Here is a 230,686-nt window from a genome sequence, read left to right as displayed (position 1 = left end):
TTTGCCCCGGTTTCGTTGGCAATAGTCTCAGCAGCTTTAACAGAATACTGGGGCTCAGAGAAAAGTGCCTTAATATTGGATTTTTTAATGATTTCAATGGTATCTGCCAATTCAGCAGCGCTTGGTTCTGAACCTGGCTCCCTTTCTATAACAGATACAATGCGGAGGTTAAATTCCTGGGCAAAATAGGGAAATGCTTCGTGAAAAGTAATAATATCCCGGTTTTTAGCTCCATCTATTGCCTGGTGCATTTTAACACGGAGAACCTCAAGCTTATTTGTGTAAATGTTGGTATTAGCACTATACTGAGCAGCATGCTCCGGATCAAGAGCAGCCAATTGCAAGCCAATGTTTTTTACCTGCTGCATAGCGTTTGTTATACTTACCCATACGTGAGGATTATCGCCTTCCTCTCCGTGGCCTTTAATAAGTTGTATACCCTTGGTTGCATCAACAATTTTTAAATTTGGTTGTTGACTTACTACTTTATCCATAAATGCCTCCATGCCGGCGCCGTTTATAACGAATATCTGAGCATCACTAAGTGTTTTTAAATCATCAGGCCTTAATTGATAATCATGCAAACAACCGGTCATAGGTGGTGTCATATTAATAACTTTTACACCTGGTATATTATTGGCAACATTAATAGTTGCTATATACATAGGATAAAATGATGTGACAATGTTAAGTGTTTTGTTAGCTTCTGTTTTTCCCGGAGCCATAGTAGGTTGTACCTGGCAACCCGATAAAAAAACAGTAAAAACAATTGCTAATATTGTGATCAATAATACATTTTTACGCATTTAGCCAGCCCTCCTAATTATTATATTTCCATGCGGAACATTCTTGAATCCGGTCTCATAATTACTGCCCAACTACCCCAATAATCAAATATATGTCTGGTTGCATAATGCTAATGCTTTTAATAACCGACATATCTCTACTTCCAACAGAATGATTAAGCTGCCACCTCCTAAAAGCTTATACTTTATACCATAAGAAATTATCCCCCCCTCTCAAAAATCATAATATTTCATTTTATGATTTATCCTCGGTTTTTTCCCGGCATAAGACACAATACCCATAGAGTTCAAGGTTATGCTTTTTGATTTCAAAATTTTTTTCTTCAGCAATTTTTTCTTCATCCACTGATTTAAGCGGACAATCTATTGATTGCGTAACACCGCACCCTAAACATATAAGATAATGGTGGTGATCTGCTAAATTTAATTCGTAATACTGACTTTTACTATCTCTAAAATTTATTTCTTTGATAATTCCTAAATCTAAAAGGATAATCAGATTACGGTAGATCGTATCAACACTAACGTTGGGATACCTTTTGATAACCTTTCGGTAAATATCTTCAGCTCTTAGGGGGGTTTTATTATCAGTATCGATAATAGTATTTAATATCTCCTGTCGCTGGGGTGTAATTTTGTATCCATTTTTTCGTAATAGCTCAAAAGCTTCCTTCATGATTCATCTCCTAAATAATAATTATTATTATTTACTAATTTATATTACCACTAGAAATTATTATACTAGTAATTGCTAATATCTTTATGTGCATATATTAAATAGTAATTATTCTTGATTAATAACTAATATTATTTATATATTTTTTTCTATTATATGTCAATAGGTATAACAAAGTTTTTTAGTTTATCAAATGAAACAATTATCTATGGCATAGTATTTCTACAGATAATTGAAATAGGAGGATCCTTTTTTCTTGGTTCAGCAGCAGCTATTCGAGCTTCCGGTCACAAAGATATTATTAAGTTTATTTGGAAGGCTTTTGGCCCAAGAACTGGTTTTGTAGTAGGATGGGTTAATTGACAGGACTTTCAATACATACATATGCTAAAAATTTATATAGTCTAAAAGTTTATTGAGCACCAATATTAATGTAAATAAAAATGCAAACATGTATTGATCCGATTATTGGACATAATTATCAAATTTCGAAATTCATTATTTGACTCTATTAGTTTATAAAGCCGGAATCTGTTGTTAAAAACAGCTCCGGCTTTAACTATCATTTTTCTCTTATTGGATACATCATAGTCCCTCAAAAGAATAACCAATTTAAAACTCATATGTTCGAACATAGTTGATTAATTCTTCTCTTTATCACTCACAGTTTTATCCTTCTATCGGCACATGATATTACAATTCCTTCTTGCTGTTCTCCGGCTGACATTAAACCAAATCACTGAAAGCATCTTGCAAAAGCTGCTTAGTGTACACATGCTCAGGATTCTCAAATATTTCAAAGGCTGCGCCCGTTTCCACAATTTCACCCTGGTACATAACATATACCCTATCAGATATCTTTCTGGCCAGGTGCAAATCATGAGTAATATACAGCATGGCAAAACCACAGCTATTTTGCAGCCACTTGAGTTCTCTTAAAAGATTGGCCTGAGTTGAAGGATCCAGCATCGACGTTACTTCGTCTGCAATCAATAACTTTGGTTTTGTTGACAGTGCCCTGGCTATAGCCAAACGCTGTCTCTGTCCTCCACTCAAAGCACAGCAATACCGCTGCAAGAATTCAGGGGAAACCGGAAGCTGCACTGTCTGTAAAGCCTCTGTCGCTGCCTGTTCTCTTTCTTTCTTACTGCCCCATTTGATTATATCCAACGGCTCCCTGGCAACCTCCAAAACCTTCATACGGTGACTGGTGGAAGAAAAAGAATCCTGAAAAATAATCTGCATCCCGCCTATCATTTTAGTGGACCATCTTCCTTCAATTTTTCTGTTTTTAAAGAATACCTGGCCCGCATCAACCGGCAAAACACCTGCTAAAATATGAGCAAGTGTAGATTTGCCTGAACCGGATTCTCCCACCAACGCTACTACCTCACCACTTCTGATTTCCAGGCTGGCTCCTTTAACCGCTTCAATTTCTTTGTTGATCAAAGTATATTTTTTACTAATCCCTTCAGCCTTAAGTAAGGTTTCAATGCCTCCCTTGTGACAGGCCACCAGTCGTTCAAGAGCCACGTATTCCAGAGAAGGCCTGGACTGAGAACAGGTTTCTTCCCTCTGGCAGCACCGTGAATAAAAGGTACAGCCCTCCGCTATACTTCCCGAAGGTGGTTCCCCGCCAATACCCCACAAATCTTTATATTTAAAAAAATTGGGGGAAGAATTCATCAAACCCCTGGTATAGCAATGCATAGGGCTTTTGATTACCTCTGAAGTAATCCCTGCTTCAACCACTTGACCGCAGTACATGGTCATAACCCTGGAGGTGAGCTTTTTAATAGTTCCCAAATCGTGAGAGATTAAAATCATGGTAAAATTAAGTTTTTTCTGTAATTTTTTAAGTAGATACAGTATTTCATTTTTACTTGAAGGATCCAACGCCGTGGTAGGTTCGTCCACAAGCAACAATTCCGGTTCACAGGCTAAAGCCATGGCTAAGAGAACCCTCTGTCTCATACCTCCTGACAATTGATGCGGATAACAGTTTCTCCACTCAGGTTCCAGACCTACTGCAGTTAATAATTCAATAACTTTGCGGTTAATCTCTGCTGAATCTAAGCCATAGTGGCTCTTTAGAGGCTCTCCTATTTGCTTCCCAATGCTGAGCACGGGATTGAGAACCTCCAGCGAATTCTGAAATACCATGGCAATATTGTCCCAACGATATTTGCGCAGTTCACTTTCCGACAAACCTGTTAAATTATGACCTTTAAAAACTATATTACCAGTAACTCTACCCTCTTTTATCAAGCCCATAATTGCCAAAGCTAAAGAACTTTTTCCACAGCCTGATTCGCCGATAATTCCCAGACTTTCCCCTTTTCTAAGCTGAAGGGAAATACCGTCAACAGCTGTCACCGGAGGGTGCACAGTATCATAAGTTACCGACAAATCATTTATTTCCAGCAAATACTTTACATCTGCAGTCACTGTTCTATCCCCTTTTGAAAAACCAATTTACCTTCCCATACGAGGATCAACTATCCGTTCCAGCTCACGGCTGATAAAAGCCAGAGAAGTTACCATCAGCATCAGAGCCAGCCAGGGATACAAAAGCCACCACTTCCAAAAATCGGTATAATAGATTCCTCGAAAACTGGTAGCGTGATGTAAAATCAAACCCCAACTTTTTGAAGTAGGATCTCCCAGCCCTAAAAAAGAAAGTCCTGCTTCAGCAACAATTGCTCTTCCCGTAAGCCTGATCATATTCACAGCCAGCAAAGGAAAAAGCTCGGGAAGAAAATGCCTCCGTATTAGATACCAGGTACCCGCTCCATAGGTCTCCGCTGACTTAATATAATTCTGTTCTTTTAACATCAGTACCTGGGAACGCACAATCCTGGCCGGAAAAACCCAGGAAAACAGAGCCAGCACTAAAATAATGTTCGTCAGGCTGGGACCGATAAAGGCTGCCAGAACAATCATTACCGGCAAATCAGGCAATACAATCATAATATCTATTAATCTCATTAACAGCTTATCGATCCAGCCACCCGAATATCCTGCTGCAATGCCTATCAGACCACCACCCAGAGCCGCCAGCAAAGCTGTGCCCAGCCCCACCAGCAGGCTGACCCTGGCTCCAAAACATATCTGGGCCCAGAGATCAACACCTAATTCATCGGTGCCTAAAAAATGTTCTTTACCAGGCGGTAAAAGAGGTGCACCGGAAGAAAGATTGTGCGGGTAGACAGCAATCCAGGGTGCAAGAACAGCTATTAACAGAACCGCTAAAATCACTGCTATACCGGCTGTCCCCGACCAAGAAAGTTTGGACAAAAACCCGGGTAAAGATTTTAATGGAAATCCAGACGACTTCCATTTGTGCTTAAATGTTTTTACAAGCAACTCCTGTGCTCTCCTCAATCTTATCCTCTCCGTGCTTTGCTTAACCGGCAATCCGCGGGTCAATCTTTCTATAAATTAAATCAGCTAAAAAATTAGCCGTTAAAACACACACAGTAACCGCTAAAAAAATTCCCTGAACCAATGGGTAATCGTGAAACATCACCGCTTCTCTCATTAGATGTCCCAATCCAGGATAAGCAAATACATTTTCCACCAAAATCGCCCCTCCTACCAAGGAACCAAGACTTAAAAAGACTCTTGTTACTATGGGCAGCAGGGAGTTTCTCAAAGCATGGCTAAAAATAATGCGCTTCCGGGAAAGCCCCTTAGCCTGGGCAGTACGCAGATAATCCTTTGCCAATACAGTTATCATACTGTTTCTGGAAAGCAAATACATACTGCCCAACCTGGTGACTGTCAGGGCCATAGTGGGCAAAAAAACATGGTGTATTATATCCCAAAGCTTTTCCAACCAGCTATCATAATTTGCAAAATGTGTCATAGCACCCGATAAAGGGAATAAGCCTAAACCTGCAGCCAGGGTAAAAAGTAAGATAAGCGCCAGTAGAAAAGCAGGAATCTCTGATAATAAAATTAAGTTAAAAAACAAGAACTTATCGGCCCACTTTCCCCGGTACCAGGCCGATATGCTGCCTAAAAAAGCGCCTATAACAGTACTTAAAGCCACTGCTGCCGTTACCAAAAAGGCTGTCCACGGCAGCCTGCGCAAAATAATCGTGCTTACCGGTTCATTGTAATAGAGACTGTAGCCCATATTTCCTTGCAGCAATTCAGAAAGATAGGAAAGATACTGTTCACCGGCAGGACGATCCAAACCATAATAGGCAAGATAGTATTTCCTTTGTTCTTCCGAAAATACCGTAATCTCCTCACCTTCATCAGCTGACAAGTGCAAAAAGGGGTCACCTGGCATAGACCGGGGAAGCATAAAATTGATAGTCACTATAATCCAAACAGTAAAAACATATTCCGCCAGTTTGGTGACCCTTTGCTTGTTCAAAGAAAATCAATTCCTTTCCAGGTAAGAAAGCTTGCTGTGTGATAATTCATGGTGATCAAACATAAACATCCACCCATCATACTTGGCCGGTTTATAGACAGAATAACCGGTAGTATAGTAGATAGGGATTTCCGGTACATCTTCAGCTAAAATATTTTGAATATCAAAAACTAATTTCTTACGCTTCTGCTCATCCATTGCCAGGTTCTGTTTTTCTAATAAAGTATTCAACTCAACATTATTGTAGCCACGCAGCGCGGCGGCAGAAGGGGAACTTGCTCCCTTAGACACGCTGGTAAATCTTTCGCTCAAGTAATCAGGATCGCCACCCCATCCGCCATGTCCGGTAACAGCAAGCTGATATTCATTCTTCAGCACTCGAGCATCCCGGCTTTTGCTGTCTACACTTTGTACTTTTAATCCAATACCTGCTTTAGCCAACTGTTCTTTTAGTACTTCCGCCAGTCTAACTTCACCGCCAACCAACAGGTTGAAAGAAAGACTGGAACCATCTTTATTTTTACGAATACTTTTTTCATCCAAACTGTCATAACCCAATTGAACCAATAATTCTTCCGCTTTTTTAAGATTCAATTCATATTGTTTAGCCTTAGGATTGTACATTACATGATCAGGAGGCAGAATGCCTGCGCTGCCGGGAATAGCAGCCCCACGGGCAACCTTTTCGATCAGTTCGTTTTTATCCATAGCATAGCTGATTGCTTGTCTCAGTTCCTTTTGCTGTAATATGGGATTATCTTTCATATTGAAGAGCAAACGATATCCCCAGAAACCAGGGCTTTTTACAATTTTATACTGCTGATCCTTTTGAAAACGAGACAATACATCAGGTGTAACGCCTGCTAAATCAATTTCACCGTTTTCAAAAGCCAGAATACTCTCACTGACAGGTACAAATTCAACCACTTTAACTCTTTGCTTTGGTCCCCAGAAATCCTCAAAAGCCTCAAAACGATAGGTACCGTGTTCCTTATTGTAGTCTGTTAAACGGTAAGGCCCGCTGCCAATAACTGCCTCCGGTTGAGTAAATTCCTTGGGCTTATCAATCTTTTCCCATATATGCTTGGGAATGATACGGGTATGGCCCAAATTATAGAGCATTCCGGCGGAGGGCTGCGCTACCGTCACCAAAACTTGCTTTTCCCCTGCCGTCTCTACTTTTTCAATGTCTTTACTTCCAATATCCGACGACACCATAGGATACTTACTTGCATATTCAATAGAAAACTTAACATCCTCAGCGGTCAAAGGTTTCCCATCCTGCCACTTGACACCGTTTCTAACGGTAAACAAGTATTGCTTGCCGTCTTCCTTAATTTCATATTTTTCAGCCAGCCAGGGAATAAGTCCTTTTTCATCCCGCTCTAAAAGACTATCAAAAATCATAGCCATTTTAAATGAACCGGGACCCCTGGGATAATGAGCATATGGAGTCGGGTAACCCCAGTCCCCTCCGCCCAACTTAATAAGGTCTACCTGTGCTTCTCCCCCATCTGCATTAGTTTCTTTGACATTCCCTGATTTATCCGTGCCACAACCCGACAGGAGCAAACTGAGTGAAAAAAGCAAGGTCAGGACAATTTTTATTAATAAATTTTTCCTGAACATTACTGCACCTACTTTCATAACATACTTAATCTTGACATGTACTGAATTGACCGGGCTCATTAACAAACTATTGCATAAATAATTAACATCTTCCCGGTATTACCAAATCCGACTTTTCACCCCTTCCATTAGAATTAACCTCTAAAGCGTACTCTGCCGCATTTGAAACCTTACTTTTATTACCCGAAACCTTAATCAACCCGCCACAGCAACATACCGTAACTAACGGTGGTTGATTGGCAAAGGATACCATCCTGAACGTTTTTCTGCACATACTCTTCTACTACCTGTCTGACCTCTGAAGTAATGTCAATATAACTCCAGAAAAATTTTAGCAGCTCTTCAACTGCTTCCGCCGCCGGCTGTTCCTGCACCTGCCGGTTGGTAAAAAAGTGAAGGCTGGGCCGGTAACCCAAAGCATAGAGTAAATTCAAGGGATAAATGATGTCCCCCGGATTATCACCCATATCCTCATTGAAAAAACACCGCCAGAGATCATGATAGGCTTTACTCCAGCGATTACCGGAAAAAGAACTGTAATAGCAGTATTTCTTTGATGCGGCAATTAGTTTTTGCAGTGTTTCCGGATCCTGAACCCCAGGTGTCATTGAGGCAAATACCAAATCAAAACCTCCTGCCAAACCGTCTTCCTCTACATTTATATCCTGCCAGGTGCGCTGGATTATATTAATATTACTTAATTCTTCGGTACTGGCCCTGTCTTCCATGATTTTAATCATTTCCTGAGCGGGTTCTAAAGCGGTAACCTCCCTGACCAAGCGAGCCATAGGAACAGCAAAATTACCCGGACCTGCCCCGACATCCAAAACCTTAACCTCTGAATTTAAAACACCCTGCTGTTCCAGCATATCAAATACTGCTTTCTGCCTCTGCTCGCCCCTCGCACCGCTTGTACGCCGGGCAAACCACTGGGCACGCCGGTTCCAGTTATCTACCATTTCCTGTTCAATGCGGCAGCGCCTGCGTACCATCGGTGAGTTGTCCCTGGCTTCTTTCCAAGCGTTTTCCCAAAACTCACGGCTCCTTACTTGTGATATTTGCAATTTTATCTTCCTCTCTTGTTTAAAAATAAAAAAACCATGAAACAACTCTCTACTGAGAGTTAAACCTTCATGGTAAAATATGCTTATTAAGTTTAACAAACACTCATTTTCCTTTAATTCTATCTCGCACGGCTTCGTACCGCTATTTTAAAATATATTCTCCATAATCTATAAAATTCCTTCCCTGTTTTCAATACTATTTTTTTTCTAAGAGAAAAAATATTTGTTCTTCTTTTTTTCCATGAATTTCACTAAAAGCATGCCTACAATAAATCCTCCGATATGGGCCCACCAGGCCACTCCGGCAGAACCACTAACCATACCATTGAATATTTGTAGAATAAACCAAAAGGCCAGAAACAATACGGCCGGAATACGAATAAAGGTTATAAAGAAAAAAATCGGCAGCAATGTTAAAACTCTGGCCCGCGGAAACAATACCAAATATGCTCCCAATACACCCGCAATGGCACCGCTGGCACCAACCATAGGCATAGTAGAAAGCGGATCTGCCAACACATGCGCCAGTGTAGCTGTATAACCGCAAATCATATAAAAAATCAGATAGCGAAAATGCCCCATACGATCCTCGACATTATCACCGAATATCCATAAATACAGCATATTTCCCAGCACGTGCAACCATCCGCCGTGAAGGAATATAGCAATGGTAAACAAATAAAACTGTGTAAAAGGGGAAAAATCACTAAAAAAATCTTTCGGTACCACACCATGTGTCATAATATAAACATCCAAATTATTATTTAAAACCAAATATACAAATATAACTAAATTAACTATGATTAAAGATATATTAACCAGAGGAAACCGGCTTGAAGGGATATCATCTTTTAAGGGAATCATTCTCCCACTCCTTAGCTACTGCTGCATTATTGCGTTAGCATTTATACTACTATTATAAGTAATTGTACTAATTTTGTGCTTTTACAATTAATCCTGCACAATATATATTTTTTCCCCACAGTGCATGCACCTGCTATCCTTTAGCCCTTCAATCCTTGTTCTGTAACCTAAGCGACTGATTATTACTTCACCGCATTGGGGACACACGGTATTACTCACATTTAATTCCGCAGCATTACCGGCATACACATAGTTAAGCTTCTCTTTTGCCATACTGCAGGCTATTTTAAGTGTTTCCAGTGGCGTTGCCGGTAAATTCATTTGGTAATTAGGAAAATATCTTGAGAAATGCAGCGGTATATTCTTATTTACTCCCGCTATCCAGTTCACAAGATTACTTATTTCCTCTTCACTGTCGTTTAAGCCTGTGATTAATAAAGTGGTTAGTTCAACATGGCAATTTTGTGAAACAGCTATCTCCACAGTACGCAAAACCGGGGACAAATTGCCGATACAGGTTTTATGGTAGTACTCTTCAGTAAATCCCTTTATATCTATATTCATGGCATCAATATATGGTATTATTTCTCTAAGAGGTTCTTCCCCAATATACCCGTTAGTAACCAGGACATTTTTAAATCCCGCAGCATGAATCAGTTTTGCTGTATCAAGGACAAACTCATACCACATGAGAGGCTCAGAATAAGTATAGGCCAAACCGATACAGTTAACATCAGCTGCCTGCTGCCGGAAGATATCTAGCACCTGCTCCGGAGTTATCCCTACAGTATGAGGGGTTTCGTGAGCAATAGACCAGTTCTGGCAAAAACCACAGCGCAGGTTACAGCCAAAAGTACCCAGTGAAAGTATATTTGTTCCGGGATAGAAGTGGTAAAGCGGCTTTTTTTCAATAGGGTCGATAGCATGTGAAGAACACTCCCCATAATTTAAAGAGTAAAGTGTACCTCCGATATTTTTTCGCGCCCGGCAGAAGCCTGTCCTGTTTTCCCTTATGGTGCAAAGCTTAGGACAGAGACGACAGGCTGCCAAATTATTTTCTTTTTTTTCATAATACATTGCTTCCCGCATAATTATTCTCACATCCACCGTCTAAAAAATAAATAAACAAGAGAGTCGCCTTAAGTGACTTTTGAGCAGCCACAGGCACTTGTGGTCGTTGAAAATTATGACGATTAATATTCGGACAGCAGCTGCTCCGGTGCCGTATAGAACTTAACTGTATCTAATTACTTCAAAGCGTTCCAGTGAAACATCTTGATCAACCCGAATACCGGCTTTTTCTCTGGCTATTTGCACCTGTTGTTCCACGTTGTCCACGCCTTCCAAATTAGGCAATAACAATCCTGACTTATGCCCGCTGCGAACTATTACACCGTATTTCGCGGGATCAAGCTGTTTAATACTGCTTATAGCTTCAGGTTCAGTCAATACATCCACGCTGTAAACCAGATCAGACAGTTCCTCTGGCTGCACCCGTGGAAAACGGTGATCGTGCAGACCGGCGCTCACCGCGTTGACAACTACCTCGTCGGCAATACTCTTTTGCTGGGGAAAAACTGTACCAATACAACCTCTTAGGCGACCTTCTTTTTTGATGCAGACAAAAACTCCGGACTTTTTTCTAAATTCGGGCGGCGCCTGCCCTGTATCCATATCCATAGACTTACCCAATATATTACTTTCCAAACTGTTTCTGGCAAGCTGCACCAAATAACTCTCATTACTGCGGCGCAGCGCTACTTGTTCTTCTCTTATTTCCAACCACCTGTGGCTGAATTTTCTATCTAACGATATTTCTTGCGGTGCCAGAGAGGCAACCATATAACCCACACCAAACGGGCCTTCGTAACTAAGAACTTCCGATTTGATTTTATAGCCGTCTAATGCGCCAAGCAGCATCAGCAGCGGGCGAAAGCCACACTCAGCGGCTCTCTCTAACAGTTCCGGCTGCATCCCGATTATTCCTTCGACATCAGCAGCAGCGGTCAGACGTACAATCGCCCGGTCAAATTCCTCGCCCTTGGGATCATAGCCGCAAGGAGCACCTTTTTTTAAGCAATGAGACATATCTCCGCTGGCCAAAAGAGCAGCCTTTTTGCTATAATTCTGCACTGCTCTTTGGACAGCTATACCAAAGGCATATAGTTCTTCAAAAGGCAGTAATCCCACAGCAATTGCTACCACAGGCAGTTCCACTCCTGACTGTCGCAGAAAATACAGTGGAACCATTAAGCCGTGGTCCAGTTCCAAACTGATTTTATACTTACCCGCTAGCTGCTGATTGAGCTCAACTGCCAGTATCCCGTTTTCATTGGCCGTTTTTATAATTTGTTCAACCAGGCCGGTCTCACAGGTTAAAGTAAACGCCACTTGTGAAGCGCCAAACCGTCCCAAGTTTCCATGCAAAGTCTTGTTGCCGTGAATAGCTATCGCATCCTCAAACACCGGGCTGTGAGGTGATATCATGATTAATATTTCAGCACCGCTGCTTTTAATTCTCCTGCCTATTTCCAACATAGCCTCCGCCGTGTTTTTAACCTGAGCGGCTTCCTTTCCTCCAACTTCCGGGACAACTATAGGCGGGTGAGGACACACTGCACTATAAACCAGTGACATATAAAAACACTTCCCTTCGCACATTTCATTAGTGACTTAAGGATTCAATGAGAAAATAGACTTTGATCTGTTATTTATCCGTTTTCATCAGGATACTAATCTTCTGTTATGCAAATTTAGCATAACAGAATTTATACTTTAATATACTTCTTCTCTTCGGAATCATTCTTAGACATGCACCCATATTCCACTGTGTATAAAATAGCCTCCCAGAACAACAAGAAATACAGCACAGATCAGAACTATAACCCTATATATTGCAGGTTTTATAAAGTTTCGACTCCCGGCAACAGCTGCTGCGACCAGTGCATACCAGATAAAATCCGCCAGTATATGACCGCTGAAGAAAGAAAGCAGGCCGGCTGTTCCATTTTCCAGGGCCAGTGTAATATAACTTAATCCCAGTGTGGCCCACCAGATAGACCAATACGGGTTGGACAATGATACCAGTATCCCGGCAAGCACAGGATGCATTGAGACACCGTGGAGACCACCTGCTTTTATATTCCCGCTAAATGATGTCTCAGAGTTATACCGGCTATCATGATGACTCAGTCGCTCCTTCTCAGGACCGCCATTGTTAGATGGTAAAGATTCTTCATAATGCTCATTTCTTAGTTTGCATTGCTTGTCATATTCACCGGCAACATTTTGCTGCCAAATGTTTTCTATTTTTAGTGACGGGTTTACAGCATTAAAGCTGACGCGAGAAGAGCGGGCCATACTAAAACCCAGATATATTAAAAACACCCCACCGACTACTGCAATAAGAGACTTTACTTCTGATTGAACCAAGAAAGAGGCTAATCCCAAAACTAAAGCGGCAACCAGCAAAGCTTCCAGTATAGCATGGCCCAACACAATCAGCAGCCCGGCTTTAAATCCTTTAACAACTGTTTGCATAATAGTTACAGTCAACAAAGGACCCGGCATGATAGCTCCGGAAAAACCCACCAATAGTGCTGTTGTAAATATTGTTGCATTGTCCATGTAATACCCCCAATATGAGCGGCTATCAAATTTCCGAAAAATTATTCTCTGATTTTTCATTATAGCTCTATTTCTATGTTCTGTATTATTTATGGATTTCCTGCTAAAATAAAAAATCCTGAAATAATATCAGGATGCTTTTTGTGCATAATATTTTACTACACCACTGTATATTGTCCAGGCTATCTTGCTCTGGTAATCCGGTTTTACCATGGCTGACTCTTCCTGAGGATTACTGACAAAACCGATCTCAACAATCACTGCAGGAACTCTGGCTATTCTGGTAGTAAAATAATCCACCTCTTTAGCTTTCCTTTTGCTGTTATGCAAAAAACTGGATAATTCAGCCTGAATCACTTCACTTATTTCCTTACTCTCAACAGAACCAGGTTGAGTAAAAGTCTGAGCACCTTTTTGTCCCGGATCTGAAACAAAACTATTGACATGAATGCTCAAAAATAAATCAGCATTTCTTTCATTGGCCATAGCCACCCGCCTGATTAAATCCTGCCTCTTCCGGGCCAGGAGACTTCCACTGCCCGGGTCACTTAAATCCGTATCATTTTGGCGTGTGAGAATCACTTTTGCCCCCGCCTGTGTAAATAAATCAGCCAAACGTTTGCTTACTTCCAAGGTTATTTCTTTTTCCACTCCTCCGTTTTTCCCTTTTGCTCCAGGATCAATACCTCCGTGTCCCGGATCAATAACAATTATTCTGCCGGCCACTGTCCAGGACAAGGCAGCAATGTACCTGTTCTCAGCATATATATTATATAAATTAATTATAACTGCGGCTAATACAATTCCTACTGTAAACAGAAAAATATTTTTCCTCTTAAACCTAAACACTCTGATTATATTTTTGGCCACATTAGAACCCCCCCGGTATTATCTAAATAAAGATACGCCGGGTTAAGATAAAATATACGCAAATTTATTGCTTAAAGCTATTATACTAAACCTTTGTATAATTATAAACTCATGCTCAATCCTAAATGCAGCAATACCACATATGCGACTTCTTGAATTATTTTAATTTCAGAAAATAAAAAAGGAAGGGCATCCCTTCCTGTTTTTTATTAACGTTTGGAAAACTGAGGTGCACGACGGGCTTTCTTCAAACCGTACTTTCTTCTTTCCTTCATACGCGGGTCACGGGTTAAGAAACCTGCTTTCTTTAATACAGGTCTTAGGTTAGGATCCGCCTGAATCAATGCACGGGCAATACCCATTTTAACCGCGCCTGCTTGACCGCTAACACCGCCGCCTATAACCATAACTTTTATATCAAACTTGCCGGTGGTACCTGTTAATTCCAACGGCTGGCCAATTACTTTTAATAGTGACTTCCGGCCAAAATATTCTTCCATAGAGCGATTATTTACATTAAATTTCCCATCACCCGGCAATAAATAAACGCGGGCAACAGCATTTTTTCTCCGACCTGTTCCATAGAATTGCACCTGGGCCACTTATATTCCCCCTTCCGACGACAGCGGCCAAACTTCTGGCTTCTGAGCCTCATGCGGGTGCTCGCTACCCTTATATACCTTGAGCTTCTTAATCATGCTGCGGCCTAAGCTGTTGTGCGGCAACATTCCTTTAACTGCTTTAGTTACCATTAACTCAGGATTTTTTTGCATCATGGTTTCATAATTGGTCATTTTAATACCGCCTGGGTAGCCTGAATGACGTATATACTGTTTTTGCTGCATTTTCTTGCCGGTTAAAATAACCTTGTCGGCATTAACAATAATTACGTTATCACCTGTATCCACATGCGGTGTATACAGTGGATGGTGTTTTCCTCTTAAAATTTTCGCAACTTCAACTGCCAAACGACCGAGCACTTTGCCTTCTCCGTCAATAACCCACCACTTACGCTTTATTTCATTGGACTTGGCCATAAAGGTTTTCAAACATTTTCCCTCCTTAAATCGGCAAAACAAGCTATGTACACGGCAACACGGGGCATGTGGACTGCCGGTCACATAAAGTTATTTTAATACAAAGGATTTCCAGTGTCAAGGCCGATTGCAAACGACATAATCAGTATTCCACCCGCTCCAAAAACAGACCCAGGGCGGGCACTGTAGCGCCGGCCGATTTTCTATCACATTTCTTTAGTATTGTTTCTATCTCACTGTAGTGAATTTTACCGGTACCAACCTGAAGCAGTGTGCCTGTAATGATTCTTACCATGTGATATAAAAAACCATTGCCACGAAAAGTAAAGATAAGCATTTTATCTTTTTCTATTAAATCTATCTGATAGATTGTCCTTATTGTTGATTTAACCAGGCTGCCACTGGCCATAAAGGACTTGAAATCATGCTCTCCGGTAATATGCAAAACAGCCTGGCGCATATCATCCAAATCCAGAGGATAGTTGTATTGATAACTGTACAGTCTGGTAAAGGGGGATACTATCTGATCTCTGCTTATATAATAGCAGTAGGTTTTAGCTAAAGCCGAATAACGGGCATGAAAACCCAAATCCACTTCTTCAGCCGACAGCGCTCTTATATCAGGCGGTAATACACTGTTTAAGGCATAAATCACACGATCTACAGGAATTTGCCAATTGCCAGTAAAAAAGTTAAAAACCTGACCTCTGGCATGAACACCGCTGTCTGTACGTCCAGCAGTTGTAACAGTAATGGTCTCCTTGGCCAAATGGCTCAGTTCCCGCTGCAAGACACCTTGTATTGTAGGCAACCGCTTGCCCTTCTGTATTTGAAAACCGTGATAATTTGTGCCATCATAAGCTAAAATAACTTTGATATTTCTACCACGGTTAATCCTGCCTCAGCCTCCGTTCTATTTCCACACCGCCAGGAATAGTATCAACAAACCAACACTAATCACAATATAATCCTTTTTATTATATTTGTACTGAATATAACTGCTGCGTCCTTCACCACCATGATAGCACCGTGCCTCCATGGCCAGAGCAAGCTCTTCCGCCCTGCGAAAAACACCGGCAAACAACGGCACTATAATGGGAATAACAGTCTTATATATTCCGGCTATACCACTTTGCCCACCGGCAGCGCCCCTGGATTTCTGCGCGTTAATTATCCTCACGGCCTCACCATAAATAGTAGGCAGAAACCTAATGGCAACAGTCATCATTAAAGAAAGCTCATGTACCGGAAATTTTATTTTTTTTAAGGGCTGAAGAAGCATTTCCATAGCCCCGGCTATACTCACCGGTGATGTTGTAAAAGTTAGAACAGAAGCAAGAGTCATTACCAGAGTCATGCGCAACAGCAACATGCCACCCAGGCTAATACCCTCCCTCGTAACTTTGAACCAACCCCACTTAATGATAATTGAGCCCGGTGTAAACAGTAACTGAAAAATCAGTAGAAAAATCATAAACAGCCACAAAGCTGACCAAGCTCTGAGAATTATTTTCGGTTGTATCTCCGACAAATATACAATTACGATTGATATTACTGACAATGCTATAAGCTTAAACCAGCTCTCAGCTAAAAAAACGGATGCTCCTATAAATAAGGATGCAATAAGTTTAGCCCGTGGATCTAAAAAATGGATAAATGAATTGCCGGGCAAATACCTGCCAAAAGAAATACCCTCACGCAAAACTAATCCTCCACGTACTATTTTTTACACGCTTTCAATATTTCCGCCACTGCTTCGTCAATTGTCAGAACATCGGTACGCACCTTTTTACCGCGTTTTTCTAATCCCAACATCAGCTCTAACGCAGGCGGTAAAGCCAAACCCGAACCAGGCAGATTATAATATCTGGAATATAATTCACGCGGTGTACCGCTAAAAAGAACCTTAGCCTGATGCAGTACAAGCACTCTATCAACCATCGAAGCAACTTCTTTAAGATTGTGAGTGACTATAAGCACAGTTGTATTATTTTCTAATTGCAATTCCTTTAAGTGACGCAACAGATCTATGGCAACCCTCGGTTCCAGTCCCGCCGTAGGCTCATCCAATACCAGGATTTCCGGTTCAATAGCCAAAACACCGGCAACTGCCACCCGGCGTTTTTGACCACCACTTAAATTTAATGGTGATTCGTCTTTTATAAATTCATAATCTAAACCAACCTTTTTAAGTGCATATCTTACACGCCTATCAACCTCAGTATTAGGCAGTTTGAGATTACGTGGTCCAAATGCTACATCTTTATACACTGTATCTTCAAAAAGTTGGTTTTCCGGGTACTGAAATACCAAACCTACCATACGCCAAAGAGAACGCCGGTGTTTTTTTTCTGAGGTAGCTACACCTTTCACCAGTACCTGGCCTTTATAAGGCAGTAAAATACCGTTAATATGTTGCACTAAAGTAGACTTGCCTGACCCGGTAGCACCGACAACCGCAACCATTTCACCCTGCTCAACGTTAAAACTAACAGCGGATAATGATTTCTTTTGTATTGATGTGCCGGCATGATAAATTTGATCTACGGAACAAAATTCTATTATTGACATAGATAATTCACCAGATCCTCTGAGTCAAGCAAATCTAAAGGTACAGCTAGCCCGGAAATACTCAGCCTCCGGCAAATCTCAGGTATATCAGGAAGATCCAAGCCGCATTCGTGCAAAAGTTCTCTTTGTTGAAAAACTTTTCTCGGCGGCCCGTCCAGTATTATTTGGCCCTTGTTTAAAACCCATATCCTATCTGACAAGGCTGCCTCGTTCATATCGTGCGTTATATTTACAACTGTTAAACCTGTTTCCTTGTGCAGATTGGATATTATTTTCAATAAACGATAGCGACCCGCACAATCCAGCATAGAAGTAGCCTCGTCTAAAACCAAGCATTTTGGTTTCATAGCCAGTACCCCGGCTAAGGCTAATCTCTGCTTTTCACCACCTGACAGAAAATCAGGTGTGAAGTTGCGATAGCCTGCCAATCCAACAGTTTCTAAAGCCATTACTACCCTTTGTTTAATTTCGGCCGCATCTACTCCCAAATTTTCCGGACCAAAAGCTACATCTTCTTCTACAACTGACGCAACTATCTGGTTGTCGGGATTCTGAAACACCATACCTACTGTTTGTCTGACTGCTAACAGATTATTTTGATTGGCCGTGTCCATACCGTCAACCGCCAAACTTCCGCTCGTAGGAAGCAACAACCCGTTTAGGTGTTTGGCCAGAGTGGTTTTCCCCGAACCATTCCCGCCAATCAAAGCCAAATATTCACCTGCACGGACTTGCTTATTAATAAAATTTAGAACCTGTTTTTCGATAGTCCTTTGGAAGTAACTAAAGCAAAGGTCATTCAGTTGAAACAATACCTTCTGCAAAATAAACCGATACTAATTATACGAGTTCCAGTATTACCATATCTGCCGCGTCACCACGTCTGGCACCCAGCTTAATTATTCTGGTATAACCGCCTTGCCTCTCAGAATATTTAGGAGCAATAGTGTCAAAAAGTTTACCTACGACTTTTTCGTCCCAAACATACTGCAATACCTGCCGGCGGGCAGCCAGGTCGCCGCGCTTACCCAGGGTGATCAGCTTCTCAGCAATACGCCTGATTTCCTTAGCTCTGGCCTCTGTAGTTGTAATTTTTTCTTTATCTAAAAGTGAAGTTACCAAACTACGAAACATTGCTCTTCTATGACTGGAAAGCAACCCCAACTTGCGGTATCCCATCCGTATTCCCCCCTTACTCTTCAGATTCCTTCAAGGACACACCTAGTTCATTGAGTTTTTGAATAACCTCTTCCAATGACTTTTTACCCAGGTTTCTAACTTTCATCATATCTTCTTCGTTACGTTGAATCAATTCTTCTACTGTATTAATACATGCTCTCTTCAGGCAATTATATGAGCGAACAGAAAGATCGAGTTCTTCAATAGTCATTTCCATGATCTTATCTTTTTTCTCTTCTTCTTTTTCCACCATTATTTCAACATCTTTGGTTTCTTCAGTCAGTCCTATAAATAACTGCAGATGTTCACTCATAATTTTAGCTGCCAGACTGGCTGCTTCATCAGGATGAATACTTCCGTCTGTCCATATCTCAATAGAAAGTTTGTCATAATCAGTACGCTGACCGACACGTGTATTTTCCACTGAATAATTTACTTTATAGACAGGTGTAAAGATAGAATCTATCGGTATAACACCTATTATCGGCTCACCCTTCTTATTTCGTTCAGCCGAAAAATAGCCCCTACCTCTCGCAATAGTTATATCCATAGATAGACGACCGTTAGCAGCCAGGGTAGCAATGTACATATCCGGATTTAATATTTCCACGTCACTGTCAGGAACTATGTCACCGGCCCTCACTTCACCTTCACCCTGAGCTTCTATCCGTAAGATTTTTTCATCAGCTTCGCCATGCATTTTCAAACGCAGGCTTTTCAGATTCAGGATAATGTCGGTAACGTCTTCTCTAACCCCCGGCACGGTTGAAAACTCATGTAAGACTCCATCGATTTTTACCGAAGTTACCGCCACCCCTGGCAAAGAGGAAAGCAATATACGCCGTAAGGAATTACCCAGCGTAATACCGTATCCCCTCTCCAGCGGTTCAACGATAAATTTACCGTAAGTATTGTCTTCATTTGTTTCAACACACTCAATACGTGGTTTCTCAATTTGCATACTTCTTTCGATAACCCTCCTTTAGCCGGATTTGCCTGTATCAGACCGCCGACTTACCTGGAGTAGAGTTCTACAATCAGGTGTTCCTGAACCGGTGCGTCAATTTCATCCCGCCTCGGCAATGCTACAATCCTGCCCTGAGCCGCGTCACTGTCATATTCCAGCCATGCCGGACGTGTCTTTTCTGCTGCCCGTTCCATTAATTCCTTTATCCTGGGAGAATCTTTGCTGCCTTCCCGAATGCCGATTACATCGCCGACTTTTACCAGGAATGACGGTATATCAACTTTTCTGCCGTTAACAGTAAAGTGACCGTGAGTTACCAGCTGTCTTGCTTCCACTCTTGATGCACCTAAACCCATACGGAATATTACATTGTCCATACGTCTTTCTAAAAGCCGGAGCAGGTTTTCACCGGTAATACCCTGCTGGCGATCGGCTCTGTCAAAATAGGTACGGAATTGCTTCTCCAGCACACCGTAGATACGGCGCACTTTTTGTTTTTCTCTGAGCTGTGTACCGTACTCAGACACTTTTCGTCTGGATTGCCCGTGTTGGCCGGGAGGATAACTTCTCCGATCAATGGCGCACTTGTCAGAGTAACAACGGTCACCTTTTAAATATAACTTCAAGCCTTCACGGCGACAAAGTTTACATTGAGGGCCTGTATATCTTGCCATAGTTTGGTTGATTCCTCCTTTAGACTCTCCGGCGCTTCGGTGGACGACAGCCATTATGCGGAATAGGAGTAACATCTTTTATAAGGTTTACTTCTAAACCGGCTGCCTGCAATGAGCGAATAGCTGCTTCTCTTCCGGCTCCGGGGCCCTTAACCATTACTTCAACTTCTTTCAAGCCATGTTCCATGGCAGCTTTAGCTGCTGTTTCAGCTGCAAGTTGAGCGGCAAATGGCGTACTCTTACGGGAACCTTTAAAACCAACGCCACCCGCGCTAGCCCATGAAATAGCATTTCCTTTAATATCGGCTATGGTTACGATAGTATTATTAAAGGTCGACTTAATATGGGCAACACCTTGCTCTATATTTTTTCGTTCACGACGTTTGGTTCTTACTGTGCGTCGAGCCACATCTTATCCCCCCTACGCTACTTTTTTCTGCGTACGCCTACTGTCCTCTTCGGGCCTTTGCGAGTACGGGCATTGGTTTTAGTTTTCTGCCCACGTACCGGCAACCCACGACGGTGACGAAGGCCTCGGTAGCAGCCTATTTCGATTAGACGCTTAATATTTAAAGCAATTTCACGTCTCAAGTCACCCTCAATTTTACAGTTCTTTTCAATTTCTTCTCTTAACTTGTTTATTTCATCTTCAGTTAAGTTACGAATACGTGTATCCGGGTTAACCCCGGTTTTCTCGATGATTTTCTGCGATGTCTTTTTACCGATGCCATATATATAAGTTAAACCTATTTCCACACGTTTTTCCCTGGGCAGGTCAACACCAGCAATTCTGGCCATATAAGCATTGCACCTCCGTTTCTACCCCTGAACCTGCTTGTGTTTGGGGTTGTCACATATAACCATGACTTTGCCTTTTCTACGAATAATCTTACACTTTTCGCATATGGCTTTAACTGAGCTTCTTACTTTCACTGTAACCCCTCCCTTGACGGGTTAATATACTTATTTATACCTGTAGATAATCCGCCCCCTGGTAAGATCATATGGTGACAACTCAACCATCACCCTATCCCCTGCCAGGATTCTGATAAAATTCATTCTTATTTTTCCAGATACATGTGCCAGCACTTTATGTCCGTTATCTAATTCAACTCGGAACATTGCATTGGGCAGCGGCTCAATAACTTTACCTTCAACTTCGATTACATCTTGCTTTGACATTAGTTCTAACCCAACCCCCTTACTTACGAAAAAACTTTTTGCATGGCTTTTATCGAGTTCGGTTCTTTATTAAGATCTCTAGAGCCTTATGCACCTCTAAGTCAGACACTCTTTGGCCCGCAAGAAGTTCTTTTTCTATCTCATCTATAATAACAGGGTATGCCTTTAGGTGTTTCACATTTTTCTTTTTTGGACGGTCTGCTTTGCGTCCCAGTCCATCCACTAATAAGGCTCTGGATGTATCTGCCACATCCCAAACCAAGTAGTATTTACCCGCATCCCGGCCTGATACTGACTGAACTAATTGGCCGATTTTGAGTTTACCACTCATTTATAAGTGAAACCCCCCTGCACAATTATCACATTCATAGCCTTATTTGAGCCTGGTTAATATCTCAGGCTCATTATCAGTAATAGCTATGGTATGCTCATAATGTGACGACAGTTTACGGTCCTTGGTAACTACTGTCCAATTATCGGGTAAAGTACGCACTTCATAAGTACCCATATTTACCATAGGTTCTATTGCTAATGTCATGCCAGCCTGCAACCTGGGCCCCCGGCCCGGCTTACCGAAGTTAGGTACTTGAGGTTCCTCGTGCATGCTGCTTCCTATTCCATGGCCCACATAATCACGAACAACTGAAAAACCATGTTCCTCTACATATTTCTGAACAGCATTCGATATGTCAGAGAGCCGGTTGCCGATTTTGGCCTTGGCAATTCCGGCATAAAATGATTCCTCAGTAACCTTAATCAGCCGCCAGGCTTCATCGGACACCTTGCCTACCGCCAAAGTAACCGCACAATCCCCAAAATAACCGTTTACCTCCGTGCCAATGTCTATACTTATAATATCACCGTTTTCCAGCTTTCTTAAACCAGGGATACCATGCACCACTTCCTCATTCACAGACGAACAGATAGTAGCAGGGAACCCATATAGACCTTTAAATGCCGGTCTTGCGCCACAGCTTCTGATATACTCCTCCGCCAGCCGGTCGAGTTCTTTTGTAGTAACACCGGGCTGCACGGCACCTGCTAATTTAGCCAGTGCTTCAGCAGCAATTTTACCGGCCTCCCGCATGTACATTAACTCCCTTTCGGATTTGCATGTAATCATAAAGCCCTCTCAAAAACCTTTATTTTATAAAACCCTGGTAGCTCCTCATTAACAGGTGTGATTCAACCTGTTTCATGGTATCTAAAGCTACGCCCACAACAATTAGAAGCGCCGTGCCTCCGAAATAGATATTCGGTATTCTGGTAGCCAGCAGTACAAAGTTAGGCAATATAGCAATTATAGCTAAAAATACTGCTCCGGCCAAAGTGACTCTGCTCATCACCCGGCCAATATACTCGGCTGTTGGCCTTCCCGGTCTTAGTCCGGGTATGAACCCGCCATATTTTTTTATGTTATCGGCAATGTCAATCGGATTCATAATTACAGCCGTATAAAAATAAGTGAAGCCAATAACTAAGAGAGCGTAGAAAACTGTATGCAAGAAACTGCCCCACGTAAAGACGCTTAAAAACCAATCAGCCACCGCGTGACCTGCAAACCAGCCAGCAACTGTTTGCGGGAACAAAAGAATTGATGAAGCAAAGATTACAGGTATAACACCTGCCTGGTTCACTTTTAAAGGTATATGTGTTGTTTGACCGCCATATACCCGGCGACCTACCACACGCTTAGCGTACTGAACCGGGATTCTCCTTTGCCCTTCCTGTACTGCCACGATAGCCGCAATTACCGCCGCACCTATGATTATTAAGCCTAGTACACTGAATATATTAATAGTTCCTGTTTTAAAATACTGTACGATATTTACAATTCCGGCAGGAACTCTGGATACTATACCGGCAAAAATCAATAGTGATATACCGTTACCGATGCCCTTTTCCGTTATTTGTTCGCCTAGCCACATCAGAAATACCGTGCCAGCCGTTAGGCTTATGGCCACCGTAAGATATGAGGTGACATTGGGGTGCAACAGAATTCCTTTATTGCGAAGGGCAAAAACCATTCCTATACCCTGAATGAAGGCTAAAACAGCAGTGGTGTAACGAGTAATCTGGGTAATTTTACGCCTGCCTTCCTCGCCCTCTTTAGCTAATTTTTCCAAATGGGGTATGACAACCGTTAAAAGCTGCATAATAATTGATGCGTTAATATACGGTGTGATACTCATAGCCAGTATAGAAAAGTTCTTAAAAGCACCACCGGAAATTACATCAAAGAATCCGAATAGCGCACCGCTTTTAATTAAATCAGCTATAACCGAGGGATTTACACCGGGTACGGGTATGTGCGCTCCCAACCGAAAGACAAATAACATAGCCAGTGTAAAAAGAAGCTTATTGCGCAGTTCACCTATTTTAAAAGCGCTCTGCAGGCCATTTAGCAAATTAAATCACCTCTGCTTTGCCGCCGGCTGCCTCAATCTTCTCAACAGCAGCTTTACTAAAAGCATTTGCCTGTACAGTAAGTGACTTTTTTAATTCTCCATGCCCCAATATTTTTACGCCGTCCTTAAATTTTCTGATCAGCCGGCACTCTTTTAACATTTCAGGTGTTATTGTTTCACCGTTTTCAAAACGGTTCAAATCGTCTACATTGATAGCGGCAATTTCTTTAGCAAAAATATTATTAAAACCTCTTTTAGGCAGGCGACGCTGTAAAGGCATTTGACCACCTTCAAAACCGGGCCTTACACCACCGCCGGAACGGGCGTTCTGTCCTTTGTGTCCGCGCCCGGCAGTCTTTCCGTTACCGGAACCTATGCCCTGCCCTTTGCGCTTAGGTTCTTTTCTGGCGCCGGGGTTAGGCTTTATTTCATGTAAAAACAACGCTTACACCCCCTATACTTCTTCAATCTTTAATAAATGGGAAACCTTATTAATCATACCTCGTACGATAGGTGTATCTTTTTTTACTACACTACTGTTCAGCTTCCTCAAACCAAGGGCTCTCACGTTGTCCCGCTGTTTCTGAGGCCTGCCGATGCAACTTCTGACCAAGGTAATCTTTAAGTCGGCCACAGCCTTCCCCCCTAACTTAGCAGTTCTTCCAGTGTTTTCCCCCTGCTACGGGCAACTTCTTCAGGTGTTTTCAAACTCTCAATAGCTGCCATAGTAGCATGCACCATATTGTTTGCGTTATTGGAGCCAAGCGACTTGGTAAGAATATCTCTTACTCCGCCCAACTCAAGAATCGCGCGAACCGGGCCTCCGGCTATTACACCGGTACCGGCTGAAGCGGGTTTCAGCAAAACTCTGCCGGCGCCAAACCGCCCTATTACTTCATGCGGTATCGTCGTGCCTGACAGAGGAATCCGAATCAAATGTTTCTTAGCATCCTCAATACCTTTGCGAATAGCTTCCGGCACCTCTCCGGCCTTGCCCAGCCCGGCTCCCACGTGACCGTTGCCATCACCTACTACAACAAGTGCCGAAAAACTAAACCTGCGTCCACCTTTTACTACTTTAGCAACACGGTTAATGTATACAATCTTCTCAGAGAGCTCCAGCTTATTGGGATCAATCGCTGCCATTCTAACTATATCCCCCCTTGTCCTAAAATTCCAAGCCGCCTTTTCTGGCTGCTTCCGCCAACGCCTTAACCCGCCCGTGATAAAGATACCCGGCCCGGTCAAAAACCACAGTATTAATTCCTTTTTCCAGTGCCTTCTTAGCTATCAGTTCGCCAACTGCCAACGCAGCCACTACATTCCCATATGAATCCAGTTTGCTCTTCACTTCAGGCTCAAGTGACGATGCTGTTGCTAAGGTAATTCCTTTTTCATCATCAACAATCTGAGCATAAATATGATTCAAACTGCGAAAAACATTTAATCTAGGACGGCTGCCAGTACCTGATACTTTTTTACGTACACGTCTGCGCCGTTTTTCCCGTTCTACACTACGGTCAATTTTGGAAATCACCTTATGTCACTCCTTTCCCCGCTACTGCTTAAAACCCGCAGGCTTATCTGGCTTTACCCGCTTTACCTGCTTTACGACGAACATACTCGCCCTCATACTTAATACCTTTACCCTTGTAAGGTTCAGGCTCACGCACAGCCCTTATCTTGGCTGCTAATTGGCCGACCTTTTCCTTATCAATGCCCTTAACAATAACTCTGTTATTAGCAGGAACCTCTATTTGCAAATCGTCAGCCGGTTCAAACTCCACAGGGTGTGAGTAACCTACGGCCAACACCAGTTTCTTCCCCTGTAAACTCGCTCTGTACCCTACGCCGACCAGTTCCAAGGTTTTCTGATAGCCCTGGGTTACGCCTGTAACCATATTGAAGAGCAAGGTTCTGGTTAAGCCATGCAAAGATTTATGCTTTTTGTCTTCGGACGGTCGTTCAACTGTAACAACATTATCTTCTTTTTTCAGAATCATGTCTTTATGCAGTTGCCGTTCCAATTCCCCCTTGGGTCCCTTAACCTTTACCTTATTACCCTCTATAGAAATATCGACTCCTTGCGGCACGGCAATAGGCAGCTTACCAATTCTCGACATACTGTTACACCTCCTTACGTGCGGCGTCTACCAGATATAACAAACGACTTCTCCGCCTAAACCTTGTTTTCTTGCTTTTTTATCGGTCATTATACCATTCGAAGTGGAAATAATAGCAATACCAAGACCACCTAAAACTCTGGGAACCTGATCTTTTCTGGCATATACCCTTAAGCCAGGCTTGCTGATTCTCTTCAAACCGGTTATAACTCTTTCTTTGGTTGTTCCGTATTTTAAATAAACCCGAACTATTCCCTGTTTTCCGTCCTCAATATACTCAACATCTCTGACAAAGCCTTCTTCTTTCAGAATATTGGCGATAGCACGTTTTACCTTCGATGCGGGTGCTTCCACTTTATCGTGGAAAACCATATTAGCATTGCGAATACGTGTCAAGAAATCGGAAATCGGATCGGTCATAACCATGAAAACTACCTCCTTCCTGCTTACCAACTGGCCTTTCTTATGCCCGGAATTTCACCTTTATAAGCTAGTTCACGAAAGCATATCCGGCAAATACCGAATTTACGCAAATACGCATGCGGGCGACCACAAAGCTTACACCTGTTGTGATCACGAACTTTAAACTTGGATGCCCGCTGTGCCTTGATTTTCATGGATGTTTTAGCCAATTAAAGTACCTCCTTTTTAGGCTGCCTTCTTAGTTGGCCTTAAAAGGCATGCCCATGAGACGTAAGAGCTCACGTCCCTCTTCATCAGTTTTGGCCGTGGTAACAAATATAATGTCCATACCTCTTATTTTGTCAACCTTATCATATTCAATTTCCGGAAAGATAATCTGCTCGCGCAAGCCTAATGTATAGTTGCCCCTGCCGTCAAAAGATTTGGGAGATACCCCGCGAAAATCCCTGACTCTGGGCAAAACAATACTGACTAATTTGTCCGCAAATTCGTACATGCGCTCGCCTCGTAAAGTAGTCTTGCAGCCTATCGGCATACCGGCACGCAATTTAAAAGCCGCGATAGATTTTTTAGCCTTGGTAACTATCGGCTTCTGCCCTGTAATCTTAACCATATCTCCAACAGCGGCATCAATCGCTTTTGAATTCTGGGCTGCCTCACCTACACCCATATTGACTACTACCTTCTCCAGCTTGGGAACTTCCATAATATTTTTATAGCCGAATTTATTTTGCATTGCTGATACAATTTCATTATTATACTTATCCTTCAACCTGACCAAAGTTTCTTACCTCCTTTCCCAAAAGCGCTAATCAATTACCTCACCACATTTTTTACATGTGCGCACTTTTTTTCCGTCATCCAGTACACGCTTGCCAATGCGGGTTGGTTTGCTGCATCTATTACAAATAAGCATCACATTGGAGCTGTGAATAGGTGCCTCTTTTTCCACGATACCACCTTGAGGCATAGTTTGAGTGGGCTTGGTATGTCTTTTGACTTTATTAAGTCCTTCAACAATAACTCGCTCTTTTTTAGGCAAAACGGATATTATTTTACCTTTTTTGCCTTCACTTTTGCCGCTCAAAACCAATACGGTATCACCTTTCCGGACATGTACTTTAGGCATATGTTACACCTCCCGAACAAATTACATTTGCCGTAATTTTTAGTTTAGCTATAAATAAAGACTTAAATTACCTCGGGTGCCAGTGAAACAATTTTCATATAATCCTTATCTCTGAGCTCTCTGGCTACAGGTCCAAAAATACGTGTCCCACGAGGACTTTTATCATCTTTAATAATTACAGCGGCATTTTCATCAAACTTGATATAGGTTCCGTCGTTCCGCCTTAGTTCTTTTTTAGTGCGAACCACGACAGCTTTAACCACATCGCCTTTCTTAACAACGCCGCCAGGTGTAGCTTCTTTAACAGAACAAACTATCGTGTCACCTATTCTGGCATATTTACGATGAGCACCGCCCAGTACGCGGATACAAAGCAGTTTGCGCGCTCCCGTGTTATCTGCTACATTAAGCCTGGTTTCAGCTTGAATCACTTGCCTTACCCCCTTTAAGCAGTAGATTTACGAGACGTCCTCGTTAAATCTGCTTGCCTCTTTCCAATATCTCTATAACTCTCCATCTCTTTTCCTTAGAGAGTGGTCTTGTTTCCATGATACGAACAGTATCACCCGTCCGGCAACTGTTTTCCTCGTCATGGGCTTTAAATTTTTTTGATGTTCGTATGGTTTTATTATACAGCTTATGCGGTGTTATTGTTTCAACCGATACTACAACTGTTTTATCCATTTTATTACTAACAACCCGGCCCACACGAATCTTGCGGTTGTTACGTTCTTCCATGCACTTACCCCCTCTGCAGTAAAGCCCTACCTTATGCCTAGTTCACGCTCACGTATAATTGTTTTTACTTTAGCCATTCTGCGGCGTACTTCTTTTAATTTCATAGGGTTATCTAATTGTCCGGTAGCCAACTGAAAACGCAGTTTAAACAACTCATCTTTTGAATCCGTGAGTTTTCTATTTAATTCATCTTCCGTCATTTCCCGCAACTCTTTAGCTTTATCCTTAGCCTTCATTGGCCTCACCTACTTCCCCGCGCTTAACGAACTTGGTTTTAATAGGCAGTTTATGCGATGCCAACCGCATGGCTTCACGCGCTATCTCCTCGGATACCCCAGCCAATTCAAACATAATCCTGCCAGGCTTAACTACAGCCACCCAGTGCTCAGGTGAACCTTTACCGCTGCCCATACGTGTTTCAGCCGGCTTAGCTGTAATAGGTTTATCAGGGAAAATTCTAATCCAAACCTGACCGCCTCTCTTGATATATCTGGTCATGGCAATACGTGCTGCCTCAATCTGGCGGTTGGTGATCCAAGATGCCTCAAGCGCCTGCAATCCAAATTCGCCAAAGTTTACTTCTTTGCCGCCTTTAGTTTTCCCTTTAATACCGCCTCTGTGTGGTCTACGGTACTTTACCCTCTTTGGAATCAGCATTCACCTATTCGCCTCCTTTTGCGTCAGCTTTTTTAGCCTCCGGCAAAACTTCTCCCTTATAAATCCATACTTTTATGCCGATTTTACCGTAGGTCGTATCGGCCTCGGCGAAACCGTAATCTATATCAGCTCTTAAAGTATGTAGAGGAACCTTGCCCTCACTATACCACTCCGCTCTGGCTATTTCGGCACCGCCCAACCTGCCGCTGCAAGCTATTCTGATGCCTTTGGCACCCATTTTCATGGCGCGTGATACATTTTGCTTCATTGCTCTTCTAAAAGCTATTCTCTTTTCAATAGCCTGTGCAATGTTCTCAGCAACCAATTGCGATTCGATTTCCGGTACCTTAATCTCAACTATATTAATATTAACTTGTTTGCCGGTCAGCTTTTCCAGTTGCTTTCTCAGAGATTCAACTTCAGTACCGCCGCGACCGATTACAATACCCGGTTTAGCTGTGTGGATAGATATCTTAACCCTGTTGGCAGCCCGCTCTATTTGAATCCGGGAAACACCGGCCGGGTATAACTTCTTCTTAATGTGTTTTCTAATATTTACATCTTCCAGCAAAAGGCCGGAAAAATTCTTTTTATCAGCAAACCATTTGGCTTCCCAGTCTTTGATTATGCCAATCCGCAAGCCTTTGGGATTAACCTTCTGCCCCACGTTATCCCTCCTTCTTTTCCCTTACCACAATTGTTATGTGGCTGGTTTTCCTGCGCTTCAGATCCGCTCTTCCCATAGCTCTAGGATTAAAACGCTTTAATGTCGGACCTTGATCCACGAAAGCTTCGGCTACATAGAGGTTATCTTTATTTGCATCATTATTATGCTCAGCATTGGCTGACGCAGACTTTACAACCTTTGCCACCGCCACTGAACCCCGGTTAGGAATATACTTTAAAATTGCCAAGGCTTCCGCTACCTGTTTGCCACGAATCAAATCAACGACCTGGCGCACTTTCCGCGGGGCGATTCTGATATATTTGGCAACAGCTCTGGCTTCCATCACAAGCCCCCCTTTCGAGCAGTTTTCTAAAATCTATTTCAATGATGTAGATCTTTCGGTGTGTGATCCGTGTCCTCTGAATGTTCTGGTTGGTGAGAATTCCCCAAGTTTGTGACCAACCATATCTTCAGTTACATATACAGGCACATGCTTTCTCCCGTCATGCACTGCTATTGTATGACCGATCATCTGCGGGAAAATTGTGGAACGACGGGACCATGTTTTGATAACTTTCTTGTCACCGGTTTCGTTCATCTTTTCAATCCTAGATAACAGCCGTTCTTCACAATAAGGTCCCTTTTTCAAGGAGCGACCCATATTTACGCCTCCTTTCGCATACACGGCGCCTTAAGTCCTAATAATTATTTTTTGTTCCGCCTCTTAACGATAAGTTTATCGCTGTTCTTTTTCTTTCTGGTACGAGCTCCCAGAGCAGGCTTACCCCAAGGTGTTACAGGGTTGCGTCCCACAGGTGAGCGTCCCTCACCACCGCCGTGCGGGTGGTCAACCGGGTTCATTACAACACCGCGCACTGTCGGGCGAATACCCAACCAGCGTGAGCGTCCGGCCTTACCTACTGTTATATTTTCATGCTCCAGATTGCCGACCTGGCCGATAGTAGCCCGGCACTCCTGTAAAAATAATCTCATTTCACCGGAAGGCATTCTGACGTGTGCATACTTGCCTTCTTTAGCCATCAACTGTGCTGATGTCCCTGCTGAACGCACTAATTGACCGCCATGTCCGGGATATAGTTCAAGATTATGAATGATTGTACCTACAGGCATATTCTTTAGCTGCAGGGCATTGCCGACTTTAATGTCAGCCTGCGGACCGGACTCTAAAACCATGCCGGGTTTTACTCCCGCAGGTGCAATAATATAGCGCTTCTCCCCATCGGCATAATGCAATAATGCTATTCTGGCTGAACGATTAGGATCATACTCAATGGTCGCTACCTTTGCCGGTATACCATCTTTATCTCTCTTAAAGTCGATGATCCGGTACATTCTTTTATGTCCGCCCCCCTGGTGGCGCACCGTCAATCTGCCCTGGGCGTTACGGCCACCGGTCTTTTTTAGGGGGCGCAGCAAAGACTTTTCCGGCTTATCAGCAGTAATTTCCTCAAAGCTGGATACTGTCACAAACCGCCTGCCGGGTGACGTCGGTTTAAATTTCTTTACTGCCATGAGCTTCCCTCCTTAATTACCCGACCTACTAGATACCCTCAAAAAGCTCTATCTTGTCACCTTCTCTAAGCTTGACGATAGCTTTTTTTACATCAGAGGTTCTGCCAACTGAATTTCTTACTCGCTTGGGTTTTCCCTTAACTATTAAGGTATTAACTTTCTCAACCTTCACCTTAAATATCTGCTCCACGGCTTTTTTAATTTCACTTTTATTAGCTTTTATATCAACCAGAAAACTATATTTATTGTCTTCCAACAAAGCCATGGTTTTTTCTGTCACAATCGGTTTTCTCAAAATATCTCTGGCTTCCATTATGACAGCACCTCCTCTACTTTGGACACCGCATCCTTGGTTATAACCAAAGTAGTATGCTTTAAAAGGTCATATACGTTTACGCCTGCTGCTCCCACCGGCTTAATGCCTGGAATATTACGGGCTGACTTAATAACATTCATATCTTTATCAGCAATTACCAACAATGCTTTATCCACCTGCAGGTTTTTCAAAATGCCCACCATCTCTTTGGTTTTTGGCATTTCCATACTTAAGGCATCCAAAACTTTGATATTGCCAGCCAAAACCTTAGAGGATAAAGCTGACTTTAAAGCTAAGCGGCGAACTTTTTTAGGTAATTTATATTTATAAGTTCTGGGATGGGGTCCAAACACAATCCCACCGCCCCGCCATATGGGTGAACGTATTGTACCGTGCCTGGCACGTCCTGTTCCCTTCTGGCGCCAAGGTTTTTTACCACCGCCACGTACTTCGCCTCTGGTCTTTGTATCATGGGTTCCCTGACGTCGGCCTGCCAATTGCATGACCACTGCATCATGCAGTACAGATTCATTAACTTCTATGCCAAATACTTCATCCTTTAAAGCTACTTCGCCGACCTGCTCACCCTTTATATTAAACAGTGCTACTGTAGGCATTATCGCTCCTCCTTTCCACAGCGCTTTGTTACCTGGCCTTCTTGCTGGTTAGTATCATAACCAAGCCGTTCTTATTGCCAGGTATGGCTCCTTTAACTGCCAGGATATTTCTTTCCGCATCCACCTTAACTATCTCTAAATTCTGCACAGTCACCCTTTCAACACCCATATGTCCAGGTAATTTTCTACCCTTAAATACTCGTGCCGGGCCTTTAGCACCCAGTGAACCGGGCCTGCGGTGATACTTGGAGCCATGAGCCATGGGGCCGCGATGGAAATTGTGGCGTTTGATCCCGCCGGCAAAACCTTTACCCTTAGAAATTCCGACTACATCCACCTTGTCGCCTTTGGAGAACAAATCAGCTTTGATCTCCTGACCGACTTCATAGGAATCAATATCTTCCACGCGCAATTCCTTTAAATATCTCATAGGCGTAACACCATATTTTTTAAAGTGACCTTTTAAAGGCTTATTAAAAAGTCGTTCGCGCTTTTCACCAAATCCCAGTTGAACCGCAGCATAGCCATCCTGCTCGGGAGTTTTCTTTTGAACTACCACACAAGGACCGGCTTCGATTACAGTTACGGGAAGCGCACGGCCATCCTCGGTAAATATCTGGGTCATACCGACTTTCTTACCTAATATTCCTTTCGGCATCTAATAAACACCTCCTGCGCCTTCTCGAATGTCATGCTAAACAAAAAACCTTTTATAATTTAATCTCAATGTCCACACCGGCAGGTAAATCCAGGCGCATCAAGGAATCTACTGTTTTAGGGGTGGGTTCCAAAATATCAATTAATCTCTTATGCGTTCTCATCTCAAACTGCTCACGGGAATCTTTGTTTACATGAGGTGAGCGCAGAATAGTATATATATTTTTTTCTGTCGGCAGGGGAATAGGCCCTGCTACTTGTGCGCCGGTTCTCTTAGCTGTTTCAACAATCTTCTTGGCAGATTGATCCAGCATAAAGTGGTCGTACGCCTTCAACCTGATCCGGATTTTTTGATTCTTCATTTTAACCCTCCTTTTCCGCCTGGTATAAGCGAAACCAAACGGGCAATCAAGAAGGGAGGAGAAGGCCGTTTACCTTGCTTGCCCCCCGGTATTGCCCTGTCCTGCCATCATTACGCATTGATACCGGTAACAACACCGGCGCCTACGGTTCTGCCGCCTTCACGAATAGCAAAGCGCAAGCCTTCTTCAATAGCAATCGGCGTAATCAAATCAATATCCACCTTGATATTGTCTCCCGGCATTACCATCTCTACGCCTTCCGGAAGTTTCACAATACCGGTCACATCAGTGGTACGGAAATAAAACTGAGGTCTGTAGCCGTTGAAAAACGGAGTATGGCGGCCACCCTCTTCTTTACTAAGCACATACACTTCCGCGTTAAACTTGGTGTGGGGCTTGATGCTGCCCGGCTTAGCCAGTACTTGACCGCGTTCGATTTCTTTTCTGTCCACACCGCGCAATAAACAACCTACGTTGTCACCCGCTTCTGCGTAGTCGAGCAATTTGCGGAACATTTCTACGCCGGTTACTACTGTCTTTCTCGGCTCATCCTGCAAACCAACGATTTCTATGGCATCACCGATTTTCACCTGGCCGCGCTCCACTCTTCCCGTGGCCACTGTACCGCGTCCGGTAATGGTGAATACGTCTTCTACCGGCATTAAGAAAGGCTTATCTTTATCGCGCATCGGGGTGGGAATGTATTCATCTACCGCATCCATCAGTTCCCATACTTTGCCGCACCATTCGCATTCTCTTTTGCCACAGGCACATTCTAATGCTTTTAAGCCGGAACCTGCGATGATCGGTGTATCATCTCCGGGAAATTCATACATGGAAAGAAGCTCTCTTACTTCCATATCTACCAGTTCCAACAGTTCAGGATCATCTACCATGTCAGCCTTGTTCAGGAATACTACGATATAGGGCACACCTACCTGTCTGGATAAGAGGATGTGTTCTCTGGTCTGCGGCATCGGGCCGTCCGCCGCTGACACTACCAGGATTGCTCCGTCCATTTGCGCTGCTCCGGTAATCATGTTCTTTACATAGTCGGCGTGTCCCGGGCAATCTACGTGCGCATAGTGGCGCTGGCTGGTTTCATATTCTACGTGCGCTGTGTTGATGGTGATGCCGCGTTCTCTTTCTTCGGGAGCATTATCGATTTCGTCATATTTCTTAACTGTAGCCTGGCCTACTGTAGCTAAACATACGGTTATTGCCGCTGTCAATGTGGTCTTGCCGTGGTCTACGTGACCGATTGTGCCAATGTTAACGTGCGGTTTAGTCCGCTCAAATTTTGCTTTTGCCATTGGTTCTTCCTCCTTCAATTATCAACTTGAAACAAACAAAACTGTAATGTACATAAGACTGGCATATTTACTGGCTTTAGCCAATAATTATATACGAGAAAGCCGCTTAAGCGACTTTTGAGACAGCCATAGGCACTCGTGCTCAAAAAAAATCATGCGGACACAAATTTTCTATTAGCTAATCCGAATTATCACCGGGAATAATCTTACAGCTATTCATATATATCTATGCATAAGCATAATTTCCTAGAGTATAAAGTTAACCCCGCCGCTTAGCGATTATGCCTTCAGCTATATTCTGCGGCACTGTTTCATAATGGCTAAACTGCATTGTATATGTTCCTCTGCCTTGTGTTCTGGAGCGCAACTCAGTTGCATAACCAAACATCTCAGCCAAGGGAACATAACCATGTATTACTTGCATATTAGACCTTGGCTCCATTTCTTCAATACGGCCTCTGCGAGAACTGATGTCGCCTATAACGTCACCCATATACTCTTCCATTACTACTACTTCGATCTTCATAATCGGTTCCATTAGCACTGGCGCGGCTTTTTGCGCACCATTCTTAAGAGCCATTGAACCGGCAATCTTAAACGCTATTTCGGATGAATCAACATCATGGAAGGAACCGTCATAAACAGTGGCACGTATATCGACCATCGGATAGCCGGCTAGCTGCCCGGTAGTCATAGCTTCACGGATTCCCGAATCTATAGCAGGTATATATTCTTTAGGTATAACTCCACCAATAATCTTATTTACAAATTCATAGCCGTCACCGTGCGGCATAGGTTCAAGGGTAATCATACAATGCCCGTATTGGCCTCGCCCGCCTGACTGGCGCACAAACCTGCCTTCAGCTTTAACAGTTTTAGTTATAGTCTCTTTAAAAGCTACTTGCGGCCGTCCTACATTGGCAGCTACCTTAAATTCTCTTAGAAGCCGATCCACTATGACTTCCAGGTGCAGTTCACCCATACCCGAGATAATTGTCTGCCCCGTTTCGTCATTTGTGGAAATACGGAAAGTAGGATCTTCCTCGGCCAGCTTCTGTAAAGCCAATCCCATTTTTTCCTGATCCGCTTTAGTTTTTGGTTCAATAGAGACATCAATAACAGGTTCAGGAAATTCCATAGACTCTAATATTATCGGGTGCTCCTCATCACAAAGCGTATCTCCGGTAGTGGTTGATTTAAGCCCTACGGCCGCTACTATATCACCTGCAAAAACTTCGCTTATTTCCTCACGGTGATTAGCATGCATGCGCAGTATTCGTCCAATACGCTCACGACGATTTTTGGTTGAATTATATACATATGAACCGGAGGACAGGTGTCCGGAATACACCCGAAAGAAAGTCAGCTTACCAACATAAGGATCTGCCATGATTTTAAAGGCTAACGCCGAAAACGGTTCTTCGTCGCCGGCCGTACGATTGTCTTCCTCACCTGACTCCGGGTCTACCCCGTATACGGCGGGAATATCGGTAGGGGCCGGAAGAAAATCCACAATAGCGTCCAGCAGGGGCTGCACTCCCTTATTTTTAAATGAGGAACCGCATAATACCGGGATTATCTTTACAGCCAAAGCCGCTTTGCGAATCCCTAACTTGATCTCCTCAGGTGTTAACGATTGCCCTTCTAAATACTTCATCATCAATTCTTCATCTGATTCGGCCACAGCTTCCAAAAGCTTTTCCCGGTAAAGATCCGCAATCTCCATCATTTCAGGGGGAATTTCACTTTCTTCACTGTGCGTACCCAGATCGTCGAGATATATAATAGCCTTGTTGCGAATCAGGTCTACAATTCCACGAAAATTCTCTTCTACACCGATAGGAAGCTGAACTGCTACAGGGTTGGCTGATAATCTGTCCTTAATCATTGTCAGTCCACGAAAAAAATCAGCCCCGATACGATCCATTTTGTTTATATAGGCAATCCGGGGTACCCTGTATTTATCTGCCTGTCGCCAAACAGTCTCTGACTGCGGTTCAACGCCTCCTACCGAACAAAATACTGCTACAGCACCGTCCAGTACCCGTAGGGAACGCTCAACCTCCATTGTGAAGTCCACGTGACCTGGCGTATCGATAATATTGATGCAGTGATCCCTCCACTCACAAGTAGTAGCAGCAGAGGTTATTGTAATCCCCCGCTCTTGTTCCTGCACCATCCAATCCATAGTCGCCGCTCCATCGTGCACTTCGCCGAGTTTGTGCACCCTACCCGTATAAAAAAGTATGCGCTCAGTGGTGGTTGTCTTACCGGCATCAATATGGGCCATAATACCTATGTTGCGTGTATTTTCCAAAGCATACTTGCGAGCCATAAAGATCCTCCCTTACCACCTGTAATGCGCGAATGCCTTGTTGGCCTCTGCCATCTTATGTGTATCTTCTTTCTTCTTAAAAGTTGCACCGGTTGACGCAGCTGCATCCAGAATTTCACTGGCGAGTCTTTCTCTCATAGTCCGACCGGAACGATCGCGGGAATATTTGGTCAACCAACGAATTGCCAGTGTCTGCCTGCGATCATGACGCACCTCTATCGGAACCTGGTAGTTGGCTCCACCTACACGGCGCGCCTTAACCTCCAACACCGGCATAACATTCTTCAGTGCCTGGTCAAAAACTTCCAAAGGATCTTTTCCGGTCTTCTCTTTTATAATATCAAAGGCATCATAAACAATAGACTCAGCTACACCTTTTTTTCCGCTTTGCATAATCTGGTTAATTAATTTCGTCACTATTTTATTATTATAAACCGGATCCTGCATAACATCCCTTTTTGTCTGTCGACTCCTTCTTGGCATTTATATCCCCCCTTTGCTTTTTAAATACCCTGGCGTATTATTGAATCCTATTTTTTCGGTCGCTTGGTACCATACTTGGAACGACTTCTGTTCCTATTTTGAACACCGGCTGTGTCCAAAGCTCCGCGCACAATATGATAACGGACACCTGGCAGGTCTTTTACCCTTCCTCCCCTGACAAGAACCACCGAGTGCTCCTGCAGGTTATGACCAATGCCGGGAATATAGGAAGTAACCTCAATGCCATTGGTCAACCTTACCCTGGCAACTTTACGCAATGCAGAGTTTGGTTTTTTAGGTGTTGTAGTGTACACTCTAGTACATACTCCCCGTTTTTGGGGACATTCCTTCAGTGCGGGGGCAGTTGACTTGGTTATAAGACTGCTTCTCCCTTTATGCACCAATTGGTTAATAGTCGGCACACCATCCACCTCCTTCCCCGCCATGTAATTTTATAATAACTAATAATTGACGGTTATTACCGCCAAAAATTCACTTTATAGCAGCTGCAACTGCGCAGGCAACCTCAATTCCACAAGCTTTACCCAAATCACGCATTGATTTTACCTTTACAACAGCGATACTTTTCTCCTGGCACAGCTTTTGGACAGGCGCTGTTACATTTGCTTCTGCATCTGTAGCTATATAGACACACTCAACGTTTCCGCGATGGCAAGCCTTTAAGGTCTGCTTCAGCCCGACAGTTTTCTTCTGTGCCAGTTTCAACCGCTCATAAGGCATAGCAAAAACCTCCCGATTTCAGACACTTATATATAATATCATCATCAGGAATCATTGTCAATATTTATCCTTTTCACCCACATTGGAATTATGCCCTTAACGGATCTGCAAAGAAGCTGCCTGGTTGCAAGGTCCTTTTAAATTTTAATTGAACCCTGCAACCGATTATATATGTCACTGATTTATGAATAAGCAATGATCTTATTCTTATCTAAAAAATAATTATCAATAGCCTATTGCCTCTCATCCATAACACCGGCATCATCCTGGTCATTGTTACCTGACAGCAGTTCGATGTTACGGTAACGAGACATACCTGTGCCGGCGGGCACCAATTTACCGATAATAACGTTTTCCTTCAAGCCTAACAGGGGATCCAGCTTGCCTTTTATAGCAGCCTCAGTCAGCACTCTGGTGGTTTCCTGGAATGAGGCGGCTGACAAGAAGGAGTCGGTAGCCAAGGAAGCCTTGGTGATACCTAAGAGCACGGCTCTGGCCGTGGCAGGTTCGCCACCTTCAGCTATCACAGCGCTATTCTCTTCCTCAAATTCAAAGATATCAATCAAACCTCCCGGCAGCAATGAGGTGTCACCCTGTTCCTCAACCTTTACTTTGCGCAGCATCTGCCTGATCATCACTTCTATGTGTTTATCATTAATGTCAACGCCCTGCAAACCGTATACTCGCTGAACTTCCTGCAGCAGGTACACTTGTACCCCCCGCGTCCCTTTAATTTTAAGCAAGTCATGTGGATTTACCGAGCCTTCGGTCAGGGCATCTCCCGCTTCTACCCTCTGACCATCCCTAACTTTAATGCGAGCTCCAAAAGGAACGGCATAAACTGTAGCCTCGCCGGAATCGACAGCCGTTACCTCAATCTCACGGCGTCCTTTTACTTCCCTAATTTCCACGTTACCGGTTATTTCAGTTACCACAGCCTGGCCTTTGGGCCGTCTGGCTTCAAATAATTCTTCTACCCTCGGCAAACCTTGAGTTATATCATCTCCTGCCACACCCCCGGTATGGAAGGTACGCATAGTAAGCTGTGTACCAGGTTCACCGATAGACTGAGCGGCAATAATACCTACCGCTTCTCCGATATCCACCTTTCTCCCGGTAGCCAGGTTGCGGCCATAGCAGTTAATGCAAACTCCGTACCTGCTTTTGCAGGTTAAGACCGAACGAATTTTAATGCTTTCAACCTTTTTCTGTATTTCTTCATTGCTCTCTCTTTCGTTGACATCTTTTATTCGCTCTGTATCTTCTCTGCTAACCTCATGGGGAGTTCCATCCTCATTTCGGCAGGCCACGAGTATTTCTCCGGTTCTTGGATCAATAATATCCTCTACAAGTACTCTGCCCTCAATACGATCCTCAATCTTCTCAATAATTTCCGTACCGTCCCTGACCTCACCCACTTCGATGCCTTCCGCGGTGCCGCAATCTACTTCTCTTACTATGACGTCCTGCGAAACATCAACTAAACGCCTGGTCAAGTATCCTGAATCAGCGGTCCTGAGAGCTGTATCGGCCAATCCTTTTCTGGCACCGTGCGTGGAAATGAAGTACTCCAAAACAGTAAGACCTTCACGGAAATTAGCCTTAATCGGTAAGTCAATAATCCTGCCCGAAGGATCAGCCATCAAGCCTCTCATACCGGCTAACTGTCGAATCTGCTGGATATTACCGCGGGCCCCGGAGGTGGCCATCATGTACACGGGATTAAACTTATCCAAGGAAGTCATCAGAGCTTTAGTCACCCGGTCAGTGGCGCTGTTCCAAATATTGATCACTTGCCGGTATCTCTCATCCTCAGTAATCAAACCACGCCTGTACTGCCTCTCAATATCGCGAACCTTCTGTTCGGATTCGAGCAATATTTCTTTCTTGGCCTCAGGTATAGTTACGTCAGCCACACCAACTGTCACACCGGCCCTGGTAGCAAACTCATACCCAAGTGTCTTGATGCCGTCCAGTAGATTAGCAGTAGCAGCGTAGCCCAGCTTGCGGTAACAATCATCTACTATTTTGCTGGAGACCTTTTTGTCAACTACTTTATTAATATAGCCCAATTCTTCTGGAATAACCGCATTAAAAATTAGCCTGCCAATAGTTGTGGAAAGAAGCTTGCCGTCGGAACGCCTCACTCTGATTCTGGCGTGTAGGCTGCAGGCCTTATTGTAATAAGCCATAATAGCTTCATCTTCATCCTTAAAGGCTTTACCTTCCCCAAAATCACCTTTTTTCTCTACCGTGAGATAGTAACAACCGAGCACCATGTCCTGCGTTGGGATTGCAACCGGTTTTCCATCCTTAGGATTTAAAATATTATTGGCAGAAAGCATTAACAATCTCGCCTCAGCCTGGGCTTCCGCGGAAAGAGGCACGTGCACAGCCATCTGGTCGCCGTCAAAATCAGCATTATAGGCAGTACACACCATCGGGTGAATCTGAATAGCTTTACCCTCTACTAAAATCGGTTCGAAAGCCTGAATTCCTAAACGGTGCAAAGTCGGGGCACGGTTTAACAGGACCGGGTGCTCCTTAATAACATCTTCCAGAACGTCCCAAACTTCTGAACGAACCCGCTCAACCATACGCTTGGCGCTTTTTATATTATGCGCGCAACCCTCGTTCACCAATCTTTTCATTACAAAAGGTTTAAATAATTCCAGCGCCATCTCTTTGGGCAAACCACACTGGTGCAACTGCAGGCGGGGACCAACTACAATAACCGAGCGACCCGAATAGTCTACCCTCTTACCCAGCAGGTTCTGTCTGAACCTGCCCTGCTTGCCTTTCAGCATGTCGCTTAAGGATTTCAAAGGACGGTTGCCCGGACCTGTTACCGGCCGGCCTCGCCGGCCATTATCAATTAAAGCATCCACTGCTTCCTGGAGCATTCTCTTTTCATTACGAACTATGATATCCGGTGCACCCAAATCCAGCAGTCTCTTTAAACGGTTGTTCCGGTTAATCACACGACGGTACAAATCATTTAAATCCGAGGTGGCAAACCTCCCCCCGTCTAATTGCACCATTGGCCTTAGTTCAGGCGGAATAACAGGAACCACATCCATAATCATCCATTCCGGCCGATTGCCGGATTTCTTAAAAGCTTCGACAACTTCCAGCCGACGAATTGCTCTTATCTTTCGCTGCCCTGTAACTTCCTTTAGTTCAGCACGGAGCTCCCTGCTCATCTCATTCAAATTTATTTCTTCCAAAAGAATCTTAATCGCTTCGGCACCCATGCCGGCATGAAACTCGTTGCCGAACTTTTCCTTATTATCACGATATTCCGTTTCAGTTAACAGCTGCTTTTTAATAAGAGTAGTATTACCCTGATCAGTTACGATATAGGAGACAAAGTACAATACTTTTTCCAGAGCGCGAGGAGACATATCCAACAGTAAACCCATTCGACTGGGTATACCTTTAAAGTACCAAATATGCGATACCGGCGCAGCCAGTTCAATATGTCCCAATCTTTCTCTACGCACCTTGGAACGAGTCACTTCCACACCGCAACGATCACAAACCACTCCTTTATAACGAACCCTTTTGTACTTGCCGCAATGACATTCCCAATCCCTGGTGGGTCCAAAAATACGTTCACAAAACAAGCCATCTCTTTCCGGTTTTAATGTCCGGTAATTGATAGTCTCAGGTTTCTTAACCTCACCGCTTGACCACTCGCGAATCTGTTCAGGGGATGCCAATCCAATCCGAATACGATCAAAATTATTAAGATCCAGCAAATGGACCTCTCTCCCTTCAAGGAAAGTGTCTGTGAAAATGCCTATAGAAATTGGTCGTCAAATCAGACCGTAATCACAAGTGCATATATTATTCATCATCCAGGTCATAATCTTCGTCCGGGTAATCTAAATCTTCGTCCCATTCATCAGTATTGGAGAGCCGCTTAGATTTTACGCCGACAATATCATCGGCAAAATCCTCATCTTCAGCATCAAGAAAATCCTCTTCATCTGCCGGCTCATCAATAATATCCTCGGATAATTTTCCACCTTGAGCCAGCTTAACCTCCTGGAGCAAAAAGTCTTCGTTAAACTCCTCATCATCTTCTTCCAACTCATCCTCCAGATCATCATCGACCCGCTCAATTGAGCAACCAGGCGGATCAATCCTTTCTTTTTGCGTAGACTTGGAACCTCCATCCTGCAAATCAATACCTAATTCCTTGGCTGTTTCCACAATATCTTCTTCGATCTCTTTAATTTCAATTTCCCTGTCGTCCTCGGAAAGCACCTTTACATCCAACCCCAAGCTCTGCAACTCTTTTATCAGCACCTTAAAAGATTCCGGCACACCAGGCTCAGGTACATTTTCACCTTTTACAATTGCCTCGTAGGTTTTAACTCGTCCTACAACATCATCTGACTTCACCGTTAAGATTTCCTGTAAGGTATAAGCTGAACCGTAAGCCTCCAACGCCCAAACTTCCATCTCACCAAATCTCTGACCGCCAAATTGAGCTTTACCGCCAAGAGGCTGCTGGGTAACCAGTGAATAAGGGCCGGTAGAACGGGCATGAATCTTATCATCCACCAGGTGGTGCAGTTTTAACATATATACGTAACCAACTGTAATCGGGTTATCAAAAGGTTCACCTGTTCTCCCGTCATGCAGCGTCGTTTTAGCTGTATCAGGCAAATCGGCCTTTCTCAAAAACTCTAAAATATCACTTTCTGTGGCACCGTTAAAAACTGGGGTAGATACATAACAACCAAGTTTCCGGGCTGCCCAACCGAGGTGTGTTTCCAGCACCTGCCCGATATTCATGCGGGAAGGCACGCCCAGTGGATTCAATACAATCTCTATGGGGGTACCGTCCGGCAAAAACGGCATATCCTCTTCCGGCATAATACGGGCTACAACCCCTTTGTTGCCATGCCGCCCAGCCATCTTATCTCCCACTGATATTTTCCTTTTCTGGGCTATATAAACCCGTACAAGGTGATTCACGCCGGGAGGCAATTCGTCCCCATTATCACGGGAAAACACCTTAACATCTACAATTTTACCTGCTTCACCGTGCGGTACACGCAAGGATGTATCCCGTACTTCTCTGGCTTTTTCGCCAAAAATAGCACGCAGGAGTCTTTCTTCCGCGGTTAACTCTGTTTCACCTTTGGGCGTTACTTTGCCAACCATAATATCGCCTGGACGCACTTCGGCTCCCACCCGTATAATCCCGCGGTCATCCAGATCTTTTAAAATTTCTTCTCCTACATTTGGAATATCGCGAGTTATCTCTTCCGGACCAAGCTTCGTATCACGGGCGTCACACTCATACTCTTCTATATGGATAGAGGTAAAAAAGTCCTCTTTAACGGCTTTTTCACTGATTAATATAGCATCTTCATAGTTATAACCATCCCAGGGCATAAAGGCCACCAAAATGTTGCGGCCCAACGCCAGCTCACCATTATCCGTAGCCGGACCGTCTGCTATTATGTCTCCCTCGTCAACTCTCTGGCCTTTAGTTACAATGGGTCTCTGGTTAATGCAAGTGCCCTGGTTGGAACGAGTGAATTTTAATAATTTATGATAATCAGATGTACCGTCATCTGACCTAATCATAATATCATTAGCCGTAACCTTTTCGACTATGCCGCTTTTCCTGGCCAAAGGCACAACACCCGAGTCACGGGCAGCTTTATATTCAACACCTGTGCCGACTACAGGCGCCTGGGCCTTAACAAGAGGAACCGCCTGGCGCTGCATGTTTGCTCCCATCAAAGCACGGTTGGCATCATCGTGCTCCAAAAACGGGATTAAAGCTGTGGCAATACTAAACACCTGCTTAGGAGAAACGTCCATAAAGTCGATCTTTTCACCCGGCACTTTTAGAATCTCATGGCCATGTCTGGCATTGACCGCCTGCTCTGTAAAAAAGCCTTCTTTATTCAGCGGCGCGTTAGCCTGAGCGATGATATTCCTATCTTCAACATCGGCAGTCAGGTACTCTATCTCATTGGTTACAATTCTTTTTTCCTTATCTACACGTCTGTATGGTGTTTCAATAAAACCAAACTGGTTTATCCTCGCATATGTGCTCAGAGAACCTATTAATCCAATGTTAGGACCTTCAGGAGTTTCAATAGGACACATACGCCCGTAGTGGGAGTGGTGTACGTCGCGCACCTCAAAACCGGCTCTCTCACGGCTTAATCCACCCGGTCCCAGAGCAGATAAACGGCGCTTATGTGTTAATTCGGCCAGCGGGTTAGTTTGATCCATAAATTGTGATAGCTGGCTGGAACCAAAAAACTCTTTTATGGATGCTACCACAGGCCGGATATTGATCAAAACTTGTGGTGTAATCACATCCACATCTTGAATGGTCATTCTTTCACGAACAACCCTTTCCATCCTGGATAAACCAATACGAAACTGGTTCTGCAACAGTTCACCAACAGATCTCAAGCGCCTGTTGCCCAAGTGATCGATATCATCAACCGTATACTCTATATTTCTACCCAGAGGGTCTTTTTCTTCTGTAATACCCTGTACTAAACGCAGCAGGTATTTTATCGTATCCAGAATATCCTTTGGCGTCAGTTCACGGATAAATTCTCTTTCAACCGGCAATTCCTGTTTGAGAATCTCATCATATTCTATCTTGCCGCTTTGTTCTTCCGGGTAACGATACAGTACTCCGTGCTGCAATTTTTTATGTAATTTATAACGCCCTACATTGGCTAAATCATAGCGCTTCGGATCAAAAAATAAGGTTTCCAGTAAGGTGCGAGCACTTTCCACAGTAGGGGGTTCACCCGGCCGCAGTCTTTTATAAATTTCTACCAAAGCATCCTCTTCGGAACCGGTGTTGTCCCTGCTCAAGGTTTCCTGGATATTCTTATCCTCACCGAACTCTTCCATTACCATGGCATCAGAACTGTAGCCAAGGGCGCGGATCAAAACTGTTGCCGGGATTTTCCTGGTGCGATCAATGCGCACAAAAACATGATCATTGACATCTGTTTCAAACTCCAACCAGGCACCCCTGTTAGGAATTATTGTAGCGGAGAATAGTTTCTTTCCGCTGGGATCTATTTGTTCAGCGAAATACACACCGGGCGACCTTACCAACTGGCTGACAATTACCCGCTCGGCACCATTAATAATAAAGGTTCCCTTTTCTGTCATCAAAGGGAAATCACCCATGAAGACTTCCTGCTCTTTTACTTCACCGGTTTCTTTATTTATTAACCGCACTTTAACTCTCAGCGGTGCAGCATAGGTTACATCACGCTCTTTACATTCTTCCACAAAATACTTGGGTTCACCCAAAGTATAATCCAAAAATTCCAGTACTAAATTTCCTGTAAAATCCTGAATAGGAGAAATGTCATGAAATACTTCCCGCAAGCCGTTTTTAAGAAACCACTTATAAGAATTTCTCTGCACCTCAATAAGGTTGGGTAAATCAAGTACCTCTTTAAATTTACCGAAATTCAGCCGCTCTCTAGTACCCAGCTTTTCAGCATAGACCATCCAGTGCATCACGCCCCCCATAAAATTAAAAACAGCCAGTTAACCAAAGTCATCGACAACGAAAAGCAAGGTCAGTTAATTACCATACCTCGCTTTAAAACCGGTATTAATATTTAGCCATATATCTTAGTATTTGCATCAATTCTTCCTCTCATACACATACTAACCAATCCATGGCAGGAAAACCCTAAATGGCATTTTATAATAATAGCACAGGTGGTATTGGTTGTCAAGAACTATATTAATTTTTTTATATTGCCGACGAGCACAAGCGCATATAGCTGCCTCGAAAACCGGTTGAAGCAATTTTCTTGTAAGTATTTATTTATGCAAAAAGCTGCGGGATTAGCCCACAGCTTTATTTTTGTTAATACAGATTCTCAACACCTCTAAGATTATTTACTTGATTTCCACGGACGCGCCTGCTTCAACTAACTTTGCCTTCATTGATTCGGCTTCTTCCTTGCTTACTTTTTCTTTAATCGGCTTGGGAGCGTTGTCAACTACTTCCTTGGCCTCTTTCAGGCCGAGTCCGGTTATTTCACGCACAACCTTAATTACGTTGATTTTCTTATCGCCTACAGATGTTAAAATAACATCAAATTCGGTCTGCTCTTCTACTTCAGCTGCAGCGGCTCCGGCAGCAGGTGCAGCTGCCATAACGCCAACCGGAGCAGCAGCGGTCACACCAAACTCTTCCTCAAAAGCTTTAACCAGTTCAGATAACTCAAGCACGGTAAGCCCTTTAACGGCTTCCAGAATTTCATTGATTTTAGACATAAATGAAACCTCCTATAATTTTAAACTATTTTTTTAACATGCTAAGAATAACTAACAGCTTTCCTGTTAAAAACTATGCTTCGCCTGCTTTTTGCTTGCGAACAGCCTCAAGCACATAGACAAAATTGCGTATATTTCCTTGCAGTACATTTGCAAAACCATATAGCGGAGCCTGCATACCGCCAAGAACTTTGCCCAGAAGAACCTCACGTGAAGGCAAACTGGCCAATCCTTTTACACCATCGGCTGTAATTACGCGGCCTTCCAACACACCGCCCTTAATTTCCAGATCCTTGTTTGTACGGGCAAACTCACTCAAAATTTTTGCAGGTGCCACCGGATCATCATACCCAAAAGCTATAGCGGTAGGTCCCTCCAGGTAAGGATCGAGTCCTTCAATGCCTATCTTGTCTACCGCGATTTTGATCAGAGTATTTTTGGCCACTTTCAAATCCGAATTGCTTTCTCTCAGTTTGTTTCTCAGTTCTGTTACGGCAGAAACGGTTAACCCCCTGTAGTCAGCCAGTATAGCAGACTTACATGAGCGCATTTTATCATAAACCACTTCTACAAATATCTCTTTTTCCTTTTTTGTCGGCAAAAACTACACCTCCTTTCAAAAGATTCACCACAAAAATATTAAAGACCCCTGCAGAAAACAGAGGCCCACTCATGTGCATGAGAAACAGACCCTTACCTCGGCCGGCGGTTTTCACCCTTAAGTCTTTTGACACCGACTTTCTACAGAAAGGAAAATTATATTAAGTTTAAGATTGGTCTTTAACCAGTTATCTTCTGGGTATTTATGCTAACACCGGGACCCATGGTCGATGTAACAGTAACTCCCTTGATATACTGTCCTTTTGCAGCCGCAGGTTTTACCCTTATTAAGGTATCAACCAGAGTACGCAGATTCTCAACAATTTTAGCGGTATCAAAAGAAACCTTACCTATAGGGGCATGTACAATACCTGCTTTATCAACACGGTAGGTAATCTTACCGGCTTTAACTTCTTTAACTGCATTGGCTACATCAAAAGTAACGGTACCTGTCTTGGGATTCGGCATCAAGCCGCGGGGACCTAAAATTCTCCCCAGCTTGCCAACCAGACCCATCATATCAGGAGTAGCGATAGCCACATCAAAACCTAACCAGCCTTCTTTCTGAATCTTTTCAACCATGTCTTCGGCACCTACAAAATCAGCTCCGGCCTCTTCAGCCTCTTTTACCTTATCTGCCTTGGCAAATACCAGTACTGTACGGGTTTTTCCTGTACCGTTGGGCAATACAACAGCACCACGCACTTGCTGATCAGCATGTCTGGGATCAACACCCAGTCTAATGGCTACTTCTACTGTCTCATCAAACTTTGCCGGCGCAACTTTTTTTACCAGATCCAGTGCTTCAGTCATTTCATAAAGGCGGTGCCGCTCTACCTGTTTGGTGGCATCCTGATACTTTTTCCCATGTTTTGGCATAATAATATTCCTCCCTTGTGGTAAATCGGAAACCATTTCCTCCCACATTTATGCATGGCCCTTATAAGCTGTTAAACTTAATATCAACCTTCAACAACAATTCCCATGCTGCGAGCGGTACCTTCCACCATACTCATAGCAGCTTCCAGTGATGCGGCGTTTAAGTCGGGCATCTTGAGCTGCGCTATCTCTTTAACCTGGTCTTTGCTAACCTTACCAACCTTGGTGCGATTGGGCTGACCGGAAGCAGTTTCTATTCCGGCTGCTTTTTTCAGCAAGACAGCAGCAGGCGGTGTTTTAGTTACAAAAGAAAATGTCCTGTCTTCATAAATAGTGATTTCAACCGGAATTACCAGACCAGCATTCTTAGCTGTACGCTCGTTGTATTCTTTAACAAAGCCCATAATATTTACGCCATGCTGACCGAGCGCCGGGCCGACAGGAGGAGCAGGGGTGGCTTTTCCGGCGTTAATTTGTAGTTTGACTATTGCTTTTACCCTTTTAGCCATAATTTACACCTCCTCACCAACATAATATTGCTTGAACAGTTAAATCAATTTTATATCTCAATCCAACCTGGCAATCTGAGTAAAATCCAGTTCTACCGGCGTCTCCCGGCCAAACATGGAAATCATAACCCTTACCTTTTCTTTGTCTAAGAGCAATTCTTCAATATGCCCCTCAAACCCTTCAAACGGCCCGGAAATAACCCTGATAATTTCGCCCGTATTGTAGTCATATCTGGCCCTTGGTTCCTCCAAACCCATCTGTTTAATGATCTGAGCAGCTTCGGCATCATTCAAAGGTATCGGCTTCGAACCTGATCCGACAAAACCAGTAACCCCGGGCGTATTTCGTACCACATACCAGGAATCATCGGTCATTATCATTTCTACAAGCACATAACCGGGAAATACTTTTTTCTTAGAAATCTTTTTTTTGCCGTTCTTAATTTCCACTTCATCTTCCATGGGGACCAAAATACGAAAAATCTTGTCCTCCATATTCATGGATTCTATCCGTTTTTCCAGGTTTGCTTTGACTTTATTCTCGTAACCCGAATAGGTATGCACTACATACCATTGTTTATCCATAACTATAAGGGACCTAATTTGCCCTAGGCCCCTCACCTCCTTAACTTACTTATACTACGCAGGCAAAATAAGCTTTAAGAGCTGACTTAAAGCGGAATCAAAAACCCATATAAGAACAGCAACAAAAACAACAGATACAAGAACTACCAAGGTGTAAATAGCAATTTCCCGCCGATTGGGCCAGTGCACCTTTTTCAGCTCATTATAAACACCTTTGAAAAACTTCTGTAAACTCTCAATACGGTTGCCCTTAACACCATCTCTCTTAACCGGCAACCTCTTTTTGATAGCATCCCGGGACAGAAAATTCATATTTTTTAAGCTGATTTTTTTAGGTTCCTCCTGAGGCGCCGCTTTAGCTAAAGTATCAACCTTTAACTTCTTGACCGCACCCTTCTTCTTTGTATCATTTTTTGATAAGGCCATTAAGTACGCCACATCCTTGTTTTATAATCCAATAACCCCGACCCGGCAGCAAAAAATCATGTTTTATACAATCTGCCCGTCAAAACTCCTTATAATATAAACGGTGGCGCTTAGAGATTACTGCATTACCGTGTTTCTTTGTGTACTGTATGAGTTCGACAGAATCGACAATACTTCTTCATCTCGATCCGGCTGGGGTCATTCTTCTTATTTTTTATGGTGGTGTAATTCCTGCGTTTGCAATCGGTACAAGCCAGTGTAACCCCTACTCTCATCGATACCACCTCCTAAAAACCAAAAAATCGGGCGACAAATTCACAAACAGCCTTAATAAATTTATCATACTTGAAATTTAATGTCAATATTTAATATCAGTTTACTCAAAGCAGGCTGCATACAACTACGTTAAAAATTTATGGTGGGGTTTCCCACCATTACTCATTAATACCTGTTACAACACCGGCGCCCACAGTTCTGCCGCCTTCACGAATAGCAAAGCGCAGACCTTCTTCAATAGCAATAGGCGTAATCAAATCAATATCCACCTTGATATTGTCTCCCGGCATTACCATCTCCACGCCTTCCGGAAGCTTCACAATACCGGTCACGTCAGTGGTACGGAAATAAAACTGGGGTCTGTAGCCGTTGAAAAACGGGGTATGCCGGCCACCCTCTTCTTTACTAAGCACATACACTTCCGCGTTAAACTTGGTGTGGGGCTTGATGCTGCCTGGCTTAGCCAGTACTTGACCGCGTTCGATTTCTTTTCTGTCCACGCCGCGCAGTAAACAACCCACGTTGTCACCTGCTTCTGCGTAGTCAAGCAGTTTGCGGAACATTTCTACGCCGGTTACTACTGTTTTTCTCGGCTCATCCTGCAAACCAACGATTTCTATGGCATCACCGATTTTCACCTGGCCGCGCTCCACTCTTCCCGTGGCTACTGTACCGCGTCCGGTAATGGTGAATACGTCTTCTACCGGCATTAAGAAAGGCTTATCTTTATCGCGCATCGGGGTGGGAATGTATTCATCTACCGCATCCATCAGTTCCCATACTTTGCCGCACCATTCGCATTCTCTTTTGCCGCAGGCGCATTCTAAAGCTTTTAAGCCGGAACCTGCGATGATCGGTGTGTCATCTCCGGGAAATTCATACATGGAAAGAAGCTCTCTTACTTCCATATCTACCAACTCTAACAGTTCAGGATCATCTACCATGTCAGCCTTGTTCAAGAATACTACGATGTAGGGTACACCTACCTGTCTGGATAAGAGGATATGTTCTCTGGTCTGCGGCATCGGGCCGTCCGCCGCTGACACTACCAGGATTGCTCCGTCCATTTGCGCTGCGCCGGTAATCATGTTCTTTACATAGTCGGCGTGTCCCGGGCAATCTACGTGCGCATAGTGGCGCTGGCTGGTTTCATATTCTACGTGCGCTGTGTTGATGGTGATGCCGCGTTCTCTTTCTTCAGGAGCGTTATCGATTTCGTCATATTTCTTAACTGTAGCCTGGCCTACTGTAGCTAAACATACGGTTATTGCCGCTGTCAATGTGGTCTTGCCATGGTCTACGTGACCGATTGTGCCAATGTTAACGTGCGGTTTAGTCCGCTCAAATTTTGCTTTTGCCATTGGTTCTTCCTCCTTTTATCAAATTCTTAAATCATCTAGAGGCCGCTTAAATTGTGCTCATCATACCAAGATTGTTTCCACTTTTTCATAAAATATACCAACAAGGCAAATACATATATATTTCTACATATATCGCTTAAAATCCTTCAAACAATCCGAGAAAGGAATATAAAAAAACACCCTCCGGCAAACAGAAAGTGTCTTCTGGTAGCGGCGGCTGGATTTGAACCAGCGACCCTACGGGTATGAACCGTATGCTCTAGCCAACTGAGCTACACCGCCATACTATGGAGCCACTGACCGGGATTGAACCGGGTTACCTCATCCTTACCAAGGATGCGCTCTACCTATTGAGCTACAGCGGCATTTGGTTGCGGGGGTAGGACTTGAACCTACGACCTTCGGGTTATGAGCCCGACGAGCTACCAACTGCTCCACCCCGCGACGACTTTTTGATTATACTATAAGATATTAACAAAAACAAGCTTTTTTAAATATTTTTTTATACTTGGTGGAGGAGGTAGGATTCGAACCTACGAAGGTGTCTACCGGCAGATTTACAGTCTGCTCCCTTTGGCCGCTCGGGAACTCCTCCGAACATTTAAATCTGGAGCTGGCGATGGGACTCGAACCCGCAACCTGCTGATTACAAATCAGCTGCTCTGCCAATTGAGCTACGCCAGCTTACTTAATACTGCATAGTGAACTGAGCACAATATAAATTTTAGCAAATTTATTTACTCATGTCAACAGTATATAGGCTGTAAATTTTTGTTGCTTACTGCCGGTCGCTTGAGCAGCACAGCAACATATTATTAATTTAAACCCAAATTTTATTATTATATTTCTCTTTTTTCTAAATATCTTTCCAGTTTTCTTTTAACCCTTTGAAGCGCATTATCAATAGACTTTACGTGCCGCTTTAAATCCTCAGCTATCTCCTGGTATGATTTACCCTCCAGGTAAGACATCAGCACTTTCCACTCCAGTGAGCTTAAAATTTCCCCCATTTTCTCTTCAATATCATCAAATTCTTCTCTGCTAATAATAAGTTCTTCAGGATCAGTAATTTTTGTTCCTGATATCACATCCAACAGCGTCCGATCCGAATCATCATCATAAATGGGCTTGTTTAAGGAAACATAGGAATTAAGAGGAATGTGTTTTTGTCTGGTTGCTGTTTTAATAGCCGTAATAATTTGCCTTGTTATGCACAACTCAGCAAATGCCCTAAATGAAGAAAGTTTGTCCATACGAAAGTCACGAATAGCCTTATACAAACCGATCATACCCTCTTGGATAATATCCTCACGATCCGCACCAATTAGAAAATAAGACCGGGCTTTAGCTCGCACAAAATTTTTATATTTATTAATTAAATACTCCAACGCGATATCGTCACCTTCACGAGCAAACTCAACAACATCTTCGTCGATTAACACCTCGAAACCGGCGATTTCTTCTCTTTGAGCAGAAATTATCACTATAATCCCCCGCTTCTATACAGCTTTTCCAACACGACAGGAAACTACGACATTTGCTAACTGATTATTTATATCGGGGCAAAAATTTATAATAGATTCTAGAAAGAACTTTACTTTATAAGCACACGTTTTATTATACTGTATAATGAATTAGCTAGTCAAGATATAAAAATAAGGTATATCCGAGCTATTTCAGAACTTTTTTCTCCGCAATTTTTCCAATAAATCACGAACACTTTCATTTAGCCTGTTTTCAAGGTATCCCTCAGTGGGAAGATTTATTGAATATTCAGACATATTTTTTTGACGTATCTTTTTAACCTGTTCCCATAATTCCCTCGGTGTCATCCGGTAAGCCCCGCGACCAAATATGATTCTTTGTTCATCCCAATCGGAAGTTACTACATAAACCTTACCGAGCTTAATTAAATCTCCGGTTATTCTTTCGATTAGCGCATCTGCGGTTTCCCCTTGCTGGGTATATAGTATTTCAATACCGTTAACCTGTTCCTGTCGTTGCGTGATATTTTTCACCTGGTGGGCATCAAAAACAACTTTAATCAGTTGCCCTGACAGGGCTGAGTGACTGGCCATTATATCGACAAGTTTAACTCTGGCATGCTCTAGGCTTGTATCGGACAGTCTTGCTAATTTGGGCCAAGTATATATTACATTATACCCATCAATAACCAGGTACTCTTTCATTTCACCCGGAACTCCTCTGGCGAACCACCTCATAGGCTAATAGAGCAGTTGCAACCGATGCGTTCAAGGAACTTATTTTCCCCTGCATAGGCAATCTCACCAGAAAATCACACTTTTCTTTTACCAGGCGCCCCAGACCTTTTCCTTCGCCCCCAATTACTATAGCAATAGGCCCGCTCAAGGGCGCTTCCCAATACACCTTGTCACCTTCCATATCAGCCCCGGCAACCCATATGCCATTCTCCTGCAAGATTTTTATTGACTGCACAAGGTTAGTTACTCTGGCCACAGGCACATATTCCACCGCACCTGCCGAAGACTTAGCTACCACCGGTGTTAGCAACGCAGAACGTCGACGGGTTACTACCACGCCGTGAACGCCTGCGGCATCAGCAGTACGGATTATGGCTCCCAAATTATGCGGGTCCGTAATTTCGTCCAGCATAATAATAAATGGCTCCTGCTCACCTGCACGGGCGAGGATATCCTCTAACTCCACATACTCTTTGGCTGCTGCGTAAGCAGCTACACCCTGATGTACAGCTTCCGCAGATATCTTTTCCAAAGCAGTCCTGTCTACCTCTTGTACAGGAATACCGTTCTGCCTGGCTAAGCTGCATATTTCCGCAAGTGAACCGGATAATTTACCTTTAGCCACCAGCACCTTGTTAATGGGTCGCTGTGATTTTAAAGCTTCCTTAACAGGGTTACGACCCACTATCACGTCACTCAAGTTTTTCACCCTTTCCACCGGTACTGCTGAGAAATCATTAGCTCGGAAATCATTTTAAGCGACTTTCGAGCAGCCACAGGCACTTGTGCTCGTCGGAAATTATGCAGTACCACCTTAACATATCCACAAATCCATCATAAGCATGATTTCCTGGAGTATAAAAAGAGTTGTACTAAATTATTAATGCGCTTTTAAGCTTTATTATTCCTAATAGTTTATTTATTGGTTTATGGTTTATCTATAACCGAAAAAACCTTTTCCAAAAGCTCTGATAAACGAGAAAAATCTCCTCTTAGGTATAGATATCCAATCAGACTCTCTAAGGCAGTGCTATAGCCGTATTCCTCCTGTGATACACCTTTTGGACAGTGGCCCGGCTTGGCATTGCGCCCCCGCCTAATTACATCCAGTTCATCATTCTGCAAAATAGTCTCTAAATTATGTAGGACGCCTGCCTGAGCAGAAGCTCTTACATAATGTACCGCTGAACGATGCAGTTTATGCACCGTGCATAAACCCTTTCTGATTAGATACTCACGCACGGCCAGTTCATATACAGCATCTCCGAGATATGCCAAGACTAAAGAAGGCAGCAATTCAGGTCGCTCTGAAGACTGTCTCTTATCTGCAATATTCCCGTTTAATTTTTCGAACGTCATAGCCTATGCCTGCTTCTTCCAACGGGTACCCTGCGGCGTATCTTCCAGAATAACATTAATATCTTTCAAAGCATCCCTTATTCGATCAGATAAAGCCCAGTTCTTATTCTTTCTGGCTTCATTTCTAATGTCCAGCAACATTTGCATAACTGCTTCCAGCATTCCGTCACCTGATTCATCAACAGGGGTAACCAGCGGATATCCTGTACACAAATCTTCTTTAAAAATACCCAGCACTTGGTTAAATAATTTAAATAATTCCGCAGCCTGCAGCAAACATGCTTTTTCCTGCTCACTGATTTTAGGGCCTAAACTCTGCACCAATATATTAGTTTCCTTTGCCAATTCAAATAATGACCCCACTGCCAGTGCGGTGTTAAAGTCATCCTCCATGGCCTGCTCGAAAGAGGTCTTAATTTTTATAAACGCCTTCATTGAGCTGTGTCTTGTATCAATAATTGAAGTTACCCGCGCAGGCTTTTCTTTTGCATTTATCATTGAAAAATCTACCCCAGCTCTTTGGCAGGCCTCACCAAGAAGCTGTATGCTGGTCCTTATACGATCTAAACCCTTTTCAACCACTGCCAACTTCTCGTCATCAAAATCCAGCGGACTCCGGTAATGTGTTCCTAAAAGAAAAAATCTTACCACTTCGGGCGAAAACTTATCCAATATCTCTCGTACCAGAAAGAAGTTTCCCAGTGATTTAGACATTTTCTCCTGATTAACTGTAATAAATCCATTATGCAGCCAGTAGCGGGCCAACGGTTCACCTGTAGCAGCCTCAGACTGCGCAATTTCGTTCTCGTGGTGAGGAAAAATCAGGTCCGCTCCTCCACCGTGCATATCAAAATTTTCTCCCAGATATTTAAGTGACATTGCGGAACATTCTATATGCCAGCCCGGTCTTCCCTGCCCCCAGGGACTATTCCAGGAGGGTTCGCCTGGTTTTGCCGCTTTCCAGAGAGCAAAATCCATCGGATCCCGTTTCTTTTCATTGACCTCCACCCTGGCTCCTGCCAACATGTCTTCAAGTGCCCGCCCAGACAACTTACCGTAATCTTTGAATCGGCGTACCTCAAAGTATACATCACCGTCAGACTGATAAGCAAACCCTTTTTGCACCAGTTTCTCCACCAACTCAATTATTTCCGCCATATGGTCGGATACCTTGGGGTGAATATCTGCCATCATAACATTTAACGAGGTGGCATCAATATAGTATTCTTCCGTATATTTAAAGGCAAGTGCTGAAGGATCCAGCTTCTCTTCAGCAGCACGTTTAATTATTTTGTCATCTATATCTGTAAAATTCTGCACATATAATACTTGGTAACCCTTATAGATTAAATATCTGCGCACGGTATCAAAAAATACCAGTGGCCGGGCATTGCCCAAGTGGATAAAATTATACGTGGTAGGTCCGCATACATACATACTGACCCTGCCCGGTATTGCCGGCACAAATTCCTCCTTCTGCCTGGACAGGGTATTATATAATAACATGGCACACCCTCCTTTTACCACTTTTCCGGTTTAAAGCTCAAGTTTATTGCTTATCCCATCCTTCTTCTCATGCGCTTTAAGCCTGTCTTCCAAATCATTAATTCTACCCTGCATTACCAGCAACATTTCACTTATTGGATCCGGCAATTGATCGTGTCTTAAATCTATATTAGAATGTGTATCCCCTACCCTTTGTCCGTCACGCACCACTATTTTACCCGGCACACCCACTACAGTGCTATTAGACGGCACAGCCTTCAAAACAACTGAGCCCGCCCCTATTTTGGCATTGTCACCCACTTCAAAACTACCCAGGATTCTGGCACCGGCACTAATCACCACATTATTTCCGATAGTCGGGTGGCGCTTGCCCTTTTCCTTGCCTGTGCCCCCCAGAGTAACACCCTGATAAATTGTCACATTATCTCCGATTTCCGTTGTTTCACCTATGACTACGCCTGATCCGTGGTCAATAAAAAGTCCTTCACCAATTTTAGCTCCCGGGTGAATTTCTATTCCGGTTAAAAATCTGGAGATTTGTGATATGAAGCGAGCTAAAACAAACCAGCGCTTCTTGTATAGTGAATGTGCAATACGATGAATCAGGATCGCGTGCAACCCCGGATAACAAAGGATAACCTCCAGTATATTCTTAGCGGCTGGATCACGTTCAAAAACTGCCCTTATTTCGTTTCGCAAACGGTCGAACATTTTTTCACCTGCCAGCGAGCTGATTTCTTTGGGGGACCAGTTATACTAAGCTTTAAGAGAGTCATCCAATCTGGCTAAAGTTACCTCACGGCCAAACAACGGAATCACCTGGTACAACTCGGGACCGTGAGTTTTGCCGGTCAAAGCAATTCTTATCGGCACATACACCAGTTTACCCCCAAGACCCAACTCCTTTGTTATAGCTTTCAAAGTCTTTTTAATAGCACCTTCCGTTATATCATCTTTCTCCATAGAGGATATTTTATCCCGCAAGCAGCTCAAAACGACCGGTGCCTGCTCCTGACGCAAAATGTCCCACGCGGCTTCATCATAGATAATTTTCTCTTTAAAAAACAAGTCTGCATATAAGGGGACTTCACTCAAACAGGATATATAATCCCTTACGACAGACATTAATTTCTTTAACCAGCTAAATTGTTCCTGTGAAACATCCCCAACCAGATAACCCGCACTTTTCAAGAAAGGCACGGCCAGTTCAGTTATCCGATCTATGTCGGCATTGCGAATATAATAACCATTCAACCAATTCAATTTTTCCATGTTAAAGACTGCCGGGTTTTTTGCTACCCGGTCCAGCGAAAACTGTTTTTTCAACAGATCCAAAGTAAATATTTCTTCTTCGCCACCCGGTGACCAACCCAGTAAAGCCAGAAAATTAACCAGTGCCTCCGGCAGATAGCCCAACGAAATATATTGTTCTATAGAAGTAGCACCATGCCGCTTGCTCATTTTAGACCGATCCTGTCCAAGAATCAGTGATATATGGGCAAACTGCGGCACTTCCCAACCTAAAGCCTGGTACAAAAGGATTTGCCTTGGGGTATTGGATAAGTGTTCTTCCGCTCTGATAACATGAGATATTTTCATATAATGGTCGTCAACAACCACAGCAAAATTATAAGTAGGTATTTGATCTGATTTTAATATAACAAAATCGCCAATACCCTCACATTCAAAAGAGACGTTTCCCCTAACCTGATCATTAACTGTAATTACCTGTCCGACTGGAACCCTAAATCTCAATACAGGCTTTCGACCTTCCGACTCGTAACGACAACGGTCTTCAGCGGTTAAATTTCTGCATTTACCTAAATAGCGTGGCAATTCCCCTCGTGACATCAAGTCTTCTCTTTCTGCGGCCAATTCTTCTTCCGAACAGTAGCAATAATAAGCATTTCCGCTATCCAGCAGGGTTTTAATGCAGGAATGATAAATCCCCAGGCGTTCTGTCTGGCGATAAGGGCCGTTTTCACCACCCACTTCGATTCCCTCATCCCAATCCATGCCCAACCATTTCAGGGAATTTAAAATATTCTCTTCCGAAGCGCGTGAAGATCGCTCCAAATCAGTATCCTCAATACGTACCAGAAAAACTCCGTTATTGTTACGGGCAAACAACCAATTAAAAAGCGCTGAACGCGCTCCCCCTATATGTAAAGGCCCGGTAGGACTGGGCGCAAATCTTACACGAATACCGGACAAAATAAACATCTCCCTTACTGCATTATCTAGTCTGTTATTATACCATTGCCAGACCTGACAGGCAACTTTTACAATCTAATTATATGCTATACAATAATACTGACGAATACGAAGCGATTCCCTCACCGGCACCGGCAAAGCCCAGGCCCTCCGTAGTTGTTGCCTTAATATTTACCTGATCGGAGCTTACTTGCAAAACAGCCGCAATGTTATCTGTCATTCCGGGAATAAAAGCAGCCAGTTTTGGCTTTTGAGCAACAATTACTGAATCAATATTTCCCACTTTATAGCCTTTATTTGTTATAATTCGCAGCACCTCCGACAACAAGAGCAAACTGGAAGCATCTTTATATCTAGAATCTTGATCAGGAAAATGACGTCCTATATCGCCCGCTGAGGCTGCTCCCAGCAGCGCGTCCATCATAGCGTGCACCAGCACATCAGCATCAGAGTGACCAAGCAAACCCAATTCATAGGGTATGTTTACACCGCCCAGCACCAGGAGTCGCCCCGGCACCAGACGGTGTACATCATAACCAAAACCGATTCTCATTTATGCTTTCTCCTGTTTAAAATAGCCTCGGCTATTATCATATCCTCCGGGGTTGTGATTTTAATATTCTCATAAGATCCTTCAATAACCCTTACCTGTTGTCCGCTGACTTCCACCAGCGAAGCATCATCAGTAGCCTCAAAGCCGTGCCGGCGCGCCTTTTGGTGTGCATTCATAATTATATCATATTTAAAAACCTGTGGTGTCTGAGTTAACCATAATCTCTCACGGGGTAAAGTCCGCACTACTTTATTATACTCATTTACCAGCTTTACAGTATCCTTTGGCGGCACGGCCAGAGTGGCCGCACCATTTACAGCCGCTGCCTCCAGCAAGGCATCAATTTCGTTGCCCTCGAACAACGGGCGAACGCCATCATGTATTATTACCAGGTTTGTCCCTTGCGGTAATGCAAGCAACCCGTTATATACGGATTCCTGCCTGCTCGCACCGCCGGCAACTACGGCCTGTACTTTAGATCTTCCGTGTATGGGAATAATATTCTCCAGACAAAAAGACTCGTCTCCGGGACTAACCACTAAAATAATATTGTTAACCGCCGGCATTCCAATAAAGGTCTCAATTGCGTAAGAAAGAATAGGTTTACCTTGCAAGCTGAGGTACTGCTTTCTTGTATCAGTCCCCATGCGTAAACCCTGTCCCGCGGCTGTTATAATCGTGCTAATTAGACTCAAAATAATTCACCTCGTTATAAGACAACTGCCCACCACCGTTTTCACCTTTTTTAAGCTCATTTTTGGACTTGGCAAAAATCATCCGCCCCGCAGCTGTCTGAAGAACACTGGTAACCACAACCACAATTGTTTGTCCTATATATTTTCTACCCCCGTCAACTACTATCATAGTACCGTCATCAAGATAAGCCACACCCTGGCCGGATTCCTTGCCATCCTTTACAACCTGCACCACCATCTCTTCTCCTGGCAATACAATCGGCTTAACAGCATTGGCCAGCTCATTAATATTTAATACCTTAACACCGTGCAATTCGGCAACTTTATTCAAATTATAATCATTGGTCATTACCTTAATTCCTAGTTTCTGGGCTAATTTAACCAGTTTCATATCCACCTCGGGGACATTTTCCAAACCACGGGTATTTTCATAAATCTGCACTTTAATATCAGAGTTTTTACGCAGGTTATTCAAAATATCCAAGCCTCTACGCCCCCTGTTTCGCTTCAATAGATCGGGAGAATCAGCAATATGACGCAATTCTTCCAGCACGAAAACAGGTATCATGAGTGTTCCCTCTATAAAGCCGCTGGCACATAAATCAGCAATTCTCCCGTCGATAATCACACTGGTATCTAATATCTTATCGACATTAGCCTTGCTGTCAGATTTTGAGAGCTTTTCCTTACCAAACTTTGGGATAGTGGCAAATAAACCAAATATTTCTTCTCTTTTTTTAACGCCCAAACTCATACCCAGATAACCAAGTAGAATCGCGCCGAGTACTTTTATAACGGAAACCCATCCCCAGTTGGGGAGAATATTAAAAAATAAACTAGCAATTATAAGTCCAGTAATCAAGCCAATGGATCCCATGACAAGATCCTGCGTTGGAGTTTTTTGAAAATAACGTTCTATCTTAGCTGTTGCCCAAACCGTACTTTTTATTATCCAAGGAGCTGCCAAAATCCCAACAACTACCCCAATCAGAGTAGCCAGAGCGAATACTCCCACTCTTAAGTTTAATGAGGAACCGGAAAAATCTATAATTCCTGACTCTACAACATAGTACCCGGAAAAAAATCCACCCGCCGCAAAAAGAGCTACCAATAAAAAGAACACCACTCTTTTAACCATTCCCACACCCCCTTTCCAACCAAATTCAGGCAAGGACTACTCATATTATATGTTGTGCAGCAGTGTGCTTCAACAAAAATATAGCGAATTTTACCTCATACTAAAATAAAAATCTTAAATTAATATGAAAATTCATTTGATTTTTAGTTCTTTTGCCAAAAAACAAAAATACGCCAGCAAAACTGACGTATACTAAGCAAAAACCCCGTCAACCAGTGATTGAGCCTTATCTTCTTCCAGTTCTGTTGCCAACACCAATTCACTAATTAAAATCTGACGCGCATTCTCCAGCATTTTTCTTTCCCCGGAGGACAAACCCTTTTCTTTATCCCTCTTAATAAGGTTTCTTACCACTTCTGCAACTTCATAAATATTACCGCTCTTAATTTTTTCCAAATTGGCTCGGTACCTACGGTTCCAGTTGGGGGGCATACTGGTGGATTTATCTGATAAAATTCGCAAAACCATTTGTACATCGTCCCGGGTGATGACCTGTCTCAATCCCACATCCCTACCGTGGTCAATAGGAATCATTACTTTCATATTTCCTATTGGGAGCCTCAAAATATAATAATGCTTTATTTCACCCAGCACTTCTTTTTCCTCAATAGCCTCAATGACTCCGGCACCGTGCATAGGATAGACAACCTTGTCACCAATTTTGAACAATACACTAAGCCCCCTTTATCTAGATACTGATAAAAGTATAACACTGTTTGCCTATCTTGTCAAGAATCTAATATTTTAGCACAGCTATTAAGCAGTGTCAATAATAATTTTTACTAAATGTTAAGTTTGACAGGACAACCTTTTCATCGGTATAATGACCTTAGTAGAAACTGAGCAGAAAACTTTTAAAGAGGGGTGAAACCGTGCTTAAAGATCTGATTTGTGATGAATTTCAAAATACGGTTTCCGAATCACTGGTCTATCACCGGAGCATATTGGATCTTCTATCTAAACTACAGCAAGCCAATGCCAATATTAGCCGGGATGTGATTAAAGCGGTTACTAATTGCGGGTGCCTACAGATTAATGCCCAGAAACAGGCTATTCCCAAGGACACACCTTTAGGCGATTTAAAACGATACTTTCAGACCCACCTGTCCGGCAAAGCCTGTGAGCACTGTCAAGAAAGCATTGAAAATCAAATAGGACAACATTTATTTTATATAGCCGCTATTTGTAACTTGTTAGATATAAATTTATACGATGTTTTTATTAAAAAACAAAAGCAAATGGAGATTTTGGGTATGTTTAATCTTTCTTAGAGATAAAGAAACGACGCGATCATGCGCCGTTTTTTTACGTATGTCTTTCTTGTGTAAGCAATTGCTCCCGATACCTGGACAAGCCTTTTTTTATAGAGCGGGCCCTCACTTCACCGATACCCTCCACTTCATCCAGTTCTTCTATGGTAGCGACCAGTACCTTGGAGAGTGTACCGAATCTTTGGACAAGGTTTTCTATAACGGGGAAAGGCAGCCTTGGTAATTTCTCTAAAATTCGATAACCACGAGGAAATACACTCTGATCCAATATGCCGGAACTACCGGGATAACCCAAAGCACGGGCGATTAAAGAGAGATCCAGCAGATCCTCCGCAGGCCAACTCCCGATTATTTTCATAATACTCTGCGGTGGTTTCTCTTCAAGCACAGTACCGTAGTCCTGTATAACCAAAAACCCTTCCTCGGCTACGTTTGCCAATAATTCTTCCAACTGCATGGTGATTAATCTTCCTTCTGTACCCAACTCACTGATATATTTTTCAATTTCTTTAACAATTCTAAGCACCATTTCTACCCTCTGTATAACCTTGGCTACATCGAATAGGGTCACGACCCCATCATATTCCAATATACTTAAGTTAACCAAAACCTTATCCGATACGGCCCGGTACTTTTCCAACGTTTGTACTGCCTGATTGGCCTTGGTTAAGATTACTCCCAAGTCGCGTAATACATACTTTAAATTGCCTTTATAAACACTGATAACACTTCTACGTTGAGAAATGGCTATCACCAGAGCATTTGTCTGTCTGGCCACCCTCTCTGAGGTCCTGTGCCTAATGCCTGTTTCACTGGAGGGTATGTTTTGACTGGGAATTAGCTGCACATTGGCCGCTAAAATCCGTTTGGCATCCTCACTTAGAACGATTGCACCGTCCATTTTGGCTAATTCATAAAGATTGGCGGAAGAATAGTCGGCATTAATAGCAAAGCCTCCTTCGGCTATATCAAGCACTTCAGGGTAGTCACCCACAACAACCAAACCACCCGTCTTAGCCCGCAGTATATTCTCCAAGCCTTCTCTCAGTGATGTACCTGGTGCCACAAAGCGTAATACTTTTAATAGTTGATCCTCAGCTTTCTCTTCTTTCATTACACAATCCCCCCAGACTGCAAGGCTACTTGAACAGCCTCAGTCACAGTTTTCACTCCCACTGCTTTTGATTTACAATCAATGGCAGGATTTATATTAGCTTCAGGAACTATAGTTTTCTTAAATCCGAGCTCTCCGGCCTCAGACAGTCTTTTTTCTATAGAAGCTACAGGTCTGACCTCCCCGGTAAGGCCAATTTCACCTGCCACAGCCAACCCCAACCCCAATGGGCGATCATGAAAACTGGAGGCTATGGCCAAAGCAATACTCAAATCTACCGCGGGTTCCTCTATTTTCACACCGCCCACAGCATTTACATAAATATCATACTTACTTAATTGGTATCCTAATCTTCTCTCCAAAACTGCTATGATTAAGGCCACCCGATTATAGTCGACACCTGTTGCCATACGCCTGGGCAAACCAAAACCTGTTGGACAAACCAATGCCTGAATCTCTACCAGAAGAGGCCGAGTCCCCTCTATCGTAGGGACTATAACTGAACCGGGTACGGGTACCTGCCAATGCTGCATGAATAAAGAACTGGGATTAGTTGCTTCAATTAAACCATTACCTGCCATATTAAAAATACCTATTTCATTGGTCGAACCAAAACGATTTTTAACTCCTCTCAGCAAGCGGAAAGACTGGTGCCTCTCTCCCTCAAAATACAAAACAGCATCTACCATATGCTCAAGCACTTTAGGACCGGCAATTGCCCCGTCCTTTGTCACATGACCGACCAAAAAAATAGCTGTGTCCATCATTTTTGCCAGCCTCATTAGCTGTGAGGCACACTCCCTAACTTGACCAACACTGCCGGGAGAAGAAGAGAGGCTTTCTTTATATATTGTCTGAACCGAATCAATTATAACCAAAAATGGCTTGCGCTCTTTTATCTGCAATTCAACCCGGTCCACATTATTTTCCGCTAAAAGCAATACGTTTTCGCTTATGGAATTAAGCCGCTCCGCCCGCAAACGAACCTGCTGCATTGATTCCTCACCACAGACATATATGACTTCCCTATTATCTTTGCCTATTAAAAAAGCTACCTGCAAAAGAAGCGTGGATTTGCCTATACCAGGCTCACCGCCCAATAAAATTAAAGAGCCCGGCACAATGCCACCACCCAATACGCGATCCATTTCCTTAATACCGGTAGGTATGCGATTTTCTGCATATAGCAGTACCTCTGTTAACAAAACCGGCTGCCTGACAGGCTCTGTTTTCCCCCGCAGAACCGCACCCGCACTTTTAACGGGCATCTCTTCCACCATAGAATTCCAAGCCTCACAAGACGGGCAGCGACCTACCCAACGAGGGCTTTGACTACCACATTCCTGGCAGCAATAGATGGTCTTTTGTTTCATAAACACACGTTCTCCAATACCAAATATAAATTCATTATAACATTTAGCAACTCCTGTAACAAGAAAGTCATGAGGGTGAATTTGGTAATAGAATAAAGATAATTTAATAGGTTATTAAATAAAAGCACCCTGAGAAAGGGCGCTTTTATTTTTTCTCAATTAAAATCTCGCCATCCACCACATTGAGTACAACATGTTCTCCTTTTTTAACCGCTCCTTTTAATAATTCTTCGGATAGTCTATCCTCAACCTGTTTTTGAATCTCACGGCGCAGGGGGCGGGCACCATATGTTTCATCAAAGCCCTTACTGGCTAAGAGTTCTTTAGCTGCTTCCGTCGCTTCCACTTTGATTTCGTTTTCCGCCAATCGGCCAAGCACATCTTTTAGCATCAGACCGACAATTTCATTTAGATGTTTCTGCTCTAAGGAGTGGAACACAATAGTCTCATCCACCCTATTGAGAAATTCCGGCCGAAAAGTTTTACGCAATTCCTGGGTAACATCGCCCTTCATTTTACTATAGCTGTCATTTTCGGCGGTTTGAAAACCAAGCGAGCCAATCTTTCTTATATGACTTACTCCGACATTAGAAGTCATAATAATAACAGTATTGCGGAAATCCACCGCACGACCCTGAGAATCAGTAAGCCGCCCATCTTCCAGAACTTGTAGGAGAATGTTAAAAACATCCGGATGCGCCTTCTCTATTTCATCCAGCAATACTACTGAATAAGGCTTCCTCCTAACCGCCTTGGTCAGTTGACCTCCCTCTTCATACCCTACATAGCCTGGGGGAGCGCCAACCAGCCTGGATACCGCATACTTCTCCATGTATTCAGACATATCTATGCGAATCAAGGCATCATCATCGCCAAAAAGAGCTTCGGCCAGTGCTCTGGCTAACTCAGTTTTGCCCACCCCGGTAGGACCCAGGAAAATAAAGGAGCCTACAGGACGGCCAGGATCTTTTAGGCCTGCCCGTGCACGGCGTACAGCACGGGAAACTGCCCGAACAGCTTCCTCCTGACCGATTACCCTTTGATGCAGTATTTCTTCCATTTTCAAAAGTCTATCCGACTCTTCTTCGGCCAGCTTTTTAACAGGTATACCTGTCCAAGAAGCTACAACATGAGCAATATCTTCTTCACTGACAGCCAGTTCATTGCCGCCTTTTGTTAGATTCCAGGCTTCCCGGCGGTCTTCCAGTTCCTTCTTCAGGGACTGCTCCTGATCCCTTAGCCGGGCCGCTTTTTCAAATTCCTGGCTGTTAATAGCCTCTTCTTTCTCCTTCCGCACCTTTTCCGTTTTACGCTCCAGATCTTTTAAGTCCGGTGGTGCAGTAAAAGCCAGCATACGAACTCTGGAACTTGCTTCGTCCATTAAATCTATGGCCTTATCCGGCAAAAACCGATCTGATATATAGCGGTCAGCCAGCTTAGCTGCATTAACCAGAGCCTCATCACTGATACGAACACGGTGATGGGCTTCATACCTATCTCTTAATCCCTTAAGAATAGCAATGGTTTCTTCCACCGTTGCCTCTTCAACATTAATTGGTTGGAAACGCCGTTCCAGTGCCGCATCTTTTTCTATATACTTGCGATACTCATCCAATGTTGTAGCTCCAATGCATTGCATTTCGCCCCGTGCTAAAGCGGGTTTTAATATATTTGCCGCGTCTATGGCACCTTCTGCGGCACCGGCACCTATCAAAGTATGCAGCTCATCAATAAACAGTACTATGTTGCCCGCTTTAGTAATTTCTTGTGTCACTTTTTTTAAACGGTCTTCAAATTCTCCCCTGTACTTGGTGCCGGCAACCAGAGCAGCTAAATCCAAACTAACGACCCTTTTTGAGAGCAGCGTCTCAGGAACGTTGCCGGAAGATATCCGCTGGGCTAAACCCTCTACAACAGCGGTTTTCCCTACTCCCGGATCACCAAGCAAAACAGGGTTATTTTTAGTTCTGCGGCTTAATACCTGTATAACTCTCTCAATTTCTTTTTCTCTTCCGACTACAGGGTCAAGCTTATCTTCGCGAGCCATTTCTGTCAAATCACGACCGTACTCATCCAGGGCCTTTGTCTGAACATTCCCAGCTTTGCTGCCGCACTGGCCGGAAGCGCAGCCACCCTGCGACGACTGCCCTCCACCCAACATCTGCATAATCATACTGCGTACCTGTTCAATATCAGCACCCAAGGCGTTTAATACCTGTGCTGCCACTCCTTCGCCCTCGCTGATTAATCCCAGCAAAAGATGTTCGGTGCCAACATAATTATGTCCTAAACTCCTGGCTTCAGCTATAGCCAGTTCAAGAACTTTTTTGCCGCGAGGTGTCAGAAACATTTCCTGAGCTACACCTTTGCCTGGACCGACAAGCTGCCCTACCGCTTGGCGAACTGTTTCCGCATCAATATTAAGTGACTCCAACACTTTTGCAGCAACACCCTCACCCTCACGGATTAATCCAAGCAGCAAATGCTCCGTACCGATATATGGAGTAGCCATCCTTTTGGCCTCGTCTTGTGCCAGCACGAATACTTTCTTAGCACGTTCCGTAAATTTATCAAACATAATAGCACCTCCCTTTATTTTATAAAAAACATTATATACTTCCTGACAATTATATCCGACGGAAAATAAGTCAACTTTTAATATGATTGTTAGATAAACCATTAATACATTATAATTGACTGTCTTATCTAACCGTTTAATCTTTCCCTAATTAATTCTGCCCGCAAAATATCCTGATCCACTGTTGTTATTTCTTTGCCTGCTTTTTTTATCAAGTATGCCGGACGCGATAAAACCATTAACTCAGATAGCAGGCCCGTATCTATCCCCTCAATAATATTAAGATCAACACCCAATCTAACATCTGAAAACATACGCATAGTCTCTTCAGCATTAATCATGCGGGCATGTTTCAAAATCCCCAGTGACCGGCAAACACGGTCAGCCAAAAACTCATTCCGTTCTTTCAAGAGTGCCTGGCGGGCAGCCCTCTCCTGAGCCAGAAGTTGTCTTGTAATAGATATAATATTATTTATTATTTCCTCCTCGGCCTGACCTAACGTAATTTGATTGGAGATTTGAAATATATTGCCTAATGCCTGAGTTCCTTCTCCATACATTCCTCGAACAGTTATACCTAACTTAGCAATAGCCGAAAGCACACCGCCAATTTGGTTAGCTAACACCAAACCAGGAAGATGTATCATCACAGAAGCGCGCAAACCGGTTCCAACATTTGTAGGACAGGCTGTCAAATATCCCAGGCGATCGGAATAAGAATAGTCCAGCGTAAATTCCAACCCGTCATCCAATTTATTCATAAGGGACCAGGCGTCTTTAAGCTGCAGACCAGGCAACACACATTGTAAACGAAGGTGATCTTCTTCATTTATCATAATGCTTACCGCCTCATCACTACGCAAAATAACAGCCTTCTTGTTATAGTTATCAAGCAGATCCGGACTAATCAGGTGTTTTTCGACCAGTATACGTCTTTCTACAGGTGTTAATTCACTCATCCAAACCAGTTCCAGCGAGCCAAAACTATTTATAAAATTTTCGTTGCTGACAGCAGCCTTAACTGCATGAATAACTTGTTCGGCATTCTCCACGGGCAGCATATGAGGAAAGGGCCACTGCTTTAGATTACGGGCAATTCTAATTCTGCTGCTGATCACTATATCCGCTTCAGGTGCCGTAGAATCCATCCAGTTGCTGAAAGTATTATTTATTATATCCCTCAAACTCATATCTCTACCCCTTTCGGTAAATGTCCTTCTCCAATAGCCTTATTTGATCACGCAATACAGCAGCCCGTTCAAACTCTTCACGTGCGACACAAGAGGCAAGTTCCGCCTTGAGATTTTCCATTTCTTTTACCAGGCGAATGCTGCCCCCGGTACGCTCCGGCACCTTTCCCGTATGCCTGGAGTTACCGTGAATGCGGCGAAGCAGGGGATCAATTTGCTTGGCTAAATCATCGTAGCAATAGCCGCATCCCAACAGCCCGCTCTTGGCAAACTGTTCACCTGATAAACCGCATTTGCTGCAACTAATATTTTCTCCCGGGGAGGTTTTTAATGAATTCCCATTACCAAATTCATGCTCCAGTAAACCTGCCAAAAAGGTATGCAGGCCAAGCTGAGGAAACCATCCAAAATTATCCATATGCATTTCTTTGGCACATACTTCACACAAACGAATAGTTTTTTTCTTGCCATTTATTATCTCAGTAAACTGAACATTAGCCTGCCTCTCCTGACAGCGTTCACACATCATATTATTCACCTCATTATTTGTTGTCCCTTAAAAGCGAAACAAGCATGGCTTTTAATATTAGGGCTCTTACATTATCACGCCAGGGCAAGTCAACTTTCAGTACATTCCTGTGCATAGCCGCCTTCATCAAACTGGCTTCACGCTGGGTGACAGTGTTCTCCTCCAGCAATCTATTCACTATCCCTTCCGCCGCCGACTGTGAAATTGAATTGCCTATCATCTCAGTTAGATATGTCAAAATGGAAGACGAAGTATCCTCCCTGTTTAACATAAGTTTAACTATGCGTACGAAACCGGCTCCTCCCCGCTGGCTTTCGACCAAAAAACCGTTTTCATAGGTAAATCTCGTGGACAAAACATAGTTTATCTGGGAAGGTACGCATCTAAACTGCTCTGCCAGTTCATTTCTCCTAATTTCGATATATCCTTTAATACTTTCTTTTAGAAGCTGCCTGAGATGCCTTTCAATGAGGTTAGAAAGACTGGACATTTCTATCCACTCCTTTAACTGACTTTGATTGACCTTAACCTTAGTATATCACTTCTATATATATTCTATTCAAATCCGGTTACTGGTTAATTTTTTTATTTAACTAGCTCCTATCTTATTTTTAATCAATAATTCTACGTTTTTCATCTTTTTTGATTTTAAAATTGTTAATGGTCATGATTTTATTTTGATATAATTATTTTAAACGCTTATCAGAAAACAATTTAATTAAGCATGATATTTTATAACCATATTTTAACAAGCAAAATTATTATGTCCAATATATTGTTCTTACAGTCAAAACAGATTATTACACATAAAAAAAAGCTTACTAAACTTAAGTAAGCTTTTTACTGGCTCCCCGAGTAGGACTCGAACCTACAACCTACCGGTTAACAGCCGGTTGCTCCACCATTGAGCTATCGAGGAATATACGCTTTGTTCCATCAAAACTGCACAGCGTGAATATTAAGGTCAAGCGTTCGACCTATTAGTACCGGTCAGCTAAACACATTACTATGCTTACACACCCGGCCTATCTACCTGGTGGTCTTCCAGGGGTCTTATTCTTGCGAAGGGAAACCTAATCTTAAGGTGGGCTTCGCGCTTAGATGCTTTCAGCGCTTATCCCTTCCGGATATAACTACCCGGCATTGCCGCTGGCGCGACAACCGGTACACCAGTGATCCGTCCATCCCGGTCCTCTCGTACTAGGGACAGCTCCTTGCAAGTTTCCTGCGACTGCGATGGATAGGGACCGAACTGTCTCACGACGTTCTGAACCCAGCTCACGTACCGCTTTAATGGGCGAACAGCCCAACCCTTGGGACCTACTACAGCCCCAGGATGCGATGAGCCGACATCGAGGTGCCAAACCTCCCCGTCGATGTGAACTCTTGGGGGAGATAAGCCTGTTATCCCCGGGGTAGCTTTTATCCGTTGAGCGACGGCTCTTCCACTCGATACCGCCGGATCACTAAGCCCGACTTTCGTCCCTGCTCGACCTGTATGTCTCGCAGTCAAGCTCCCTTTTGCCTTTGCACTCTGTGAGCGCGATTTCCAACCGCGCTGAGGGAACCTTTGGGCGCCTCCGTTACTTTTTGGGAGGCGACCGCCCCAGTCAAACTGCCCGCCTGACAATGTCCACCGGCCTGATTCAAGGCCGTATGTTAGAACTTCAATACTGCAAGGGTGGTATCCCAACGTTGGCTCCGCCAAGGCTGGCGCCCTGACTTCTCTGCCTCCCACCTATCCTGTACATGCAATACCAAAATCCAATATCAAGCTGCAGTAAAGCTCCACGGGGTCTTTCTGTCCTATCGCAGTTAGCCGGCATCTTTACCGGCAGTTCAATTTCACCGAGCCCCTCGTTGAGACAGTGCCCAAATCGTTACGCCTTTCGTGCGGGTCAGAACTTACCTGACAAGGAATTTCGCTACCTTAGGACCGTTATAGTTACGGCCGCCGTTTACCGGGGCTTCAATTCAAAGCTTCGAGTTTCCCCTGACCTCTCCTCTTAACCTTCCGGCACCGGGCAGGCGTCAGCTCCTATACTTCATCTTAGCGATTTAGCAGGAACCTGTGTTTTTGGTAAACAGTCGCTTGGGCCTTTTCTCTGCGGCCTCTTCACGCTCCGAATGTTAAATCTTCACGCTAGTGAGGCACCCCTTCTCCCGAAGTTACGGGGTCATTTTGCCGAGTTCCTTAACGAGGGTTCTCTCGCGCGCCTTAGGATTCTCACCCTACCTACCTGTGTCGGTTTGCGGTACGGGCACCAATTAGTCTCGTTAGAGGTTTTTCTTGACAGTATGGGTTCAACCACTTCGGTACTTATTTTCCCTCCCCATCACTTCTCAGGCTTTATGTCAGACGGATTTGCCTGTCTGACGCCCTACGAGCTTGGACGCGCTTTTCCATCCGCGCGCTTGGCCTACCCTCCTGTGTCACCCCATCCTGATAATGACTTTTGGTGGCATAGGATTTTCAACCTATTGTCCATCGCCTACGCCTTTCGGCCTCGGCTTAGGTCCCGGCTTACCCTGGGCGGACGAGCCTTCCCCAGGAATCCTTAGGTTTTCGGCGGGCAGGATTCTCACCTGCCTTTTCGCTTACTTATACCGGCATTCTCACTTCCATACGCTCCACCGCTCCTTACGGTACGACTTCGCTGCATATGGAACGCTCCTCTACCATGTCTTGCGACATCCGTGGCTTCGGTGACATGCTTTAGCCCCGTTACATTTTCGGCGCAGGGCCACTTGACCAGTGAGCTATTACGCACTCTTTGAATGGTGGCTGCTTCTAAGCCAACATCCTGGTTGTCTGTGCAACCCCACATCCTTTTCCACTTAGCATGTCTTTGGGACCTTAGCCGACGGTCTGGGCTGTTTCCCTTTTGACTATGAACCTTAGCACCCATAGTCTGACTCTTGAGTATTCTTTAATCCGGCATTCGGAGTTTGATTGAGTTCGGTAACCGGTGAAGGCCCCTAGCCCAGTCAGTGCTCTACCTCCGGATTTTTTTCTCAAGGCTAGCCCTAAAGCTATTTCGAGGAGAACCAGCTATCTCCGGGTTCGATTGGCATTTCACCCCTACCCACGTTTCATCCGCCTCCTTTTCAACGAAGGTCGGTTCGAGCCTCCACTTTATTTTACTAAAGCTTCACTCTGAACATGGGTAGATCACCCGGTTTCGGGTCTACTCCAACGGACTTGCCGCCCTATTAAGACTTGCTTTCGCTTCGGCTCCGTCTTTTCTGACTTAACCTTGCCCGTTAGATGTAACTCGCCGGTCCGTTCTACAAAAAGTACGCCGTCACACTTTTAACGTGCTTCGACTGGCTTGTAAGCATACGGTTTCAGGTTCTTTTTCACTCCCCTTCCGGGGTGCTTTTCACCTTTCCCTCACGGTACTAATCACTATCGGTTGCTGCAGGTATTTAGCCTTGGGAGGTGGTCCTCCCTGTTTCCCACGGGGTTCCTCGTGTCCCGCGGTACTTGGGATCCACTCTAAACTTCTCGCCTTTTCGCCTACAGGGTTGTTACCTTTTATAACGGGCCTTTCCAGGCCGCTTCGGCTAAAGCAATGGTTTGTGATGAGTGTCCCGCTACCCCTAATCTGCAAGCAGTTTAGGTTTTGGCTGGTCCCTTTTCGCTCGCCGCTACTCGGGGAATCGCTGTTGCTTTCTTTTCCTCAGGGTACTAAGATGTTTCAGTTCCCCTGGTGCCCTCCTATAACCTATGGATTCAGTTATAGGTGACGAGGGTTTGCCTCGCCGGGTTGCCCCATTCGGATATCCACGGATCGTTGCCTGCTTGCGGCTTCCCGTGGCTTTTCGCAGCTTGCCGCGTCCTTCTTCGGCCTGCAGCACCTAGGCATTCGCCGTATGCTCTTTTTTGCTTGACCTATCTTTTGCGCTTGAGAGTTCTATTTGTGTTACTAAATAGAGCTTTTCTTTTGCTTCACGCTGTGTAGTTTTCAAAGAACAATATTAATAAATTTTTATGGTGGAGATGAGCGGAATCGAACCGCTGACCCCCTGCTTGCAAGGCAGGTGCTCTCCCAGCTGAGCTACACCCCCATAATCAATATTTGAAGTTCAACGTTAGAGATTCGATTAAAACCACTCGATTCTCAACATACTGCTTCAAACCATAAACCCCAATTTCTATGCAATTACTATTAAGAATAAGCAACATTCTCATCTTTCAATATACAAAGATCTTTTCGAACTTTGAATTTTGAGAAATGGTGGGCCTAGGTGGACTTGAACCACCGACCTCACGCTTATCAGGCGTGCGCTCTAACCAACTGAGCTATAGGCCCGAAATTTCACACCGTTAGCAACGGCGAAGGATACTTTATCACTTGCTTTTCCCTAAACCAATGCACAAATACCGGATAATTTTCAGTTTATTTCTTGCAGTGAACTACCCCCGCTTACATTCCACTAAGAAGCGGGGGCTTCCAAAGGAACATCAACGAGCGTTTCCTGATTCATCAGCCACGGCCTACCGTTACAAAGAGCAATAGGTCTTACACGGCCTCCAGCAGGCATGATTTCGGGCGGTCCCCGCCCTACAAACTATAATCTAAGCCGCCATTCATCCCACCACCTTAGAGGTGAGGGAATTCTGGCGGGGTTTGGTTAAATAACCCCTGTTTAAGGGGTAAAATTAGTTTCCGGCAACGTCTTACTCTCCCAGGGGGTAACCCCAAGTACCATCAGCGCTGAAGAGCTTGACTTCCGTGTTCGGGATGGGAACGGGTATGACCTCTTCGCTATTGCCACCGGAAAAAGCCTCTCAAAACTAAACAGTTTGTCGATGGATGTCGACCAATATTGAGAAGTGGTAGGTAAGAAATTAGCTGTGAGAGTTCTCATCACCATTTACTTGCCTCTGCTTCCAATATCCTTAGAAAGGAGGTGATCCAGCCGCACCTTCCGATACGGCTACCTTGTTACGACTTCACCCCAATCACCGACCCCACCTTCGACGGCTCTCTCTCTTGCGAGTTAAGTCACCGGCTTCGGGTGTTGCCGACTTTCGTGGTGTGACGGGCGGTGTGTACAAGGCCCGGGAACGTATTCACCGCAGTATGCTGACCTGCGATTACTAGCGATTCCGACTTCATGTAGGCGAGTTGCAGCCTACAATCCGAACTGGGACCTGTTTTTAGGGGTTGGCTCTACTTCACAGTTTCGCTTCCCTCTGTTCAGGCCATTGTAGTACGTGTGTAGCCCAAGACATAAGGGGCATGATGATTTGACGTCATCCCCACCTTCCTCCGTTTTGTCAACGGCAGTTCTGCCAGAGTTCCCACCCTAAGTGCTGGCAACTGGCTGTAGGGGTTGCGCTCGTTGCGGGACTTAACCCAACATCTCACGACACGAGCTGACGACAACCATGCACCACCTGTCTCCGTGTGCAAGTAAACTTGCAAGACCATGTTTCCACGGCGGTCACGGGATGTCAAGCCTTGGTAAGGTTCTTCGCGTTGCGTCGAATTAAACCACATACTCCACCGCTTGTGCGGGCCCCCGTCAATTCCTTTGAGTTTCAGTCTTGCGACCGTACTCCCCAGGCGGAGTGCTTATTGTGTTAACTGTGGCACCGAGGGGGTCGATACCCCCGACACCTAACACTCATCGTTTACGGCGTGGACTACCAGGGTATCTAATCCTGTTTGATCCCCACGCTTTCGCGCCTCAGTGTCAGTTACAGGCCAGGAAGCCGCCTTCGCCACTGGTGTTCCTCCTAATATCTACGCATTTCACCGCTACACTAGGAATTCCGCTTCCCTCTCCTGCACTCAAGTCTACCAGTTTCAGAAGCAGTCTCCAGGTTGAGCCCGGAGTTTTCACTTCTGACTTAATAAACCACCTACTCGCCCTTTACGCCCAGTAATTCCGGACAACGTTTGCCACCTACGTATTACCGCGGCTGCTGGCACGTAGTTAGCCGTGGCTTCCTCTTATTGTACCGTCATTTTTCCTTGCTGTTTACAAGAAATCTGTTCGTCCAATATCACAGAGCTTTACAATCCGAAGACCTTCTTCGCTCACGCGGCGTTGCTCCGTCAGGCTTTCGCCCATTGCGGAAGATTCCCCACTGCTGCCTCCCGTAGGAGTCTGGACCGTGTCTCAGTTCCAGTGTGGCCGATCACCCTCTCAGGCCGGCTACCCATCGTCGCTTTGGTGGGCCGTTACCCCACCAACTGGCTAATGGGACGCGGATTCATCTGTAAGCGGCAGCATTGTAAAGAGGCCGCCTTTTCTCTTTTCACCATGCGATAAAAAGAGGTTATCCGGTATTAGCACCGGTTTCCCGGCGTTATTCCTGTCTTACAGGCAGATTATCCACGCGTTACTCACCCGTCCGCCACTAAGTTAAGGAAAAAGTAAACTCTTTTCTTAACTCCGTTCGACTTGCATGTGTTAAGCACGCCGCCAACGTTCGTCCTGAGCCAGGATCAAACTCTCCGTTAAATATGTGAAAAGTTTGATTGCTCATTAAAATTGGCTTATAGATTTTCGTTAAAAGTTAAAACTTTTGACGAGGTATGTTAAATTTCATCCATCTTACACTGTTTAGTTTTCAAAGACCTTATTTATCCCTCGAAGCAAAATACTATCATATGCTAACCCTGTTGTCAATAGAACTTTAATTTTATAATTTTCAGTCCCGACTGACAGAAATTATATTAACATAGATAACACAGCTTTGTCAAGCAGCAATTTATATAGTTTGCAAATCTTTTTTAACCTTTCAGAACAAAAAAATAAGAGTAGCTAAATGCTACTCTCGTGGCTTTAGTAATGGAAAAAGAATAATATCCCTGATTGAGGCAGCATTAGTTAAAAGCATAACCAGGCGATCTATACCTATACCAAGCCCCCCAGCCGGGGGCATTCCATACTCCAGGGCTTGGATATAATCTTCATCCATCATATGAGCCTCATCATCACCACTGCGTCTTTGTTCAACTTGCTTTTGAAATCTGGCTTTCTGATCAATAGGATCATTTAACTCAGAAAATGCATTGGCCATTTCCCTGCCATATATGAAAAGTTCAAAACGATAGGTAAGACTGGCATCATCATCTTTTTTCTTAGCCAACGGTGATATCTCTACCGGATAATCAATAATAAAAGTTGGTTGAATTAGTTTAGGCTCCACCATTTCCTCGAAAACTTTATTTAAAACTTCTCCCCAGGTATCGGAAGGCTGCACCACACCTAATCCCAGGCCCTGCGCTGCTTTAACTGCTTCCTGATCAGACTTGAGCATGGAAAAATCCAAACCACTGTATTTTTTCACTGCCTCTAGCATGGGCATTCTATTCCAGGGAGGAACTAGATTGATCTCCTGCTCCTGATAACTAATAACAGGAGTCCCGTTCACTCTTAAAGAAGTGTTATACACTAAATATTCGGCCATCTCCATCATGTCATAATAATCAGCATAAGCCTGGTAAAGCTCCAACATAGTAAACTCAGGATTATGCTTGGTAGAAATACCTTCATTGCGAAAGTTGCGGTTTATTTCATACACTTTATCAAAACCACCAACTAAAAGTCTTTTCAAGTATAATTCAGGAGCTATGCGCAAATAAAGTTCCATATCAAGCGCATTATGATGGGTAATAAAAGGACGTGCGGCAGCACCACCGGCAATTGACTGCATCATCGGGGTCTCCACCTCTAGAAAACCCTTTTCATCCAATAGATTACGAATACAACGAACTATCTGACTCCTTGCTACAAACTGATTTTTAACTTCCGGGTTAACTATTAAATCCACGTACCGCTGTCTGTATCGCAGCTCTACATCTCTTAGGCCATGCCATTTTTCGGGCAAAGGCCTAAGAGATTTAGAAAGTAAGGTCAAGACCTGTATCTCAACCGTGATTTCACCCTTCTGTGTTCTAAAAACCTTACCTTTAACACCTATTATGTCTCCAATATCCAACTTTTGAAAGAGCTCGTAATCTTCTGAACCAAGGTTATTCAGCCTACCATATACCTGGATACTTCCGGCAGTATCCTGCAAATTAGCAAACCCAGCCTTCCCATGACCCCGCTTAGCCATCAGACGGCCGGCAACAGAAACTTCCTGCCCTTCATACTGCTCGAAATTGTTTATAATCTCTGCTGAGCAATGAAGCCGATCGTATTTGTCCCCGTAGGGATGATAACCCTTATCAATCAGTTCCTGCAGTTTTTCCCTGCGCACACGCATTAATTCACTTAATTCATTGAGATTTTCTGCGGAACTTAGTTCTTCTTCGATACTCAATTACAAAACCTCCAAACAAGCCTATGCAATTATATCCATAATTTCGTATTTCAATATGCCGGCAGGTACGTTAACCTCTACCACACTTCCCTTTGGTTTACCTAAGATAGCTTTACCAACCGGGGATTCGTTTGATATTTTACTTGCACCAGGATCTGCCTCAACAGAACCAACAATAGTATACTCAAATTCATCACCGAATTCCAGATCTTTCAACAAAACCTTAGAGCCAATATGCACTGCTTCAATATCGATATTTTCATCGTCAATAATTTTAGCGTTGCGCAGCATTTTTTCCAGGGTTAAAATCCGTCCCTCAATAAATGCCTGCTCATTCTTAGCATCTTCATATTCGGAGTTTTCACTTATATCACCAAATTCAATAGCCTGCTTAATACGTGCGGCAATTTCCCTACGACGAACTGATTTTAACTGTTCAAGTTCTTCTTCAAGGTTTTTAAGACCCGCAACTGTCAGGATAACTTCTTTTTCTTTCATAATCCCAACCTTCTCCCTACTCATTTTTAATGCCGGTGTTTAATCAACCATTGCTTAAAGAATTAAACCCTATTATCCCCCAATAGCCCTGTAAAAAACGACTTTAAAAAATGTCGGCTATTTATATACTTCTCCTCACCAATCCTAAACATTATAAAAAGCCGCTTTTAGTTTGTCAAGATTTTCTTACCCCATCTAACAGTTAAGGAAGGTTACTCACTACCTGTGGTTTTTTGATCTGGGAGCAATTTTTTATAAAGGCTTTTTGCTTAATTGCTTTAATTTCTTCCAAAGAAACCGCCTTCTCAAAACTTCTGAAACCGGCTACCTTAAACCCATGCTTATTCGCCAGTCTCTCTATCTCCTCAATCTGTTCCAGAGTCAAATCCCTTCCCAAAGTAAAAGATTCATAGCGGCCCTCCAGGGCTAAAATCATTGTTTCAGCCATACAAGCATACGCTGTGCCTTCGGGAAAGCCAAAATTAAAATTAAAATTAACCCCATGGGGGACTTCCACTATACCACCTTCTATGACCAGTACGTCATCTCTTTCTTCCGCTACTTTTTTCGAGACATTTCGCGGGCGGGAAACATCGCAAACAACTGCACCGGGCTTCAAGTCGCCGGGGCCGATAATAGTATCTACAGCACTAGTTACAGTTATAATCACATCTGCTTTCCGCAAAGCACTGCGACTATATGGTGTTACTTTTACCGCCAGTCCATAATCAAACAATATTTTAGCAGCAATTTCCTCTAATTTTGATGTGTCACGAGCTACCAGGGTCAAATTTTTTACTTCTCTGGCCAAATACCTGGCACATACCTTGCCGATTGAACCGGTTGCTCCGATAATCACAATATCAGCCTGACAAATATCATAACCCATCAGAGCAGCAGCTTTTTTAACTCCTTGAATGGCTGATGCTACTGTATAACTATTGCCGGTAGTCACCGCAATGTTTGAGTTTTGGGCTATTGTAATCCCCGCATCTCCAACTACTGATGTGAACGCGCCTAAACCAAGTATTTTGGCACCCAGCTTTTCTGCCACACGGGCAGCACCGATTATTCTATTAATGACATACCCCTCCGGCAGTTCAACCATTTGCTTAGCTGTGAGCGGACAAGTAACAAACCAACCTTCAGCTTTATTATATGAGGAAGCTACACCGGTGATGTGCGATACCTTCATAGCCGGTAGACAGGTAACTGCTTTCTCCACCAACTTATCAGGCAGGTACCTGGCAAAAGGGTATTTTCTATAAATGTCTCTAATATCTAAAGGGTGTATTACAAATGCAAATTTCTCCATTGCCTGCCTCCTCCCAAAAAAATGATAACTACGAGGTGCACATCTATTTTATTAATATTTGCCATATTTTGCAAGACTTTTACGCCAAGTTAACAAAAATAACATTCACAGCGCAAGAATAAGATAAATAAAGATAAACAATGTCTTAAGGTAATAATTTGAATAAATAAATGAATTTGGCATTTTATAGTTATTGCTTTGCTGTGTTATTATAATTTTGAATTAGTAAATAAATTACAAAGGAGGTAAATAATTAATTAAGGCTAATGTTCTACGGAACCTAAAAGGGAGAATAATATCCGGAGAGACAATCACTCCAAACAGGGTTACTAAACCCCAAAACCCGTACCGTAGTTTAGCCGTCTTCAAAATTTAATATTCAAAAATAATCTCACAGGCATAATACCTGTTTAGTATTAAGGCCTGAAAGCGAATTAATCATTTTGGAGAATTTATGAGCAGGACTCCAAATCGCATTTGGAACTAATATGTAGGGGGGTTTTTATTATGCTTAACAGTTATTATAATAAGATTAAACTACTACATCCCAGACTTCCCACACGTCTTGATACCATTGGTGCAGTAAAAAATGATGAAGAACCTTATCCCTTAATCAATTTTTAACTAGTATAAAATAATTCAGAAGTTCTCTAATTTCGCTCAAAGAAACTGCGCGGTTAATTTTTTCTCTTATACGGTTAGCTTCCCGCAGCCCTCTGGTATACCAGGCTGCATGTTTACGCATTTCACGTATGGCAATGTATTCACCTTTTAGCTCTATCAGCAGTTCCAAGTGGCGCAATGCTACAGATAACCTTTGGCGGGGAGAAGGTGCCGGCAAATTCTCCCCGCAGTCCAAAAAATGAACGGTGGAAGAAAATATCCATGGGTTACCCAAAGATGCACGTCCTATCATGACTGCATCACAACCGGTATGCATAAGCATACGAACGGCGTCTCGCGGTTCTCGAATGTCACCGTTGCCTATAACTGGTATAGTTACTGCCTTTTTAACACTTTTAATAATATCCCAGTCAGCTTTGCCGCTGTAAAATTGCGATCTGGTTCGGCCGTGTACTGTAACCGCCTTTGCTCCCGCCTCTTCGGCCAAAAGCGCCATTTCCACGGCGTTAGGAAAGGATTCATCCCACCCTTTCCTAATTTTAACGGTTACGGGTACTCGTACAGATTGCACAACATCGCTTATTATTTTTTGCGCTAGTTCAGGTTTTCTCATGAGGGCTGCACCTTCACCGTTTTTTACTATCTTGGGTGTGGGGCAGCCCATATTTATATCAATAATACTGGCCCCCCGTGCTTCTGTTATACTGGCGGCGCGTGCCATATATTCAGGACTGGAGCCAAAAATCTGCATACTGATGGGCGGGGTTTCTCCTGTACAGTCTAATAATATATTAGTTTTAGGGTTGCCATATAATAAAGCCTGATCACTGATCATTTCCGTACAGACTAAGCCACAACCAGCCTCTTTAGCTAGAATACGATATGCCCTGTCAGTAATGCCTGCCATTGGGGCAGAGATTACTCTGTTTTTTATTGTAACATTGCCTATTCTTAACATATCGATACCACCGTTTTTTCACATTGCTTTTTAGGCTAACAGTTACGCTCGTATATTATTCTTAAGCCGGTTAAGGTTAGAAAAGGATCTACTTTATCAATATTATCGGTTTCCTGCGCAATCAAAGCTGCAAAACCCCCGGTAGCCACTACATAAGGATTACCACTCATCTCTTGCTTTATACGCCTGACTAGTTCCTTGACCTGTCCGACAAAACCATAGAAAATGCCTGCCTGCATACTGTTCACCGTATTTTTAGCTATAGCCAGTTCCGGCTTCACTATATCCACCCTCGACAGCTTGGCAGCTCTCGAAAAAAGCGCCTCAGCAGAAATACCTATACCAGGTGCTATAGCACCGCCCAGATACTCACCCTTTTCCGAAACAGCACAGAAGGTCGTTGCTGTTCCGAAATCTACTATTACCAGGGGTCCTCTGTATAATTCATAACCGGCTACTGCATTAACAATTCTATCAGCACCCACTTCTTTTGGATTATCGTATTTAATTGCTATACCGGTTTTTACGCCTGGTCCAACAAACAAGGGCGCAACTTTAAAATATTTTTTAGACATCTCTTCCAAAGTGCTCATTAGGGGAGGCACAACCGAAGATATCACCATTGCTCTTACTTCCCCCGTAGGAATACTGCAACTGGCAAACAAAGATCTTACCAATATACCGTATTCATCTGCTGTACAACCCCTGTCAGTGGAGATTCGCCAGTTCTCCAGCAGTTTCTTTTTAGAATAGAGGCCCAAGACTATATTGGTATTGCCAACATCAAACACCAGAAGCATTTTCACCATCCCCTTGTCAATAATTTAACCTAAATGTGCGGATATATGATCTATATGTCCGTATATAAACATAATAGACAGATTTTTTGGTCTAAGTTTAATTTTAGCAAAGCAGTAACTTAGATGCAACAATATATCATTGTATTACGGATTATACTAATTGACAATAGCACAAGCAAATATTAAAATATTAAACTAAAGTAATTTAATCGAAGGGACGCTTTTCAGAGTGGAAGAAAATATTATTAAAATGAAAGCTGATATTTTAAAAGCACTTGCACATCCTACCCGTGTAAAAATACTAGAGAACTTGCGCGAAGGAGAAAGATGCGTTTGTGAGATAATTGATGACCTGGGCATTGAGCAGTCAAATGTTTCACAACATCTGGCTGTACTAAAAAAACTTGATATCGTAGTCTCAAGGAAAGACGGTCTTAGGGTAAACTACCAAGTAAAACACCAACAAATTTTTAAACTGCTCGACCTTCTAGGCAGCATTCTTCTATCCCAGGCAGAAAACACTGTTTCTTTGCTCAAAGGCCTGAAAAGGGATGAAGGAGATAATACTCACTAAAATACAAAACACATTATGAAGTCCATATTTTTCTTCATAATGTGTTTTGTATTTTTCTCGTTTTATTATCTATAAGATGAGTAAAAATACTGCCACAATTAACCATCCATTAGCAGACAGTATTTTGGCATTAGCTGATGGTGGATTTTGATGATTATTGGGGAAAATGGAATTATAGGGCGGCTTCTGTAATTAAAGTCGCTCCTTAGTGTTAACCGCAACCTGTTTTTTGGTTGACAATGAGCAGGGGGAACTTTTATAATAGGGCAAAGGAGTGAAAATATTTGAAAAATAGGATTTTGGAATTGCTGAAGTTTGACCGGGAGAGTTACATTTCCGGCGAGGAGATTTGCCGAATACTCGGTGTTTCCCGAACGGCTGTCTGGAAGCATATTCAAGTTTTGCGGGACGAGGGTTATAAAATCTTATCTATGCCAAGTAAAGGCTATTGTTTAACCGCAATACCCGACCGCCTTTACCCGGAAGAAATAATGTCTGGCCTGTTAACGAAGAGCCTGGGCAGGGATGTCAGGTATTTTGAAATAGTAGATTCGACTAATAATAAGGCCAAAGAGTTGGCCGGATTTAAAGGTCTTTCTCATGAAGCGGGCTTGACTGCCGCTGAAGGCATGCTTGTCATAGCGGAAGAGCAGACAGGCGGACGGGGCAGATTGGGGCGCAGTTGGCATGCTCCTTACGGTAAGGGGATATGGATGTCGGTTCTTTTAAGGCCACAGGTCTGCCTTGAGATTGTTTATCAGATGACTATGATTACTGCTGTTGCAGTGATGAGGGCTGTACGTGAAGTGTGCGGTATTGCTCCCGAAATAAAATGGCCTAACGATTTGCAGTATGAGGGGAAAAAACTTTGCGGCATTTTAACTGAAATGAGCGCTGAGGCTGACCGGGTAAATTACATTGTAGTCGGTATAGGTATAAATACGGCCTCTGCCGGGGATTTGATTCCGCCTCAAATAACACATCAGATGACGTCATTATCAGAGATAACCGGTAAGCCTGTGAGTCGTGTCAAACTGGTGCAGGAGGTCCTTCAAGAGCTGGAAGCCTGTTATGATAGTTGGCTGGCGGGTGGTTTTCCCGAACTTTTGGAGGAGTGGAAAAGCCACTGCAATAGTTTGAATCGACAGGTAGCGGTAAAAACCTTGCATGAAGTGTATACCGGTTGGTCGATGGATGTGAATAGTGACGGTGCGCTTTTATTGAAGCTTGATAACGGGGAAATAAAAAAATTTGTTTCGGGTGATGTGAGTTGAATAAACAATGAATATTGGGGAGGCAATGTTATGAAGTTTTCAGCCAGGGATATTGCACTGGCGGGCATGTTTGCGGCTTTGGCCGCCATTGTAGCTGTCTTAGGCAGGTTTGGTATAACGGCCATTGTTCCCTTTAGCCTGCAGCCCCTGGTGGTGCTGCTAGCCGGTGGGTTGTTGGGAGCCCGTTTAGGTGCTATGAGCATATCGGTATATGTACTGATGGGTTTGATTGGTCTACCGGTTTTTGAGAAGCCGCCTTTTGGTGGCCCGGCTTATATATTGCAGCCGACATTTGGCTTTTTAATAGCTTTTATCGCAGCTGCTTACGTTATTGGTAAACTTCTTGAGGGTAAAAAATCCGGCTTTGGCTGTTACTTTATGGCGATGCTGGCGGGCCTATTTATAATTTATGCAATAGGTTTGCCTTATTTTTATTTGATTTTCAATTTTTACATAGGCAAAGCTATGCCGGTAATGTCAGTTATAAAGATTGCTTTTTTACCGTTTGTAGGTTTTGATTTGCTCAAAGCTATTATGTCCGCTTCCTTAGCTATGGCAGTGTCACGGAGGATTGGTTAGTATACGGTAAGGAATATGCAACATATAAATTCCGATTTTCAAGAGATAAAATGATTGATTTAGAACATTTTTTTGAGTGAAAAATTGGATTTTAGAACAGCCACAGGCACTCAGTTTGATGGAGATTATTCATTACCAACCTTAACTTATACACAGATCCATCATAAGCATAATTTGCTGGAGTAAGATAAAAACCGTTTATCCCCGGTTAATAGAATAAACGGCTTAAATCATCTCAATAAAAACCCTTTTCACCAATCAATTAATTCCCAAACCTACCCAATATCCCCATGGTTTTCGCCATTGGCAACCCGTTCAACCCGGTTTTTCTCATCTAAAAATACTATCCTCGGCTGAAAAGTCTTAGCTTCTTCCGCATCAAGCATGGTGTAAGCAATAATAATGACTGTATCACCTTGCTGCACCATGCGGGCAGCCGCGCCGTTAAGGCAAACAACACCGGAATCCCTGGGACCGGCAATAGTATATGTCTCAAACCTGTTACCGTTATTATTATTAACTATTTGCACCTTCTCATGGGGCAAAATATTGGCTGCTTCCAGCAAAGACCGGTCAACAGTAATGCTTCCCATATAGTTAAGATTGGCCTCAGTAACTGTTGCCCGGTGAATTTTTGATTTAAACATAGTCAAAAACACAACCCGATACCTCCAAAGTTTAATCTGGCGCTGCTGCAAAGGACATTTAACAGCGGCATAACTCTTTATGATTCCAGCACAACATTATCTATCAAACGGGTTTTACCAAAAAAAACAGCCAGCGCCAGCAAAGCCGGTGCTTCCAGCGAATTAATCTCAGCTAAATCCGGCAGACTCAGTATTTCCACATAATCAATCCTGGCCAAAGGCTCCGCACTGATCATTTGTCTTACCCTATCTTTTAAAAGTGCAACATTATTTTCTCCCGATTTCACCGCATCCCGGGCCATAATTAAACTAAGCGACAGCACCAAAGCAGCACGGCGCTCTTCGCGACTCAAATAAACATTGCGGGAACTTAATGCCAGACCGTCGGATTCCCTGACAATAGGTACTGTAATAATTTCCAAATCCATAAGTAAATCACGCACCATCTTTTTAATCACCAGTACCTGCTGCGCATCCTTCTGGCCAAAAAAAGCATAATCAGGCCTTACAATATTAAATAACTTATTAACAACAGTAGTTACCCCACGAAAATGACCGGGTCTGGACTTACCGCACAGTACGCCGGTTAACCCCTCAACGTCCACATAAGTACTGTAATTGGCCGGGTATACTTCCTGCGGTTCCGGACAAAAAAGCAAATCAACTCCCACACCTTCTGCCAGTGAGCTATCTCTCCCCAAATCCCTGGGATAACCGCTGAAATCCTCTTTGGGTCCGAACTGCAGAGGATTAACAAAGATACTGACCACCGTCAAATCGCACTTTTTTTTACACTCCCGCATCAGGGTCAGGTGTCCTTCGTGCAGATACCCCATGGTAGGAACCAGACCAATTGTTAAGCCCTGTAACCTGGCCTGCTTTAAAAATTTTTTCGCTTCAGCTATGGTTTTTATTGTTTTCACAGGGTAAACTCCCTTTCATAGCATTTATTGGCCTTTAATCTTTTCCAAAACATCATTGGACATACTAAACCCATATTCAGCACTGGGAAAACTACCATTTTGTACTTCTTCCTTATAAGCTGACAGAGCGTCCATAATAATCTGGTAAAGACTGGCAAACCGCTTAACAAATTTAGGCGCCTTATTTCCATATATATCCAACATATCATGTGTTACTAAAACCTGGCCATCACAGAAAGGGCCTGCTCCAATCCCGATAGTTGTTACCGGCACCGACTCTGTAACCAGCTTAGCCAGCGGAACCGGCACACATTCTAAGACAATGGAAAACACCCCTGCCTGAACCAGGGCATTGGCATCAGACAAAAGCTTTTCAGCGGCTGTCTCATCCTTACCCTGCACCTTGTAACCACCCATCTGGTGAACGGATTGCGGGGTCAGTCCAAGGTGCCCCATGACAGGAATACCCGCATTAACAATAGCCCGCACGTTTTCACAAACCTCTATCCCGCCTTCCAACTTAACAGCCTGGGCTCCTGCCTCCTGTAAAAAACGCCCGGCATTCTTCACGGCTGTCTCTCTGGACAGGTGATAAGATAGAAAAGGCATATCGGCTACAACCATAGCTTTCTGCACACCGCGGCAAACAGCCTTGACATGATGCACCATATCATCCATGGTTACCGGTATAGTAGAATCGTAACCCAGTACCACATTGCCCAGAGAATCCCCCACCAGCAAGGCATCAATGCCTGCTGCATCAAGCATCTTAGCCATCGGATAGTCATAAACCGTCAGCATAGTTACCGGCCTTTTTTCCTGCTTCATATTTCTGAAAGTTGCTGTAGTTACTTTAGAACCAGTCATATATTTATCCTCCTTTAAGGTTTTCCTACATATCCAGCAGTTGGTTTAATTCAAAAGCTTGTTCATCATTAATAGTACCTTTTTCTAAAGCCACCTTGACCGTATATAACCCCAACTTGCGGTATAAATCGTTTTCCAGTGCATTACACCCGGTAAAAGCTTTCAGATGGCTTTCCACTGTAGGCGTGTCCCCCCGGGAAATCGGACCAGTTAAAGCCCTGACCGGGCCAACCTGAGTTGTGTTATTAAGCGTGCCCTGAATCAGCGGGTATAATGCTTCTAAAGCTTGCTGCCTGGTCAGACCAAATTTTTCATAAAGGCCTGTACAAAAGTGAAGCAAAGAAACCAGATAGTTAGATGCGATACAGGCCGCCGCATGATACAGAGGTTTATCTTTGGCTGCAATAATAAACTTTTTGCCTTCCAGATCGCTGACAATCATTTCAGCCACGGGCATTGCCTCAGAGTCGCCGTCCAGAGCAATATAGGAACCGGGAATATTATGTATTGCCACCTGTACATCCGCAAATGATTGCAAAGGATGGATCGAGACAACATAGGCTCCGGCCCCGCTGGCGGATTTCAATATGGAAGCCGGTTGTGAGCCGCTGGTATGTACCACTATAGTTCCCGGCCTATAGCCGCCGTTTTGCATGATCTCTCGGTCTACTTCGGCAATAACCCGATCCGGTGTGGTTATAAAAACAACCTCCGCTTTACTTGCAATATCCTCAGGCTTTTCCGCTACATCAGTTAATACCCTGGCCGCAGCCAATCTAGCGGATTGATTGGTTCTGCTGGCAATACCCACCACAGGGTAACCCTTGCTTTTCAACAAGACAGCCAGCGCGGTACCTACCTTTCCCGCTCCGACAATAGCTATAGAAGGCTTTTGCATATTCATTACCCCTTAAAAACATTTGTATAAAAACTTGTCGAAAAATAAAAAGCCTCCCGGGTTAATCCGAAAGGCATACTAATCATACCCCCGTCTCGGTCCGTCCCGGCTCCAAGCGGTACCATACCTCATTTAATTGAAAAAAAGTTATAATACTTGGAATTATGAGTTTATTGAAGCGGTATGGTTCCCCAGAGGATACCATCCTGTACACGGACATTCTATCACAATAATTTTCTGAAAACAATTTGTTTTTCAAAATCATACTTATCAGAAAAAACAAATATTTGTCACATTATGAGTTTGCTTTTCGTCGCAATAACTTATCCACAGATCCGCCATAAGCATATTTCTCCATAAAAGAAATAAGTAGTTTGAGTTTCTATCTTTTACACCAAGTATTTTAACCTGGATTGAGGAAATAGCTCGTTAAGCTGAGCCGAAAAAAACTCTTTAATTTCTGTCATTTGCTCCTGAGGGTAAACATATTTACCATAGCCAAACTGGCCGAACTTAAACCTGCGTCCCTCCTCCACCATGGGAAGGGAGGTGTCAGGGAATATTTCTAAGATATTGTTTTTAGCCCGTGCCGTATATCTATGCGTGATTATTTCAAACTCTGTCGCGGCTTCATCAAAAGTACTCAATTTACTGCTAAGCAATAAGAGCATGTCACGGTAATCTTTCTGCCAGCCCGGATAATAAATAACCGGAGCTATAATAAATCCCAACGGGTAACCGCTTTGAGCAACCTTAGAAGCGGCCTTTACACGATCCCTCAATGAAGTTGACCTGTGCTCGTACTTTTTAATTATATTCTCCGCATTTAGGCTAAAGCGCCAGCGGGTATGCCCATTGTGTTCAATCCCCAAAAGGCTGTCCACTTCTGAAAACTTAGTAACAAATCTAAACCTGCCATAAGATCGGTTGGCAAAAAATTCAATCGTACGTTCTAATAAGCCTGTATATTTCTCTACAGATAAAGGATCAGAGTTAGCCGCTCCTTCGAAAAATGTAATCTCCGGCTTCCTTTCTTCGATACACTTATCTACCTGTTGTAAAATCTCTTCTATATTGACGTAAACACGTATGTAAGGTTTTTTACCCATATTAGTATTAAGATAACAGTACTCGCACATCCCGGAACAGCCTGTAACCAGAGGAAGTTGATAATGAGCGGAAGGCTTGCAGGTCTCAAAATTTAAAGTGCGCCGCACACCCACAACCATTGTGTTCTTACCCTCCAAGTAAGCCTCCCGGGCTGTCTTGCCAGGAATACCTGTAACCCTGTTATGAGAACCGGTTAACTTAATATCTATTTTTTGTTGCGAAAACTCCCGGTATAAACGTTCACCCAAAGGGTAATTTAAGGCTTCTCTCTCAAAATATACTCTTTGCGGTTGGTAAGTCATGCTAAAAATCACCTGCTTCGTATTACTGGATAATAAATAATTATAATTTTGAAGTTATACTATCCAAACAAAAACTGGTTTATCCAATGTGCCATGTGTCGTCCATACTAAAAAGACAGCAGACTTTCGCTTATAAATATCTTGATTGGGTGGGCAAAAAAAATCCACCTAAAAAGTGGATAGTATGGATGAGATGTATATTTTTGAAAATGAGGCTATTTTAGTGGTAAGTGAAATAATGCAATCACCGTTCCGATTCTGGAATTTTTTCTATTTGCAATTGACTAAATAAAGAGTCATCAATTAACCTCATTTGCAAAAAAATGAAGATTAATAGTTAACTGTATTTTATGTTTATCCTACAAAGTTATCAGTTTATTTATATCATCGGTCTGGCTAAATAGATCTAACTTCCAATACAAAACCTCTAATTGTCACCGGTTTTTTCTGCGTTAGTCACAAGCTGCTCCTTTTTTAACCTTTCTGCCAAAATAGCTGCTGTTTCCCCGCCGGGCATTACTAAATTCGGAGCCAAATCGGCCAAAGGCACCATCACAAAGGCCCGTTCAGTCAATCTCGGGTGAGGAACAATTAAATTAACCTCTTCCACACGCTCATCCCCGTAAAGCAAAAGGTCTAAATCCATTGTTCTGGGTCCCCAATGGACAGTTCTCACACGTCCCAACATATTTTCAATTTCCTGCAACCTAACCAATAAATCCTGAGGGGACAGGTCGGCATAAACTTCTATAACGGAATTGACAAACCAGTTTTGCTCAGTGTATCCCACTGGCTCAGTTTCATAAAAAGGCGCTGCATTAATAACCTCAACTCCCGGTGTTTGAGAGAGCAGGTTTATAGCCTTGTGAATATTATCATGGGTTTGCCCCATATTTGAACCTACTCCGATAAATGCCCTCTTTGACACAAGTCATACCTCTTTTTCTCTGGTGATTTCCACCGCCATGTGTTCGAAACATCCTGGTACCGGTGCTTGGGGTTTTCTTACCCTTACTAAAACTTTTTCTATGCTGAAGTTTTTCAAAACCTTAAAAGCAATGGCCTCAGCTAAAGCTTCTATCAAAAAAAACGGCTTTCCAACAACGACTTCTCTCACTGTCTCGAATACTCGGGCATAGTTTACAGTCAGATCAGGATCATCTTTTATACCTGCTTCTCTCAGGCTCAAAGAAAGTTCCAAATCAATAATAAATTTTTGACCTAACCGCTGCTCTTCCGGCAAAACTCCATGATAACCGTAAAAATCCAACCCGCTCAGTATAATTTTGTCGCTCATTACACACCTCATTATCTTCTCACCATCGCATCAGTCATTCTGGCGACACGAACCATTTCTTTAACATTATGCACCCGCACAATATCAGCACCGTTAGCTATGCCCAGTGTTACCGTAGCCGCAGTACCCTCCACCCGCTCATCAACAGGCAGATCAAGAACCTTGCCGATCATTGACTTACGCGAAGTACCCAGGAGTACCGGACAACCCAAACAAGACAATTCATCTAATCTTCGCATGGTTTCAAGATTCTGTTCCAGCGTTTTGCCAAAACCAATGCCGGGATCAACAATTATCTTTTCTCTGGCTAACCCGGCATTTACCGCTGTATCTATACTTTCTTCAAAAAACTGCACCATATCACCCATGAGATCATTGTACTCTGTACCTTTTTGGTTATGCATGATAATTAAAGGAACATCGTATTCCGCTACTACATGAGCCATATCCGGGTCTGCCCTTAAAGCCCACTGATCGTTAATCAGATGAGCACCGGCAAGCAAAGCGCGACGCGCTACTTCTGCCTTGGTTGTATCAATGGAAACAGGAACATCAATTTCTCTAACCAGTTTTTCCAAAACAGGTATTACCCGGTCTAATTCTTCTTCCACACTGATGGATTCATGACCCGGTCGTGTTGACTCTCCTCCCAAGTCTATTATGTCCGCTCCTTCGGACACCATTGCCCTGGCATGTTCAATTGCAACTTCATGGTTATAAAAACTTCCCCCATCCGAAAAAGAATCCGGAGTCACATTCAAAATTCCCATGATTAATGTGCGTTCACCCAGAAGGAGGATCTTTCCCCGGCAGTCTATTTCCACAGGAGATCTGCCTTCCAGGTTTTTTAATACTTGTTTAATCCGTGCACCGATTTTGGGCAGACCAAAGGGCTGCATTTTTAATATATTCACAAGTCCGTCAAACTGCTTTAAGGTACCCATAATCAATACTATTGCCTCAGAGGCAGAGCAGTCTATAACTCCTCTGGATACTGCGGCCTCCCCACCTCTGCTCAACATCTGCTGCTTAATTATATTAGCCTGCTTGGGACTTAAGCCGGTTAACTTAATTAGCCTGTGCACTCCTTTAGGAGCCATTAAGCGACACCCGGATATATCAGCACCGGTAGATATTATCTCCGCCAAAGACTCCTTTTTATTATGTACAATTACATTACGAATTGTTACCGACATAAAAATATATCCTCCCGGTTCAATATACTAAAAAGTATTTAGCTGTTTCCATTTTATTAGATTTATAACAATCCGCTTTCACATCACACATCAGGCAAGGACGCGACAAATCATCGGCACGACATATCAATTGGCCAAGAGGACTGGATCCACTGCTCGCCCGCCTGTGCTCTTGAATAGCTCTTAATATAAGCTCACACTCAATTCCGGAATAACCTGCACAATCCAGTATTTCCCTTGCTAAAACTGCACTAACTACAGCATGATCCTCACCTGTATCATACTCCTTCCAACGACCTATGTCGTGCAAAAGACCTGCGGCATATATAATATCCCTGCCTAATAACACCTTTTCCTCCATAGCCAATATATAAGCAATTCTGGCTACGTCCCTCATGTGCTGCCAGTCATGCCTGCAATAACGTCTCTTCTGCTCCCTATTGCTATTTTCACTTAGATAAAAAAAATATCTTGGATGCTTTAAAAGCAAATCAATTCTCTCAATCATTTTTCTCTGCAGAATGCATATCAGCTAATTTTTCCCTGCAGCGAGGACATTCAACGTCTCTTCTTTGTTTAACCTCCGAGCCTCCCTTACATTTACCTCGTTTATGCGTATGCCGGTAGGGAGCTTCCCACTCGTGATTACAATTTGAACATACAATTTTTTCCATAGCCAATTCAAAGTTGCCTCCATTCACACGGATGGCCTTTCCATAAACTAAAGCATCAGCTATTTTAGCCCGTGCGGCAATCACAATACGGTGAAAGGTTGGACGGGAGATTCCCATTTTCTCAGCACAAGCTTCCTGTTCTAAACCCTCATAGTCCTTGAGTCGCACTGACTCTAATTCTTCTACAGTCAGGCAAACCTCCTCCAAATCACACAAAGGCACACCTGCCGGCTTAAAATAGGTCAAATGAGGCACATGCTCAACCCTCCGGCATTTTGGTGGTCTTGACATATATAGCACTCCTATCATAATCGTAATTTGTTTTAATTATATCATAAGTTACAATCAGGTGGTACCAGGTTCTAAGCTGCAGCATCATAAGCTCTGAATCGTAATTAGATTATCAGGAGTTTATCAAGTTAGTCTCTAAAGGGGCTTCCCTTCACAGCCACACTTCCCATGCTTGCAAAAAATTATACCGTCGAGTCTTTTAACCCACGTTCCGCATCTAGCATATACAAACACAAGCAATTTTGCTTTAGGCCGATAAATTTACTTTTATTAACATGACATATTATTGAATTTGCACTTTTTATACCTCACTATTGAACTTTATATTTACATTAATTAAATATATTTACATTGTAATAAATGTAAAACACCTTAATGTTTTTAATGAACAAATTTAACATTTTAGGGTGAGTAGTTATGGGCTTATGATACTATAGATAATTCTTTTAGGTATATCGACTCATCAAATCCTGTCAATCGGATTATTTCTAATTGTTGTTTGCTTGTTTTGGTTGGTAGATACCTCTCTCTTCTTCCTAATTTACGGGTAATATGAATTATTGTAAAGTTCGTCATCTCTTGCAAAATCAACATTCCTGTTGGTTGTTTAACTTTTGAACGATAGCTTAATTGAAGGACTTTCCCTTCTGCGGCTAGATTTTGTCTAACTCTACGTTCCATAAGTGCATAAATTAACATGGTTATCAAGAATATATATCCAAGTGCTTTTACTCTTGACGGCTTTTTCAAAAAGACTTGACCTAATATTGCGGGGTTTTTTAGAAAGCGAAAGCGCATTTCCACTGTGTTTTGTTCTTTGTAATGCCGAAGGATTGTTTCTGCTGTATTTTCCCTTGGATTTTTTAAATTGGTGATCAGTACAAATGTTGATGCCCTTTCTTTTGCCATTTGCCAGGCCGTTTCATCCATTACACTAACTATAGCCTTTATGCGATAAACTATTTTTATGGGGGACTTTTCTTTTGTTTTGGGGCGCCCTACACCTTTTTTTTCTTCAGCAATTACTTCTGCATCTAAATGGTAGAACTGTCCGTCCTGTTTCTTTTTCATATGTCTTAAGTACGAGATGGCATCTTTTTCGCAAGCAAATTCTTGTTTACCAATTTCTTTACAGATTTTTTCTAGTTTTTTCTGTTCATTCTCAGCAGTACGCTTCAATGTTTTTTCTTTCTTTTGATCAAGATTTGATGAATGTACGATAATAAACCGGTAACGACGGTCGCCCAATTTCACTTTTATGGACTGAAGCTTATATACAGCAGCGTTTTTATCCGGCAATATATTCTCTATTTCTTGCCACTTATCTTGGCGAAAGGCCCAATCTTTAAGTGACGGTACTATTCCAAATGTCTCAGGAATTCGGGATATGAAGCGAATGTTTTTCTTGGCTAAATGTTTTAGGTTATCTATGGTAACCAGTTTTGAGTCAGCTACGTATATGGTTTCTGGACTATTAAGTGATTTTAACATTTCCGGCAATTGTTCGATTATTTGTTGATTCCATTTCACATCGTTTAAGTTGCCATCGTTTATTGTTCCCATAAGAGGTATTCCTTCGGGAGTTACTACTGCACCAGCTACTATCTGCTTGCAGTCCCGATGGCCGTCTTTGTTAAATCCTCGAACTATGTTTAATGTCTCCGACGAAGCATTGGCATAATCTCCATAAACAGTAATGGATGTAGTATCACCATGTGCTAAATCTACTCTAAAACGGTGTTTTAAATGTGCTTGTAAAACTATGTTAGAATACAAATGGTCTAGATTTGATTCAGCTAATCGATCCAATGTATTTCCTAAAGCATCGTCGTTGAAATCAGTTGCTTGTACCGTTGGACCAAATAATGCTTCTACGTCCATATCTTTAAAAAATTCAGATACTCGGTACAAAGGTTTTCGGTCTGTCAATATGTTTATAATCATAGCTTCTACATAAAGGCCTGGTGAATTATTACATTGTTTTTCATCCCAGATTACCTGATTGTTAATGATTTGTACTAAATTTATTTCTCGGGTAAGTGCAGCTATTATTGCGCTGGGCCCCACCTGTAAGCTATTAATATTTTGTAGTATTTGGTTTTCCATTTACTTACCCTCCTAATCTATTAAGGAGGCATTTGACATCATTGCTTGTTTCTCCTGCAAAAAAACATCTATTACCATTGCATTTTTCAACAAAAAATATTTAAATTTCAGCCTAAGTTTATCTGTTTGTAATAATTATTGATTTATTTCCTTAAGGGTACGGAATGTGGGTTTTAAAAAAATAATTTAATATACGGGTAAGTTTATAATCAGTATTTTTAACAAAGGGATAATGCCTAAAAATACTTAAAAGCCCCGTTTTTCCGGGGCTTTTAAATGTTTTCCTAGAACAAACCAACTATCTTGCCGTCTTTATCAATATCAACCTTAATAGCGGAAGGCGCACGTCCCAAACCAGGCATAGTTCTCATTGCGCCTGCCAGAGGATACAGGAAGCCCGCACCTACGGATGCGCGAATATCACGGATCGGGAAAATGTAGCCGCTCGGAACATTCTTCATTCCCGGATCATGTGAGATGGACAGGTGAGTCTTAGCCATGTTGATCGGTAAATTGCCTAAGCCGAGTTCTTCAAACTGAGCAATTTTCTTTTCTGCCAGCGGGTCATAGGATACGCCGTCAGCGTTGTAGATTTTCTTAGCCATGGTTTCGATTTTTTCCTTAATGGTAAAGCTGTCGGGATAGAGGAACTGGAAGTCAGTCGGTTCTTCGCAAGCCTTAACAACCAATTCAGCCACTTCAGCACATCCAACGCCGCCGTCACCCCAGGCAGTGTTGACGCCAACGCCAAAGGCGCCTGCTTCTTTAGCCTTATCTTTAAGCAAGTTAATTTCATTGTCGGTGTCAGTGATGAAACGGTTAATGGATACAACAACCGGTATTCCATAACCCTTAGCTATCTTAATCATATGCATCATGTTGGCCGCGCCTTTTTCCAGAGCCGGCAGGTTCTCTTCTGTCAATTCTTTCGGCAGCGGTTTACCTGCAACGATATTACCTACGCCACCATGCATTTTCAGTGAACGAACAGTAGAGGTTACTACTACGCAGTTCGGGCGCAAGCCGGATTGACGACATTTGATATCCATGAACTTCTGCATACCCATGTCAGCACCGAAACCGGACTCGGTTACAACATAGTCTGCACACTTGAGGGCAATCATGTCAGCCAGAACGGAGTTTTGACCATGAGCAATGTTAGCAAACGGGCCTGCGTGCATAATGCAAGGCTGGCCTTCTAAGGTCTGTACGAGGTTCGGCTTGATAGCTTCCTTCATAATAACTGTCATAGAGCCTGCAGCCTTGATTTGCTCAGCAGTAACAGGCTTTCCGTCATAGGTAAAACCAAAGATGATGCGAGCAAAACGCTCACGCATATCCTGCAAGCTGGTGGTTAATGCGAGAATAGCCATAACTTCGGAAGCAACAGCAATGTCAAAGCCGGTCTGACGCGGATAACCGTTTTCTTTACCGCCTAAACCAATAACGATGTCACGCAGCGCACGGTCGTTTAAGTCAAAAACGCGTCTCCACATGATAGACATCGGATCGATGTTCAGGGGGTTGTCAAGCAGGATTGAAGTATCAATCATAGCTGCCAGCAGGTTGTTAGCAGTTTCAATAGCATGAATGTCACCGGTGAAATGGATGTTCAGATCTTCCATAGGAACTACCTGAGCATAACCGCCGCCAGCGGCACCGCCCTTAATACCAAAAACAGGGCCCAGAGAAGGTTGACGCAGTGTGCAGATAACCTTTTTGCCAATATGTCCTAAACCTTGAGTCAAGCTGATGGTGGTAACGGTTTTACCTTCGCCCAGCGGAGTGGGAGTAATAGCAGTAACATCGATTAGTTTTGCGTTAGGACGATCCTTAAACTTTTCAATTACGTCCAGACTAATTTTGGCTTTATACTTGCCATAATAATCAAAATCGTCCTCGGTAAGACCCATTTTTGCAGCAATTTCCCCAATCGGGGTCATCTTGTGCGCTTGTACAATTTCAAGATCGCTAGGTACAACTTTCATTAATGTTTTCCTCCTCTTTTAAGAAATATATCTCGATAAGCCAATTTATATTCTCAGCCTATCTTTCATAATTTATCTGCTACTCAATTTTCAATATTTTTTGAGAATTGAGTAAAAGCCGGGATCTGCAAAATTTTTTTTCGGATTCAAGTTATTATTATTAGATTACTTATTCTTTTTATTTAACGATTTTCCTGCTTCCATTTAAAGAAAATTTTAATTTTTAAGTTAATTGCAAAGTTTTTAATAATTTCACCGAATATAAAACATTTATTCATATAAAATCAGTTAATCACTTCAAACACACCCAAAATTTAGTCTAAAAATAAGAGTAGGCTATAAAAGCCTACTCAAAAATCCATGTTTCCAGCGTTCTTGACCACTCGGTAATCTCCTCGGGAAGGAAAAACAGGTTAATTTCCCTCTGGGCACTGGCGGGGGAGTCAGAACCGTGAACTACATTGCGCCCTATATCCATGCCGTAGTCGCCTCTTATCGTTCCAATCGCTGCCTGCAAAGGGTTAGTTGCACCCATAACATTTCTGGCAGCAGTAATTACATCCTTACCCTCCAAAACCATAGCCACCACCGGTCCGGAAATAATATAATCCACCAGTGGGGTAAAAAATGGTTTGCCTTTATGCTCGCCATAGTGTTTTTCTGCCAGCTCACGGTCAATTTTCATCATCTTCAAAGCCACCAGCTTACAGCCTTTTTGTTCAAAGGAATTGATAACTTTAGCTACCAGCCCTCTTTGAACACCATCAGGCTTAACCATAACAAAAGTACGTTCCAAGAATAAAACCCCCGTTTATATAATTTTTCTGTTGCAAAACTAATGTCAATTGCAAGGCATTTACAGCAAATCACAGCTTTTGCTCTTCTTCCCCGGCATCTTCCATTAACTTAATAAAGTCATCCGCTCCTATAGTCTCTTTTTCCATCAATGTTTCCGCAATTAAGTGCAGGGTTTTTATATGCTTACTCAACATATCCTTGGCATTGCTATAGCAACTGTCCACAACTCTCCTTACTTCTTTATCTATAGCATTAGCAACGTCTTTTCCATAATTTATATCGCGGGCAATATCGCGGCCCAAAAAGACTTGCTCTTGCTTGTGTCCTAAAGTGAGGGGACCTAAAGCATCACTCATCCCGTATTCCATAATCATTTTCCTGACTAACCCTGTGGAGCGTTCCAAATCATTTTGGGCCCCGGTGCTAATTTCTTTAAGCACTAAATCTTCTGCGACTCTGCCTCCCAACAACATGGTCACTTGATCCAGCAGCTGAGATTTTGTCATGTAGTAGCGGTCTTCTTTAGGCAAAAGAAGCGTATACCCCCCTGCCCGGCCGCGTGGAATAATGGAAACCTTGTGCACAGGATCAGTAGTAGGCAATAAATACCCTACCAGAGCGTGGCCTGCCTCATGGTAAGAAACCAGCTTTTTCTCATTATCACTGATAACTTTAGATTTTTTCTCCGGCCCGGCCATAACTCTCTCAATCGCGCTTTCAAGTTCATTCATCCCGATAGTTTTTTTGTTATAACGGGCTGACAACAACGCCGCTTCATTGATCAAATTGGCTAAATCCGCACCGGTAAAACCAGGGGTACGTCGTGCCAGCACTTCCAAATCCACACTAGCTTCCAAAGGTTTGCCGCTCGCATGGACTTTCAAAATTTCTTTTCTGCCAATAATATCAGGCCTATCAACAATAATCTCCCGGTCAAAACGCCCGGCTCTAAGCAAAGCAGGGTCCAGAATATCAGGACGGTTGGTTGCAGCTATTATAATAATCCCCTCATTAGGATTAAATCCATCCATTTCAACCAATAACTGGTTTAAGGTCTGCTCCCGCTCATCATGACCTCCACCCAAACCGGCACCTCTCTGTCTTCCGACAGCATCTATCTCATCAATAAAAACTATGCAAGGCGCGTTTTTCTTAGCCTGCTCAAATAAATCCCGCACGCGGGAGGCACCCACACCGACAAACATTTCTACAAAATCGGAACCGCTGATACTGAAAAAGGGTACACCGGCTTCTCCGGCAACAGCCCTGGCCAATAATGTCTTACCTGTACCCGGAGGGCCAAACAGCAAGACTCCCTTGGGAATCCTGGCCCCCAATTCGGTAAACTTTTTGGGGCTTTTTAAAAAGTCAACTACTTCTTCCAGTTCTTCCTTAACCTCATCAGCCCCGGCAACATCTTTAAAAGTCACTTTTTTCTTCTCGTCAGTATGCATTCTGGCCCGGCTTTTGCCAAAAGACATAACTCTGTTGCCGCCCCCCTGCGTTTGCTGCATCATAAAGAAAAAGAGCAGGACAAAAACCAAAATAGGCAGCATAGTTGTTAAAAGCCCCGTCCACCAACCTGGTTCAGGTGGTTCCTTATACTCCACTTTTACTTTTTTCTCCAATAGAATTTGCTTTAGCGTGGCGTCAGGGCGGTCAACCTTGGTAGAAAACTTGGTTCCATCCTTGTATTCGCCATTAACGAAATCTATTGTGGGCTCAGTTTGTATTACCACCTTACTAATCCGTCCCTGCTGGAGTTGCTGGTAAAACTCATCATATCTTATCGGGAGTACCGGTGTTTCTTGAGGCGAAGCATATTTAATCAAGACTATGATTACCAGTACAATCAGCAAGTAAATACTAAGGTTCTTTATGACCTTGTTCAACAAAGTCACTCCTCTCAATCGCCGTTACAGAGCGTTCAATATATATAATAATTGCATGCTGCAATGAAATCAATATATAGTCATTACTTAAGTAAAATTATTCCGCAATTAAACCAAAAACAGATGAAGAAATTTTGTGGTTACTTCATTAATTTTGACACTTTCTGAAATTTGCATCCCTCCGACCCAAATTATTTTGCCCTCTCCAATGACCAGGGGAACCTTATCCCTTACCTCACAGGGAACCTTTTGGTTAATAAAATATTTCTTTAGTTTCATCGAACCGGTCAAACCAAGCGGTTCAAAAATATCTCCGGGCTGTCTGCCCCGTACGCAGAGAGGAAAAGCTACTCGTTCATAGTCTAACCAGGCTTCGTCTTGTGAGAATCGGCGGCGATTTAAAAAACTCTTATCATACTTTTCATCCATTGCCTGAGTGTCTGCAACCTCGCAGAACAGCGTTCTGTTTATTTCCGCAAGGTATACTTTACCGGGCACCGGCAAGTCATAATAATAGGATAATCCATCCTGCTTATCCTTGCCAATTATAAATGAAAAGCTGTCATATCTTTTTACCACCTTAACATCTCTAGGAAATTCCAGGCTGCCGCTGCCTACATGATTTGTCAAAAGAATAACCGCCTTACCAAGTTGCTCAAAAGCCAAGTCCCGAAAGCCACCGGTGATTTCTCGCCAGGCCAGGCGCAGAATACGCCTTTGCAAGGCTAAAGGAACTTGCTGAAACCCCTTTAGATTCAAACAAATCTCCCCTGCACTTTTTAGTACAGTTAAATTATTATACTCATTACGCGTCATTAATTCCAAATAATCTTCTTCTTCCCGAAAGATATCTGCCAAGCGATTTAGTGTGGCTGTAAGGTTATTGTTATATTCTTTTTCTAATAGCGGCAGTAAATACATCCTAATTTTATTACGTCGATAATCAGTTTTAAGATTTGAGCTGTCCACGCGCCAGCGCAGGTTTTTCTTTTTGCAATAATCCTCAATATCCTGCCTTTTAAGACAAAGCATCGGCCTGATATAAAAATTATCGCGCACCGGAAGCATTCCCCTTAACCCGGCAGCTCCGCTACCCCTCAAAAAATGCAGCATCACTGTTTCTGCCTGATCATCAGCATGGTGAGCAAGTGCAATTCTGGATGCGGATTCCTGAGCGGCAGTTTCATCTAAAAAACTATACCGCACCGTTCGCGCTGCCGGTTGTGAAGAAAGGCCGGTTTTCTCCATAAAGGACGGGACGTTTATATGTCGCACAGTAACCGGCAAATTATAACGCACAGCCAGTTCCCTGACAAACTCAGCATCACCCAAAGACTCCTCGCCACGAAACATATGATTCAAATGAGCTATGTGCAATGAGATACCCAAGTCATGTCTGAGACAAAACAACACATCCAACATGGCTACCGAATCCGGGCCACCTGAAACAGCAAGCAGAATTTTATCTCCTTTGTTAACCATCCGATGTTTATTTATATACTTAAGAACTTGTTTCAATGTACCGGTCAAAAAAGAAAAACCACCTTAACTCATTATTTATTAATGCTGCTTATTAATGCTACACATTGCTAATTCAACATAAATAAAAGTATTTCCTCCTAAAAGTTTAAGAAAGTATAAAAACATTCTATATTTTATGCATAACCAGTCTGCCACAGTGAGCATTTTTTTATCCAGAAGCTTGCCACAGCTTCTTACGAAACAGCCATACTTGCAGTAAATTGGCCGGCAAACCTTTTTTAACAGATTTCTATATTTGTATTTGTTATTTTACCCTTGTTAATTCATATACTTAACAAAGCGAACTAATATGCAAAGTCACAAGAAAGTTGCTTTAAGTAACTTTCTTGCAGCCACAGGCGCTCGTGATCGTCGGAAATTATACGGTATACCTTAACTTATTCATAAATCCAGCATAAGCATAATTTCCTAGAGTAAAAAAAATCCGCTCCACAGAGCGGTATAAAGCAACTTATATACCTTCTTTTTCAATTCTTACTGCCATAACAATCATGTCATCGTATTTATTGTCTTTCTCAGAGCAAGTCTGTGCCAATTGCATAATAAATTCCGCTACTTCCTGTGGCGGCAAATTTCTTGTCTCAGGCAGAACCTTAAGCAACCAGTCCTCCTCATGGTCAGAGGTACGACAAGCGTCTGTTACACCGTCAGTAACCATAACCAGCATGTCCCCGTCAACCAGAGTTTTAGCAACAGTAGTTATTTCTATATCATCAATAATCCCAATAGGCAAGGCTGACGAGGTTATTGGTGCCACCCTTTTCCCACGAACCAGATAACCTGGAGGCGCGCCTATTTTAACAAACTCACTGCTCCCGTTACATAAATCAATAATCACCAAATCAATAGTAGCGAAACTGTCTTCTGCTGAACGCATTAGCATTACTGAATTAACCATTCTGATAGCAGGTTCTCGTTCCAATCCAGACTTCAGCAGTCTCTCCAAAAGCCTGATTGTCATGCTGCTCTCTAATTCAGCCGAAACCCCGCTGCCCATGCCATCACTCAAAATCAACGCTACCTTACCCTGGTTTAAATATACAACCGAATAACTGTCTCCACAAATATCACTGCCACCTTTACCTGATCTGGCCATACCTACCTCAAGACGGTATAATAAAGAAGGATACAGCCTAAAATTGCAGTAGCCGGCAGATTCCTGACCCATGATATTTCGCTCGGTTCCCTTTTGATGGGAAAAACAATTCATTCCTACAACTGAATAAGGTTGTCCCAACAACTCCGTCAAAACCGGTGCTACTTTATAACGACAGTTTATCATTCCACGGCAAGAAGGCATGTTAATAACAACTTCTAAATGCCCACCGGGCTGTCGGGTTGTATAAACATCAAATATATCCAAGCCTTTTTCCTTTAGCGATGCTAACAAATCAAAATCATGATGTTCGAACAATCCGGCGCTCGCTTGCAATTCTTCTACCAGCTTATCCGTAATATGACATACGGTTTTGAGCTGTTCGCTAATAATTTCCCGGCTCTTCTTCATACGACCAAACCATAATTTTTTCGCACTATAAAGCTCGTTTAAGCAAAGCACTGTCAACCACAGTTCTTTAATTCTGGTACAGCGACTGCGCAAAAATTGCGGAATATTATCCAAGTCCCTGCTATCGGAGGCTTCAGCCCTGGCCAGCATATCCAACAAATACTGGTAAGTACGATAAAAGTCTTTTTCCCAACAAATACGGTGCAGTGGACAATCACCGCAAACTCTGCGAACAATCTCATCAACCAAATCCTGGGGACTCCTGTCTTCATGAGTTGATAAATCTGCTAAAGCAGACTGTTCGTAGCTCTTAAATAATTCTTGAAAGACTGTGGCCATGCCTTGTATGCGATAGGCCAGAATCTCCTTAAAGCGGTTATTCTGCGGACAATCCTTATCTCCTGAATCTACCAACGGCATATGATTTTCAGTCCGCAAGCTGGACCAACACCTCATTATCCTGTCAGGCAACAGAAAAAAGATAAGTGATGCCAGTCCGGTTTCCCCCAGGACCCCTGTTAATCTATCATATCCGGACATATAGACACATAAGATAATATTGCCCAGGACAAAACCCAAAATCGATCCGGCTTTACCAAAACGTCTGCTGAAACCGGCCAGTAATCCGGCAAAAGAATAGGCCCCTACCAGAGCGGGCATAGCTGTAAAAACCAAACCGGGCAATACGCCAACCAGCGCTCCTACTGCGGCACCCATTCCCGTACCGCCGGCATAGGCGGCAATCAATACGACCAACCTGCTTAAAAGACCCTGCAAAGTAATATTAGCATAACCAATCCCTGCCGACCCCGCAATTAGGCCGCCGAGCAGCAGTAGCAAATAAAAAACTCTTTCCGCAGAAAGCTTTTTGGTTCTTTCCCCGCAAACTAAAGTCAACAGCGGGAGTGACCTCAAGTACACAAAGGACAAAAGAGCAGCTATAAAGGCTTCAAAAGCCGAACTGACATAATTGTAAGGTACCGGATCACTCATAGAAAGATATACCGTTCTTACAACCAGAGCTACAGCCCCTACCACACCTGGCAAAACAACCGGATGAGCCCGTAGATTTTTGGGAACAGAATAATATACCCCAACCAAACAAACAATAATTACGAAACGGGCCACCAGTTCCATACCTTGCAATACGGAAAAAAGGCCTGCAACCGCACCCAAAACTACTGCGGGACCAAACCCCAGAGAAAGACCGGCAGAAACGAAAGCAGGTCCAAAAGGCATTAATTCACCGAGTAAAACAACCCGTCCCATAAAGAAACCTAGTATAAATACCATGAGACTGTTCCAATTGAATAACTGATTTAACCGGAACCATTGATAATCGGAGAACATCTCCTTTGTTTTAGGAGTTGCCGTTTTCTTAGTGCCATATTCTCTCGAATAAGGGTACGCATCTGTTTTTTCGAACAAAATAAGGCCACCCCTTGTATATAATTTACCAACAGTTTTATTATATACAATAGTATGGGAATATTTTGTCATTTTTGGGTTAATTATTATAATTTTATTTCGACAATATTTGCTGCCGCGAGGGCCAGCCCATGAAGAATATCCGATTCGCTTACAGTAATAACTGCTTGTTTTAAAATAGTCATGGCACAATGTACAATTCTTACTCCGGCTATAATAATATCTGCCCGCTCAGGCTGCAGACCATATATTTGCTTTCTGGCCTCCAAATCACATCCTATCAATAAATTCAAGATTGCCGAAACATCCCCTATATTTAGCTTGCTGCCATGCACCAACTCGGGATTATATACCCTCAGCCCGAGCCTAATGGCCGCCATAGTCGTAACCGTGCCGCCAACGCCAACCAAAGCGGTTGGCAAAGAGGCAGTCTCTTCCGGCATGAGGCTTTCCCCCGCTAATTTAATCTGATTAGATAAGTTATCATAAATTTGCTCATAGCTATCATTACTTTCAGTCATACGCACAGCGCCAACATTGAAACTCTTAAAAACCAGGCCTTTGGGGGCTGACCAGGTAAACTCAGTGCTGCCTCCACCCACATCCATAACTGTTACCTGCTCGTAATTATTATCCAAACCGGATACAACACCAAGATAACTAAGCCTGGCCTCCTCCGCTCCGGATAATATGTTAATCTCATGACCAGTTTCCCGCTTGATCAAACTAATAAATTCTTCTTTATTTGCAGCATCCCTTACCGCACTTGTAGCGGCTAAAATTACGCATGCAACATTTAAATCTACGGCATCCCGTATAAATTTTTTCAAAACTTCTAAAGTACGCTCCATCGCTGGCCAGAGCAGTACTCTTTCCCGTATATTCTCCCCTAACCTGGTTGTCCTCATATCGCTGTGTAAAACCCTTATTTTACCTGCCTCACTAATCTCAGCAACCAATAATCTGGTAGAATTAGTCCCTATATCAATGGCTCCCACAATAGTCATCATTTCACCCCACTGGTTATATACAATAAAAAACATTCCTATAAAGGAATGCATTATCATTTCTTATTGGTTACCACCACAGAAGCACGCTTTGCAGCACCCCTGCCGCCGCGTTTCGAGTCAATTATTTTCTTTAAATCCTGCTGTCTCTCATCACTGTCTTTAAGGAATTTCGACAACCTGTCCTCGAAAGAAACAGATTTCTTACGCCTGTCATAAGAAGCAGTAACCTTAGCACGCTTGATTGATAAACCTATCTTGCCTTTAACATCAACGGCAACAACTTTAACCTTAACCTTATCACCGATTCTTAAAAACTCGTTTACATCTTTAACATACGCCTCAGCAACCTCAGAAATATGTACCAGACCTGTTTGTCCATCAGCCAATCCTACAAAGGCTCCGAAACTGGTAATTCCGGTAACCACACCTTCCAATATGCTCCCTACTACGATTGACATATTAAAAAAAAACTCCCCCTTAAACCCAGTACAATTATCGTAATTATATGCGGAACAAGGGAAAAGTGTCAAGAAACTTTGCTTAATCTTTTATCCAAAAGTTTCAGTTTCAACTCTGACTTCTGCGCAGTTATTATAACGAAAAAGGATAATCTTTTTTCTAATCCGGTATTTGAGGCTGGTTCTTATCAACGGGTACAATCCTTTTTTCTCCGGGCTTAACCAAACCCAACTTTTCACGTGCCACTTGTTCAATATAGGCATTGGACTGCACATTCTTCAACTCTTCCCTGAGAGATTGATTTTTTGTTTTTAAACTATCTACTTCTTTTTGCATCACCTCTAGGTCATTATGTATTAATTGCAGCTTATTAAACTGGTTAACTAAAGACAAACCTAAATAAAGAGCCATTATAATCCCAACGATAAGAGGTATTTTATTCTTTGTTAAACGAAAGCTGACTTTTTTCTGCTGGTCACCCTTGGGTGGAATATACATATTTCTTTCCTGCTGCGATGATGATATCATTACGTTTTCCACTCCTCGAATCTAAATACTCAATCCGTACACTCTGATAAAGATCGTTAATCAAAATATCTACAACCTGTGTTATATTTAAAACCATCAAACTTCAAATAAACTACCTAAAGTGTTTCTACGCGAAAACTATTATTCCTTCAAAAAATAGCCAGATATTTTTCTTTTTCAATTTGTTGTTTTATTAATTGTCAGAAACTCACTTAGGTTTTCTTTTGAATATGCCGTTAATTATCTTCTTTATACGAGATTTTAGCGCTATAGCCGGTCGGTATAATATTTGTCTTATCGCTTTATAAAACAAAAGTTTAATTTTACAAATAATATTGACTATAATATTAAGGGGATAAAATATAATTTTTTTTATTATAACAAGAGGCAAGATAATCACTTTAAAAAGAAAGCAACCTACTTTTACTGTTAGGCGCCAGAGTTTTTCTATTAAATAAAATAACTTATATAACAAATTAATCATATTTTTGCTTAGTATTTTAAAATATATGAGCAGTCCCAACCCCAGCGCTATAAAAACATACAAACGTATTTCTCCGTAATTGCTGACTATCAGCAAACTGAAGATTAAAGCAGTTAGTGTCAACCAAAACAGCAAATCTCCGATACCAATGGCTATTTTTTTAAATTTACAACTCGTTTTAAGCGTTACATAAAAATCATAACAAAAGCCCGATGCAATACCGGTTAAGACTATTACCAGAAAAGCATAGATCTGTTCACTTAATGGCATGCCCGCTCTCCTTTACGTCTAATCTCCGCTTTTATATTATTTGAGTAGACGACTTAAAACACCCTTGCCTTTTCCTTTAGCTGAGCGCACCTCTAAAAACTCTATTGAAGAGATAAAACCCTCTACTATTAAATTTCCTTCGTCTAAATTCAAATGAGTAATGTGCAGATCCTCACCTTTTAATTGCAGAAAACCCAGGTTAGTATCCAGGCTGATAGCTTTTTCATCAAAACTGCCTACCTGTTGTACACCCTCTAAAACCAGGTGCTTACGATCAGTCAGTATCATTTTATTTTTAGCTTGTTTTTCCACTTTATTAGCCTCCTGATTTTATACTAAAATACAGATCCTCCTTTCATACCTATTTATCACGCAGTGAGATTATGAATAAAAAAGGCGGCAAACGCCGCCTTTTTTATTCCCATTTTTTTTCAATTTGCACTCCCTGATAATAAAAATTAATAATATCCTCCGGTCCTTTGCCTTTCTGGGCCATTAGATTGGCCCCCCACTGACACAAACCAACCCCGTGGCCAAAGCCTTTCCCGGTAAAAACCACATTATTACCCTGCATAAATAAGCGGTTTAAAAGTATGGACCTTACAACATCACTGCCAACAGCATTGCGCAAGGCCGGTCCGCCCAATTCGGTATCGCCCAGCTTTATTTTTACAGCACGGCCTGAATCGCCTTTTTCCGTTATTTTAACCGGTGCCAATGAACCCGGGTTTGCACCTGTCAATTGCCGCACCGCGGCCAACACCTTTTCTTTAGGCACACTTGCCTGCCAGTGCCTGTTCTCAGGCACTGTTATGGATAAACAATTATCCCTCACTCCAGCCTTAATATATGGGGTGGCTTCCTGAGTAAAGGCCAACCCTTCCTGCGCGGAAGCTGTAATGCCGCCACAACAGGCACTAAACCAGGCGTTAGGATATTTCCCCTTATAAGTTATTACCTGCCCTCTGGTCATACGTACAGCTTTGCGGACATTACTATTTATCTTAGCTGCATCATAAGCTTGAAACTCCTCTATATCCGTAGAGGCATCGGTGCCATGCAGCTTCTTAATTTTTCCTGTCTCCATATTTTTCATAGTATAGGTACGGGCTATTATTGCCTGGGCAGCCAGAGCGTTGATAGGCCAGTTCGTCTCCATCTCCGCCGCTACTACGCCGGCTACATATTCCTCCATCTTCAACTGCTTCTTTTGACCAGTCTCTTTAACGTACAAGCTAATAGTAGGTTCTTTCTTTAATCTTTCAGGTGAAGGTTTTCTGACAGAGCTGCTGCTGCAGCCATAAAAGAAAAGGCTGTTCAGAATTAAAACAGTTACCAGCAAAAAATGCATTTGTCTTCTACTCATATTTTTCCTCCTTAACTTCTTTTACTTTATTTTTTACAGGAGCAAAAAAAATATCCGGCTAGAAATCCAGCCGGATATCTTCTAATATAGAATACATGGTAGAAGCCTCTTTTGCAGGGACATTGGACAAAACCAAAAGAATTTCCAATTTTATTTTTCTGGTCCCGAAATTTATCTCTAAAATATCGCCGGCCTTTACTTCGCTGCCTGCTTTAGCAACGCGCGAGTTTAAAGTTGCCTGTCCTCTATCACAAACCTCTTTGGCCAGGGTTCTTCTCTTAATTACGCGAGATACTTTAAGAAACTTATCTAAGCGCATTGTTCAACCTACCGTTCACCAGGTTTATTCTTACCTTTTATTACTGTTACTCTGCAACCTCCAGTGTTTCCACCGCATCCCTTAAATCCTTTCCTGCCTTAAAAACAGGTACATTAGCTGCCTCGATATCAATCTCTTCACCGGTCTGAGGGTTTCTGCCTTTGCGTGCTTTTCTGTATTTGATATCGAAGGTACCAAAGCCTACCAGTTGAACTTTTTCCCCTTTAGCCAGAGCCATCTCAATACATTTCAAAACACCGTTAACAGCTTTTTCAGCATCCTTCTTAGTTAATTCCGCTTCTTCAGCAACACTCGAAATTAGATCTGCCTTATTCATAATTACCCCCCCAATTTTCTTTCGAATTAAAAATGAGCAATATTTGCATTAATTCGCTAAAAATCTTGCAGTTCCTTCCTTAATAAAAAAATATAAGTACAATTTTCCTTACATACCTAATTTTTTAGCCTCATTCCACCAGTTATCCAATTCCTTAAGAGTAAATTGCCGCCATTCCTTGTCGGAGGTTTTTACCATTTCCTCTATGTACTTAAACCTCTTGCAAAATTTTTCTACTGTGGCAATTAATGCAGCTTCACTGTCCACTTTTAACAATCTGGCCACATTAACCACCGCAAAGAAAAGATCACCCAGTTCACCTTGAATCTGTACAGAATTACTCAGACTAATTGCTTCTTTTAATTCAATAAGTTCCTCATCGACTTTCAATAAAGCGCCACTGCAATCAGGCCAATCAAAACCAACCAAAGCAGCCTTTGACTGCACCTTGGCTGCCCTCGCCAAAGCAGGTAACCCTTTTGGAATCCCATCCAATTTAGATTTAGACTCTTTCCCCTTGCGCTCTTCTTTTTTAATCTTCTCCCAATTAACCAAAACTTCAGCACTGTCCTTAACCAGAACAGTTGAAAATACATGGGGATGACGACGGATCATCTTTTCTGTTATTACCGCGATTATGTCATTCATATCAAAACCATTATGTTCAAGAGATATCTGCGCATGAAAAACTATCTGTAATAATAAGTCTCCCAACTCTTCACAAAGTTTATTCATATCCCCTTCATTAACAGCTTCCAACACCTCGTAAACCTCTTCCAACATGTATGTACCCAGAGAATGATGGTTTTGTTCCCTATCCCAGGGACAGCCGTTTTCTGCCCTAAGTGCCGCCATTACGGAGGTTATTGGATCCAGCGGATAAAGACAACTACTAATTATATCTGCTTTAGAACAGGGGGGAACATATACACTAGTCAGGTGATCTATCCAATCCAACCTGTCCAGCTCATAGAGAGGTATCTCCTCAATACGCTCCTCACCGGGAACACCCGCTGCCTTAACCACCTTAATCAAATGCTCATCAGGATAGTACTGAAATAACGAAAGTTTAACGTCTGAAGCAATTATGCGACTGTAGACCTGAGTAATAATATTAGCCACGTCAGGCACAGGTCTTTGCGTGTCAAGTTGTAAGCCGTCCAAAATATGAAGACCGTTAGCCGGGTCTATATTTAAGGCTACCGACAATACATCCAAAAAGCTGACGCAGGGCACAATATGAACTGTTTTACCCACCGGAACAGCTTTAGACAAAAGCAGTTCCACTGATGTCTCGGCCACCAGCGGGTGACCCGGCACTGCATACACCAGAGGACCTCTTTCGGCTTCTTCCAGTAAGGTCTCAACAATTCTTAAGTAAACTTGAGAAAAATCCGCTGCTTCATCATAATAATGGTCAAAAGTCTTAAATAAAATACCCTTCTCCCTAAGCCAGGGAACAATCGGATGTATCCCCGTACGAAGAAAAACTCTAGCCGCCTGACGCAGCTTGTTCCAAGCATCTAAAGTCAGATATTCTTTTGTCCCAGGTCCCAGCCCAATAACATAAATATCACATTCCATTCTTTCTTCACACCCTCACTCCGCCTTATACTATCAATTCACCAAAACTTTATAACATACCTGCTTGTAGTATAGCAAATTTTTCATTTACCTAACATTAATTTCAAAAGTTCCTGAATCATGTGTTCAAAAGAGACAGAAACACTTTCTAAACATATATTTATGCCTCGGATCCTATAAAATATTTTTCCGTTATATACGCACCGGCTTCATCATGCCTTTGACTTGTACAAGCATGGTTTTCTAACATAGCAATAAGAAGTGGCCTTACGGCCACTTCTTATTGCTCCATTTGTTTAGCCAGGAAACCGGCGGCAGTTTCAGCCAGCTTTAACTCCATTTCTCCCATTTTGATATCCGTCTCCCTGGAAGCAAGTATAACCGCACCTATTGGATCCCCTTCAGCAATTATTGGAGCTATAACTTCACAAGAATACCTGCATTCATCTTCATCCATAATAATACATTCCTTGCAATAAACATCTTCTGCTGAACCATTTATAATAACAGCTTTACGTTCTTCCATCACCTTTTCGACAAAAGGCCCGATAGGCTTATTTAAAAATTCTTTTTTCGGAGCACCTGATACTGCTATTATGGCATCTCGGTCAGCGATACAAGTTATATGTCCTAAAGCCTCGTACAAAGAATCCGCATATTCTTTAGCGAAATCACCCAACTCTCCAATAGGGGAATATTTTTTTAAAATGACTTCCCCTTCCCTGTCTACAAATATTTCCAGGGGATCACCTTCACGTATTCTCAACGTTCTCCTGATTTCCTTCGGTATCACAACTCGGCCTAAGTCGTCAATACGCCGGACTATTCCTGTTGCCTTCATGCTCTATTGCTTCCCTCCTTTTCCCAGGTCTTCGCGAATTAACTTTCATATGATATTATATAACCCGTCGGAAACAATTATTCATTTTTTTCCAATAGACAATAAATTATTTTCAAAATCCTTTCTTATAATTAATCCTTCGACTTATTGTCCCCAGTTTCAGCAAGTTTATTAGTGATTTTAGCTTTCTTTTTAAGATCCTCCAGATAAGCGTTAAACTTGTTCTTTTTGGCCTCCTGATCAAGCTGCTGCTTAATCCCGTCTTTTACTTCAGCAAATGACTGATCTCTTGCCGGAATAAGCTTTTCCAGCTTAATAATGTGATAACCAAACTGGGTTTTAACAGGTTCCCTGGTATATTCACCCGGTTTTAAGGCTAAAGCAGCTTTTTCAAATTCAGGTACGGTATCTCCCTTTTTAAAAGTATAAAGGCCTCCGTTATCCTTTGAGCCGAGATCCTCCGATTTCTCTCTGGCCAGTGCTGCAAAATCCTTACCATTCTTTATATCCGCCAGTACTTGCACTGCCAGCTTTTCCGCCTCCGCTTCAGTGTGCTTAACATTTCCCGCATCATCTGGATCAGTAGAAATGAGAATATGGCGAACTTCATATTGCTCGGCAGTCTTGAATTGTTCTTTATTTTGATCATAGTATTCTTGCACTTCTTCTTCTGTAGGTGCCTTGACATCCTTTAACACCACATCCTGAAGGTTAAGCATGTAGGCCATATCTTTTTCCGTTAAATCCTGCTGCGCTAAAAAGTTCTTAAAGGCTTCCTCGTTGGGAAACTGTTTTTTAACCCCGTCAATTTTCTCCTGTATTTGCTGATCAGTCATATCTTTTCCAACTTTTCTGGCTTCTTGCCTCTTTAAAGTATCACTAATCATCTCGTCCAACAGGCCCGGTTTCATATTATCTATCAGCTTCTGTGCATCTTGACCTTCAATTTTCTGGCCATACTGCTTCTCATAATAGTCTTTTACTATACTTACTCTTTTGTCTAACTGTTGCTGGGTTATTTCTTCCCCGTTTACAGTAGCCACAACATTAGTGTTGCAGCCTGTCAGCAATAATACACCCAGCAATAAAAACAGCGAAATCCGTATCTTTCTCATAATAAATCTCCCTTCTATTGCAATGGCTCTATTATACGAAAATTTATTTGTTTATTCAACTAAACTACGAGCTTTATCATAAATAGCCCATTTCAGTTATTTATATCTACAATAGATTCATCAATAATGATTCTAATCTAGACATTGTCAGCCTGGTCTCCTGATCTTTACTGACAGTCTGCAAACGAATTTCAAATTCACCCTCCGCATGGTTGAACTTAACTTTGCCCCCGTATTTTTCACTGACTGTTATTAATTTTTCTCCGGTTAAATCATGGCTCGCAGCAAATTGCAGGCGATAATAACCATTAATACGGCTAATATTCTTAATTTTTAAATTGACAGCCAGTGCCTTAATTCTGGTTACAGCAAGCAAGTTTAAAACCGGTTCCGGTATGTCACCAAACCTGTCTATAAGCTCGTCTTCCATTTCTGAAAGCATCTTTATGTCCCTGATATTAGCCATACGCTTATATAATTCTACTTTCTGATTCAGATCAATTACATATTCATCCGGGATATAAGCAGTTACAGGCAGTTCCACCAGTGTTTCAATAGGCTTGGCGTTTTCTCCTCCTTTCGCTTCCAGCACAGCCTCCTCAAGCAATCTACAATACAGATCAAACCCAACTGCAGCAATATGTCCATGCTGTTCAGGTCCCAGAATATTGCCGGCACCCCGGATTTCCAAATCACGCATAGCTATCTTATATCCCGAACCAAATTCAGTAAATTCCCTGACAGCTGACAATCTCTTTTCGGCCAGCTCACTCATAACCTTGTCACCACGAAAAGTGCAATAGGCGTAAGCCAACCTATTGGTACGCCCAACTCTTCCCCTTAACTGGTATAGTTGAGCCAGCCCCATATAGTCGGCATCCTTGACAATTAAAGTATTTACGTTTTGAATATCAAGACCTGTTTCTATAATGGTTGTGCAGAGCAGTATATCAAACTTTTTATTCATAAAATCCAGCATAACATTTTCCAGGCGATCTTCTTTCATTTGTCCATGCCCTATGGCTATGGCAGCATCCGGCACCAGCCCTTTCAGCCAGCCAGCAACACGGTCTAAATCAGCTACCCGGTTATGAACATAGTAAACCTGTCCTCCCCGACCCAATTCCCGCCGAATTGCCTCTCTGACAATAACAGGTTCCTCCTCCAGGACATAGGTTTGAACCGGAATACGATCTTCTGGAGGTGTTTCCAAAAGACTGGTATCACGCACGCCAACTATGGACATATGCAGGGTGCGGGGTATCGGAGTTGCTGTCAATGTCAGCACATCTACATTTTGCCTGAGCTGCTTAAGTTTCTCCTTGTGAGTTACACCAAAACGCTGCTCTTCATCCACGACAACCAATCCCAGGTCTTTAAACTTGATATCATCCTGCACCAATCTGTGTGTACCGATAACTATATCCACCTGGCCGAGTAAAAGTTCCTGAACTATCTGACGCTGCCGCCTGGCTGTTATAAACCTGCTTAGCATGGCTATATTTACAGGATATTTGGCAAATCTCTCTTTAAACGTGTTAAAGTGCTGCTGCGCCAGGATGGTAGTCGGCACCAGTACGGCTACTTGCTTGCCATCCATGACAGCCTTAAAAGCTGCTCTCAAAGCCACCTCTGTTTTACCGTAGCCAACATCACCACAAAGCAAGCGGTCCATGGGCCTGGGTCTTTCCATATCTGCTTTAACTTCTTCAATTGCCTTGAGCTGGTCAGGTGTCTCTTCATAAGGAAAAGCGGCCTCAAATTCCTGCTGCCACACAGTATCTTTGCTGAAAGGATGGCCCTGCACAGCCTCTCTGGCCGCGTAAAGGGCTAACAGTTCCTGGGCCATTTCTTTAACAGCTTCTTTAACCTTACTCTTAACCCTTGACCACTCAGCACCGCCCAAACGGGACAGCTTAGGAGTTCCGCCTTCAGAGCCAAGATATTTCTGGATCATTTCCACCTGATCAGTGGGAATGTATAATTTATCTTCACCTGCATATTTGACTAATAGATAATCCCGCTTAACATCACCGATAGTTAACTGAACAACTCCGTCATACCTGCCGATTCCGTGATTGACATGAACCACATAATCGCCTGTTTTCAATTCCGCAAAGAGCTCCATTTTGTCCTGCACTCTTTGCCTTTGCACAGAAGGTTTTTTTCTATGACCATATATCTCAGTCTCAGTAATAACAGCCAGTTTACCCGAAACCAGCTCAAAACCATTGGACAAGTGCATAGGTAGGATTACTATTTGCCCGCGTCCCCGGTCAACTTTATACTTTGTTTTTGAGTCCGGCATGTCTTCCTGCACATTTAAATGCGGATACTCACTGAGGTCTTTTTTTAAATACAGGGCCTCCAAGTCATAATCCCGCAAAGATAACACTAACTGGGCCGCTCTGTCACTGTTTTTTACTAGCAGAACTACACCATACCGGGACATTTTATAGTGCCTGATTTCTTCTGCCAGCATCTCCACTTTACCCATAAAATTTTGCATTGTTTTAACCGGAAAATTTACTGTATTACAGGACCGCCATAAACTTGCTTGCCTCGGCAAAAAGGAAAAATAAATCGCCCTAAAACCAGTTATCTGCTTATGGATTCCCGCCCAGTCCGTATAGCCTTTAAATTGCCCGGGCAAGACCCGGCCGGCTTTCATCAGCTCGGAATAAGTTTCTGTTCTCTCCCGCTGAAGCAGGTCTGTATTTTCTTGCAAGCGTGAGGGTTCATCCACCAGCACCAGAGACTCAGCCTTGATATAATTTAACAGCGTAATGTCTTCATCATAAAAATAGGGCAGATATTGCTCTATGGAATCAAAATACTTAGCCTGGCTAATATTGTCCAACACTTCTTCACAGCGAGATAAATTGTCCAAGACCTCCGAGTCAGATTTTTTATCCAGGTTCCGCCGCCGGTACTGGTACTCTTGTGATAATGCTTGGTAAGCTCTCTCCCAATCACCTTGCCGCACGACCATCTCCCTTACAGGGAATATTTGCATCTGACTCATATTCTCTTCCGATCTTTGAGTGCCGGGGTTAAATATACGAATAGAATCAACTTCATCATCAAAAAACTCCACCCGCACCGGGTTTATACCGGTTATCGGATAAATATCCAAAATACCTCCCCGAACACTAAATTGCCCGTGACTTTCCACCAGATTGACCCTTTCATATCCGTGCTCATGGAGACAAGAAACCATTTGCGGAAGCTCATAGCGCTGTCCCACATTCAGTTCCAAACGGGCCGAGCAAAAGTCCGCACAAGGGCCAAGCCTGCGCATTAAAGCCTCTACGGGAGCAATAATAACCGGATTTTCTCCCCGGCAAAGGGATTCCAACACTTCCATGCGCTGTCTTAATATTTCCTTACTGTAGGCAAAAACCTGATAGGGTAAAAGCCGGCGAGCAGGAAAAGTCATAACCTTTAGGTCCGGCAGCAGATTTTTCAAATCTTCTGTCAATCCGGCAGCTTCTTGATCCGAGGCAGTAATAATTAATGCTGTCTGTCTCATGGCCTGTACTAAACCGGCTATAACAAAGCTTTTCTGTGCAGAGGACAGACCAGACACTACCTGACACCGCCGGTTTTTAGCCAACCCGTTTTGCAAGTCGATAAACTCGGGGGTGTTGATTAACGGCTGAAGCAGCCATTCCTTAATCCCGTTCACGAAACCATTCATTTCATCACCTTATTTGCGCTGCTTAAAAAGCCTGTCTTAAGCAAGCGGCCTGCATTATTCGCAATTGCAGAATTTTATCCTGCTTACACCACAAAAAGAGCCTTAGCTTAAACTTATGCTAAAGCTCCCGGTATAATTACATTAATTTATAACCGGCTCACGATAAAAGACCGTATCATATCCACAGTTTATTTCCTCACGGCAGTCCGGACATATACCCGACACATAATAGCCATCGCTGCTGCTTACGCCATTTATTATACCGCACACGCTTATTCCGGTCAATGACGGTTCTTGCCCGGATTCGCGGCAAGTCGCAGAATCGACTATATCAAATACTTCGTCACAACACTCGCAAACATAGTATACTTTCATAGTTTAATTACTCCTTCTTTACGATTCTGCCTCAAAATAACTTAATTGTTGTTTATAACCAAGCGATAAATCATACGATTCCAAATAAGATGTATAATTAATCCTGCGGCAACAGAATATAAAATTTTCTGCTGGTTCATATAAATAATTTGCGCCGACAAACCAAACACCGCATGTCCACCCACACTCATCCAGGCCGCGGTAAGCCCCAGCTTGTGCGAATTTCTAATATCCCAAACCGCTTCTACCAGACCGAAAACTAAATGAGTGTAAAGAATCGACGCGCCCAGGTTTATAGCAATCAGTGTTTTGGATAATTCCTCCACAACCGGGGCAGCCAAAACAGCTTTTGACTTATTTATTAGCAACTGAAATAACAGATAATTAATACACCAGGCAATACACGCTGACGCCAGTCCTGAAAGAAGAAACAACAATTATACCCGCCTTTTAAGACTATTATGTATAAATGTCTTTATTTTTATACTCAGAGAATTAACAGATCTGCAACAAAAAAATACGGTTTAAAATTAAGAATTTAACGGGATGCAGAATTCGTTCTAATATGCAACATTTATACTTATAGTTTTTAATACTCAAAAAGGGTATAATATATCAAAGCGCCATAGACTCCCTAATCTAATACAGGAGGGATAAACATAGGCACAACATTTGAAAAATTGGGTACAAATGCCCGGTTAGTGACAGGACTGCAGAAAATAAACATTAATGTTCCTACTGATATCCAAACCAAAGTTATCCCTCTGGCCCTGCAGGGAAAAGATATCATAGGCCAATCAGAAACCGGAACAGGTAAGACACTGGCCTATCTGCTGCCTTTGCTGCAAAAGCTGGATAATACTAAACGTGAAACACAGGCTGTAATCTTGGCCCCCACACAGGAACTTTCTATTCAGATACAAAGGTTGATTGAAGCAATGATCAGCGGTTCGGACATACCGGTAACTTCTGCACCTATTATAGGCAATGTAAACATAGCACGCCAGGTAGAAAAGTTAAAGGAAAAGCCGCATATCATTGTAGGCTCATGCAGTAGAATATTAGACCTGGTTGAAAAAAAGAAAATAGCAGCGCAAAAAATCAAAACAATTGTTATAGATGAAGCTGACCGCTTGTTGGATGATAAAAATCTGGCTCAAATTAAAGCATTAATTAAAACCACCTTGAAGGATCGTCAAATCCTTTTGTTCTCAGCAACCATACCTGGGAAAACACTGGAAAGAGCTAAAGAGATGCTGCAAAATCCGCAAATAATAACAATTCAAGCTAATTTAGAAATTACACCAAATATTTCACATATATACTTTTTAACGGAATACCGTGATAAAATTAAAGTTTTACGAAAACTGGTTGGGATTATTAATGTTGAGCGAGCACTGGTTTTTGTCAATAGGGGGGATAACATTGAATTAACCTCTGAAAAGCTCAATTATCATGGTTTGAAAACTGCAGGCCTGCATGCCGGTCTGCTGAAGGAGGAGCGTAAAAAAGCTATTGAAGATTTTCGTCAAAATAAAATACAGTTGCTGGTTGCTACTGATATTGCGGCACGGGGTTTAGATATAGCCGGCTTATCTTATGTCTTTAATTTAGACATGCCGGAAGATCCGCAAGCATATTTGCACCGTGTAGGAAGAACAGGACGGGCCGGAAAAACCGGTACGGCCATATCAATTGTTGCCCGGCAGGAAGCTGCTCTGATCAATAAGTATGAGAAGGTTTTGAAAATAAAATTCGCGGCCAAACATATGTACAAAGGAAAAATCTTAGATACAAGAAGGTCGCCTTAAGCGATTTTCAATCAGCCGCAGGTAATCGTGCCGCCCTGAAAATAAACTCAGAAATACCATTTTCGTCATAAGCATAATTTCCCGGAGTATAAAAAACCTCTCAAAAATCTAAGTATTCGAGGTGAACAAAATGGACAAATTAAGAGATCCCTTTAGTGGTATCAGCCATTTAACAGGCATAATCCTATCAATTGCAGCTTTAATTTTGCTAGTGTATAATGCAGCTTACTCAGGTAAAATACTGCATATAGTTTCTTTTGCTATTTTTGGAACCAGTCTAATCCTGCTTTATACAGCCAGCACCTTATATCATTTATTGCCCTTGTCTCCCAAAGGTCTTCTTATTTTGCGGCGCATAGATCATATGATGATTTTTGTGTTAATTGCCGGAACTTATACCCCTGTTTGCTTGATTCCTCTGAAAGGAGTGTGGGGTTACACCCTCCTGGTAGGAATCTGGTTAATGGCCATTACCGGAATGATTATAAAGATTTTTTGGGTAGGCGCTAAACGATGGTTCTCCACATTACTTTATCTGGTTATGGGTTGGTTAATCGCCCTTGCTTTATGGCCCTTACTCCATACTATTTCAATTGGAGGAGTCATTTGGATGGTGCTGGGCGGGCTGTTTTATACTGTGGGAGCCATTTTATACGGTACCAAATGGCCACCCAATATTATCCCCGGCTGGTTAGGTTTTCACGAAATATTCCACCTGTTTGTTCTGGCAGGAAGTTTTAGCCATTTCTGGCTGATGATGAGATATATAATGTATATATAATTATAAACCCCCTGTTGCATGATTAGAAAACAGGGGGTTTTGAAATATCAGGCACCATTAAACCGGGCTAAACTATCCTTAGCACCAACTGCCATTCAGTCTATTTATCTTCCTTATCTTCCCGCCTTGAACGGTTAAACTCATTCATCGCGGCATCTATTCCATTCTCAACCCAAACAGCAGCAGCTTGCTCCCCTCGACCAATTAGTTGGGACAAAAGTTCTGCTTCTTGTGGAGCAAACTTTCCCAAAACAAAAGAAACCTGTTCCTGGCCCGGATGCGAAGGGCGTCCTATGCCCAGCCTTAAGCGGGGGAAATCACTGGTTCCAAGTGCTTGAATAATAGATTTTAACCCGTTATGCCCACCGTCGCTTCCCTTTTTACGCAACCTTAAGTGCCCCGCCTCAAGATTCAAGTCATCACAGATAACCAGCAATTCCTGAGCAGTCAACTTGTACCAATTCATTAAAGCTTGCACAGACTGGCCGCTCAGATTCATATACGTGAGAGGTTTCGCCAAAATAACTTTTTGACTGCCCAACCAGCCCTGTCCAAGCACTGACCTCATCATTTTCTTCTGCACATCTACCCCGTATTTTTCGGCCAGTTGATCAATTACCATAAATCCGATATTATGGCGGGTATTCCTGTATTCAATCCCTGGATTACCCAACCCGACAATTAGTTTCACCGGCCGCCGCCCCCTTATAGCAAAGCTGCTGCAAAGCATATTGCAAGAAAGTCGCTTAAGCGACTTTCTTGCAGCCACAAGCACTCGTGCCACCCTACCTTCTTAATTCTCGTTTAATTCTAATTTATTCCTCGGTTTTTATCCCGGTTTTTTCTCCTTCACCCGCCTCAGTCTCAATACCGGGCTCTTCCTGCAAGCTCTGAGGCGGGATTACCCTGGCAACAACCAGATCTTCATCTGCCAGAATTTCTATATCCGGACCTGCCTGCAAATCCATAACAGCTACACTGTCCCCTATATATAACTTGGATACATCTACAGTTATAATATCGGGTATACTGCCGGGTAAGCACTTAACCCCCACTTCACGGATAATCTGATCCAGTATCCCGCCTTCCTCAGCAACACCAGGTGCTTCTCCTACCAGAACAACTTTAGCGGCAATCTGCACCCGATCGGTCAAAGAAATCTCTAAAAAATCAGCATGCAAATAGCTTCGTCTAATCGGATGGTACTGCAAATCTTTAACCATTACTTTATAGCTGTCTTCACCGTCACCGCTTTTTAAATGCAAGTCAATTACAGAATTACGACCTGTCTTCGATTTCAACACGTCTTCCAAGGCCCGAGCTTCCAGTTCCAGCGGTTTGGAACCGATGCTTTTACTGTATAAAACCGCCGGCATATATCCTTTTGAGAACAGCTTATTGGAATAACCCTTGCCGCAGCCTTCACGCGGGTAGGCATCCAGCGATGCCCCGGTTGTTTGCAAATCTTCCGCCACTGTCGATCAACCCCCCTTGTTAAATTCCTCACTATTCTTCCCTTTTTCCTGTCATATAAAACCTGCAAGGCACATATAGGTATTACCAAAGGCAATTAGTTAAATCCAGACGATAATCAATTTTAGGTTTTGTGCAAACTTACAAATTATCCTGCTTCACAAGGGGGGCCAATCATGCGAAAAAGCAAGCAGTTCATGGCCATGCCTGTCATTAGCCTCGAAGAAGGTCAACAGATCGGGAATATCAAAGGGTTAATCATTGATCCGGTTAAAAAGGTTGTCAGCGCTCTGGTTATTGAACAAAAAGGCTGGTTCAAAGAACAAAAATTCATTCCTTTTAATAAAATAAACAGTGTCGGTAATGATGCTATCACCGTAGAGCAAAGCAATACTATTCAAAAAGGCACCGTAATGCCAGATATTTATAAGCTCTACAAAGCCAATTTAGAAATAAATGGTACTAAAATAGTTACCGAAACCGGCACAGCACTGGGCTATATAGATGAATATTACGTACAATTGACTGACGGTGCTATAGCAGGTATAGAATTTTCAGGTAAACTAATTAACAGTATGTTAAAAGGCAAAGCTTACTTAGACAGTTCTTTTATACGAACTATAGGCAAAGAAGTAATAGTCGTCTATGAAGAAGCGATGGATAACATAATTAAGCTGGAGGGTGGAATACAGGAAACAGTAAAACAAATCAAACATTCCACCGGAAGCTTATGGGACTCTACTCTTAAAAAGACAAAGGAATTAAGCTCCAACATTAGCACCAGCCTTACTAAACCTTTTGAAAAGAACACTAACACAGGTAAAGATAAATTATCCGGTAACCAGTCCGGTCTTTTGCAGGATGCTAAAGAAGAACCAATAAAAGAACAGTCTCAGGAAACCACCTCTGAAAATAAAAAATAAGCTTCTATAGTATAAACTACTATATATTAAAAACTTGCACCTATAGGATTATTCATTGAGTATCAATCGAATAACTTGCTTACAGACAGGTCTTCATGAATACGAATAATAGCTTCGCCCAGAAGCGGCGCCACCGATAAAACCTTGATTTTGTTTAACATTTTGTCCTCGGTTACCGGTATAGTGTTGGTAACCAGGACTTCTTTAATCGGTGCCTCTTGCAGCCGGTTAATCGCAGGCCCGGAAAGAACTGCATGGGTACAGCAGACGTATATTTCATCAGCACCCCTTTTCTTCAAGGCAAGGGCCCCATGGGTAATGGTACCGGCAGTATCTATTATATCATCCATCATAATAACTTTCTTGCCTTGTATATCCCCGATTACATGCATAACCTCAGAAACATTAGGTTCCGGGCGGCGCTTATCAATAATGGCAATAGGCGCTCCAATCCGCTCGGCCAAATCTCTGGCCCTGGTCACCCCGCTAACATCCGGTGCCACTACAACTACGTCTTCAATATGCTGTTGGAGAAAATATTCAGCCAGGATTGGCACACAGGGTAAGTGATCAACCGGAATATCAAAAAAGCCCTGAATCTGCCCGGCGTGCAAGTCCATAGTAACAACTCTGCGAACCCCACTGGCAAATAACAAATTAGCAACCAGTTTGGCTGTTATCGGATCACGAGCCCTGGCTTTACGATCCTGCCTGGCATAGCCGTAATAAGGCAAAACAGCGGTAATGCGCCGGGCGGAGGCTCTCCGCACGGCATCAATCATCACCAATAGTTCCATCAGATTCTCATTAACCGGAGCACTGGTAGGCTGAACAATAAAAACATCAGCACCGCGCACACTTTCATTGATTTTAACCTGAATTTCCCCGTCGGAAAATCGTGTTACCTTGGCCGCTCCCATATTCACTCCAAGATATTGAACTATTTCCTGCGCCAGTTCCGGGTTTGCATTGCCGGTAAATATTTTCAGTTTCTTATTGCGGGATGACATCCTCTACTACCTCCATAATATTAATCAGCTGATTTTAATATCTAATCTCTCTTCTCCGGTGTTTTGCGGGACAACCAGTTATTTATATTTTTTTGTTTACCCCTGGCTACACCTAACGCTCCGGGAGGCACATCCATTGTAATAGTCGAACCGGCACCGATAACAGCACCGGCACCCACACTGACAGGTGCAACCAGGTTGGTATTGCTGCCGATAAACGCACCTTCTTCTATAGTAGTACGGTGCTTAGCCACTCCATCATAATTGCAAGTAATAGTGCCCGCACCTATGTTAACATTTTCAGCAATTTCACTGTCACCAATATAACTCAAATGAGGAATCTTACTCTTATTACCTATATTAGATTTTTTTATTTCTACAAAGTCCCCCACTTTCACCTGTTCACCTATTACAGTATCAGGCCTGATATAAGCGAAAGGTCCTATAGAAGACTGATCACCAACATCACTTTTCAGCAAAACAGAATTCTGTATTTCCACGCAATTGCCAATTCGCGTATCCGACAACCTTGTATGCGGACCAATTATACAATCACTGCCAATAACAGTATTCCCTTCTATACAAGTATAAGGGAGAATAACAGTATCTGTTCCTATCTCTACCGTCTGATCAATAAAAGTGGAAGCAGGGTCTATAACCGTTACCCCTCCCAGCATTAATTTATCAAGCATCTGCCTGCGCAAAACAGACTCGGCAGCGGCTAAATGGACACGGTCATTGATCCCCTGTATTTCAGCAGCATCAACTACAGCTATGGCGCTTACCAAACGCCCCTGACTAACATATAGCTGAATAATATCAGTTAAATAATATTCTCCTTGAGCATTATTAGGAGAAATATGTCTTAGAGCCTCAAAAAGAAACTCGGATTGGAAGCAATAAATACCTGTATTTATCTCTTGTATATTTAATTCAACCGGAGAGGCGTCTTTCTGCTCAACTATTTTGGCTACACTGCCAGCTTTATCCCGAATAACCCTGCCATAGCCGGTAGGGTCCTCAAGCTTGGCCGTTAAAACCGTGGCTACCGAGGCCGAATCCACATGAAAGGACACCAAATCCTTTAATGTTTGAGGTTTTATAAGAGGCGTATCACCACATAAAACCAGAATATGCCCGGAGAAGTCTCTTAACATCGATTCAGCCGAAAGCAATGCATGGGCGGTTCCCAACTGCTCCTCCTGCACAGCAATATTTACATCCTGCCCTAATTGAGCAGCCACCTGGTCACCCTGATAGCCAACAACTACAACCTTTTTTTCTATGCCGGCTTTACTGACTGAATGCAGCACATGGCTAATCATAGGCAGACCGGAAACTTTATGCAGTACCTTCGGTATTTTTGATTTCATCCTGGTGCCCTTGCCTGCCGCCAAGACCACCGCCGCCAGTTTCATATTGGCGACCTCCTTTTATAATTTTTTAAATTACAATATGAATTCTCATTTTCCTTGTAAAGAAAAGATTTTAGTCTTCTCAAAGAACCTATTAAAACTAATGTATGCAGTTAAAATTTATTCGCAATATTATTGCCCGCATAACTGTCACTATTGTACATTATACTAACAAATAAGTGTTTTGCCTATAAGTGTACGGAAACATTATAATACTAAAAATTTATATGTAAATCCGGAAATTAAAAAAGGAAGCTAAAGCTTCCTTCTGTAAATTTTGTTTGCCGGACAATTAAACAGTCTCTTCATATGCTTGCAAGACAGCTACCTGAATTATTTCACGGGCTGACGAATTTATCGGATGTGCAATATCCCTAAACTCACCGTTAGGAGTCTTTCTGCTGGGCATAGCCACAAACAAACCGGTTTGGCCCTCTACCACTTTGACATCATGAATCACGAAAGCATCATTCAGGGTTACTGATACAATGGCTTTCATTTTACCCTCAGCAAGTATCTTTCTCACACGAACATCAGTAACATGCATCATGCCTCACCACCCTCCTGCAATCCCTATATTCTGTTTTGTTATATATCTCACATGAACATTTTCTCCAAAAAACATTAAATTCCTTCTTTTTACTATGCTCTTTTAACAAGCTTTTCCTATATTTTTTTAAAATATTTCATAACGGGCTTTTATCTGTACTATTTTGTCAATAAATTTTGTTTATTTTTTTTATTATGACAATAGCTTGTCTCTTTTTGTCACAAATTCGACATTCCTGCAGAAAAACCGGCTTGCTCTTGCTTTGAAGCTGAAGGTTAAAATTAAAATAGAGTATCAAGGATTTTCCTTAATACTCCGGTAAAATTCTTAAAACATATTTCAACTCTAGACAACTCCCAAAACTTGTTTTACCAGTTCCAGATCTTCCGGTTTATCCACATCGACACCTACCTCCGGATAGTCGAGTACTATCACCCGTCCTTTTATACCCAATAAACTGGAAACCTTTCTCTCGCCCTCTTCTAAAGACAAGGTTTTGGTTAAAAATCTTAACAAAAACATAAACCCAACCAAACGACACAGCTTAAAGGGGCTCTTTCTCAGATTAACAATCTCCTGGCCTTTATGCAGACAAGTTTTAGCTGCTGATGGATTAACCAAAAAAATATTGCCGCCGGTATAAACCCCTTCCCTCAAAGTAACATACGTACGGTGAGTTTTAGAATAGCATCGCTCAACTGCTTCACGTGAAATAATGGGATAAAACAAATCTGCTGCTTCTTCTAAACACAATTCAATAAAACAGTCTACAGCCTCCGGTGTCAATAAAGGTAAATCCGCCGTCACCACCAGAACCCTTTCCGCTCCCGGCAGAAGGGCCACCCCACTAGAAAATGTCTCCATGAGAGAAGCACCTGCAGGGGCAGTTTTAACCCTGTTGTTCCTGTTTGATAACAGTTTGTTTAAATATTGACTCGGATCATTGCCGGGACCGGCTACAATCACTCTGTTTACCAAGCGAGCCCGCAACAAAGCTTCCAGTACATATTCAATCATAAACTTGGACCCAATTGGCAGCAGTGCATCATATGGTACATCGCTAATAGCCCTTAGCTTTCCGTTATTAACGCTGCCTGCCAAAACCACCGCATCCACCATTTTAGACACCGGCCTCCTGTACAGCACTGATCATACTGTTCTCAGCATTTTCAATATGCTCCCTGGCCAGCTTCTGAGCCAATTCCACATCCCTATCCGATATAGCCTCCACAAGCTTCTTGTGCTCATCCAGTGCATCTCTGGTCCTGCCGGGCCTTGCTAATGAAGCGGTACGAAAACGATGAATTTGCTCCTGCAGGTGAGTGACTATCTGCACCAACCTTTCATTGCGGCTGGCCCTGTAAATAACATCATGGAACATAGTGTCTTTCTCGACTATAGCATCCAAATTCCCGCTTTCACGCAACTCTGATATTTCTACAAGGTAGCGTTCCAGCTCATCCAGTTCCTCTTCCGTTATTCTTTCCGCAGCCAGACCGGCTGCCAACGCCTCCAGAGCCGCTCTTACTTCAAAAACATTAGCGATATCCTTTATGGAGATTCCAGCTACATAAGCACCTTTTCGGGGAATCATAACCACGAAACCTTCCAGCTCTAATTTTCTAATGGCCTCACGCACAGGAGTCCGGCTCACACCCATCTCCTCGGCCAGTTGAATCTCCATCAAACGTTCGCCCGGAGATAATCTCCCATTTATAATAGCTTCCCGTAAAGATTCAAAAACCACTTCCCGCAATGGTTTATAATTATCCAGTTTAATTGGAATTAATTTAGGTTCTTCCTTTAATTTAGGATAATCCACAATATCCCCCCTCAACTACTTACCCATTTAGCCTTAATTAACCTATTTTAACCTTTTGATATACTAATTTCAATACCTGATTGCATGCCGGTTAAACACGTCATACTTCTCTCGCTCCCTGCAATTTCACCGCATAAATAGATCCAAGCGAAGGACTCAGGCCCTTAGACAGCAGATGTGCGGCCTCTAAATCAGGAGTGATGCCAAAAATTGTCGATCCGCTGCCGGACATTAAAACACCCATCGCTCCTTGTTCAAATAGTATGTTTTTTATATCTAAAAGGTTCGGGTGCATTTTCATTGCCGGTTCCTCCAAAATATTATATAAAGCCTTACATACAGCAGGCAATTGCCTGCTTTTTATGGCTTTAATCATTCTTAGTACCGGCGGTCCCAAATCCGAAAGGCATAACATGTTATGGATATCATTAGTATCATTAGTAATATCTTTTTTTTGCATCGTATTAATAACTTGAGGATAAACGGCGCTATTCAGCTTGCTATAAACCTCCCCGGTAGATATTCCATAAGCAGGTTTAACTAAAATAATTCCCATATCGGGTGCGGCTTCCAGAAAAGCCAACTGCTCGCCTCTTCCTTTTGCCAGCACTGTACCGCCTTTGATACAAAAAGGTACATCAGAACCAATTTTAGCTGCTAAAGCATACAGTTCTGCAACAGTTAAATCCAAATTCCATAACTTATTAAGACCCAGCAGTGCCGCAGCAGCATCAGCGGACCCACCGGCAAGACCGGCAGCAACCGGTATCTTTTTATGCAGAAGTATTGAGCAGCCCAACCGGCATCCCGTATACTCCTGCAATATGCGGGCCGTCCTGAATACCAGATTCTCCTCACCAACAGGCAAATCAGCACCTGCAACAGTCAAAATAATCTTGCCCATATTATTATTTTCCTGCTCTTCCGAGAGGGACAGCTCCAGCAAATCATGCAGAGAAATAGATTGCATAACCATCTCTACCTCATGATAACCGTCATCCCTTCTTCCCAGCACATCCAAACAAAGATTGATTTTAGCATAAGCGGGTATAACCAAAGGCATAAATAATCTCATTCTCCTCTATTAAACTAAATAAGCAAAACTTCAATAATCTAAAAAATCTATAACAAGTATTTATAACATTATACCAGTCCAATTATTAGTGGTAAACAAACCGCTTACGCTATTACCTCATTACATATTTTTCATGTATTATATTGAGATAATACTTATATATATAAGTTGTAAACAATTACTGAGGGATTTTTTTATAAAAATCAACATAAAGGAGTCACAATATGTCAAATTCCATTAACCAAATAAACATACATACCGGTACCCGTATACTAAATATTAAAGCCAACAACCTGTCGCGCAATTATCCTGCAGCCGTAGGAAAACCGGCAACACCTACCCCAACCGGAAATTATTCAGTAGTTAACAAGATAATTAATCCCGGCGGAATGCTTGGAACCAGATGGCTGGGCCTAAATATTCCGGGAGGCGTATATGGTATTCACGGAACAAATAACCCTGATTCTATCGGGAAAGCGGTATCTAACGGGTGTATTAGAATGCAAAACCAGGACATAGAAGAGATATTCCCTTACATAGCAATTGGTACACGAGTAACTATAAATGATTACTACACTAATCCAACGGAGGTATCTAACGGTAAGTCACTTACTGAATATATCGTTAAGCAAGGTGATTCCCTCTGGTTGATAGCACAAAAAAATAATATTCTATTGGATAAGTTAATCATAGCTAACCCGCATATCAACCCTGACCATATTTTTCCTGGACAGACAGTGATAATACCTTAAACTAAAAGGAGATACTACCTTGGCAGAAATAATGATCCTTAGCCTGATAGCCGGTTTAGGCACCTGCCTGGGAGCCGCTCTGGTAATTACATTTGGCCAGATCAACAGCAAGTCTCTCTCTGTTTTTCTCGGTCTGGCCTGCGGAGTAATGATCGCAGTTATTCTTTTTGATCTGCTGCCGGCAGCTTATTTTTACGGAAATATCTTCAGCTGTCTTGGCGGCTTCTGCGGGGGGCTCCTGCTATTGCTGTTACTGGAGTTGCTCACTTGCAACCGGCAGCCTGCAACCAATTCCTATTACGGGCACCTAAGAACCGGCTATCTAATAGCCCTAGGCATTGCCCTGCATGATTTTCCTGAGGGGCTGGCTATCGCGGCCGGTTTTGCTACCGCAAGCAAACTCGGCCCAGCCCTGGTACTGGCCATAGGATTGCACAATATTCCGGAGGGCATGGCTACCGCCGCTCCATTATGGTTGGGCAAACAATCAGCCAAACGTATAATCGGCATTAACTTGCTGGTCAGCCTGGTGACACCTGCCGGGACACTGGCAGGCCTCTGGCTGCTGCAACTGGCCGATTATTTCATATCAATTCTCCTCTCCTTTGCCGCCGGAGCTATGACTTACATTGTTTTTGCTAAGCTCTTCCCGGAATCATTCAATCAGCACCGCAGGCTCGCTCTCACAGGCGGTTTTTGCGGCATGCTTTTCTTCTTATTGCTTTCCTTATTAGAATAATCATTATTGTTTAAGAATTAACCAGGCACCTCCTGCCATTAAAAATGTACCAACAATATTAAGCCAGCTAAAGGGTATTTTCTGAAGGCCGAATAATCCTAAATGATCAATCAAACCGGCAGTAAAAACCTGCCCCAGGATAATTGCTGTTGTAGCCGGCGCTACCCCAACCTTAGGCATGCTTCTGGCCACAATGTAAATAATCAAAACACCTAAAATACCGCCTAAATATGTATACCAGGGAGCCTGGGCCAAATTAGCCCAGGTTATAGAACCCAGCTTAAAAATAAATAACAGTAAGGCAGACAAAACTAAACCCAATAAATGAACAATGAAAGTTGTTTCCCATAAACCTATGATTTTACTCTGAGAAGCATTAAGAGAACCCTGTAGAGCCATAAGCAAACCGGAAGAAGCGGCAATAAGCAAAACAACTAACCTGGCACTCATAAAACTACCTCCAACATTAGTTTTTGCTTTATTGTTTGTCTTTACAATAAACATATACTCTAAACAATAAAATCATATCGGCTTACTCGACTATATTTTCTCTTTTTTTAAACAGCAGCAACCACGAATGAGATAGCCTCAAACGTGGATCATGTAAACACCGATACCCAGGAAGCGGCAAAAGCTGCCCGGGATATCAAAACTATTATTGAAGAAGTGCAAAATTCCTCTAATAAAGCGGAAAATATCATGCTGCTCAGTTCGGATAATGTCAGCTCAGGAACCAAAACAGTGAACGAAGCCGGTACTCAGTTTATCGATATCATTGAGCATATTGAAAAACTTACGCAACAAGTACTCCAGGTAGCAGCCGCTGCAGAGCAGATGACCATAGGCGTGCAAAACGTTGCCGCTGCTACACAACAGCAAACTGCCTCCATGCAGGAAGTAAGTTCATCAGCGGAAGATTTGAACCTGGTAGCCAATGAGCTTTTAACTATGTCCGGCCAGTTTAAAATGCAATAAAATTCTGGAGTAAAGAGCCGTTATACAGACAACGGCTCTTTTACTTTCTTTTTAAGCATGGAGTCCCACTTAATAATCTTGGAGGTTGTGTCGCCTGTTTTATTTTTCACCTTATTAACTATTTTATCATTAACACTACTATTGCCGTCACCAGGAGTTTGCTCCTGAGAAACCTGCTCCTTAACAAAATGATCACTTGCGGCAGTTCTTTTATATTCCTGCTCACTGACGGCTTTATTTTTACTTTCCGCTTTTCTTTCCGTTTTTAACTCAGCAACACTGACACGTTCGCCTTTTCCGCTTCTATTGCTAAAACCGGATCCGGGTTGTGAAGAAACTGCAGCAGATGCAATCTCATTAATCATTTGTTTTTGCAAAATATCTACAATTGACAGCAGGCTGACCAAGCAGATTAAAAGCAGGTTGGCTTCTTGATCACTGCCCGGCAGCGCTTGCTTATCCATCAAAAAAGTCAGGGTTTCTTTGACTCCCTCATTTTTAGGAAAGTTATGAGCATCCACAGTACTCTCTCACCTCACTCTCGCTTTGGCAAGCGGAATACTAAGTTAATCCGGGAATATTAGGCAAACCCAGATTGTTCGAGATTTTCAATGCCTCATCTTTAACCATTTGCTTAGATTCCTTTATTGCCCTGCCAAAAACATCGGCTATAATATTTTGGATTTCCTCAGCCGGGGTCTTGCGCAGGTAATCCCGGTCCAGATAAAACTCCATAATTTCCTGATTTCCGTTTAATACAACCCGGACAGTACCTTTTTCCGTGCCTGCTTCTACAGTCATCTGTTTCAGTTTTTCCTGGACTTTTTGTATATCACCTATTACTCCGCTCAAATTCTCCAGCAATCCAATACCTCCTTTAATTATTTTTAAATTTAGATACCTTTTTTAACTATAATTTTATTTTTTTCTTCCCGACAGCTTTCCTCTCCCCGAGCCTCTCCCGCTGAGGGGCTCTCAGCTTTATTAGCGGTAACCTTATTCTGAGCCGCAGCCTGGTGGGAGCCCGCTAATCCACTGATTAGACTCACTAATGCACCTATATCAGCTTTTTGATTTGACTGGTTGTTCAGTAAGGATAACAGTGATGTTAAAACAGGCTGGTTTGCCCCACCGCATAACCCCAATAGTGCCAGAAGAGGCACTAAATTAGGTTGACTGCCACCCCCCCCCAGTAAATTTAACAAACCGCCTAAAGGATTAACGACTCTGGGTTTAATATCCTGATTGGCAGATTTATTAGACTGGTCATTAGCACTTTCAAGAACGGAGTTTTTCATGGAAGCATTATTTTTGACACAACCCTGATCAGTATTCGGGCTAATGTTGCGCTCAACCGGCTGTGTCTTACAGTCACCCTGACCCTGTTTGGCAAATATATTTAAAAGCGGGCCAAGCATGGTCTGCAGTGAGGACAGATCCAGAGGCAAATTGCCGGAAACTCCCGCCGCCGGCGAGGCTTGAACTCTCTTGTTCAAAATATCAATAATACCCATAAGATTTACCAGACTCAACATTACTAATGAATTTTGATCCGAACCCTGTTTACTTTGTACATCCAGCAACCGGCTAAGAGTTTTATGCATATCATACAACTGGTCTTGACCGGACAACAATTAATTTCACCTCCCCTGATTTAAAGCTGATGGGGTAAGGGTACACTCTAAATATATGCTCCCTTATCCGAAAGTTTGACAAAAAAAAGCTGCCTTTAACAGCTTTTTTTTGCACTCCAGGAAATTATGCTTATTATAGCTCTGTGGACAAGTTATTGTCTTATGCAGTGCAATTCCATATGGCACAAGCTGAGTTAATACCGCATAATTTCCTTAGAGTACGAGTGCCTGTGGCTGCTCGAAAAGTCGCTTTAAACGACTTTCTTGCACTCCAGGAAATTATGCTTATTATAGCTCTGTGAACAAGTTATTGTCTTATGCAGTGCAATTCCATATGGCACAAGCTGAGTTAATACCGCATAATTTCCTTCGAGTACGAGTGCCTTTGGCTTCTCGAAAGTCGCTTTAAATCGAACTAACCTTTAGCAACACAGGGAATATTTATAACCTGACCTACCCGCAAATTATTTGGGTTTACGTTGGGATTTGCGTCCAATAAGTCTTGCAAGGGGATATCATACTGCATAGCCAGCTTATAAAAGGTATCGCCGGACTTGATAGTATAAGAAATCATATCACCTGGTTTACAGACGGGGCTTTCCGGCTCTTCTTCCGGTTCTTCGCTCATATCTAAGGCAATGACTACTGATTGGTCCATGCTTTCTGTTACTCTTACTAAGATCTTTATTACGGCTTCACAATATACTTTCGGGCCTCTGGTTTCAGCCTTAACGAACTCTACCATAGGCATTACAGAGACATCCATATCTTTTCTGGCACCAGGCACCTCTACAAAGGTTCTGAAACTCATCTTCTTGTGCATGGCATGAACAGACTGATTAGGTTTCATCGCTACATAAATAACCTTAACTTCCAGGGTACCCCGTATAACAACTTTATCAGAAAGAACTTCCACTTTTTCTATGTCGATATGCTCGACGCGGCATTCCAAAATTTTCTCCGCGCACGGTTTGGGATCCGGAGGTGCTGAGGTGCTTTCTACAACCACCTGGGTACTTGCTTCACCAACTAATTGATCAACTCTTAAATTATATTTAGTTGCCTTACAATTACTGTCTTTTACATCAGTTACCACATAAACCGTTCTAGGATCGGTAACATTTACCTTTACTTCCAACACTATTCCGGCATCGAGCCGCCTGGGATTTCCCTTGACAGGATCAACATTTACGCTTTCCACAGTCGTTTTAATTTCAACCTTCATGTGTTTACCGGCACCGGGTACTTCTACAAAATCACTGAATTTAATGACTTTATGCAGTTCATGCACCGGTTGATCAGGTTTTCTGGCTACATACAATACCTGCAAATGAACTTCCCCGTCAAACATTACCTTGTTTCTAATAATTTTTTTATGTGTGATAGTTACCTCGGCATCCACATTTATAATTTGCTCTATATCGGGCTTGGGATCAGGAATTCGAAATACCTCATCAACCATAATCTGTTTTCTTGCATTGCCGATTAAATGATCTACCTTTAATCTTTCTGATTCAATTATAGCATTGTTATCATGTACCTTTACTACTACATTGAGTTCTTCAGGCTGGGTAGCTTTGGCGTCAACTTTAATTACTGCTACAACATCAAAATCTCTGTCACAATTACAATCATGTCTTTGTTTTACATTGACATCCTCTACCTCCAGCTTGACATCAACATCCATATCCGGTTCGACACCCGGCAGATCTATAAAAGTTGTAAAAGTAAGCATATGGTGCATGGAATGCACAGACTGATCGGGTTTCCGAGCAACATAAACTATCTGCAAATTTAAAGAACCATGCACTACAACTTTATCCGGCAGCACTTCTATTCTTCTCACTCTCGCTGACTTTTCTACAGAAAGTATTTGTTCAACATCAGGCTTAGGATCAGGAACACTCACTTTTCCTTTTACTATAGTCTGTTTTGTATCCTCAGCTATAATCATATTGATTTTTAAATACTCTGTTTCATAATTACAATCCATATAATTGCGCATAGCTCCGCTCTTCTTAGACATAAAGCTTTACCTCCTTTCGACAGTCTTCATAATAATATATGAGTGGTTTTATCAAGTGTGCAAAAACAAATAGATTATTTGGGTATTTAAGGCGCGTATAAGACCGCACCTAATCCTTCTGTTAAAGCCAAACATTCCAAACAACCGTTAGCCTCTTCACAAAAACTGGTTAAGATAAACATATTTTTTTGAAAGGCATGGCGAAATCTCCGCAGCATTAACTCATCCAGATTGGTTAATATTTTTACGGAAGCGCCGGATCCGTCCATGAGTACGGAATAACGGCCATCTTCCTGTTTTTGAAAAAGAACTTTATAGGGCGACTCCCCGGCTTTCATTATCAGGTTATGGATTGCCAGCACATAGCTCCGTACAACATCCTCCGCATCCTTTTTATTTTGCAGCTTGGGGCCAATAGCAGGTATACCGGTTCCCAATAAGACCAGAGCCACCTCTTGCAGCGTTTCTGAGTTAGCCACTGGTTACCCCCTTCATTCTATTTTTAGTAAACAAGTTCAACACCTAAATTTTTGCACACATTTTCTATTGGGCTAAAAATTGTGAACTTATCCGAACCGGCAAAAAGCAACCCAACAGCCTTTTTATTGTTATTTACAATCAGAGAACCGCTGTCACCTGGCTGCGAGTTCATATCACAGACTACCTGCTCAGAAAACCAGCCGATTTCTGTCTCAGATATTTGCACCTGTAATGTTACTCCTACAGCACTTACCCTGCCGCTGGTTAATCCACTGGTTCTGCCGCTTTTCTCCACCGAGATGCCGGGACTTACCTGCTCCAAGCCGGTTATTTTACCTATCTCATATATTTCCGGTGAAATAAATTCAGGGTTATCCGGTTTGCAAAGAGCACAATCAACCACATTTTCTGTGCTTTGCCTTTTATACAAGCGTACCCCATAATTTGGTTTAAAAATTTGCATCAGGCGATTGAGGCTTCTGGCCATATTTTGCGCCACCTGGCAATCGGATATTTCTTCACCTCTAACCAAGGGAATAAAACGATGCAGCACCCCGATTCGATCAGACATGGTTCCTCCGTCATAAGGGCCGGGCTGGTACAACACATTGAACAAATTCAATCAGCTAAAGAAAGCTCATAAATTATCAGTGTATTTTTAAATGATCGGGTCAGAGTCTTCAGTTCGTCTTCACTCCAAAACCTGTCTAACCCGTACTTATCTCTAACATTCCGGTTTACCTTCTCATCCCGCTCAAAAACAATTATCTTCTTTACGAAACGTTCTAAGAATGAGCGATCTATATCATTTTTTGTCAGGTTATCTGATTTCAAGCTTTCAATTATCAATTCGTAAGCACTGGCGCTCTCTTCATTCTGCATTGAAAGTGTTTTCAGGCGCTCAATTTTGCCGGCTAAAAGATCTTTCTCTTTATCCAACAAGCTGTTAGCGGATAGAAACAAATCTTCTGAAATTATGCCTCTTAGCCTGTCAAGATAGGCAGTTTTTTGCTGTCTCCGGCATTTTTCCAGGCGGTTAGAGAGTGTATTTAGCTCCTCAATGGAACCCTTAACCGAAAAATCCTTGCGGTATTCTTCCTTAAGCTTATGATGGAAGTCTACCCCCTTGCTGACTCTTAGGATATCTTGAAGGATAAGGCCACGCAAATCTTCTTCTCTAATATGGTGCGAGGTACAGGCCGTTCTTCCGTATCTATTGTACAGTCCGCAGATATATCCCGAGGGGCGGTTGGTCTTTTTTCGAAAGATGTGGGGAGAGCCACAACCGCCACATATTAAAAAACCGCTGAACAGGTGTAAGCAAGTTGTCTTTGTTTTCTTGCGGCCTTCTCCTGAAAGATGGCGTTTTTTTCTTATTTGGTTAGCTAAATCAAAGATTTCACGGCTAACCAAAGGTTCATGCGCATCAGGTACCACCACCCACCTGCTGCTGTCTAAGCGCCTGGTTTTTCGGGATTTAAATGAGATTTTCTCACTCACTCCCTGCACACTGATACCGCAGTAAACAAGATTACTGATAATGCGCCGGATGTTCTGCTCACTCCAGCGGGACTTTCCGGTTATATTAGCATAATTTTTATCCTGACCCGGGGTGGGAATGCCTAACTTTTGCACATACTCGGCCAAAGCCCGGTAACCCAGGCCCTCTATATACAACTCGAATATTTTAGGGATCAGCTCACGGTATTGCTCATTCACTACCAGCTTGTTTTTTTCCAAAGAAGACTTTAAATAACCGAAGGGCGGCCGCCCTAAATACTCGCCGTTCTGCATCTTTTTTTTCAGGTTATAGCGTACCTTTTTGGAAATATCCCTGGCATAATGTTCGTTGACCCAGGTTTTGATGCCGATAATCTCATCATCATCACGAAAACTGTCGTAATTATCGGTCAAGGCTATGAGACGTATATTCCTTTCTTTCAGGAAATCGAGAAAGCTGAGAGTCTCCCCGTTGTTGCGGCCCAGCCTGGAAAGATCTTTGACCAAAACAGTATCTACGAGGTTATTGTTTATATTGTCGACCATCTGGATTAAGCCCGGCCGATCGAAATAGGTACCCGAAATATCATTATCTATGTAATATTGAAAAGTACCCGGAATGTTTTCCTGCACATAACTTTTCAAAAGATCACACTGGGTTTCCAAGCTTTCATCCCTCTCGCCGTTTTCATTAACACTGAGACGAGCATATAAGGCTATATGTTTAGACATATTTCACCTCCATAGTTCTGTTGGAGCGCGGTTTTAAATCTAACCACCGGTCTTTTGATTTAACTGCCTGGCCTTTTCCTCAACTTCTTGACTTGTTAATTGCTTTAACTTTCGATACATTAAAAAAACGAGCATGTCACTGATTTTTTTATCTCCTGTGAAGAGTAAAATATGAAAATGATTGTCTAATTTTACTGTTATCGGGATATCTTTCTGCATAATAAAACACCTCCTGCATAACCATATGCAAAAGGTGTTGAAATGATTAATATTTGCTATTACTCACTATTTCATCAAACAGCGACAGGGATATTTCTTATCTGTTCATTAGTCTGATAACCCTCTAAAAGAAAATCATCAACTGTAAAGTCGTAGAAGTGTTTTTTATCCGGATTAATTAATAACCTGGGCGCCGGATAGGAAGTTCTCTGGATAAGTTCCTTTATTATCGGTATATGTCTGTCATATATATGCGCATCAGCAATAACATGCACGAATTCACCGGCTTCAAAGCTGCTTACTTGCGCAAACATATGTATAAGAATGGCATATTGAGCCACATTCCAGTTATTTGCAACCAAAACATCCTGAGATCGTTGATTTAGTATTGCATTTAGTTTTCGACCGGTAACATTAAAAGTCATACTATAAGCGCAAGGATATAAGTTCATCTCATGCAGGTCACTGTGGTTGTACATGTTAGCAATAATCCTTCTGCTATACGGGGTATGCCTTAAATCATACAAAATTCTGTCAACTTGATCAAATTCACCTTCACGGTACTTATGTTTAATACCCAGTTGATACCCGTAAGCTTTTCCAATTGAACCCTCATCGTTAGCCCAGCTATCCCAAATACTGCTATTAAGATCATTAATGTTGTTCGATTTCTTTTGCCATATCCAGAGCAGCTCATCAATTGCAGCTTTCAGGTTGGTTGGCCTTAGTGTCAGGATGGGAAACTCTTCTGAAAGATTATACCTGTTAACAACGGCGAACCTCTTAATAGTATGGGCCGGCATACCGTCAGTCCACTTAGCTCTTACCTCCTCACCCTCAGAAGAAATTCCTTTATCAAGGATCTCCTTGCACATTCCGATAAAAACATCGTCTGCTTTACTCACAATAACTTACCTCACTTTCTTAGTCTAATGGCAGTGTCAAAAATACGGGAAGCCAGAGGGATTTGCTTTCCTATTAAACCACAGGAATAACCAGTACCATCCCACTTCTCATGGCGATAATACGGTATTTCCATGTCCTGATGCAAATACCCGATCGGCAAAAACATTTTATGGGCATATACAGCTCCATTTACATTAGCTATAAGATAATTTAAAATAAGCTTTATACTGTTACCCCTGTAAAAAAGGACAGGGATAAAACAGAGATAATAATTTTCACCATATAGCCATACGATCTCTTATTTGACCATAAATATTACAAATATATCAGAAAATTGCCGTGCAAGTCTGCCACAAATAAATAAAGCGTGCTAAAATAATATGCACATAAAGCAATTGTACCACATTCACTTAGAATAGCTCTTTAGTGAACCTCCTCCGGGACGAGCCCGGAGGCTTCTACCCGTAAGGTTTCTCATTTCATTGAGAACTGCCCTGGCAAAGCAAGGTCTTACACTCTCTCATGAGCTACAGCACTGTGTTACCACAGCCTTGGCCCGGTCCATGGGCATCTACTACTCATCGTAGATACGTTTAAGCAGTTTTTTTCAGTGCCAACACCTTCAGCCGTGCATATTCGACCTTCTCAGGTAACTTACGGCCTTTGGTGAATTTACCGTTAACCGATTTATCCAGAATTCCGGAAGCACCGACCATATCCCGGTGCGGGCCGGCGAAACCACACTTGCCGCATTTATAGGTGCGACCTGTTTGCTTGGTATACTCTGCACAAGCTGGACAAGTACCCGAAGTACCGCGTTCATCCACTGATATCAGCTTAATGCCATGACGCTTTAACTTATACTCCAGCATCCTGCGTAATTTACCGAAAGTCCATTGACTCATCCGCTGGTTGTGCTTTTTACCGCAGTCTTTCTTGCGCACGCCTTCTGGATTGCCGATATAGACGGTATTGACGTTATGCTCAAAGCACCATTTTGAAACAATAGTTGAAATGGTATGTATGACGTGCTCAATTCGGCGCTCAATATTGTTCAAAAACCGGTACTTTGCAGCTAAAAGCTTATTGCGCTGTTTTGAGCCTTTTTTAGTTTTAGAAATAGCTTTTTGCAACCTGCGCAGCACCTTATTCCTGAGCCGGTGCAGAGAACGCAGCAATCTGCCGCTCACTACCAAAGATTTCTTACCGTCTGTGATAGCTACAGCATGTACCTCACCGGGGTCAATGGCTGCTGTAACGCCGCCCTGTACTTTTTTCAAGGCCGGTTTTTCTACCGTTACATGCAGCCAGTAAAGGTTACGGTGCCATACAAGTTGAACCAGCTTAATGACGGCTCCGGAGAGCCTTTTGGGTAAGTTAAGTATGAGTGATTCCCTGCCGCGTCCGTTTGAGAGAGTCAGCATCTTTCCTTCGTAATTTATACCAAGTGGCTTCCAGGTTACAGTGAAAAAACGTTTCCTGCGATGGGGATAGCGCCAATCTGTAACCCCTTGTTCGCGCAGCTTCCTGGTGCGCTCACAGCACTCAAAGTAAGTTTCCACTATAGCCTGCGCCGACTGGGAATGAACACCGTATTTGCCTTTAACGAATGCTTTCATGGCACCTTCGTCGAGCCAGCAGTGATGTTTTATATAGATTGTACGGTGAACAATGCAAGTTGTGTTCCATACTTTGGCTGCCTCTCTTTGCAGGGTACGGGCCAGGGAAGTTTGCTCCGGGGTTAGGTATACAGGAAATTTATTCACCAAAATGTCGATGCCTTTTGACTTTGACTTCTTTGATTGGTTATTTTTACATTTGCTCACAATTTCACCTCCTCCCGGAATATTTCTGGGCTTCAATATATTTGCGAATGGTCTCAGTGCTGACGTTTCCGGCAGTGCCTATTATAGATAGTGATAGGTAAGGATTGTCTATCAATTCTGATAGTGTAAGGCTCATTGTTATGTCGTCTCTCGTTAGTAATTTAGTTTTATTTGCGCGTTCTTTATAGAGTTTCCTACCTTCCGGTGTATATGATGTTTCATTTGGATTTTTGAGATTTACTTTTTCCCATTTGACAAATCCAAGGCTAGTGATACCAATTGTTATTTTTTCATATTGTATTGCCGGTATTCATGTTGTATAGTTTTCATGTCTACTGATTAAATTATTAACTTGATTGGATGGTATCCATTTGGCATTTTTACTTTTAATTGCCTTATATGATGTGTAGTTAAGGGAATTAGCGTATTTATTTAGTTCAATGTTTACCATTGTTGCCGGCTTATAGTAATTACTTATGATTCAATTATACAGTAGAGGAAGTGTTTGTGTATATACTTGTCGCCCTACCGGGCGACCGCTCCTTTCATCCCACGGGACAAGCCCGTGGGTTTTCAGGAGCGATTTTCTATAAATCAAAAATATTAATAAAACCACCTAAGTCGGCAATATTTATAATAATGTACAACAAACCACCGGCTTAATCATATACTTATTCACTAACAGAAATAATATATAACAAGAAAGTCATTTTAAGCGGTTTTTCAATAAAACACGCCGTTGCAGAATTTACTTTTTAAGGTGGTAAAAATGACAAATTACCGAGTAGAAAAAGACTTGCTTGGTGAGCTTAAGCTGCCGCGAGCGGCTTATTACGGCATTAACTCTTTAAGAGCCAGTCAAAACTTTGCTGTCAGCGGCTACGGAGTAAATAAACACTTACTCCGTGCTCTGGCTGAAGTCAAGTTGGCCGCAGCACAGGCAAATCTTCAGGCCAGCCTTTTGCCGGCAGAAACAGCCAGGGCCATCTGCTCAGCCGCACAGGAAGTGGCTGAGGGCGGGCTGGCTGAACAGTTTATTGTGGATGCCCTGCAGGGAGGTGCCGGCACTTCAACAAACATGAATATGAATGAGGTGCTGGCCAACCGGGCTATTGAACTTCTGGGCGGACAAAAAGGAGATTATGATCTTGTTCACCCCTTAAACAAGGTTAACCTCTCCCAATCCACCAACGATACTTATCCCACGGCACTGCGTATCGCAGCCATCCGGCTGGTGCTGGATTTAAGCGAAGCTCTGGCCGAGCTGCAGACAAGCCTGCAGGAAAAAGAAGCGCAATTTGCCGGAATACTAAAACTCGGACGAACCGAACTGCAGGACGCCCTGCCCATTACCCTGGGGCAGGAGTTCGGGGCTTTTGCCGAGGCTATAGCCCGTGACAGGTGGCGGTTATACAAGGTCGAGGAACGGCTGCGCCAAATCAACTTGGGCGGTACGGCCATCGGTACCGGTCTCAACGCCCCGCGCCGCTATATCTACCAGGTAGTGGAGGAACTGCGTCAAATCACCGGGTTGGGATTGGCCCGTGCAGAAAATATGGTTGACCTTACCCAGAATGCTGACATATTCGCCGAGGTCTCCGGTCTGGTCAAAGCTGCCGCCGTCAATCTATGCAAAATTGCCGGGGATCTGATGCTGCTGGCTGCCGGCCCTGCCGGAGGTTTGGCTGAAATCAATCTGCCCCCCCGCCAGGCTGGTTCTTCCATTATGCCGGGAAAAGTTAACCCGGTTATCCTGGAAGCGGTTATCCAGGTGTCCTGGCAGGTCATGGGGGCTGATCAGACAATTTGCCAGGCCTGCGCCGGAGGCCGGCTGGAATTAAATGCCTTTTTACCCTTAATAGCCCACAACCTGCTGCATGTTCTTGAGATGCTGGCCAAAACAGCAAGAGTTCTGAACAGCGAGTGCATAAGAGGCATAACTGCCAATGAAGAACGTTGCCGCAGGTGGCTGGAAGAAAGCAATGTACTGGTTACCGCTCTGGTTCCCTATATAGGTTATGAACAGGCTACCTCCCTGGCACAGCAAGCCAGGGAAGAAAATAAAACCATAGTAGAGTTGGTACAGGCCCGCAATCTGCTAACTATAGAAGAGTGTCAGATTATCGCCGCACCGCGCGAGTTGACCAGACCCGGTATAGCCGGTGCACGCCAGCTGGCCAATCGCTTTAAAAAGGCCAACAGTCAAGGAGATGGAAAAAATGCACGAGACACCTAGAGGCACCAGACTGCATATCGCCCTGTTCGGACGGCGTAATGCCGGCAAATCCAGCCTGATTAATGCACTGACCAGGCAAAATCTGGCCATTGTTTCCAACGTGGCCGGCACTACTACCGACCCTGTATACAAATCAATGGAAATTCTGCCCATCGGGCCTGTAGTATTGATTGATACGGCAGGACTGGATGATGAAGGAGAACTGGGACAAAAAAGGGTGGCCAAGAGTATGGCCGTGCTGGCTAAAACTGATCTGGTACTGCTGGTAGCAGATGTGCAAAAAGGTTTAGGAAAAACCGAACTGGAATTAATAGAAACTGCCCGAAAAAAGGAACTTCCGGTAATTGGCGTTGCCAATAAAATCGATCTTTTGCCTCAGCCGGAGGAAATATCTTTCCCACTGCCGGATATGACCTGGGTTAAAGTCAGTGCTCTGACCGGAAAAGGTATTAATGAACTTAAACAGGCTATGGTTAAACTGGCTCCCAAGGAATGGGTAGCTCCTACTATTGCCGGAGATCTTGTGCCTCCCGGTGAACTGGCCATGCTGGTAGTGCCTATAGACCTGGCAGCACCCAGAGGGCGTTTGATCTTGCCGCAGGTACAAACTATCCGTGACTTGTTAGATAACGACTGCTTGACTATGGTAGTCAAAGAAAGGGAACTAAAAGCAGCCTTCGGCGTGCTGCGGAAGCCCCCCCGGTTGGTAATCACTGATTCACAAGCCTTCTTAAAAGTCGATGCGGATACACCGCCCGGCGTGCTTATGACGTCCTTTTCCATTCTTTTTGCCCGTTATAAAGGGGATCTGGCCACATTGGTGGAAGGCGCGCTGGCCGTAGAAGAACTGCAGCCCGGCGATAAAGTGCTGATTGCCGAGGCATGCACTCACCACCAGGTTGCGGATGATATCGGTACCGTAAAAATTCCCCGCTGGCTGCGCCAGATTGTAGGAGGGGAATTACATTTCTCTTGGTCCAGCGGGCTTGAATTGCCGTCTGACTTATCCGGCTATAAATTAATTGTACATTGCGGCGGCTGTATGATTAACCGCAGGGAGATGCTCAGCCGCATTATGACGGCACAGGCAGCCGGAGTACCCATTGTCAATTACGGGGTTTTAATAGCTTATGTACACGGTATTTTACGGCGGGCGCTGGCTCCTTTCCCGGATGTATTGAGGTTATACGAAAACAAGGAAATGACATAAACATTTAAAATTAAAGCATTTTCTTATAATCAGGTACTTATTTATTTAAAAAAAACGGCTTAATAGCCGTTTTTTTTAAAAATATAGGTCTCGCCAACCTTGTTTTATTTTCTCCAGTTTTTCTTCTGTTTTCCGGCGAATTATTCCATCCGGTATTTGGTTGATCTGCTCCTTAATGAAATTATCGCCGGCAATTCTGGTTTCAGGTGCGGCATAATCCAGCAAAAACTCCTGGAAGGTAAGAATAGCATTGGGTTGACAGACATTTTGAATCTCACCTGTCTTGGCCAGTGCCATAAAACGGTCCCCGGTGCGCCCCTGACGGTAGCAAGCGGTGCAAAAGCTGGGTATATAGCCCGATTCAGCTATACTGCGGATGACCTCGTCCGGACTGCGGTTATCCTCCACATTGAATTGGCGGGTATCTTCTTCCTTGCCGGCACCTTGCCGGTACTGGCTCCGGTAGCCGCCCACACCGGTACAAGAACCGGCACTAATCTGCGAGATACCTATAGACAGCAGTTCGTCTCTAAAGTCCGCTCCCTCCCTGGTGGAAAGAATCATTCCTGTATAGGGAACAGCCAATCGCAAGACAGCGATTAATTTCTTAAAATCCCGGTCGGAAACCAGATGAGGAAATTGCTCCAGATCCATCCCGGCTGCCGGTTTTAACCTAGGCACTGAAATAGTGTGCGGCCCAACACCAAAAGCCTCCTCCAAATGCAGCGCGTGCATTAACAACCCCATAACTTCATATTTATAATCATATAATCCAAAGAGGACTCCCACACCGACATCATCGATACCGCCCTGCATGGCCCGGTCCATAGCCGTGGTGTGCCAGACATAATCACGCTTGGGACCGGCCGGGTGCATTCGGCTGTAGGTTTGCCTATGATATGTTTCCTGAAAAAGTATGTAGGTTCCGATCCCTGCCTCCTTTAAAAGCCTGTATTCCTCAACAGTAGTGGCAGCAATGTTTACGTTAACCCTCCTGATGCTGCCGTTTTTCTCCTTAACGGAATATATCGTCCTAATGGCCTCCAAAACATAATCAATGGGACACTCGACTGGGTGTTCACCGAATTCCAGAGCTAAACGCTTATGACCCAGTCCCTCCAGAACCTTAACCTCTTCTTTGATTTCATCCATGGTTAGTTTGCGGCGAAAAATCTTGCTGTGGGTGCGATAGCCGCAATAGACACAGCTGTTAACACAGTAATTGCTGATATAAAGAGGAGCAAAAAGCACCAGCCTGCGCCCATAGATACTCTCTTTAATTTTATTTGCCGCCGCATACATTTCCTCCAGCAGCGCGGCATCTTCCAGGTGAAGCAGTACTGCCGCCTCCCCGGGTGTTAACCCCCGTGCCTTTACTGCTTTTTCAATAATTTCCTTTACTTTTTTATTATCGGCATTCTTAGCTTCCTCCAGAAGCCCCCATATTTTTTGATCATCAATAAAATCTGCCGCAGCAACAGTCATTTTATTAGCTCCTTCCGTTAAAATTATAACTGTTCAGCAATCCACACTCACTTTTTATTCCTGTCCCCTCGATCCGTACCAACAACTCTTCCCAACTCTGCAATTAGCTTCTTCACACTATCCAAACATTCTTCCGGCTCGTCCTTTATTCCAGCTTTATTGGGGTAAATACTATAGTGCCGCCGGCAGCTTACCGGTGTTATATTAGGCATTACCACATTGGCCCCGCATTGCAGGGCCAGCTTTCGTCCTCCCGGGTAAAGGGTTTCCAGAGCCGTGGTGGAAGGCAAATTTACCTCCGGCATAAGCAACCTGGCCACTGCCAGTGTTTTTAGCGTCATGTCCAGGGTACCTCCCGGCATACCCGCCAAAGGTGTCTGAGGGTGAGCTATAAAAGGCCCAATCCCGGCCATATCTACATCAAGTTCACGCATTAACTCCAGATCACGGGCTAAAGTGCCTGTACTTTGTCCGGGGAGTCCTACCATATTTCCCGAACCTATCTCGAAACCCAGTTCTTTAAGCCATTTCAGACACTGAACACGGCCGGCCAGAGTGGTTTTCGGCCTTAGCCGGACAAAAAGCCCCTCATCTGAGGTTTCCTGCTTTAAGAGATAGCGATCGGCACCGGCTTCACGCAATCTTTCATAGTCGCTGTAGGAACGCTCCCCCAGTGACAGGGTTACCGCCATTCCGGTACTCTGCTTAATAAGCCGCACTATACGGACTAACTGCTCCAGAGAATAAAACCGATCCTCCCCGGACTGCAGTACCACTGTTTTAAGGCCCACCTTAACCGCCCTCCGGACAGCCAGGAGAATATCCTCCTCACCCAGCCGATATCGCTTTACGTCTTTATTAGCAGACCTTAATCCACAGTAATGGCACTGCCTGCAGCAATAATTGGAGAACTCAATAATTCCCCTTAAATGCACCGCATCACCCACATACCGCTTCCTTACCGCATCGGCCAAAGCAAAAAGCTCTTGCTGTTCCTTGGGTCCGGCTGCCAGCAGGGCCAATATTTCCCGGTGCTCCAAAACCAGGCCGCTCAACTGCTTGTTTATAGCTTTAGCAAATTCTGATGCTATGTTCATTACTGTCATCCTTCTTTTAGAGTTATACTCTTATGCTGCCCCTTTTAGGACTCTAAGCCATAAACATTTTTATTCAAAAACAAGAAAATCAATAAACATAATTAATTGCTATCAATAAAAAGTATTTATTATAAAGAATATTATTTTTTTTCTATAAAATCAATATTTTTTTGACTAAAAATAAGATTAATTTTTAAACATAATATAGTAAACCTCCGGAAGCTCCAAACTATTATAGAAATTATCTTAAGATTGCGTAATTATTTTATTAATAACGATTGATTTTTCAAAATAAAAGCATTATTATTAACTCAATAAGAATATCTTATTAATATTAATACAATAACTTTATTAACAACCCATATATATGATAAATTAACTTTATGGCAGGTGATCAGTATCAAACTGCATCAGGTGAATGAACTTTTAGAAGCTGAAGTTATAACAGGTGAAGAACTTTTAGACCTTACTGTAAATTATGGTTTTGGCTGTGATTTAATCAGTGACTCACTGAGTTTTTCCAGACCTGACTGCCTGTTGTTAACGGGACTTACCAATATTCAAATCATCCGGGTGGCTGAAATGGTTGAGGCTAAAGCTATAGTATTTGTAAGAGGGAAAAAACCTGGCACCGAAATAATTGAAATGTCCCGACAAAAAAAAATTCCCCTGATGAGCACCAAGCGATTTCTTTTCGAAAGCTGCGGCATTCTTTACCAGCATGGTCTGCGCAGCTACTAACGAGCAGTTAAGGAGTGAGTTCATATTTGCAGTTGGAATTTGAAATTAAGGGCATGGACTTTGCCCGGGCCGGGGAAGCGGCAGCAAAAATAAAAAAAGCTCTGCAAATGGTTGGGATGGAAGTCGAAACCATCAGGAAAACCTTAGTTGTAGCCTATGAGGCCGAACTTAATGTAGTTATTCACGCTTATGCCGGTACACTGACTGCAAAAATCAGCCCTGATGCCGTGGAGATAAAGGTTATGGATGAGGGACCGGGTATAGCCGATATTGAACTGGCCATGCAGGAGGGTTATTCCACCGCACCTTCCAACATCAGAGAAATGGGTTTCGGAGCGGGTATGGGACTTCCCAATATTGAGCGCTGCTCGGATCAAATGGAACTAACCTCCGAAGTTAATCAAGGGACCCTGCTCACTGCCATAATATTCAACAGGACAAGTGGTGAGAAATAATGCAGAAATATTTTCACTCTGTAAGACTGGACGAAGATAAGTGCAAAGGCTGCACCAATTGCGTCAAACGCTGCCCCACCGAGGCTATCCGGGTAAGGGAAGGACGGGCTCTAATTATTGAAGAACGCTGTATCGACTGCGGTGAGTGCATAAAAATTTGCCCGAACCGGGCTAAACTGGCCACAACTGACGGGCTGGAGCAGCTGCAAAACTTTCATTACACCATCGCACTGCCTGCTCCTTCTCTTTATGCGCAATTTGAGCCTAATACCAGTCCCGAACAAATATTAGGCGCACTTTTAAACATAGGCTTTGACGATATTTTCGAAGTAGCCCTGGGAGCCGAGGCAGTTTCACTGGCTCTGAGAGATTACCTTAGCCGCGATCATCCAAGGCCCATGATTTCTTCCGCCTGTCCGGCCGTACTCAGGCTGATGCAGGTGCGTTTTCCCGGACTATTGCAGCACATAGTGCCAATCGAGACACCTATGGAAATTTCAGCCGGGCTGGCCAGGGAAAAGGCCCGTCAGCAGCATGGCTTCAGTGACAACCAGATAGGCGTCTTTTTTATAACTCCCTGCCCGGCCAAAGTAACTGCCATAAAACAACCATTCGGGGAAAAATCCTATGTGGACGGCGCTATTTCAATGTCCGTAATCTACGGCGAACTGCTGCATAGTCTTGATTCACCATCAACGAAACAATTACCTTTATTATCAGGAGCCAGGGGTGTGGGCTGGGGAAAAGCCGGAGGAGAAAACCATGCCATCAGGTGCCACTCACATCTGGCTGTAGACGGTATTCACAGTATTATCAACGTGCTGGAGGAAATTGAAAGAGGTGGCTTAAGCGATATAGATTACCTGGAAGCACAGGCCTGCACCGGCGGCTGTATCGGCGGCCCGCTGGCGCCTCAAAATCTGTTCGTAGCACGCGTTCGCATGGATAACCTGGTCAAAAAGCTGAGTTTGCAACCGGACAGGCCAAAGAGTTTATCAACGGATCCGGAGTTCTTACGCCTGAATAAACCAATTTTGCCCAGACCCGCCCTAAAACTGGACCAGGATATTAACCGGGCTATTGAAATGCTGGAAGAAGTTGAAAAGATAACGGAAGATTTACCCGGTCTGGATTGCGGTTCTTGCGGCTCTCCAAACTGCCGGGCACTGGCGGAGGATATTGTCAGGGGCTACGCGGATACCAGCTTCTGCATCTTCAAACTCCGTCAAAGGCTGCAGATTTTAGCCCGTGAGATAGTGGACCTATCCCACAAGCAGCCCCCGGCCATGGGCAGAGAGAGGGAAAAAGAACTTAAAGAAGGTGATGCCTGATGGAACAGTGGTCAAAAATTATTAAGTTTCTGCATCTAACCCTATTAACCGATCCGGCATTCTTGAAACGGGAAATCCGGGGAGCTTACTGCGGGGATCTGCTCAGCGATGTCCTGGCCAACTCACTTTCCGGAAACATATGGATAACCATTCACCGTCACCGCAATGTTATTGCGGTTGCCTCTTTGCTTAACCTGTGCGGGGTAATAATTACCGGCAACCGGCAACCTGACAGAGAAACACTGGCAGCCGCGGAGATGGAAGGTGTTCCGATTTTCACTACCCCTTTGAATAATTTTGCCGCAGCGGGACGGCTATATCACTTGCTGGAATTAAAACTAACCGACTAATATATTAGCCGAATATTTGCTGATGGCTGAATAGTTTTGATTTTTTTAAGAATTACATCATCCATAGATTAGTTAAACGGAATTCCAAATCAAGGAGGTATGTTATTGTGGGCGACAAATGCAAATGCCATTCTCAGCTAAGCGCTGAACTGCTTTCCCAGGTGGATAAAATCATTGAACCTTCAAGCGGCCGCTCCGGCAACTTGATCCAGGTACTGCACCGGGTCCAGGAACTGGTGGGGTATCTCCCACGCGAGGTACAGGTACGGGTAGCGGAAGGACTTAATGTACCCCTGTCCATTGTCTACGGCGTTGTCTCCTTTTATTCATTCTTTAATGTACTGCCAAAGGGAAAACACACTATTAATGTATGTACCGGAACGGCCTGCTATGTAAGAGGTGCTAAACAGCTGATTAATAATATACAGGATCAACTTGATATTAAAACCGGAGGGACAACCAGTGACGGACAGTTTTCTCTGGGCATGGTTCGCTGCGTGGGAGCCTGCGGCCTCGGACCGGTGGTAACAATTAATGAAGACGTTCACGCACAGGTACGCCCGGAAAAAATAGACGGTATTTTAGCTAAATACTCTAAGGAGTAGAGCAAATTGGAAGAATTGTCTTATCACATTCTTGACCTGGCCCGCAATTCAATAGAGGCTGGCGCTGCAAATCTGGAAATCAATGTTATAGAGGATCCGGCGAAAAATTTACTGAAATTTGAGGTGAAGGATGACGGTCGAGGTATCGGTGAAAATGCCCTCAACAAAATAACGGATCCCTTTTACACTACCAAGGCAGCTAAAAAAATAGGGCTGGGTATACCTCTCCTGTCAGAAGCTGTGCAGGCTTGCGGCGGCAGTCTGAAAATCGAGCCGCTGTCCCCGAACGGCACTCAGGTTACCGCATCTTTTCCGTATGATCACATGGACCGGGCTCCGCTGGGTGACCTGCCCTCTACCATAAGTGTTTTGCTGGCTGCCGGTCATTGTTTTAACCTGATTTACCGCCACCGGCATGTAAGAAAAAATTTTGTTTTTAATACTAAAGAAATCCGGGCTCAGCTGGGGAAGGTGCCCCTTACAACCCCGGCGGTGCTGAATTGGCTGCAAGAATACTTAGATTCAAGCATCAGAAATCTAAAGAGGAGGCGAAATAATTGAGAACCTTGGAAGATCTGAACAAGCTGAGGGACAAACTTCAGGCGGAAATTAGCATCCGGGAAAGAAAGCAGGAAATTACCGTTAATGTCAGTATGGGTACCTGCGGAATAGCGGCAGGAGCCAGGGAAACAATGAAGACTCTGATCGAAGAAATAAGCAGTAAAAATATAAAAGACATAGCTTTGACCCAGACAGGCTGTCTGGGAGCCTGCCAACAGGAACCGCTGGTGCAAATCCAAAAGGGTGGGGAAAAAGTTACTTACATTAATGTAGATCAGGAAAAAGCCAGGCAAATTGTTAACAGGCACCTGCTGGAAGGCAAAGTCATAGAACAGTGGACAAAACCGGAGGAGTAGGAGGTATTGCGTTATGAGTATGTATAGGTCACATGTACTTGTCTGTGCCGGGGCAGGCTGTATATCCTCGGACTGCAAAGCAGTGCAAAGCGCGTTAATAGCCAATATTCAAGCACAAGGATTGAAAGATGAAATAAAAGTCGTGGAAACCGGCTGCATGGGACCCTGTGACCTGGGTCCGGTGGTGCTGATTTTTCCTGACGGGGTTTTTTACCGCAAGCTGAAACCGGAAGATACAGCTGATATCGTTACCGAACACCTGCTCAAGGGCAAATTAGTTGACCGTCTTTTGCACCGGCCTACCGGAAAATCAGAACAGGTCGCAACATTCGACCGGATGGAATTCTTCAAGCGTCAAACCAGAGTCACCCTGCGCAACACCGGACTGATTAATCCTGAATCCATAGAAGAATACATTGCCAGGGACGGCTACCAGGCCTTAGGCAAAGTGTTATCAAAATACTCACCGGAGGAGGTTATTTCGGCTATTAAAGCTTCCGGTCTGAGGGGCAGGGGAGGGGCCGGCTTTCCTACAGGCTTGAAATGGGAATTTACTGCCCGGGCCTCCGGAAATCCCAAGTATGTGGTATGCAACGCCGATGAAGGTGATCCCGGCGCGTTTATGGATCGCAGTATTCTGGAAGGGGACCCGCACAGTGTATTGGAGGCCATGGCTATCTGCGGCTACGCTATCGGAGCGGAAAAAGGCTTTATTTATGTGCGCGCGGAATACCCGCTGGCAGTGCAGAGGCTGGAAACAGCCATCGGCAAATGCCTGGAATACGGTTTGCTGGGCCGAAATATTTTCAGTACCGGTTTTAATTTTGATATAGAAATAAGAGTAGGAGCAGGCGCCTTTGTCTGTGGTGAAGAAACAGCCCTGCTGGCTTCTATTGAAGGCCGGCGCGGCGAACCCAGACCAAAGCCGCCTTTCCCTGCACAGGAGGGACTCTGGGGCAAACCCACTGTAATTAATAACGTTGAAACCTGGGCCAACATACCCCCAATTATTCTCAACGGACCTGAGTGGTTCAGCGCTATTGGGACAGAGAACAGCAAAGGCACTAAGGTTTTTGCCCTGGCCGGCAAAATCAACAATACCGGACTGGTTGAAGTGCCTATGGGTACTCCTTTAAAGGAAATCATCTATGATATCGGGGGCGGCATACCTAACGGCAAAAAATTCAAAGCCGTACAAACCGGCGGACCCTCCGGCGGCTGTATCCCGGCAGAATATCTGGACACTCCGGTAGATTATGATTCCCTGGTTAAACTGGGCACAATTATGGGTTCCGGCGGCATGATTATTGTAGATGAAGACACCTGCATGGTGGATTTAGCCAAGTTTTTCCTCGAGTTTGTTCAGGAAGAATCCTGCGGCAAATGCGCTCCCTGCCGTATAGGAACAAAACGCATGCTGGAAATAATGGAGCGAATCGTCGAAGGCAACGGTAAAGACGGTGATATAGAATTGCTGGAAGAGCTCAGCCAGGGCATTAAAAGCTCCGCCTTATGCGGACTGGGACAAACAGCGCCCAACCCTGTTTTAAGCACGCTCAGGCATTTTCGGGAAGAATATATAGCCCATATAAAAGACAAAAGATGTCCGGCCGGAGCCTGCCAAGCACTGGTTACCTACTATATCGATGCAAGGGCCTGTAAAGGCTGCGGTTTGTGCAGCAAAAATTGCCCTGCCGGCGCTATCAGCGGGGAAAAGAAAAAACCGCATGTTATTGATGCGGGCAAATGCATCAAGTGCGGGACATGCAAAGACAAGTGCAAGTTCAATTCAATATTTATTTTATGATCTGCAGCAGGGAGGGAAATATAATGTCTCAGATAACACTCACCATAGACGGGCAGCAGGTACAAGCACGGGCAGGGACTACTGTTTTGGAAGCCGCCAGAAAGATCGGCATAAGAATTCCTACTCTCTGCTACCTGAAAGAGGTTAATGAAGCAGGTGCCTGCCGGGTCTGCCTGGTAGAGGTGCAGGGAGCACGCACACTGCAGGCCTCCTGTGTAACCCCCGTGGCTGAGGGTATGGTGGTGAAAACCAATACTCCGGAGGTAAGACAGGCCAGAAAACTCAATCTGGAGCTGATTATGTCCAACCACCCGCAGGAATGCCTGATCTGCCCCCGCAGCACTAATTGCGAACTTCAAGCTGTGGCTGCGGAGCTCGGTCTTAAGGAGCTGCGCTTTGAGGGCACTAACCGGCATTATCAACCGGATAACTCCAGCCCTTCACTGGTCAGGGATCCACGCAAGTGCATTCTCTGTCGCCGCTGTGTCAGTGTCTGCGAGAACATTCAAAAAGTTACCGCCATTGCACCTCAGGAGCGTGGTTTTGATACAGTTATCGCCCCGGCTTTTCTGGCTTCTCTGAGCGACTCTACCTGTGTAAACTGCGGCCAATGCGCTTTGGTCTGTCCGACCGCGGCTATTGTAGAAAAAAATCAGGTGCAAGAGGTCTGGTCTGCCCTGGCTGATCCTGCCAAGCATGTGGTGGTGCAAACTGCTCCGGCCACCAGGATCAGTGTCGGAGAAATATTCGGACTGGAGCCGGGCAGCCTGGTAACAGGTAAAATGGTGGCAGCTTTACGGCGTTTGGGTTTTGATAAGGTTTTTGATACTGACTTTACAGCCGACCTAACTATTATGGAAGAGGGCAGTGAACTAATCAGGCGACTTAACGGGAAAGGAGCACTTCCTCTAATCACTTCCTGCAGTCCGGGCTGGATCAAATTTATAGAGCACCACTACCCGGATTTGCTGCCCCACCTGTCCACATGCAAATCACCTCAGCAAATGTTCGGGGCACTGGCCAAAACCTATTACGCGGAAAAAGCAGGGCTTGACCCGGGCAGTATTTTCGTTGTTTCGATAATGCCCTGTACAGCTAAAAAATATGAGGCGGGTCGGCCGGAAATGAACAGCAGCGGCTATCAGGACGTGGATGTGGTGCTGACCACCAGAGAACTGGGCAAAATGCTCAAGGAGGCAGGCATAGACTTCACGGCCCTGCCGGAGGAAAACTATGATCAGCCGCTGGGCATCTCCACTGGCGCCGGGGTCATCTTCGGAGCTACGGGAGGTGTCATGGAAGCAGCCCTGCGCACCGGTTATGAACTGGTTACCGGAGAAACACTGGCTTCCATTGAATTCAAAGATGTCCGGGGCATGGAAGGTGTTAAGGAAGCGGCCATAGACTTGAAGGGAACTATATTGAATGTTGCTGTGGCTCACGGTTTGGGCAATGCCCGCGAGCTGCTGGAGAAGATTAGGAATGGCGATATTTATCACTTCATTGAAATCATGTGCTGTCCCGGCGGCTGTATCGGCGGAGGCGGCCAGCCTATTCCCACCGACCAAGAAACCAGGCTCAAGCGGGCCGCCGGCATATATAGCACCGACCAGAGCATGCCTTTAAGAAAATCCCATGAAAACCCGGCTGTTCAAAGCCTCTACAAGGAATTTTTAGGCGAGCCTCTGGGACACAAGTCCCATCAATTACTGCATACCGTTTATACAGAGAGAAGCAAGTTTTAGTAATATTCTTTAGGACATGTTTAATCAGTTGCATTAAAAGAGAGAGACTTCTTTAAGAGAAGGTTTCTCTCTTTCCTTTTGCAAATGCAATCATTTTTCCCCTACATCTATAATATATTTATATGCCTGTCAAAAAATTTAAACAAAGCCTTTTCTTAGCCTGTATATATGAACCGGGTGCACTATAAATATCCCGCTTCATAATTTTTGTGGATATCGTTACAACTCTTTTTAAGAAATGTCATCAAGCAAACGGCCGGTAATTTCATGATTCAGCAAAAACCGCCGGAAAGTACTGACAGCCAAGCCTTCTGCTCCGGGTTGATTCCAGGCCAGATAAAGATTGTATTCAAAGGTTAAACCCGGTACAGTAAACACCCCAATGTTATTCCTTGCTATATCATCCCGGACCGTCCAGGAAGATACCAGGCCTATGCCAAGCCCCGCCCGCACAGCATTTATTATAGACTGGTTGCTGCCAAGTTCAAGAATACCCGCAAACTGTTCAAGAGATAAATTTAGTTCGAGAAACTGCTGCTCCGCTACTTGACGAGAGCCGGAACCGGTTTCCCTGATCACCAGGGATTCTCTGAGCAAATCATTCGGCTTAACTTCGGCGCCATTCCAAGGATGCCAGGTTGGCGCAATAAATGCCAGGTGATCGCGCAACCAGGGTTGACCTTCAACACCGTCGATTTGCACCGGAATACTCAAAATCCCCATTACCACATCCCGTTCCTTGAGCCAGCGGTTCACTTGAGAACTGCCCCCTACCTGCAGGCTTATCTTAACACCCGGGTATTGTTCCCGAAAGGCTCCTATCAGCCGGGGCAGCAGAATTTCACCGGCTGCCGGACAGGCTCCCAATTGGAGATGACCGGTTTTTAAGTTTCTCAAATCATCCAGGCTGGCCCGGATCTTATGATACTGCCGCACCATTTGCATAGCCACGGGGTAAAGCAGCCTCCCTGCCTCTGTAAGCGCAACCTTTTTTTCACTTCGTTCAAAAAGATTGATTTGCAGGTCTTCCTCCAGTGATTTAATTTGAAAACTAACTGCCGGCTGGCTCATCATTAAATGAACAGCGGCCTTAGTAAAATTTTTATGTCTAGCTACCTGGAGAAAGGCTTCCAGTTGTTTAATATTCACAGATAATCACCACTTTTCATACTATCTTTATATTATATATCATATATGCGGCAACGTCAGCAACAGCTTCGCCGGTCCGGCTTAATAATAAAAGAAGCCGCAGGCGGCTTACCTGCAGCTTCTGATTTAAAAAATATGAATCTAATGCGCAATCTCTTTGACCCGGGGTTCCTCAGAAAGAATATTGAAATTCTCCACAATAAACAGGTAAGCCAGAACACCGGCAGATATCAGGCCAATACTGACTGCCCACTCAATAAAGGAAGGAAAGTAGCTGCCGCCCATGTAACGGGACATACCGGTAAAGACAACATTCATACGGTTAATGATTACCCCGGCTACCACCAGCAAGCTGAAGGCAAGCAACCCTCCCTTTGTGGAGCGCAACCCGGGGGTGAAACATATAATAAGAGGAATTATAATACCGGCCAGCATTTCCAGCAAGAACATATACCCTTCGAAATTTCCGGCCAAGACCAGTCCCGCCTTATGGCGATAAAACAAATCAGCAATTTTCAAAATAAGATAAACCAGCATAACTGAACCGGAGACTTTGACCAGGCTTTGCAAAACAGAGGTTTCAACCTGGTGACCGTGCGCTTTACCGGCCAGAGTGGTTTCCACCACCACCATAGCCGGACCCACGAAAAAGGAAGACATCAGGAAAAAAAGAGGCAGCAGCATAGACCACCAGAGGGGATATAATTTACCAACCTCAATAACATACAGGGAACCCAGCGATGACTGGTGCAGGGTGGGCAAAACAATACCAACGATAAAAAGTACCGGCATTATTTTTTTGAAAAAACCGTGCCAGGAGCGGCCCACTTTCTCTGTCGCGATTTCACCAAATTCCAGCGTTTGAATCAAAGTATATATCGAAACACACCAGAACACTTCAAATAAGACACTGTGGTAGCCCCAGGAAACAAAGGGAGCCCAGAAATTAAACCAGCGCCCGATATCTAAAAAGAGGCCGCCCATAACCAGCAGGTAACCTATTAGAGACGTTAACATAGCACTTCTGACAATCGGTTTAAATTTATTTATTCTTAGTACATGCACAAGCAGGCAAGTGCTGTAACCACCTCCGGCCAGTGCCACACCAGTTAAAACGTCAAAGCCTATCCATAACCCCCAGGGCCACCGGTCATTTAAGTTGGTAGCACTGCCCAGGCCAAAAACCAGGCGATAAACCGCCAGGACTACGGCCAGAAGAGACAGGCACAGCAGCACTGCTCTGACCGGAGTCATTCTAAAATGCCATTTCTTCTGCATATAATTTTCCTCCTCAAATTCCGGTCATCGTTTCTCTCTCTTTTTTTCCTTAGTTTCCCCGGCAATTTCCTTCCTGCGCCGGTTGTACGCATACAAGCCGGTTAAGACCGCCCCCCAGCCCAGGGCAACCGCAGGGGTAAGCTTTAAAATACTGTAAGTATAATCGGGAAGCGGCCTGCTGGTAACACCGGTTCTGAAACCCAGAGCCGCAAAATCTGTGTCTGATATATAAAGCCACGAAGTACCGCCGGCTTCCTTTTCACCGTAAATATGCTTAATATAATTGCTGTTGCTGCTTAAACACCGGCGGGCCTCCTGCAGCAGCAGGCTTCGCTCACCGTATTTCAGTGCTCCTGTAGGACAGGCGGCCACACAGGCCGGACTCTCACCATTTTCAATCCTTTCCGGACACATCTGGCACTTGTGTACCTGAGGAAAGACCTTGTCCCATTCATATTTAGGGATCTCAAAGGGACAGGCCAGCATACAATAGCGACAGCCGACACATAGTGAGGCCCGATAGATGACCGGTCCTTGTTCCGTTTTGACAATAGCCCTGGCGAAACAGGCTGAGGCGCAGGCCGGTTCTTCACAATGCAGGCACTGCTGTTTAGTAAAGCGCCAGACCTTTTCCCGTTCCTTTGGCACCTGGTGCAGGCGCACCACGGTCCAGTTTTCTGCGGAAGTTTCCGCTTTTTCTCCGTTAACAGGCTTACTCTGATCCCACTTCAGGCTATTCCATAGTTTACAGGCAACGGCACAACTCCCGCACCCAACACACTTAGTAATATCAACTAAAACACTTTTTGCCACTTTTTCACCCCCTAAACCTCTTTAAACTGCACCAGACTTTAACGGGCTGAAACATTTACCCCGTGATATATATTCAGTATGCAGCAGCCTCTCAGCCAGTTCACTCATCGGATGCTCCAGAAATTTCTGGTAGATGGTTAAAATATCCGGGTTTTCATGACTTTCCCTCATAACCATTTTGGCATCGGCATTATACAAACTGGCAATCCTTTTTAAACGAATTTCATCAGAAGGCGGCACTGCAGTACGCGGCTGTCCGCCCCCGCTCTGACAGCCGCCCGGACAGCACATAAACTCCACAAAATGCCAGGGGGCGTTACCCTTGCGAGTGGCCTCCAGTATTTCCCGCGCATTGCCCATGCCATGACAAACGGCAACCCTGATCCGGCCCACACCCGGTATTTCTACCGCGGCTTCTTTCACACCCGCCAGGCCCCGCACCGGTGTCAGTTGAAGAAGCCCGGAAGGAGGCGGACTTTGAGTAATAAAGAAATAAGCTGTCCTTACCGCGGCTTCCATTACCCCGCCGGTAGCTCCGAAAATAACAGCCCCGCCGGTAGACTTTCCCATCAGCGGATCATAGTTCTCCGCCGGCAGTTTGGTCAGATCAATATTATGTTTTTTAAGCAGACGGGACAACTCCCTGGTAGTAAGAACCGAGTCCACATCCCGGTAACCGCTGTCCTTCATTTCCGACCGATTGGCTTCAAATTTTTTAGCTGTACAAGGCATAATAGCTACTGAAAATATATTTTTAGGGTTTAACCCCTTTTCTTTGGCAAAATAAGTTTTAACCAGCGCCCCGAGCATCTGCTGCGGGGACTTGCAGGTAGATAAATTTAAAAAGAGATCCGGGTAGAAGTATTCGCAAAACTTAATCCAGCCAGGACAGCAGGAAGTAAACTGGGGCAAAGGCTTTTTCAAGTCCCCCTTGACACGCCTGATCAGTTCGGTGGCTTCTTCCATAATGGTCAAATCGGCTGTGAAATTGGTATCAAAAATCACATCAAAACCCAGTCTTCTTAAAGCGGCTACCTGCTGCCCCATTACCCAGGCACCTGGCTCCAAACCGAATTCCTCGCCCAAAGCCACCCTGGTAGCCGGGGCTGTCTGGACAACCACCACCTTACCCGGATCCTGTATTGCCTCCCATACCTTTTCACTATCGTCGCACTCGCTAATCGCCCCGGTGGGACACCAGAGAGCACACTGTCCGCAGTTAACACAAACAATGTCATTAACCAGCGGCAACGCATAATGACCGTAAACGGTTTGTGTGTTTTTACAGACTTCCAAACACTGACCGCACAGAATACATTTCCGGTCATCACGGGCTATTGACGGGTTGTCCGGACTGACCGGCACCCTTCCCCGCACCTGAGCCGGCCAGGCACCGGCTACCTGATACTGCTGCGGCATCCATCCTTTCCCTCCGGCGAATTCCTGTTGGCCTTCACCGCATCCGGCAAGACTTAGCGATAAACCGGTCAGGCCCAAGCCCCCCATCATTTTAAGAAATGACCGTCTGGTAATTTCTTTTTCTAAACTAAACCGGTCATCCATTTCATTCCTCCTCCTTTATACCTTAAAGATTTACTTGTTTTAGATATCGGGCTTACAACTGCCGGCAAAATATTTATAATTCTGCTGCTATCAGCTCTTTCTCCCTCCGCCCAAGCTTGCGGGCTGCTTTCCAATCCACCAGTTTAACAATTAACGCACTCAGTTCATATAGTAAATACATTGGTGCGGCCATAAGCAAGACAGAAAAAATATCAGGAGAAGCTATTAGTGCCGAGGCAGCTACGATAGAAACCAGAAGAGCTATTTTACGTCCCTTAACCATAACCCGGTAGTTGATAAGCCTTAACTTGGCCAAAAAGAAGGAGGCCAGGGGCATTTCAAAAATCAGTCCGAAAGGCAAAAGAAAATTCACAGTAAAGGATATATATTTACCGATACTCAGCATAGGATCCAATTCAGGCCCGCCAAAGTGAAGCAGTATTTTAACGCATAAATCAAAGACTACCAGAAATCCGAACAACAACCCCGTTACAAAAAGCAGGAAAGATAAAAATATAAACAGTGTAAAATAGATTTTTTCTATTTTGCGCAAAGCCGGCACAAGAAAACTCCAAACCTGCCAGAGGGTAACGGGCAAAGCAGTTATAAATCCTAGAAAGAAAGCCAGCTTAATCTTGGTCATGATTGCTTCGGTAACCCCGATATAAACCAACCTATGGTTGGAAAAGGTTACAGGTGAGAGTAAGAGATTCAAAACTTGCTCGACATAAAACCAGCTGACCAGGGTCATAACAAGGGTGGCTATAATAGACACTATCAGCACCTTTCGCAGTTCCTCCAGGTGTTGGACTACGGTTAGCTCTTTGTCCTCTGATATCTTCACTACCTCCTCTCCGGCAGCTAACTAAACTGTTGACTATTTAGAATCACTGGATTTAGCAATAGCGACAACATTGGAACTCTTCTCCTCCTGTTGAGCCAGTTCCGTCTTATTTTCATTTGTTTCATCAGAAGCAGCCTTTTTTATTTCCCGAATACCTTTTCCGATAGCCTTACCCACTTCGGGCAGTTTACCGGGACCGAAAATAATCAACACCACTACCAGAATAAGAATCAGATGAGTTGGTTGAAAGAGTCCGCCAAACATGATTTCCCCTCCTTTTTAAATATAGACTCATATTTAGTTGTGCTATAAACAAATTTTTTTAATAATTACCGCCTACAATAAACATTAATTATCGTAATCAATAAATATATCTTATTACAAGAATAGTATATTTTTAACCTGAAATCAATATTAATTCGACAAAAAATTTAATGAATTTTAAAAAATATAATAAAAGTAATTAAATTCTCATCCTTACAAAAGAAAGGCAGATCAGAATATTCCCAAGTCACCCTTTTAGTCATTGCCGCAAATACAATCTTATTAAATGCGCAAGGCGCATAAGGATGCAACTATCAGGCACCAACAATAACGTGACAGACATATAAAATCATTATTGACAATCCTGTTTAACGTTGTTAGATTTATATTGAAGTTTAATGGAGTTAAACCTCAGGAGGAAAAATGTTGTGCTTGATTATAGATTAGGAGCTATGGAGACGAAGTTCGCAGAACTTATGTGGCATAGTGAGCCGATTTCTTCCGGCGATTTAGTAAAACTCTGCGAGAAAGAGTTAGGATGGAAAAAATCCACTACCTACACAATGTTGCGTCGCCTGTGCCAGCGGAATATTTTTCAAAACAAAGATGGTGTTGTGTCGTCCATTCTGTCTAAACAAGAATTTAAGGCTTTGCAAAGTGAAAAATTTATTGAAGAAACCTTTGACGGATCGCTTCCTCAATTTTTAGCCGCGTTTACTATGCGAAAGAAGCTGTCAAAAAAAGAGAGCGACGAGCTGCAAAAGCTCATCAATCAAAGCAGGGGGTAAAGCGTATGTTTGATAGGGTCTTTTTGCAAATACTTAACATGAGTTTTAACGCAAGCCTCGTTATCATATTTGTGCTAATTGCGAGATTGCTGCTTAAAAAAGCTCCTAAGATATTTTCCTATGTATTATGGAGCATAGTTCTGTTTCATCTTGTTTGTCCTATCTCATTTAAAGGTGTATGGAGTTTGCTTCCAGTCAATCCGAACCCGATTTCGACGGATATAATTTATTCTCAAAATCCGAAGATTACCACAGGATTGGACGTTATTGACAATACGATAAACGCTGTTCTGCCAGCACCGGCAACACTAGGTGCGAGTATAAACCCTTTGCAGATATGGATATTTTTTGGTGAAATCATTTGGCTTATTGGTATTGCTGCGCTCATTCTTTACAGTGTTGCTACGCTTATGTTGTTGCACAAAAAACTTATTGGAATACATCCGAATATCTTTCTGCCATCCACACTCTCGAAACGGAAACAAAACTATATCGTACTACACGAACAGACACATATCCGACGTTTTGACCATATTGTGAAAATCGCCGGGTTTCTTATCCTAGCAATTCATTGGTTTAATCCGTTTGTCTGGGTCGCACTTATCCTTTGCAATAGGGATATGGAAATGTCCTTGTGACGAAAAGGCATAAACTAAGAAACGGCCCAAATAACCGCAAGCAGAAATGAAAAAGAAGCAAAAAGAAATTGTTCGGAATATGGACGGTTCTGGGGAAAAAGTATGATAGAAAAGGCGAAGGCTATTCAGGAAACCGTACAGATGCATGAAAGAACGAAAAATACGCATAGTTTGACAAGATAAGGTGAGCATTAGGATAGACGAAAACTCAAAGAAAATGTAAAATACCCATCCATGTAAATGCATCGTGGGTATTGTTGCGTAAACCAGTGATAAATGTTAGGACCTAAAAAAGCATTAATTGTTTTTTTCGTACATGGTCAGCATTTTTATGAATTCAAAGACAAGCCTTTGGTTATTTGGCGTTAAGTTTTTAAATTGTTTGAGTATTTTCGGCGGAAATGCGGCAGAAGAAAAATTTTGTTCCACAGCGGTAGCTTGCCGGCGCAGGAAAAAATCCGGTGATTTATGCTGGTAACCAGTTGCACCAGCTACAGGGGATGAATTCGTATTACCGTAAACGAGCCAATCCAGAGAAACATGATATTGTTGGGCTATATTTATTAAAACTTCCAGACTTGGTACGGTGATACCCTGCTCAATGTTACCAATATAGCTTCGGCTGACACCGATTGCTTTGGCAAGTTCCTTTTGAGTATTCTTGCCCCGTATTTCTGCAACTCGTTTGCCGAGCTCTTGCGTTGAAAAAGATAATTCCGACATAAATTTATGGCTCCTTGAATGACAAAATAGGTGCAAACTTATTTTGCATGACACAAATAACATCTGGAAGTATTGACGCGATGTTATTTGTGTCATATAATTGATCGCGTAAAGAATTATTTAATGTATGAATATTGACGAAAAAACCATGATAGGCATAAATGTGGACTGATCTGAAAAAGACGACAAAATAACTACCGCATGAATACTTGCCTTTCAGAAAAAAGCAAGTACTCATGCAGGTGTATATAAATACAAGTCTGGTCTCAAAAAGGTAATAATATTCTAATTTTATTATAGCCTATCCACTGGCGGCCGTAAATGTGTAAAAGCCCATTGCCGAAGGGACGTCATAAGAGTCAATGTTATGCTTATTGCATATGGTATTTTAGGTATAGAATGTCAACGGCTGCAGAGCAAATATTAGATACGGGAAACAAGATATGGATTATTTCTTTTCCGGAAGAAAAAAAGAAAAGACTTTGCAGGGCAGTATATATACTGTTTTCAAAAGATTTCCGGATGGAGAAGTTCTTATCATGACTGATATCAAAGGGCATATTCCCTGTAACACTAGTTTAGACCTTCCCAACTCTAGATAATTTTTTACATGAAATAACATTAATTCATAATTAAGTTTATTTATGACTAAGAAAATTTACTTAGTAAGTTAAGCTGACCACATTAGGCGATAACTGCTTAATATATGCTTGTACACGTTTTTCGTACAAGCGTATATTTTTTTATAATTTACTTAAGCCTTCAGCACCATTCTCTTGACAGCACTTTAAAAAACCCCTCACGGTTGTCGGTGTAACTCCTACTATTCTAAGAAATTTCATAACGTATATAAAATGCTTTTAAATAAAGAGCCTACTGTGTACCGCTGTATCGCGTTTTGGCAGCCGCCATAAGGCTATCCCCCCCACCCGGTGGAAATGAGGGCAAAATTGGCGGCTTTATGCAAGATGTCCTGCACCCAAAAACGCAGATCCTAAATATGGCTTTTTGCCCTCAATGGCGGGGTGAAGCATGGGGTCGAAAACCATACAGGTTAAAGGCGGGTGCACCTTTAGGCGCCCCCCGCCGGTTTACAGCGACCGGCAATGCCGACCGCTTATAGATTTGAACCGCCAGCAGCCAGTTTCCTTAGGTGGCTGTGGTTGGCTAAAAAGCCGATAAATTTCAAGCTTATTAAGGTGTTTGTTAAGGTTCATTGCTGGCCCGATAGGAATACTATTCTTCGCATAGTTTTTCAGGGAAGTATTTGTTGTATTTACATCAAATTATTTCTTCATTCTGATTAATATGCCTCAATATTTTTGGAAGCCAATCTAAGTTTGAATCATATAGCTTTTTGTTGCTCTCCCAGGTTACAATAAATGATTCAGTATCTTCATTCCATTTATTGTAACTTGCTTTGAAGTATTTCATGAATTCATTCATTCCACCTAATAGTGCATGTTCCTCATGAGAAATTATTATACCCCACTTGCCTTGAGGCGAATATATAGCATTCTCTAATACTATTGGTAGCTCATAGTATTGATTTAATTGAATTTGATTTTCCACTACCCAATGTTTACATTGATATTTTCTATCTGATTCACCTGCTGTAAAACAGTCCGATTCTGATTCTACCTCAGATATATATATTTCGCTATCTCCTACAATGTTTGCGGCATTTAATAGTGCTTCAAACTGTTCTGGAGTAAGGTAATATCCATCTGTTGGATAGATTATCAGCCTTTCAACGACGGCATCATTAAATACTTCATGAAACGGATCTATTCCTTTAAATACTTTTAGAAATTCGGTTTTCAATTTTAGTTTCTGACTTTCATTAGTTATTTCCCGTATCATCACTACTCCTCCTATGGCAAGAACTTTATTTTCCTTAAGCCTTGGATTCCGTTAACATCTATTGTTGGTGGTCCTGACTTTGAGGCTGCTCTATATGTGAAGGTCAGCCCATTACCGTCTTTCCCAACAAAAACACCTGGTTTCACTTCTTTTATTGATGATATATTTACCTGATTCCTAAAGAAATCCCAAGCATCATCAGCAGTTCCTTTGACAGCCCTAATTCCACTACTCTCAGCCTTTGTCCCAATTTTTTTAAGAGCATCAGAAGTAAGTTTCAAATTACCCGCGCCCTTAAAAAACTTAAGAGCTCTTAATCCCTCACCTACACTAATTCCCATTAATATATTCTGGAATACGTTACTATTAATAATCCTAGCTGTTGCGGTATTTTCCAAATAATCTGGGCTAACAACATATCCTTCACTGGGTTCTTCATCCCAATGACCCGTTGGGTCAACAGTGCTCACAGGATTATTCCCACAATAAGCATATAAATTAAGCGTCTGTGGGTCAGCATGATTTATAAAACTATGCGGGTCCCTCGTCAAAAACCTCCCCAACGCCGGGCTGTAATACCTGCTCTTTAAATAATACAATCCCGTCTCAGTATCATAGTAATAACCGGCGTAGCGGAAGGGTGACTTTACCGATTCATCCTCACAGATAGGAGTGCCCCATGGGTCGTAGTCATACCTGTTTTCCTGATCTGTGTTTCCGTAGTCATCCGTCATTGATAAGCTGATGACATCGCCCCGCAGGTTATCGTGCACTATATACAACTGCTGGTTATTCTCGAAGGCGATTAGTTTGCCCGACACATAGTAGTAACAATAGGTACCATTGGGGCCGATTTCCCTAATTAAGTTCCCGGAGGCATCCCAGTTATAGTTGGTTGTTCCTTGAGCGGTGACTTTATTTCTCCTGGTGCCGTCGTGGTTGTAGGTATAGGTGGCCACCAGACTCCCGTCGGATGCTTTATTGACCCGGACGAGCTGATTCAAGGCGTTGTAGGTATAATTGAAGCTGCCGTCGCCGGTCATGTTACCGTTTTGATCGTAGGTGAAGCCCGGACTCGTGATCTCGTTGATGTTGTTGTAGGCAAATGTCCTGTTTCCTTTGGTCAGGAGGTTGCCGGCGGCATCATATGTGTAATTCTGTTGAATTCCTCCGTGTGTCCAGGAGGCAAGCCTTCCGTCAGCATCATAGCTGAAACTGTGTGTGCCGTTCCACGAGCTGTAGCCGGAGATAGTACCGTCAGCATAGTAACCGTATGAGTAACCGGATCGATAGGGGAAGTATTGATCCTGGATACTGATGCACCAGCCATTGACCAGATAGTTGATTATTCTTTGGCTGGTAGCATAATGCAACTGGTGATTAACAATGTAGGACGGGTTATACTCAACGTTAAAAACACGCCCTTGACCATCGCGATTATAGTAGATTATTGCACCGGGTAGATATAGTTTGTATATATTATTGCCACCGTCATACTTGTAGTGGCAACTGTAATCAATACCAGATTCCAACTCAAGATTGCCGCTTTTATCTAAGGAGTAGTTAAGCTGATAGCCTAATGGATCTGTTGTACCGGTTACTCTGTGTGCTCCGTCGTAGTTCCAGGAGCAACCGGCTCCGTTTTGATCTGTAACGCTGATCAGTTCTCCGGCTCCGTCATAGTAATAGTTATAGTATTTGCCATCACTTAGTGTAATTTTGCTCAGGCGGTTGGCGTTATCATATTCCAGGCTTTCGCTTTGGCCGTTGGGCAGGGCAATTCCCGTCAGGTTACCGGATCTGTCATAGGTATAGGTGGCGCTCCGGTTCTGTGAATCGGTCAGGGCAGAAAGCCGGTTCAGGTTGTTTGGCCCGTAGAATGTGCTGTATGTGTTGTCCGATGACGACGCGCTCCTGGGGTCGCGTGTATAAATCAGGTTGCTTACGGGATCGTACTGGTAATAGGCTTTGCGATTTAAAGGATCTGTTACTCTGATGAGACGGTTCAGTGTGTCATAGTTAAACCAGGTAATATGATTTAGAGGATCGGCGTGTCCTATCATGTTGCCGACGTTTGCATCGTATGCGTAAGCATTTTGAATACCCAGGGCATCTTCCGAGAGGGTCATGTAGTTTCCTCCGGTATAGCTGCCGGGATTGGTATAGTCGCTGGGCTTATCGTAAGTATATTGCATGCTGTTTATAGGTGTCAATTTCACGTCGTCGAAATAGGCTGCACCGCTACCGTTTAGTATGCATTGGAGCCGGGCGTGGTTGGCATTTGCAGGAGCGTTGGCCATACTTGCCATTCTTGTCCAGCCCTGAGTTCCGCTGATACAGGCGGTTTGTACGGAAGTCCCGGAGATCAGGTTGTTCGAGGCGTCATAGTAGTCGATCCGATAGCAGGCACCACTGCCGCTGACACCGCTGGTATTAATCATGCCGGATAAGGTCAGCGGCTCCCCTGCGTAGGTGGGAACGTCCTGGTAGGTGGTTCCCGCCGCGGTCATTTTTAATGAGTAGGAACCTCCCCAGGAAAGGCTGCTGTTAACAGTAGCGGCACCTCCGGGAGTCCAGTAGTCCAAGGTGTCTTCAAAACTGCTGTTTTCCACGGAGTTGAATTGACTGATGATATGATCTTGACTGCAGCTGCCCTTGCACAGGAGCTGCACTCCGTCAAACCAGGCGGTACCGCTTGAATTGTTCAATCCCATGAAGACCTGCACATGATATAAAGCGCCATGGTAAGGTGGGCTAGGGAGAAACGGTACTGTGGTCGGCAGGGTAATCGTGGTTCTCCCGGAACCGGTACATATAGCGTATACATATGCGTAGTTGCCGTAATCGTCATGGAAGAGAAAACCAATTTTTAAGCCGCTGCAGCTATCTTCTCCAAATGGTTCTTCACCATCAGAACTAATACCGCCTGTGACTTTGTTAAGTTTAACCTCTGCTCTCAGTGTTAATGCGTCTAAGCTAAAGTTAGTGTTATTTATATCCTGTCTAAAATAACAGTATGGTGCAGTGGTATTGCTGATTTTGAGCGAGTAGTTGCCATGTGGGTGGAAAGAATCATCCCGGCTCACAGTGGCGCTCCCGTTCATGCCCCAATTGGCTGGCAGGTTATCATTGGTGTCGAGCATCTCCATACTGCCGTTTAGGACTAGATTGTGGTATCCCAGCACGTTAGGGTTGTATTGGATGATGTTGCCATATTGGTCGTAACTATAGCTGCTTGATGCCTTTTCGTTGGGATCGGATGTGGAGAGCAGGTTTCCCTGGCTGTTGTATGTGTAATTAGTTTCTCTGCCGTTGTTGTCTTTTTTTGTTAGAAGCTCGTTGTAGTTGTTGTAGGTCATGGTTTCGATGATGTTGTTGCCGGGGTTGCTGTCCACGGTAATTGTTTTTTGGGTCATATTGCCCATGTTGTCATATTGGCAGTTTGTTGTGCCTTTAGCGTCTTGAGACTGGGTAAGGTTGTTGTCAGTCCAGGTATAGTTCCAGGTGTTGCCGACTCCGTCCTGCTGTTTGATAAGGTTGCCGGTATTATTGTCATGATGGTAGGTGTTTGTCCTGTTGCCTGGGTCGGTGATAGTGGTGACCATTGTATTGCTTTGGAGGAATTGGTTAAAGGTTGTTGTATAGAAGTCCTGGTCGTTGGAACGTGCGTCGTTATAGCTCAGCAACTGGCCGTTTGGGTTTATGTTGAAAGTGGTTTTACGGTTTAACGGATCGGTAAAGGAATTCAGATGCCCGTTTGAATCGTAGCTGAGGGTAAATGTATTATTTGATGGATCGGTTGCTGAGATTAATTTGTTGTTTTGGTAGGTAAATCTGTATGCATGGTTTGCCGGGTCACTTATAGATGTCACCTGGCCGGCGGAGTTATAAGCGTATGTGATTTTACGGCCGGAAGCGTCGTAAAGCTGTGAAAGCCGCCCGTTGTTATCATAAGTATAGGTTGTTATGTTGTTGTTCCGGTCAATGCTTTGAGTCGGTTTATTGTTTTGGTAGGTGTATGTGTTATGTTTTTTGTCGTTGATTATGAAGTTTCCCGGAGCTGTTTTTTGCAGAGTAAGATAGATACCGGAAGGCGCGGTATATCCGCCGCTTCCGTTTGGTGTAAAGGCATGGGATGAGCCGTCGCCTCCGTTATAAATGACGCTTCCGTCTTTACACTCGGTTAGGCCGGTGTCGGAACCAAGATGCCAGCCAATGCCCAGGGGGCCGTTTCTGCCGTCAATGGAATTGTAGGTGATGCTTTCTCCGATGGGTAAACCATGACCTGGGAGATAGAAAAGGGATTTGTTTAAGAGCATGTTCAGGTTGAAGGTGTTTACTGGGGTGTTCCACCCTCCGCCCAGGCTTGCTGTGTTGTAGTTCCAATAGGGCAGAATGCCGGTTCCCCACATATCGGTGGTATATAAGTTATTGTCGAAACTCATCTTACATGTTGTGGCGTCATCAATGGGTAACGGCTGGTTGCTGCTGTAGGCTGCTTGATATTCGGTTAAGGTACGGGCCCGAGAGGAGATGCGGAGATCATCAAGCAAAGTGGCAAAATTATTAACTAAACCTACGGAATCAGGTAAACCAACTGGTGCTGTAAAAGCTTTTGTACCGATTGATTGGCCATTAACCATTAATTCTCTGGTACCGACAGTTGCATCCCATGACATACAAATATCAATTGGCTGATGAGCAACCGCTATACCGGCGACTGAGGAGATACTGTCATTGACGGCACCATAATCCCATAAAACTCTTCCTGTATTGTCAAAAAACAATAGAAACCGTCCGGTACTTATATCCATATAAAAATAGTTGTTCCAATTATTAATTGTTAAAGGATTAAAACGTATCTCAATTGTGCCTTTATCTTTGTTGAATATTCCCACTGTGGGAATATTCAAATCTTCAGCGGCGCGAGAAACCCCATTAATTTGATATGAAGTAGCATAAGCTTTTGCCTCTAATTGTGCCCGAGCAATTTCAATATATGTCCATGTGCCGGAAGGTTGAAAGATATCGACAGCGCGAATACAATTATCATTCATCACTGTCGTGTAGGTAGCGTTAGCACGTTTTAGACCACCGCCTAAATCTTCTATTGTCGCAGGTACTAAGTGATGTCCATTGTTAGTGTAAAAAGTAATATATAGTCCTGTTATTGTTCCATCATGGTGAAAGTAAAAGCTTTCTGTATAAGTAGTTCCATTAACAATACTGATGTTATAGTTGCAGAGAAATTCATTATCAGTTCCTTTTGATAATCGCCAAAAACCATTGCTTTGCTGGATTGCATGTGTGTTTGATGGAAAACTATAAAATGTGGATAATTGACTTTGATCAAAAAGGTTCGTTGTTCCTTCCTCAATCATTATTGCCTGTCCAAATTTGCTTGCCTCATAACGCGGCTGGTTTACCTGAACTTGTGTGCCGTTTTGTTTATATGCAATTGATGAACGAGAAAATGCCGCAGTGATTCCTGTATTTATCACACCATAAGATGCCGTATACAGATTACCATCGAAGCTCATCTTACATTTCGTGAAGCCATCAATGGGTAGTGGCTGACCACTATTATAGGCAGCCTGATGCTCAGCTAAAGTGCGGGCCCGAGAGGAGATGCGGAGATCATCAAGCAAAGTGGCAAAATTATTAACTAAACCTACGGAATCAGGTAAACCAGCTGGTGCTGTAAAAGCTTTCGTACCGATTGATTGGCCATTAACCATTAATTCTCTGGTACCAACAGTTGCATCCCATGACATACAAATATCAATTGGCTGATGAGCAACCGCTATACCGGCGACTGAGGAGATACTGTCATTGACGGCACCATAATCCCATGAAATTCTTCCTGTATTGTCAAAAAACAATAGAAACCGTCCGGTATTTATATCCATATAAAAATAGTTGTTCCAATTATTAATTGTTAAAGGATTAAAACGTATCTCAATTGCGCCTTTATCTTTATTTAATATTCCCACTGTGGGAATATTCAAATCTTCAGCGGCTCGAGAAGCCCCATTAATTTGATATGAAGTAGCATAAGCTTTTGCCTCTAATTGTGCCCGAGCAATTTCAATATATGTCCATGTGCCGGAAGGTTGAAAGATATCGACAGCACGAATACAATTATCATTCATCACTGTCGTGTAGGTAGCGCTAGCACGTTTTAGACCACCGCCTAAATCTTCTATTGTCGCAGGCACTAAGTGATGTCCATTGTTAGTGAAAAAAGTAATATATAGCCCTGTTATTGTTCCATCATGGTGAAAGTAAAAGCTTTCTGTATAAGTAGTTCCATTAACAATACTGATGTTATAGTTGCAGAGAAATTCATTATCAGTTCCTTTTGATAATCGCCAAAAACCATTGCTTTGCTGGATTGCATGTGTGTTTGATGGAAAACTATAAAATGTGGATAATTGACTTTGATCAAAAAGGTTCGTTGTTCCTTCCTCAATCATTATTGCCTGTCCAAATTTGCTTGCCTCATAACGTGGCTGGTTTGCCTGAACCTGAACACCTTCCAGGTTGTAAGCAGTTGACGAACGGGTAAATATTGCGTCAGGCAAATAAATAGTAGGATCAATAATTATAGGGTAAACGGCTTTCTTTAACCAGTCGGGATCAACCGTAAGTTTTAGTGAGCCAGTATCGCTTATCACGATGTTAACTAATTCACACCGATTTCCGTTCTTATCAACAGCAAATGGCTTGGCCATGTAAAAAAGGGGTGTAGATGAGCCGGGATCTAAAAAACTAATTTCTCCACTGGACTTATTGTCATAAACGGCATTACTTACGCTTAGTTGAAAATTGAATTCATTAACACCGGTATACTTTTGGACAATTATATCCTCTTTAAGCCGGTTTTTCTCTAATGTGTATCTGATGTTTGTATTAGGATATATGTTTTCGTATGTAATGGTGTTTTTGTAGACACTGCCGGATACGGAGGCAGGGTTCAATGGATTCAGCATCAAATTGGCGTTTTTGTAAGAGAACCGCAGCAGGTCGCTGCCGGCATGGCGGGAAAAGCCAACAGTAAAAGGACCGGATTTGTTTTGGATGGGAAAGATTGTGTTCATGTTCCTGCCTGTTGAGTGTACATCAGAGGCAACGCTTGTGTTACTTAAATCCGTTTGTTGGGAGGTGAAATTTTCCTGGGCCGGGCTGTCAACAACGCCGGAATCACTCTGGTCTGGGTTCATAATCTGCCCGGAATCTATCAAATATAGATCGTTTTCTTCCATACCAGTTTTTGAATCGGTGATTGCTGAAGTATCGAAATCACTTGCCGGTGCGGCGGATGAATTGTAGGTGCTTTCAGTATCTGAAGCAATAATATCAGAACTATTGTTATTTTCATAAACATAGCTGGCAATGCTATTTTCATTGTTCTGGTTTAATGTTGAAGTTTGATTATAAACAGTATTACTTACGCTGGGATTAGAGATATCAGGCCTTTCCATCATCTTTGGCATGTGAATGACCTGCTGCATATGGATGTCGCCTGACTGGTAAACATACTCGCCGGTTGATTGAAATGTGTTCGGGATTTCGGAATAGTTTATCACCTTATTGATGTAATCAGGATTATCCGAGTAGACTCTTTCAGTCAGAGCTTTTTGAGAATTAAAGGGTGTAAACATCAATGAGTCGCTTGTGAATATTTTTTGCTCAACATAAACATCTCCGGTGACACTATTATTTTGTGCGGAAGTCTCCGTTTCTGACTGATTGGTCATATTGTCACTTGGAGATTCGTTGCCGGAGTTCCCTGAGGCAATTGATGTCTGTGAGTTATTCGGTAGGCTCATAGCTTTTGCATTATTTGTGATATAGTAATTCGGAATAAAACCGGTATTTGAAATTAGCAGCATTATTATTGTTAAGACACAACAGATGCATTTCTTAATCCTTGAAGAAGGTTTTGGCATATAATATTTTTTCTCCAATCTTAGACCCCCTAACATGTTTTTCCTACAATGAAATATTTGTGTTAACTTTTTTAAAACTTCTTTTTTATCTGCTACGTAAATTTTCAACTATTTATTCAATATCACCCCTCTTATCAATTAATTTGTACATTTTTTATATCTAACTTTTAGGAGAAATTTTGTTATTTCATTCCTAAAAGTAAAATTAATTTCTCTGAATGTATCATGAACTTACTTCATTGTTTTTATCCGTTAATTAATCATCTATTGCTATTTAATAAAATTCTTCAATCAAAATCGGCAAAATCCTGCAATATAATTTACATAATTTAACGATAATAGTTGATATTATTCGACATAAGATATATTAACAAAATTCTTAAAATATTTAATATATAGATATTTTGATGATTCATGTCAAAATACTAATGTCTATTATATTGGACCAATAACACCTTATGTTCAGGAGTTTACCGGTGCTTAAAACAAATGGAACAACAGAATCCAGTCACCGCTAATTGGGATGCATCAAATGCGGGGTCTGCCAAAAGGCTGTATGGAATAACGGACGATGGAGGGCTATCATCATTCATTGGGATTATTTCTGGTTTTTGTCAAAAATACAGTGTTAAATAGAGACTGACTTTCAATCCTAAACTAATATTAAGTGACTTAAGCCCCGATATTTTGGGATTTATTGTTACTTGCAGTATAGATCTTGTTTAATAATTAACTAAAAAATACAGATAGATTAAAAGATGATGAAAGACTTGATGGTACATTTGTAATCCAGACCAATCAGCAAGACTATCCTGATGAAAAGTTAATAGATATTTATAAAAATCTGAGCAAAGTTGAAAATGCATTTAAAATTATCAAAAACGATTTAGATATACGTCCTATGTACCACCGAAAAGAAAATAGAGTAAAAGGTCATGTATATATTTGTGTTATAGCTTATTTTATTATTGCTGCCTTAGAATACATAGCAAAAATATAGTATAGAACTTTTTATCGAAAACCCTGTTATTAAGAGGCTTTTAGCGCAAATAAGGTTGAACATTAGTTGAAATTGGCGAAAGAAAGGGTAAGCACGGCAGGAGGTTCCGCTAAATATCGATACTCGCCAAATATTGAGGCGATACCTTCAAGATAACCCTGACTTTGATTACATTTTTCCGAACAAGACTGGTGGCCATATAACTACTTGAAGTTTACAGCTTGTTATCGAAAAACACCGAAAAATCACCGGCATTGAACATCTTAATACTCACTCGTTAAGGCACAACTTTTGCCATGAACCCGGTTAGCCGTAAAATACCTTTAGATGTGGTGGCACGGCTGGCAGGGCATGTTAAAAGCGATGACACCCCAAATATTCAACAGACGTTAAAACATATACACAACCGGGTGAGGACGATTTGCAGAGGGCTGTAGATGGGTTAAGCTAGCAATAAGAAACGAAGGAGCCGCAAGGCTTCTTCGTTTCTTTATAGAAAAAAAGACCGAGCCTTTGTTGCTCGGTCCGTTTTTTACTTAGGAGTATAACCAACACCGCGAGATAACTGATAGTTAATATACTGGTTAAGGCTGATATTTTCCTCTTTCGCTCTTTCAGCTAATATCCGATGAAGGGTTTTGGGTATACGAATTCTTAATTGGCCGGAATGTTCATCGGTTATTGGTTCAGGTACAGGGCGGCCAAGTTCGAGGCATGTTTCAATCCAGGATTTTTTAGCATCTTCTATATTTGTAAGGGCTTCTACTGGTGTGTTGCCATCAGACATGCACCCAGGAAGTAGTGGGATTTGAGCCAACCATCCCTCACCCTCATCTTTTGTGAGTTTTCTTAATTTTATATCATAATTGAGTTTGAGATAATATTCCATGTTTTTCAATTTACTTATCCTCTTTTCTTAATTTTTCTATTGCGGCTATGGCGATTTTAACGTAAATGGATTTAATTGGTTTATCTTTTGGGACTGTGACTATATCATCTATTTTATCGTGAAAGTAAGTGTAATGGCTGGAGCCTTTACTTGGTTGCCGCCGTTTAAAGTTATATTTTTTAAGAATTTTATCAAGCTCATCGAATTCTACATCTTTAGGATTACGAACTATTTTAGTGTATAGCTTGCTAAATTTAGTCATTAATTTCACCGCCTTAACGCTATGGTATCATATATGGAACCAATAATCAAGAAATTATACTGGCGTAGTTTAACGGTAAAACGAGTGACTTATAATCGCTTGATGCTGGGTTCAACTCCCGCCGCCAGAACCAGACGATCCTACCACGCCTCTTGTCCAGATGCCTCATCATTAGCTTATACCGACTTATACGGATATCTGCATGTCTTACACCTTAAAATCCATCAATATCACACCCCTTAACAATAATTCCTCTTGTTTATCCTAGGTTATTGATATATATAGATATGTGGATATTGAATTTGACATAATAATCCGTATACCCTTTTTGTTAACATACGTAAACTTTTAAAAAGAAAAACTTATCTGCTCCCCAATGAAATTTATCCCTCGGAAAGTTTTAGGTAACTCCAAAGAACTTAAGAATTTTATACTTTGAACAACCCTCTCAATTACAGACAAGTCAGTTCTTTTTTCTTGACCATTCCTGGTTAATACCTTTGCTTTGTCTTCTCTGCGGGAATTAAGCCAGGCTGAACTGTCAACCGAATAGAATGGATAATTCATTAATATTTCTGCTTTGGTAATACCTAATCCATGAAAGGCAATTTTGGGATACCGAAGAAATACTTCCGTTAGAAAGGTCTCCCTGTTTTTTTAATTAGCGGTACCGCCAATACCAATCACCGGATATTCCATGACCAATTTATCCAACTCTGCTAAATTAGTGCTTATGTGAAATACCGGTATAGGTGTCAACCCGCATTTTTCCATGTATCGAAGATTTTCCATCGTTTTTTATGGTTCCCAATTTCATCCTTAACAAAATAATGTTCAATTACACTTTTAAGCAATTATCCCTTGATCCCTAATTTCCGACTTAAATGCCTCCCCTTTCGTGACAGAATAACCAAACAAAAAACCTCAACCCTTTTGTAAAGGTGGAGGTCGTGGTTAGTTAATATTTTTTCAGTTAATTATTAACCTTTGTAACACTATTTAAAGTTTCTAAAAATTCCTCTAATGTTTTAGCTTTTACAGCCCTTCGGTGAAGCGTTTTCAGGACGCTTATATCCCGAATAGAAGACAATTTATTGCCTATTTTAGAAGAACACATTCCAATGTTCTCTTCTAAAGCTTCAAGTATAGACTGCTGCATTGCCTGTTGTATTCCCTTTTGTATTCCCTTTTGAAACCCTATTTGCTCACCCTGATCAATCCATTTTTCACGAATACCATCAAATAACGGGGAGTTTTCCATTTTATTCACCTCAATATATTTTAGAATTATTTCCCTGGTAAACTTAATCGTTGACAATACCGCCAGTCCAAGATATAAATCTGCCCGTAGACCTTCATCCTGAACCTCATCAACTCTTTGAACACATTTTGCAAATACTTCCTCCGGTGCCTCATCATGTCGCATTAAAACTACCAAGGGAATCAATCCTACTGGTCCGCTTCGCAAGAAATCCTGTCCGGGTAAGTCTGATAAGTTAATCTGTCTATAATTAAAGGTAACCACCGTAAAATCCAAACAATCAAAGCAGTAACTTTCATCCTTCTTTTTATGCCCTGTAAGGTTTACTATTACAGGGTAAACTGGTTTCTTAAACTCCCGATGCTGCATAGCAGTGTATTCTAAAAGTCGTCGAGGCATTTCCCGGTCCGGCCTAATCTGCATTTCAATAGCCATAAGATATTCGTAGCCATCTTCACTAACTCGAAAAAGCATATCAGACTCTCGCTTTACCGCTATAGCTTCCTTTTCTACTCGCTGAACGTCTTCTACAGTTATACCTCGTACCATTTCTACAAAATGAGATGGGTACCTTTCAGCCAGTGCCTTTAATATAAGATCGTAATCTTGAGACATATTATCACAACTCTCGGTATTATGGTTTTATTTTACACTAATTAACACATTGTTTCAATGAATAAAATTATTATGATATTTTGTTGTGGGTATTTCCTGGTTTAACACCAATAATCAAGGGTATTGTTGTTCTCCGAACGGCGGCAGGTATCAACCGTATTCTTCCCATAAGAGCTTTAGTGTCACATCGCTTTTCAAAAGTTCCTTGTGGACATAATCGTATGCAGGAGTGACAAGAACAGGCACCTGTGATTCCTCTGGGAATAGCTGTTGGTGCAGTTCCTGATTGTTCAAGGAGTTCAGGGAATCTTCAGAAACCGGATGGTCCTGCAACGCCCTAAAACCTGGATTCCCGGTAACACATAACGATATAGCCTTAAACTCTTAATTTAACTGCATAGTCACCTCGTTAGGTATTTGCACACATAACGAGTCCTTCAAGAACTTAATATTTGCCAAAAGCCTTGTAAATGAACCGGTTAAGCGATTCCTCGTTATGTATATGCAGGAATCTAGGTTTTATTGCAGAGCCTAAAAAGTAAAAGCCAGGGTGATTTCACTCTGGTTTTTACTTTTTAATCAAAAATTTTTCAAAAAATTTTAAACAGAAGCCCATTACCACAATATAGCCTCATTTGATTCCGTCCAGATAGTAGGGCTTAGCGGCTGTGGTGACTGCCCTGAGGCTGGATTAGTTTTCCGCTTTTCCCTACCGTCTAATTTTACGAAAAGCTAGCAGTAGCAAGTTGCATCACTGACCCTTTCAAGAGATATTCACAAATTAACAGACATTGCCTCGAATTGGAAACCTACTACGCGTATGCCATCCTTAATAACTTCAATTAATTCATTAACTTCTTCTGCTGTCCAATCAGGTGTAAACGTTTCCCCATCATGTTTTAAAGCTGTTAAATTATTTCCATAAAATAACTTGTCATAAATTAAATTAATTATGTTATTGTCTTGATTCCCATAGAATTTAGTGTCTAACGAATTCGCTAAATCAGAAATAATATTCCAATAATCAAGGAAATATGTGCAATCTATCTCTTTTTTATTCTGTTGTAACCATGTTAAGGCTTTATCAATTGATAAAATGGTTTTTCTTTCTTCAATCTTTATATTATTGCTGGTTGCATAAGTAAAAAGATTCTCCATATTATCAAAATATCTTATCTTATTTGATTCCGTTATGAAACCGTCTCTTTCATTGGAATACCAAATACAATAATATTTTATACTATGAATTATGAATATGAATGGAAAATATTCCTTCACAGCAAATCCCCCTCAGACAAAGTCACAGTTACCGAAGACATCCCAGTTGTAGTTGGTTGTTCCCTGAGAGGTGGTCTTGCTCCTCCTGCTACCGTCGTGGTTGTAGGTATAGGTGGCCACCAGGCTGCCGTTGGATACCTTGTTGACCTGGACGAGCTGGTTCAGGGCGTTATAGGTGTAATTGAAGCTTCCGTCGCCGGTCATGTTGCCGTTCCGATCGTAGGTGAAACCGGGATTCGTAATTTCGTTGCTTCTGTTATAGGTGAATTCCATGTCCCCTTTGGTCAGGAGGTTGCCGGCGGCATCATATGTGTAATTCTGTTGAACACCGTTGTATGTCCATGAGGTAAGCCTGCCGTCGGCGTCATAGCTGAAACTGTGCGTGCCATTCCATGAGTTGTAACCGGAGATGGTGCCGTCTGCATTGTAGCCATATGAATAGCCGGATGCATAGGGGAAGTACTGATCCAGGATGCTGTTGCACCAGCCGTTGGGCAGATAGTTCATTATTCTTTGGCTGGTGGCGTAATGCACCTGGCCATTCAGAGTGTAGACCGGGTTGTACTCGATGTTGAAGACACGCCCTTCGTCGTCTCGGCCATAGTAGATAAAGGCATTGGGCAGTTTTGCTTCGTACATATTGTTGCTGCCATCGTAATAGTAAGTGCAACCGTTCTTACTTCTAAAGTTGCCGCTCTTGTCCCAGATGTACGTAAGTTGGTAGCCGAAAGGATCAGTCGTGCCTGTCACTCTGTGTGCGCTGTCGTAGTTCCAGGAGTAGCCGTCGCCGTTCTGCTCGGTGACGCCGGTTAGATCGCCCGCACCATCGTATGAATAATTATAGCATGTGCCGTTACTCAAGGTCACCCTGGTTAGACGGTTGGCATTGTTGTAGGTCAGGCTCTCACTCTGGCCGTTGGGCAGGGCAACTCCCATCAGGTTGCCGGACCTGTCATAGGTATAGGCCGCGCTCTGACTCAACGGGTCGGTCAGGACAAAAAGCTGGTTCAGGTTGTTCGGCCCGTAGTAGGTGCTGTAGGTGTTGTGGTGCGTAAACGATTAGAAATACGCAGATTATAAATTAATTGATTAAGTTGACAATACTATATCCAGGAACCAATATAGGCTACGGGCTTCCTAATTGAGGTTAGCAGGTAACTTGCTGCCACATTGCCCTTATTTACGCCATTAAAATAGCCATAACCTCCCACACCGGCTTGCAAAGTAACACCGCGAAGTTATACCCAACCAGCAACGGTTGTTAGAAGCATCGTAATAGTCGACATGGTAGTAAGCCCCATTTCCACTGATACCACTGGTAGGCGGCTCGGAACTTTCCAAAGTAGTCTTTTTGTTACTTGTAACAATTCCAATTTTTTATTTTTTCTGCTCCGGTTTTACCTTATATGTCATCATTGTTCCATCATCGTTAATTTTCACGACCAACCCCTCGTCTTCGCCTTTCTTCCCCGAATCTGTGATATACGACGATAAATCAGGGGAGCGGTATCCTTCGGTGCTAGGACTGTCCCTTCCGGCAATAAGATCTTCCATCGTCAATGGTTCTGTGCGGAAAGGTTCTTTGCGGCAAAAGGCATCTTCCCCCAGATGCTTTTTGACCCTTTCTTGTATTTCCAACATTTCCGAATTTATTTCCATGGGCTCATCTGAAGTTAAAAGTATGAATCGATCTCTAGCGAATTCCTCCACCTTACAGGGAGCGGTTTGGATCACCTCTTTCCCAAACATCTCAACATAGGGAGGCCCATATAGCGTCATCCAGGTTATATGACCCAAACATGTTTTATGGCTAAGTCCTGGTGTATAGATTAAGTTTGAAATATGGCAGGCGTAACCATAAACTCCATTTGACCAGAGAAAGAGCTTTTTGGCTAACTCTATGAATTTTTTAGTTCCGTTATTTTTTATAACGAGTTCCCTGGACATGTCAAGTCCAATGATATTAGAATTATCATTTTTCCAACTTATATCTCCATAGGTTTTTCGACCTTTCAACATAATGCCTCCGTAAAATTTTCCCGCCTTTTCTGAATCTACCCACATTTTTTTGGCTACTTCCATGGAAAATGGGGTTTTAATAGGTTCATACATTCCAATTTTATGAGGAAGATAAGCTGGATTAGCATCCTGGAGCATCTGAAAAAACTCCTCTGCAAAATGTTCTTCTCCAAAAGTTTTATACCCGTAAATTGTTAAATAAACGTCGTCAGATTTTTTACCTTTCATAATGGTCCCCCTATCTGTTTTAATCGAACCCATTAAAACATATTTCGAGTTAGGTTCCATAGTCTTCTTGAAACCAGTTATTCCAACCGGGTGGGAATACAAAAATCGAAGGTGGTGCTTTCAAAGCTTCATCAATATTAATCGGAATAAGCTTGCCATTAACCATTCTATACAATTTCCCACCGGTATTTTTAAGATTTTTAAGAAGGGGTTTTGAACACTCTGTTGTTTCATTAATAACTATATAGAACCGAAATAATAAATATCGTTATAAATTAAACGCAAAGTCTCTTTTTCACATCTTCCGAACAGCATTTGATTTCCTCTAAAAACGAGTCAACAGATTTTTGAATTTCTGAAGCATTTTTATGAAAGCGATTATAAATAGCTGTATTTTTTAACCATTTCCATAACTCTTCTATGCAATTCAGATTGGGTGAGTAGGGTGGAAGAAACTTCAAAAACAGATGATCCTTATGCTCGTCTAAAAAGTCTTTAAGTAATTTTGCATGATGAACTCTTGCATTATCAAGAACAATGTAAATTTTAGAAATGTCATCTTTTAAAAAATGTGATACCAATTTTTTAAGAAAATCTTTGAATTTTTCTGCATCGATTTTGTCATAATTTACACAAAAAACTTTACCCGTATAGTAGTTTAAAGCACCGTATAATGTAACTTTTGCATGGTGTCCATAGGTCTTAATCTTTTTTTGCTCACCTTTTGGGAACCATGCTCGTTGTAAACCTTGATAATCCCTAATGTGAGATGCATCCACATATAGGAGTATTTCACATTCAGTGAGATTTTTTTAACTCTTCCAGCTCATCTTGAAAAGCTTTTTGTTTTTCCGGATCAGCTTTGGCTAATACATAAGTGGGACGATTATAACGAAAATCCATCTTAAGAAGCATGCGCCAAACACCATCTGATGTATATTTAACGCCGTATGTATCATGAATGTAAGCAGCGAGGGTTTTACAATTCCAAGTAGTATGGGTACTAAAACCAACCTCTGATGGTGATTGTTTCAGTACCTCTTTGACCTCTTCTTTTTGTTCATTGGTTAGCCTTGGCGGTCTTCCCGGTTTTTTTGATACATGAAGCAGTTTTTCAACTCCACCTTCATTAAAGTAAGCAACGTATTTTCTTATGGTTTGTTCACTTATATCAAGATATTCGGCAATCTGCTTTGCTTGTCTCCCTTTCATGACAAGAATAACAGCTTGAACTCTGCATCTTAGTTTATATGGTGTTTCTCTTTTTATCTTATTCAAATCCTCAATGGTTAAATTTTGTGGATTGTTTAAATGCAATTTCCTCATGGTAATAATACCCCTCCCCACACTTGATTCTATTTTACAGGATAGGAGTAAAAATTACCATTACTTTATTAATCGTTTCTATATAATCTAAACTTATCTCCAAATTGTCTCATAAAATCTCTTAACTGTGGGCTATTCGATATATACTCACCCGATTTGGCTTCCCAAGCTTCTCCTGTCTTTGTGATGTAATCAACAATTCTGTTTCCATATCCTTTTGACCAATTTTTGCTAGTATTAAGTAATTCCCCAAGTTTGTCTTCAAATGCTTTCCAGGTTGCGTAAACAGGAATCTCCCCTGTCGGATCTACGTTACTTACAGGATTGTTACCAGCATAACTATAAAGGTTCATCGTTTGTGGGTCTTTATCCTTTATATAACTATGATCGTCCCTCGTCAAAAACCTCCCCAACGCCGGGCTGTAATACCTGCTCTTTAAATAATACAATCCCGTCTCAGTATCATAGTAATAACCGGCGTAGCGGAAGGGTGACTTTACCGATTCATCCTCGCAGATAGGAGTGCCCCATGGGTCGTAGTCATACATGTTTTCCTGATCTGTGTTTCCGTAGTCATCCGTCATTGATAAGCTGATGACATCACCCCGCAGGTTATCGTGCACTATATACAACTGCTGGTTATTCTTGAAGGCGATTAGTTTACCCAAGGGATAGTAGTAACAATAGGTACCATTGGGGCCGATTTCCCTGATTAAGTTCCCGGAGGCATCCCAGTTGTAGTTGGTTGTTCCTTGAGCGGTGACTTTATTTCTCCTGGTACCGTCGTGGTTGTAGGTATAGGTGGCCACAAGGCTTCCGTCGGATACCTTATTGACCCGGACGAGCTGATTCAAGGCGTTGTAGGTATAATTGAAGCTGCCGTCGCCGGTCATGTTGCCGTTTTGATCGTAGGTGAAGCCCGGACTCGTGATCTCGTTGATGTTGTTGTAGGCAAATGTCCTGTTTCCTTTGGTCGTGAGGTTGCCGGCGGCATCATATGTGTAATTCTGTTGAATTCCTCCGTGTGTCCAGGAGGCAAGCCTACCGTCAACATCATAGCTGAAACTGTGTGTGCCGTTCCACGAGCTGTAGCCGGAGATAGTACCGTCAGCATAGTAACCGTAGGAGTAACCGGATCGATAGGGAAAGTACTGATCCTGAATACTGCTGCACCAACCGTTGACCAGATAGTTGATTATTCTTTGGCTGGTGGCGTAATGCGGTTGGTGATTAACAATGTAGGACGGGTTGTACTCAACGTTAAAAACACGCCCTTGGTCATCTCGGCCATAGTAGATTATTGCACCGGGCAGGGATACTTTGTACATTTTATTGCCATTGTCATAGTTGTAGCGGCAACTGTAGTTGATGCCGGATTGGAGTGTAAGATTGCCGCTTTTATCCAGGGAGTAGTTAAGCTGATAGCCTAAGGGATCTGTTGTACCGGTTACTCTGTGTGCTCCGTCGTAGTTCCAGGAGCAACCGGCTCCGTTTTGATCTGTAACGCTGATCAGTTCTCCGGCTCCGTCATAGTAATAGTTATAGTATTTGCCATCACTTAGTGTAATTTTGCTCAGGCGGTTGGCGTTATCATATTCCAGGCTTTCGCTTTGGCCGTTGGGCAGGGCAATTCCCGTCAGGTTGCCGGATCTGTCATAGGTATAGGTGGCGCTCCGGTTCTGTGAATCGGTCAGGGCAGAAAGCCGGTTCAGGTTGTTTGGCCCGTAGAATGTGCTGTAGGTGTTGTCCGATGATGACGCGCTTCTGGGATCTCGTGTATAAATCAGGTTGCTTACGGGATCGTACTGGTAATAGGCTTTGCGATTTAAAGGATCTGTTACTCTGATGAGACGGTTCAGGGTGTCATAGTTAAACCAGGTAATATGATTTAGAGGATCGGCATGTCCTATCATGTTGCCGACGTTTGCATCGTATGCGTAAGCATTTTGAATACCCAGGGCATCTTCCGAGAGGGTCATGTAGTTTCCTCCGGTATAGCTGCCGGGATTGGTATAGTCGCTGGTCTTATCGTAAGTATATTGCATGCTGTTTATAGGTGTCAATTTCACGTCGTCGAAATAGGCTGTACCGCTGCCGTTTAGTATGCATTGGAGCCGGGCGTAATTGGCATTTGCAGGAGCGTTGGCCATACTTGCCATTCTTGTCCAGCCCTGAGTTCCGCTGATACAGGCGGTTTGTACGGAAGTCCCGGAGATCAGGTTGTTCGAGGCGTCATAGTAGTCGATCCGATAGCAGGCACCACTGCCGCTGACACCGCTGGTATTAATCATGCCGGATAAGGTTAGCGGCTCCCCTGCGTAGGTGGGAACGTCCTGATAGGTGGTTCCCGCCGCAGTCATTTTCAATGAGTAGGAACCTCCTCAGGAAAGGCTGCTGTTAACAGTAGCGGCACCTCCGGGAGTCCAGTAGTCCAAGGTGTCTTCAAAACTGCTGTTTTCCACGGAGTTGAATTGAGTTATGATATGATCTTGACTGCAACTGCCCTTGCACAGGAGCTGCACTCCGTCAAACCAGGCGGTACCGCTTGAATTGTTCAATCCCATGAAGACCTGCACATGATATAAAACGCCGTGGTAAGGTGGGCTAGTAGAACGATTCCTAATTAACATATCAATAAGCCAGTTTAATAATATAATTTCTACCAATAATTTAAATTATTTCAATATCATCCATTTTGTACTTCCAGCGGTAAACAGTAGGACAATCATTAATTTCTTTTATATATTTGTAAATTCTATCTTTTAATTCTTCTTTAGTTTTTACCCTAATAGCCCTCAGCATTGATTTAGCCATTTTGCCAAAAAATGATTCAATTAAGTTTAACCAGGATCCATGTTTTGGTGTAAAAACAAATTCAAAACGATTTGGGACAGTACTAAGATAAGCCCTTGTTTCTTTTGAAATATGAGCGGAGTGGTTGTCCAATATAATTACTATTTTCTCTATATCTTTGTAGTACTCACTTATCATTTTTAGAAACTCTACAAACTCAATACTACGATGGCGGTCTTCTACTTGAGCTAAGATATGACCTGTTACCAAATCAATACCGGCCATGAGACTAAGTGTACCATGGCGAACATATTCATAATCACGAGCAAGACATGAATACGTTCCAGGAGAAGGAGGAAGATCCGGAGCAATATTTTCTATAGCTTGAATACCGGGTTTTTCATCATATGATATATAAGCATACATTGATTGTTCATCATTTTTTGATACCATTTCAACTTCTTTATAGACATATAACACGTTAGCCATTTTTTGTTCAAATTCTGGATCCCTTTTTTCCAAGTAATATTTAATTTTATGTGGCTTAACATTGTTTGCTGAAAGTATTTTTGATACTGTACCTTTTGCTAGATTTTGCAGGGTTGGATGGCCATTTTCTACACAATGATTTCGTGCATGTTTGGCTAATAAATCTGTTGTCCATAATTCATAGCTATATCCAAATTCCTTAGGTTTTTGGCAAGCAAGAGAAACAAGCCACGCTTTATCTTCTTTGGTTATTGTATCCGGCCTGCCTGAACGAGGAAGATCATTGAGTGCTATATCTAAGCCAAATTGTAAAATTTTATCTATATGTCGTTCTACTTTTGCACGGTTAGTCTCTAATATTCTACCAATTGAAGCTATTGTTTCTCCTTGATGATACAAGAGAAACATTTTAGCCCGTTCAATATGACTCACACTTTCTGTTCTTGAATGTATAATTTTTTCTAATCTATTTATTTCTTCTGTTGTCAAATCTAATTTTGCTCTTTGACTTATGAATGGCATAGTTTGGTCTCCCCACCTGTTATGTATTATAGGAAATTATATACCATGCCGATTTGTGGTTCAATGATAATTAAGAATTGCTCTACTAGGGAGAAACGGTACTGTGGTCGGCAGGGTAATCGTGGTTCTCCCGGAACCGGTACATATAGCGTATACATATGCGTAGTTGCCGTAATCGTCATGGAAAAGAAGACCAGTTTTTAAGCCGCTACTGCTATTTTCTCCGAACGGTGTTTCGCCATCAGAGATGATGCCGCCTGTGACGTTGTTAAGCTGAACTTCTGCTCTTAATGTCAGTGTGTCTAAGTTAAAGTTACGTTATATTAGTTCCTCCTACATTGACTACTTCTTCAAATACTCCCGTAATACCGCAAGGCTTCTTCCGTAGCCGTAGGCATTTTCCAGGCCATAAATCGGCGATAAATTCAGTCTTAATGCTGCTTTATCAACCTTCTTTGCCAGCTTGCTAAACTCGCTGGGCTTGTTTTCGATGACAATTGCATCTAGTTTTTCATTCCAGCAATTCACCAGAACTGCGGTATGGGTGTCCTTATGTAAGTCCCTACCAACATAGAGGTAATTTTCTCTTCTCTGCATATCATCCCTTCTTTTGTCCTGCCATCCACATAAAGCCCGAGTACCGGCAACCTCAGATGATAGCCTTCGTTCTTAGAACGGGCAAGGGCGCGACAGCCTATCTACCGCAAGACTCACAGTTTCAAACAGGTTATTTGCTTTGGTGTGTGATGTTAACTCTGTTTGAAAACTATTGCAAGTCATTTCTGCGGTAAAGTGAAAATCATCAAATGCAGAAAAGAAAAAGCGGAGGATTTTCGTCCCCCCTTATACCCCCCTCTGGCGCAAATTTTACCATAGGACAGATTTCTTGTAAATCCATGGTTCATCATGAACCATGGATTTACAAGCCAGTTTACATGTTCATTATTGGCAATTCACAGAAGCTGCTCGTTACATTTTCATAAATATACTCGCCAGCGTTCAAATACTTAATGCTGTGAGCCACCGTGTGCCGCTGTGTCGCGTTTTAGTTACCGCCATAAGGTTGTTTCCACTTCAGAAAAAATGAATCCGGATTTGGCGGCTTTCTGCGAAAGAACCTTTCCCTTCAAAATACAGCCCCAAAATGTGTTTCGTCACCTCAATCACAAGGTGAACCATGGGGTCGAAAACTGTGCAGGTTAAAGGAGCGGAGTCACTGAGCTTCCCCGCTCCGGATCACACCGCCCCGCAATGCGGGTCGGTGGGCAATTTCCATCGGGGTCGAATTTACGGCCTTGGGGTCGCCATCGGGGTCATAAACTCTGGAAATCTACATTTGTCAAGGAACATAGCGGGGTCATTGATAACTCCTATGTTATTTAACCCAAGGTGGAATATATTCTTCCGCAGGAATAAAGTTAATATTTGAAAAACCATAGTCTCTTGCAAAATCAGCAAATCTCTCAGATACCACAATTGTGCCGGGCAGACCTACTGGAAAGAATATATCTTCACCACTCCAAGTGTTATCTTCAAAGAAAATGCCTTTTAGCGATTTAATTATTCCTCCTGTTCTACAATGATTACAACTGATTTCTCCGTCTCTTCTGATTTTTGATTTTTTTTCATCTATTACTGCTTTACTTCGAGCAATCGAGACATAATAATAACTGGGAGTTTCAGGAGACGAATCACGTTTTCTACTTACTTTAACTATTTCTACAGGTTCAAAAGATACTATTCCCGTAAGTCCAGTTGCTTCATATTCTTTCTTAAAACGCTCCGTTACAAGAAACGTTGTAAATGTGCCAAATACGAAATCCCCATAAGACGGTTTAGATAGCTTTGCTTTTAGTGGAGGCAGCCATTTCCTCATGCTAATCGGTGAACCACATATTTTACATTTTTCGTAATCACCTGTTTTTTGATCAACTTGCTCTCCATAAGCGTATTTTTTGTCATCAAAAAGATGCATGTTAACTACATAAAAATTCATAGATAGAACCTCCTACTTAATGTTAACGCCCGGAATTTTAGAGCTTATATTTGGCTGTTGATAAAGGTCATTCAAAAATTGTTTAAATTGTCCTGACGTGGCCGCTGGATTGTCTTGAAGCCACTTCACAGTTTCATTGTCAACATCTCTGTGCCATTGCTGATATCCTTTATGAGCGTCAGCATTTTGAGCACGATACTTAAATGCAGCATCTTCTCTTTTAAATACACCTTTTAGAGTAGGATGTTCATTTAATGCTTTCATTGTCTTATTAGAAAGTATGTGGTGCATCTGTCCTGTTGCCTTCCCCGCGCCCTTAATTCCTTTAATTATTCCAATTCCACCTGTAAATACTGCCCCTCCAGTAAAAGGACAATCTAGCCAAGCATCTGCCCAAGTTCGGGCTTCATTATAAACAGCATTACCTGCATTCCTTAAACCAGATTTAATATCATCTATCGTATTACCATCTGGGTCCACATAATTCACAGGATTATTCCCACAATAAGCATATAAATTAAGCGTCTGTGGGTCAGCATGATTTATAAAACTATGCGGGTCCCTCGTCAAAAACCTCCCCAACGCCGGGCTATAGTACCTGCTCTTCAGATAATACAATCCCGTCTCAGTATCATAGTAATAACCGGCATAGCGGAAGGGTAACTTTACCGATTCATCCTCACAGATAGGACTGCCCCATGGGTCGTAGTCATACCTGTTTTCCTGATCTGTGTTTCCGTAGTCATCCGTCGTTGATAAGCTGATGACATCGCCCCGCAGGTTATCATGCACTATATACAACTGATGGTTATTCTCGAAGGCGATTAGTTTGCCCGACACATAGTAGTAACAATAGGTACCATTGGGGCCGATTTCCCTGATTAAGTTCCCGGAGGCATCCCAGTTGTAGTTGGTTGTTCCTTGAGCGGTGACTTTATTTCTCCTGGTACCGTCGTGGTTGTAGGTATAGGTGGCCACAAGGCTTCCGTCGGATACCTTATTGACCCGGACGAGCTGATTCAAGGCGTTGTAGGTATAATTGAAGCTGCCGTCGCCGGTCATGTTGCCGTTTTGATCGTAGGTGAAGCCCGGACTCGTGATCTCGTTGATGTTGTTGTAGGCAAATGTCCTGTTTCCTTTGGTCGTAAGGTTGCCGGCAGCATCATATGTGTAATTTTGTTGGACTCCGCTGTGAAAAAGAGTTGGATGTGCAAGATGTGTTAGATGCGTATCATATTTTATGGAAAATAGAAGAATCATTTCGTATTATGAAAAGCACCCTGGAGGTCAGACCGGTTTTTCACTGGACTGAGCCTAGAATCAAAGGGCACTTTGTTATTTGCTTTCTCGCTTTCCTTCTGGAAAGAACGCTTGAGTTAAAGCTTAAAAATGCTAAAGAGGCGGTTTCTCCCGATCAAATCCAAGAAGCCCTTAATTCACTGGCCTTTGCAGAGATTGAGATTGAACAGAAGATGTTTTTCGTGAAAACTAAGGGAACGGACTTGAGCAACAAAATTTTACGGGCATTACGAATTATTTCTCCTAAAAATGTAATACCTGCAGATGAGTCGGTACTGTTGTAAAATTAGAAAAATCTTCTGTAGTGGCAAAATGACCACTTTTATTTTTATGTGTCTAGGTTTCATGCGGGTTCACGCCAGGCTAAATGATAAAGTTAGGAGCACAGACTCTAAATATGACTTTATTCCCTCAATAGCAGGGTAACCATGGGGTCGAAAACCGTTCAGGTTAAAGGCGGGTGCACCTTGTGGCGCACCCGCCGGTTCACAGAGGCCGGCAATGCCAACCGCTTAGCGACTTTGAGCAACCGATTATAGATTTTCTTAGGTGGCTGTAAACTGGGCAAGGTACACCTGTTAGGTGCTGTGATTACGCTATTTCAACCAAAACTCGCGCTTTATAAGCTGTCTGAAAGGTGCACTCTGCATTTGTCAAGGAGCATAGCGGGGTCATTCCTGGCCCTATGACTCATCAAATCCAAGCTCAGAGGGCCATACCAACCTAACCCCCCTTAGATTATTTTCTTCAATTATTTTTTTTACTTTTTCTGTAATAAAAACATACTTATAATACTCAGTAATTGTGAAGAAATCACTTCCGTCCCAACGCGCTTCGTCGACAATAATACCTATACCTTTTTTTATTGGCGAATATATCATACTACCGCAGTATTCACAATGTTCTTTAACATATATACCGGAATCAGGATGTGCTTTTCCAGCGCTGCCTGTTATAATAAGCTCCCATAGGTTAAAGTCAAGTTTTTTATTGCATACCTTAACAGGCTGCAACCTATACCCGGTTAAATTATTTGCCTTGAAAATTTCAGCAACATGGTCAGTTATTAGCCAATCACTATATACCGTTGAAACAAAATCCCCCATTTTAGGCTTCTTTATGTCAATCCAAAGATTAACATTTATATCTCGTACTCCTCTTTGATGTCCAGGATATTTTGGGCATTTGATTGAAATAAAGGGATCGAAATCATCGCTGTCACTATACCAAACGCTAGGATATTTATCGTCCTTTTCTAATTCGTAGAACATATTATCCCTCCTATTTTAAGCCAGAAGCTTTCATCATTTTATCTAATTGATTAAGAATTTGGTCTTGTCTTGCTTCTGGATATTGTTTAAAGAAATCATCCCATTGCTTATTCCAATTATTTGTACCTGTATGCAAACCATCGGGCTTAAGTCTATGATCAGCTTTATCCAAAGGTATCTTGTATTTTTCTATATCCAGTCCGGCTTTTTCAAATTGTTTCTTAAACTGCTGTGGTAACAAATGGTGTTGTTCAATAATTCCAGTCCTACCCGCACCCTTAAAAAACTTAAGAGCTCTTAATCCATCACCTACACTAATTCCCATTAATATATTCTGGAATACGTTACTATTAATAATCCTAGCTGTTGTGGTATTTTCTAAATAATCTGGGCCAACAACATATTCATAACAGGGTTCTTCATCCCAATGACCCGTTGGGTCAACAGTGCTCACAGGATTATTCCCACAATAAGCATATAAATTAAGTGTCTGGGGATCAGCATGATTTATAAAACTATGCAAGTCCCTCGTCAAAAACCTCCCCAACGCTGGGCTGTAATATCCCTAATGAAGTAATATTCGGTATTGATCTCCAGAGTCCCTTTTGGAGAAGGTGTTTCTAGAAATAGACAAAAAGGCGGTTCGGAAATTTCCGAACCGCCTTTTTAAAATGGATATTATTCAAAAACCACAAAGTGTTTGTTCTTACCTTCAAAAACAATAAACCTCCAGAATTCATCTTCCATGGAATCATCCGGGAATAATTCAAGACTAATTCCCGAATCAAGACACATTTTCAACCCACCAAATATATCAGCCGATATTTCGGTCACTATGATGTTTGTCTTAAGTCTTTTTTTGAACTCATTTACTTTCTCATCAAACCTATTTTCCCCTAATTTATCCCATACAAAATCATCATCGTCACTTATGCCAGTTCTCGTTAAGTAAAAATCTCCTGAAGCTACCATTATACTGCTTTCTGTAGCTAATCTCCAAGTACATTGAATGTTCAATGCATATTTGCCTTTGAGCCTTTTATAACCATTTCTGTCTAGTGAAACTACTTTTTTGCCAAAACTTAGCCATAAAAGGTTTCCCGCTCAATTAATGGTTGTCCCAGAAGCACACTTAATTCTTTTTCTATTCTTGCTTTTATATTGTTATCCAAAATCTCAATTCCCTTCTGAAATATCTCGAGCAATATTTTCAATTTCTTTATAGGTATAGTTCTCACCGGATATTCTGTCATACAGGGTTCTTTGTTGATCTTTATTTAATTTGTATTTTTTAGCAGCATCTCTTGCCTGTTTATTCTGAGCTTGATTGTTACCAGGAGTTCCTTTTCTTTGCTTATCATACATATCATTTGAACTTTTTTTAGCCCAAAACCAATCCAAAGCATGACATACAAATATAAATTGGCTGATGAGCAACCGCTATACCGGCGACTGAGGAGATACTGTCATTGACGGCACCATAATCCCATAAAACTCTTCCTGTATTGTCAAAAAACAATAGAAACCGTCCGGTACTTATATCCATATAAAAATAGCTGTTCCAATTATTAATTGTTAAAGGATTAAAACGTATCTCAATTGCGCCTTTATCTTTGTTTAATATTCCCACTGTGGGAATATTAAAATCTTCAGCGGCGTGAGAAGCCCCATTAATTTGATATGAAGTAGCATAAGCTTTTGCCTCTAATTGTGCCCGAGCAATTTCAATATATGTCCATGTGCCGGAAGGCTGAAAGATATCGACAGCGCGAATACAATTATCATTCATCACTGTCGTGTAGGTAGCGCTAGCACGCTTTAGACCACCGCCTAAATCTTCTATTGTCGCAGGTACTAAGTGATGTCCATTGTTAGTGAAAAAAGTAATGTATAGCCCTGTTATTGTTCCATCATGGTGAAAGTAAAAGCTTTCTGTATAAGTAGTTCCATTAACAATCATGAGTTATGCACTTGCAGTAAATTAGTGTAAAAATATTTCTAGAAAACACTCAAAAACTCTTGACATTTTCAAAATCACCCAATAATCGAAGTGAATGGTATTTTTAACCATTACATTATCAATACGGGTGATATTAAAAATGAACCTACAAAAACCGATCTTCGAAAACAAACAACATGGTCCTGGTGGAGGTATTCCATTATTAAAAAGTCTTTGGAAGAAATTTGACCTCTCATTGCTCTTTTTGCAGACAGGAATTGCCAAGCATTCCGGTGTTTCTGGCTGGTTGATGGCTCTCGCCTATATTTGTGGCATGATTGCTCAAAAGACCTCAGTAAATCAGAATGCAGATTTTGCTTCGGATTCTCCCATTTTGAAGGTTTTGTTGAAAGGGGAATCCATCAGTCAATCCGCTTTCAGTAGTTTTTTCTCGAAATCCTTTGAATGGCTCCAGTTTGCAGTTGGTCGTGTATAAAGGCTTCAGGAACACTCGGAATCCCAGTTATCGGCTGGGGATGTAATTGCTTTGGATGATACCAAAGTGGCTCACCCGTTTGGGAAAAAACTACCCTTTTTGTGCTAGCTGTTTGATAGTTCTACCCGAAATCATGTCTGGTGTATGAATTTAATTTCCACCTATACCGTTTTGAAAAATGGCCTGGAGTACCCACTCTTTTGGCGATTTTGGCCTAAAACCGAAAATCAGGATATCAAGCAAACCAAGCTGGAACTGGCTCGAAAAATGCTCCTGGATCTCCGCATTGCGGTGCGTAAACGATTAGAAATACGCAGATTATCAATTAATTGATTAAGTTGACAATACGATATCCAGGAACCAATATAGGCTACGGGCTCCGTAATTGAGGGGCAGGTAACTTGCTGCCACATTACCCTTATTTACGCCATTTAAATAACCATAACCTCCCACACCAGCTTGCAAAGTAACACCGCGAAGTTATACCCAACCAGCAACGGTTGTTAGAAGCATTGTAATAGTCGACACGGTAGTAAGCCCCATTGCCACTGATACGCCGGTAGGCGGCCCGTAACTTTCCAAATTAGTCTTTTTGTTACTTGTAACAATTCCAATTTTTTATTTTTTCTGCTCCGGTTTTACCTTATATGTCATCATTGTTCCATCATCGTTGATTTTCACGACCAGCCCATCGTCTTCGTCTTTCTTCCCCGAATCTGTGATATATGACGATAAATCAGGGGAGCGGTATCCTTCGGTGCTAGGACTGTCCCTTCCGGCAATAAGATCTTCCATTGTCAATGGCTCTGTACGGAAAGGTTCTTTGCGGCAAAAGGCATCTTCCCCCGGATGCTTTTTGATCCTTTCTTGTATTTCCAACATTTCCGGATTTATTTCCATGGGCTCATCTGAAGTTAAAAGTATGAATCGATCTCTAGCGAATTCCTCAACCTTACAGGGAGCGATTTGGATTACCTCTTTCCCAAACATCTCAACATAGGGCGGCCCATATAGCGTCATCCAAGTTATATGGCCCAGGCATGTTTCATGGCTAAGTCCTGGCTTATAGATAAAGTTTGAAATATGGCAGGCGTAACCATAAACCCCATTTGACCAAAGAAACAGTTTTTTTGCTAACTCTATGAATTTTTTAGTTCCGTTATTTTTTATAACGAACTCCCTGGACATTACAAGTCCAACGATATTAGAATTATCATTTTTCCAGCTTATGTCTCCACGTGTTTTCTGACCTTTCAACATAATACCGCCGTAAAGTTCCCCCACCCTTTCCGATTCCACCCACATTTTTTTGGCTTCCTCCATGGAAAATGGGGTTTTAATCGGTTCATATATTCCAATTTTATGAGAAAGATAGGCTGGATTAGCATCATTGAGCATCTGAAAAAACTCTTCTGCGAAATGTTCTTCTCCAAAAGTTTTATAACCATAAATCGTTAAATAAACGTCGTCAGATTTTTTACCTTTCATAATGATCCCCCCTATCTGTATTTTTCATATAAAAATCAAACCCCTTGAAACATATTTCGAGTTAAGTTCCATAATCTTCTTGAAACCAGTTCTCCCAACCAGGTGGGAATACAAAAATCGCAGGTGGTGCTTTCAAAGCTTCTTCGATATTGATCGGAATAAGCTTTCCATTAATCATTCTATATAAATTCCCGCGAGTATCTCGAAGATTCTCAAGAAAAACCCCCATGGGCCTTCGGCCCACAACAGAGTATGAAAATCTGATATATATGTTGCATAATATTAGCATCTAAACGATACTTAAGTTAAGCAGTGGAGTAATTCGGAGACTTACTAGTACAATGATTCCTTATTAACATATCAATATATTAATCAGTTAATTATAATCACGTAAATAGCTTTTAGTTTTAGATAATAGTTAATTCATCCATTTTATACTTCCAACGGTAAACTGTAGGACAATCATTTATTTCCTTAATATAGGTGTATATTCTTTCTTTAAGTTCTTCTTTGGATTTTACTCGGATTGCTCGAAGCATTGATTGAGCCATTTTACCAAAGAATGACTCGATTAAATTTAGCCATGAGCCATGTTTTGGGGTAAATACAAATTCAAATCGATTTGGAACAGTGTTCAGATATACCCTGGTTTCTTTAGAAATATGGGCTGAATGGTTATCCAGAATGATTTTGATTTTTTCCTTGTCCTTATAATGTTCGTCGGTAAGCTTCAAAAATTCAACAAATTCACTACTACGATGACGATCCTCTACAGTAGCAATAATATGCCCAGTTATCAAGTCAATTCCAGCCATTAGGCTGACAGTACCATGACGAACATATTCGTAATCACGACCAATGCAGGGGTATTTCCCAGGAGAAGGTGGTATGTCTGGTGCTTTATTTTCTATAGCCTGTATTCCTGGTTTTTCATCATAGGATAGAAAAGCATATATTGATCCGCTGGCTTTTTCAGAAACAATTTCAACTTCCTTGTAAACATACAGCACATTGGCCATTTTTTGTTCGAACTCCGGATCTCTTCGTTCTAAGTAATATTTGATTTTATGAGGTTTAACTTGATTTGCCGAAAGAATCTTTGAAACGGTACCGCGTGATAGATTTTTCAGAGATGGGTGCCCTTGTTCCTCACAATGTTCTCTTACATGCTTTGATAATAATGCAGTAGTCCATAATTCGTAGCTATACCCTAAGTCTTTGGGCTTCTGACATGCAAGAGATATGAGCCAGGTCTTAGCTTCTACCGTTATAGTCTCTGGTTTTCCGGGGCGTGGAAGATCGTTTAGGGCAATCTCAATACCAAATTCCAAGGCTTTGTTGATATGACGCTCAACCTTAGAGCGATTGGTTTTCAACTTTCGAGCAATTGAGGAAACCGTCTCTCCTTGATGGTATAAAAGAAATATTTTGGCACGTTCTACCCGGCTTATCCCTTCCGTGCGGGAATGAATGATTTTTTCTAAATTATTTACCTCTTCGGAAGTTAATTGCAATTGAGGTCGACGACTTTCAAACGGCATAGTATTTCCCCCTAACGTTTTATCTGTTAGGAGAATCTTATACTATATAGGTCCTAATTGCAATATTAATTAGGAATCGCACTACTAGTGGTTTAACCCTGAAAGAAAAACTGGTTGCAGCAACTTGAAGCACAACTGATAGTGCCTTGAGCACGTGAATTAAATTATCTTTTGATCGGTTGCTGTACCACTGCTTTATCTTAAGTGAAATGGGGATATATCATGCCAGAAAGCAAAACTCAGAAACCTAAAAAACAAAAGGCAAAGAAATTAGTTGAGCCAATAGAAATTGATAATGATGCATTATATGAAAACTGTGCTGGTTTAGACGTTCATCAGGAAACAGTCGTTATCTGCGTGCTTTTTGGTTCTATTGATAAGCGCCCCAAAAAAGTAGTTGAAACATTTAAAACTACGACAAGTGGATTATTAGATTTAGCTGATTTTCTACTATCGTATAATGTAACTCATGTAGCCATGGAAAGTACCTCCGTTTATTGGAAACCTGTTTGGAATGTTTTAGAGAACACTTTTTCACTTATTTTAGCAAATGCCCGGACAATCAAAAATGTTCCGGGACGTAAAACCGATGTTAAGGATGCCAGTTGGATTGCTAAATTATTACGCAATGGTTTAATCGAAGGCAGTTTTGTCCCCCCCTTGCCAATTCGCGATTTACGCGATTTAACCCGTTACAAAAGAAAACTACTTAATGATCTTGTTGCTGAAAAAAACCGGATACACAAGACTTTGCAAGATGCTAACATTAAATTGACAACATATATATCAGATATTTTTGGTGTTTCTAGGCGGAACCTGTTAGAAGCAATAATATGTGGTCAGGTTATCAAACCGGCAGATTTGGATGTTTTAATTAAAGGAAAACTTCGCAAAAAGATACCGGAAATCGTAGACGCACTTAACGGACGTTTACGCTTGCATCATCGTGAAATGTTACTTTATTCATGGGATCATATCCTGTACATAGAAAAGGTTATTGCAAACATTGAAGTAAAGATTCAACAAGAATTGGTTATTTATCAGGAAGCAATCGAACTTATTAAGTCATTATCGCTCATCAAGGACACTACTGCTGCTGTTATCATAGTAGAAATAGGCGTTGATATGACAGTGTTTCATTCTGACAAACATATTTCTTCATGGGCTGGTTTAAGTCCCGGAAATAATGAAAGTGCCGGTAAAAGAAAAAGCAGTCGAACAACCCAGGGAAATACAGCATTGAAAAGCATATTATGTCAATGTGCATGGGCCGCCTCAAGACAACGGGACAGTCGCTTAAATGCTTTGTTCTGGCGTATTACTAAAAATCAGGGTAAGAAAAAAGCTGTTATAGCTACTGCACATGAGATTCTTGTTATTGTTTACCATATGTTAAGCAGAGGAGTACCCTACAATGAACTCGGTAGAGATTACCTTGGCAAACATATAAATAATCAGGAGTCCAAAGCAGTTAAATATCTCACCCAAAAGGGTTATATAATTCAACCGCCAGAAGGTGAGTGCGCTTAGATTATACCCCACATTGGGATGTCCATAGTGCACCCAACAATGATTAAAATTACATTTTTTTCTAGCAAAAAGGGGGCACTTGTTGTGTCTCGGGTATTGTGTTGACAATTATGACCCTAAAATAATGAGATACTATGAAACCTTTTACTTAACCCGGGGGGGGGGTTACTTATATCAAAATACCATTACCCAAAAGTTGTACCGTACCCAAATCCCACGGATTTTCGAATTAAGGTTTTGAACACTTTGTTGTTTCATTAATGCGTTTCATATATGCCCTCGTTATCCAGAGTTCAAATACTTAACACCGTGTGCCCCTGTGTCGCGTTTTAGTTACCGCCATAAGGTGTGTTTTTGCCCCTTCGGCAAAAATGAAACCGGATTTGGCGGCTTTCTGCGAAAGGGTATTTCGAAACGTAGAGCAAAATGTTCTATGTCGCCGTAATTTACGAGTGAACCATGGGGTCGAAAACTGTGCAGGTTAAAGCGCCGGGGTCGCATAGCTTCCCCGGCACGGCTCACATCAGCCCGCAATGCGGGCTGAAAGCACATAAATATCGTGGTCGGATTTTCAGCAATGGGGTTGCAAACGGGGTCATACTTTGTGAATTGCCTCATTTTTCAAAGATTTCATAGGGGTCATTGCTGACCCCTATGGTTTTGACAATGGGGACATTAGGTTGTTAATAGTTGCTAATAATATAACAAATATTAAAAAGTATTTTAGATTGACTTAGTAACTTCATAAATTCTTTGTATTTCAATATCCCGCAGACTATTTCATGTTCTCCACCTTGATACCGGGCAAGAAACATAACAGTTCTATTTGGAGATTGTTTAATTAAGAATTTAATTATCTTTTCAAAGTCAGTCCTGTATTCTTCATATATAATTAGCGGAGTTAAATTATATTTAATGCTGTCATCAGCTACCCAGTATGGAATTTCTATGCTACCTTCGTCAGCTTCAAAATCAGAATCACAAATCGGAAATGCATTAACCATTCCATTTCTTTCTTTAACCAATGAGTACCAGATGCCTTTAGATTGCGTCATATATCTCCATATACTGTGATATCTCGCTATTTCATCATCTCTTTCATTCATCATCTGTATCAATGATGGGAATGGCAGCACACTTGGTTCTTCTTGATTCTGAACTAAAATATTTAAATCATATGACATATTTTACTCCTTTCTACCACTAGGGTAAAAAACCCTTGATATTTAAATCTGTCTTAAATGAGTTACCTTTAAATTGTGTTGAAACAATCTGTATTTGTCCATCAGGTGTTAAATAAACATCAGGATTGTTACCCATCTTTTTCATCTGATCTTTATAGGGCGAGTTTTTGCCTGTTAAATCTGACAGGATATCGCCTTTGATCTCTCTATGAAACTGTCCTTTCTTTAACCCATAATTTTTTTCTATTTGTGCAGGCGAATATTTTTTAAAATTCCCCACGCCCTTAATTCTTTTAATTATTCCAATTCCACCTGTAAATACTGCCCCTCCAGTAAAAGGACAATCTAGCCAAGCATCTGCCCAAGTTCGTGCTTCATTATAAACAGCATTACCTGCATTCCTTAAACCAGATTTAATATCATCTATCGTATTACCATCTGGGTCCACATAATTCACCGGATTATTCCCACAATAAGCATATAAATTAAGCGTCTGTGGATCAGCATGATTTATGAAACTATGATCATCCCTCGTCAAAAATCTCCCCAACGCCGGGCTATAGTACCTGCTCTTTAGATAATACAACCCCGTCTCCTCGTCATAGTAATAACCGGCATAGCGGAAGGGTAACTTTACCGATTCATCCTCGCAGATAGGAGTGCCCCATGGGTCGTAGTCATACCTGTTTTCCTGATCTGTGTTTCCGTAGTCATCCGTCATTGATAAGCTGATGACATCGCCCCGCAGGTTATCGTGCACTATATACAACTGATGGTTATTCTCGAAGGCGATTAGTTTGCCCAAGGCATAGTAGTAACAATAGGTACCATTAGGGCCGATTTCCCTGATTAAGTTCCCGGAGGCATCCCAGTTGTAGTTGGTTGTTCCTTGAGCGGTAACTTTATTTCTCCTGGTGCCGTCGTGGTTGTAGGTATAGGTGGCCACAAGGCTTCCGTCGGATACCTTATTAACCCGGACGAGCTGATTCAAGGGGTTGTAGGTATAATTGAAGCTGCCGTCGCCGGTCATGTTGCCGTTTTGATCGTAGGTGAAGCCCGGACTCGTGATCTCGTTGATGTTGTTGTAGGCAAATGTCCTGTTTCCTTTGGTCAGGAGGTTGCCGGCGGCATCATATGTGTAATTTTGTTGGACTCCGCTGTGTGTCCAGGAGGCAAGCCTTCCGTCAGCATCATAGCTGAAACTGTGTGTGCCGTTCCACGAGCTGTAACCGGAAATAGTACCGTCAGCATAGTAACCGTAGGAGTAACCGGTTCGATAGGGGAAGTATTGATCCTGGATACTGCTGCACCAGCCGTTGACCAGATAGTTGATTATTCTTTGGCTGGTGGCGTAATGCAGTTGGTGATTAACGGTGTAGGACGGGTTATACTCAACGTTAAAAACACGCCCTTGGTCATCTCGGCCATAGTAGATTATTGCACCGGGTAGATATAGTTTGTACATATTATTGCCACCGTCGTAATAGTAGTGGCAACTGTAATCAATACCAGATTCCAACTCAAGGTTGTTGCTTTTATCTAAGGAGTAGTTAAGCTGATAGCCGAAGGGATCTGTTGTACTCGTCACCCTATGTGCTCCGTCGTAGTTCCATGAACAGCCGGCTCCGTTTTGATCTGTAACGCTGATCAGTTCACCGGCTCCGTCATAGTAATAGTTATAGTATTTGCCATCACTTAGTATAATTCTGGTCAGACGGTTGGCGTTGTCATATTCCAGGCTCTCACTTTGGCCGTTGGGCAAGGCAATTCCCGTCAGGTTGCCGGATCTGTCATAGGTATAGGTAGCGCTCTGGTTCTGTGAATCGGTCAGGGCAGAAAGCCGGTTCAGGTTGTTTGGCCCGTAGAATGTGCTGTATGTGTTGTCCGATGACGACGCGCTCCTGGGGTCGCGTGTATAAATCAGGTTGCTTACGGGATCGTACTGGTAATAAGCCTTACGACTTAAGGGATCTGTTACTTGGATGAGACGGTTCAGAGCATCATAGTAATACCAGGTAATATGGTTTAGAGGATCGGCGTGTCCTACCGTGTTACCAACATTCGGATTGTAAGCGTATGCATTCTGAATACCCAGGGCATCTTCAGAAAGAGTCATGTAGTTTCCCCCGGTATAGCTGCCGGGATTACTATAGTCACTGGGCTTATCATAATTATATTGCATGCTGTTTATGGGTATCAACTTTACATCATCAAAATAGACCGTACCGTTGCCGTTTAGGATGCACTGGATTCGGGCGTGGTTGGCATTTGCGGGGGCATTGGCCATACTTGCCATTCTTGTCCAGCCCTGAGTTCCGCTGATATAGCCAGTTTGTACGGAAGCCCCGGAGATAAGGTTGTTCGAGGCATCATAGTAGTCGATCCGATAGCAGGCACCACTGCCGCTGATACCGCTGGTGTTGATCATGCCGGATAAGGTTAGCGGCTCTCCAGCGTAGGTGGGAACATCCTGGTAGGTGGTTCCCGCCGCAGTCATTTTCAATGAGTAGGAACCCCCCCAGGAAAAGCTGCTGTTAACAGTAGCGGCACCTCCGGGGATCCAATTGTTCAAGCTGCCTTCAAAACTGTTGTTTTCCACGGAGTTGAATTGAGTTATGATATGCTCTTGACTACCGTTGCACTTGCACAGGAGTTGCACTCCGTCAAGCCAGGCGGTACCGCTTGAATTGTTCAATCCCATAAAGACCTGCACATGATATAGCAGGCCGTGGTAGGGCGGATTAGGGAGAAACGGTACTGTGGTCGGCAGGGTAATCGTGGTTCTACCGGAACCGGTACATACTGTGTACACATATGCATAGTTGCCGTAATCGTCATGGAACAGAAAGCCAATTTTTAAGCCGCTGCTGCTATCTTCTCCAAATGGTTCTTCACCATCAGAACTAATGCCGCCTGTGACGTTGTTAAGTTTAACCTCTGCTCTCAATGTTAGTGCATCTGAGTTAAAGCTAGTGTTATTTATATCCTGTCTAAAATAACAGTGTGGTGTAGTGGTATTGCTGATTTTGAGCGAGTAGTTGCCATGTGGATGGAAAGAATTATCAAGGCTCACAGTGGCGCTCCCGTTCATGTCCCAGTTGGCGGGTAGGTTGCCATTAGTGCCAACCATCTCCATGCTGCCGTTTAAGATTAGATTGTGGTATCCCAATACATCAGGGTTATATTGGATGATATTACCACGCTGGTCGTAACTATAGCTGCTTGATACCTTTTCGTTAGGATCGGATGTGGAGAGCAGGTTTCCTTCGCTGCTGTATTTGTAATTGATTTCTCGGCCGTTATTGTTGTTATAGTTGCTGTTGTCCTTTCTCGTCAGAAGCTCACTGTTGCTATTGTAGGTCATAGTCTCGACGATATTGTTCGCAGGGTTGCTGTCCACGGTAATCGTCTTCTGGATCATATTGCCCATGTTGTCATACTGATAGCTTGTTGTGCCTTTGGTGTCTTGAGCTTGGGTGAGGTTGTTGTTCGTCCAGGTATAGCTCCAGGTATTGCCAATTCCATCCTGTTTTTTGATAAGGTTTCCGGTACTGGTATTATGATAGTAGGTGTTTGTCCTGCTGCCTGGGTCGGTGATAGTGGTGACCATTGTGTTGCCCTGAAGGGAGTGGCTAAAGGTTGTTGTATAGACATCCTGGCCGTTGGTTCGGGCGTCGTTATAACTCAGCAACTGGCCGCCGGAGTTTATATTGAAAGTCGTTACTCTGTTCAAGGGATCGGTAAAGGAAGCCAGGTGCCCGTTAGCATCATAGCTTAGCACATAGGTATTGTTGGCCGGGTCGGTCACTGAGGTCAAGTTGTTCTGGTAGCCGAACTGGTAGGCATGGCCTCCAGGGTCAATCACATTAACGATACGACCTACAGGATCGTAGGTGTAGGTAATTGGCCGCCCTGAAGCATCGATCACCTGGTACAGCCGACCGCTGGAGTCGTAGCTAAAGGTAGTAATGTTGTTATTTCTGTCGATGAACTGATATGGTTTGTTATTGATGTATTTAAATATATTTTTGTATTTGTCCTGGATGGTAAAGTTACCTGAGCCGTTCTTGATCAAAGAAAGGTAGATTCCAAGCGGGGCGGTGTACCCCCCGCTCCCGTTCAGGGTGAAGGTGTAAGAACTACCGTCGCCTTTAGTATAGGTAACACTTCCGTCCTGGTTCTCGAATATTCCTGTAAAATTGCCTAACATCCAGGTTTTGTTGGTAAGTGAATTATAGATGATGTTTTCACCGGTGCTGATGCCTCTACCCGGTATGGAAAATAACTGCTTGCTAAGCACAAGATTCCGGTTCCAGGTGTTTACTGAGGCGTTCCAGCCCCCACCTAGGTTCATTCCGGCGTAGTGCCAGTAGGACTCAATGCCGGCACCCGTCTGATCGGTAGCATAATAGCTTACGGCTCCGTCAAAACTCAGTTTGCAGGTGGTGTATGCATCCACGGGCAGGGACTGGTTGCTCTGGTAGGCGGCTAGGGCTTCGGTAGCGGTGCGGGCGCGGTTGGAGATGCGCAGGTCGTCAATGATGCCGTTTGCCTGGGATCCATAATAGAGCGTGCTGTTATTGATATAGCTCCTGCAGCCGATGCCCATTACGGGCGGCAGGACCCCTACAGTTTCCATATATGGGGCAGAGCCAGCCAACTGGCCATTACAGTATAAATTCAAAGTTGAGCCATTACCAGTTGCCATAATATTGTAATAAGTACCCGAGGATAGTGTGAATGTTGACACTATGCCATAAGTGTACATTGTTCCACTTGCCTTAGAGCATACCACGAGATCGAGGGTTCCACCGTAATTGGGATCGACACATAACATGTATATTTCCTGACTGGAAGGATTGTATCCATACCATAATATCTGAGAACTACCTGTTATTTTAGTTGGTTTATAAGTTAGTTCTACAGACCAGTTACCCTTGGTGAACACGTTCGCAGTCGGTATGGATAAGATTTCTCCCGAACGGGTGGTACCGCCGGTGATCCATGAGGTGACACAGCTTTTCTGTTCGAGCTGGAGTCCGTCTAGATAATAAGTAACAGCATTCGTTGTGTTATTTCTACGGGCAATCATAAAAACAGCGGTTTTGCCGGTTGGAATGCTTACTGTTACACTAAATCGTTGCCATGAAGTTGTTAATGTTCCGGTGACAGTTGCCAATTGTGTCAAATCACTTGCATACAATGCGAATAAGAAAGGTTCTCCACCGTTTGCACCTTTTGCGTATAACGAAGCGGTATAGGCCTGTCCTGCTGTTACTGCCCAGCCCGTGCCCTGCGCTCCTTTCCATATATTTACGCCATTATAAGAATTTCCGCCCGATGCACAGCTAGCTTGAATGGAAGCGGCTCCCTCCCATGCCTGTGAAGTAATCTTTGATACTGTTACACCTGTTCCATCAGCAACACAGCCTGGATCCAGCGAGGTTTCAATATTGCTTTGGTTAACGGTTAAAAGATTAGTTGTTCCTTCTTCTACTAAGATTCCCTGGTTGAACCTGGCTTGCTCATACCGGGGAACACCGTTCCCCACTTGAATGCCTTCCATGTTGTAAGCTATTGATGCACGGTAAAAGCCAGCATCAAAAATGTAAATACTGGGGTCTATAATTACAGGGTAGATGGCGTTTTTAAGCCAGTCTGGATCTATTGATACCTTGAGTATCCCATCTTTGCTAATCTCATAACTAAGATCGCAGCTCTTGTGGCCAGATAGTTGGTAAAAAGCAGGCAGATTCTTGGATGTACTATTTTTACCATCAGAGTTATTAAACTCCGGCAGATGATAGATGTCATTGTTAGCAGCATTGTCGATGGCAAACGGCCTGGGCATATAGAAGAGTGTCTGACCTGATGTGGGATCACAGAAAAGAATGGTTGAGTCCGGTGTTATTTTGTAAACAGCATTGTTTACGCTTAATTGAAAATAAAAGTCGGTCTGTCCGGTATATTTTTTAATAATGAGTTCTTCCTTGAGATTATTCGGCTCTACTGTGTATTTCAGATCTGTGGCAGGGTAAATCTCCTGATAAGAGATGCTGTTTTTATGGATGCTGCCGGAAGTGGCGGCTGAATTACGTGGGTTTAGCATCAAATCTGCATTCTTGTATGAAAACCGCAAAAGGTTATTGCCCGTCTTGTGTGAAAAGCCAACAGTAAAATGGCCGGATTTATTTTGGATGGGCAAAGATGCATCCAGGCTAATATCTGTTGAATATACACTTGAGGCAACGCTTGCACTACTCAAATCTTGGGATGTTAAATCTTCTTGGTTGTTATATACAGAACTGGCAACGCTGGAACTGCTCCTGTTTGAGCTTACCGCCGAATCGGAATCAATGAGGTTTAGGTCGTCTTCGTTTATACCATCTTTAAATTCGGTGATTGCTAAAGTATTGGTAAGACTTGCTGATGCAGCAGATGGAGCATTAGTACTTGAATCGGCAATGTCAGAACAATTATTGTTTCCATAAACAGAATTGTCAACGCTATAGTTATTGCTGTTTTGGTTTAATGTTGATAGATTTAAGACATCTGGATTTCTAATCATCTTTGGCATATGAATGACCTGCTGCATATGGATGTCGCCTGACTGGTAAACATACTCGCCGGTTGATTGAAATGTGTTCGGGATTTCGGAATAGTTTATCACCTTATTGATGTAATCAGGATTATCCGAGTATACTCTTTCAGTCAGAGCTTTTTGAGAATTAAAGGGTGTAAACATCAATGAGTCGCTTGTGAATATTTTTTGCTCAACATAAACATCTCCGGTGACACTATTATTTTGTGCGGAAGTTTCCATTTCTGACTGATTGGTCATATTGTCACTTGGAGATTCGTTGTTTGAGTTCCCTGAGGCAATTGATGTCTGTGAGTTATTCGGTAGGCTCATAGCTTTTGCATTATTTGTGATATAGTAATTCGGGATAAAACCGGTATTTGAAATTAGCAGCATTATTATTGTTAAGACACAACAGATGCATTTCTTAATCCTTGAAGAAGGTTTTGGTATATAATATTTTCCCCCCAATTTTAGACCCCCTAACATGTTTTTCCTACAATGAAATATTTGTGTTAACTTTTTTAAAACTTCTTTTTTATCTGCTACGTAAATTTTCAACTATTTATTCAATATCACCCCTCTTATCAATTAATTTGTACATTTTTTATATCTAACTTTTAGGAGAAATTTTATTATTTCATTCCTAAAAGTAAAATTAATTTCTCTGAATGTATCATGAACTTACTTAATTGTTTTTATCCGTTGATTAATCATCTATTGCTATTTAATAAAATTCTTCAATCAGAATCGGCAAAATCCTGCAATATAACTTACATAATTTAACGATAATAGTTGATATTATTCGACATAAGATATATTAACAAAATTCTTAAAATATTTAATATATAGATATTTTGATGATTCATGTCAAAATACTAATCTATTATATTGGACCAATAACACCTTATGTTCAGGAGTTTACCGGTGCTTAAAACAAATATCCAGTCACCGCTAATTGGGATGCATCAAATGCGGGGCCTGCCAAAAAACTGCATGGAATAACGGACGATGGACTGGAATGTCTTCTAATTTGGATTAACACGCTGGAGGACTATCATCATTCATTGGGATTATTTCTGGTTTTTATCAAAAACACAGTGTTAAATAGAGAGAATCGCGGTTAATAAATTAGGCACAATTGAGTATGATAAAAATTAATTCCGGAGCAGGTTTTAAAGGCTTCTAAGCGTCGCTTATAGCCTGACACTGCTCCGGAATCTCATTAATTCGTAACTTAAATGAACTCAGCAGGGAGAAATCTGCAGGAAAAGGCATGTCCCAAATAATGATTCGGCCAAAATCGCTTTAAAAAATCCTTAAATAATTACAAAAGAGTTAATTCACGGGATAGACATATGCTTGTTTTTCCTTTGCCTCATCACTTATTTGGCCAATAAGCCAATTAGGTGTCGTAGTTTCAGCAAAGTAATATTTTATGCCATCATATAAATAATAGGTAAGTTCTCTATCTGTGGGAATTTGATCATCATTAAACACTATTCCAACAGCCATATGCCCTCCGGCTTCTTCAGACGTTGGATAAAAAATTAATAACGCAACTTGATAACCCATATTTTTTAACATAGATGCAAGTAGAATTGATTTATCTTTGCAATCGCCATTATCTACAATTGTTTGAGCAGGTAATTGGGGCTTATCGGTTATATTATAAGGAATAGCACCCACAAAACTTTGAACAAATTCAGCGGTATGAAAGTAATCATAACTATTCGATTGAGCGATCGCGGATAAACTATTTGCATGATATCCAGCCCACTTATAATTTTTTGGTTCATTTACCCAGGGGGTTAAATTATTGTTTGACTCTAAAGAAGTTGATAGAATTAAATCTTTAATATTTTTTTCCATAGATTTAAGCGTCGCAGCCTGCTCGTATGCATTGCTGCTATAAAAACCATCTACAATATTATTTATTTTTCTATCCCAATCAAGCAGCTCAGTTGGCACAACCACGTGCCATGTATACGTTATATCATTGTATTTCCATTCAAAATCTTTACTTACAGTATTAGCTGGTAGTTCATTTTGTATGGCAGGGACTTCTATAGAGACAGGTAGGTAGGTTGAGTTTGTACTCTGTTGAAGGTGTTGCATCATTCCGCTTATAGTAATGGTTTGTGTGGACGCATCCCAATTTACATCAGCGCCCAGCGCCTCGGCCAGAAACCGTAATGGAATCATTACACGTCCTTCCATCACTTCAGGAGAAACATCCATATGTTTTTTTACCCCGTTTATCAACATGACCTTGTTGCCAACAGAGAATTGAACAACCTGGTTTCCCTTGACAATAACGACTGTCTGCGCCTCATCATTCCACATAATGTTATCATTGGATACGCCTGCCGCAATTGCAGCGAACCTTACAGGCAGATATGTTCTATTATCCTTAATATAAGGGCTTACATCCATATAGTTTACTTGTTGGTCTATAGTATAAGAATTTGAACCGACAGTGAATTTACCGGAGGCGTAAGCCGTATTAAAAGAAATAACCGCAAATGATAAAAACAAAATTAAAGTGCCAATGAATTTATTAAAAGTAGTATCAATTGTCAATTCGAAAAAGACGCTCCCTCCTGTTCCATTTGCTCAAACATCTCTTCAATATTCACCCGGTCGGCCTGCTTGTCCAAAATAGATACAATCGAGTGTCCTTTAGACTGCAGCACCCGCACCACCAGGCCAAACTCCTCCAGATAGGTCTGAGAGTGGCTGCGTGGGGTAATACTGATAATCTTCTTACCCAGTTTTTTTAAAATCTCAAAAACCTGCCGGGAGTTGATCGTATCCAGGTTGGCGTCCCACTCATCAAGCAGCAGGTAACCGCCGCTTTTAATCCCCATATTGTTCTCTTTTACCACCATAATCGCATACATCAGCATCAGCGAAACTGCCGCGTGCTCTCCGCCGGAAAGGCCACCATGCTCATTAACCGTGCGAAAAGCTTTTTCATTTTTCTTGCGGAATTTCAATACCAGGCGACGGCAGCCCTCACCCTGTTCCTTGTTCACATAGTTTAGCTGAGCCTGGTAACCCAGGCGGTCAAGCACTTGTTGGAAGTTGCGAAAAACCGAGCGAACCGAACTGTCTATGAGACCCTCCGCCATTTTATGTTGTTCCGCCACTGCCTGCCTTAACGATGCTGCGGCCTGCTCTGCCTGTCGTTTCTCTTTGATCAGGGTTTCATATTGTTTCTGGGCCAAATGATACTGCTGAGAAGCATTTTCCTGCACCTGCTTTTTCAGAGTGTTGATTATCCTCTTCATTGTGTCACGGGCCAGCTGAAGGCCCGCTCTGTACTCACTTTCCATCTCTATGGCTATTTTTTCAACTTGCACAGCGGCCAGGTAATCCTCGAAGACAGGCATCCAGCCCTCTTCCACTGAATCAAAAAACTTAGCCCTGTATAACACTCTTAATGAGGGCAGCATTTCACCCAGGCTGAGCGCGGTTGCACCGGCATCCAAAAGCAATAGCTCCTTATACCTGGCCTCAGCCTCTTCTTCAACGGGGAGTATAACCAGGTCTTTATGATAACCGGAAAGCTTCTCTTCCGCTTCGGCCAGACCTGCCTGATTTTGTATCTGTCCGTTAATTTTTTCTTTAAGTTCCTCTTCCAGTTTCCTTAAAGCAGATCTTACTTTCTGCCACTCCAGGTCATTTTGCTCCAATTGCAGAGCCAATTCGCGATCTGCTTCCATCAAATCAGCATAATGCCTGGTCAGGTTTCTGGCCTCCTCTTCCTGCTCCTGATAAAGAGCATGAAAGGACCAGTCAACTGTGCTGTGCCTGTCCACTATTTTTCTGAAGCTACCCGCCTGCTCCTCTGCCTGCCTCAATTCATTTTCTTTGGCCTCAATAGCATGTCTTTCCAAGTACTGCTGAGAAACACGAAGTTTATCCAAATCGACCTTAAGTACAGACAGAGTATTCTCCAGGGTCTTTTTATCCTGACTTTTAATCAAATCTGCTTGAGCCTGCCAGACTGCCGCCAGTTCCGCTTTCAGCCTGTCTATTCTATCTGAGGCTTCTGTCCGGCGGCGCTGCCAGTCCTTAACCGACACCTCAATCGCATCAATCACCTGCCGGTAATCCTCATACAGCCTGGCAGTTTCCTCCAACAAGGTAAAAAGCGATATTTGGGCGGTGGTTTCCATGGGCTCCATTTCCCTGAAGTACCTGCGAAATTCTTCCAAACGGTGTTTTATCTGCCCAATATTTTTCCTGTGCTGCTCCTGTTCAGCTTTAAGCACCCCCAGCAGCCTGTTTTGCTCAGCCGAAAGCTTATCTACTTCTTTATAGTCCTCTTCTTTGACTCTCAACTGTTCTTCCAGATCATAATACCGGTTGCGCTTCTCCATCCACTCCTGCAACCGTTCTGCAAGACGGCCCAACTCAGACCGAAGGCTTTTCAGCTCCTCCAGTAAAATTGTAAGGCGTTCGGCTCTGCTGACTATTGAGGCATGTTCACTTACCAGGCGTTCTAAATAGGAAGGAATTTCAGTTTGGGAAATTTGCTCGACTGCCAAAGAATCCTCGACAATCAAAGAAGCTTTCAGGCTATGTAAAACGGCCTGCACCCTTTTCAGCACCTGGAGCCGGTAGGAGGCCCGCTCTAAGGCTTCTTGCAGTGATTCCTCCTTTTGCTGTAAAACCGATAAGTTTTCCGACAAAACGCTGCTTTCCCGTGCCAGCCGCTCTCGCTCCGACAGCATACCTGCCAGAGCTTGCAGCCTTTCCCTTGTTTGCTCCTGTTCCTTCTCCAAATCAGAGATGCCCGACTCTATACGGATTATCTCAGCGGCATTTGCTTCACGTAAAGCAGCCATGCGGTAACGGTGATTTTCCCTGGCGGTAAGGCTTAAAAAATAAATTGCCTCCTCAGGATCGTAGCCACGACAACCCAGCCGATCCTTTAAATAACCCTCGGGTGTCAGTAATTGTGCGGCCTCTTTTAACCAGCTGACAGCTCTGGCGGCAGCATCACCGGATATTTCCGGCACCTTGCTCAATAAAATTCCCCTGTTTTCCGGCTGCAAAATCTCATCTTTGATTTTTAGGCCAAAGGGCAGCGGTTCCTCTAAAGATGACGGGGCATAATCAAACAGTCCCACATGGTAATATTCTCCTGAGGGCTGCAGTTCATCGCTTACTGCTTCCGTAAACAGCGCATATTTTATTAACGAAAGACGTTTTTCCCTCTCCTGCTGATTTTCCGCTCCGGCAAGTTCAAATATTTCGTCAAAACGAAAGGAGCCAGCCGACTGTCGGGACACAGCTTTCTCCTGTGCCTGGTTATAGACACCCCTGCTGTAATTCTCCGACAGAAGGTCTAAACGGCGGCCTTCCTCAACAAGAACAGTTCGCTCAGCCACCAGCTCCTTTAAATTTTGAGACATGACCGACAACTGGGAATGATACTGCGCCAAACTCAAAGGATATTTTTTTAAGATTTTCTCAACTTCCGTCCGTGCTTCACTTTTTTCTGAGAGGGCAGTGCGATAAGCTTCCAATTGCCCGGATACCCTGCCTGCTTCCGTCTTTAATCTCTCATAACTCTCTTCCTCCGCCGGTAAAGCAGTCTCCAGCAGCCGGTAAACACGACCCAACAAATCCCTGTGCTTTTCTGCTTCCTGCTCGGCCTTACGCTGGCTCCGGCTCAGTTCTTGTCTTTCCTCTTCCAGATCAGCAAACTTCTTTTCAATTTCTGCTAAAGGCTCCTGCTCCATTCTTAACTTAATTACCTGCTTTTCCGCTTGGAGACGTTCTGCTTCGATTTTTTGCTCCTCCAAAAGCCGATTTATATCTGACAGCTTGACATCCATTTCCTGCAGGTCTTCCTGCAACATGTCCCGGTGCTTTGACAGCAAAAAGAGATAAGCGGCCAGTTTATTCAGCAGCCTTTCTTTTCTGACTGTTTCAGCTTCGGCAGCGGCTTCAGACGACTTAATCTCATCGGCAGACCTTTCTATCTCTTCCTCCAATCGTTCAGGAGAAGCCTTTTCCCTTAAAACCAGTTCCGCCGCCACCAGCAGTTGCTTTAATTCTTCCAGTTCTTTATCTTTCATTTCGATATCCGCCTGCAGCGCAACGCTTTCATGCCCCAGTTTTTCAATCTGCTCCCGGCTTTGCCTGAGAGATACTTTCAGCAGAGCAATTTCCCCGTTTAACCGCTCCAAACTTCTCTGTATTTCCTCTACCGAAGTGTCCTCGTTTTTCAGTTTATCCAGAAGATCACGGATTTCAAAATAGCGCTTTTCGTTATCACGCAAAAAATCATCCGCTGTTTTCCGGCGAAGGCGCACCTGTTCCAATTCCTCTTCCAGCTGCCTGCGCCTCCCGGTCAGCTGCCGGTATTTTTCCTGAAAAGTTTTATCCTGACCTGCTAAAACCCCGGACCTCTGCTCCAAATCCTGTGCTGCCTCTTTAGACTGCTGCAGTTCAACCTGCAGCTTTCGGCAGGTTTCATCCAGCTTAATGCGAGCTTCCTCATTGAAACACTGCAGGGCATTAACACGCCCCAGGTAAGCCGAAACTTCCAAATAAAGCAGGTTGTCCCTCTCTTCTTTACGCTCCTTGTCAATTTCCAGCTTTCTTAAATCAGCCTGCTGGTTCTGCAGGCGCAAGGTGAGTTTCTCCAGCTCAGCCTCCCGGTTGGCCTGCTCCAGTAAATTCTTATCCAATGCCAGTATATCCTTGGTCAAGTCCATCATATCGGCAAAATACTGAAAGCGCTCGGTATCCTTAATCTTAGTAAACTTATAGGTCTCACCTTGCTTCCAATAAAGCAAATAGCGCTTAGGGGAAATGCCCATTTTAACCAGCATTTCGTCAAACTGTCCTAAAGGCATGTGCTTGTGCAAACCCTCATTGCTGAAACGGTAGGATTTCCACACGGACAGATCATCGCTTTCACGAATTACGAAAAGCTTTTTGGCTACCCGGTTTACTTCCCGGTTCCGATCGGTATAGCCCTGGAAACGGCCTTCTATCTCAATGTAACGCGAATAATCCTCCAGCGAACCGTCATTGTAAAATAATATTTTCCCGGCAAACTCCCAGGGCTCTTCAGGGGTAAAAAGCCGGTTGGTAGAAATCAAATCCTGCGGTGCGGCATCATCCCGCTGGGCGTTCAACAGGCACATGAAAACCGTAGCCAGGGTGGACTTTCCCGTACCGTTTAAACCGCCTACCAGAACATTGTCACGGTAAAAACGCTCTATCTCATCTTCGGCTCTGGCGGCCCGGCTGAAATAGATCTTTGTTTTGGTAAAGTCCCTCGCATTTTCGAAGGACATTTCAACAGGGTAAAGCAAAGTTCTCCCACCTCATTGTTTTATTGAATCTTGTTTATTATAACTCACAAAAATACCACCCAAAATCATATTTGCCAGAATTTATATTTAGCTTCTACAAGAAATTATTCTTAACCAACTTTTAAGGATTAAGCGATATCGTTAAATATCCTCGAAATTTTGTCCTTTCATGCTATTATATCAGGTTTAACCGGCAGAATATATTTGTTTTGAGAACTATAACTATATTTCAATTTACTTATTAATAAAGGTTATGTTAATATGATAATTGATTAACTCGTTAAGAGGAAATATACATTGAGGGAGGCTTATGGATGAAAAAGAGAAGTTTTCTAAGTATTATTTCATTGCTGCTCGGTTTATTTTTACTGGCAGGCTGCAGTCAGAACCAGCAGGCACAGACAGAACAGATTAAGGACACTGAGGGTCAGGCATATTCCATTAAAATTGGCGGCTCCAGCACCCTGTCACCGGTTATAGCTAAATGCGCAGATAATTTTACAGAAAAATATAAAACATGGAATAAAATAGATCCCAAATTGCCTGAAGAAGCAATTACTATATTTGTTTCCAGCGGCGGTTCCGGCTTTGGAGTTAAATCCACTATTAACGGTACAGTTGATATCGGCTTAGCCTCACGGGAAATTACGAACTCCGAGAAAGAAAAAATGGCAAAGGGCAACATTTTTAAGATGGGCTCGGATGCTTTGACTATTGCTGTCAATCCCCAGAACCCTGTGCTAAAAGTGAAACCTAATTTAACAGCCGACGAAATTAAGCGCATCTTCTCCGGTGAAATAAAAACCTGGAAGCAGTTAGACCCCGGCCTTTCTGACACACCCATTGTTATAGCAGTGAGAGACCTTGGCGGCGGGGCCAGTCAAGTATTCGATGAATTAGTTATGAAGGGGACACCTGTAGCTAAGGAAGCGCTTCAACTGCCTTCCATGGGTGCTTTAGCCGGCAAAGTGATGGAAAATGCAAATGCCATCGGTTATGTTTCCGTCGGTCTGGTAACGCAAAATCAAAATAAGCTTGCTGTGCTCAAGGTTGATGGAATTGAACCTACAGTAGAAAATATAGCCCTGGGCAAGTACAAAATTGCGCGTCCTCTGTTATTGTTAACAAAGGACAAACCGGATGCCCGGCAGCAGCTTTTTATTGATTATCTTTTATCCGCTGATGGTCTTAAAATAGTTGAGGATATGGGATTTATACCGCCGGCTTCCAGGCAATAAAAGTATTTTAAATCAATGCAATTTTATAAATATTTTTATTAGATTAGGAAAATGAAATTATTTCAATCTACATCTTTTGAAAATAATATACAGTCTCTGGAGAAATATTTAATATCCCGAGTGGGTAGTTGAGTTATCAACTACCCACAAATTATTAAGGCGAGAGATGAATGCATGAATATTTTTAAAAATCGAAGCAAGTTATTAGATCGACTTATGGATATATTTTGTCTGGCAATATCTATATGTGCCACACTTTTGCTGCTGGCCGTTATTGCTTTTATGATCCGGGAAAGCGGTCCGGTTTGGTTGACGGCAGGACCGGTAAAAATTATCACCGGTACAGAATGGAACCCTGTGCTCAAGCCACCTCAATTGGGGATTGGAACTATGATCTGCAGCACCTTGTGGACATCTCTGGGTGCAATTTTCCTGGCTTCACCCCTTGGTTTTGGCGGAGCGGTTTTTTTATCGGAATTTGCTCCGGACTGGTTGGCTGGAATAATTAGACCTGTATTAAATATTTTAACGGGAATACCCTCTGTAGTATATGGTTTTCTGGGAGCAACTGTATTGGTAAAGTTTTTCGAATTTTCTTTTCATATGGCCAGCGGTGAATCTTTATTTTGCGCCTCGCTAGTATTAACAGTGATGGTTTTACCCTATATTGTAGTTGCCTCAGAATCAGCCCTGCGCTCGGTTCCCTCAGAATACAGGCAAGCGGCACTGGCCTTAGGCGTTTCAAAGCAATACTTAACCTTTAGAGTATTGCTGCCACTGGCTAAGAAAGGTTTACTGGGAGCATTAATCTTAGGATTTGGACGGGCAGCCGGGGAAACTATGGCGGTTTTAATGCTGGCCGGCAACAGCTTGCTGATGCCCACATCCTGGTTCAGCAGGGGAGAACCACTTTCCGCTTTAATTGCACTGGAAATCGGCACGTCTGAGGTTGGCAGCCCGCAATACCAGGCACTGTTTGCCGCGGGTCTAATACTCTTAAGCTTTATTATTGGCATTAACCTGTTCCTGACTTTTCTCAGGCGTCCGGTTGGAAATGAGGTGAGAAAAAGTTGACGGTCAGGAAATGGCTGGACCGACTGTGGCTGGCAGTTTTTTGGGGAGCAGGCCTGCTTATACTGGTTATACTGTTCAGCATATTGGGCTACCTGTTTTATCGCGGCTGGCCTTCCCTATCCATTGAGTTCTTAACCCTAACGCCCAAAGGTTTGCCCCTGGGTTCGGAAGGAGGAGTATGGCCGGCCATTACCGGCACTGTTTATCTGGTATTGATAGCAGTTGCCGCTGCGGGTATTCCCGGAATTACTGCCGCTATCTATCTGGTTGAGGGCAAAGATAATCAAAAATTTAAACAGACAATAAACTTAATTGTGCAGTGCATGGCAGGAATCCCTTCGATTATTATCGGCTTATTCGGCTATTCCCTCTTAGTGGTTTACCTGGGCTTTGGAATATCTTTACTGGCAGGTGGACTGACCCTTGGCATCATGATATTCCCGCTTATTCTGATTACTGCCAGAGATGCTCTTTCAGCTGTTAATGAAAATTACCGGCTGATAGGAATATCTCTTGGCGTATCTCGCCGCTACATTTTAGCCAGAATAATTTTTCCTCAGGCAATGCCGTCAATCTTAAGCGGGCTGCTGCTGGCCATGGGTTATGCAGCCGGTGCCACGGCACCTATAATGGTTACGGCTGCCGTTATTTCCGCCGGTTCACCCGGCTCCTTATTGGAACCGGTTATGGCTTTGCCTTATCATCTATATACTTTGTTCAGCCAGCAAATATCGCTGGATAAAGCCTACGGTACCGCCCTGCTGCTGGTGCTTTTGCTGCTGGCAATAAATATTACGGCCTTATGTCTGCGCGGCTGCAAAAGAAAAGGAGTTTAACTAAGGAGCTTATTTATGTCTGTTCATCTTAAGAATTTATGTGTCTTTTTTAATGGCACTCCGGTTTTAAAGAAAATCAACCTGGAATTTAAAGAACAGGTTATCTACGCTATTGTCGGACCATCAGGCTGCGGTAAAACTACCCTATTAAGGAGCATAAACAGGACAGCCGAGCTGGACAGGGGTTTTAGCTGCAGCGGTGAAATTTTACTGTACGGTAAAAATATATATCAGGAAAGAGATGCGGCAGAAATACGCCGCAAAATAGGCATAGTCTTTCAAACGCCGGTTGCTTTGCCTTTAAGCATCAAAGAGAACGTGATTTTCGGGATAAGATACCTGGGAGGGGCAAATAATAAGCAGTTAAATTATACAGCTGAGCATTGTTTAAAACAAGCCGGCCTATGGCAGGAAGTTAAAGATAAACTGCATAAACCGGCCCGGGAACTTTCAGGCGGTCAGATACAAAGACTATCCATAGCCAGAACACTGGCGGTTAACCCTGAAGTATTATTGCTGGATGAGCCCTGTTCTAATTTAGACCCGGTTTCTGCAAAATTAATAGAAGAATTATTATTAAGCCTGTCCAACCGGCTAACTGTTATTCTTGTCACACACAATCTTTTTCAGGCTCGAAGAATAGCGCAGAATACAATTCTTATGTCAGTCGGCTGTGTTGTTGAAAGCGGGCCGACTGAAGTAATGTTCTCCACCCCTGATCGGCAGGAAACAAAGGATTATTTCTCTGGATTAATATGGTGAAAAAGCAGAGAATAAATAAGTTTATGGTCCTAACTGCAGAATAGTCAAAGCCCCGGTAAGTTACCGGGGCTTTGACTATCAACTCTGCCCATTCAAAAGCATTCTGTATAAGGGTCTTCAAGTCTAAAACCACTGAATAGGCAAATAGTATCTCTCTAAAATCTTTAGATGTGATGCAAAGGATCTGGCTATTAACGGGTTAGCTGCCGCCGCAGGCAAACCCAACTCGGCCAATACCTGCTTTAAGAATTCTTCATCTACCTTTGCCTGTTCACCGCCGGACACTTTGACAACGGCATCGTCAATTCTCTTTAAATAATGCAGTGCTTCGTCCATTAGCCCGCGAGCCTGTTTACTGTCCCTGGGCTCGTCCCAGGCGGCCAAAAGCAATTCAAATTTCTCATTCTTCAGCCTCTTAACGGAACTTACCAAGGCCATAACATCATCATAGATTGGCATGTCTCCCGCTAAAGGGACGACATCACCGGAGAAAAGCACCTTATCCTTGGGCAATAAAAGTGAAACAGAACCTTTGGAATGACCGGGAGAATAAATTACTTCCAGGTGCAAAACTTCGTCCAGTTTCAGCACGCTGCCGTATTCAAGAATAAGATCCACTTTGGCCGAACCGCCCACAAGGTTATGAAAACCGGGAACCGGTCGCTCTTTAACCTGCAATTCCACATCCTCAAGCCAGGGAACTTCCGCACGGTGAATTGCTACCTTACAACCGGTGGCGTTTTTGATTGCCCTTGTTGCGCCGATATGATCGGGATGAGCGTGAGTCTGAACCAGCAGTGAAATCTCCTCCGGTCTTCGCCCTGTTTTTTTAATGTAATCAAAAATAAGCTCCTCCGCACCGGTCACCCCGCTGTCAATAAGGCATATCTCTTTGCCGTATATGAGATAGGCATATACAAACCGGTCAAGCGCGACACCGCTCGGCAGCTTCACTTGAAAAGGTATTTTCAAAGCATGAACATGTTCAGAAACCTGCATTTTACATCCCTCCACGACTCATAAATTTTTATTTTCAATAAATTTCTTATTTTCAAGGCTTTAAGAACCCCAAAATGTTGGTTGAAACTCAATTTACCATGAAAAAAGAATTACTTCCATGTTTTATATATTCGCCATTATAACATTAGTTATCGAAAGATCTCACCTAAATTTATCTCGAGACCGGGCAATAAATTAGAAGTTAAGATGTCCTCCCGATCAAATACTCCAATCCATTTCCATTCTTTTTCTCCTGCAACAAGAACTTCAACTAACTGCTGATCCGGATCTGCCAGCCAATACTCTTTAACTCCATTTCTAAAATATAACCGGCTCTTTTTCTTCCTATCATACCTGGCCGTAGACGGAGACAATACCTCAACTACCAGGTCCGGTGCGCCCTGAATATTCATTTCTCCAACAATAGTTAGTCTCTCTTTGGCAACAAAAAATACATCCGGGGCAACAACTTCCTCTTCCAGATAAACGTCCACATCTCCATTAACTTCCCCGAGGTTATTCATAAGTACAAAACGGTCTAAGTTTGCAAAAAACCTATTGGCAATTTTCTGGTGTTTAGTCCGTGGCCGCGGAACCAAAATCAATTCCCCCTCAATTAACTCATAACTCTGGCCGTCATCTAACTTTAAATAATCCTCAATAGTATATTTTTTGCCGGTTGAAACAGTTGGCACATTCAAACCCACCCTTCAAACCTCTTTTATCTGTTACTTAATGCAGATAATTTTGATAGAATATCATTATGTGCGAAGAGTTTAGCGCTGCAGTTTAATATATTTGCGCAATAAACCAGCAATTCAATAATATCGCTGCCATAATTAAAATAAAGAAAGCTGGTAATCAGTTGCCTCTGCCCCCAGTTCCTCCGGTCTGGGAATTACCTTTCGATAAAACTCCAAAATCACATCCAGATCATAATTTTTATTCAATGTAACATCCGTCATTTTCTTCAGAAAAAGAGGAGTCATAAAAGCATCGCCGATTTTTGTGACACGGTAAATTTCGTCATCTTCTTTTACCAGGTTATAGTCCAGCAGCGGCTTCAGTGCGGCCAGCACCTTTTGACGGGGATTCTCCACCAGGGACGAATCAACAATCTCCAGCAAATCTAAAAGTCTAGTCTGAGGATGGCCCAAAGCCCTCTGCTGGTAGTACATGAACAAAAACAAAAGAAGCGTTTTCACCGGAATTCGGTCAAGCAAAACCACAGGATCAACCGTCTGCACGTAAACATATCTGTTCAAAATGTCGTCATATAATACCTGTGCCGGGACAGTCTCTTCCTTTAACACAAGATTACATACTTTTATAAATGCTTCCAAATCGCGATTATCCGTGATTTCCAGCATCTTTTTAATATCCTGTCTGGTTACACCTGTATGATGGCGCATCAAGCTGACATTTCCGGTAGCCGCTATAAACTGTACCACCCTTTTTTGCCTCGGAGTAAGATAAAGATCACCGCTCATAAGATAACTCCTTTTACTAAACTATTTTACAAAAAATATATATTGCCGAAATTGTTTATTCTTCTTCCTTCTTCAAAAACTTTTTATACTGCATCCTGTCATAACCTTCCAAAAGCTTTCTCTGAGGAAACTTCACCAACTCTTGGCCGGTCAGCACCCAGGGGTACCCGGCAGGAACCAGGAAAGACCAGTCCAGAGGACGATGACGCGGCTGCCGGCGTTTTTCCAGGTCAATTTCCAGCAAACCGAGCTTTTGCATATAAGTCAAAAAGTCCAAAAATACCGAGGCATTAAATCTATCTTCACCGGGCAGAGATAGAATCCAATCCTGCACGGTATCTTCCTCCTCCGGGTGGTTCAGTACAAAGCCGGTAATGTCCTGAAAAGCCCGGTCATAGAAATTCTCCCGGTCCAGCACAGCTTCCTCTCTTTCCAGGTGATTGATCTCTTCCAGTGTCAGGTACTGCGGTTCCGGCACGTCCAGCAAGGTTTCTCCGTCCAGCAGCGGGCCGCGACGTGCCGCGCCACTGAAATCAATTTCAGACTGTTCGGCCATTTTAATGGTTTTATATATATCATGAGCCGACATACCGCCCCAGATTTTCACGGGCAGATAGGCCAGCGATCTTTCGTTTTGCTCCACTTCCATCTGTAAAATAATCTCATAAACAGACTGCACTCCGGCTTGCTCCTTGATAAATTCCTCCTTGATTTTTTGCAATAAGGAGGCTTGGAATTTTTCCGGAGCAATAGGAGAATGGGCAATTTCAGCTGAGGCAATTTCAATCGCCCTAATTACCTCACCAAGACCCTCCTGGCAGACAGAAGTAGCTTCATTTAAGACGGCATTGACATAGTGATACTTTAAACGAAAATCGTCAATTCTCTCCAATACTGTTTCTGTCCGGACATATTTTTCAATACGGGCTACAGATTCCTCCATCAAATCCTTCAACTTTAAGATTTCCTCTACAGCAGTTTTTTTCTGCACGTAGAGGGGAATATTCTTCCTTACCTGAGCGGTAAGATTTTGAATAGCGTACAGCAAGGTTAAAAACTCCGGCTCTGTATCCATATCCAGCTGCTGCAGCATTTCCAGTTTCAAACCGGTCAGTTGGGATAAAAATATGGCCTTTTGCAGCTCGTCTTTCTGGTGAAAGAGAAAATTTTGCTGGGTCAAGTCAAATAGAAAGGATATCATGCGAATTCCCAGTTCAGTAACCATATAACTGTCCTGTGTTTTCAAAAGCCAGCCCACTGTCTGCATACGTCCAATTAACAGCGACAACCGCCCTTCCGGAGGCTTGCGACCGAATCGATGCTGAAAACGGTTGGCCAGGCTGTTTTCGTGCCGGATCCTGTCATCAGGAGAAAAGGCAGACTGAAAAATTAGATACATAACCCGAAAGAAATCCAGCTGCCATTCAAATTGCCCGTGCTCGCCATATAAAAAGTCTGTAATGCGGCTCAAGTTGGCCAGGTCGTTAAAGCTTTGCTGAAGGGCATCACGATTGTTCTCGTCAAAGGAAAGAAAGGACATCGTTCCTTGCATACTGTTTCACCCGCTTTTCATATAGCCATAATAATCATTATAACCTTTTTTTCATACCCGGTCATGTATTAGAATTAGAAAAAGGGGTGATTGCATGCTGCCGGAAAACATTGTGCTGTATTTGCAAAAATATCTTGCCAGAGATGAGACAATTAGCTCTAAAGACGCAACCATAAGGGATCGAGTCTATAGTCTGTCGGCCAAAACAATAAAATCAAGAGTATCCTATACGAGCAAAATATTTGAATTATCCGGAGAAGCTTCGCCCAGTATTCCGCCCGCCTTTCAGGGCAGCCGCTGGCAAAACAAAAAGACAGCGAAACAGCTGAAAAACTGGCTTAATTACCGGAATTCATCCCTTTCCTTTGAACTCAATATACGCAACTGGGTGGAAAACGGTTTACTCATTCGGGTTATCGAACTGGCTAACCGGGGCACTTCCAGCAAAGGCGTATATTTCATTCCGGGGCTGCCCTTGATAGAAAGCTGGAATAAAAAGGAGCTGTCTGAAAATAACGCCAACCGCAAAGAAGCTGATAAATATATGCTGCGCCTGGAAGCACTGGTCAACCCTTACGACCACCCGGGTTTTGAAAAAATCAGGAATTTTGCCCGTCGGGAAGTCAGGCAAAATCTTCGTGTAGATAAAAGAGCGGAATTTTTATTATCACTGCTAAGCGCCGCCCAAACCATGCCTTTTTTCGATTGGAAGGAAATCGGTACCTTTTCCGAGACAGAAAATATGCGCAACGCCGCCAGCAAGACTTATGACGGCAAGCGCACACTGTACCAGACACTGCTGGAGGAAATATTACAGGACAGTCCTGAAGCTATAGGGCTAACCACGGTATCAGGCAACTATGCTTTAAGCTTCTCTGCCCGCTGCCGTATAGATTTTACATTTGGCCGCTGGGATTTCAACGAATGCCCCGTTATATCCAACATATCCGGCGAAGAAATAGCTGAAATAATCTCACTGCAGGCCAAAGATGTACACACACTATTTTTAACCGAGAACAGGGCTGTGCTGAGAAAACTGGCGGGTCACATGCCACATGAAAAACGCCGCCACGTGGGAATGATTGCTTTCGACGGTCAGATTCGCTCCGCTGTCTATAATTTCCTTAAAATTTGGCAGGCTGCCGGCTTAAATAAGCTGCTTGTCTGGACTGATTTCGACCAGGCAGCTATATATATGCTAAAAAAATTGTACGGCCTTGGATTTGCGGACTTTAATGTTTTAGTTCCCAAAGAAGACGAATTAACGCTTTTAGATTATCCTCAGGCTATCAGTATGCTGGAGGAATTTATAAAAGAAAACATGCTGGTGGAGCAGGAATCCTACTTAAAGGATATGAGACTGCTGCAAGAATTGATTTTTAATTGTTAGACACACATATATTACAGGTCCCTAATATAAAATTATTTCATTTGAATAATAAATTACTATCATGTTAAAATGTCATTGGTGTGTTATAGCTGCAGACTATACCTGTTTTAAATAAAGAAAACTGTTTACCTATCCATATATAATATCTAATCTAAAGCGAGGTGCACTTATGACAACTGACTACCGACCCATGTGGGAATCCGTGGGACTGGACCTAGAGGCCCACGACCAACTGCTGCAGGCCCTTCCCCCTGCCTACGGAGAAGTTTATATGAACCAGTTCAACCGCCCGGCAGGCATGGAATACTTTGATTTTGTCGTCAGTGAAATACACGGCTTGCGCATCCATGAGCTACAGCAGCATAAAGCGGCGGGAGGCAAAGTAATCGGCACTTTCTGTGTTTTTGTACCTGAAGAAATAATTCGCGCGGCAGGCGGCATCTGCATCGGCCTTTGTTCCGGCATAGAAATAGGCACTGCCCAGGCAGAAAAAGTCCTGCCCAGAAATATTTGCCCGTTGATTAAATCCTTTATGGGTTTTAAACTGGCTAAAGTCTGTCCCTATTTTGAGTCCTGTGACATGGTGGTGGGGGAAACCACCTGTGACGGCAAAAAGAAGGCCTTTGAGATTTTAAACGACTACATCCCGGTGCACGTTATGGAAACGCCTCAAATGAAAAGGGAAAAAGACAAAAGCCTGTGGCATAGCGAAGTACAGGATTTGCTGAACCGTACAGAAGAATTGACCGGCCAAAAAATTACGGAAGAAGCACTGCTGCAGGCTATTAAAGACGTTAACGGCAAAAGAAAAGCCTTACTGCGCTTATCTGAACTGAGAAAGAACAACCCCGCTCCGATCAGCGGAAAGGATTGCCTGCTTATTGAACAAATTGCCATGTATGACGATGTAAGCAGGTTTACCCAAAAAGTCAATGAGCTTTGTGATGAATTGGAAGAAAGGGTAAAAAACAGTCAGGGAGTTAAGGAAACAACCGCTAAACGCCTTATCGTGACCGGCACCCCTATGGCCATACCTAACTGGAAAATTCCTCATATAATTGAAGAGAGTGGAGCAGTCATAGTAGCGGAGGAACTCTGCACCGGTTTACGATATTTCGAGAACCTGGTTGCTGAGACAGGAGAAAACATGGACCAGACAGTCGAACAAATAGCTGCCAGATACCTCAACATCAACTGTGCCTGCTTCACACCTAACGAAGGCAGAATGGAAAAATTGCTGCAGCTGGCAGAGGAGTACAAGGCTGACGGAATTATTCACTGTGCCCTTACCTTCTGTGATCCATATGCCGTAGAGGCCAATCGGGTGGAAAAAGTGTTAAAAGAAAAAGGCATCCCACTTTTAAGAATTGAAACCGATTATGGCCAAGAAGATGTCGGCCAGCTGAAAACACGTATAGAAGCATTTTTGGAGTTGATTGGTTAAAAAATGATTAATATAGGTATAGACATAGGATCGAGAACTATTGGAATGGTGGTTTTGCAGCAAGATCAGGTAGTACTGACCAACCTGCTGAACACCGGGTTTACGCCACTAAAGACAGCCGGTGAAATGCTGGCTTCAGTACACCGGGCTCTGCAGGATTTCGAGATAAAAACCGGTTTTCCTGCCAGTCCAGATGAGACAACTCCGAATTCTGTTCAAATTACCGCCACAGGTTACGGCAGACATGCTGCTAAAGCCGAATTCGCCCAGCGGGTAATTACTGAGATTAAGGCCCATGCGATTGGAGTAACCAACCTTTTTCCGCAGGCCAAAACGATTCTCGATATTGGCGGTCAAGATACCAAGGTTATTCAATTAGACAGCAAAGGCAATGTAACTGACTTTCAAATGAATGACAAATGCTCGGCCGGAACCGGTAAATTTTTAGAGGTCATGGCTGCGGCTCTGGGCTACAATTCACCCGAAGATTTCGGTCAAGATGCCCTGCAAGGCAAACCGGGCATCAAAATCAGCAATATGTGCACTGTCTTCGCCGAATCGGAAGCCATCTCATTACTGCACGGAGGTTATACCAGGCGTGACATTGCCAGTGCCCTGCACTCATCAACTGCGGAGAAGGCAGCAAGCATGCTGCAGCGGGTAGGCTTAGAACCGCCTGTTGCCTTTACCGGCGGCGTAGCTTTAAATCCCTGTATTGTCAAAATGTTGGGGGAAATGCTGCAAACTACTCTGCTTATACCGGAAAACCCTCAGTTAGTGGGTGCTTTGGGAGCGGCTCTGGCCTGATATACGGCTACATTTGAGTGAACCTAATAATTAAAATATCAATAGAATTCGATACTAAAAGCTGCCGGTAATTCGGCAGCTTTTTCTTTCCGACATAATTTAACCGGATCCACCGAAATCCGAGCAAAGAAGGATATTTTTTTCTCCCCACTTCAGGCTGATTCTCTGGTATAATTTTATTAGATTTGCTCCTTGAGAACTGAACATATGGGCTTGCAGCGGGAAGGCCGCTGCATAAAATGTTCGCCGTCCGGCAAGAAGCAATCCCAAAGGCTCTACCGCATAAATTGGCCTTATACATGGTCAGGAGAGCCACTAATAACTGGGGTGGGGACCACCCGAAGTTACGCCTGACTGAGATTGTGTGGGATCTGTTACCTTTTTGGCAACAGGCTGTTGTCGATGAAACAGGAAGCTCCCACCTCTTAGGTGGCGGGTGGTCCACTGGTCTAAATAACATAGGAGGTGGGTAAGGTGAAGTCTAAAATTGCTGAAGCTATTGGTTTAAAAACCAAACCCGTAGCCATATTACTCAGTAACGCAAAACCAGAAGATGCCATGCAATTCAAGGAGGGTCGCTGGGGCTGTGTGGCAGCAATGTTTACAGCCGCTGCCATGAAAGGCAAATCAGCGGTATTTGACAGAAAAACCTATGGTTGCCCCGGCGGTGGGGTAGGTTTAGGCTTTGGTAACCTCTACCTTGATTTTCCTGGTGGTTTTGACTATTTCCTCTCTATTGGCAACCCTGAGTTCTGCAATACCGAACTGGGCAAAAATATAGTTAGAATCATGCAATCCTTAAAAGACGGGGAAGCCTATAAAAAGACACCTGAACTGGTAAAATCATTTGTTGACTGGCTGCCAATAACGGAAGTGCCGGCAGAATATGTTATCTTTAAGCCGCTTTCGGAAGTAAAAGAGGATGAGACACCTGAAGTAGTAACATTTCTGGTCACAGCCGACCAGCTCTCCGCCATGGTTGTACTGGCCAACTATGACCGTAAAGGCAGCGAGAACGTAATGATTCCCTTCGCAGCAGGATGCCACAATTTTTTCCTTGTTCCCTACAATGAAGGCAAATCTGATCTGCCAAGAGCAGTAGTCGGCATGACGGATATCTCTGTACGCAAGCACATGCCCAAAGATATGCTGTCCTTTGCCATGCCTTATAAGAGATTCCTGGAAATGGAAGATAATGTAGAAGGGAGCTTCCTGCAGCGGCATTGCTGGCTGGAGGTATTACCTAGAAATAATAGCGGCGATGAAAAATAGTTTTATTGATAGAACGCCAATTAACCAAAAAGAACCCCCCGGCGGTTTACTCAAAGGTATCGGGGGGTTCTTTTCTATTTTAATATTCCACTCTTATTTGTCTATCAGCAATGAACCCAGCAAACCTGACTTAACCATGGAATTAAACACTATAAGTCCCAGCGGGCCTAAAATCAGACCCCAGAAACCAACCAATTCAAAACCAATAAACAGAGCAACCAAAATGCCAATAGGCTGTATTCCTAATTTATCGCCGAGAATTTTCGGCTCAATAATGTGCCGGACTACAGAGACAGTTACCATTATAGCTATTAACTCCAGAGCAAAAGATTCCAAACAAAAAAATGCCGAGTAGATAGCCCAAGGCACCAAAACAATATTTACGCCTAAAAAAGGAATAAAACTAGCAAAAATACACATAATCGTAATGATTAAAACAAACTGTGATTTAATTAGCAATAACCCTATCAGAATTATTAATCCTGAAATTAAAGCTATGATTAGCTGTGCCTTTAAATAACCAACTATACCTATCTTTGTATCGTTGACGATCTGAGAAGTTTTTTTCCATAAATCCTCTGAAATTGAACATTTTAACCTTTCCTTGTACTTGGGCCACTCCATGCTAAAGAAAAATATATACATAACAACTATAACATAAATCAAAAGCTTATCCGGAACAGTCTTAAGTAAAACAAAAACAACTTGAATAGTTTTTGAAATCATGCCTACAATATAATCATTCACCTTATTTGAATACTCTTTTAAATTATAAATAAACTCCTCCGGCAGGATATTTTGATAATGTGACATTCTCTCCAACAAAAACTGTTGTTTCAATTGAAGCGCTTTTACAATAGCGGGATATTCATTAATCAACGTGTGAATCTCCGCTGTCAATCCATAAACAAGCCACATGGTTAAGAGACCTGTCAAAAGCACAATGGCGAATACTACAAATAACACTGAGTAGATACGCGGCACTGAATTCCTTTGCAATTTAACAATCAATGGTTCAAGCGTCAAGGATATGATTGTCCCTACCAAAAAGGGAAATGTTAAATGATATGTGAGCCTGAATAGATAGTAAATACCGTACATCGTCAGCAACAATAGAACAAGATTTATCAAGAAACGCATATTCTTAAGATAGAACACAATCATATAAATATGTACACCTTTCTTTCTACTACCAACAAATACCTTTTATTTCTATTTTATTGTTTACATTCTATCAAAAATTTATCATATAGTAAAGTTTACTCTCGTCAGAAGCATTTAATTAAATGCTTCTGACGTTTGCAACCCTGCTCATTTCTATAATAGTTTGGCTTGTATAACCAAGAAAATAATATGTTATAAGAACTAGAAAAAGAGGGCTTAAAGCCCTCTTTTTCCCAAGCAACCATCTCTACATTCACATGCTGCCAAATCAAACTCTGCATATCATCCCCACGTGCAACTATTCAGCTTAAACTATGAACCCGAGAAACATTAAAATTAATTGCTCAGTGTCAAAACACGGTCTAGAAAGTCAATCTTCCCGAACGCTGTCATTAAATTTCTTGAGAATCCGTTCATTTGAAACACCTTAAAAACACTATCCGAGGACTGGTCACTAGTTATACTCCGGAAAACTTATTTTGTTTCCAAAAATACATGCAATCCGAGTCGCCGTAGAGGATGGTGCTTACTCTTATTATATTTAAAGTAAATATAAATTACAACTGTAATTTATTGGGATTTTCATTTTTGCGATTCAGTACAACCAGAGATCAATTCGCGGTTTTTCTTTCAATAAGCTTACCCAGCCCCCGGGCTGCAATATGGGATCACCCAATTGGGAACGACCATCCCTGCCATTGGTGGCATTTGCCAGTACATGATTATTAGACAATATAAACTTCTCCCCTGTCTCCAAATCCCTGACAATTGCCCCTAGAGTGCCGGCTGTACTCTTATAATGCGCAATACTTACGCCCGGCTGCGCGGGACGGCCACGATCCGTACGCCCTAAAAGCCTAACTGTTCCTATTTCTACAACATCAACTTCCAAATCATTAATTTTTTTAGGCAGCACTTCAGTTCCGTAAATCTCAGCCTGTGGCAGCTTTTTCTTCACAAATACTACTATAGCCGTTTTTCCTGTATCCTCTCCTCTGGTTAACTTCGTGCCAACCCCAACCCCAACAACATTTTTTCGCCGCAATATTTTTTTGCGGTGAACTTTCATAACATTTAAAAACCTGTCCATAAACACACTCCCTCTAGGAGATTGTTCAATATCTCCTCATCATCATATGCAGAGTTTTTATCAGGGGTTCGGTGTTGTGTATTTAAAAATCTAGCTTAAAGGTTTTTGTTCAATTGAGGATTTTGGAATACCTAAGCGATGTTTGCCTCTGGTTTCCATGCCGCCCACGCCTTCAAAACCTGTAATAGTGCCGGATATCACTTCCTTTAGAGGTATTGCTTCATAAATAGATGTATAGGCGATTTTTTCAACAATAAATACCGGGTCAAAAGCATGGATTAAAACTCTTTTAGGTGAACTTGCAAAATTGGCACCTGCATCCAACATGGCCTCATAATGTGACTGACAGGCACCGGCAAAAATAATCAAATCATCCATATTTTTTTCATAGCGTCTGGCTGACTTGATTGCTTCTACGTAATGTCTGGAATTATGATAATTCTTCAGGTCAGAAAAGTCTTTTTGCCCTTTAATGAATCCATCATGACCGGTTAACACCACAATATCAGGATTATGCTTTTCCAACAGTTCTATTATCTTCTCCGGCTGTTTTTCTTCGCTCACATTATAACCGTGCGCCGGTATGCTCATTTGCTTATACGTCGTCATACACAAGTTTAAATAATCCTTATCGCCATCTACATGCAGCACCTTGCCGGGTATATCAAAACTCTCAATTCTGTCACCGGTATTTCTCATGATACTTCTCTGATGAGCTTCCTGCCGCCTGGAAAACACTCTTTTCATTTCCTCATAATTCCTACTCATCATTTTATGCCAATAAGCATTGACATGGGTGGGATCAATTTTCACTAAATCACTTACAGCAGCAGTAGCAGTAAGCCTTAAATCCATTCCCTTTAATTTTGCCATTTGCTGCCCGGCTACATTTGTATATATGTTTATTACCTTAAAAAATATGTCGCACCCGTAGGAAGATCGGCCGACTATATCACCCACCTTAATATTCATAGACATCTCCCCTTTAGCATTTTTTATATATTATTGATACAACAGACAATTTGTGAATTTATCACCTACTTAATAGTAATATTTATGAAAAATAGCATTTTATTAGCAAAAATATTCATGATTAAAACCTCAAAAGACCGTACCACATATAGTAGTACGGTCTTTTGATATATATTTATAATATTTTGGCAAATGACATCTGTTAATAATAAAGATTTTTTGAATATGCAGCTTTGATATTTTCAGCTGTATCCCTAAATATACTCATTAGACAGCACCGTCTCGGACTTGTTAAACCGGTCCGCACACCAGGATGCGGCTACTGAATAGGGTTTAACCCTGCACTGGAAACCGGAGCCGGCTACCATGCCGATAACTTCTTTTAGCATTTTATTTGTTTCCCCATTTTCACCTATGTCAACATGTATCTCTACCTGAACATCTAAGTTTATTCGCGACAGATAATCCGCTAGCTGGCCGGCAACCCCTAAACTATAAGCAGCCTCGCTAAAAATTCTCTTTTGCATCACCGGTATTTTTCGCACAGTATTTTTATGATAAAAAAATATAGCTCCCCTGCCGACCTTATGCAGAATAATAGCAGTAACGAAAGTGGTATTCTTCCTGGTTTGTGAATCACAGCCTACCATTAAACGGAAGGAGTCATGATTATAACCTTTCTCCATTTCCTCTTTTATCTTTAATAACACCTGAGAAAAAGTCATAACCCCCTTAGACGGACTTATCCACATACTTATTGCCTCCTAATATAACGGAATTTGTTCACCTTCCTGATATACTGTTGACAATTCTTTCAATGTCTCATATACACAATTGGAAAGCATGGCAAAATCCTGCAAAGAAAAGGTTTCGCCCCTGCGCATTGGGTCTATACCCGCTTTCTCCAATATAATTTTCCACTCTTCCTTCATTAATCCCCAATTAGATCCTTGCATCGCGTTTAAAACTGTCTTTCTTCTTTGGTTAAAGGCGGTTCTGACTAAATTAAAGAATAGTTTTTCACTTTTCAGCTGCACCGGCGGCAATTTTCTTTTTATTAGCCTAATTACCGTAGAATCTACTTCGGGTGCAGGTATAAATACTGTTTTGGGTACACGACAGATTATCTCAGGCTCAGTATAATACTGCACTGCCACGCTTAATGCCCCGTAATCTTTTTTTCCCGGTGGGGCTGTCATTCTCTCAGCCACCTCACGTTGTACCATTATAACAATCAATTCCACATTGAATTTACTTTCCAGTATATGCATCAATAAAGGAGTAGTAATATAATAAGGTAAATTAGCTATTACTTTATAGCTGCGACTTTTGCCACCTGCTTCTGCATAAACCAAACGGTCAAAATCTGTTTTCAGGGCATCTTGAAAAATTACCTTTGTATTGCTATATTCCTTTAAGTTAACTTCTAAAATAGGCTGTAATTTCCGATCAATTTCTATAGACAAAACCCGGCTAACTTCATCGGCAATAGACTGAGTCAAAACACCCAGACCGGGCCCGATTTCTACAACCAGATCCTCACTTCTTAAATCCGCAGCAGATATTATTTTACTGATAATATTGCTGTCTATTAAAAAATTCTGTCCCAATTTTTTATTAGTGTGAAAATTAAACTCTTTAAACAGGTTAAAAACCTTCGACGGTGAAGACAACTCCGACAACTATAACCCTCCCGTTGCAATACACTTATCTACAGCATATTATACCATTTAATACGGTTAATATTAAAATTTCTTGTTAAGTTAACGTTGATTTTTTGGTTTAAGTCACATAAAGCTACTTTAGCGCAGCCACAATTTTCTAGAGTAAAAAAAATAGGGGGTTTCCCCCCTTTATCCCAGTACATATACTTTTACCTTCCGTACACCCCATTTTCTGCACTGTTGTTCAGATTCCAAAAATACATCAACTTTATTTCCTTTTATTGAACCACCTGTATCAACAGCTCTTCCGTAACCATAGCCTTCAATATAAAGTCTGGTGCCAATTGGTATCACACGCGGATCTACAGCTACGGAACCGACTGAAGGAGGTATACCGGAAGCGGTATTACGGCCTGTATAAGTATAAGCAGTTGCAATCACATACATTTCCTGTGAGTATTGGTATGTCTGGCCGCTACGATCAATTGTCTGCTGCTTCGTACCATAATCAACTATTTTGGATACGGGAGTTGATACAATTTGACTGCCAACCATTTGACTGCTGACTTCTTCTCCGTTCCTGTAAGTAACCTGCCAAATCTGTTTTTCGGTTCCGGCTTTACCGGCACGAGATATCCTGGTTATGCCTCTGGATAGTGACGGTGTGTATCTGGTCTCTGTGCGATAAGCAAGCTGAACTTCCTTCTCTATAGTCTTCTGCTCTACACGGGTAACCTGAATTTTCATACCGGGTGAGAGCTTCTCATTGAGAGCCGGTATAACCTCATCCCTCTCGTTTAATCCAATTTTCTGCTCATCAATTAATTGCTTCACATTTTGAGCTGAACTGGTTATCTCCAGTTTCTCACCGGCTACATCAATACTGACCGGCAAAGCTCTGATAACTGCTACTTCTAATCCGTCTGTCAGTTTTGTATCAGGTTGAGGAATTAACCTGTCTTTTTCATTAAGCTTTATTTTTTTCTGTTCAATCAATTCCTGTACATTTGAAGCAAAAGTTTTAGTGATAATCTTTTTGCCATCAACCGATAGAGTTATATTTTTTTGTGCCCAGTTAAAAACAGATAAACCAATTGCAGCGCACAAGGCTACTCCGGCAACAACTGCCAACACATTAACCTTTTTGGCGAAGAAACCTCGCTTACCTGCCACAACGGCTGTCACCAGCTCGGATTCCACTCCGCCATTACCAGCATTTTCCTTTATCCATATTTCCACTTCCGGCTCACTAAGGCCGCTATCTGTTGCCAGGGCATATTCGCCAGCTTCCTCTACAGGATTAACAGCCTGCGAAAGAGCACCCGGCACACCAGCATTATTTTCGATATCGATCCCGGCATCAATCTCAGACTCAACACCGGTAATGCTGCCGGCATTGATCTCAGACCCCCCACCGTTCGTAATCCCGGTATCAGTCATAGAAACAACATCGTAATTTCTTTCGGTATAGCTTCCAGACCCGGCACCGATCTTGATCCCGGCATCGATCTTGCTCTCAACACCTTCCAAAACACAGGCATTGAGCAAATCTGCAGAAATATTGTTAGCTGTATTAAGGTTTACCCCTATTAATTTTTCACATTTACCCATACTAGGCCTCCTTTACGCCATATTTTGTGTCAAGCCTCCCTTTCCTGATTTTTAAATAATGGTCTAATAATTACCACTTTAAGCGACTATCAAGCCGGTTATCTTTAATATATATTCTATGCCGTTATATATTTTTCCTGCATATAAACACCAATAAATAAACCCCTTAATAAGGGGTTATTTATTAGAATTCGACTCCTTTCTGAGCAACTATACCCTGCTTGTAAGGGTGTTTAATTTCCTTCATTTCTGTTACGAGGTCACTTAATACGATTATTTCTTCCGGCGCGTCCCGGCCTGTCAGTACTAAATGCAAATCATAAGGCTTACTCCGCAATAATTCCAGCAAATCTGAGATTGTAAAAAAACCATACTTTATGCCGTAAAAAACTTCGTCTAAAATAACCATACGGTATTTGTCGGAACCAATTATCTGAGCAGCCAACCCCAATGCTTCAATAGCTGCCTGTTTATGCTGCTCCTTTTGTTGCTCGGATAAGTTCCGAACAAAACCCAAACCCATTTGCCTTATTTCAAAATTTGGACCGAGCTTTTCCTCCATAAGTAATTCGCCGTACTCTCTGCCACCCTTGATAAACTGCAATACAATTACCCTCATACCCTGGCCCAGGGCTCGTAAAGCCATGCCCAGGGCAGCGGTGGTCTTTCCCTTACCGTTACCGGTAAAAGTCATAATTAACCCTCTGGCGTTTTTTTCAGACACATTTACACCTCCATTTTAAAAAAGCGGCTAATCCTCCAAAGCAAATAATTTTATTGCATTATTATAAATGATTGCTGCCGCCTCCTCATAACTAAGACCTTTTAATTCGGCAATTTGCTGTACTACCAGGCCTACGTGAGCAGGTTCATTTCTCTTGCCCCGGTGCGGATGAGGCGTCAGATAAGGGCAATCGGTTTCTGCTAAAATTTTATCCATGGGAACCCTGGCAGCCACATCTTTAAGCTTGCCGGCATTTTGAAAGGTCACAGGCCCGGCAAAAGAAATATTAAGACCCAACTTTATACATTGCTGTGCCACTTCCCAACTGCCGGAAAAACAATGCATCACTCCACCTGCAGGACCTATTCCAACCTCCTGCAGCATATCCAGGACATCTTTATGTGCGTCCCGGTTATGAATAATTACAGGTAAATTTACCTTTTTACATAGCTCCAGTTGAGCCCGAAATATTTGCTGCTGTATCTGTCTTGGAGAAAAGTCATAGTAATAATCCAAACCAATTTCTCCGATAGCCACTACTTTTTCTCTGTGGGCCAGCTCAAACAATTGGTCCAGGTAATCCTCAGGAGCATCTTTTGCATCATGAGGATGTATTCCTACCGCAGCGTAAATCCCGGAATGTTGTCTCGCCAGCTCGATACCGGCCAGAGAAGACTCAATATCGCCGGCTGCATTTATAATTTTTACCACCCCGGCAGTACCCGCTCTGGCTATAACTTCGTCCCTGTCCTGCTCAAACTTCTGGTGGTCCAAGTGAGCATGGGTATCAATAAGCATATCTCCACCTCATAAATGTAAAATCTATTCTTTTTCCAAGGTTTTTAGATCAATCCGGGGAAAGATAGCATCACCTTTAACTACCCGCGTTCCAGCGGGTAAATTGCCCCACTCCAGAGCTTCCCAAACATGCAATTCCGGTTGGTTTCCTATGGCCAACTGCTGCCAAACCATAGAAGGGAAATTAGGCATAAAAGGAGTAACCATAACAGTAACAAAACGGATAGTTTCCGCCAGGTTATACAACACTGTAGCCAGCCTTCCTCTCAGTTCCGGGTCCTTAGCCAGGCTCCAGGGAGATGTCTCCTCAACATACTTGTTGGCCCGCCCCACCAACCGCCAAACGGCAGCCAAGGCACCCGATATATCCCGGCGCTCCATAAGATCATCTACTTCGTATTTTGTCTTTAAAGCCAGACTGATTAAATCCCTGTCTTCAGCCGGAGCTTCCTCTGAACCAAGGT

Annotated in this window: 221 protein-coding genes, 9 tRNA genes, 3 rRNA genes, 4 pseudogenes and 1 other annotated feature (2 of these 238 only partly in view); of the genes and pseudogenes, 38 read left to right on the top strand and 199 right to left on the bottom strand. The window is 42.8% G+C overall.

From position 1 onward, the window contains the following. From DTOX_RS01710 to DTOX_RS01315, 80 genes are all read right to left on the bottom strand, one after another. On the bottom strand, nt 1-806 hold the 5' portion of the coding sequence (locus DTOX_RS01710) for a metal ABC transporter substrate-binding protein (protein ID WP_015756007.1). It extends 103 nt beyond the left edge of the window; the window shows 806 of its 909 coding nt (coding positions 1-806); the start codon lies at nt 804-806; its stop codon lies beyond the left edge, outside the window. Between the two features lie 235 nt (nt 807-1,041). After that, a complete protein-coding gene (locus DTOX_RS01705; protein ID WP_015756006.1) occupies nt 1,042-1,482 on the bottom strand; it encodes a Fur family transcriptional regulator in 441 nt (146 codons plus the stop codon). Nucleotides 1,483-2,208: 726 nt separating this feature from the next. Continuing rightward, entirely contained in the window at nt 2,209-3,930 is a 1,722-nt protein-coding gene (locus DTOX_RS01695) for an ABC transporter ATP-binding protein (protein ID WP_015756005.1), read from the bottom strand. A 27-nt stretch (nt 3,931-3,957) separates the two neighbouring features. Continuing rightward, the gene (locus DTOX_RS01690; RefSeq protein ID WP_242652506.1) at nt 3,958-4,740 is read right to left on the bottom strand and encodes an ABC transporter permease; all 783 of its coding nucleotides are present in this window, start codon (nt 4,738-4,740) and stop codon (nt 3,958-3,960) included. A gap of 148 nt (nt 4,741-4,888) precedes the next feature. Then, complete coding sequence (locus DTOX_RS01685; RefSeq protein WP_015756003.1) at nt 4,889-5,869, bottom strand: ABC transporter permease; 981 nt, start codon at nt 5,867-5,869, stop codon at nt 4,889-4,891. A 6-nt stretch (nt 5,870-5,875) separates the two neighbouring features. Then, complete coding sequence (locus DTOX_RS01680; RefSeq protein ID WP_242652504.1) at nt 5,876-7,516, bottom strand: ABC transporter substrate-binding protein; 1,641 nt, start codon at nt 7,514-7,516, stop codon at nt 5,876-5,878. A 173-nt stretch (nt 7,517-7,689) separates the two neighbouring features. Further along, nucleotides 7,690-8,562: a class I SAM-dependent methyltransferase gene (locus tag DTOX_RS01675; protein ID WP_157862816.1), complete on the bottom strand. Its 873-nt coding sequence runs from the start codon at nt 8,560-8,562 to the stop codon at nt 7,690-7,692. 207 nt (nt 8,563-8,769) lie between these two features. Beyond that, nucleotides 8,770-9,426 (bottom strand): rhomboid family intramembrane serine protease, encoded by a 657-nt coding sequence (locus DTOX_RS01670; protein ID WP_015756000.1) that lies wholly within the window; start codon nt 9,424-9,426, stop codon nt 8,770-8,772. A gap of 87 nt (nt 9,427-9,513) precedes the next feature. Then, nucleotides 9,514-10,515, bottom strand: a complete 1,002-nt coding sequence (amrS, locus tag DTOX_RS01665; protein ID WP_015755999.1) for an AmmeMemoRadiSam system radical SAM enzyme — start codon at nt 10,513-10,515, stop codon at nt 9,514-9,516. A 144-nt stretch (nt 10,516-10,659) separates the two neighbouring features. Next, complete coding sequence (gene amrA / locus DTOX_RS01660; RefSeq protein WP_015755998.1) at nt 10,660-12,063, bottom strand: AmmeMemoRadiSam system protein A; 1,404 nt, start codon at nt 12,061-12,063, stop codon at nt 10,660-10,662. A 168-nt stretch (nt 12,064-12,231) separates the two neighbouring features. Then, the gene (locus tag DTOX_RS01655; protein ID WP_015755997.1) at nt 12,232-13,053 is read right to left on the bottom strand and encodes a LysE family transporter; all 822 of its coding nucleotides are present in this window, start codon (nt 13,051-13,053) and stop codon (nt 12,232-12,234) included. Between the two features lie 129 nt (nt 13,054-13,182). Continuing rightward, a complete protein-coding gene (gene cwlD / locus DTOX_RS01650; RefSeq protein ID WP_015755996.1) occupies nt 13,183-13,923 on the bottom strand; it encodes an N-acetylmuramoyl-L-alanine amidase CwlD in 741 nt (246 codons plus the stop codon). Nucleotides 13,924-14,132: 209 nt separating this feature from the next. Then, the gene (gene rpsI / locus DTOX_RS01645; RefSeq protein ID WP_015755995.1) at nt 14,133-14,525 is read right to left on the bottom strand and encodes a 30S ribosomal protein S9; all 393 of its coding nucleotides are present in this window, start codon (nt 14,523-14,525) and stop codon (nt 14,133-14,135) included. Beyond that, nucleotides 14,526-14,960 carry a 50S ribosomal protein L13 gene (gene rplM / locus DTOX_RS01640; RefSeq protein ID WP_042316476.1) on the bottom strand — a complete coding sequence of 145 codons (435 nt, stop codon included), beginning with the start codon at nt 14,958-14,960 and terminating at the stop codon, nt 14,526-14,528. It abuts the gene before it with no gap. Between the two features lie 142 nt (nt 14,961-15,102). Continuing rightward, nucleotides 15,103-15,837 (bottom strand): tRNA pseudouridine(38-40) synthase TruA, encoded by a 735-nt coding sequence (truA, locus tag DTOX_RS01635; protein ID WP_340140015.1) that lies wholly within the window; start codon nt 15,835-15,837, stop codon nt 15,103-15,105. Nucleotides 15,838-15,873: 36 nt separating this feature from the next. Beyond that, the gene (locus DTOX_RS01630; protein ID WP_015755992.1) at nt 15,874-16,662 is read right to left on the bottom strand and encodes an energy-coupling factor transporter transmembrane component T family protein; all 789 of its coding nucleotides are present in this window, start codon (nt 16,660-16,662) and stop codon (nt 15,874-15,876) included. Nucleotides 16,663-16,679: 17 nt separating this feature from the next. Beyond that, nucleotides 16,680-17,531 carry an energy-coupling factor transporter ATPase gene (locus DTOX_RS01625; RefSeq protein WP_015755991.1) on the bottom strand — a complete coding sequence of 284 codons (852 nt, stop codon included), beginning with the start codon at nt 17,529-17,531 and terminating at the stop codon, nt 16,680-16,682. After that, complete coding sequence (locus DTOX_RS01620; protein ID WP_042315251.1) at nt 17,522-18,343, bottom strand: energy-coupling factor transporter ATPase; 822 nt, start codon at nt 18,341-18,343, stop codon at nt 17,522-17,524. The genes DTOX_RS01625 and DTOX_RS01620 overlap by 10 nt, the downstream gene beginning before the upstream one ends. Nucleotides 18,344-18,371: 28 nt before the next feature. After that, nucleotides 18,372-18,710, bottom strand: coding sequence for a 50S ribosomal protein L17 (gene rplQ / locus DTOX_RS01615; protein ID WP_015755989.1), 339 nt, complete (start codon nt 18,708-18,710; stop codon nt 18,372-18,374). A gap of 13 nt (nt 18,711-18,723) precedes the next feature. Then, nucleotides 18,724-19,671, bottom strand: coding sequence for a DNA-directed RNA polymerase subunit alpha (locus DTOX_RS01610; RefSeq protein ID WP_015755988.1), 948 nt, complete (start codon nt 19,669-19,671; stop codon nt 18,724-18,726). A 53-nt stretch (nt 19,672-19,724) separates the two neighbouring features. Next, a complete protein-coding gene (rpsD, locus tag DTOX_RS01605; protein WP_015755987.1) occupies nt 19,725-20,351 on the bottom strand; it encodes a 30S ribosomal protein S4 in 627 nt (208 codons plus the stop codon). Between the two features lie 19 nt (nt 20,352-20,370). Continuing rightward, complete coding sequence (rpsK, locus tag DTOX_RS01600; RefSeq protein WP_015755986.1) at nt 20,371-20,760, bottom strand: 30S ribosomal protein S11; 390 nt, start codon at nt 20,758-20,760, stop codon at nt 20,371-20,373. 17 nt (nt 20,761-20,777) lie between these two features. After that, entirely contained in the window at nt 20,778-21,149 is a 372-nt protein-coding gene (gene rpsM / locus DTOX_RS01595) for a 30S ribosomal protein S13 (RefSeq protein ID WP_015755985.1), read from the bottom strand. 21 nt (nt 21,150-21,170) lie between these two features. Further along, entirely contained in the window at nt 21,171-21,284 is a 114-nt protein-coding gene (rpmJ, locus tag DTOX_RS01590) for a 50S ribosomal protein L36 (protein WP_015755984.1), read from the bottom strand. A gap of 30 nt (nt 21,285-21,314) precedes the next feature. After that, complete coding sequence (gene infA, locus DTOX_RS01585; protein ID WP_015755983.1) at nt 21,315-21,533, bottom strand: translation initiation factor IF-1; 219 nt, start codon at nt 21,531-21,533, stop codon at nt 21,315-21,317. A 49-nt stretch (nt 21,534-21,582) separates the two neighbouring features. Next, nucleotides 21,583-21,864 (bottom strand): KOW domain-containing RNA-binding protein, encoded by a 282-nt coding sequence (locus DTOX_RS01580; RefSeq protein WP_015755982.1) that lies wholly within the window; start codon nt 21,862-21,864, stop codon nt 21,583-21,585. A gap of 42 nt (nt 21,865-21,906) precedes the next feature. Then, the gene (map, locus tag DTOX_RS01575) at nt 21,907-22,656 is read right to left on the bottom strand and encodes a type I methionyl aminopeptidase (RefSeq protein WP_015755981.1); all 750 of its coding nucleotides are present in this window, start codon (nt 22,654-22,656) and stop codon (nt 21,907-21,909) included. Nucleotides 22,657-22,675: 19 nt separating this feature from the next. Next, nucleotides 22,676-23,941: a preprotein translocase subunit SecY gene (secY, locus tag DTOX_RS01570; protein WP_015755980.1), complete on the bottom strand. Its 1,266-nt coding sequence runs from the start codon at nt 23,939-23,941 to the stop codon at nt 22,676-22,678. Between the two features lies 1 nt (nt 23,942). Next, the gene (rplO, locus tag DTOX_RS01565; RefSeq protein ID WP_015755979.1) at nt 23,943-24,383 is read right to left on the bottom strand and encodes a 50S ribosomal protein L15; all 441 of its coding nucleotides are present in this window, start codon (nt 24,381-24,383) and stop codon (nt 23,943-23,945) included. Nucleotides 24,384-24,395: 12 nt separating this feature from the next. Next, nucleotides 24,396-24,575 carry a 50S ribosomal protein L30 gene (gene rpmD / locus DTOX_RS01560; RefSeq protein ID WP_015755978.1) on the bottom strand — a complete coding sequence of 60 codons (180 nt, stop codon included), beginning with the start codon at nt 24,573-24,575 and terminating at the stop codon, nt 24,396-24,398. An 11-nt stretch (nt 24,576-24,586) separates the two neighbouring features. Further along, nucleotides 24,587-25,087 carry a 30S ribosomal protein S5 gene (gene rpsE, locus DTOX_RS01555; RefSeq protein WP_015755977.1) on the bottom strand — a complete coding sequence of 167 codons (501 nt, stop codon included), beginning with the start codon at nt 25,085-25,087 and terminating at the stop codon, nt 24,587-24,589. 22 nt (nt 25,088-25,109) lie between these two features. Continuing rightward, complete coding sequence (gene rplR / locus DTOX_RS01550) at nt 25,110-25,478, bottom strand: 50S ribosomal protein L18 (protein WP_015755976.1); 369 nt, start codon at nt 25,476-25,478, stop codon at nt 25,110-25,112. 43 nt (nt 25,479-25,521) lie between these two features. Next, nucleotides 25,522-26,064 carry a 50S ribosomal protein L6 gene (gene rplF, locus DTOX_RS01545; RefSeq protein ID WP_015755975.1) on the bottom strand — a complete coding sequence of 181 codons (543 nt, stop codon included), beginning with the start codon at nt 26,062-26,064 and terminating at the stop codon, nt 25,522-25,524. A 27-nt stretch (nt 26,065-26,091) separates the two neighbouring features. After that, entirely contained in the window at nt 26,092-26,490 is a 399-nt protein-coding gene (rpsH, locus tag DTOX_RS01540) for a 30S ribosomal protein S8 (protein ID WP_015755974.1), read from the bottom strand. A 20-nt stretch (nt 26,491-26,510) separates the two neighbouring features. After that, nucleotides 26,511-26,696 carry a type Z 30S ribosomal protein S14 gene (locus DTOX_RS01535; protein ID WP_015755973.1) on the bottom strand — a complete coding sequence of 62 codons (186 nt, stop codon included), beginning with the start codon at nt 26,694-26,696 and terminating at the stop codon, nt 26,511-26,513. A 29-nt stretch (nt 26,697-26,725) separates the two neighbouring features. Further along, nucleotides 26,726-27,268, bottom strand: a complete 543-nt coding sequence (gene rplE, locus DTOX_RS01530) for a 50S ribosomal protein L5 (protein WP_015755972.1) — start codon at nt 27,266-27,268, stop codon at nt 26,726-26,728. Nucleotides 27,269-27,295: 27 nt separating this feature from the next. Beyond that, nucleotides 27,296-27,616: a 50S ribosomal protein L24 gene (rplX, locus tag DTOX_RS01525; RefSeq protein WP_015755971.1), complete on the bottom strand. Its 321-nt coding sequence runs from the start codon at nt 27,614-27,616 to the stop codon at nt 27,296-27,298. A 62-nt stretch (nt 27,617-27,678) separates the two neighbouring features. Then, nucleotides 27,679-28,047 (bottom strand): 50S ribosomal protein L14, encoded by a 369-nt coding sequence (gene rplN, locus DTOX_RS01520; RefSeq protein WP_015755970.1) that lies wholly within the window; start codon nt 28,045-28,047, stop codon nt 27,679-27,681. A 43-nt stretch (nt 28,048-28,090) separates the two neighbouring features. Next, nucleotides 28,091-28,354: a 30S ribosomal protein S17 gene (rpsQ, locus tag DTOX_RS01515; protein WP_015755969.1), complete on the bottom strand. Its 264-nt coding sequence runs from the start codon at nt 28,352-28,354 to the stop codon at nt 28,091-28,093. A 26-nt stretch (nt 28,355-28,380) separates the two neighbouring features. Beyond that, entirely contained in the window at nt 28,381-28,590 is a 210-nt protein-coding gene (rpmC, locus tag DTOX_RS01510; RefSeq protein WP_015755968.1) for a 50S ribosomal protein L29, read from the bottom strand. Then, the gene (gene rplP, locus DTOX_RS01505; protein ID WP_015755967.1) at nt 28,580-29,011 is read right to left on the bottom strand and encodes a 50S ribosomal protein L16; all 432 of its coding nucleotides are present in this window, start codon (nt 29,009-29,011) and stop codon (nt 28,580-28,582) included. The genes rpmC and rplP overlap by 11 nt, the downstream gene beginning before the upstream one ends. 4 nt (nt 29,012-29,015) lie before the next feature. Further along, entirely contained in the window at nt 29,016-29,678 is a 663-nt protein-coding gene (gene rpsC / locus DTOX_RS01500; protein WP_015755966.1) for a 30S ribosomal protein S3, read from the bottom strand. Between the two features lies 1 nt (nt 29,679). Beyond that, nucleotides 29,680-30,021, bottom strand: a complete 342-nt coding sequence (gene rplV, locus DTOX_RS01495) for a 50S ribosomal protein L22 (protein ID WP_015755965.1) — start codon at nt 30,019-30,021, stop codon at nt 29,680-29,682. A 33-nt stretch (nt 30,022-30,054) separates the two neighbouring features. Beyond that, a complete protein-coding gene (rpsS, locus tag DTOX_RS01490) occupies nt 30,055-30,339 on the bottom strand; it encodes a 30S ribosomal protein S19 (protein WP_015755964.1) in 285 nt (94 codons plus the stop codon). Nucleotides 30,340-30,383: 44 nt separating this feature from the next. Beyond that, on the bottom strand, nt 30,384-31,211 hold the full coding sequence (gene rplB, locus DTOX_RS01485) for a 50S ribosomal protein L2 (protein ID WP_015755963.1): 828 nt from the start codon (nt 31,209-31,211) through the stop codon (nt 30,384-30,386). A 28-nt stretch (nt 31,212-31,239) separates the two neighbouring features. Further along, nucleotides 31,240-31,527 (bottom strand): 50S ribosomal protein L23, encoded by a 288-nt coding sequence (gene rplW, locus DTOX_RS01480; RefSeq protein WP_087943722.1) that lies wholly within the window; start codon nt 31,525-31,527, stop codon nt 31,240-31,242. Then, nucleotides 31,524-32,144 carry a 50S ribosomal protein L4 gene (gene rplD, locus DTOX_RS01475; protein WP_015755961.1) on the bottom strand — a complete coding sequence of 207 codons (621 nt, stop codon included), beginning with the start codon at nt 32,142-32,144 and terminating at the stop codon, nt 31,524-31,526. The genes rplW and rplD overlap by 4 nt, the downstream gene beginning before the upstream one ends. Nucleotides 32,145-32,172: 28 nt before the next feature. After that, nucleotides 32,173-32,802, bottom strand: a complete 630-nt coding sequence (gene rplC, locus DTOX_RS01470; RefSeq protein ID WP_015755960.1) for a 50S ribosomal protein L3 — start codon at nt 32,800-32,802, stop codon at nt 32,173-32,175. 52 nt (nt 32,803-32,854) lie between these two features. After that, on the bottom strand, nt 32,855-33,163 hold the full coding sequence (gene rpsJ, locus DTOX_RS01465; protein ID WP_015755959.1) for a 30S ribosomal protein S10: 309 nt from the start codon (nt 33,161-33,163) through the stop codon (nt 32,855-32,857). 110 nt (nt 33,164-33,273) lie between these two features. Further along, nucleotides 33,274-34,476, bottom strand: coding sequence for an elongation factor Tu (gene tuf, locus DTOX_RS01460; RefSeq protein WP_015755958.1), 1,203 nt, complete (start codon nt 34,474-34,476; stop codon nt 33,274-33,276). A gap of 259 nt (nt 34,477-34,735) precedes the next feature. Then, nucleotides 34,736-36,811, bottom strand: a complete 2,076-nt coding sequence (gene fusA, locus DTOX_RS01455) for an elongation factor G (protein WP_015755957.1) — start codon at nt 36,809-36,811, stop codon at nt 34,736-34,738. A 12-nt stretch (nt 36,812-36,823) separates the two neighbouring features. Next, complete coding sequence (gene rpsG, locus DTOX_RS01450) at nt 36,824-37,294, bottom strand: 30S ribosomal protein S7 (RefSeq protein WP_015755956.1); 471 nt, start codon at nt 37,292-37,294, stop codon at nt 36,824-36,826. A gap of 47 nt (nt 37,295-37,341) precedes the next feature. After that, entirely contained in the window at nt 37,342-37,716 is a 375-nt protein-coding gene (gene rpsL, locus DTOX_RS01445; RefSeq protein ID WP_015755955.1) for a 30S ribosomal protein S12, read from the bottom strand. A 70-nt stretch (nt 37,717-37,786) separates the two neighbouring features. Continuing rightward, the gene (locus DTOX_RS01440; RefSeq protein WP_015755954.1) at nt 37,787-38,035 is read right to left on the bottom strand and encodes a ribosomal L7Ae/L30e/S12e/Gadd45 family protein; all 249 of its coding nucleotides are present in this window, start codon (nt 38,033-38,035) and stop codon (nt 37,787-37,789) included. A 233-nt stretch (nt 38,036-38,268) separates the two neighbouring features. Beyond that, nucleotides 38,269-41,796 carry a DNA-directed RNA polymerase subunit beta' gene (gene rpoC, locus DTOX_RS01435; RefSeq protein ID WP_015755953.1) on the bottom strand — a complete coding sequence of 1,176 codons (3,528 nt, stop codon included), beginning with the start codon at nt 41,794-41,796 and terminating at the stop codon, nt 38,269-38,271. An 88-nt stretch (nt 41,797-41,884) separates the two neighbouring features. After that, nucleotides 41,885-45,559, bottom strand: a complete 3,675-nt coding sequence (rpoB, locus tag DTOX_RS01430; RefSeq protein ID WP_169306033.1) for a DNA-directed RNA polymerase subunit beta — start codon at nt 45,557-45,559, stop codon at nt 41,885-41,887. 399 nt (nt 45,560-45,958) lie between these two features. After that, nucleotides 45,959-46,339 (bottom strand): 50S ribosomal protein L7/L12, encoded by a 381-nt coding sequence (rplL, locus tag DTOX_RS01425; RefSeq protein ID WP_015755951.1) that lies wholly within the window; start codon nt 46,337-46,339, stop codon nt 45,959-45,961. A 73-nt stretch (nt 46,340-46,412) separates the two neighbouring features. Beyond that, nucleotides 46,413-46,940: a 50S ribosomal protein L10 gene (gene rplJ, locus DTOX_RS01420; protein WP_015755950.1), complete on the bottom strand. Its 528-nt coding sequence runs from the start codon at nt 46,938-46,940 to the stop codon at nt 46,413-46,415. Nucleotides 46,941-46,968: 28 nt separating this feature from the next. Beyond that, nucleotides 46,969-47,104: a sequence feature (ribosomal protein L10 leader region), on the bottom strand. A 15-nt stretch (nt 47,105-47,119) separates the two neighbouring features. Then, on the bottom strand, nt 47,120-47,818 hold the full coding sequence (rplA, locus tag DTOX_RS01415) for a 50S ribosomal protein L1 (protein WP_015755949.1): 699 nt from the start codon (nt 47,816-47,818) through the stop codon (nt 47,120-47,122). A gap of 83 nt (nt 47,819-47,901) precedes the next feature. Then, entirely contained in the window at nt 47,902-48,327 is a 426-nt protein-coding gene (gene rplK, locus DTOX_RS01410) for a 50S ribosomal protein L11 (RefSeq protein WP_015755948.1), read from the bottom strand. Nucleotides 48,328-48,384: 57 nt separating this feature from the next. Further along, on the bottom strand, nt 48,385-48,912 hold the full coding sequence (gene nusG, locus DTOX_RS01405; RefSeq protein ID WP_015755947.1) for a transcription termination/antitermination protein NusG: 528 nt from the start codon (nt 48,910-48,912) through the stop codon (nt 48,385-48,387). A gap of 54 nt (nt 48,913-48,966) precedes the next feature. Continuing rightward, on the bottom strand, nt 48,967-49,338 hold the full coding sequence (gene secE / locus DTOX_RS01400) for a preprotein translocase subunit SecE (protein WP_015755946.1): 372 nt from the start codon (nt 49,336-49,338) through the stop codon (nt 48,967-48,969). 125 nt (nt 49,339-49,463) lie between these two features. Beyond that, nucleotides 49,464-49,613, bottom strand: coding sequence for a 50S ribosomal protein L33 (gene rpmG / locus DTOX_RS21890; RefSeq protein ID WP_015755945.1), 150 nt, complete (start codon nt 49,611-49,613; stop codon nt 49,464-49,466). Nucleotides 49,614-49,772: 159 nt separating this feature from the next. Continuing rightward, the gene (gene tuf, locus DTOX_RS01395; RefSeq protein WP_015755944.1) at nt 49,773-50,975 is read right to left on the bottom strand and encodes an elongation factor Tu; all 1,203 of its coding nucleotides are present in this window, start codon (nt 50,973-50,975) and stop codon (nt 49,773-49,775) included. Between the two features lie 205 nt (nt 50,976-51,180). Then, nucleotides 51,181-51,257: transfer RNA gene (locus DTOX_RS01390), tRNA-Met, on the bottom strand. Nucleotides 51,258-51,263: 6 nt separating this feature from the next. After that, nucleotides 51,264-51,340, bottom strand: a tRNA-Thr gene (locus DTOX_RS01385). 3 nt (nt 51,341-51,343) lie between these two features. Continuing rightward, nucleotides 51,344-51,419 (bottom strand) — tRNA-Met (locus DTOX_RS01380). A 65-nt stretch (nt 51,420-51,484) separates the two neighbouring features. Beyond that, nucleotides 51,485-51,570 (bottom strand) — tRNA-Tyr (locus DTOX_RS01375). Nucleotides 51,571-51,583: 13 nt separating this feature from the next. After that, a tRNA-Thr gene (locus DTOX_RS01370) sits at nt 51,584-51,659 on the bottom strand. Between the two features lie 155 nt (nt 51,660-51,814). Then, nucleotides 51,815-52,459 carry an RNA polymerase sporulation sigma factor SigH gene (sigH, locus tag DTOX_RS01365; protein ID WP_015755943.1) on the bottom strand — a complete coding sequence of 215 codons (645 nt, stop codon included), beginning with the start codon at nt 52,457-52,459 and terminating at the stop codon, nt 51,815-51,817. 192 nt (nt 52,460-52,651) lie between these two features. Beyond that, a complete protein-coding gene (locus DTOX_RS01360) occupies nt 52,652-53,164 on the bottom strand; it encodes an NYN domain-containing protein (RefSeq protein WP_015755942.1) in 513 nt (170 codons plus the stop codon). Nucleotide 53,165: 1 nt separating this feature from the next. Then, a complete protein-coding gene (gene rlmB / locus DTOX_RS01355) occupies nt 53,166-53,906 on the bottom strand; it encodes a 23S rRNA (guanosine(2251)-2'-O)-methyltransferase RlmB (protein WP_015755941.1) in 741 nt (246 codons plus the stop codon). 218 nt (nt 53,907-54,124) lie between these two features. After that, nucleotides 54,125-54,556, bottom strand: a complete 432-nt coding sequence (locus DTOX_RS01350) for a Mini-ribonuclease 3 (protein ID WP_015755940.1) — start codon at nt 54,554-54,556, stop codon at nt 54,125-54,127. 3 nt (nt 54,557-54,559) lie between these two features. Further along, nucleotides 54,560-56,062 (bottom strand): cysteine--tRNA ligase, encoded by a 1,503-nt coding sequence (cysS, locus tag DTOX_RS01345; RefSeq protein WP_015755939.1) that lies wholly within the window; start codon nt 56,060-56,062, stop codon nt 54,560-54,562. Nucleotides 56,063-56,092: 30 nt separating this feature from the next. Next, nucleotides 56,093-56,773 carry a serine O-acetyltransferase gene (gene cysE / locus DTOX_RS01340; RefSeq protein WP_015755938.1) on the bottom strand — a complete coding sequence of 227 codons (681 nt, stop codon included), beginning with the start codon at nt 56,771-56,773 and terminating at the stop codon, nt 56,093-56,095. A gap of 45 nt (nt 56,774-56,818) precedes the next feature. Next, nucleotides 56,819-58,285, bottom strand: coding sequence for a glutamate--tRNA ligase (gene gltX / locus DTOX_RS01335; protein ID WP_042315238.1), 1,467 nt, complete (start codon nt 58,283-58,285; stop codon nt 56,819-56,821). 70 nt (nt 58,286-58,355) lie between these two features. Further along, entirely contained in the window at nt 58,356-58,829 is a 474-nt protein-coding gene (gene ispF, locus DTOX_RS01330) for a 2-C-methyl-D-erythritol 2,4-cyclodiphosphate synthase (protein WP_015755936.1), read from the bottom strand. Then, nucleotides 58,826-59,524: a 2-C-methyl-D-erythritol 4-phosphate cytidylyltransferase gene (ispD, locus tag DTOX_RS01325; RefSeq protein ID WP_015755935.1), complete on the bottom strand. Its 699-nt coding sequence runs from the start codon at nt 59,522-59,524 to the stop codon at nt 58,826-58,828. The genes ispF and ispD overlap by 4 nt, the downstream gene beginning before the upstream one ends. After that, a complete protein-coding gene (locus DTOX_RS01320; RefSeq protein ID WP_015755934.1) occupies nt 59,511-60,662 on the bottom strand; it encodes a PIN/TRAM domain-containing protein in 1,152 nt (383 codons plus the stop codon). Before DTOX_RS01320 ends, ispD begins: the two co-directional genes overlap by 14 nt. A gap of 192 nt (nt 60,663-60,854) precedes the next feature. Then, nucleotides 60,855-61,331 (bottom strand): CarD family transcriptional regulator, encoded by a 477-nt coding sequence (locus tag DTOX_RS01315; RefSeq protein WP_015755933.1) that lies wholly within the window; start codon nt 61,329-61,331, stop codon nt 60,855-60,857. Between the two features lie 203 nt (nt 61,332-61,534). Here DTOX_RS01315 and DTOX_RS01310 point away from each other — a divergent pair, with 203 nt between their 5' ends. Beyond that, nucleotides 61,535-61,933, top strand: coding sequence for a nucleoside triphosphate pyrophosphohydrolase family protein (locus DTOX_RS01310; RefSeq protein WP_015755932.1), 399 nt, complete (start codon nt 61,535-61,537; stop codon nt 61,931-61,933). Between the two features lie 34 nt (nt 61,934-61,967). Here DTOX_RS01310 and disA read toward each other — a convergent pair whose 3' ends face one another. The 17 genes from disA to DTOX_RS01225 form a co-directional block, all read right to left on the bottom strand. Then, nucleotides 61,968-63,047: a DNA integrity scanning diadenylate cyclase DisA gene (disA, locus tag DTOX_RS01305; protein ID WP_015755931.1), complete on the bottom strand. Its 1,080-nt coding sequence runs from the start codon at nt 63,045-63,047 to the stop codon at nt 61,968-61,970. Further along, nucleotides 63,047-64,420: a DNA repair protein RadA gene (gene radA, locus DTOX_RS01300; protein ID WP_015755930.1), complete on the bottom strand. Its 1,374-nt coding sequence runs from the start codon at nt 64,418-64,420 to the stop codon at nt 63,047-63,049. The genes disA and radA overlap by 1 nt, the downstream gene beginning before the upstream one ends. A 145-nt stretch (nt 64,421-64,565) precedes the next feature. Next, nucleotides 64,566-66,998, bottom strand: coding sequence for an ATP-dependent Clp protease ATP-binding subunit (locus DTOX_RS01295; RefSeq protein ID WP_015755929.1), 2,433 nt, complete (start codon nt 66,996-66,998; stop codon nt 64,566-64,568). Between the two features lie 128 nt (nt 66,999-67,126). Next, nucleotides 67,127-68,188 carry a protein arginine kinase gene (locus DTOX_RS01290; protein WP_015755928.1) on the bottom strand — a complete coding sequence of 354 codons (1,062 nt, stop codon included), beginning with the start codon at nt 68,186-68,188 and terminating at the stop codon, nt 67,127-67,129. 4 nt (nt 68,189-68,192) lie between these two features. Further along, the gene (locus DTOX_RS01285) at nt 68,193-68,717 is read right to left on the bottom strand and encodes a UvrB/UvrC motif-containing protein (protein ID WP_015755927.1); all 525 of its coding nucleotides are present in this window, start codon (nt 68,715-68,717) and stop codon (nt 68,193-68,195) included. 13 nt (nt 68,718-68,730) lie between these two features. After that, nucleotides 68,731-69,207, bottom strand: coding sequence for a CtsR family transcriptional regulator (locus DTOX_RS01280; protein ID WP_015755926.1), 477 nt, complete (start codon nt 69,205-69,207; stop codon nt 68,731-68,733). A 354-nt stretch (nt 69,208-69,561) separates the two neighbouring features. After that, a tRNA-Asn gene (locus DTOX_RS01275) sits at nt 69,562-69,636 on the bottom strand. 41 nt (nt 69,637-69,677) lie between these two features. Beyond that, nucleotides 69,678-72,613 (bottom strand): 23S ribosomal RNA (locus tag DTOX_RS01270). Between the two features lie 99 nt (nt 72,614-72,712). Continuing rightward, a tRNA-Ala gene (locus tag DTOX_RS01265) sits at nt 72,713-72,788 on the bottom strand. 168 nt (nt 72,789-72,956) lie between these two features. Beyond that, a tRNA-Ile gene (locus tag DTOX_RS01260) sits at nt 72,957-73,033 on the bottom strand. 355 nt (nt 73,034-73,388) lie between these two features. Beyond that, nucleotides 73,389-73,503, bottom strand: a 5S ribosomal RNA gene (rrf, locus tag DTOX_RS01255). 124 nt (nt 73,504-73,627) lie between these two features. Beyond that, nucleotides 73,628-75,197 (bottom strand): 16S ribosomal RNA (locus DTOX_RS01250). Together the 16S, 23S and 5S rRNA genes with 3 tRNA genes alongside form the textbook arrangement of a ribosomal RNA operon. A gap of 310 nt (nt 75,198-75,507) precedes the next feature. After that, entirely contained in the window at nt 75,508-76,950 is a 1,443-nt protein-coding gene (gene lysS, locus DTOX_RS01245; RefSeq protein ID WP_083773517.1) for a lysine--tRNA ligase, read from the bottom strand. A gap of 78 nt (nt 76,951-77,028) precedes the next feature. Then, on the bottom strand, nt 77,029-77,505 hold the full coding sequence (gene greA / locus DTOX_RS01240; protein ID WP_015755924.1) for a transcription elongation factor GreA: 477 nt from the start codon (nt 77,503-77,505) through the stop codon (nt 77,029-77,031). Between the two features lie 202 nt (nt 77,506-77,707). After that, nucleotides 77,708-78,820, bottom strand: coding sequence for a saccharopine dehydrogenase NADP-binding domain-containing protein (locus tag DTOX_RS01235; RefSeq protein WP_015755923.1), 1,113 nt, complete (start codon nt 78,818-78,820; stop codon nt 77,708-77,710). 613 nt (nt 78,821-79,433) lie between these two features. Continuing rightward, entirely contained in the window at nt 79,434-80,402 is a 969-nt protein-coding gene (gene dusB, locus DTOX_RS01230) for a tRNA dihydrouridine synthase DusB (protein ID WP_015755921.1), read from the bottom strand. Nucleotides 80,403-80,437: 35 nt separating this feature from the next. Beyond that, nucleotides 80,438-81,202 (bottom strand): type III pantothenate kinase, encoded by a 765-nt coding sequence (locus tag DTOX_RS01225; protein WP_015755920.1) that lies wholly within the window; start codon nt 81,200-81,202, stop codon nt 80,438-80,440. 229 nt (nt 81,203-81,431) lie between these two features. Between DTOX_RS01225 and DTOX_RS01220 the strand changes: the two genes are divergently transcribed. The 3 genes from DTOX_RS01220 to DTOX_RS01210 all read left to right on the top strand — a co-directional run bounded on the left by DTOX_RS01220 (nt 81,432) and on the right by DTOX_RS01210 (nt 83,629). After that, entirely contained in the window at nt 81,432-81,776 is a 345-nt protein-coding gene (locus tag DTOX_RS01220) for an ArsR/SmtB family transcription factor (protein ID WP_015755919.1), read from the top strand. 284 nt (nt 81,777-82,060) lie between these two features. After that, nucleotides 82,061-83,050 (top strand): biotin--[acetyl-CoA-carboxylase] ligase, encoded by a 990-nt coding sequence (locus DTOX_RS01215; RefSeq protein ID WP_015755918.1) that lies wholly within the window; start codon nt 82,061-82,063, stop codon nt 83,048-83,050. 30 nt (nt 83,051-83,080) lie between these two features. Further along, the gene (locus DTOX_RS01210; RefSeq protein ID WP_015755917.1) at nt 83,081-83,629 is read left to right on the top strand and encodes a biotin transporter BioY; all 549 of its coding nucleotides are present in this window, start codon (nt 83,081-83,083) and stop codon (nt 83,627-83,629) included. Nucleotides 83,630-83,904: 275 nt separating this feature from the next. On the opposite strand, the gene panD is transcribed toward DTOX_RS01210, so the two are convergent. The 30 genes from panD to DTOX_RS21170 all read right to left on the bottom strand — a co-directional run bounded on the left by panD (nt 83,905) and on the right by DTOX_RS21170 (nt 115,917). Beyond that, a complete protein-coding gene (gene panD / locus DTOX_RS01205) occupies nt 83,905-84,288 on the bottom strand; it encodes an aspartate 1-decarboxylase (protein ID WP_015755916.1) in 384 nt (127 codons plus the stop codon). A 65-nt stretch (nt 84,289-84,353) separates the two neighbouring features. Then, nucleotides 84,354-85,199 carry a pantoate--beta-alanine ligase gene (gene panC, locus DTOX_RS01200; protein ID WP_015755915.1) on the bottom strand — a complete coding sequence of 282 codons (846 nt, stop codon included), beginning with the start codon at nt 85,197-85,199 and terminating at the stop codon, nt 84,354-84,356. A gap of 24 nt (nt 85,200-85,223) precedes the next feature. Further along, on the bottom strand, nt 85,224-86,066 hold the full coding sequence (gene panB, locus DTOX_RS01195) for a 3-methyl-2-oxobutanoate hydroxymethyltransferase (protein ID WP_015755914.1): 843 nt from the start codon (nt 86,064-86,066) through the stop codon (nt 85,224-85,226). A gap of 25 nt (nt 86,067-86,091) precedes the next feature. Next, nucleotides 86,092-86,964, bottom strand: a complete 873-nt coding sequence (locus DTOX_RS01190; protein WP_015755913.1) for a Rossmann-like and DUF2520 domain-containing protein — start codon at nt 86,962-86,964, stop codon at nt 86,092-86,094. Nucleotides 86,965-87,353: 389 nt separating this feature from the next. Further along, on the bottom strand, nt 87,354-88,376 hold the full coding sequence (gene splB, locus DTOX_RS01185; protein ID WP_015755912.1) for a spore photoproduct lyase: 1,023 nt from the start codon (nt 88,374-88,376) through the stop codon (nt 87,354-87,356). Between the two features lie 427 nt (nt 88,377-88,803). Beyond that, complete coding sequence (folK, locus tag DTOX_RS01180) at nt 88,804-89,304, bottom strand: 2-amino-4-hydroxy-6-hydroxymethyldihydropteridine diphosphokinase (RefSeq protein WP_015755911.1); 501 nt, start codon at nt 89,302-89,304, stop codon at nt 88,804-88,806. Nucleotides 89,305-89,307: 3 nt separating this feature from the next. Beyond that, on the bottom strand, nt 89,308-89,673 hold the full coding sequence (gene folB / locus DTOX_RS01175; protein WP_015755910.1) for a dihydroneopterin aldolase: 366 nt from the start codon (nt 89,671-89,673) through the stop codon (nt 89,308-89,310). An 11-nt stretch (nt 89,674-89,684) separates the two neighbouring features. Beyond that, nucleotides 89,685-90,869 carry a dihydropteroate synthase gene (gene folP / locus DTOX_RS01170; RefSeq protein WP_015755909.1) on the bottom strand — a complete coding sequence of 395 codons (1,185 nt, stop codon included), beginning with the start codon at nt 90,867-90,869 and terminating at the stop codon, nt 89,685-89,687. 19 nt (nt 90,870-90,888) lie between these two features. Then, a complete protein-coding gene (locus DTOX_RS01165; RefSeq protein ID WP_015755908.1) occupies nt 90,889-91,377 on the bottom strand; it encodes an HD domain-containing protein in 489 nt (162 codons plus the stop codon). Next, nucleotides 91,370-91,834 carry a DUF134 domain-containing protein gene (locus tag DTOX_RS01160; RefSeq protein WP_015755907.1) on the bottom strand — a complete coding sequence of 155 codons (465 nt, stop codon included), beginning with the start codon at nt 91,832-91,834 and terminating at the stop codon, nt 91,370-91,372. The genes DTOX_RS01165 and DTOX_RS01160 overlap by 8 nt, the downstream gene beginning before the upstream one ends. Nucleotides 91,835-92,257: 423 nt before the next feature. Continuing rightward, nucleotides 92,258-93,940 (bottom strand): IS1634 family transposase, encoded by a 1,683-nt coding sequence (locus tag DTOX_RS01155; protein WP_015755906.1) that lies wholly within the window; start codon nt 93,938-93,940, stop codon nt 92,258-92,260. A gap of 284 nt (nt 93,941-94,224) precedes the next feature. Further along, nucleotides 94,225-95,928 (bottom strand): formate--tetrahydrofolate ligase, encoded by a 1,704-nt coding sequence (locus DTOX_RS01150; RefSeq protein WP_015755905.1) that lies wholly within the window; start codon nt 95,926-95,928, stop codon nt 94,225-94,227. A 346-nt stretch (nt 95,929-96,274) separates the two neighbouring features. After that, the gene (gene ndk / locus DTOX_RS01145; protein WP_015755904.1) at nt 96,275-96,724 is read right to left on the bottom strand and encodes a nucleoside-diphosphate kinase; all 450 of its coding nucleotides are present in this window, start codon (nt 96,722-96,724) and stop codon (nt 96,275-96,277) included. A gap of 70 nt (nt 96,725-96,794) precedes the next feature. Beyond that, nucleotides 96,795-98,618, bottom strand: coding sequence for an ATP-dependent zinc metalloprotease FtsH (ftsH, locus tag DTOX_RS01140; protein ID WP_042315231.1), 1,824 nt, complete (start codon nt 98,616-98,618; stop codon nt 96,795-96,797). 108 nt (nt 98,619-98,726) lie between these two features. Beyond that, nucleotides 98,727-100,148: a tRNA lysidine(34) synthetase TilS gene (gene tilS, locus DTOX_RS01135; protein ID WP_015755902.1), complete on the bottom strand. Its 1,422-nt coding sequence runs from the start codon at nt 100,146-100,148 to the stop codon at nt 98,727-98,729. Nucleotides 100,149-100,611: 463 nt separating this feature from the next. Continuing rightward, nucleotides 100,612-103,095, bottom strand: coding sequence for a stage II sporulation protein E (spoIIE, locus tag DTOX_RS01130; RefSeq protein ID WP_052292892.1), 2,484 nt, complete (start codon nt 103,093-103,095; stop codon nt 100,612-100,614). 86 nt (nt 103,096-103,181) lie between these two features. Beyond that, nucleotides 103,182-104,162: a Ppx/GppA phosphatase family protein gene (locus tag DTOX_RS01125; protein ID WP_015755900.1), complete on the bottom strand. Its 981-nt coding sequence runs from the start codon at nt 104,160-104,162 to the stop codon at nt 103,182-103,184. Beyond that, nucleotides 104,159-104,563, bottom strand: coding sequence for a S1 RNA-binding domain-containing protein (locus DTOX_RS01120; protein ID WP_015755899.1), 405 nt, complete (start codon nt 104,561-104,563; stop codon nt 104,159-104,161). Before DTOX_RS01120 ends, DTOX_RS01125 begins: the two co-directional genes overlap by 4 nt. Before the next feature lie 160 nt (nt 104,564-104,723). Then, nucleotides 104,724-105,092, bottom strand: a complete 369-nt coding sequence (locus tag DTOX_RS01115; protein WP_015755898.1) for an FtsB family cell division protein — start codon at nt 105,090-105,092, stop codon at nt 104,724-104,726. A 208-nt stretch (nt 105,093-105,300) separates the two neighbouring features. Then, on the bottom strand, nt 105,301-105,846 hold the full coding sequence (gene yabQ, locus DTOX_RS01110; protein ID WP_015755897.1) for a spore cortex biosynthesis protein YabQ: 546 nt from the start codon (nt 105,844-105,846) through the stop codon (nt 105,301-105,303). 36 nt (nt 105,847-105,882) lie between these two features. Then, the gene (yabP, locus tag DTOX_RS01105; RefSeq protein ID WP_015755896.1) at nt 105,883-106,158 is read right to left on the bottom strand and encodes a sporulation protein YabP; all 276 of its coding nucleotides are present in this window, start codon (nt 106,156-106,158) and stop codon (nt 105,883-105,885) included. A gap of 103 nt (nt 106,159-106,261) precedes the next feature. Further along, nucleotides 106,262-107,212, bottom strand: coding sequence for a SpoIID/LytB domain-containing protein (locus DTOX_RS01100; RefSeq protein ID WP_015755895.1), 951 nt, complete (start codon nt 107,210-107,212; stop codon nt 106,262-106,264). Nucleotides 107,213-107,270: 58 nt separating this feature from the next. Beyond that, nucleotides 107,271-107,531: an RNA-binding S4 domain-containing protein gene (locus DTOX_RS01095; RefSeq protein WP_015755894.1), complete on the bottom strand. Its 261-nt coding sequence runs from the start codon at nt 107,529-107,531 to the stop codon at nt 107,271-107,273. Between the two features lie 46 nt (nt 107,532-107,577). Then, on the bottom strand, nt 107,578-107,868 hold the full coding sequence (locus DTOX_RS01090; protein ID WP_015755893.1) for an HU family DNA-binding protein: 291 nt from the start codon (nt 107,866-107,868) through the stop codon (nt 107,578-107,580). Between the two features lie 108 nt (nt 107,869-107,976). Next, the gene (gene yabN / locus DTOX_RS01085) at nt 107,977-109,452 is read right to left on the bottom strand and encodes a bifunctional methyltransferase/pyrophosphohydrolase YabN (protein ID WP_015755892.1); all 1,476 of its coding nucleotides are present in this window, start codon (nt 109,450-109,452) and stop codon (nt 107,977-107,979) included. Between the two features lie 280 nt (nt 109,453-109,732). Beyond that, nucleotides 109,733-110,293 carry a stage V sporulation protein T gene (gene spoVT / locus DTOX_RS01080; RefSeq protein ID WP_015755890.1) on the bottom strand — a complete coding sequence of 187 codons (561 nt, stop codon included), beginning with the start codon at nt 110,291-110,293 and terminating at the stop codon, nt 109,733-109,735. A 131-nt stretch (nt 110,294-110,424) separates the two neighbouring features. Further along, nucleotides 110,425-111,408, bottom strand: a complete 984-nt coding sequence (locus DTOX_RS01075; protein ID WP_015755889.1) for a peptidylprolyl isomerase — start codon at nt 111,406-111,408, stop codon at nt 110,425-110,427. 106 nt (nt 111,409-111,514) lie between these two features. After that, nucleotides 111,515-115,108, bottom strand: a complete 3,594-nt coding sequence (mfd, locus tag DTOX_RS01070; RefSeq protein ID WP_015755888.1) for a transcription-repair coupling factor — start codon at nt 115,106-115,108, stop codon at nt 111,515-111,517. Nucleotides 115,109-115,249: 141 nt separating this feature from the next. After that, nucleotides 115,250-115,483: a hypothetical protein gene (locus tag DTOX_RS01065; protein WP_015755887.1), complete on the bottom strand. Its 234-nt coding sequence runs from the start codon at nt 115,481-115,483 to the stop codon at nt 115,250-115,252. 41 nt (nt 115,484-115,524) lie between these two features. Further along, nucleotides 115,525-115,917, bottom strand: a complete 393-nt coding sequence (locus tag DTOX_RS21170; protein WP_052292891.1) for a hypothetical protein — start codon at nt 115,915-115,917, stop codon at nt 115,525-115,527. Nucleotides 115,918-116,184: 267 nt separating this feature from the next. On the opposite strand from DTOX_RS21170, the gene DTOX_RS01055 reads away from it, so the two are divergent. After that, nucleotides 116,185-117,294 carry a DEAD/DEAH box helicase gene (locus DTOX_RS01055; RefSeq protein WP_242652502.1) on the top strand — a complete coding sequence of 370 codons (1,110 nt, stop codon included), beginning with the start codon at nt 116,185-116,187 and terminating at the stop codon, nt 117,292-117,294. A gap of 130 nt (nt 117,295-117,424) precedes the next feature. Then, nucleotides 117,425-118,075 carry a PAQR family membrane homeostasis protein TrhA gene (gene trhA / locus DTOX_RS01050; RefSeq protein WP_015755884.1) on the top strand — a complete coding sequence of 217 codons (651 nt, stop codon included), beginning with the start codon at nt 117,425-117,427 and terminating at the stop codon, nt 118,073-118,075. A 100-nt stretch (nt 118,076-118,175) separates the two neighbouring features. Here the strand turns inward: trhA and pth are convergent, their stop codons facing one another. Both pth and DTOX_RS01040 read right to left on the bottom strand, forming a co-directional pair. Then, on the bottom strand, nt 118,176-118,766 hold the full coding sequence (gene pth / locus DTOX_RS01045) for an aminoacyl-tRNA hydrolase (RefSeq protein WP_015755883.1): 591 nt from the start codon (nt 118,764-118,766) through the stop codon (nt 118,176-118,178). Between the two features lie 124 nt (nt 118,767-118,890). After that, nucleotides 118,891-119,550 carry a 50S ribosomal protein L25 gene (locus DTOX_RS01040; protein ID WP_015755882.1) on the bottom strand — a complete coding sequence of 220 codons (660 nt, stop codon included), beginning with the start codon at nt 119,548-119,550 and terminating at the stop codon, nt 118,891-118,893. Between the two features lie 174 nt (nt 119,551-119,724). On the opposite strand from DTOX_RS01040, the gene DTOX_RS01035 reads away from it, so the two are divergent. After that, a complete protein-coding gene (locus DTOX_RS01035) occupies nt 119,725-120,471 on the top strand; it encodes a PRC-barrel domain-containing protein (RefSeq protein ID WP_015755881.1) in 747 nt (248 codons plus the stop codon). Between the two features lie 62 nt (nt 120,472-120,533). On the opposite strand, the gene DTOX_RS01030 is transcribed toward DTOX_RS01035, so the two are convergent. The 6 genes from DTOX_RS01030 to ispE all read right to left on the bottom strand — a co-directional run bounded on the left by DTOX_RS01030 (nt 120,534) and on the right by ispE (nt 126,331). Continuing rightward, on the bottom strand, nt 120,534-121,481 hold the full coding sequence (locus DTOX_RS01030) for a ribose-phosphate diphosphokinase (protein ID WP_015755880.1): 948 nt from the start codon (nt 121,479-121,481) through the stop codon (nt 120,534-120,536). Nucleotides 121,482-121,522: 41 nt separating this feature from the next. Next, complete coding sequence (gene glmU, locus DTOX_RS01025) at nt 121,523-122,899, bottom strand: bifunctional UDP-N-acetylglucosamine diphosphorylase/glucosamine-1-phosphate N-acetyltransferase GlmU (RefSeq protein ID WP_015755879.1); 1,377 nt, start codon at nt 122,897-122,899, stop codon at nt 121,523-121,525. 289 nt (nt 122,900-123,188) lie between these two features. Beyond that, the gene (spoVG, locus tag DTOX_RS01020) at nt 123,189-123,443 is read right to left on the bottom strand and encodes a septation regulator SpoVG (RefSeq protein ID WP_042316454.1); all 255 of its coding nucleotides are present in this window, start codon (nt 123,441-123,443) and stop codon (nt 123,189-123,191) included. 348 nt (nt 123,444-123,791) lie between these two features. Beyond that, the gene (locus tag DTOX_RS01015) at nt 123,792-124,565 is read right to left on the bottom strand and encodes a nucleotidyltransferase family protein (RefSeq protein ID WP_015755877.1); all 774 of its coding nucleotides are present in this window, start codon (nt 124,563-124,565) and stop codon (nt 123,792-123,794) included. A 1-nt stretch (nt 124,566) separates the two neighbouring features. Next, nucleotides 124,567-125,268 (bottom strand): GntR family transcriptional regulator, encoded by a 702-nt coding sequence (locus DTOX_RS01010; protein ID WP_015755876.1) that lies wholly within the window; start codon nt 125,266-125,268, stop codon nt 124,567-124,569. A 100-nt stretch (nt 125,269-125,368) separates the two neighbouring features. Next, entirely contained in the window at nt 125,369-126,331 is a 963-nt protein-coding gene (ispE, locus tag DTOX_RS01005) for a 4-(cytidine 5'-diphospho)-2-C-methyl-D-erythritol kinase (protein ID WP_015755875.1), read from the bottom strand. 236 nt (nt 126,332-126,567) lie between these two features. Here ispE and DTOX_RS01000 point away from each other — a divergent pair, with 236 nt between their 5' ends. Both DTOX_RS01000 and DTOX_RS00995 read left to right on the top strand, forming a co-directional pair. Beyond that, on the top strand, nt 126,568-127,095 hold the full coding sequence (locus DTOX_RS01000) for a L,D-transpeptidase family protein (RefSeq protein WP_015755874.1): 528 nt from the start codon (nt 126,568-126,570) through the stop codon (nt 127,093-127,095). Between the two features lie 19 nt (nt 127,096-127,114). Next, entirely contained in the window at nt 127,115-127,834 is a 720-nt protein-coding gene (locus DTOX_RS00995) for a ZIP family metal transporter (protein ID WP_015755873.1), read from the top strand. A 3-nt stretch (nt 127,835-127,837) separates the two neighbouring features. On the opposite strand, the gene DTOX_RS00990 is transcribed toward DTOX_RS00995, so the two are convergent. After that, entirely contained in the window at nt 127,838-128,284 is a 447-nt protein-coding gene (locus tag DTOX_RS00990; RefSeq protein ID WP_015755872.1) for a DMT family transporter, read from the bottom strand. A 144-nt stretch (nt 128,285-128,428) separates the two neighbouring features. Between DTOX_RS00990 and DTOX_RS00985 the strand changes: the two genes are divergently transcribed. Further along, nucleotides 128,429-128,809, top strand: a complete 381-nt coding sequence (locus DTOX_RS00985) for a methyl-accepting chemotaxis protein (RefSeq protein ID WP_015755871.1) — start codon at nt 128,429-128,431, stop codon at nt 128,807-128,809. A gap of 20 nt (nt 128,810-128,829) precedes the next feature. Here DTOX_RS00985 and DTOX_RS00980 read toward each other — a convergent pair whose 3' ends face one another. The 11 genes from DTOX_RS00980 to DTOX_RS00935 form a co-directional block, all read right to left on the bottom strand. Next, on the bottom strand, nt 128,830-129,330 hold the full coding sequence (locus tag DTOX_RS00980) for a hypothetical protein (RefSeq protein ID WP_015755870.1): 501 nt from the start codon (nt 129,328-129,330) through the stop codon (nt 128,830-128,832). 40 nt (nt 129,331-129,370) lie between these two features. Next, entirely contained in the window at nt 129,371-129,673 is a 303-nt protein-coding gene (locus DTOX_RS00975) for a YbaB/EbfC family nucleoid-associated protein (RefSeq protein ID WP_015755869.1), read from the bottom strand. A gap of 29 nt (nt 129,674-129,702) precedes the next feature. Further along, on the bottom strand, nt 129,703-130,443 hold the full coding sequence (locus tag DTOX_RS00970; protein WP_015755868.1) for a hypothetical protein: 741 nt from the start codon (nt 130,441-130,443) through the stop codon (nt 129,703-129,705). A gap of 415 nt (nt 130,444-130,858) precedes the next feature. Next, nucleotides 130,859-132,469 carry a DUF3794 and LysM peptidoglycan-binding domain-containing protein gene (locus DTOX_RS00965; RefSeq protein WP_015755867.1) on the bottom strand — a complete coding sequence of 537 codons (1,611 nt, stop codon included), beginning with the start codon at nt 132,467-132,469 and terminating at the stop codon, nt 130,859-130,861. Nucleotides 132,470-132,555: 86 nt separating this feature from the next. Continuing rightward, nucleotides 132,556-132,948: a hypothetical protein gene (locus tag DTOX_RS00960; protein ID WP_015755866.1), complete on the bottom strand. Its 393-nt coding sequence runs from the start codon at nt 132,946-132,948 to the stop codon at nt 132,556-132,558. A gap of 23 nt (nt 132,949-132,971) precedes the next feature. Continuing rightward, complete coding sequence (locus tag DTOX_RS00955; RefSeq protein ID WP_015755865.1) at nt 132,972-133,520, bottom strand: chymotrypsin family serine protease; 549 nt, start codon at nt 133,518-133,520, stop codon at nt 132,972-132,974. 47 nt (nt 133,521-133,567) lie between these two features. Further along, complete coding sequence (locus tag DTOX_RS00950; protein ID WP_015755864.1) at nt 133,568-135,181, bottom strand: recombinase family protein; 1,614 nt, start codon at nt 135,179-135,181, stop codon at nt 133,568-133,570. Nucleotides 135,182-135,220: 39 nt separating this feature from the next. Beyond that, the gene (locus DTOX_RS00945; protein WP_015755863.1) at nt 135,221-135,400 is read right to left on the bottom strand and encodes a hypothetical protein; all 180 of its coding nucleotides are present in this window, start codon (nt 135,398-135,400) and stop codon (nt 135,221-135,223) included. A gap of 74 nt (nt 135,401-135,474) precedes the next feature. Next, entirely contained in the window at nt 135,475-136,305 is an 831-nt protein-coding gene (gene thyA / locus DTOX_RS00940; protein WP_015755862.1) for a thymidylate synthase, read from the bottom strand. 11 nt (nt 136,306-136,316) lie between these two features. Next, on the bottom strand, nt 136,317-136,472 hold the full coding sequence (locus DTOX_RS25180; RefSeq protein WP_083773336.1) for an HD domain-containing phosphohydrolase: 156 nt from the start codon (nt 136,470-136,472) through the stop codon (nt 136,317-136,319). Between the two features lie 427 nt (nt 136,473-136,899). After that, nucleotides 136,900-138,132, bottom strand: coding sequence for an RNA-guided endonuclease InsQ/TnpB family protein (locus DTOX_RS00935; RefSeq protein ID WP_015755861.1), 1,233 nt, complete (start codon nt 138,130-138,132; stop codon nt 136,900-136,902). Nucleotides 138,133-138,901: 769 nt separating this feature from the next. Here DTOX_RS00935 and DTOX_RS00930 point away from each other — a divergent pair. After that, nucleotides 138,902-140,368 carry an aspartate ammonia-lyase gene (locus DTOX_RS00930; RefSeq protein ID WP_015755860.1) on the top strand — a complete coding sequence of 489 codons (1,467 nt, stop codon included), beginning with the start codon at nt 138,902-138,904 and terminating at the stop codon, nt 140,366-140,368. Beyond that, nucleotides 140,352-141,578, top strand: coding sequence for a [FeFe] hydrogenase H-cluster maturation GTPase HydF (hydF, locus tag DTOX_RS00925; protein ID WP_015755859.1), 1,227 nt, complete (start codon nt 140,352-140,354; stop codon nt 141,576-141,578). Before DTOX_RS00930 ends, hydF begins: the two co-directional genes overlap by 17 nt. 75 nt (nt 141,579-141,653) lie before the next feature. On the opposite strand, the gene hydG is transcribed toward hydF, so the two are convergent. Both hydG and hydE read right to left on the bottom strand, forming a co-directional pair. After that, nucleotides 141,654-143,063, bottom strand: a complete 1,410-nt coding sequence (hydG, locus tag DTOX_RS00920) for a [FeFe] hydrogenase H-cluster radical SAM maturase HydG (protein WP_015755858.1) — start codon at nt 143,061-143,063, stop codon at nt 141,654-141,656. Between the two features lie 47 nt (nt 143,064-143,110). Further along, entirely contained in the window at nt 143,111-144,160 is a 1,050-nt protein-coding gene (hydE, locus tag DTOX_RS00915) for a [FeFe] hydrogenase H-cluster radical SAM maturase HydE (RefSeq protein ID WP_015755857.1), read from the bottom strand. Nucleotides 144,161-144,550: 390 nt separating this feature from the next. On the opposite strand from hydE, the gene DTOX_RS00910 reads away from it, so the two are divergent. The 9 genes from DTOX_RS00910 to DTOX_RS00870 all read left to right on the top strand — a co-directional run bounded on the left by DTOX_RS00910 (nt 144,551) and on the right by DTOX_RS00870 (nt 152,111). After that, the gene (locus DTOX_RS00910) at nt 144,551-144,901 is read left to right on the top strand and encodes a DRTGG domain-containing protein (protein WP_015755856.1); all 351 of its coding nucleotides are present in this window, start codon (nt 144,551-144,553) and stop codon (nt 144,899-144,901) included. Nucleotides 144,902-144,927: 26 nt separating this feature from the next. Beyond that, entirely contained in the window at nt 144,928-145,356 is a 429-nt protein-coding gene (locus DTOX_RS00905) for an ATP-binding protein (RefSeq protein WP_015755855.1), read from the top strand. Then, the gene (locus tag DTOX_RS00900; RefSeq protein WP_012813585.1) at nt 145,356-146,687 is read left to right on the top strand and encodes a [Fe-Fe] hydrogenase large subunit C-terminal domain-containing protein; all 1,332 of its coding nucleotides are present in this window, start codon (nt 145,356-145,358) and stop codon (nt 146,685-146,687) included. The genes DTOX_RS00905 and DTOX_RS00900 overlap by 1 nt, the downstream gene beginning before the upstream one ends. Beyond that, nucleotides 146,687-147,037: a DRTGG domain-containing protein gene (locus DTOX_RS00895; protein ID WP_012813584.1), complete on the top strand. Its 351-nt coding sequence runs from the start codon at nt 146,687-146,689 to the stop codon at nt 147,035-147,037. Before DTOX_RS00900 ends, DTOX_RS00895 begins: the two co-directional genes overlap by 1 nt. A 107-nt stretch (nt 147,038-147,144) precedes the next feature. Further along, nucleotides 147,145-147,642: an NADH-quinone oxidoreductase subunit NuoE family protein gene (locus tag DTOX_RS00890; RefSeq protein ID WP_012813583.1), complete on the top strand. Its 498-nt coding sequence runs from the start codon at nt 147,145-147,147 to the stop codon at nt 147,640-147,642. A gap of 6 nt (nt 147,643-147,648) precedes the next feature. After that, a complete protein-coding gene (locus DTOX_RS00885; RefSeq protein WP_012813582.1) occupies nt 147,649-148,203 on the top strand; it encodes an ATP-binding protein in 555 nt (184 codons plus the stop codon). Continuing rightward, on the top strand, nt 148,200-148,559 hold the full coding sequence (locus DTOX_RS00880; RefSeq protein WP_012813581.1) for a (2Fe-2S) ferredoxin domain-containing protein: 360 nt from the start codon (nt 148,200-148,202) through the stop codon (nt 148,557-148,559). The genes DTOX_RS00885 and DTOX_RS00880 overlap by 4 nt, the downstream gene beginning before the upstream one ends. Before the next feature lie 13 nt (nt 148,560-148,572). After that, a complete protein-coding gene (nuoF, locus tag DTOX_RS00875; RefSeq protein ID WP_012813580.1) occupies nt 148,573-150,366 on the top strand; it encodes an NADH-quinone oxidoreductase subunit NuoF in 1,794 nt (597 codons plus the stop codon). A 23-nt stretch (nt 150,367-150,389) separates the two neighbouring features. Beyond that, nucleotides 150,390-152,111, top strand: coding sequence for an NADH-dependent [FeFe] hydrogenase, group A6 (locus tag DTOX_RS00870; protein WP_012813579.1), 1,722 nt, complete (start codon nt 150,390-150,392; stop codon nt 152,109-152,111). A 231-nt stretch (nt 152,112-152,342) separates the two neighbouring features. Here the strand turns inward: DTOX_RS00870 and DTOX_RS00865 are convergent, their stop codons facing one another. The 6 genes from DTOX_RS00865 to DTOX_RS00840 form a co-directional block, all read right to left on the bottom strand. Then, on the bottom strand, nt 152,343-153,260 hold the full coding sequence (locus DTOX_RS00865; protein WP_012813578.1) for a LysR family transcriptional regulator: 918 nt from the start codon (nt 153,258-153,260) through the stop codon (nt 152,343-152,345). Nucleotides 153,261-153,401: 141 nt separating this feature from the next. Continuing rightward, entirely contained in the window at nt 153,402-154,538 is a 1,137-nt protein-coding gene (gene nrfD, locus DTOX_RS00860) for an NrfD/PsrC family molybdoenzyme membrane anchor subunit (protein WP_012813577.1), read from the bottom strand. 24 nt (nt 154,539-154,562) lie between these two features. Further along, nucleotides 154,563-155,351 carry a 4Fe-4S dicluster domain-containing protein gene (locus DTOX_RS00855; RefSeq protein WP_012813576.1) on the bottom strand — a complete coding sequence of 263 codons (789 nt, stop codon included), beginning with the start codon at nt 155,349-155,351 and terminating at the stop codon, nt 154,563-154,565. A gap of 21 nt (nt 155,352-155,372) precedes the next feature. Continuing rightward, nucleotides 155,373-156,914 (bottom strand): [FeFe] hydrogenase, group A, encoded by a 1,542-nt coding sequence (locus tag DTOX_RS00850; protein ID WP_012813575.1) that lies wholly within the window; start codon nt 156,912-156,914, stop codon nt 155,373-155,375. 73 nt (nt 156,915-156,987) lie between these two features. Beyond that, a complete protein-coding gene (gene tatC, locus DTOX_RS00845; RefSeq protein ID WP_012813574.1) occupies nt 156,988-157,758 on the bottom strand; it encodes a twin-arginine translocase subunit TatC in 771 nt (256 codons plus the stop codon). Nucleotides 157,759-157,791: 33 nt separating this feature from the next. Then, a complete protein-coding gene (locus DTOX_RS00840) occupies nt 157,792-158,022 on the bottom strand; it encodes a Sec-independent protein translocase subunit TatA/TatB (protein WP_012813573.1) in 231 nt (76 codons plus the stop codon). Between the two features lie 428 nt (nt 158,023-158,450). On the opposite strand from DTOX_RS00840, the gene DTOX_RS00835 reads away from it, so the two are divergent. Beyond that, nucleotides 158,451-158,810 carry a BlaI/MecI/CopY family transcriptional regulator gene (locus DTOX_RS00835; RefSeq protein ID WP_012813572.1) on the top strand — a complete coding sequence of 120 codons (360 nt, stop codon included), beginning with the start codon at nt 158,451-158,453 and terminating at the stop codon, nt 158,808-158,810. 5 nt (nt 158,811-158,815) lie between these two features. After that, nucleotides 158,816-159,448, top strand: a complete 633-nt coding sequence (locus tag DTOX_RS00830) for a M56 family metallopeptidase (protein ID WP_012813571.1) — start codon at nt 158,816-158,818, stop codon at nt 159,446-159,448. 297 nt (nt 159,449-159,745) lie between these two features. On the opposite strand, the gene DTOX_RS21165 is transcribed toward DTOX_RS00830, so the two are convergent. From DTOX_RS21165 to DTOX_RS00810, 3 genes are all read right to left on the bottom strand, one after another. Further along, nucleotides 159,746-160,171, bottom strand: coding sequence for a helix-turn-helix domain-containing protein (locus tag DTOX_RS21165; protein WP_012813570.1), 426 nt, complete (start codon nt 160,169-160,171; stop codon nt 159,746-159,748). Between the two features lie 1,281 nt (nt 160,172-161,452). Next, entirely contained in the window at nt 161,453-162,034 is a 582-nt protein-coding gene (locus DTOX_RS00815; RefSeq protein ID WP_012813568.1) for a hypothetical protein, read from the bottom strand. 11 nt (nt 162,035-162,045) lie between these two features. Then, the gene (locus DTOX_RS00810; protein ID WP_042315218.1) at nt 162,046-170,004 is read right to left on the bottom strand and encodes an RHS repeat-associated core domain-containing protein; all 7,959 of its coding nucleotides are present in this window, start codon (nt 170,002-170,004) and stop codon (nt 162,046-162,048) included. 471 nt (nt 170,005-170,475) lie between these two features. Between DTOX_RS00810 and DTOX_RS25175 the strand changes: the two genes are divergently transcribed. Both DTOX_RS25175 and DTOX_RS21875 read left to right on the top strand, forming a co-directional pair. Then, nucleotides 170,476-170,622: a hypothetical protein gene (locus DTOX_RS25175; RefSeq protein ID WP_083773334.1), complete on the top strand. Its 147-nt coding sequence runs from the start codon at nt 170,476-170,478 to the stop codon at nt 170,620-170,622. Nucleotides 170,623-170,746: 124 nt separating this feature from the next. Beyond that, a pseudogene (locus tag DTOX_RS21875) lies at nt 170,747-170,977 on the top strand (transposase); the annotation flags it as partial. 541 nt (nt 170,978-171,518) lie between these two features. On the opposite strand, the gene DTOX_RS00805 reads toward DTOX_RS21875, so the two are convergent. Together DTOX_RS00805 and DTOX_RS00800 are read right to left on the bottom strand one after the other, a co-directional pair. After that, nucleotides 171,519-171,884: a type II toxin-antitoxin system HicB family antitoxin gene (locus DTOX_RS00805; RefSeq protein WP_012813566.1), complete on the bottom strand. Its 366-nt coding sequence runs from the start codon at nt 171,882-171,884 to the stop codon at nt 171,519-171,521. 1 nt (nt 171,885) lies between these two features. After that, the gene (locus tag DTOX_RS00800; protein WP_012813565.1) at nt 171,886-172,137 is read right to left on the bottom strand and encodes a type II toxin-antitoxin system HicA family toxin; all 252 of its coding nucleotides are present in this window, start codon (nt 172,135-172,137) and stop codon (nt 171,886-171,888) included. Between the two features lie 58 nt (nt 172,138-172,195). On the opposite strand from DTOX_RS00800, the gene DTOX_RS00795 reads away from it, so the two are divergent. Then, nucleotides 172,196-172,270, top strand: a tRNA-Ile gene (locus DTOX_RS00795). 840 nt (nt 172,271-173,110) lie between these two features. Here DTOX_RS00795 and DTOX_RS00785 read toward each other — a convergent pair. From DTOX_RS00785 to DTOX_RS21865, 14 genes and pseudogenes are all read right to left on the bottom strand, one after another. After that, on the bottom strand, nt 173,111-174,013 hold the full coding sequence (locus DTOX_RS00785) for an RpnC/YadD family protein (protein WP_012813564.1): 903 nt from the start codon (nt 174,011-174,013) through the stop codon (nt 173,111-173,113). 150 nt (nt 174,014-174,163) lie between these two features. Continuing rightward, nucleotides 174,164-174,346 (bottom strand): hypothetical protein, encoded by a 183-nt coding sequence (locus tag DTOX_RS22735; RefSeq protein WP_157862815.1) that lies wholly within the window; start codon nt 174,344-174,346, stop codon nt 174,164-174,166. A 441-nt stretch (nt 174,347-174,787) separates the two neighbouring features. Then, nucleotides 174,788-175,291, bottom strand: coding sequence for a hypothetical protein (locus DTOX_RS00780; RefSeq protein ID WP_012813563.1), 504 nt, complete (start codon nt 175,289-175,291; stop codon nt 174,788-174,790). A gap of 12 nt (nt 175,292-175,303) precedes the next feature. Beyond that, nucleotides 175,304-176,272 carry a hypothetical protein gene (locus DTOX_RS00775; RefSeq protein WP_479690833.1) on the bottom strand — a complete coding sequence of 323 codons (969 nt, stop codon included), beginning with the start codon at nt 176,270-176,272 and terminating at the stop codon, nt 175,304-175,306. A 396-nt stretch (nt 176,273-176,668) separates the two neighbouring features. Next, the gene (locus DTOX_RS00770) at nt 176,669-177,538 is read right to left on the bottom strand and encodes a hypothetical protein (protein ID WP_012813561.1); all 870 of its coding nucleotides are present in this window, start codon (nt 177,536-177,538) and stop codon (nt 176,669-176,671) included. Nucleotides 177,539-177,587: 49 nt separating this feature from the next. Then, nucleotides 177,588-177,713 (bottom strand): hypothetical protein, encoded by a 126-nt coding sequence (locus tag DTOX_RS24655; RefSeq protein ID WP_278184566.1) that lies wholly within the window; start codon nt 177,711-177,713, stop codon nt 177,588-177,590. Nucleotides 177,714-177,813: 100 nt separating this feature from the next. Further along, entirely contained in the window at nt 177,814-178,317 is a 504-nt protein-coding gene (locus DTOX_RS24650; protein ID WP_278184565.1) for an IS630 family transposase, read from the bottom strand. 19 nt (nt 178,318-178,336) lie between these two features. Then, a complete protein-coding gene (locus DTOX_RS24645) occupies nt 178,337-178,864 on the bottom strand; it encodes an IS630 family transposase (protein ID WP_042315212.1) in 528 nt (175 codons plus the stop codon). Between the two features lie 68 nt (nt 178,865-178,932). After that, nucleotides 178,933-181,224, bottom strand: a complete 2,292-nt coding sequence (locus DTOX_RS00755; RefSeq protein WP_242652591.1) for an RHS repeat-associated core domain-containing protein — start codon at nt 181,222-181,224, stop codon at nt 178,933-178,935. A 21-nt stretch (nt 181,225-181,245) separates the two neighbouring features. Beyond that, the gene (locus DTOX_RS23965) at nt 181,246-181,428 is read right to left on the bottom strand and encodes a hypothetical protein (protein ID WP_042315208.1); all 183 of its coding nucleotides are present in this window, start codon (nt 181,426-181,428) and stop codon (nt 181,246-181,248) included. A 106-nt stretch (nt 181,429-181,534) separates the two neighbouring features. Further along, entirely contained in the window at nt 181,535-182,668 is a 1,134-nt protein-coding gene (locus DTOX_RS00745; protein WP_012813557.1) for an IS630 family transposase, read from the bottom strand. Between the two features lie 366 nt (nt 182,669-183,034). After that, nucleotides 183,035-183,265: pseudogene (locus DTOX_RS00740) on the bottom strand (IS110 family RNA-guided transposase); the annotation flags it as partial. Nucleotides 183,266-184,043: 778 nt separating this feature from the next. After that, nucleotides 184,044-184,664: an imm11 family protein gene (locus tag DTOX_RS23810; RefSeq protein WP_012813555.1), complete on the bottom strand. Its 621-nt coding sequence runs from the start codon at nt 184,662-184,664 to the stop codon at nt 184,044-184,046. Nucleotides 184,665-184,676: 12 nt separating this feature from the next. Next, nucleotides 184,677-185,924: an RHS repeat-associated core domain-containing protein gene (locus DTOX_RS21865; RefSeq protein ID WP_083773332.1), complete on the bottom strand. Its 1,248-nt coding sequence runs from the start codon at nt 185,922-185,924 to the stop codon at nt 184,677-184,679. On the opposite strand from DTOX_RS21865, the pseudogene DTOX_RS00720 reads away from it, so the two are divergent. After that, nucleotides 185,882-186,247, top strand: a pseudogene (locus DTOX_RS00720) (IS1634 family transposase); the annotation flags it as partial. The gene DTOX_RS21865 and the pseudogene DTOX_RS00720 overlap by 43 nt on opposite strands. 399 nt (nt 186,248-186,646) lie before the next feature. On the opposite strand, the gene DTOX_RS00715 reads toward DTOX_RS00720, so the two are convergent. The 6 genes and pseudogenes from DTOX_RS00715 to DTOX_RS00695 all read right to left on the bottom strand — a co-directional run bounded on the left by DTOX_RS00715 (nt 186,647) and on the right by DTOX_RS00695 (nt 189,194). After that, nucleotides 186,647-187,234 (bottom strand): hypothetical protein, encoded by a 588-nt coding sequence (locus tag DTOX_RS00715; RefSeq protein WP_012813554.1) that lies wholly within the window; start codon nt 187,232-187,234, stop codon nt 186,647-186,649. Between the two features lie 10 nt (nt 187,235-187,244). Continuing rightward, nucleotides 187,245-187,688, bottom strand: a complete 444-nt coding sequence (locus tag DTOX_RS24640) for a DUF2380 domain-containing protein (protein WP_340140014.1) — start codon at nt 187,686-187,688, stop codon at nt 187,245-187,247. Next, nucleotides 187,674-187,784 (bottom strand): annotated as a pseudogene (locus tag DTOX_RS24635) (RHS repeat-associated core domain-containing protein); the annotation flags it as partial. The gene DTOX_RS24640 and the pseudogene DTOX_RS24635, both read right to left, overlap by 15 nt. A 128-nt stretch (nt 187,785-187,912) precedes the next feature. Beyond that, nucleotides 187,913-188,206 (bottom strand): hypothetical protein, encoded by a 294-nt coding sequence (locus tag DTOX_RS00705; protein WP_052292887.1) that lies wholly within the window; start codon nt 188,204-188,206, stop codon nt 187,913-187,915. A 204-nt stretch (nt 188,207-188,410) separates the two neighbouring features. Then, on the bottom strand, nt 188,411-188,599 hold the full coding sequence (locus DTOX_RS00700; protein WP_012813552.1) for a hypothetical protein: 189 nt from the start codon (nt 188,597-188,599) through the stop codon (nt 188,411-188,413). Nucleotides 188,600-188,615: 16 nt separating this feature from the next. Further along, entirely contained in the window at nt 188,616-189,194 is a 579-nt protein-coding gene (locus tag DTOX_RS00695) for a phage head spike fiber domain-containing protein (RefSeq protein ID WP_012813551.1), read from the bottom strand. 139 nt (nt 189,195-189,333) lie between these two features. Here DTOX_RS00695 and DTOX_RS00690 point away from each other — a divergent pair, with 139 nt between their 5' ends. Together DTOX_RS00690 and DTOX_RS00685 are read left to right on the top strand one after the other, a co-directional pair. Beyond that, nucleotides 189,334-189,669, top strand: coding sequence for a hypothetical protein (locus DTOX_RS00690; protein ID WP_042315201.1), 336 nt, complete (start codon nt 189,334-189,336; stop codon nt 189,667-189,669). A 144-nt stretch (nt 189,670-189,813) separates the two neighbouring features. Then, entirely contained in the window at nt 189,814-190,002 is a 189-nt protein-coding gene (locus DTOX_RS00685; protein WP_042315197.1) for a hypothetical protein, read from the top strand. Between the two features lie 285 nt (nt 190,003-190,287). On the opposite strand, the gene DTOX_RS00680 is transcribed toward DTOX_RS00685, so the two are convergent. After that, nucleotides 190,288-191,157 carry a hypothetical protein gene (locus DTOX_RS00680; protein WP_012813550.1) on the bottom strand — a complete coding sequence of 290 codons (870 nt, stop codon included), beginning with the start codon at nt 191,155-191,157 and terminating at the stop codon, nt 190,288-190,290. A 407-nt stretch (nt 191,158-191,564) separates the two neighbouring features. Then, nucleotides 191,565-192,698 (bottom strand): IS630 family transposase, encoded by a 1,134-nt coding sequence (locus DTOX_RS00675; protein WP_012813549.1) that lies wholly within the window; start codon nt 192,696-192,698, stop codon nt 191,565-191,567. A 222-nt stretch (nt 192,699-192,920) separates the two neighbouring features. Between DTOX_RS00675 and DTOX_RS00670 the strand changes: the two genes are divergently transcribed. Next, complete coding sequence (locus tag DTOX_RS00670) at nt 192,921-194,228, top strand: IS110 family RNA-guided transposase (protein WP_012813548.1); 1,308 nt, start codon at nt 192,921-192,923, stop codon at nt 194,226-194,228. Between the two features lie 683 nt (nt 194,229-194,911). Here DTOX_RS00670 and DTOX_RS00665 read toward each other — a convergent pair. From DTOX_RS00665 to DTOX_RS00650, 4 genes are all read right to left on the bottom strand, one after another. Further along, nucleotides 194,912-195,412, bottom strand: coding sequence for a hypothetical protein (locus DTOX_RS00665; RefSeq protein ID WP_012813547.1), 501 nt, complete (start codon nt 195,410-195,412; stop codon nt 194,912-194,914). A gap of 19 nt (nt 195,413-195,431) precedes the next feature. Then, nucleotides 195,432-202,463 carry an RHS repeat-associated core domain-containing protein gene (locus DTOX_RS00660; RefSeq protein WP_042315195.1) on the bottom strand — a complete coding sequence of 2,344 codons (7,032 nt, stop codon included), beginning with the start codon at nt 202,461-202,463 and terminating at the stop codon, nt 195,432-195,434. 867 nt (nt 202,464-203,330) lie between these two features. Next, complete coding sequence (locus DTOX_RS00655) at nt 203,331-204,575, bottom strand: stalk domain-containing protein (RefSeq protein ID WP_012813545.1); 1,245 nt, start codon at nt 204,573-204,575, stop codon at nt 203,331-203,333. Then, the gene (locus DTOX_RS00650; RefSeq protein WP_012813544.1) at nt 204,572-209,335 is read right to left on the bottom strand and encodes a chromosome segregation ATPase; all 4,764 of its coding nucleotides are present in this window, start codon (nt 209,333-209,335) and stop codon (nt 204,572-204,574) included. The genes DTOX_RS00655 and DTOX_RS00650 overlap by 4 nt, the downstream gene beginning before the upstream one ends. A gap of 314 nt (nt 209,336-209,649) precedes the next feature. Between DTOX_RS00650 and DTOX_RS00645 the strand changes: the two genes are divergently transcribed. The 4 genes from DTOX_RS00645 (at nt 209,650) to DTOX_RS00630 (ending at nt 213,245) form a co-directional block, all read left to right on the top strand. Further along, nucleotides 209,650-210,573, top strand: a complete 924-nt coding sequence (locus tag DTOX_RS00645; protein WP_012813543.1) for a phosphate ABC transporter substrate-binding protein — start codon at nt 209,650-209,652, stop codon at nt 210,571-210,573. 174 nt (nt 210,574-210,747) lie between these two features. Continuing rightward, nucleotides 210,748-211,647, top strand: a complete 900-nt coding sequence (pstC, locus tag DTOX_RS00640) for a phosphate ABC transporter permease subunit PstC (protein WP_012813542.1) — start codon at nt 210,748-210,750, stop codon at nt 211,645-211,647. Beyond that, entirely contained in the window at nt 211,644-212,483 is an 840-nt protein-coding gene (pstA, locus tag DTOX_RS00635) for a phosphate ABC transporter permease PstA (RefSeq protein ID WP_012813541.1), read from the top strand. The genes pstC and pstA overlap by 4 nt, the downstream gene beginning before the upstream one ends. A gap of 15 nt (nt 212,484-212,498) precedes the next feature. After that, a complete protein-coding gene (locus DTOX_RS00630) occupies nt 212,499-213,245 on the top strand; it encodes a phosphate ABC transporter ATP-binding protein (RefSeq protein ID WP_012813540.1) in 747 nt (248 codons plus the stop codon). A gap of 123 nt (nt 213,246-213,368) precedes the next feature. Here DTOX_RS00630 and DTOX_RS00625 read toward each other — a convergent pair whose 3' ends face one another. The 4 genes from DTOX_RS00625 to DTOX_RS00610 all read right to left on the bottom strand — a co-directional run bounded on the left by DTOX_RS00625 (nt 213,369) and on the right by DTOX_RS00610 (nt 217,286). Continuing rightward, the gene (locus tag DTOX_RS00625) at nt 213,369-214,244 is read right to left on the bottom strand and encodes an MBL fold metallo-hydrolase (protein ID WP_012813539.1); all 876 of its coding nucleotides are present in this window, start codon (nt 214,242-214,244) and stop codon (nt 213,369-213,371) included. A gap of 149 nt (nt 214,245-214,393) precedes the next feature. Further along, complete coding sequence (locus DTOX_RS00620; protein ID WP_042316427.1) at nt 214,394-214,939, bottom strand: Uma2 family endonuclease; 546 nt, start codon at nt 214,937-214,939, stop codon at nt 214,394-214,396. A 144-nt stretch (nt 214,940-215,083) separates the two neighbouring features. Beyond that, the gene (locus tag DTOX_RS00615; RefSeq protein ID WP_012813537.1) at nt 215,084-215,734 is read right to left on the bottom strand and encodes a hypothetical protein; all 651 of its coding nucleotides are present in this window, start codon (nt 215,732-215,734) and stop codon (nt 215,084-215,086) included. A gap of 55 nt (nt 215,735-215,789) precedes the next feature. Continuing rightward, nucleotides 215,790-217,286, bottom strand: coding sequence for a hypothetical protein (locus DTOX_RS00610; protein WP_012813536.1), 1,497 nt, complete (start codon nt 217,284-217,286; stop codon nt 215,790-215,792). A 94-nt stretch (nt 217,287-217,380) separates the two neighbouring features. Here DTOX_RS00610 and DTOX_RS00605 point away from each other — a divergent pair, with 94 nt between their 5' ends. The 4 genes from DTOX_RS00605 (at nt 217,381) to DTOX_RS00585 (ending at nt 222,199) form a co-directional block, all read left to right on the top strand. Then, nucleotides 217,381-218,676: a DUF2399 domain-containing protein gene (locus DTOX_RS00605; protein WP_012813535.1), complete on the top strand. Its 1,296-nt coding sequence runs from the start codon at nt 217,381-217,383 to the stop codon at nt 218,674-218,676. Nucleotides 218,677-218,845: 169 nt separating this feature from the next. Next, a complete protein-coding gene (locus DTOX_RS00600) occupies nt 218,846-220,120 on the top strand; it encodes a double-cubane-cluster-containing anaerobic reductase (RefSeq protein WP_012813534.1) in 1,275 nt (424 codons plus the stop codon). Between the two features lie 3 nt (nt 220,121-220,123). Further along, nucleotides 220,124-220,927, top strand: a complete 804-nt coding sequence (locus DTOX_RS00595; protein WP_012813533.1) for an acyl-CoA dehydratase activase — start codon at nt 220,124-220,126, stop codon at nt 220,925-220,927. A 474-nt stretch (nt 220,928-221,401) separates the two neighbouring features. Then, on the top strand, nt 221,402-222,199 hold the full coding sequence (locus DTOX_RS00585; RefSeq protein WP_012813531.1) for a DUF169 domain-containing protein: 798 nt from the start codon (nt 221,402-221,404) through the stop codon (nt 222,197-222,199). 93 nt (nt 222,200-222,292) lie between these two features. Here DTOX_RS00585 and ytvI read toward each other — a convergent pair whose 3' ends face one another. The 9 genes from ytvI to metG all read right to left on the bottom strand — a co-directional run. After that, nucleotides 222,293-223,363 carry a sporulation integral membrane protein YtvI gene (gene ytvI, locus DTOX_RS00580; RefSeq protein WP_012813530.1) on the bottom strand — a complete coding sequence of 357 codons (1,071 nt, stop codon included), beginning with the start codon at nt 223,361-223,363 and terminating at the stop codon, nt 222,293-222,295. A 595-nt stretch (nt 223,364-223,958) separates the two neighbouring features. Further along, the gene (locus DTOX_RS00575) at nt 223,959-224,453 is read right to left on the bottom strand and encodes a hypothetical protein (RefSeq protein ID WP_012813529.1); all 495 of its coding nucleotides are present in this window, start codon (nt 224,451-224,453) and stop codon (nt 223,959-223,961) included. 90 nt (nt 224,454-224,543) lie between these two features. Further along, on the bottom strand, nt 224,544-225,425 hold the full coding sequence (yabG, locus tag DTOX_RS00570) for a sporulation peptidase YabG (RefSeq protein ID WP_012813528.1): 882 nt from the start codon (nt 225,423-225,425) through the stop codon (nt 224,544-224,546). Nucleotides 225,426-225,679: 254 nt separating this feature from the next. After that, a complete protein-coding gene (locus DTOX_RS00565; protein ID WP_012813527.1) occupies nt 225,680-226,177 on the bottom strand; it encodes a ribonuclease H-like YkuK family protein in 498 nt (165 codons plus the stop codon). A gap of 12 nt (nt 226,178-226,189) precedes the next feature. After that, the gene (rsmA, locus tag DTOX_RS00560; RefSeq protein WP_012813526.1) at nt 226,190-227,107 is read right to left on the bottom strand and encodes a 16S rRNA (adenine(1518)-N(6)/adenine(1519)-N(6))-dimethyltransferase RsmA; all 918 of its coding nucleotides are present in this window, start codon (nt 227,105-227,107) and stop codon (nt 226,190-226,192) included. A 171-nt stretch (nt 227,108-227,278) separates the two neighbouring features. Continuing rightward, nucleotides 227,279-228,700, bottom strand: a complete 1,422-nt coding sequence (locus tag DTOX_RS00555; protein WP_012813524.1) for a 3D domain-containing protein — start codon at nt 228,698-228,700, stop codon at nt 227,279-227,281. Between the two features lie 184 nt (nt 228,701-228,884). After that, nucleotides 228,885-229,424 carry a cob(I)yrinic acid a,c-diamide adenosyltransferase gene (gene cobO, locus DTOX_RS00550; protein ID WP_012813523.1) on the bottom strand — a complete coding sequence of 180 codons (540 nt, stop codon included), beginning with the start codon at nt 229,422-229,424 and terminating at the stop codon, nt 228,885-228,887. Nucleotides 229,425-229,451: 27 nt separating this feature from the next. Further along, complete coding sequence (locus DTOX_RS00545; RefSeq protein ID WP_012813522.1) at nt 229,452-230,222, bottom strand: TatD family hydrolase; 771 nt, start codon at nt 230,220-230,222, stop codon at nt 229,452-229,454. Nucleotides 230,223-230,246: 24 nt separating this feature from the next. Next, a protein-coding gene (gene metG, locus DTOX_RS00540) for a methionine--tRNA ligase (protein ID WP_012813521.1) crosses the window boundary here: on the bottom strand, nt 230,247-230,686 show its end. It continues 1,162 nt past the right edge of the window; 440 of the gene's 1,602 nt are visible here — the last part of the coding sequence; the start codon falls outside the window, past its right edge; its stop codon occupies nt 230,247-230,249.

Origin of the sequence: Desulfofarcimen acetoxidans DSM 771 (genome assembly GCF_000024205.1) — a bacterium.
Classification (GTDB): Bacteria; Bacillota; Desulfotomaculia; order Desulfotomaculales; family Desulfofarciminaceae; genus Desulfofarcimen; species Desulfofarcimen acetoxidans.
Note: the sequence above shows the minus strand (reverse complement) of the source record. Positions and strands in the feature narration are given on the sequence as shown.

Excerpts from the sequence above, each read along its gene's own strand:
- DTOX_RS01705 (WP_015756006.1), bottom strand. The coding sequence starts at position 1,482 with ATGAAGGAAGCTTTTGAGCTATTACGAAAAAATGGATACAAAATTACA.
- DTOX_RS01680 (WP_242652504.1), bottom strand. The coding sequence starts at position 7,516 with ATGAAAGTAGGTGCAGTAATGTTCAGGAAAAATTTATTAATAAAAATT.
- DTOX_RS01670 (WP_015756000.1), bottom strand. The coding sequence starts at position 9,426 with ATGATTCCCTTAAAAGATGATATCCCTTCAAGCCGGTTTCCTCTGGTT.
- amrS (WP_015755999.1), bottom strand. The coding sequence starts at position 10,515 with ATGCGGGAAGCAATGTATTATGAAAAAAAAGAAAATAATTTGGCAGCC.
- amrA (WP_015755998.1), bottom strand. The coding sequence starts at position 12,063 with ATGTCACTGGTTTATAGTGCAGTGTGTCCTCACCCGCCTATAGTTGTC.
- DTOX_RS01655 (WP_015755997.1), bottom strand. The coding sequence starts at position 13,053 with ATGGACAATGCAACAATATTTACAACAGCACTATTGGTGGGTTTTTCC.
- rplM (WP_042316476.1), bottom strand. The coding sequence starts at position 14,960 with ATGGCCAAGTCCAATGAAATAAAGCGTAAGTGGTGGGTTATTGACGGA.
- DTOX_RS01625 (WP_015755991.1), bottom strand. The coding sequence starts at position 17,531 with ATGTCAATAATAGAATTTTGTTCCGTAGATCAAATTTATCATGCCGGC.
- rplQ (WP_015755989.1), bottom strand. The coding sequence starts at position 18,710 with ATGGGATACCGCAAGTTGGGGTTGCTTTCCAGTCATAGAAGAGCAATG.
- DTOX_RS01610 (WP_015755988.1), bottom strand. The coding sequence starts at position 19,671 with ATGCAAATTGAGAAACCACGTATTGAGTGTGTTGAAACAAATGAAGAC.
- rpsD (WP_015755987.1), bottom strand. The coding sequence starts at position 20,351 with ATGGCAAGATATACAGGCCCTCAATGTAAACTTTGTCGCCGTGAAGGC.
- rpsM (WP_015755985.1), bottom strand. The coding sequence starts at position 21,149 with ATGGCCAGAATTGCTGGTGTTGACCTGCCCAGGGAAAAACGTGTGGAA.
- infA (WP_015755983.1), bottom strand. The coding sequence starts at position 21,533 with ATGTCAAAGCAAGATGTAATCGAAGTTGAAGGTAAAGTTATTGAGCCG.
- DTOX_RS01580 (WP_015755982.1), bottom strand. The coding sequence starts at position 21,864 with ATGAGTGGTAAACTCAAAATCGGCCAATTAGTTCAGTCAGTATCAGGC.
- map (WP_015755981.1), bottom strand. The coding sequence starts at position 22,656 with ATGATTACATGCAAATCCGAAAGGGAGTTAATGTACATGCGGGAGGCC.
- rpsE (WP_015755977.1), bottom strand. The coding sequence starts at position 25,087 with ATGGCAGCGATTGATCCCAATAAGCTGGAGCTCTCTGAGAAGATTGTA.
- rplF (WP_015755975.1), bottom strand. The coding sequence starts at position 26,064 with ATGTCGAGAATTGGTAAGCTGCCTATTGCCGTGCCGCAAGGAGTCGAT.
- rpsH (WP_015755974.1), bottom strand. The coding sequence starts at position 26,490 with ATGGTTATGACCGATCCGATTTCCGATTTCTTGACACGTATTCGCAAT.
- rplX (WP_015755971.1), bottom strand. The coding sequence starts at position 27,616 with ATGCCTAAAGTACATGTCCGGAAAGGTGATACCGTATTGGTTTTGAGC.
- rpsQ (WP_015755969.1), bottom strand. The coding sequence starts at position 28,354 with ATGGAAGAACGTAACAACCGCAAGATTCGTGTGGGCCGGGTTGTTAGT.
- rpmC (WP_015755968.1), bottom strand. The coding sequence starts at position 28,590 with ATGAAGGCTAAGGATAAAGCTAAAGAGTTGCGGGAAATGACGGAAGAT.
- rplP (WP_015755967.1), bottom strand. The coding sequence starts at position 29,011 with ATGCTGATTCCAAAGAGGGTAAAGTACCGTAGACCACACAGAGGCGGT.
- rplV (WP_015755965.1), bottom strand. The coding sequence starts at position 30,021 with ATGGAAGCCAGAGCTGTTGCCAAATATATCAGAATCGCCCCGCGGAAA.
- rpsS (WP_015755964.1), bottom strand. The coding sequence starts at position 30,339 with ATGGGTCGCTCCTTGAAAAAGGGACCTTATTGTGAAGAACGGCTGTTA.
- rplB (WP_015755963.1), bottom strand. The coding sequence starts at position 31,211 with ATGGCAGTAAAGAAATTTAAACCGACGTCACCCGGCAGGCGGTTTGTG.
- rplD (WP_015755961.1), bottom strand. The coding sequence starts at position 32,144 with ATGCCTACAGTAGCACTGTTTAATATAAAGGGTGAGCAGGTCGGCGAA.
- rplC (WP_015755960.1), bottom strand. The coding sequence starts at position 32,802 with ATGCCGAAAGGAATATTAGGTAAGAAAGTCGGTATGACCCAGATATTT.
- rpsJ (WP_015755959.1), bottom strand. The coding sequence starts at position 33,163 with ATGAAGAATCAAAAAATCCGGATCAGGTTGAAGGCGTACGACCACTTT.
- tuf (WP_015755958.1), bottom strand. The coding sequence starts at position 34,476 with ATGGCAAAAGCAAAATTTGAGCGGACTAAACCGCACGTTAACATTGGC.
- fusA (WP_015755957.1), bottom strand. The coding sequence starts at position 36,811 with ATGGCTCGCAAGTATGCTTTGGAAAATACACGCAACATAGGTATTATG.
- rpsG (WP_015755956.1), bottom strand. The coding sequence starts at position 37,294 with ATGCCAAGAAGGAGTCGACAGACAAAAAGGGATGTTATGCAGGATCCG.
- DTOX_RS01440 (WP_015755954.1), bottom strand. The coding sequence starts at position 38,035 with ATGCCTTATGAGCGGTTGAAACTGGCACAGAAGAAAACTGTCGGGCTG.
- rpoB (WP_169306033.1), bottom strand. The coding sequence starts at position 45,559 with ATGGTCTATGCTGAAAAGCTGGGTACTAGAGAGCGGCTGAATTTCGGT.
- rplL (WP_015755951.1), bottom strand. The coding sequence starts at position 46,339 with ATGTCTAAAATCAATGAAATTCTGGAAGCCGTTAAAGGGCTTACCGTG.
- rplA (WP_015755949.1), bottom strand. The coding sequence starts at position 47,818 with ATGCCAAAACATGGGAAAAAGTATCAGGATGCCACCAAACAGGTAGAG.
- rplK (WP_015755948.1), bottom strand. The coding sequence starts at position 48,327 with ATGGCTAAAAGGGTAAAAGCAATAGTCAAACTACAAATTAACGCCGGA.
- nusG (WP_015755947.1), bottom strand. The coding sequence starts at position 48,912 with ATGGATAAACAATGGTATGTAGTGCATACCTATTCGGGTTACGAGAAT.
- secE (WP_015755946.1), bottom strand. The coding sequence starts at position 49,338 with ATGGCCTTATCAAAAAATGATACAAAGAAGAAGGGTGCGGTCAAGAAG.
- rpmG (WP_015755945.1), bottom strand. The coding sequence starts at position 49,613 with ATGAGAGTAGGGGTTACACTGGCTTGTACCGATTGCAAACGCAGGAAT.
- tuf (WP_015755944.1), bottom strand. The coding sequence starts at position 50,975 with ATGGCAAAAGCAAAATTTGAGCGGACTAAACCGCACGTTAACATTGGC.
- DTOX_RS01360 (WP_015755942.1), bottom strand. The coding sequence starts at position 53,164 with ATGAAAGAGTACCTGGTTATTGATGGGTATAATGTAATATATACTTGG.
- DTOX_RS01350 (WP_015755940.1), bottom strand. The coding sequence starts at position 54,556 with ATGACGTTCGAAAAATTAAACGGGAATATTGCAGATAAGAGACAGTCT.
- cysS (WP_015755939.1), bottom strand. The coding sequence starts at position 56,062 with ATGTTATTATATAATACCCTGTCCAGGCAGAAGGAGGAATTTGTGCCG.
- cysE (WP_015755938.1), bottom strand. The coding sequence starts at position 56,773 with ATGTTCGACCGTTTGCGAAACGAAATAAGGGCAGTTTTTGAACGTGAT.
- gltX (WP_042315238.1), bottom strand. The coding sequence starts at position 58,285 with ATGTTTATTTTGTCCGGTATTCGTGTAAGATTTGCGCCCAGTCCTACC.
- ispF (WP_015755936.1), bottom strand. The coding sequence starts at position 58,829 with ATGAGAATCGGTTTTGGTTATGATGTACACCGTCTGGTGCCGGGGCGA.
- DTOX_RS01320 (WP_015755934.1), bottom strand. The coding sequence starts at position 60,662 with ATGGTTAAAAGAGTGGTGTTCTTTTTATTGGTAGCTCTTTTTGCGGCG.
- disA (WP_015755931.1), bottom strand. The coding sequence starts at position 63,047 with ATGAAAGAAGAGAAAGCTGAGGATCAACTATTAAAAGTATTACGCTTT.
- radA (WP_015755930.1), bottom strand. The coding sequence starts at position 64,420 with ATGAAACAAAAGACCATCTATTGCTGCCAGGAATGTGGTAGTCAAAGC.
- DTOX_RS01295 (WP_015755929.1), bottom strand. The coding sequence starts at position 66,998 with ATGTTTGATAAATTTACGGAACGTGCTAAGAAAGTATTCGTGCTGGCA.
- DTOX_RS01290 (WP_015755928.1), bottom strand. The coding sequence starts at position 68,188 with ATGAGTTTGAGGGATATAATAAATAATACTTTCAGCAACTGGATGGAT.
- DTOX_RS01285 (WP_015755927.1), bottom strand. The coding sequence starts at position 68,717 with ATGATGTGTGAACGCTGTCAGGAGAGGCAGGCTAATGTTCAGTTTACT.
- DTOX_RS01280 (WP_015755926.1), bottom strand. The coding sequence starts at position 69,207 with ATGTCCAGTCTTTCTAACCTCATTGAAAGGCATCTCAGGCAGCTTCTA.
- lysS (WP_083773517.1), bottom strand. The coding sequence starts at position 76,950 with ATGCGTGTGCGCAGGGAAAAACTGCAGGAACTGATTGATAAGGGTTAT.
- greA (WP_015755924.1), bottom strand. The coding sequence starts at position 77,505 with ATGAAAGAAAAAGAAGTTATCCTGACAGTTGCGGGTCTTAAAAACCTT.
- DTOX_RS01235 (WP_015755923.1), bottom strand. The coding sequence starts at position 78,820 with ATGGAGAAATTTGCATTTGTAATACACCCTTTAGATATTAGAGACATT.
- dusB (WP_015755921.1), bottom strand. The coding sequence starts at position 80,402 with ATGTTAAGAATAGGCAATGTTACAATAAAAAACAGAGTAATCTCTGCC.
- DTOX_RS01225 (WP_015755920.1), bottom strand. The coding sequence starts at position 81,202 with ATGCTTCTGGTGTTTGATGTTGGCAATACCAATATAGTCTTGGGCCTC.
- DTOX_RS01210 (WP_015755917.1), top strand. The coding sequence starts at position 83,081 with ATGAAGTTTTCAGCCAGGGATATTGCACTGGCGGGCATGTTTGCGGCT.
- panB (WP_015755914.1), bottom strand. The coding sequence starts at position 86,066 with ATGACTGGTTCTAAAGTAACTACAGCAACTTTCAGAAATATGAAGCAG.
- DTOX_RS01190 (WP_015755913.1), bottom strand. The coding sequence starts at position 86,964 with ATGCAAAAGCCTTCTATAGCTATTGTCGGAGCGGGAAAGGTAGGTACC.
- splB (WP_015755912.1), bottom strand. The coding sequence starts at position 88,376 with ATGACTTACCAACCGCAAAGAGTATATTTTGAGAGAGAAGCCTTAAAT.
- folB (WP_015755910.1), bottom strand. The coding sequence starts at position 89,673 with ATGAGCGACAAAATTATACTGAGCGGGTTGGATTTTTACGGTTATCAT.
- folP (WP_015755909.1), bottom strand. The coding sequence starts at position 90,869 with ATGTCGGTAACAATTCGTAATGTAATTGTACATAATAAAAAGGAGTCT.
- DTOX_RS01165 (WP_015755908.1), bottom strand. The coding sequence starts at position 91,377 with ATGATTGAGAGAATTGATTTGCTTTTAAAGCATCCAAGATATTTTTTT.
- DTOX_RS01160 (WP_015755907.1), bottom strand. The coding sequence starts at position 91,834 with ATGTCAAGACCACCAAAATGCCGGAGGGTTGAGCATGTGCCTCATTTG.
- DTOX_RS01155 (WP_015755906.1), bottom strand. The coding sequence starts at position 93,940 with ATGGAAAACCAAATACTACAAAATATTAATAGCTTACAGGTGGGGCCC.
- DTOX_RS01150 (WP_015755905.1), bottom strand. The coding sequence starts at position 95,928 with ATGAAAGTTGTACCTAGCGATCTTGAAATTGTACAAGCGCACAAGATG.
- DTOX_RS01125 (WP_015755900.1), bottom strand. The coding sequence starts at position 104,162 with ATGATAATGCATTCCTTTATAGGAATGTTTTTTATTGTATATAACCAG.
- DTOX_RS01120 (WP_015755899.1), bottom strand. The coding sequence starts at position 104,563 with ATGTCAATCGTAGTAGGGAGCATATTGGAAGGTGTGGTTACCGGAATT.
- DTOX_RS01115 (WP_015755898.1), bottom strand. The coding sequence starts at position 105,092 with ATGATATCATCATCGCAGCAGGAAAGAAATATGTATATTCCACCCAAG.
- yabQ (WP_015755897.1), bottom strand. The coding sequence starts at position 105,846 with ATGCCATTAAGTGAACAGATCTATGCTTTTCTGGTAATAGTCTTAACC.
- DTOX_RS01100 (WP_015755895.1), bottom strand. The coding sequence starts at position 107,212 with ATGAGTAGAAGACAAATGCATTTTTTGCTGGTAACTGTTTTAATTCTG.
- DTOX_RS01095 (WP_015755894.1), bottom strand. The coding sequence starts at position 107,531 with ATGCGCTTAGATAAGTTTCTTAAAGTATCTCGCGTAATTAAGAGAAGA.
- DTOX_RS01090 (WP_015755893.1), bottom strand. The coding sequence starts at position 107,868 with ATGAATAAGGCAGATCTAATTTCGAGTGTTGCTGAAGAAGCGGAATTA.
- yabN (WP_015755892.1), bottom strand. The coding sequence starts at position 109,452 with ATGGAATGTGATATTTATGTTATTGGGCTGGGACCTGGGACAAAAGAA.
- spoVT (WP_015755890.1), bottom strand. The coding sequence starts at position 110,293 with ATGAAGGCAACAGGAATAGTCCGGCGTATTGACGACTTAGGCCGAGTT.
- DTOX_RS01075 (WP_015755889.1), bottom strand. The coding sequence starts at position 111,408 with ATGAGAAAGATACGGATTTCGCTGTTTTTATTGCTGGGTGTATTATTG.
- mfd (WP_015755888.1), bottom strand. The coding sequence starts at position 115,108 with ATGAATGGTTTCGTGAACGGGATTAAGGAATGGCTGCTTCAGCCGTTA.
- DTOX_RS01065 (WP_015755887.1), bottom strand. The coding sequence starts at position 115,483 with ATGAAAGTATACTATGTTTGCGAGTGTTGTGACGAAGTATTTGATATA.
- trhA (WP_015755884.1), top strand. The coding sequence starts at position 117,425 with ATGGACAAATTAAGAGATCCCTTTAGTGGTATCAGCCATTTAACAGGC.
- DTOX_RS01035 (WP_015755881.1), top strand. The coding sequence starts at position 119,725 with ATGCGAAAAAGCAAGCAGTTCATGGCCATGCCTGTCATTAGCCTCGAA.
- DTOX_RS01030 (WP_015755880.1), bottom strand. The coding sequence starts at position 121,481 with ATGTCATCCCGCAATAAGAAACTGAAAATATTTACCGGCAATGCAAAC.
- glmU (WP_015755879.1), bottom strand. The coding sequence starts at position 122,899 with ATGAAACTGGCGGCGGTGGTCTTGGCGGCAGGCAAGGGCACCAGGATG.
- spoVG (WP_042316454.1), bottom strand. The coding sequence starts at position 123,443 with ATGCATGTTACTGATGTTCGTGTGAGAAAGATACTTGCTGAGGGTAAA.
- DTOX_RS01015 (WP_015755877.1), bottom strand. The coding sequence starts at position 124,565 with ATGGTGGATGCGGTGGTTTTGGCAGGCAGCGTTAATAACGGAAAGCTA.
- ispE (WP_015755875.1), bottom strand. The coding sequence starts at position 126,331 with ATGCCTTTGGTTATACCCGCTTATGCTAAAATCAATCTTTGTTTGGAT.
- DTOX_RS01000 (WP_015755874.1), top strand. The coding sequence starts at position 126,568 with ATGTCAAATTCCATTAACCAAATAAACATACATACCGGTACCCGTATA.
- DTOX_RS00990 (WP_015755872.1), bottom strand. The coding sequence starts at position 128,284 with ATGAGTGCCAGGTTAGTTGTTTTGCTTATTGCCGCTTCTTCCGGTTTG.
- DTOX_RS00965 (WP_015755867.1), bottom strand. The coding sequence starts at position 132,469 with ATGTCTAAGAAGAGCGGAGCTATGCGCAATTATATGGATTGTAATTAT.
- DTOX_RS00955 (WP_015755865.1), bottom strand. The coding sequence starts at position 133,520 with ATGTCTGATCGAATCGGGGTGCTGCATCGTTTTATTCCCTTGGTTAGA.
- DTOX_RS00950 (WP_015755864.1), bottom strand. The coding sequence starts at position 135,181 with ATGTCTAAACATATAGCCTTATATGCTCGTCTCAGTGTTAATGAAAAC.
- DTOX_RS00945 (WP_015755863.1), bottom strand. The coding sequence starts at position 135,400 with ATGCAGAAAGATATCCCGATAACAGTAAAATTAGACAATCATTTTCAT.
- DTOX_RS25180 (WP_083773336.1), bottom strand. The coding sequence starts at position 136,472 with ATGTTTTTGCCGATCGGGTATTTGCATCAGGACATGGAAATACCGTAT.
- DTOX_RS00930 (WP_015755860.1), top strand. The coding sequence starts at position 138,902 with ATGACAAATTACCGAGTAGAAAAAGACTTGCTTGGTGAGCTTAAGCTG.
- hydF (WP_015755859.1), top strand. The coding sequence starts at position 140,352 with ATGCACGAGACACCTAGAGGCACCAGACTGCATATCGCCCTGTTCGGA.
- hydG (WP_015755858.1), bottom strand. The coding sequence starts at position 143,063 with ATGACTGTTGCTGCGGCAGATTTTATTGATGATCAAAAAATATGGGGG.
- hydE (WP_015755857.1), bottom strand. The coding sequence starts at position 144,160 with ATGAACATAGCATCAGAATTTGCTAAAGCTATAAACAAGCAGTTGAGC.
- DTOX_RS00900 (WP_012813585.1), top strand. The coding sequence starts at position 145,356 with ATGCAGAAATATTTTCACTCTGTAAGACTGGACGAAGATAAGTGCAAA.
- DTOX_RS00895 (WP_012813584.1), top strand. The coding sequence starts at position 146,687 with ATGGAACAGTGGTCAAAAATTATTAAGTTTCTGCATCTAACCCTATTA.
- nuoF (WP_012813580.1), top strand. The coding sequence starts at position 148,573 with ATGAGTATGTATAGGTCACATGTACTTGTCTGTGCCGGGGCAGGCTGT.
- DTOX_RS00870 (WP_012813579.1), top strand. The coding sequence starts at position 150,390 with ATGTCTCAGATAACACTCACCATAGACGGGCAGCAGGTACAAGCACGG.
- nrfD (WP_012813577.1), bottom strand. The coding sequence starts at position 154,538 with ATGCAGAAGAAATGGCATTTTAGAATGACTCCGGTCAGAGCAGTGCTG.
- DTOX_RS00850 (WP_012813575.1), bottom strand. The coding sequence starts at position 156,914 with ATGGATGACCGGTTTAGTTTAGAAAAAGAAATTACCAGACGGTCATTT.
- DTOX_RS00840 (WP_012813573.1), bottom strand. The coding sequence starts at position 158,022 with ATGTTTGGCGGACTCTTTCAACCAACTCATCTGATTCTTATTCTGGTA.
- DTOX_RS00830 (WP_012813571.1), top strand. The coding sequence starts at position 158,816 with ATGTTTGATAGGGTCTTTTTGCAAATACTTAACATGAGTTTTAACGCA.
- DTOX_RS21165 (WP_012813570.1), bottom strand. The coding sequence starts at position 160,171 with ATGTCGGAATTATCTTTTTCAACGCAAGAGCTCGGCAAACGAGTTGCA.
- DTOX_RS00815 (WP_012813568.1), bottom strand. The coding sequence starts at position 162,034 with ATGATACGGGAAATAACTAATGAAAGTCAGAAACTAAAATTGAAAACC.
- DTOX_RS25175 (WP_083773334.1), top strand. The coding sequence starts at position 170,476 with ATGGAACAACAGAATCCAGTCACCGCTAATTGGGATGCATCAAATGCG.
- DTOX_RS00800 (WP_012813565.1), bottom strand. The coding sequence starts at position 172,137 with ATGACTAAATTTAGCAAGCTATACACTAAAATAGTTCGTAATCCTAAA.
- DTOX_RS00785 (WP_012813564.1), bottom strand. The coding sequence starts at position 174,013 with ATGTCTCAAGATTACGATCTTATATTAAAGGCACTGGCTGAAAGGTAC.
- DTOX_RS00770 (WP_012813561.1), bottom strand. The coding sequence starts at position 177,538 with ATGAAAGGTAAAAAATCTGACGACGTTTATTTAACAATTTACGGGTAT.
- DTOX_RS24645 (WP_042315212.1), bottom strand. The coding sequence starts at position 178,864 with ATGAGGAAATTGCATTTAAACAATCCACAAAATTTAACCATTGAGGAT.
- DTOX_RS00755 (WP_242652591.1), bottom strand. The coding sequence starts at position 181,224 with ATGACTGCGGCGGGAACCACCTATCAGGACGTTCCCACCTACGCAGGG.
- DTOX_RS23965 (WP_042315208.1), bottom strand. The coding sequence starts at position 181,428 with ATGGGATTGAACAATTCAAGCGGTACCGCCTGGTTTGACGGAGTGCAG.
- DTOX_RS00745 (WP_012813557.1), bottom strand. The coding sequence starts at position 182,668 with ATGCCATTCATAAGTCAAAGAGCAAAATTAGATTTGACAACAGAAGAA.
- DTOX_RS23810 (WP_012813555.1), bottom strand. The coding sequence starts at position 184,664 with ATGAATTTTTATGTAGTTAACATGCATCTTTTTGATGACAAAAAATAC.
- DTOX_RS21865 (WP_083773332.1), bottom strand. The coding sequence starts at position 185,924 with ATGATTCTTCTATTTTCCATAAAATATGATACGCATCTAACACATCTT.
- DTOX_RS00715 (WP_012813554.1), bottom strand. The coding sequence starts at position 187,234 with ATGTTCTACGAATTAGAAAAGGACGATAAATATCCTAGCGTTTGGTAT.
- DTOX_RS00705 (WP_052292887.1), bottom strand. The coding sequence starts at position 188,206 with ATGGTAGCTTCAGGAGATTTTTACTTAACGAGAACTGGCATAAGTGAC.
- DTOX_RS00700 (WP_012813552.1), bottom strand. The coding sequence starts at position 188,599 with ATGTATGATAAGCAAAGAAAAGGAACTCCTGGTAACAATCAAGCTCAG.
- DTOX_RS00695 (WP_012813551.1), bottom strand. The coding sequence starts at position 189,194 with ATGATTGTTAATGGAACTACTTATACAGAAAGCTTTTACTTTCACCAT.
- DTOX_RS00690 (WP_042315201.1), top strand. The coding sequence starts at position 189,334 with ATGAACCTACAAAAACCGATCTTCGAAAACAAACAACATGGTCCTGGT.
- DTOX_RS00685 (WP_042315197.1), top strand. The coding sequence starts at position 189,814 with ATGAATTTAATTTCCACCTATACCGTTTTGAAAAATGGCCTGGAGTAC.
- DTOX_RS00680 (WP_012813550.1), bottom strand. The coding sequence starts at position 191,157 with ATGAAAGGTAAAAAATCTGACGACGTTTATTTAACGATTTATGGTTAT.
- DTOX_RS00675 (WP_012813549.1), bottom strand. The coding sequence starts at position 192,698 with ATGCCGTTTGAAAGTCGTCGACCTCAATTGCAATTAACTTCCGAAGAG.
- DTOX_RS00670 (WP_012813548.1), top strand. The coding sequence starts at position 192,921 with ATGCCAGAAAGCAAAACTCAGAAACCTAAAAAACAAAAGGCAAAGAAA.
- DTOX_RS00665 (WP_012813547.1), bottom strand. The coding sequence starts at position 195,412 with ATGTCATATGATTTAAATATTTTAGTTCAGAATCAAGAAGAACCAAGT.
- DTOX_RS00645 (WP_012813543.1), top strand. The coding sequence starts at position 209,650 with ATGAAAAAGAGAAGTTTTCTAAGTATTATTTCATTGCTGCTCGGTTTA.
- pstC (WP_012813542.1), top strand. The coding sequence starts at position 210,748 with ATGAATATTTTTAAAAATCGAAGCAAGTTATTAGATCGACTTATGGAT.
- DTOX_RS00630 (WP_012813540.1), top strand. The coding sequence starts at position 212,499 with ATGTCTGTTCATCTTAAGAATTTATGTGTCTTTTTTAATGGCACTCCG.
- DTOX_RS00625 (WP_012813539.1), bottom strand. The coding sequence starts at position 214,244 with ATGCAGGTTTCTGAACATGTTCATGCTTTGAAAATACCTTTTCAAGTG.
- DTOX_RS00615 (WP_012813537.1), bottom strand. The coding sequence starts at position 215,734 with ATGAGCGGTGATCTTTATCTTACTCCGAGGCAAAAAAGGGTGGTACAG.
- DTOX_RS00610 (WP_012813536.1), bottom strand. The coding sequence starts at position 217,286 with ATGCAAGGAACGATGTCCTTTCTTTCCTTTGACGAGAACAATCGTGAT.
- DTOX_RS00605 (WP_012813535.1), top strand. The coding sequence starts at position 217,381 with ATGCTGCCGGAAAACATTGTGCTGTATTTGCAAAAATATCTTGCCAGA.
- DTOX_RS00600 (WP_012813534.1), top strand. The coding sequence starts at position 218,846 with ATGACAACTGACTACCGACCCATGTGGGAATCCGTGGGACTGGACCTA.
- DTOX_RS00595 (WP_012813533.1), top strand. The coding sequence starts at position 220,124 with ATGATTAATATAGGTATAGACATAGGATCGAGAACTATTGGAATGGTG.
- ytvI (WP_012813530.1), bottom strand. The coding sequence starts at position 223,363 with ATGATTGTGTTCTATCTTAAGAATATGCGTTTCTTGATAAATCTTGTT.
- DTOX_RS00575 (WP_012813529.1), bottom strand. The coding sequence starts at position 224,453 with ATGGACAGGTTTTTAAATGTTATGAAAGTTCACCGCAAAAAAATATTG.
- yabG (WP_012813528.1), bottom strand. The coding sequence starts at position 225,425 with ATGAATATTAAGGTGGGTGATATAGTCGGCCGATCTTCCTACGGGTGC.
- DTOX_RS00565 (WP_012813527.1), bottom strand. The coding sequence starts at position 226,177 with ATGTGGATAAGTCCGTCTAAGGGGGTTATGACTTTTTCTCAGGTGTTA.
- DTOX_RS00555 (WP_012813524.1), bottom strand. The coding sequence starts at position 228,700 with ATGGGTAAATGTGAAAAATTAATAGGGGTAAACCTTAATACAGCTAAC.
- DTOX_RS00545 (WP_012813522.1), bottom strand. The coding sequence starts at position 230,222 with ATGCTTATTGATACCCATGCTCACTTGGACCACCAGAAGTTTGAGCAG.